Source organism: Robbsia betulipollinis (assembly GCF_026624755.1).
Lineage (GTDB): Bacteria > Pseudomonadota > Gammaproteobacteria > Burkholderiales > Burkholderiaceae > Robbsia > Robbsia betulipollinis.
Window position 1 is genome coordinate 1 of the sequence record NZ_JAPMXC010000010.1, and the last position, 227,493, is coordinate 227,493.

At 65.2% G+C, this 227,493-nt stretch carries 204 protein-coding genes, 2 tRNA genes, 10 pseudogenes and 2 riboswitches (1 of these 218 only partly in view); of the genes and pseudogenes, 107 read left to right on the forward strand and 109 right to left on the reverse strand.

Annotated elements, in window-relative coordinates:
• Positions 1–88: 88 nt before the first annotated feature.
• Positions 89–358, reverse strand: a pseudogene (locus OVY01_RS17750) (FAD-dependent protein); the annotation flags it as partial.
• A gap of 227 nt (positions 359–585) precedes the next feature.
• A pseudogene (locus OVY01_RS17755) lies at positions 586–1,934 on the reverse strand (NAD(P)/FAD-dependent oxidoreductase); the annotation flags it as partial.
• 249 nt (positions 1,935–2,183) lie between these two features.
• Here OVY01_RS17755 and OVY01_RS17760 point away from each other — a divergent pair.
• Positions 2,184–3,962 carry a DUF3300 domain-containing protein gene (locus OVY01_RS17760; RefSeq protein ID WP_267848902.1) on the forward strand — a complete coding sequence of 593 codons (1,779 nt, stop codon included), beginning with the start codon at positions 2,184–2,186 and terminating at the stop codon, positions 3,960–3,962.
• Between the two features lie 91 nt (positions 3,963–4,053).
• On the opposite strand, the gene OVY01_RS17765 is transcribed toward OVY01_RS17760, so the two are convergent.
• The gene (locus tag OVY01_RS17765; protein WP_267848903.1) at positions 4,054–4,656 is read right to left on the reverse strand and encodes a DNA-3-methyladenine glycosylase; all 603 of its coding nucleotides are present in this window, start codon (positions 4,654–4,656) and stop codon (positions 4,054–4,056) included.
• A 133-nt stretch (positions 4,657–4,789) separates the two neighbouring features.
• On the opposite strand from OVY01_RS17765, the gene OVY01_RS17770 reads away from it, so the two are divergent.
• Positions 4,790–5,395, forward strand: a complete 606-nt coding sequence (locus OVY01_RS17770) for a cysteine peptidase family C39 domain-containing protein (RefSeq protein ID WP_267848904.1) — start codon at positions 4,790–4,792, stop codon at positions 5,393–5,395.
• Here the strand turns inward: OVY01_RS17770 and OVY01_RS17775 are convergent.
• A pseudogene (locus tag OVY01_RS17775) lies at positions 5,395–5,718 on the reverse strand (GNAT family N-acetyltransferase); the annotation flags it as partial. The gene OVY01_RS17770 and the pseudogene OVY01_RS17775 overlap by 1 nt on opposite strands.
• Positions 5,719–5,760: 42 nt before the next feature.
• On the opposite strand from OVY01_RS17775, the gene OVY01_RS17780 reads away from it, so the two are divergent.
• Positions 5,761–6,462 carry a uracil-DNA glycosylase gene (locus tag OVY01_RS17780; protein ID WP_267848905.1) on the forward strand — a complete coding sequence of 234 codons (702 nt, stop codon included), beginning with the start codon at positions 5,761–5,763 and terminating at the stop codon, positions 6,460–6,462.
• A 31-nt stretch (positions 6,463–6,493) separates the two neighbouring features.
• On the opposite strand, the gene OVY01_RS17785 is transcribed toward OVY01_RS17780, so the two are convergent.
• From OVY01_RS17785 to OVY01_RS17800, 4 genes are all read right to left on the reverse strand, one after another.
• Positions 6,494–7,495: a GDSL-type esterase/lipase family protein gene (locus tag OVY01_RS17785; protein WP_267848906.1), complete on the reverse strand. Its 1,002-nt coding sequence runs from the start codon at positions 7,493–7,495 to the stop codon at positions 6,494–6,496.
• Positions 7,496–7,894: 399 nt separating this feature from the next.
• The gene (locus OVY01_RS17790) at positions 7,895–9,028 is read right to left on the reverse strand and encodes a CapA family protein (protein ID WP_349293534.1); all 1,134 of its coding nucleotides are present in this window, start codon (positions 9,026–9,028) and stop codon (positions 7,895–7,897) included.
• A 20-nt stretch (positions 9,029–9,048) separates the two neighbouring features.
• Positions 9,049–10,197 (reverse strand): MFS transporter, encoded by a 1,149-nt coding sequence (locus OVY01_RS17795; RefSeq protein ID WP_267848907.1) that lies wholly within the window; start codon positions 10,195–10,197, stop codon positions 9,049–9,051.
• 303 nt (positions 10,198–10,500) lie between these two features.
• Positions 10,501–10,809, reverse strand: a complete 309-nt coding sequence (locus tag OVY01_RS17800) for a hypothetical protein (protein ID WP_267848908.1) — start codon at positions 10,807–10,809, stop codon at positions 10,501–10,503.
• A 332-nt stretch (positions 10,810–11,141) separates the two neighbouring features.
• Between OVY01_RS17800 and OVY01_RS17805 the strand changes: the two genes are divergently transcribed.
• Positions 11,142–13,370, forward strand: a complete 2,229-nt coding sequence (locus OVY01_RS17805) for a hypothetical protein (RefSeq protein ID WP_267848909.1) — start codon at positions 11,142–11,144, stop codon at positions 13,368–13,370.
• Positions 13,371–13,541: 171 nt separating this feature from the next.
• Here the strand turns inward: OVY01_RS17805 and OVY01_RS17810 are convergent, their stop codons facing one another.
• Together OVY01_RS17810 and OVY01_RS17815 are read right to left on the reverse strand one after the other, a co-directional pair.
• Positions 13,542–13,718, reverse strand: coding sequence for an alpha/beta hydrolase family protein (locus tag OVY01_RS17810; protein ID WP_267848910.1), 177 nt, complete (start codon positions 13,716–13,718; stop codon positions 13,542–13,544).
• A gap of 719 nt (positions 13,719–14,437) precedes the next feature.
• Positions 14,438–15,343 carry a LysR family transcriptional regulator gene (locus OVY01_RS17815; RefSeq protein ID WP_267848911.1) on the reverse strand — a complete coding sequence of 302 codons (906 nt, stop codon included), beginning with the start codon at positions 15,341–15,343 and terminating at the stop codon, positions 14,438–14,440.
• A gap of 128 nt (positions 15,344–15,471) precedes the next feature.
• Here OVY01_RS17815 and OVY01_RS17820 point away from each other — a divergent pair, with 128 nt between their 5' ends.
• The 4 genes from OVY01_RS17820 to OVY01_RS17835 all read left to right on the forward strand — a co-directional run bounded on the left by OVY01_RS17820 (position 15,472) and on the right by OVY01_RS17835 (position 19,507).
• Positions 15,472–16,170, forward strand: coding sequence for a CoA transferase subunit A (locus tag OVY01_RS17820; protein WP_267848912.1), 699 nt, complete (start codon positions 15,472–15,474; stop codon positions 16,168–16,170).
• Between the two features lie 39 nt (positions 16,171–16,209).
• On the forward strand, positions 16,210–16,869 hold the full coding sequence (locus OVY01_RS17825; RefSeq protein ID WP_267848913.1) for a 3-oxoacid CoA-transferase subunit B: 660 nt from the start codon (positions 16,210–16,212) through the stop codon (positions 16,867–16,869).
• 63 nt (positions 16,870–16,932) lie between these two features.
• Positions 16,933–18,120 (forward strand): acetyl-CoA C-acetyltransferase, encoded by a 1,188-nt coding sequence (locus tag OVY01_RS17830; protein WP_267848914.1) that lies wholly within the window; start codon positions 16,933–16,935, stop codon positions 18,118–18,120.
• Between the two features lie 64 nt (positions 18,121–18,184).
• Positions 18,185–19,507: a TIGR00366 family protein gene (locus tag OVY01_RS17835; protein WP_267848915.1), complete on the forward strand. Its 1,323-nt coding sequence runs from the start codon at positions 18,185–18,187 to the stop codon at positions 19,505–19,507.
• 265 nt (positions 19,508–19,772) lie between these two features.
• Here the strand turns inward: OVY01_RS17835 and OVY01_RS17840 are convergent, their stop codons facing one another.
• From OVY01_RS17840 to dnaA, 6 genes are all read right to left on the reverse strand, one after another.
• Positions 19,773–20,429: an ElyC/SanA/YdcF family protein gene (locus OVY01_RS17840; protein WP_267848916.1), complete on the reverse strand. Its 657-nt coding sequence runs from the start codon at positions 20,427–20,429 to the stop codon at positions 19,773–19,775.
• Positions 20,426–21,235 carry a phytanoyl-CoA dioxygenase family protein gene (locus OVY01_RS17845; RefSeq protein ID WP_267848917.1) on the reverse strand — a complete coding sequence of 270 codons (810 nt, stop codon included), beginning with the start codon at positions 21,233–21,235 and terminating at the stop codon, positions 20,426–20,428. Before OVY01_RS17845 ends, OVY01_RS17840 begins: the two co-directional genes overlap by 4 nt.
• Positions 21,228–22,247, reverse strand: a complete 1,020-nt coding sequence (locus OVY01_RS17850; protein WP_267848918.1) for a glycosyltransferase — start codon at positions 22,245–22,247, stop codon at positions 21,228–21,230. Before OVY01_RS17850 ends, OVY01_RS17845 begins: the two co-directional genes overlap by 8 nt.
• Positions 22,248–22,851: 604 nt before the next feature.
• Positions 22,852–25,323, reverse strand: coding sequence for a DNA topoisomerase (ATP-hydrolyzing) subunit B (gene gyrB / locus OVY01_RS17855; protein WP_267848919.1), 2,472 nt, complete (start codon positions 25,321–25,323; stop codon positions 22,852–22,854).
• 305 nt (positions 25,324–25,628) lie between these two features.
• Complete coding sequence (gene dnaN / locus OVY01_RS17860; RefSeq protein ID WP_267848920.1) at positions 25,629–26,732, reverse strand: DNA polymerase III subunit beta; 1,104 nt, start codon at positions 26,730–26,732, stop codon at positions 25,629–25,631.
• Positions 26,733–26,982: 250 nt separating this feature from the next.
• Positions 26,983–28,536, reverse strand: coding sequence for a chromosomal replication initiator protein DnaA (gene dnaA, locus OVY01_RS17865; RefSeq protein WP_267848921.1), 1,554 nt, complete (start codon positions 28,534–28,536; stop codon positions 26,983–26,985).
• 104 nt (positions 28,537–28,640) lie between these two features.
• On the opposite strand from dnaA, the gene OVY01_RS17870 reads away from it, so the two are divergent.
• The 9 genes and pseudogenes from OVY01_RS17870 to OVY01_RS23350 all read left to right on the forward strand — a co-directional run bounded on the left by OVY01_RS17870 (position 28,641) and on the right by OVY01_RS23350 (position 37,313).
• A complete protein-coding gene (locus OVY01_RS17870) occupies positions 28,641–28,943 on the forward strand; it encodes a hypothetical protein (RefSeq protein ID WP_267848922.1) in 303 nt (100 codons plus the stop codon).
• Between the two features lie 195 nt (positions 28,944–29,138).
• Positions 29,139–29,273, forward strand: coding sequence for a 50S ribosomal protein L34 (gene rpmH / locus OVY01_RS17875; protein ID WP_006998755.1), 135 nt, complete (start codon positions 29,139–29,141; stop codon positions 29,271–29,273).
• A gap of 190 nt (positions 29,274–29,463) precedes the next feature.
• Positions 29,464–29,979 carry a ribonuclease P protein component gene (locus tag OVY01_RS17880; RefSeq protein ID WP_432422285.1) on the forward strand — a complete coding sequence of 172 codons (516 nt, stop codon included), beginning with the start codon at positions 29,464–29,466 and terminating at the stop codon, positions 29,977–29,979.
• Positions 29,980–29,988: 9 nt separating this feature from the next.
• Positions 29,989–30,222: a membrane protein insertion efficiency factor YidD gene (gene yidD / locus OVY01_RS17885; RefSeq protein WP_267848925.1), complete on the forward strand. Its 234-nt coding sequence runs from the start codon at positions 29,989–29,991 to the stop codon at positions 30,220–30,222.
• An 80-nt stretch (positions 30,223–30,302) separates the two neighbouring features.
• A complete protein-coding gene (gene yidC / locus OVY01_RS17890) occupies positions 30,303–32,006 on the forward strand; it encodes a membrane protein insertase YidC (RefSeq protein WP_267848926.1) in 1,704 nt (567 codons plus the stop codon).
• 249 nt (positions 32,007–32,255) lie between these two features.
• On the forward strand, positions 32,256–33,734 hold the full coding sequence (gene mnmE / locus OVY01_RS17895) for a tRNA uridine-5-carboxymethylaminomethyl(34) synthesis GTPase MnmE (protein ID WP_267848927.1): 1,479 nt from the start codon (positions 32,256–32,258) through the stop codon (positions 33,732–33,734).
• A gap of 157 nt (positions 33,735–33,891) precedes the next feature.
• Complete coding sequence (gene ddlA, locus OVY01_RS17900; protein WP_267848928.1) at positions 33,892–34,995, forward strand: D-alanine--D-alanine ligase; 1,104 nt, start codon at positions 33,892–33,894, stop codon at positions 34,993–34,995.
• A gap of 57 nt (positions 34,996–35,052) precedes the next feature.
• Entirely contained in the window at positions 35,053–35,961 is a 909-nt protein-coding gene (gene lepB, locus OVY01_RS17905; RefSeq protein ID WP_267848929.1) for a signal peptidase I, read from the forward strand.
• 290 nt (positions 35,962–36,251) lie between these two features.
• A pseudogene (locus OVY01_RS23350) lies at positions 36,252–37,313 on the forward strand (AAA family ATPase).
• On the opposite strand, the gene OVY01_RS17920 reads toward OVY01_RS23350, so the two are convergent.
• The gene (locus OVY01_RS17920; RefSeq protein WP_267848932.1) at positions 37,310–37,459 is read right to left on the reverse strand and encodes a hypothetical protein; all 150 of its coding nucleotides are present in this window, start codon (positions 37,457–37,459) and stop codon (positions 37,310–37,312) included. The pseudogene OVY01_RS23350 and the gene OVY01_RS17920 overlap by 4 nt on opposite strands.
• A 244-nt stretch (positions 37,460–37,703) precedes the next feature.
• Between OVY01_RS17920 and OVY01_RS17925 the strand changes: the two genes are divergently transcribed.
• Entirely contained in the window at positions 37,704–38,387 is a 684-nt protein-coding gene (locus OVY01_RS17925) for a LysE family translocator (protein ID WP_267848933.1), read from the forward strand.
• A 73-nt stretch (positions 38,388–38,460) separates the two neighbouring features.
• On the opposite strand, the gene OVY01_RS17930 is transcribed toward OVY01_RS17925, so the two are convergent.
• Complete coding sequence (locus OVY01_RS17930) at positions 38,461–39,210, reverse strand: SDR family NAD(P)-dependent oxidoreductase (protein ID WP_267848934.1); 750 nt, start codon at positions 39,208–39,210, stop codon at positions 38,461–38,463.
• Positions 39,211–39,306: 96 nt separating this feature from the next.
• Between OVY01_RS17930 and OVY01_RS17935 the strand changes: the two genes are divergently transcribed.
• The gene (locus OVY01_RS17935; protein ID WP_267848935.1) at positions 39,307–39,669 is read left to right on the forward strand and encodes a winged helix-turn-helix transcriptional regulator; all 363 of its coding nucleotides are present in this window, start codon (positions 39,307–39,309) and stop codon (positions 39,667–39,669) included.
• A gap of 160 nt (positions 39,670–39,829) precedes the next feature.
• Here the strand turns inward: OVY01_RS17935 and OVY01_RS17940 are convergent, their stop codons facing one another.
• Positions 39,830–40,585 carry a FadR/GntR family transcriptional regulator gene (locus OVY01_RS17940; protein WP_267848936.1) on the reverse strand — a complete coding sequence of 252 codons (756 nt, stop codon included), beginning with the start codon at positions 40,583–40,585 and terminating at the stop codon, positions 39,830–39,832.
• A 376-nt stretch (positions 40,586–40,961) separates the two neighbouring features.
• Between OVY01_RS17940 and OVY01_RS17945 the strand changes: the two genes are divergently transcribed.
• Positions 40,962–42,317, forward strand: a complete 1,356-nt coding sequence (locus OVY01_RS17945) for an MFS transporter (RefSeq protein ID WP_267848937.1) — start codon at positions 40,962–40,964, stop codon at positions 42,315–42,317.
• A 1-nt stretch (position 42,318) separates the two neighbouring features.
• On the opposite strand, the gene OVY01_RS17950 is transcribed toward OVY01_RS17945, so the two are convergent.
• From OVY01_RS17950 to kdgD, 4 genes are all read right to left on the reverse strand, one after another.
• Entirely contained in the window at positions 42,319–42,537 is a 219-nt protein-coding gene (locus OVY01_RS17950) for a hypothetical protein (RefSeq protein WP_267848938.1), read from the reverse strand.
• 150 nt (positions 42,538–42,687) lie between these two features.
• Complete coding sequence (locus tag OVY01_RS17955) at positions 42,688–43,632, reverse strand: 2-hydroxyacid dehydrogenase (RefSeq protein ID WP_267848939.1); 945 nt, start codon at positions 43,630–43,632, stop codon at positions 42,688–42,690.
• Positions 43,629–45,038, reverse strand: coding sequence for an MFS transporter (locus OVY01_RS17960; protein ID WP_267848940.1), 1,410 nt, complete (start codon positions 45,036–45,038; stop codon positions 43,629–43,631). The genes OVY01_RS17955 and OVY01_RS17960 overlap by 4 nt, the downstream gene beginning before the upstream one ends.
• A 146-nt stretch (positions 45,039–45,184) precedes the next feature.
• A complete protein-coding gene (gene kdgD / locus OVY01_RS17965) occupies positions 45,185–46,111 on the reverse strand; it encodes a 5-dehydro-4-deoxyglucarate dehydratase (RefSeq protein ID WP_267848941.1) in 927 nt (308 codons plus the stop codon).
• A 213-nt stretch (positions 46,112–46,324) separates the two neighbouring features.
• Here kdgD and garD point away from each other — a divergent pair, with 213 nt between their 5' ends.
• The 4 genes from garD to OVY01_RS17985 all read left to right on the forward strand — a co-directional run bounded on the left by garD (position 46,325) and on the right by OVY01_RS17985 (position 51,208).
• On the forward strand, positions 46,325–47,908 hold the full coding sequence (gene garD / locus OVY01_RS17970; protein WP_267848942.1) for a galactarate dehydratase: 1,584 nt from the start codon (positions 46,325–46,327) through the stop codon (positions 47,906–47,908).
• 13 nt (positions 47,909–47,921) lie between these two features.
• A complete protein-coding gene (locus OVY01_RS17975) occupies positions 47,922–49,190 on the forward strand; it encodes a mandelate racemase/muconate lactonizing enzyme family protein (RefSeq protein ID WP_267848943.1) in 1,269 nt (422 codons plus the stop codon).
• A 69-nt stretch (positions 49,191–49,259) separates the two neighbouring features.
• Positions 49,260–50,558, forward strand: a complete 1,299-nt coding sequence (locus OVY01_RS17980) for an MFS transporter (protein WP_267848944.1) — start codon at positions 49,260–49,262, stop codon at positions 50,556–50,558.
• A gap of 86 nt (positions 50,559–50,644) precedes the next feature.
• Positions 50,645–51,208 carry a DUF4142 domain-containing protein gene (locus OVY01_RS17985; protein ID WP_267848945.1) on the forward strand — a complete coding sequence of 188 codons (564 nt, stop codon included), beginning with the start codon at positions 50,645–50,647 and terminating at the stop codon, positions 51,206–51,208.
• Positions 51,209–51,224: 16 nt separating this feature from the next.
• Here OVY01_RS17985 and OVY01_RS17990 read toward each other — a convergent pair whose 3' ends face one another.
• From OVY01_RS17990 to OVY01_RS18000, 3 genes are all read right to left on the reverse strand, one after another.
• On the reverse strand, positions 51,225–52,241 hold the full coding sequence (locus OVY01_RS17990; RefSeq protein WP_267848946.1) for a zinc-binding alcohol dehydrogenase family protein: 1,017 nt from the start codon (positions 52,239–52,241) through the stop codon (positions 51,225–51,227).
• Between the two features lie 25 nt (positions 52,242–52,266).
• Positions 52,267–53,520, reverse strand: coding sequence for an MFS transporter (locus OVY01_RS17995; RefSeq protein WP_267848947.1), 1,254 nt, complete (start codon positions 53,518–53,520; stop codon positions 52,267–52,269).
• A gap of 101 nt (positions 53,521–53,621) precedes the next feature.
• On the reverse strand, positions 53,622–54,656 hold the full coding sequence (locus OVY01_RS18000; RefSeq protein ID WP_267848948.1) for a LacI family DNA-binding transcriptional regulator: 1,035 nt from the start codon (positions 54,654–54,656) through the stop codon (positions 53,622–53,624).
• A 185-nt stretch (positions 54,657–54,841) separates the two neighbouring features.
• On the opposite strand from OVY01_RS18000, the gene ptsP reads away from it, so the two are divergent.
• From ptsP to OVY01_RS18025, 5 genes are all read left to right on the forward strand, one after another.
• Positions 54,842–57,457, forward strand: a complete 2,616-nt coding sequence (gene ptsP, locus OVY01_RS18005) for a phosphoenolpyruvate--protein phosphotransferase (RefSeq protein WP_267848949.1) — start codon at positions 54,842–54,844, stop codon at positions 57,455–57,457.
• Complete coding sequence (locus tag OVY01_RS18010) at positions 57,454–58,572, forward strand: 1-phosphofructokinase family hexose kinase (RefSeq protein WP_267848950.1); 1,119 nt, start codon at positions 57,454–57,456, stop codon at positions 58,570–58,572. The genes ptsP and OVY01_RS18010 overlap by 4 nt, the downstream gene beginning before the upstream one ends.
• A 10-nt stretch (positions 58,573–58,582) precedes the next feature.
• Complete coding sequence (locus tag OVY01_RS18015) at positions 58,583–60,484, forward strand: PTS fructose transporter subunit IIC (protein ID WP_267848951.1); 1,902 nt, start codon at positions 58,583–58,585, stop codon at positions 60,482–60,484.
• Positions 60,485–60,909: 425 nt separating this feature from the next.
• Positions 60,910–62,103, forward strand: coding sequence for a glycosyltransferase (locus OVY01_RS18020; protein WP_267848952.1), 1,194 nt, complete (start codon positions 60,910–60,912; stop codon positions 62,101–62,103).
• Positions 62,100–62,351 carry a hypothetical protein gene (locus tag OVY01_RS18025; RefSeq protein ID WP_267848953.1) on the forward strand — a complete coding sequence of 84 codons (252 nt, stop codon included), beginning with the start codon at positions 62,100–62,102 and terminating at the stop codon, positions 62,349–62,351. The genes OVY01_RS18020 and OVY01_RS18025 overlap by 4 nt, the downstream gene beginning before the upstream one ends.
• Before the next feature lie 118 nt (positions 62,352–62,469).
• Here OVY01_RS18025 and OVY01_RS18030 read toward each other — a convergent pair whose 3' ends face one another.
• A complete protein-coding gene (locus OVY01_RS18030; RefSeq protein WP_432422278.1) occupies positions 62,470–62,784 on the reverse strand; it encodes a PsiF family protein in 315 nt (104 codons plus the stop codon).
• Positions 62,785–63,054: 270 nt separating this feature from the next.
• On the opposite strand from OVY01_RS18030, the gene OVY01_RS18035 reads away from it, so the two are divergent.
• The 3 genes from OVY01_RS18035 to OVY01_RS18045 all read left to right on the forward strand — a co-directional run bounded on the left by OVY01_RS18035 (position 63,055) and on the right by OVY01_RS18045 (position 66,767).
• A complete protein-coding gene (locus OVY01_RS18035; protein WP_267848954.1) occupies positions 63,055–63,327 on the forward strand; it encodes a DUF4148 domain-containing protein in 273 nt (90 codons plus the stop codon).
• A 130-nt stretch (positions 63,328–63,457) separates the two neighbouring features.
• Positions 63,458–65,737, forward strand: coding sequence for a site-specific recombinase (locus tag OVY01_RS18040; protein WP_267848955.1), 2,280 nt, complete (start codon positions 63,458–63,460; stop codon positions 65,735–65,737).
• 130 nt (positions 65,738–65,867) lie between these two features.
• Entirely contained in the window at positions 65,868–66,767 is a 900-nt protein-coding gene (locus OVY01_RS18045) for a LysR family transcriptional regulator (RefSeq protein WP_267848956.1), read from the forward strand.
• 53 nt (positions 66,768–66,820) lie between these two features.
• Here the strand turns inward: OVY01_RS18045 and OVY01_RS18050 are convergent, their stop codons facing one another.
• From OVY01_RS18050 to OVY01_RS18060, 3 genes are all read right to left on the reverse strand, one after another.
• Entirely contained in the window at positions 66,821–67,045 is a 225-nt protein-coding gene (locus OVY01_RS18050) for a hypothetical protein (RefSeq protein ID WP_267848957.1), read from the reverse strand.
• Between the two features lie 144 nt (positions 67,046–67,189).
• Complete coding sequence (locus OVY01_RS18055; RefSeq protein WP_267848958.1) at positions 67,190–68,026, reverse strand: PIG-L deacetylase family protein; 837 nt, start codon at positions 68,024–68,026, stop codon at positions 67,190–67,192.
• Between the two features lie 85 nt (positions 68,027–68,111).
• On the reverse strand, positions 68,112–69,140 hold the full coding sequence (locus tag OVY01_RS18060) for a bile acid:sodium symporter family protein (protein ID WP_267848959.1): 1,029 nt from the start codon (positions 69,138–69,140) through the stop codon (positions 68,112–68,114).
• Positions 69,141–69,536: 396 nt separating this feature from the next.
• On the opposite strand from OVY01_RS18060, the gene OVY01_RS18065 reads away from it, so the two are divergent.
• A complete protein-coding gene (locus OVY01_RS18065) occupies positions 69,537–70,229 on the forward strand; it encodes a hypothetical protein (protein WP_267848960.1) in 693 nt (230 codons plus the stop codon).
• A gap of 62 nt (positions 70,230–70,291) precedes the next feature.
• Here the strand turns inward: OVY01_RS18065 and OVY01_RS18070 are convergent, their stop codons facing one another.
• On the reverse strand, positions 70,292–71,275 hold the full coding sequence (locus tag OVY01_RS18070) for an NAD(P)H-dependent flavin oxidoreductase (protein WP_267848961.1): 984 nt from the start codon (positions 71,273–71,275) through the stop codon (positions 70,292–70,294).
• A gap of 426 nt (positions 71,276–71,701) precedes the next feature.
• On the opposite strand from OVY01_RS18070, the gene ilvD reads away from it, so the two are divergent.
• The gene (gene ilvD, locus OVY01_RS18075; protein ID WP_267848962.1) at positions 71,702–73,561 is read left to right on the forward strand and encodes a dihydroxy-acid dehydratase; all 1,860 of its coding nucleotides are present in this window, start codon (positions 71,702–71,704) and stop codon (positions 73,559–73,561) included.
• An 18-nt stretch (positions 73,562–73,579) separates the two neighbouring features.
• On the opposite strand, the gene OVY01_RS18080 is transcribed toward ilvD, so the two are convergent.
• From OVY01_RS18080 to can, 3 genes are all read right to left on the reverse strand, one after another.
• Positions 73,580–74,035 carry a MaoC family dehydratase gene (locus OVY01_RS18080; RefSeq protein WP_267848963.1) on the reverse strand — a complete coding sequence of 152 codons (456 nt, stop codon included), beginning with the start codon at positions 74,033–74,035 and terminating at the stop codon, positions 73,580–73,582.
• Positions 74,036–74,203: 168 nt separating this feature from the next.
• Positions 74,204–75,364, reverse strand: a complete 1,161-nt coding sequence (locus OVY01_RS18085) for a dienelactone hydrolase family protein (RefSeq protein ID WP_267848964.1) — start codon at positions 75,362–75,364, stop codon at positions 74,204–74,206.
• 6 nt (positions 75,365–75,370) lie between these two features.
• On the reverse strand, positions 75,371–76,114 hold the full coding sequence (gene can, locus OVY01_RS18090; protein ID WP_349293535.1) for a carbonate dehydratase: 744 nt from the start codon (positions 76,112–76,114) through the stop codon (positions 75,371–75,373).
• A gap of 176 nt (positions 76,115–76,290) precedes the next feature.
• On the opposite strand from can, the gene OVY01_RS18095 reads away from it, so the two are divergent.
• Positions 76,291–77,364 (forward strand): MBL fold metallo-hydrolase, encoded by a 1,074-nt coding sequence (locus OVY01_RS18095; protein WP_267848965.1) that lies wholly within the window; start codon positions 76,291–76,293, stop codon positions 77,362–77,364.
• A 14-nt stretch (positions 77,365–77,378) separates the two neighbouring features.
• Here the strand turns inward: OVY01_RS18095 and OVY01_RS18100 are convergent, their stop codons facing one another.
• The 5 genes from OVY01_RS18100 to OVY01_RS18120 form a co-directional block, all read right to left on the reverse strand.
• The gene (locus OVY01_RS18100; RefSeq protein ID WP_267848966.1) at positions 77,379–79,007 is read right to left on the reverse strand and encodes an ABC transporter substrate-binding protein; all 1,629 of its coding nucleotides are present in this window, start codon (positions 79,005–79,007) and stop codon (positions 77,379–77,381) included.
• A gap of 97 nt (positions 79,008–79,104) precedes the next feature.
• Positions 79,105–79,884 carry an SDR family oxidoreductase gene (locus tag OVY01_RS18105; protein ID WP_432422286.1) on the reverse strand — a complete coding sequence of 260 codons (780 nt, stop codon included), beginning with the start codon at positions 79,882–79,884 and terminating at the stop codon, positions 79,105–79,107.
• Between the two features lie 57 nt (positions 79,885–79,941).
• Complete coding sequence (locus tag OVY01_RS18110; protein WP_267848968.1) at positions 79,942–80,580, reverse strand: thiol:disulfide interchange protein DsbA/DsbL; 639 nt, start codon at positions 80,578–80,580, stop codon at positions 79,942–79,944.
• A gap of 79 nt (positions 80,581–80,659) precedes the next feature.
• On the reverse strand, positions 80,660–81,490 hold the full coding sequence (locus OVY01_RS18115) for an SPOR domain-containing protein (protein WP_267848969.1): 831 nt from the start codon (positions 81,488–81,490) through the stop codon (positions 80,660–80,662).
• Between the two features lie 116 nt (positions 81,491–81,606).
• Complete coding sequence (locus tag OVY01_RS18120) at positions 81,607–83,484, reverse strand: arginine--tRNA ligase (RefSeq protein WP_267848970.1); 1,878 nt, start codon at positions 83,482–83,484, stop codon at positions 81,607–81,609.
• Positions 83,485–83,681: 197 nt separating this feature from the next.
• On the opposite strand from OVY01_RS18120, the gene OVY01_RS18125 reads away from it, so the two are divergent.
• A complete protein-coding gene (locus tag OVY01_RS18125; RefSeq protein WP_267848971.1) occupies positions 83,682–84,005 on the forward strand; it encodes a DUF1840 domain-containing protein in 324 nt (107 codons plus the stop codon).
• 30 nt (positions 84,006–84,035) lie between these two features.
• Here OVY01_RS18125 and metH read toward each other — a convergent pair whose 3' ends face one another.
• The 5 genes and pseudogenes from metH to OVY01_RS18150 form a co-directional block, all read right to left on the reverse strand.
• The gene (metH, locus tag OVY01_RS18130) at positions 84,036–86,771 is read right to left on the reverse strand and encodes a methionine synthase (protein ID WP_267848972.1); all 2,736 of its coding nucleotides are present in this window, start codon (positions 86,769–86,771) and stop codon (positions 84,036–84,038) included.
• An 87-nt stretch (positions 86,772–86,858) separates the two neighbouring features.
• On the reverse strand, positions 86,859–87,956 hold the full coding sequence (locus tag OVY01_RS18135) for a homocysteine S-methyltransferase family protein (protein WP_267848973.1): 1,098 nt from the start codon (positions 87,954–87,956) through the stop codon (positions 86,859–86,861).
• A 305-nt stretch (positions 87,957–88,261) separates the two neighbouring features.
• Positions 88,262–88,519, reverse strand: a complete 258-nt coding sequence (locus tag OVY01_RS18140; protein ID WP_267848974.1) for a BTH_I0359 family protein — start codon at positions 88,517–88,519, stop codon at positions 88,262–88,264.
• Between the two features lie 681 nt (positions 88,520–89,200).
• Positions 89,201–89,374, reverse strand: a pseudogene (locus tag OVY01_RS18145) (3-oxoadipate enol-lactonase); the annotation flags it as partial.
• A gap of 55 nt (positions 89,375–89,429) precedes the next feature.
• On the reverse strand, positions 89,430–90,998 hold the full coding sequence (locus OVY01_RS18150; protein WP_267848975.1) for a DUF3108 domain-containing protein: 1,569 nt from the start codon (positions 90,996–90,998) through the stop codon (positions 89,430–89,432).
• A gap of 272 nt (positions 90,999–91,270) precedes the next feature.
• On the opposite strand from OVY01_RS18150, the gene OVY01_RS18155 reads away from it, so the two are divergent.
• Complete coding sequence (locus tag OVY01_RS18155; RefSeq protein ID WP_267848977.1) at positions 91,271–92,221, forward strand: fumarylacetoacetate hydrolase family protein; 951 nt, start codon at positions 91,271–91,273, stop codon at positions 92,219–92,221.
• Here the strand turns inward: OVY01_RS18155 and OVY01_RS18160 are convergent.
• Positions 92,213–92,821 (reverse strand): chalcone isomerase family protein, encoded by a 609-nt coding sequence (locus OVY01_RS18160; RefSeq protein WP_267848978.1) that lies wholly within the window; start codon positions 92,819–92,821, stop codon positions 92,213–92,215. The genes OVY01_RS18155 and OVY01_RS18160 overlap by 9 nt on opposite strands.
• Before the next feature lie 188 nt (positions 92,822–93,009).
• On the opposite strand from OVY01_RS18160, the gene OVY01_RS18165 reads away from it, so the two are divergent.
• Positions 93,010–93,891: a ferritin family protein gene (locus OVY01_RS18165; protein WP_267848979.1), complete on the forward strand. Its 882-nt coding sequence runs from the start codon at positions 93,010–93,012 to the stop codon at positions 93,889–93,891.
• 16 nt (positions 93,892–93,907) lie between these two features.
• A complete protein-coding gene (gene rfaE2, locus OVY01_RS18170; protein ID WP_267848980.1) occupies positions 93,908–94,417 on the forward strand; it encodes a D-glycero-beta-D-manno-heptose 1-phosphate adenylyltransferase in 510 nt (169 codons plus the stop codon).
• A 77-nt stretch (positions 94,418–94,494) separates the two neighbouring features.
• Here rfaE2 and OVY01_RS18175 read toward each other — a convergent pair whose 3' ends face one another.
• On the reverse strand, positions 94,495–95,439 hold the full coding sequence (locus OVY01_RS18175; protein ID WP_267848981.1) for a type III pantothenate kinase: 945 nt from the start codon (positions 95,437–95,439) through the stop codon (positions 94,495–94,497).
• The gene (locus OVY01_RS18180; protein WP_267848982.1) at positions 95,436–96,530 is read right to left on the reverse strand and encodes a biotin--[acetyl-CoA-carboxylase] ligase; all 1,095 of its coding nucleotides are present in this window, start codon (positions 96,528–96,530) and stop codon (positions 95,436–95,438) included. The genes OVY01_RS18175 and OVY01_RS18180 overlap by 4 nt, the downstream gene beginning before the upstream one ends.
• A 212-nt stretch (positions 96,531–96,742) precedes the next feature.
• On the opposite strand from OVY01_RS18180, the gene OVY01_RS18185 reads away from it, so the two are divergent.
• The 9 genes from OVY01_RS18185 (at position 96,743) to OVY01_RS18225 (ending at position 104,510) form a co-directional block, all read left to right on the forward strand.
• Complete coding sequence (locus OVY01_RS18185; protein ID WP_267849520.1) at positions 96,743–97,879, forward strand: MlaE family ABC transporter permease; 1,137 nt, start codon at positions 96,743–96,745, stop codon at positions 97,877–97,879.
• Positions 97,876–98,715, forward strand: a complete 840-nt coding sequence (locus tag OVY01_RS18190; protein WP_349293536.1) for an ABC transporter ATP-binding protein — start codon at positions 97,876–97,878, stop codon at positions 98,713–98,715. Before OVY01_RS18185 ends, OVY01_RS18190 begins: the two co-directional genes overlap by 4 nt.
• Positions 98,716–98,729: 14 nt before the next feature.
• Complete coding sequence (locus tag OVY01_RS18195; RefSeq protein ID WP_267848983.1) at positions 98,730–99,701, forward strand: MlaD family protein; 972 nt, start codon at positions 98,730–98,732, stop codon at positions 99,699–99,701.
• Positions 99,698–100,465 (forward strand): ABC-type transport auxiliary lipoprotein family protein, encoded by a 768-nt coding sequence (locus OVY01_RS18200; protein ID WP_267848984.1) that lies wholly within the window; start codon positions 99,698–99,700, stop codon positions 100,463–100,465. Before OVY01_RS18195 ends, OVY01_RS18200 begins: the two co-directional genes overlap by 4 nt.
• Positions 100,466–100,467: 2 nt before the next feature.
• Positions 100,468–101,700 carry a VanZ family protein gene (locus tag OVY01_RS18205; RefSeq protein ID WP_267848986.1) on the forward strand — a complete coding sequence of 411 codons (1,233 nt, stop codon included), beginning with the start codon at positions 100,468–100,470 and terminating at the stop codon, positions 101,698–101,700.
• Positions 101,701–101,731: 31 nt separating this feature from the next.
• On the forward strand, positions 101,732–102,058 hold the full coding sequence (locus OVY01_RS18210; RefSeq protein WP_267848987.1) for a (2Fe-2S) ferredoxin domain-containing protein: 327 nt from the start codon (positions 101,732–101,734) through the stop codon (positions 102,056–102,058).
• Complete coding sequence (locus OVY01_RS18215) at positions 102,055–102,837, forward strand: alpha/beta hydrolase (RefSeq protein ID WP_267848988.1); 783 nt, start codon at positions 102,055–102,057, stop codon at positions 102,835–102,837. Before OVY01_RS18210 ends, OVY01_RS18215 begins: the two co-directional genes overlap by 4 nt.
• 54 nt (positions 102,838–102,891) lie before the next feature.
• The gene (locus tag OVY01_RS18220) at positions 102,892–104,082 is read left to right on the forward strand and encodes a D-alanyl-D-alanine carboxypeptidase family protein (protein WP_267848989.1); all 1,191 of its coding nucleotides are present in this window, start codon (positions 102,892–102,894) and stop codon (positions 104,080–104,082) included.
• 215 nt (positions 104,083–104,297) lie between these two features.
• Positions 104,298–104,510: a YbeD family protein gene (locus OVY01_RS18225; protein WP_267849521.1), complete on the forward strand. Its 213-nt coding sequence runs from the start codon at positions 104,298–104,300 to the stop codon at positions 104,508–104,510.
• On the opposite strand, the gene gcvA is transcribed toward OVY01_RS18225, so the two are convergent.
• Positions 104,476–105,441, reverse strand: coding sequence for a transcriptional regulator GcvA (gene gcvA / locus OVY01_RS18230; RefSeq protein WP_267848990.1), 966 nt, complete (start codon positions 105,439–105,441; stop codon positions 104,476–104,478). The two genes, OVY01_RS18225 and gcvA, sit on opposite strands and share 35 nt — an antisense overlap.
• A gap of 98 nt (positions 105,442–105,539) precedes the next feature.
• On the opposite strand from gcvA, the gene OVY01_RS18235 reads away from it, so the two are divergent.
• The 3 genes from OVY01_RS18235 (at position 105,540) to lipA (ending at position 107,742) form a co-directional block, all read left to right on the forward strand.
• A complete protein-coding gene (locus OVY01_RS18235) occupies positions 105,540–105,923 on the forward strand; it encodes a DUF2917 domain-containing protein (RefSeq protein ID WP_267848991.1) in 384 nt (127 codons plus the stop codon).
• A gap of 36 nt (positions 105,924–105,959) precedes the next feature.
• Positions 105,960–106,655 carry a lipoyl(octanoyl) transferase LipB gene (gene lipB / locus OVY01_RS18240; RefSeq protein ID WP_267848992.1) on the forward strand — a complete coding sequence of 232 codons (696 nt, stop codon included), beginning with the start codon at positions 105,960–105,962 and terminating at the stop codon, positions 106,653–106,655.
• A 94-nt stretch (positions 106,656–106,749) separates the two neighbouring features.
• A complete protein-coding gene (gene lipA, locus OVY01_RS18245) occupies positions 106,750–107,742 on the forward strand; it encodes a lipoyl synthase (protein ID WP_267848993.1) in 993 nt (330 codons plus the stop codon).
• A gap of 96 nt (positions 107,743–107,838) precedes the next feature.
• On the opposite strand, the gene OVY01_RS18250 is transcribed toward lipA, so the two are convergent.
• Positions 107,839–108,474 carry a GNAT family N-acetyltransferase gene (locus OVY01_RS18250; RefSeq protein ID WP_267848994.1) on the reverse strand — a complete coding sequence of 212 codons (636 nt, stop codon included), beginning with the start codon at positions 108,472–108,474 and terminating at the stop codon, positions 107,839–107,841.
• A 110-nt stretch (positions 108,475–108,584) separates the two neighbouring features.
• On the reverse strand, positions 108,585–109,406 hold the full coding sequence (locus OVY01_RS18255; protein ID WP_267848995.1) for a DUF1835 domain-containing protein: 822 nt from the start codon (positions 109,404–109,406) through the stop codon (positions 108,585–108,587).
• 187 nt (positions 109,407–109,593) lie between these two features.
• Between OVY01_RS18255 and cobU the strand changes: the two genes are divergently transcribed.
• The gene (gene cobU / locus OVY01_RS18260) at positions 109,594–110,157 is read left to right on the forward strand and encodes a bifunctional adenosylcobinamide kinase/adenosylcobinamide-phosphate guanylyltransferase (protein WP_267848996.1); all 564 of its coding nucleotides are present in this window, start codon (positions 109,594–109,596) and stop codon (positions 110,155–110,157) included.
• 90 nt (positions 110,158–110,247) lie between these two features.
• Here cobU and OVY01_RS18265 read toward each other — a convergent pair whose 3' ends face one another.
• The 3 genes from OVY01_RS18265 to cobT are packed head-to-tail and all read right to left on the reverse strand — an operon-like array spanning position 110,248 to position 112,925.
• On the reverse strand, positions 110,248–110,931 hold the full coding sequence (locus OVY01_RS18265; RefSeq protein ID WP_267848997.1) for a histidine phosphatase family protein: 684 nt from the start codon (positions 110,929–110,931) through the stop codon (positions 110,248–110,250).
• Positions 110,916–111,719, reverse strand: a complete 804-nt coding sequence (locus tag OVY01_RS18270; RefSeq protein ID WP_267848998.1) for an adenosylcobinamide-GDP ribazoletransferase — start codon at positions 111,717–111,719, stop codon at positions 110,916–110,918. Before OVY01_RS18270 ends, OVY01_RS18265 begins: the two co-directional genes overlap by 16 nt.
• Before the next feature lie 33 nt (positions 111,720–111,752).
• The gene (cobT, locus tag OVY01_RS18275; RefSeq protein ID WP_267848999.1) at positions 111,753–112,925 is read right to left on the reverse strand and encodes a nicotinate-nucleotide--dimethylbenzimidazole phosphoribosyltransferase; all 1,173 of its coding nucleotides are present in this window, start codon (positions 112,923–112,925) and stop codon (positions 111,753–111,755) included.
• 380 nt (positions 112,926–113,305) lie between these two features.
• Between cobT and OVY01_RS18280 the strand changes: the two genes are divergently transcribed.
• Positions 113,306–114,523 carry an SGNH/GDSL hydrolase family protein gene (locus OVY01_RS18280; protein WP_267849522.1) on the forward strand — a complete coding sequence of 406 codons (1,218 nt, stop codon included), beginning with the start codon at positions 113,306–113,308 and terminating at the stop codon, positions 114,521–114,523.
• Between the two features lie 403 nt (positions 114,524–114,926).
• Positions 114,927–115,157: pseudogene (locus OVY01_RS18285) on the forward strand (transposase); the annotation flags it as partial.
• A gap of 565 nt (positions 115,158–115,722) precedes the next feature.
• Here the strand turns inward: OVY01_RS18285 and OVY01_RS18290 are convergent.
• The gene (locus OVY01_RS18290; RefSeq protein WP_267849000.1) at positions 115,723–116,664 is read right to left on the reverse strand and encodes a glucosamine kinase nucleotide-binding domain-containing protein; all 942 of its coding nucleotides are present in this window, start codon (positions 116,662–116,664) and stop codon (positions 115,723–115,725) included.
• 252 nt (positions 116,665–116,916) lie between these two features.
• Here OVY01_RS18290 and OVY01_RS18295 point away from each other — a divergent pair, with 252 nt between their 5' ends.
• Together OVY01_RS18295 and OVY01_RS18300 are read left to right on the forward strand one after the other, a co-directional pair.
• Complete coding sequence (locus OVY01_RS18295; protein ID WP_267849001.1) at positions 116,917–117,240, forward strand: hypothetical protein; 324 nt, start codon at positions 116,917–116,919, stop codon at positions 117,238–117,240.
• A 170-nt stretch (positions 117,241–117,410) separates the two neighbouring features.
• Positions 117,411–117,839: an RcnB family protein gene (locus tag OVY01_RS18300; protein ID WP_267849002.1), complete on the forward strand. Its 429-nt coding sequence runs from the start codon at positions 117,411–117,413 to the stop codon at positions 117,837–117,839.
• A gap of 142 nt (positions 117,840–117,981) precedes the next feature.
• On the opposite strand, the gene OVY01_RS18305 is transcribed toward OVY01_RS18300, so the two are convergent.
• Positions 117,982–119,514, reverse strand: coding sequence for a complex I subunit 4 family protein (locus OVY01_RS18305; protein WP_267849003.1), 1,533 nt, complete (start codon positions 119,512–119,514; stop codon positions 117,982–117,984).
• 517 nt (positions 119,515–120,031) lie between these two features.
• Here OVY01_RS18305 and OVY01_RS18310 point away from each other — a divergent pair.
• The gene (locus OVY01_RS18310) at positions 120,032–120,394 is read left to right on the forward strand and encodes a putative holin (protein ID WP_432422287.1); all 363 of its coding nucleotides are present in this window, start codon (positions 120,032–120,034) and stop codon (positions 120,392–120,394) included.
• A gap of 2 nt (positions 120,395–120,396) precedes the next feature.
• Positions 120,397–120,690 carry a phage holin family protein gene (locus OVY01_RS18315; RefSeq protein WP_267849005.1) on the forward strand — a complete coding sequence of 98 codons (294 nt, stop codon included), beginning with the start codon at positions 120,397–120,399 and terminating at the stop codon, positions 120,688–120,690.
• 71 nt (positions 120,691–120,761) lie between these two features.
• Here OVY01_RS18315 and OVY01_RS23185 read toward each other — a convergent pair.
• Positions 120,762–121,433 (reverse strand): annotated as a pseudogene (locus OVY01_RS23185) (4'-phosphopantetheinyl transferase family protein); the annotation flags it as partial.
• Between the two features lie 249 nt (positions 121,434–121,682).
• On the opposite strand from OVY01_RS23185, the gene OVY01_RS18325 reads away from it, so the two are divergent.
• Positions 121,683–123,185, forward strand: coding sequence for a GGDEF domain-containing protein (locus OVY01_RS18325; protein WP_267849006.1), 1,503 nt, complete (start codon positions 121,683–121,685; stop codon positions 123,183–123,185).
• Positions 123,186–123,233: 48 nt separating this feature from the next.
• Here OVY01_RS18325 and OVY01_RS18330 read toward each other — a convergent pair whose 3' ends face one another.
• Positions 123,234–123,899, reverse strand: coding sequence for an HAD family hydrolase (locus OVY01_RS18330; RefSeq protein WP_267849007.1), 666 nt, complete (start codon positions 123,897–123,899; stop codon positions 123,234–123,236).
• A gap of 375 nt (positions 123,900–124,274) precedes the next feature.
• On the opposite strand from OVY01_RS18330, the gene OVY01_RS18335 reads away from it, so the two are divergent.
• Positions 124,275–125,315, forward strand: coding sequence for an ABC transporter substrate-binding protein (locus OVY01_RS18335; protein ID WP_267849008.1), 1,041 nt, complete (start codon positions 124,275–124,277; stop codon positions 125,313–125,315).
• Positions 125,316–125,410: 95 nt separating this feature from the next.
• Positions 125,411–127,099 (forward strand): GMC family oxidoreductase, encoded by a 1,689-nt coding sequence (locus tag OVY01_RS18340; RefSeq protein WP_267849523.1) that lies wholly within the window; start codon positions 125,411–125,413, stop codon positions 127,097–127,099.
• On the opposite strand, the gene OVY01_RS18345 is transcribed toward OVY01_RS18340, so the two are convergent.
• From OVY01_RS18345 to OVY01_RS18370, 6 genes are all read right to left on the reverse strand, one after another.
• Entirely contained in the window at positions 127,087–128,514 is a 1,428-nt protein-coding gene (locus tag OVY01_RS18345) for an aldehyde dehydrogenase family protein (protein WP_267849009.1), read from the reverse strand. The two genes, OVY01_RS18340 and OVY01_RS18345, sit on opposite strands and share 13 nt — an antisense overlap.
• 25 nt (positions 128,515–128,539) lie before the next feature.
• Positions 128,540–129,283, reverse strand: a complete 744-nt coding sequence (locus tag OVY01_RS18350; protein ID WP_432422288.1) for an ABC transporter permease — start codon at positions 129,281–129,283, stop codon at positions 128,540–128,542.
• A gap of 53 nt (positions 129,284–129,336) precedes the next feature.
• Entirely contained in the window at positions 129,337–130,146 is an 810-nt protein-coding gene (locus tag OVY01_RS18355) for an ABC transporter permease (protein WP_267849524.1), read from the reverse strand.
• Positions 130,147–130,241: 95 nt separating this feature from the next.
• Complete coding sequence (locus OVY01_RS18360; RefSeq protein WP_432422279.1) at positions 130,242–131,558, reverse strand: NAD(P)/FAD-dependent oxidoreductase; 1,317 nt, start codon at positions 131,556–131,558, stop codon at positions 130,242–130,244.
• Entirely contained in the window at positions 131,555–132,265 is a 711-nt protein-coding gene (locus OVY01_RS18365) for an HAD-IA family hydrolase (protein WP_267849011.1), read from the reverse strand. Before OVY01_RS18365 ends, OVY01_RS18360 begins: the two co-directional genes overlap by 4 nt.
• Before the next feature lie 96 nt (positions 132,266–132,361).
• A complete protein-coding gene (locus OVY01_RS18370) occupies positions 132,362–133,438 on the reverse strand; it encodes an ABC transporter ATP-binding protein (RefSeq protein WP_267849012.1) in 1,077 nt (358 codons plus the stop codon).
• Between the two features lie 122 nt (positions 133,439–133,560).
• On the opposite strand from OVY01_RS18370, the gene OVY01_RS18375 reads away from it, so the two are divergent.
• On the forward strand, positions 133,561–134,532 hold the full coding sequence (locus OVY01_RS18375) for a LysR substrate-binding domain-containing protein (RefSeq protein WP_267849013.1): 972 nt from the start codon (positions 133,561–133,563) through the stop codon (positions 134,530–134,532).
• A gap of 481 nt (positions 134,533–135,013) precedes the next feature.
• Here OVY01_RS18375 and OVY01_RS18380 read toward each other — a convergent pair whose 3' ends face one another.
• The 4 genes and pseudogenes from OVY01_RS18380 to OVY01_RS18395 all read right to left on the reverse strand — a co-directional run.
• Positions 135,014–135,391: a DNA-binding protein gene (locus OVY01_RS18380; RefSeq protein ID WP_267849015.1), complete on the reverse strand. Its 378-nt coding sequence runs from the start codon at positions 135,389–135,391 to the stop codon at positions 135,014–135,016.
• Positions 135,392–135,504: 113 nt separating this feature from the next.
• The gene (locus OVY01_RS18385) at positions 135,505–135,810 is read right to left on the reverse strand and encodes a HigA family addiction module antitoxin (protein ID WP_267849016.1); all 306 of its coding nucleotides are present in this window, start codon (positions 135,808–135,810) and stop codon (positions 135,505–135,507) included.
• Between the two features lie 9 nt (positions 135,811–135,819).
• Positions 135,820–136,098 (reverse strand): type II toxin-antitoxin system RelE/ParE family toxin, encoded by a 279-nt coding sequence (locus tag OVY01_RS18390; protein WP_267849017.1) that lies wholly within the window; start codon positions 136,096–136,098, stop codon positions 135,820–135,822.
• Positions 136,099–136,136: 38 nt separating this feature from the next.
• Positions 136,137–136,724 (reverse strand): annotated as a pseudogene (locus OVY01_RS18395) (DNA-methyltransferase); the annotation flags it as partial.
• 315 nt (positions 136,725–137,039) lie between these two features.
• Between OVY01_RS18395 and OVY01_RS18400 the strand changes: the two are divergent.
• The gene (locus tag OVY01_RS18400; protein ID WP_267849018.1) at positions 137,040–137,216 is read left to right on the forward strand and encodes a type II toxin-antitoxin system HicA family toxin; all 177 of its coding nucleotides are present in this window, start codon (positions 137,040–137,042) and stop codon (positions 137,214–137,216) included.
• A 70-nt stretch (positions 137,217–137,286) separates the two neighbouring features.
• Entirely contained in the window at positions 137,287–137,709 is a 423-nt protein-coding gene (locus tag OVY01_RS18405; RefSeq protein WP_267849019.1) for a type II toxin-antitoxin system HicB family antitoxin, read from the forward strand.
• A 92-nt stretch (positions 137,710–137,801) separates the two neighbouring features.
• Here OVY01_RS18405 and OVY01_RS18410 read toward each other — a convergent pair whose 3' ends face one another.
• On the reverse strand, positions 137,802–138,830 hold the full coding sequence (locus OVY01_RS18410; protein ID WP_267849021.1) for an SNIPE associated domain-containing protein: 1,029 nt from the start codon (positions 138,828–138,830) through the stop codon (positions 137,802–137,804).
• 20 nt (positions 138,831–138,850) lie between these two features.
• A complete protein-coding gene (locus tag OVY01_RS18415; protein WP_267849022.1) occupies positions 138,851–139,504 on the reverse strand; it encodes a hypothetical protein in 654 nt (217 codons plus the stop codon).
• A 267-nt stretch (positions 139,505–139,771) separates the two neighbouring features.
• Between OVY01_RS18415 and OVY01_RS18420 the strand changes: the two are divergent.
• The 4 genes and pseudogenes from OVY01_RS18420 to OVY01_RS18435 all read left to right on the forward strand — a co-directional run.
• Positions 139,772–140,849: pseudogene (locus tag OVY01_RS18420) on the forward strand (hypothetical protein); the annotation flags it as partial.
• Positions 140,846–141,277: a hypothetical protein gene (locus OVY01_RS18425; protein ID WP_267849023.1), complete on the forward strand. Its 432-nt coding sequence runs from the start codon at positions 140,846–140,848 to the stop codon at positions 141,275–141,277. The pseudogene OVY01_RS18420 and the gene OVY01_RS18425, both read left to right, overlap by 4 nt.
• Before the next feature lie 84 nt (positions 141,278–141,361).
• The gene (locus tag OVY01_RS18430; protein ID WP_267849024.1) at positions 141,362–141,559 is read left to right on the forward strand and encodes a helix-turn-helix domain-containing protein; all 198 of its coding nucleotides are present in this window, start codon (positions 141,362–141,364) and stop codon (positions 141,557–141,559) included.
• A gap of 3 nt (positions 141,560–141,562) precedes the next feature.
• Positions 141,563–142,628, forward strand: a pseudogene (locus OVY01_RS18435) (tyrosine-type recombinase/integrase).
• Between the two features lie 64 nt (positions 142,629–142,692).
• Here the strand turns inward: OVY01_RS18435 and OVY01_RS18440 are convergent.
• Positions 142,693–142,766: transfer RNA gene (locus tag OVY01_RS18440), tRNA-Arg, on the reverse strand.
• 105 nt (positions 142,767–142,871) lie between these two features.
• On the opposite strand from OVY01_RS18440, the gene OVY01_RS18445 reads away from it, so the two are divergent.
• From OVY01_RS18445 to OVY01_RS18500, 12 genes are all read left to right on the forward strand, one after another.
• A complete protein-coding gene (locus tag OVY01_RS18445; RefSeq protein ID WP_267849025.1) occupies positions 142,872–144,128 on the forward strand; it encodes a site-specific integrase in 1,257 nt (418 codons plus the stop codon).
• Positions 144,121–144,693, forward strand: coding sequence for a hypothetical protein (locus OVY01_RS18450; RefSeq protein ID WP_267849026.1), 573 nt, complete (start codon positions 144,121–144,123; stop codon positions 144,691–144,693). The genes OVY01_RS18445 and OVY01_RS18450 overlap by 8 nt, the downstream gene beginning before the upstream one ends.
• A gap of 154 nt (positions 144,694–144,847) precedes the next feature.
• A complete protein-coding gene (locus OVY01_RS18455) occupies positions 144,848–145,072 on the forward strand; it encodes a hypothetical protein (RefSeq protein WP_267849027.1) in 225 nt (74 codons plus the stop codon).
• Entirely contained in the window at positions 145,072–145,371 is a 300-nt protein-coding gene (locus OVY01_RS18460) for a helix-turn-helix domain-containing protein (RefSeq protein WP_267849028.1), read from the forward strand. The genes OVY01_RS18455 and OVY01_RS18460 overlap by 1 nt, the downstream gene beginning before the upstream one ends.
• Positions 145,372–145,670: 299 nt before the next feature.
• The gene (locus tag OVY01_RS18465; protein WP_267849029.1) at positions 145,671–145,979 is read left to right on the forward strand and encodes a transcriptional coactivator p15/PC4 family protein; all 309 of its coding nucleotides are present in this window, start codon (positions 145,671–145,673) and stop codon (positions 145,977–145,979) included.
• Positions 145,972–146,217 (forward strand): hypothetical protein, encoded by a 246-nt coding sequence (locus OVY01_RS18470; RefSeq protein ID WP_267849030.1) that lies wholly within the window; start codon positions 145,972–145,974, stop codon positions 146,215–146,217. Before OVY01_RS18465 ends, OVY01_RS18470 begins: the two co-directional genes overlap by 8 nt.
• Positions 146,210–146,530 carry a hypothetical protein gene (locus OVY01_RS18475; RefSeq protein ID WP_267849032.1) on the forward strand — a complete coding sequence of 107 codons (321 nt, stop codon included), beginning with the start codon at positions 146,210–146,212 and terminating at the stop codon, positions 146,528–146,530. Before OVY01_RS18470 ends, OVY01_RS18475 begins: the two co-directional genes overlap by 8 nt.
• Complete coding sequence (locus OVY01_RS18480) at positions 146,523–146,837, forward strand: hypothetical protein (protein ID WP_267849033.1); 315 nt, start codon at positions 146,523–146,525, stop codon at positions 146,835–146,837. Before OVY01_RS18475 ends, OVY01_RS18480 begins: the two co-directional genes overlap by 8 nt.
• Positions 146,834–147,370: a hypothetical protein gene (locus OVY01_RS18485; protein WP_267849035.1), complete on the forward strand. Its 537-nt coding sequence runs from the start codon at positions 146,834–146,836 to the stop codon at positions 147,368–147,370. The genes OVY01_RS18480 and OVY01_RS18485 overlap by 4 nt, the downstream gene beginning before the upstream one ends.
• Positions 147,371–148,040: 670 nt before the next feature.
• Positions 148,041–148,358, forward strand: coding sequence for a hypothetical protein (locus tag OVY01_RS18490; RefSeq protein WP_267849036.1), 318 nt, complete (start codon positions 148,041–148,043; stop codon positions 148,356–148,358).
• 13 nt (positions 148,359–148,371) lie between these two features.
• Complete coding sequence (locus OVY01_RS18495; RefSeq protein WP_267849037.1) at positions 148,372–149,520, forward strand: phage major capsid protein; 1,149 nt, start codon at positions 148,372–148,374, stop codon at positions 149,518–149,520.
• Positions 149,521–150,148: 628 nt separating this feature from the next.
• Positions 150,149–150,496 (forward strand): HNH endonuclease, encoded by a 348-nt coding sequence (locus OVY01_RS18500; protein ID WP_267849526.1) that lies wholly within the window; start codon positions 150,149–150,151, stop codon positions 150,494–150,496.
• A 373-nt stretch (positions 150,497–150,869) separates the two neighbouring features.
• Here the strand turns inward: OVY01_RS18500 and OVY01_RS18505 are convergent, their stop codons facing one another.
• The 5 genes from OVY01_RS18505 to OVY01_RS18525 all read right to left on the reverse strand — a co-directional run bounded on the left by OVY01_RS18505 (position 150,870) and on the right by OVY01_RS18525 (position 155,192).
• Positions 150,870–151,352 carry a hypothetical protein gene (locus OVY01_RS18505; RefSeq protein WP_267849038.1) on the reverse strand — a complete coding sequence of 161 codons (483 nt, stop codon included), beginning with the start codon at positions 151,350–151,352 and terminating at the stop codon, positions 150,870–150,872.
• Entirely contained in the window at positions 151,336–151,890 is a 555-nt protein-coding gene (locus tag OVY01_RS18510) for a hypothetical protein (protein ID WP_267849039.1), read from the reverse strand. Before OVY01_RS18510 ends, OVY01_RS18505 begins: the two co-directional genes overlap by 17 nt.
• A gap of 1 nt (position 151,891) precedes the next feature.
• On the reverse strand, positions 151,892–152,698 hold the full coding sequence (locus OVY01_RS18515) for a TIGR04255 family protein (protein ID WP_267849527.1): 807 nt from the start codon (positions 152,696–152,698) through the stop codon (positions 151,892–151,894).
• Positions 152,699–152,912: 214 nt separating this feature from the next.
• Positions 152,913–152,988 (reverse strand) — tRNA-Arg (locus OVY01_RS18520).
• 125 nt (positions 152,989–153,113) lie between these two features.
• A complete protein-coding gene (locus tag OVY01_RS18525) occupies positions 153,114–155,192 on the reverse strand; it encodes a UvrD-helicase domain-containing protein (RefSeq protein ID WP_267849040.1) in 2,079 nt (692 codons plus the stop codon).
• 242 nt (positions 155,193–155,434) lie between these two features.
• Positions 155,435–155,525: riboswitch (glycine riboswitch) on the forward strand.
• Between the two features lie 6 nt (positions 155,526–155,531).
• Positions 155,532–155,663: riboswitch (glycine riboswitch) on the forward strand.
• Positions 155,664–155,745: 82 nt separating this feature from the next.
• On the opposite strand from OVY01_RS18525, the gene gcvT reads away from it, so the two are divergent.
• The 6 genes from gcvT to OVY01_RS18555 all read left to right on the forward strand — a co-directional run bounded on the left by gcvT (position 155,746) and on the right by OVY01_RS18555 (position 163,244).
• The gene (gene gcvT, locus OVY01_RS18530) at positions 155,746–156,855 is read left to right on the forward strand and encodes a glycine cleavage system aminomethyltransferase GcvT (RefSeq protein ID WP_267849041.1); all 1,110 of its coding nucleotides are present in this window, start codon (positions 155,746–155,748) and stop codon (positions 156,853–156,855) included.
• An 82-nt stretch (positions 156,856–156,937) separates the two neighbouring features.
• On the forward strand, positions 156,938–157,318 hold the full coding sequence (gene gcvH, locus OVY01_RS18535) for a glycine cleavage system protein GcvH (protein ID WP_267849042.1): 381 nt from the start codon (positions 156,938–156,940) through the stop codon (positions 157,316–157,318).
• 195 nt (positions 157,319–157,513) lie between these two features.
• Positions 157,514–160,486 (forward strand): aminomethyl-transferring glycine dehydrogenase, encoded by a 2,973-nt coding sequence (gene gcvP, locus OVY01_RS18540; RefSeq protein WP_267849043.1) that lies wholly within the window; start codon positions 157,514–157,516, stop codon positions 160,484–160,486.
• A gap of 129 nt (positions 160,487–160,615) precedes the next feature.
• Entirely contained in the window at positions 160,616–162,166 is a 1,551-nt protein-coding gene (locus OVY01_RS18545) for an L-serine ammonia-lyase (protein WP_267849044.1), read from the forward strand.
• 156 nt (positions 162,167–162,322) lie between these two features.
• Positions 162,323–162,772, forward strand: a complete 450-nt coding sequence (locus OVY01_RS18550; RefSeq protein WP_267849045.1) for a hypothetical protein — start codon at positions 162,323–162,325, stop codon at positions 162,770–162,772.
• Positions 162,765–163,244 carry a cupin domain-containing protein gene (locus tag OVY01_RS18555; RefSeq protein WP_267849046.1) on the forward strand — a complete coding sequence of 160 codons (480 nt, stop codon included), beginning with the start codon at positions 162,765–162,767 and terminating at the stop codon, positions 163,242–163,244. Before OVY01_RS18550 ends, OVY01_RS18555 begins: the two co-directional genes overlap by 8 nt.
• A 93-nt stretch (positions 163,245–163,337) precedes the next feature.
• Here the strand turns inward: OVY01_RS18555 and trpS are convergent, their stop codons facing one another.
• The 20 genes from trpS to mnmG form a co-directional block, all read right to left on the reverse strand.
• Positions 163,338–164,360 carry a tryptophan--tRNA ligase gene (trpS, locus tag OVY01_RS18560; protein WP_267849047.1) on the reverse strand — a complete coding sequence of 341 codons (1,023 nt, stop codon included), beginning with the start codon at positions 164,358–164,360 and terminating at the stop codon, positions 163,338–163,340.
• Between the two features lie 75 nt (positions 164,361–164,435).
• A complete protein-coding gene (locus OVY01_RS18565) occupies positions 164,436–165,539 on the reverse strand; it encodes an MBL fold metallo-hydrolase (RefSeq protein WP_267849048.1) in 1,104 nt (367 codons plus the stop codon).
• A gap of 222 nt (positions 165,540–165,761) precedes the next feature.
• Positions 165,762–166,343 (reverse strand): IMPACT family protein, encoded by a 582-nt coding sequence (locus tag OVY01_RS18570; protein WP_267849050.1) that lies wholly within the window; start codon positions 166,341–166,343, stop codon positions 165,762–165,764.
• Between the two features lie 13 nt (positions 166,344–166,356).
• Positions 166,357–167,526: a branched-chain amino acid ABC transporter substrate-binding protein gene (locus OVY01_RS18575; protein ID WP_267849052.1), complete on the reverse strand. Its 1,170-nt coding sequence runs from the start codon at positions 167,524–167,526 to the stop codon at positions 166,357–166,359.
• 148 nt (positions 167,527–167,674) lie between these two features.
• Positions 167,675–171,772, reverse strand: coding sequence for a trifunctional transcriptional regulator/proline dehydrogenase/L-glutamate gamma-semialdehyde dehydrogenase (putA, locus tag OVY01_RS18580; RefSeq protein ID WP_432422280.1), 4,098 nt, complete (start codon positions 171,770–171,772; stop codon positions 167,675–167,677).
• Positions 171,773–171,794: 22 nt separating this feature from the next.
• Complete coding sequence (locus OVY01_RS18585; protein WP_267849054.1) at positions 171,795–174,074, reverse strand: primosomal protein N'; 2,280 nt, start codon at positions 174,072–174,074, stop codon at positions 171,795–171,797.
• Between the two features lie 421 nt (positions 174,075–174,495).
• Positions 174,496–175,617 carry a uroporphyrinogen decarboxylase gene (hemE, locus tag OVY01_RS18590; protein WP_432422289.1) on the reverse strand — a complete coding sequence of 374 codons (1,122 nt, stop codon included), beginning with the start codon at positions 175,615–175,617 and terminating at the stop codon, positions 174,496–174,498.
• Between the two features lie 706 nt (positions 175,618–176,323).
• Positions 176,324–176,740 carry a F0F1 ATP synthase subunit epsilon gene (locus tag OVY01_RS18595; RefSeq protein ID WP_267849056.1) on the reverse strand — a complete coding sequence of 139 codons (417 nt, stop codon included), beginning with the start codon at positions 176,738–176,740 and terminating at the stop codon, positions 176,324–176,326.
• 125 nt (positions 176,741–176,865) lie between these two features.
• A complete protein-coding gene (gene atpD, locus OVY01_RS18600) occupies positions 176,866–178,254 on the reverse strand; it encodes a F0F1 ATP synthase subunit beta (RefSeq protein ID WP_267849057.1) in 1,389 nt (462 codons plus the stop codon).
• A 78-nt stretch (positions 178,255–178,332) separates the two neighbouring features.
• Positions 178,333–179,211: a F0F1 ATP synthase subunit gamma gene (atpG, locus tag OVY01_RS18605; protein WP_267849059.1), complete on the reverse strand. Its 879-nt coding sequence runs from the start codon at positions 179,209–179,211 to the stop codon at positions 178,333–178,335.
• Positions 179,212–179,278: 67 nt separating this feature from the next.
• Entirely contained in the window at positions 179,279–180,820 is a 1,542-nt protein-coding gene (atpA, locus tag OVY01_RS18610) for a F0F1 ATP synthase subunit alpha (protein WP_267849060.1), read from the reverse strand.
• 99 nt (positions 180,821–180,919) lie between these two features.
• Entirely contained in the window at positions 180,920–181,570 is a 651-nt protein-coding gene (locus tag OVY01_RS18615) for a F0F1 ATP synthase subunit delta (RefSeq protein WP_267849061.1), read from the reverse strand.
• Between the two features lie 2 nt (positions 181,571–181,572).
• Entirely contained in the window at positions 181,573–182,043 is a 471-nt protein-coding gene (locus OVY01_RS18620) for a F0F1 ATP synthase subunit B (RefSeq protein WP_267849062.1), read from the reverse strand.
• A 150-nt stretch (positions 182,044–182,193) separates the two neighbouring features.
• On the reverse strand, positions 182,194–182,475 hold the full coding sequence (atpE, locus tag OVY01_RS18625; RefSeq protein WP_267849063.1) for a F0F1 ATP synthase subunit C: 282 nt from the start codon (positions 182,473–182,475) through the stop codon (positions 182,194–182,196).
• Positions 182,476–182,583: 108 nt separating this feature from the next.
• Positions 182,584–183,432: a F0F1 ATP synthase subunit A gene (gene atpB / locus OVY01_RS18630; RefSeq protein ID WP_267849528.1), complete on the reverse strand. Its 849-nt coding sequence runs from the start codon at positions 183,430–183,432 to the stop codon at positions 182,584–182,586.
• 88 nt (positions 183,433–183,520) lie between these two features.
• On the reverse strand, positions 183,521–184,093 hold the full coding sequence (locus OVY01_RS18635) for an ATP synthase subunit I (RefSeq protein WP_267849064.1): 573 nt from the start codon (positions 184,091–184,093) through the stop codon (positions 183,521–183,523).
• A 479-nt stretch (positions 184,094–184,572) separates the two neighbouring features.
• Positions 184,573–185,487, reverse strand: a complete 915-nt coding sequence (locus OVY01_RS18640) for a ParB/RepB/Spo0J family partition protein (protein ID WP_267849065.1) — start codon at positions 185,485–185,487, stop codon at positions 184,573–184,575.
• The gene (locus OVY01_RS18645) at positions 185,484–186,272 is read right to left on the reverse strand and encodes a ParA family protein (RefSeq protein ID WP_267849066.1); all 789 of its coding nucleotides are present in this window, start codon (positions 186,270–186,272) and stop codon (positions 185,484–185,486) included. The genes OVY01_RS18640 and OVY01_RS18645 overlap by 4 nt, the downstream gene beginning before the upstream one ends.
• Before the next feature lie 276 nt (positions 186,273–186,548).
• Positions 186,549–187,223 (reverse strand): 16S rRNA (guanine(527)-N(7))-methyltransferase RsmG, encoded by a 675-nt coding sequence (rsmG, locus tag OVY01_RS18650; protein ID WP_267849067.1) that lies wholly within the window; start codon positions 187,221–187,223, stop codon positions 186,549–186,551.
• Entirely contained in the window at positions 187,220–189,184 is a 1,965-nt protein-coding gene (gene mnmG, locus OVY01_RS18655; RefSeq protein ID WP_267849068.1) for a tRNA uridine-5-carboxymethylaminomethyl(34) synthesis enzyme MnmG, read from the reverse strand. The genes rsmG and mnmG overlap by 4 nt, the downstream gene beginning before the upstream one ends.
• A 156-nt stretch (positions 189,185–189,340) precedes the next feature.
• On the opposite strand from mnmG, the gene OVY01_RS18660 reads away from it, so the two are divergent.
• Positions 189,341–189,535, forward strand: a complete 195-nt coding sequence (locus tag OVY01_RS18660; protein WP_267849069.1) for a YqaE/Pmp3 family membrane protein — start codon at positions 189,341–189,343, stop codon at positions 189,533–189,535.
• A gap of 241 nt (positions 189,536–189,776) precedes the next feature.
• Here OVY01_RS18660 and OVY01_RS18665 read toward each other — a convergent pair whose 3' ends face one another.
• A complete protein-coding gene (locus tag OVY01_RS18665) occupies positions 189,777–190,271 on the reverse strand; it encodes an Lrp/AsnC family transcriptional regulator (protein WP_267849070.1) in 495 nt (164 codons plus the stop codon).
• 235 nt (positions 190,272–190,506) lie between these two features.
• On the opposite strand from OVY01_RS18665, the gene OVY01_RS18670 reads away from it, so the two are divergent.
• The 3 genes from OVY01_RS18670 (at position 190,507) to OVY01_RS18680 (ending at position 193,406) form a co-directional block, all read left to right on the forward strand.
• The gene (locus OVY01_RS18670) at positions 190,507–190,806 is read left to right on the forward strand and encodes a 4a-hydroxytetrahydrobiopterin dehydratase (protein WP_267849529.1); all 300 of its coding nucleotides are present in this window, start codon (positions 190,507–190,509) and stop codon (positions 190,804–190,806) included.
• 311 nt (positions 190,807–191,117) lie between these two features.
• On the forward strand, positions 191,118–191,798 hold the full coding sequence (locus tag OVY01_RS18675) for a response regulator (protein ID WP_267849071.1): 681 nt from the start codon (positions 191,118–191,120) through the stop codon (positions 191,796–191,798).
• A gap of 18 nt (positions 191,799–191,816) precedes the next feature.
• Positions 191,817–193,406, forward strand: a complete 1,590-nt coding sequence (locus tag OVY01_RS18680; RefSeq protein ID WP_267849072.1) for a sensor histidine kinase — start codon at positions 191,817–191,819, stop codon at positions 193,404–193,406.
• On the opposite strand, the gene OVY01_RS18685 is transcribed toward OVY01_RS18680, so the two are convergent.
• The 4 genes from OVY01_RS18685 to mnmC all read right to left on the reverse strand — a co-directional run bounded on the left by OVY01_RS18685 (position 193,347) and on the right by mnmC (position 200,048).
• On the reverse strand, positions 193,347–193,814 hold the full coding sequence (locus OVY01_RS18685; protein WP_267849073.1) for an SET domain-containing protein: 468 nt from the start codon (positions 193,812–193,814) through the stop codon (positions 193,347–193,349). The genes OVY01_RS18680 and OVY01_RS18685 overlap by 60 nt on opposite strands.
• A gap of 71 nt (positions 193,815–193,885) precedes the next feature.
• Complete coding sequence (locus OVY01_RS18690; protein WP_267849074.1) at positions 193,886–194,998, reverse strand: NADH:flavin oxidoreductase/NADH oxidase; 1,113 nt, start codon at positions 194,996–194,998, stop codon at positions 193,886–193,888.
• Positions 194,999–195,180: 182 nt separating this feature from the next.
• A complete protein-coding gene (locus OVY01_RS18695; protein WP_267849075.1) occupies positions 195,181–195,873 on the reverse strand; it encodes a MarR family winged helix-turn-helix transcriptional regulator in 693 nt (230 codons plus the stop codon).
• Between the two features lie 2,000 nt (positions 195,874–197,873).
• Positions 197,874–200,048 carry a bifunctional tRNA (5-methylaminomethyl-2-thiouridine)(34)-methyltransferase MnmC2/FAD-dependent 5-carboxymethylaminomethyl-2-thiouridine(34) oxidoreductase MnmC1 gene (gene mnmC / locus OVY01_RS18700; RefSeq protein WP_267849076.1) on the reverse strand — a complete coding sequence of 725 codons (2,175 nt, stop codon included), beginning with the start codon at positions 200,046–200,048 and terminating at the stop codon, positions 197,874–197,876.
• A 291-nt stretch (positions 200,049–200,339) separates the two neighbouring features.
• On the opposite strand from mnmC, the gene OVY01_RS18705 reads away from it, so the two are divergent.
• Positions 200,340–200,633, forward strand: coding sequence for an HU family DNA-binding protein (locus tag OVY01_RS18705; RefSeq protein WP_267849077.1), 294 nt, complete (start codon positions 200,340–200,342; stop codon positions 200,631–200,633).
• A 132-nt stretch (positions 200,634–200,765) separates the two neighbouring features.
• Here the strand turns inward: OVY01_RS18705 and OVY01_RS18710 are convergent, their stop codons facing one another.
• Positions 200,766–201,230 carry a lytic transglycosylase domain-containing protein gene (locus OVY01_RS18710; protein ID WP_267849530.1) on the reverse strand — a complete coding sequence of 155 codons (465 nt, stop codon included), beginning with the start codon at positions 201,228–201,230 and terminating at the stop codon, positions 200,766–200,768.
• 501 nt (positions 201,231–201,731) lie between these two features.
• Here OVY01_RS18710 and gspD point away from each other — a divergent pair.
• From gspD to gspF, 3 genes are all read left to right on the forward strand, one after another.
• Positions 201,732–204,029, forward strand: coding sequence for a type II secretion system secretin GspD (gene gspD, locus OVY01_RS18715; protein ID WP_267849078.1), 2,298 nt, complete (start codon positions 201,732–201,734; stop codon positions 204,027–204,029).
• Positions 204,026–205,495, forward strand: coding sequence for a type II secretion system ATPase GspE (gene gspE / locus OVY01_RS18720; RefSeq protein WP_267849079.1), 1,470 nt, complete (start codon positions 204,026–204,028; stop codon positions 205,493–205,495). The genes gspD and gspE overlap by 4 nt, the downstream gene beginning before the upstream one ends.
• Before the next feature lie 90 nt (positions 205,496–205,585).
• Complete coding sequence (gspF, locus tag OVY01_RS18725) at positions 205,586–206,803, forward strand: type II secretion system inner membrane protein GspF (RefSeq protein WP_267849080.1); 1,218 nt, start codon at positions 205,586–205,588, stop codon at positions 206,801–206,803.
• Positions 206,804–206,832: 29 nt separating this feature from the next.
• Here gspF and OVY01_RS18730 read toward each other — a convergent pair whose 3' ends face one another.
• Positions 206,833–207,261, reverse strand: coding sequence for a type II secretion system protein N (locus tag OVY01_RS18730; RefSeq protein ID WP_267849081.1), 429 nt, complete (start codon positions 207,259–207,261; stop codon positions 206,833–206,835).
• A gap of 246 nt (positions 207,262–207,507) precedes the next feature.
• Here OVY01_RS18730 and gspG point away from each other — a divergent pair, with 246 nt between their 5' ends.
• The 9 genes from gspG to OVY01_RS18775 all read left to right on the forward strand — a co-directional run bounded on the left by gspG (position 207,508) and on the right by OVY01_RS18775 (position 215,794).
• Complete coding sequence (gene gspG, locus OVY01_RS18735; RefSeq protein ID WP_267849531.1) at positions 207,508–207,957, forward strand: type II secretion system major pseudopilin GspG; 450 nt, start codon at positions 207,508–207,510, stop codon at positions 207,955–207,957.
• Positions 207,958–208,030: 73 nt separating this feature from the next.
• Positions 208,031–208,594: a GspH/FimT family pseudopilin gene (locus OVY01_RS18740; RefSeq protein ID WP_267849082.1), complete on the forward strand. Its 564-nt coding sequence runs from the start codon at positions 208,031–208,033 to the stop codon at positions 208,592–208,594.
• Positions 208,591–208,974, forward strand: coding sequence for a type II secretion system minor pseudopilin GspI (gspI, locus tag OVY01_RS18745; protein ID WP_267849083.1), 384 nt, complete (start codon positions 208,591–208,593; stop codon positions 208,972–208,974). Before OVY01_RS18740 ends, gspI begins: the two co-directional genes overlap by 4 nt.
• Positions 208,952–209,638 (forward strand): PulJ/GspJ family protein, encoded by a 687-nt coding sequence (locus tag OVY01_RS18750; RefSeq protein ID WP_267849085.1) that lies wholly within the window; start codon positions 208,952–208,954, stop codon positions 209,636–209,638. The genes gspI and OVY01_RS18750 overlap by 23 nt, the downstream gene beginning before the upstream one ends.
• Positions 209,635–210,753 (forward strand): type II secretion system minor pseudopilin GspK, encoded by a 1,119-nt coding sequence (gspK, locus tag OVY01_RS18755; RefSeq protein ID WP_267849086.1) that lies wholly within the window; start codon positions 209,635–209,637, stop codon positions 210,751–210,753. Before OVY01_RS18750 ends, gspK begins: the two co-directional genes overlap by 4 nt.
• Positions 210,754–210,822: 69 nt before the next feature.
• The gene (gspL, locus tag OVY01_RS18760; RefSeq protein ID WP_267849087.1) at positions 210,823–212,559 is read left to right on the forward strand and encodes a type II secretion system protein GspL; all 1,737 of its coding nucleotides are present in this window, start codon (positions 210,823–210,825) and stop codon (positions 212,557–212,559) included.
• Entirely contained in the window at positions 212,556–213,059 is a 504-nt protein-coding gene (locus OVY01_RS18765) for a type II secretion system protein M (RefSeq protein WP_267849089.1), read from the forward strand. The genes gspL and OVY01_RS18765 overlap by 4 nt, the downstream gene beginning before the upstream one ends.
• 2 nt (positions 213,060–213,061) lie before the next feature.
• Positions 213,062–214,009, forward strand: coding sequence for a type II secretion system protein N (locus OVY01_RS18770; RefSeq protein ID WP_267849090.1), 948 nt, complete (start codon positions 213,062–213,064; stop codon positions 214,007–214,009).
• 180 nt (positions 214,010–214,189) lie between these two features.
• Positions 214,190–215,794 (forward strand): efflux transporter outer membrane subunit, encoded by a 1,605-nt coding sequence (locus tag OVY01_RS18775; RefSeq protein WP_267849091.1) that lies wholly within the window; start codon positions 214,190–214,192, stop codon positions 215,792–215,794.
• A gap of 4 nt (positions 215,795–215,798) precedes the next feature.
• Here OVY01_RS18775 and OVY01_RS18780 read toward each other — a convergent pair whose 3' ends face one another.
• Positions 215,799–216,548, reverse strand: coding sequence for a glutathione S-transferase (locus tag OVY01_RS18780; RefSeq protein WP_267849093.1), 750 nt, complete (start codon positions 216,546–216,548; stop codon positions 215,799–215,801).
• Positions 216,549–216,552: 4 nt separating this feature from the next.
• Positions 216,553–218,208, reverse strand: a complete 1,656-nt coding sequence (gene gshA / locus OVY01_RS18785; protein ID WP_267849094.1) for a glutamate--cysteine ligase — start codon at positions 218,206–218,208, stop codon at positions 216,553–216,555.
• Positions 218,209–218,648: 440 nt separating this feature from the next.
• On the opposite strand from gshA, the gene OVY01_RS18790 reads away from it, so the two are divergent.
• Positions 218,649–218,867, forward strand: coding sequence for a hypothetical protein (locus OVY01_RS18790; protein ID WP_267849095.1), 219 nt, complete (start codon positions 218,649–218,651; stop codon positions 218,865–218,867).
• Positions 218,864–219,853, forward strand: coding sequence for a serine/threonine protein kinase (locus tag OVY01_RS18795; RefSeq protein WP_267849097.1), 990 nt, complete (start codon positions 218,864–218,866; stop codon positions 219,851–219,853). The genes OVY01_RS18790 and OVY01_RS18795 overlap by 4 nt, the downstream gene beginning before the upstream one ends.
• 82 nt (positions 219,854–219,935) lie before the next feature.
• On the opposite strand, the gene OVY01_RS18800 is transcribed toward OVY01_RS18795, so the two are convergent.
• Positions 219,936–220,697 carry a phytanoyl-CoA dioxygenase family protein gene (locus tag OVY01_RS18800; RefSeq protein ID WP_267849099.1) on the reverse strand — a complete coding sequence of 254 codons (762 nt, stop codon included), beginning with the start codon at positions 220,695–220,697 and terminating at the stop codon, positions 219,936–219,938.
• A 486-nt stretch (positions 220,698–221,183) separates the two neighbouring features.
• Here OVY01_RS18800 and katE point away from each other — a divergent pair, with 486 nt between their 5' ends.
• Together katE and OVY01_RS18810 are read left to right on the forward strand one after the other, a co-directional pair.
• Positions 221,184–223,340 carry a catalase HPII gene (gene katE, locus OVY01_RS18805; RefSeq protein WP_267849100.1) on the forward strand — a complete coding sequence of 719 codons (2,157 nt, stop codon included), beginning with the start codon at positions 221,184–221,186 and terminating at the stop codon, positions 223,338–223,340.
• A gap of 255 nt (positions 223,341–223,595) precedes the next feature.
• Positions 223,596–223,802: a hypothetical protein gene (locus tag OVY01_RS18810; protein ID WP_267849101.1), complete on the forward strand. Its 207-nt coding sequence runs from the start codon at positions 223,596–223,598 to the stop codon at positions 223,800–223,802.
• A 37-nt stretch (positions 223,803–223,839) separates the two neighbouring features.
• Here the strand turns inward: OVY01_RS18810 and OVY01_RS18815 are convergent, their stop codons facing one another.
• From OVY01_RS18815 to OVY01_RS18830, 4 genes are all read right to left on the reverse strand, one after another.
• Complete coding sequence (locus OVY01_RS18815) at positions 223,840–224,991, reverse strand: hybrid sensor histidine kinase/response regulator (RefSeq protein ID WP_267849103.1); 1,152 nt, start codon at positions 224,989–224,991, stop codon at positions 223,840–223,842.
• On the reverse strand, positions 224,988–225,683 hold the full coding sequence (locus OVY01_RS18820; RefSeq protein WP_267849104.1) for a chemotaxis protein CheB: 696 nt from the start codon (positions 225,681–225,683) through the stop codon (positions 224,988–224,990). The genes OVY01_RS18815 and OVY01_RS18820 overlap by 4 nt, the downstream gene beginning before the upstream one ends.
• The gene (locus tag OVY01_RS18825) at positions 225,684–226,496 is read right to left on the reverse strand and encodes a CheR family methyltransferase (protein WP_267849532.1); all 813 of its coding nucleotides are present in this window, start codon (positions 226,494–226,496) and stop codon (positions 225,684–225,686) included.
• Positions 226,497–226,605: 109 nt separating this feature from the next.
• Positions 226,606–227,493, reverse strand: partial view of a response regulator gene (locus tag OVY01_RS18830; RefSeq protein WP_267849105.1) — the 3' end only. The gene runs 2,361 nt beyond the window's last position; 888 of the gene's 3,249 nt are visible here — the last part of the coding sequence; its start codon lies off the right edge, out of view; its stop codon occupies positions 226,606–226,608.

Genomic DNA, 227,493 nt, shown 5'->3' on the forward strand with positions numbered 1-227,493 from the left:
CCTCGATCACGTAGTCCGGCAGGGCGGTGCTCAGGTCGGTCAGGTTCACCCCCGGCTTGTAGGACGGTTCGACCGCGCCCAGTGACGCGTAGTCCGGCAGGGCGGTGCTCAGGTCGGTCAGGTTCACCCCCGGCTTGTAGGACGGTTCGACCGCGCCCAGTGACGTCGACGCGCGCCCCGCGATGAAATCGCCGACCTTCTGCGCCGGCGCCCGGTAATCCCCGCCGCCCAGTTCGAACGCCCGTTCTTCCCAACGCCGCTGGAACGCGATGCCGGCGAGCGGGCCGCCGGGAAAGTCCTCCGGCGTGATGCCCACCACGATGCCCGCGTTCGCATTGCGCTCGTTGCGCGAGCAGGGAATCATACGCCTGTTGCCGCACGTCCCCGCGCCCCTGCCGTCCCGCCGGGCGTCACACCGCTTCGCCGAGGGCGAAGCGCATTGAGGCTGCCGCGTGGCGGGCAATTCCTGCCGCGCGGGAAGGGATAGGAAGCAGATGCGGCCATAGGGGGCCACGTGCCGAGGCGTCGTGCCACGCGTGGAGGAACGCGGGCATCGTGGTGGGCATCACGCCGGAGGACTATAGGGGGCCACGTGCCGAGGCGTCGTGCCACGCGTGGAGNGCCCAGTGACGTCGACGCGCGCCCCGCGATGAAATCGCCGACCTTCTGCGCCGGCGCCCGGTAATCCCCGCCGCCCAGTTCGAACGCCCGTTCTTCCCAACGCCGCTGGAACGCGATGCCGGCGAGCGGGCCGCCGGGAAAGTCCTCCGGCGTGATGCCCACCACGATGCCCGCGTTCGCATTGCGCTCGTTGCGCGAATACTGGCTCATCCCGTTCGTCACGACCCGGCCCGGTTCCGATGCCGCCGCCACCACCGTACCGCCCGGACACATGCAGAAGCTGTAGACCGCGCGGCCGTTGCTGCAATGATGGACCACCTTGTAATCGGCCGCGCCCAGCTGCTTGTGTCCGGCGAACGTGCCGAACTGGCTGCGGTCGATCAGCCCCTGCGGGTGCTCGATCCGGAAACCCAGCGAAAACGGCTTCGCCTCCATGAACACGCCCCGCGCGTGCAGCATCTCGAAGGTATCGCGCGCGCTGTGTCCGACGGCGAGCACTACGTGGTCGCAGGGCAGCGTCTCGCCATCGGACAACGCCAGCGCCTGCACCCTGCCATCCTCGATCAGGATGTCGTCGACCCGCGTCTCGAAGCGCACCTCGCCGCCCAGCTGGTGGATGGTCGCGTCGCGCGCATTTTCTCGACCATGCCGACCAGGCGGAAGGTGCCGATATGCGGGCGGCTCAGGTAGAGGATATCGTCGGGCGCCCCGGCCAGCACGAACTCCTCCAGCACCTTGCGGCCGTAGTGCTTCGGATCCTTGATCTGGCTGTACAGCTTGCCGTCCGAGAACGTCCCTGCGCCGCCCTCGCCGAACTGCACGTTCGACTCCGGATGCAGCACGTTCTTGCGCCACAGACCCCAGGTGTCCTTGGTCCGCTCGCGCACCGCCTTGCCGCGCTCCAGGATGATCGGCCGGAATCCCATCTGCGCGAGGATCAGGCCGGCGAACAGGCCGCACGGCCCCATGCCGATCACGACCGGGCGCGGAGGCCGGGCGACGGGGGCACTGCCGTGCGGGGGCAGCGGCGACGCCTGCGTCACGAATTGGTAGGCCATGTCCGGCGTGACCGACAAATGCGGCTGCCCGGCCAGGCGCGTGCGCGCCGCGGCCTCGTGCTTCACGTCGACGTCGACGATATAGGTCAGCTTGATGTCCGAGCGTTTGCGCGCATCGTGCGCGCGGCGAAACACCGTGTAGCGGAGAAGATCGGCGGGGGGCACGTGGATGTGCGCGAGACGGTCGTGAATCGCCGCTTCGAGCGCCGCGTCGGGGTGGTCGAGCGGCAGCTTGATTTCGCTTATACGGAGCATGGGAACCTGGTGGCGGTGGGCCGTCATATCGGCCAATGCGCGATTTTATCGCGTCGGCGGTGCGCGCGGGAGGAATGCCGCCGCAGGAACGGACCGACGTGGCGCGGCGCGCGAGGCTTTCGGCGGGCTTGGAAGCGCCTTTCACGTACAAACGGAGAGGTCTTTAACATCTTTTCCCTAGGCAGCGGCGGCGCGAGCGGATAAAAGAAAGCAGGCGGAATAACGAGAAACCCTCACGAGACGCACGACATGAAGCCGAATCGCACCAGACCGGAACGCCTGCTGATGGCGTCGTCATTGATCGTTGGAATGCTCGCCATGGCGGGATGCGGCAAGCAGGGCGACGCGCCGGCGGGCGGCGCATCGGGCCCGCAGCCGGTTTCCGGCGTTTCTGCCGCTCCTGCGGCTCCCGCTGCGTACGTACCGCCCACCGCTGATCGGCTCTACCAGATGGTGGCGCCCATCGCGCTGTTTCCGGACAAGCTGATTGCCCAGGTGCTGGCCGGCGCCACCTACCCCGGCCAGATCACCGACGCCGACGCATGGCTGGTGCGCAACCCGTCGCTGCAGGGCGACGCCTTGCAACAGGCCGCCAACGCGCAGCCCTGGGACGTCGGCGTCAAATCGCTGACCGCGTTCCCGGCCGTGCTCGATCAGATGACGAAAAACCTTGCCTGGACGACGGTGCTGGGCGAGGCCTACGTCAACGACCCGGCGGACGTGATGAACGCGATCCAGGTGATGCGGCAACGCGCGCGGCAGTCCGGCAATCTCAAGACGTCGGCCCGGCTGCGCGTCGACGTCGCGCAACGTGCGGTGCCCGCCGCCGGTGCCGGCGCATGGCGCGTCCCGCCGCCGCCGGAGACGATCGAGATCGTGCCCGCGCAGCCGGACGTGGTCTACGTGCCTGCCTATGACCCGGCGGTAGCGTATGGCGAACCCGTCGCGCGCTATCCCGGCTACGTCTACCGGGAGCCGCGCCACGACACCGGCGAATGGGTCAGCGCCGGCGTGCTGACCTTCGGCGCGGGGGTCGCGATAGGGGCGGCGCTTCAGCATCGTGACGGGTGGGGGTGGCATGCATGGGGAATGAACTGGGGCGGTCCGGCGTCCGGCGGTCCGGCGCCTGGCGGTTTCCCGGGGCCGAACGGTGGTCCCGGTGGTCCCGGTGGTCCTGGTGGGCGGGGCGGCTCACCCGACTGGCGTCCGCCGGCGGTCGTCTATCACAACACGACGTATGTCTCGCGTTCGAGCACGGTCGTCCATCAGATCGTCAACCAGTACGGTCCTGTCACTCCCGGCAACAACGGCAATCGCGGCCGTGGCGACGCGGCACAGGCACCTGCTGCCGGCGCCGCGCCGACGTCGCCCGGCAACCCCGGCAACCCCGGCAACCCCGGCGGGCGGCCCGCCGGTGCCGCCGGCCCGGGCGCGACGGCCAATCCGATGGCCGGCCAGAGGGCCAACCCGATGGTCGGCATGACGGTCCCGCGTTTCAATGCACACGACGCGTCTGCCGGCGCGCGCGCTCCCGCCGCGGCCGGGTTCCCCGCACCGGTCAGGTCCACGCCGGGTGGCGCGACACCGGCGACGGTGCCAGGGCAGGCTGCACCGGGTCGGCCAATGCGGTCCTTGCCCACGCAACCGGCGACGCCGAGCCGCTTCGGACCCATCGCGCGCCCCGTCGTCCCGGCGCCGGTCGCCCCCAACGCCCCCGCGCATCCGGTCATGCCCGGGCGGCCGGCCGGGCCGGTACAGCCCGCCGCGCCGGCCCGGCCGCATACGCAGCCGGCGCCGCCCCATGCGCCGGAGCGCAATGTCGCCGATGCTCATGCCCCGCTGGCGCATCCTCCCACGCATGCGGCCGCGCCGGAGCGTGCAGCCCCACCAGCGCACGTCGCCGCACCCGCGCATGCGGCGGCCCACGAGGCCGCACACGTCACCCCGCCTCCGGCGGCAAGGGAAGTCCCGCATCCCCACGAGGAAGCCCATCCGCCACATCGGAAAGACGAGCCCCATCCCGGCTGAGCGGGCCGGTCGCCGCGGTATCGGGCAACATGGCGTCACTGCATGGCCCGGCGCCCCCTGCAACGCAGGCTCCGCAGCGCCACGGCGCCACTTACCGGAAGGGTCGGCTCAGGAACCGCGAGCCGGCCAGCCCGAAGCGCCAGGGCACGTCCGCGGCGCGCGTGATGCCGATGCGCGGGCCCACCAGCACCAGGGCCTCGGGCATGTCGGTCCCGGCAGCCGTCACCGCAAAGGGCGGCGCATCGAGCGCCAGACCGTTCAACGCATGCGTGATGCCCAATGCCTGCCCCAGCCGCCCCGGGCCCGAACACAGCAGACGTGGGTCGTCCATTCCGCGCCGCGCCGCCATCCGTTCCAGGCCCGCGAGTGGTTCCAGCGCGCGGATCAGCACCCCAGCCCCGTGTTCCGCCTCGCGGCACACGAAATTCAGACACCAATGGATGCCGTAGGAGCGGTACACGTAAGCATGCCCGGGCGGCCCGAACATCGCGGCATTGCGCGGGGTCGGCCCCGAGAAGCTGTGCGACGCGGGGTCCTCGCGATCGTAGGCTTCGGTTTCGACGATCCGTCCGCCCACGCCGTCGACGTAAAGCGTCGCGCCGATCAACGCGCGTGCCACCACGTCCGCGGCCGCCGAGAAATCGACGTGCCGCGCGACAGTGCGCGGTGTGTCCTGAGTCGTGCCTGAATTCATCGCGTCCTTCATCGTTCATAGGGAAACGTCCCGATGAGTTTAGGCGATCCGAACGTTATCATCAGAGACCCGTGCCCCATTGGCACAAACAATTTCCCACAGGCGGCTCCCGGGCCGACAGAAAAAAGTCGCTATGCAGAAACAGGTGCCGTACGTCAGTCAGTGGGCCGACCCCGCCTTCAATGAACGCATTGCTGCCGGCATGGACCCCTGCGAGGATCCCTCCTGGACGAACACCGGATTCACCGACCCCGACGACTACCGCTTCTGGGCGCGTCGCATCTGCGGCCTCGCATGTTTCCAGGCGATTCTCGGCTACTACGGGATCCCCGCGCTTTCGAACAAAGCGCTGCTCGCGCGTGCGCTCGAAGAGAATGCCTATCGCCTGCGCGAGGACGGCGGCGTCGACGGCCTGATCTACGACCCCTTTCTCGCGTTCGTCACGAAGGATTTTCCGCTCAAGGGGCAAGTGCTGCGGCACTGCGACGTTCAGCAGATCGAGAGCGTCCTGCCCGAGGATGGTTTCCTGATCTGGTCGGTCAGCACCGAGATACGGCGCCCCGAGAAAAAGAACATCCGCGACGCCGGGCATCTCATCCTCATCCATGCCGCCGACCGCAACGGCTGCCGCTTCCACAACCCCTCCGGCGTGGCTCCCGAGCAGGCGGACGTCGCCATGTCCTACGACGTGCTGGAGCGGTTTTCCAGCAAGCGCGGCATGGTGATCGAACGCCGCTAACCCCGACGCCGGGCCCGGCGATGCACCAGCATTTTCGCGACATCGGCCCGATGGGGCTGGTTGTCGGGTTGCGCGAGCACCAGTTGCACGGTCCCGACGATGTCGCCCTCGCTGTCTTCCGCGATCAGCAGCGCCCGTTCGCCCCGCGCGACGCTCGCCGCGACGCCGCGCCAGAACGCCTCGGCTTTGTCCCGCGCCAGCGGCAGCATGAAGCCGACTGACGCGCCGCCCTCGACGCAGTCGATCAACACGTCGACGAGTGCCGGCACATCGCGTTCGGCTTCGCTGGCGGTAAGACGTCGCACGTTCGCGCTTGCCATCATGTCGTTTTCCTTTGTATGTGTCGCGTCAGTGTAAGGAAAAAAATGTCGGAAATGTCGATTGAGGGCGGGCATGAGGAAGTCAATGGAACCGGCGAGGACGCAACCGGATCGACGAAAAAATCGCCGATGACCGATGCGCTAGCGGATCCCGCCGCCCGTTCGCGCAGGGCGCGCCGGCTGACGGCGCCGCACATGACGCGTCTGACCGGCTATGCGGAAGCGCTCGCGCGGCGCACACAACGCGCGGTGCCGTACTTCGATCCGCTCGACGGCGGCTGCAACGCGCGCGTAATGATCCTGCTGCAGTCGCCCGCGCGATTCGACGGCCGGCCCCGTTTCGTCTCGCGGGACAACCCGGTGCCGGCGCAGCGCAATCTCAAGCGCTTTCTGGAAGCGGCGGAATTGGCGCGGCAATCGACGGTGCTGTGGAATGTGGTCCCCTGGCTGGCCGCGCCGTCGGACGGATCCTCACCCGGCCTGCGTTCCGCCGAGCTGGCGCGGGGGATCGCGGAGCTGCCGTCCCTGCTGGCGTTGTTCGACCAGCTGCGGGTCGTCGTGCTCGCCGGGCGGATCGCGCAGCGCGGCGCGTCCGTCGTCCGCGCCGCGCTGCCCGGCTGCGCGATCCTGAACATGAGCCATCCCAGCCCGCTGGCGGTGTGCGCGAGCCCCGCTGTCGCGCTCGGGATCGTCGGTACGCTGGAGGAGGCGAAGCGGTTGTCGCGGGAGCGTTGCGTCGGCGCGTGAATCGCACGACGCTCCCTGGTTCCTCTCGCCCTTAAAAAAGCGACAGGGGAACGGTTGCCGCCATCACCCCATAGCCACTGGCATTGGGATGAATATCGTCTCCCGAATCGTAGGCGGGCAGCAGATAGCTCGTGTTCGACGGGTCGGCCAACGCCGTCGCGAAGTCGATCGTGCCGTCGCTTGCCGGCGGCTGGACGGTCGTGCCGTTGACCGACGATGGCTGCGTGGACGTTTGCCACGTATTGAGCAAAAAGCGCTGCGCTTCCTCGCCGCTTCCCTGCGCGAAGCGCGTACCGAAACCGCTCGGATTCTGCGCCCCGCAAAATGTTGACGGTGCCGTGATCCCTTCGATTATCCTGAGTCCGGCCGTGTGCGCCTGCGCGATCAGATTTTGTTTCCCGTCGATCAGGCTGGCCGCCGTGATGCAGTCCGTACGCAGATCGTTCGCGCCGAGGTAGTCGATGACGCTCGTGACCCCGGGCAGGGCCGCCACATCCCGTACGAACCGATTCACCCCGGCCGTCGCGCCCGTCCCCAGCACCGTGGTGCCATAAATACCCACGTTCGCCACGGCAATGTCATCGTGGCCGGCCGCGTGCAGCGCTGCCGCAAGCTGTTCGGGATAGGTCATGTGTTGATCCCGCCCGGATTGATAGCCATCCGTCGTCGAACTGCCGAACGCCGCGATCGTCTCCTTGTAGTCGCCGAGGACATCCACGCGATCCAGGAGAAACGTGTTGAATGTCGTGTACTTGAAGGCAGTGCCGGCCACGTCCTGCGTTTGATCGCCGGCGCCCGCCGCCGTCACGTAATTCGTCACCACGTTGACGCCCTGCGCGTGGGCGGTGAGACTCGCCCAGGAGCCCGAGACGTACTCGGTCACGCTCAGAATGTCGCCGTAGGCGAAGGTCAGGTTCACGTTGTCCGACGTCGCGAAGCCTCCCGCAGCGATCGTGACGGAGGCCGCGCCGCCGAAGGTCACGCCCGTGTCGCCGGTGACGCCGGCACCGGTGGTCTGCCTGCCGATATGCACGGCACCGATCGTGATGGGGGCCGTTCCGAAAAAATTGGAAAAGTGCAGACGGACGACGCCACGGCTCCCCACCGTAGGCTTCACGATTTCGCGAATGGTCAATTCGGATTGCGCGCCCCCGGTCGCTTCGCTGGGCGCATCGGCCCATGCGGCAACCCATTGCGACGCAGCGCTCGTGACGGGCGTGCTGCTTGCCGTGGTTCGCGTCCCACTGCCCCCGCCGCTCCCGCCACATCCAAAAAGTAGGGCGCACACCGGTAAAAATCCGAGAATGCCGACGCTGGATTTCATGATTGAAAGGTTTTTATGATGGAGGAGTCGTTCGGGTACCGCGACGTTTTGCACAAAGGCCATGTCGATCATAAGCCAAACGATAATGACGCATCGCCTTGCGCACCGTCAGTCGATCGTCACGATGCCTTCGTGCGAAAGAAGCGAGACAGACGTGCCGAAAGCGGCGCAGCGCGCGCCGATGCGCGCGAGAATGGCGTCGGCCTGACTGGGCGAGGCGAGCGTCGGCAGGCCGCGATCCCCGGCTTCGACGCTACCGTCGCATGCCACTTCGTTGAGCACGACGGGAATGAGCCGCACGTGCTCGCACCATCGGTTTTTGAAAGCGCACAATGCCATCACGCCTTCCCATGTTCCCTCCTCGTAGGCGCCCACCGGTTTGGCCACCTGAAACATGAAATTGCCCAACCCGAAAAACAGGGGTGCCGCGCGGTAGATCTCGATGCCCTGTAATACCGGAACGCCGTGACCGGCAAAAACCGCGGCACCCGCATCGATGCATTGGTGTGCGAAGTCACGCTGCCAATCCGGAACCGCCTCGTGGCCAGGCCCTCGATCGTGATTATGGTGACAGGCGATCACGACATCCGCCCGCTTCGCGGCCGCGCGAATGGCGCACAGGATCCGTTGCCGATCTTCCTCGTGGGGGCGGCCATCGGCGTGCCGCCGCAGTTCGTTGACGCCGATATGGTCCGGGCCTGCCGCGGCACCCGGTCTGAGCATGCCGGTCGCGAAGGCAACGACGGCCGTCTGCCTGCCCGATGTCGCAACGTAGGCCGGCGCGGCGGCCACGCTCAGTTTCTCGCCGGTCCCCGCCGTGGGGATGCCGGCACGACGCAGCGCTTCCAGGGTATTGCGAATGCCGTCGCTGCCCAGGTCGAACGCATGGTTGTTGGCCGTGCCGAGCAGATTGACGTGCAGGGCGGACAACGTGCGTAGCGCCGACGCCTTGGCGGCGTGCAGTGTCAGCAATGCGCGCGTCGGTGTTCCGGGGCGAGGGCCGTCGACGACGGACTCCAGATTGGCGAACACCACGTCGGCGTCGGCGAGTCGTGCCTGCAGCGCCGGGCGACCGGGCCATGTCACCTCATCGACTGCGCGCCTGATGACAATTTGCCCGAGCAGGGCGATGTGCGTCGTACCGTTTTCCTGAGCGGACGAACAGGCTTGCAACGATGCGCATAGGGGCGTCGATCCCACACCCCAGGCCATCGCATCGACGAGAAACCGGCGCCGGTTCATGCGTCTGGCAGGCAACCGGATCACAGGCCGCAATCCGACCCGGCCCGACGCGAGACGAACAGTCCCACGCCGACCACGGCGATCCCGGCGCTGGCGATCAGCATCCACTGCGTGGCGTCGCACCGTGAGCCCAGCAGGGTCTCCGCGCCGCCCGTTGCCAACATCCCCAATGAATACACGCTGTTGGACAAACCATAGGCCGACAATGCAGACGTGTTTCCCATGGCACACGCGAGTTGCCCCACCTGGGCGGACATCGGGTAAAACATGAGCTGATAGGCGATCTGTGCCGACAGCAGCGCCGCGAGGCTGATGCCCCATTCCTCGCTGAACGCCAGTACGACGAGCGCCCCGCTCATGAGAGCCGCGCCGATGCCCGCGGCGGCATGCTCGGACGTCCGCTGGACGAGGGCGACCACGGCAGGCGTGAGCGCGATGGCGATCAGGCTCGACACCGTGAACAGCGTACCCACATCCTGCAGTGACTGCGCCGCGCGGTGACCGTGACGCAATGGCAGCAGCGACTCGATCAGACTCCAGGAGGCCGATGCCGTGGCAATTACCAGGAGCGCGAGCGGCATTCCCCTGCGCATGGCGGGTTTGTGCACGACGCGTTCGCGTGGGCGGGGATCCGATCGCGTGGTATCGTTCCGTCCTTTGCAGATACCGCAGAAGATCACACCGATCGACAGGAAGCACGCCATGATGAGCGGCGGCGCGGCGGCAGAAAACTGTTCCTGCGCCCATGCGCCCAGCATCGGGCCCAGCGCATATCCCGCGGCGCCCACGGCGCCCGCTCCTGCAATTGCCGCGGTGCCGCGTCCCGGATGCCGCGACGACAGGAAGGCGAATGCAGCGGACCACGTGCCGGCCGTAGCGACCCCCTGCAGCACGCGCCCGGCGGCAAAAAGCAGCGCGTCGTCCGCGGCCGTCAGCAGCGCCAGGGCGACGCACTTGAGAATCGCCGCGGCGAACATCACCCGCCAGTAGGTCAATCGACCCCGACATAGCGAAAAAACGAGAGGGAACAGCAGGATGCCGGCGCTGTAACTCGATACCACCCATCCGGCCTGGCCGCTGTCCCGGGCGGCGGGAAAGTAGGCGGGAATCAACGGCACCCACATGCCGTAAAACAGATAGTCGATGAACATGGCGAGATAGCACGACACGAGAAAGCCCCGCCGACCCCTCCCGCTTTCCGTTTGAATAGGTATCCTGTCCAATTGTCCCCCTCGGCCAGGCCTGATTCGGCCATGAGAGAAGGGTAGGCGGCAACGATGGCCTGGGTCGACACGTGTTTCGTCGAGCGGCACGCGCTTGCGCATCCTCGCGTTGCGCAATTGCTGTGCCCGTTTCCTCCAAGGGGGAAAGTGGGCCGGCGCGACAACGGGCTTCACCGTTTTACGATGCCTGGGACGCCCAGACAATGCCGCACGCAAAATCCGGAGGGGTCTTGTTTCCTCTGGGATTTATCATGCAGATTTCTCTGCAAGGGCCATGAACTTGGCTCTGCCGACTCTCTTCCGGTCACGCTTGATTTTTATTCCACGCGCACCATTGATCTCTTTCGCAGCACCATTAAACTGCCGCTGAAAAAATAGGACTCCCTTTAAAAAGGTAATTTTGACACACAAAAAATTTTTATCATTCAGAAAAAACCGACGTTTTTTCTTTTCGACAAAAGTTTTTTCGAATACTATCCGGACATTCTTTGCAACGAAGATTGCATTCGATCCGAGCCGGCAGGGAATTTTGTTGTTAAAAGTCAACAAGGCCTTCACCGACATCCTCTTTTCGCAATTTTTCGGTAAATGGTACCGTTTTGCCCATTGTCTGGAGAGCCAACGGGTAAAGACCGCGTTGTTCCGCTTTGCCCCGAAACATCCGAGTTCCAATCCTAGAAACGAGTCCTCGCGCTTAGCGCTGTGTTGCCTCGGGTATATCCCCGAAGCAGGCCTTTTCGTGAAAACCTTCGCGGTGGAAACGCCTACAGAATTTTCATGAAAGCGTCATAAAGCGCCGGAGTCCAAATCATTCGCGAAGCAGAAACCGCGGTCAATTTTTAGAGAGCGTAATAATCATGAGGCGTGTTCCCCGGCATTCCCTCCGCACGATGCTATCCGTTCTTCCCCTCGCGGCACTTCTCGCGGGCTGCGGCGGAGATGACAGCGACAGCAGCTACACCAATACGACCGTGGCGCAAGCCGCAGTAAGAGTCGCCGGGCTGGATCAAGCCGACATGGCAAGTTACGCTGCCAAGGTGGCCACGCTGGGCAATATGGGTCCCACCAACCCGCTCACGCCGGTCTCCACCACCACCGCGCTGCCGCTGGAAGTTCTCGGCACCGCTGGCTCGATCGTTACCGTCCAGTTGCCCGTCCCGACCGGCAGCACGGCGACGAAGCTGTGGATGCGGGTCAACAACCTGTCGTACGACGGCAAGGGTTCCGTGCAAATCAACGACGGCCCCTGGATCACCCTGACCAACGCGACGGTCGCGATTCAGGGTTCGGGCAAATACTACGGCGGCATCGGCGGCGGGTTCGATACGCTGAAGTTGACCGTGCCCATCACCGGTGGCGTCGACGGTGTCAACACAATTCGTTTTCGTTTCAACCAGACCGACGGTATATCGTCGGGCTATCGCGTACTGGGGTTCAACCTGCTGGATGGCAATGGGACCTATCTGGCGGCATCGACCGCCTTCAAAATCGACGATCCCGCCACGTGGGTCGGATTGGAGACGGACACGGCCAATATCGCCGCGGGCCTCAAGTTGTGGCAGACCGCGACGCTGCAAAATTCGGCGTTGACCACGTCGACGATCCAGGCGCATTGCATGGACTGTCATAGCGCCAATGGCTCCGATCTGCAGCGCTTCAATTATTCGAACTATTCCATCGTGACACGCGCCGTGTTCCATGGCCTGACCGATGCGCAAGGCGTACAGATCGCCAGCTACATCCGCAGCCTCAGCGCGACGCTGGGCGTGCCGGGGTCGAATTGCCGCCCGTGGAATCCGCCGTACCAGCCGGGCCCGGGACTTGATTCGTCTGACGTCAAGAACTGGACGTGCGGCGCGGGGCTGGACGCGGTGAGCGATAGAGATGCCGACACGCTCAAATCAATTTTCCCGAATGGCATCACCAAAACGGCCATCGCCCCCTCAGGTCACCTGAACGCCCGCGAAATTCCGATCTCCCTGCAATTGCCCGACTGGAACCATTGGTTGCCGCGCATCCATCCGAAAGACGCATGGGGCAGCTACTTCACCAATTCAAATCTGAACAAAACATACAACGGCGAAGGCGGGGGCAGCGCCACCTACAATCTGCGGGCGAATCTGACCACTGGCGGCGCCAACTACGCACAGGAAAAAACGGGCGACTTCTTCAACGATCTGTACTATTGGGGCGTGGAGTACGGCGAAAGGTTCACTCCGCCCAACATGGGCGTTGCTGGTCTCTATACCCTTGCGCAGCAGGAAAAAATCTACGGCACGGTGCAGTGGCAGCTCGTCAAATCGTGGGAGCTGGCGCAAGACTTCAATCTGGAAACCAACTGCCCGATCGCCTGGACGCAGAAAGGGGCGCCAGCGTCGAAACTGGAAGCGCGTGGCTGGTGCGGCACGTGGCGCTTCCTTTTCAACGTATCGCCGCACGCGCTTGATTTCCCGCCTCTCAACAGCATGTTCGGCAGTCCCGTCGCACATTATGTGAAAGCGAACCAGTGGTATGAAATGCAGCTTTTGCTCAACCCGGGTAATGGTGTGCACGACGTTCACTTGCCGATGGACTGGCAATACGTGTACGGCGTAATCGATAATCTGTCGGGGGCGTCGGGACGGGTCGAGCCGGCACGCAACCTGTTGTTCGTCGTGAAGGGCGCGCAGGAAATGGACAACGGCGTGGGTGTCGCGGACGTCAACAAGGGATGGACGACCCGCGACACCAGCCCGCTCGATGTCTGGAAATACGGTCAGAGCGGCATCTGGAAGGGTACGTCCAGCGCGACGGAACTGGCGGTCGTCAATGCCTACCTGTCGAACTGGGTGGACGTCTCGACCTCCTTCGATCTGAATGTCTGGCAACGGCTTGGGGTAAACCCCGCGGTAGGAGAAGCAGGCTGCATGTGGAGCATACGTTCTTTGTGCTGGAGCGATTATGTCCCGGGTACTTACATCGGCTTGTATGCCACCACGAGCGCGAACTTCCCGAGTTGGGCCTACACGCAAATACCGCAGATGCGCCAGGACGGTGTGGACGGCACGCAGTTGAACCGCTTCGCTACCTGGTTGAATGCGGCTTATCCCAGGGGTGGGTTCCAGGCGCTGGTGCAATGAACGTCGGGCCATGCATTGACGATGCGATGTGCGTGCATCGTCGACGCATGGCCTGAGTTCCAGCAAGCAGTCCGACCAGTGGTCACAAGTAGGCTTATCACTGGCCGAACGCGCCGCCGAGAAGTTTCGCTAATTCCTCGGTTGTCTGCCGGCAGCGCGCAGAATGCGTCGTCATCTGAATAAAACCGTGCGAAAGGTCGGCATGGTGCGCATGTAGGTCAGTGTGTTGCCATCGGCGGCGAGTTTCTTCGCATAGGCGTGACCGACATCGCAGAGCATATCGAAGTCGCAGGTCCCCTCCAGCGCCGGCGGCAAATCCGCATGGCTGAGCGCATTCAGCGGTGTCACTTAGGGCTGACTGTAATCCACGCCCTGCGGCGAAAGCGACCACACGAAAAGCAAAACCCGGCCATATCGACATAGCCGCCCGTGCGATTTTCCACGCCCGCGGGCGTGTCGAACACCATACAGATAAATCAACGCGCTACCTTGACCAGGCCCTGGCGTCGAGGGGTACTACACGCGTATTGGTCGTGCCGGTGCTGAATGAAAATCATCTTTCTTGAAAATTTTTCCATAAAATATTAAGTAAAACTATATAAATGCATGATTTTTGGGCTTTGGTTTTTTTGGATATGCAGTCGTTTTACTTGCTTAGCCATGCGCTTGCTTGTACCTTATTCGGGATAGCCGGCCTTGGGAGCGCCTTGGTCGCCAGTCCGGTCCTTGCCTTTTATGTACCGGTCGGATGTCACGCGAGCAGTTCCTGAAGACCCTCAACATCGTGCCGCCGGGGTCCGGAATCATGCTGGTTGCCCGGTATTTTTCCAGCATGTCACTGTAGGCCAACAAGCGTGGGGGAGATCGCTCGCACGCATTTTTTCGACGACGAAGATCTGGGTCGCCAGGACGCGCCCATCGCGAAACACATCGAAGCGATACTCCGCTTTCATCGCCCGGCCATATTCATCGCCACGCCAAATAAAAGATAAATCGCGAATATTTTCGGTCCATACACCGCGCGATGCCGCCGGCGATGATTGCGCGACCGGCGAAGCCGCACGCCGTCATTCGTGACGGCTATCCGACGAACCCGACGCATGCTCCAGCAGGATCGTCCGCAGCGCCTGCGTGGCCGCCGACAACGCGTGATCCTTCCGATGCATCACGCCAATCCTGCGCTGGATCACCGGATTCGTCAGCGGCACGCAGCGTGCGCCCAGCTCCTGCATTTGCGCCACGCAGAGGGTCGGCACCGCGCTCACGCCCAGGCCCGCCGCAACCATCCGGCCGACGGTGACCAGTTGATGGCACTCCAACGTCACCGACAAGCCATGACCCGCGCTTGCCAGGCGCTCCTCGATCAACGCCCGCATGGACGAGGGACGTTGCAGGGTAATGAAATCGGTGTCGCGCAGTTGTGCCCACGTCACGCGCGTCTGGGTCGCCAACGGCGAGTCCGGCGGCAGGACCGCCACGAAACGTCCCGCCGACAACGGTGCGAAGTTCAGCGCGTCGTCGGCCGCCGGTTCGAAACCGATGCCCATCTCCACGCGGCGGTTGCGCACCATCTCCAGCATCGTTTCATTGACGACATCGTGCACCGTGATCGTCACGCGCGGGTAGCGGTCGTGAAACACCTTCAACGCCAGGGGCAACCGATTCGCCGCATAGGAAGGCATCGCGGCGATCGACACCTTGCCCAGTCGCAGCGTGAAATGCCGGTGCAGCAACTCCACCGCATTGTCCCAATCCGCGATGATGTGTCGCGCGAGCGGCAACAGGGTTTCCCCTTCTGGCGATAATGCGACATTTCTCGTACTTCGAACGAACAGCGCGCCGCCCAGCGACGTCTCCAGACCCTTGATCGCCAGGCTCAGGGCCGGTTGCGACAGGTTCAGCCTCTCGGCGGCCACGGCGAAGCTGAGACTGTCCGCGATGGCCAGAAAAGCGCGCAGTTGACGATTCGTCATTGATAACACTTTCAAATGAATCGCATTGTAAAACAAATTGGACAAATGATTGGAGATTGCCCAATGTGGCGAGAATCGCGCGGAAGCACCTCGTTTCCGCCGCCTGAAAAATTCGAAGAGGCAGACCGATGGCGGGACTCGACAAGCGGGTGGCGACCTATGAGGCGGCGCTCGAAGGATTGACCGACGGCATGACCGTCCTGTCCGGCGGCTTCGGCCTGTGCGGCGTCCCGGAAAATCTCATCGCGGAGATTCATCGGCGGAATGTCACCGGCCTGACGGTGGTTTCCAACAACTGCGGCGTCGACGGTTTCGGACTTGGCGTGCTGTTGGAGAAACGCCAGATCCGCAGGATGATCGCCTCGTACGTCGGTGAGAACGCCCTGTTCGAGCGGCAGTTGCTCGACGGCGAACTCGAGGTCGAACTGACGCCGCAAGGCACGCTCGCGGAGAAGATGCGCGCGGGCGGGGCGGGCATCCCGGCCTTCTACACCGCAACCGGCTATGGCACGCAGGTGGCCGAGGGCAAGGAATCACGGGCCTTCCACGGCCGTCAGTACATTCTCGAGGAAGCGATCACTGGCGATTTCGCCCTCGTCAAGGGATGGAAGGCCGACCGGTTCGGCAACGTCGTCTACCGGCATACCGCGCAGAACTTCAACCCCGTGGTGGCCATGGCGGGAAAGATCACGGTCGTGGAGGTGGAGGAGATCGTCGAGCCGGGGGAACTCGAACCCAGCCAGATCCACACACCCGGTATTTTCGTCGACCGGCTCATCCAGGGCCGTTTCGAAAAGCGTATCGAAAAGCGCACGTTGCGCGCGTGACCTCGCCGCCCCCCTGGACACCCGACCGAGAGATTCGAGATGGCACTTTCCCGTGAGCAAATGGCGCAACGCGTCGCGCTGGAATTGAAGGACGGCTACTACGTCAACCTGGGCATCGGCATCCCCACGCTGGTCGCGAACTACGTGCCCCAGGGCATCGATGTCATGCTGCAATCGGAAAACGGCTTGCTCGGCATGGGCGAATACCCCACCGCGGCGGAGGTGGATGCCGACATGATCAACGCCGGCAAGCAGACCGTCACCGCCCGGCGGGGCGCGTCGATCTTCGACTCGTCGCTGTCGTTCGCCATGATCCGCGGCGGGCACGTCGACCTGACCGTGCTCGGCGCCTTCGAGGTCGACGTATCGGGCAGCATCGCCTCGTGGATGATCCCCGGCAAGCTGGTCAAGGGCATGGGCGGCGCGATGGACCTGGTCGCCGGCGCGGAAAACATCATCGCCATCATGATGCACGCGGCGAAGGACGGCTCGTCCAAACTGCTGCCGCAATGCACCTTGCCCCTCACCGGCGTCGCGTGCATCCGCGAAGTGCTGACCGACCTCGCCTGGCTGACGATCGAAGACGGCAGTTTCCTATTGAAGGAGCGCGCCCCGGACGTCACGGTCGAAGAGATCGTCGCCAGGACGGCGGGCCGCCTGATCGTGCCGGACGACGTGCCCGTGATGCGGTTCGCGTAACGTCCGCCGCGTTCCCCCCCCTCATCGCCCTGGCGCACCGCGCGGGGCTCATCGGAAAACATCATGGAAGACGTCGTCATCGTCGCGGCCACGCGCACCCCCGTGGGCAGTTTCCAGGGCGCGCTGGCGCAGGTCCCCGCGGTCGAGCTGGGCGCGCGGGTGATTCTCGGCCTGCTCGACCGCACCGGACTCGACCCGGCGCGGGTCGACGAAGTCATCCTCGGCCAGGTACTGACGGCGGGTTGCGGACAAAACCCCGCCCGACAGGCCGCCATCCGCGCGGGCTTGCCGCATGCCGTGCCCGCCATGACGATCAACAAAGTCTGCGGCTCCGGACTCAAGGCGCTGCATCTCGCCGCGCAGGCGATTCGTTGCGGGGACGCGGACATCGTCATCGCCGGCGGCCAGGAGAGCATGAGCCTCGCGCCGTACGTGATGCCCGGCGTGCGCACCGGCCTGCGGATGGGACCCGCCCCCATGCTCGACAGCATGCTCACCGACGGCCTCTGGGACGCCTTCAACGACTACCACATGGGCATTACCGCCGAGAACGTCGCCCAGCGGTTCCAGATCAGCCGCGACGCGCAGGACGCGTTCGCGCTCGCTTCGCAGCAAAAGGCCCTGCACGCCATCGCCGAAGGACGCTTCGTCGACGAAATCACGCCTGTGATGGTCCCCCAGCGCAAGGGCGACCCGCACCACTTCGACACCGACGAACAACCGCGCGCGGCGACCACGCTCGACACGCTCGCGAAACTGAAACCCGCCTTCAAAAAAGACGGCAGCGTCACGGCCGGCAACGCGTCCAGCCTGAACGACGGCGCCGCCGCCGTGCTCATGATGAGCGCCACCCGGGCGCGCGCGTTGGGCCTGCCGGTGCTGGCGCGCATCGCCGCGTATGCGAACGCCGGCGTCGACCCCGCCGTCATGGGGATCGCGCCCGTCGCGGCCACGCAGCGTTGCCTCGCGAAGGCCGGCTGGGACCTCCACGACCTGGACCTGATCGAAGCGAACGAAGCCTTTGCCGCCCAGGCCCTGTCGGTCGGTCAGCAACTCGGCTGGGACGCCGCGAAGGTCAACGTCAACGGCGGCGCCATCGCGCTCGGCCATCCGATCGGCGCATCGGGGTGCCGGGTGCTCGTCACGCTGCTTTACGAGATGATCCGCCGCGACGCGCGCAAGGGTCTGGCGACGCTGTGCATCGGTGGCGGGCAGGGCGTCGCGCTGGCGATCGAACGCGGCGGCGTCTAGCGCGAAGCAGCGAGGACCGGTCCGGAAAGAGACCATCACGACATAAAAACGAAGGAGACACAGCATGATAAGAGGCATCGCGCGATTTTTCAGTCACATCGTTCACCGCTTTCTGCCGGACCCCTTGATCTTCGCGTTGCTGCTGACGGCCATCACGTTCGCGATGGCCTTCGGTCTCACGCCCAAGTCGCCCACCGAACTCGTCCTGATGTGGGGGGCGGGATTCTGGAACCTGCTGGCCTTCACCATGCAGATGGTGATGATCCTCGTCACCGGACACGCGCTCGCCACCTCCGACCCCGCCCGACGCGCCCTGACGGCGCTGGCCAGCATGGCCCGCACCCCCGCGCAGGGCACCATGCTCGTGGCGCTGCTCAGCGGCATCGCGTGCGCGATCAACTGGGGTTTCGGCCTGGTGCTGGGCGCCATGTTCGCGCGCGAGGTCGCGCGTCGCGTCGCGGGAACGGATTACCGCCTGCTGGTCGCCTCGGCATACATGGGGTTTCTGACCTGGCATGGCGGCTTCTCCGGATCGGTGCCGCTGGTGGCCGCCACCAAGGGCAACCCGATGGAGAAGACGATCGGCCTCATCCCCGTATCGCACACCCTCTTCACCGGCTACAACCTGTTCATCACCCTCGGCCTGATCGTCATGCTGCCGCTGCTGGCGCGCGCGATGATGCCCGCCCCGGACAAGGTCGTTTCCGTCGATCCCGCCCTGTTGATCGACGAGCCCACCGAACAGCGCGTGCTCGGGCCCGACGCCTCGTTCGCCGAACGCATCGAGGAAAGCCGCGTGCTCGCCACGCTCACCGCTCTGCTGATCGCGGCCTTCCTCGTCCTGCAATTCGCCACCAAAGGCTTCGCGCTCGACATCAACACGGTCAACATCGCGTTTCTGGCGCTGGGTATCCTGCTGCACAAAACGCCGATGGCCTATGCCCGCGCGATCGGCAAGGCGACCCGCGGCACCGCCGGCATCCTGATTCAGTTCCCTTTCTATGCCGGCATCCAGGCGGTGATGGACCACTCCGGACTGGGCGCCGTCATCACCCATTGGTTCATCGCCATCGCCAACGTCCATACCTTCGCGTTCCTGGCGTTTCTCAGCTCGGCCGTGATCAATTTCGCCGTGCCGTCGGGCGGAGGGCATTGGGTGGTGCAGGGGCCGATCGTGATGCCGGCGGCGCAGGCGCTCGGGGCGGATCTGGGCAAATCGGCGATGGCGATCGCGTATGGCGAGGCCTGGACGAACATGGCGCAGCCGTTCTGGGCCTTGCCCGCGCTGGCGATCGCGGGATTGGGGGTGCGCGACATCATGGGGTATTGCATTACGGCGTTGCTGTTTTCGGGGGTGATTTTTGTGGTGGGGATTGTGGTGTTTTGAGGGGGGGCAAAGTAAGTTTTTAACGGGTCCGGATCAAATGATGGTCAGGACCAGGGAGGGCAAAGCGCCATGAGGGTCGAGTCGGCGATCGCACCAGGTGTACAACTTTTTAATTCTTTGGAATCGCACCATGCCGGAGTGAATTCGACGACCCAATGATGCTTTACCCAACCTGTATTGACTTTCAATCCCCTTCCAAGTAATTTTCACAATGGTGTCACGAAGACGTGAATTGGCTAGACATCGAAAATAGCCGTATTTCTTGTTACGATACGGCGCTTTGATGCCGTGTCCCATGCCAATCCACGATATACCCTAGACGCTTGTAAAGCGCCAACTTTTCCCATTCTGCACTGACACGAGCGCGTGTCAGTGGGTAACGATGCCAATCTGCATCCGGAATGTCGAAATGGTTCACCGCGAGCAGCATTTTTTCCACGCTGGGCCAGTGCTTCTCCAACGTCATTAAATAGCGTGCCGATGCGCAATGTTTTCCCATGGCAATAACAGATTGAATATTTTTTAAACCAATATTCTGGTCCAGAATTGGTAATGAAAACTCCACATTTTGTCCTGTGTGCAACGCCTTTTTTTCAAGAAAAACACATTCATGTGGAATCCCAATGGATTTTATTTTTTCAAAAATCAGCGTTGCCTCATCGACCTGTTCTTTTTTCCTACTACCGCCTGTGATTACAAGCCAGCGAAAAAATCCGCCATACCACAAAACGCAAATTGCCGATGCAAATTTTTCTATGGAGTGACGTGTGCCAAAAACAAAAAGCAAATCCGCTTTGTGGAGAGGCGTTGATATAAATAACTCCCTCGTTACTTTTTCGATGATCTCTTCGGAAAAAAATTTTTTTGTAGATACCATTTCAAATTTGCTCGATAATTTTAAAACGCCAATAGAATAATTCACTTAAAATCAGATCCGGTGAAAGATTTTACCGAATCTATGCAACGATGTACCAATAGATCATTATCTTCCTCGTCTAAAAAAACATCGTTCCAGTTCCCGTGCCGATCTTCTCCGCGAACTAACCATGCATAAGCGGGTTGAACTGGAGGGATAACCTCCGGAGCCAAGTATCGTACAACTAGGCCGACCCGGTCGTCCGCCGAAATGTTTGCATCAGAAGCATGACATATCAAAGGATGATGCAATGAAAATTCGCCTGGATTGAGCTGGGCATAGAAAGTTTTACTGTCTTCTAGCGCTTCCTTTATTGTCTGACCGCGAGTTAAAAGATTTTCTTTGCTTTTGGTCTCAATATGAGGAAGCATTTTTTTATGACTTCCTGGAATGAATTTTAAACACCCATTGGTTTTATTCGACGGCGTCAAAGCGATCCAGGCGGTAACGACGGGAATAAAATTTTCTTCATCCAGGTTTTTAAAATTCCAATAAAAAGCATCTTGATGCCAAGAAAAAAATTTCTCGGAATTGGAAGGTTTGGTGTTAAATTCGCTTATCCAAACAAAAATGTTTTCTCCAATTAATTTTTCAACTTTTTCAAGAATTTTATCATGGGTAACTACTTTTTGGACCCAGGCGTATTTCAGGTGGCCAAACAATCTTTTTTCACCTAATAGAATTTTTCCGCATCCTCCGCATAGATCTTGATAGTTTTTCAGAAGCTGTTCAACCTCTTGGCTATTTAGGGCCGGCAAAGAACTTAAAAATCCATTTTTTTTGAAAAAATTCAAATAACTATTTTTAGCCATTATTCTTCTCCGAAAGCTTTAATGCGAATTTGTCCATTTGCTCCGCTCGACGCTTGGTGGTATGGTTTTCCATAACCATAGTCAAAGCTCTGTTGCAAATTTCCTGGTATATGAAATTTTTTTCAAAAAAATTTCTTTTTATTTTTTCAACGTCATTTAAAACGGAGAAGTGGCTGGTTCCAATGTAGTGCTTTCCATCGATAAAGCCCAGTTTCGACAAGTCATCTTGCAAGGATGCCGACTCGCACACAACAAGGCAGCCAGATGCCATTCCTTCAAAAACTTTAGCTACAAGGTAGTGGAATATAGAGCCGCAAACGATCATTGAAGGATATTTTCTCAGGAGATCGCCATACGCTTTCCTACCTACTTCCTTCATCTTTTGTGAATTCGATTCAGACTTATTTGACATATCTCCAGGATATCCCGGGTAACCTGGATGGCTTATTTTATCGCATATGTCGGAAGGAATTCTTTCATGGCAGAATTGCCTGAATGGGTAAGGCCATGAACGTGATCCGGACAACAGTATCTTATCTAATCGATACACATTTCCAGGATAAAAAATCCCAGCCGCAGAATGTGGCATCCAAACGATTTTTTCAGTTGGAACCGAGGGGTACCAGTTTCTTATGCGATCCGGGTATGTCGCGAAGATAATATCAGCCCATAAAAATGCACGAGTTCTTTGTTTCTGCCGATGCGTCGTGAAATAGTGAACATCGTCGCAAAAAAATATTTTTTTGCAAGAATTTTTTGTTGATTTGTAATCTTCCAGTAGGTGTTTTTCATTTCTCTCGACGAACTCGTAAAGTTCCCAGAATATAACTACCTCCGCATGGGCAATTTTACCAAAAACCTCAAAATCGTTTTCCCCGGTTACAACGATTTTTTCCCAATTTAGTGATTCTAGTTTGACGTGTATTTCGTGAAATTCACAAGATATGTAGTTTTCCCATCCTTGTGGAACGCATAAAATTTTTCCAGAGTGAGTGCACGCGTTTTCAGACATTTTCGATTTTCCATTTGTTTTGCAGAATCGAGGTGCATCTATCTCCATAGTAAACTAATGGAAGGCAAGTTTTTATAGGAAAATTCCGAAATAATTCAAATATGATAATTCTATTAAATAAAATTAATTTTCCATTCTATTTTTTGTTGCGATGATTTGGATTAATTGCGATTCGTTACGTAATTTTGTATTATTTAAAATAAATCGGCTGGACCAGATTTTCTTTCCATGTTTGCGCTGCTTGTTTCCACAAGCGAGCGCTTTGCATCGTTATTGGCGGCGGGGTATAGATCTGAGCTCAGTAAGCTGTGGGCATTTCCTAGCAATACGTAGCTGGCCAAACTCGTTGACACGCATGGGAACTACTTCGAAGAAATCCGGTTACATAGCCTCAGGAGAAAAAAAGGGTTACAGGCAAATCGCCTGTAACCCTTTGATACTTCTAATTGGAGGAAGGGGATAGCTCCCTCGCCCGATTTTTGCATTGCGAATGCGATGACGGAAACCCACGCGCTTATCTTCATCCGCAGCAACTAAGTCGCGCTATTCGCACAACTTAGTCACTTTTCGCACTAACTAAGTCACCCTGCGTCCACGCTACGCCTCAAACATCAATATTCCCCGCCCTCAAAGCATTCGACTCGATAAACGCCCGCCGCGGCTCCACCTCATCGCCCATCAACGTCGTGAAGATCGCATCCGCCGCAATGGCATCCTCGATCTGCACCCGCAGCAAGCGTCGCACGGTCGGATCCATCGTCGTCTCCCACAGCTGACTCGGGTTCATCTCGCCCAAGCCCTTATACCGCTGCGTCGACACATTCCGGTCCGCATCCGCCAGCAGCCACTTCATCGCGCTCTTGAAGTTCCCCACCGCCTGACTGCGCTCGCCCCGATGAATCACCGCGCCTTCCCCGATCAACCCCCGGAAGGTCTCCGCCGTCGTCCGCAACTGCCGATAATCCGCCGTCGCCAGAAAATCTCCGTCGATCGTACTGACCTTGATGTTCCCGTGATGCCGCCGTGCGATCCGCAGCACCCACGACTCGCGCACTTCGTCATGCACCGCGTGCACGGTGATTTCCGGCTTCAACGGCCCGGCGGTCAGCGTTTCCTGCAACGTACGCGCGCTCGCCTCGGCGCTCGCCTTGTCGTGCAGTTGGATCTCGACGCCATCCATGATCGCTTCCAGCGCCGTCGAATCCACCTGACGCCGCACGCGATCGACCACCGCCTCGGACAGCAGGTAACTCCGCGCCAGCTCGCCCAGCGCATCGCCGGCGATCGGTTCCTGACCTTCCGCCGTCACCAGCCCCGCGCCGTTCAGCGCAAGCTTCAGCTTGTACTGCCGCAGTTCGAATTCGTCCTTCAGGTAGCGCTCTTCCTTGCCGTGCTTGATCTTCAGCAGCGGCGGCTGGGCGATGTAGATGTAACCCTTTTCGACCAGATCCGGCAGTTGCCGATAGAACAGCGTCAGCAACAGCGTGCGGATGTGCGCGCCGTCGACGTCGGCATCGGTCATGATGATGATGCGGTGATACCGCAGCTTCTCGACGTTGTAGTCGTCCTTGCCGATGCCGCAGCCCAGCGCGGTGATCAGCGTGACGATCTGCTCGGAGGCGAGCAGTTTGTCGTAGCGGGCCTTCTCGACGTTCAGCACCTTGCCGCGCAACGGCAGGATGGCCTGGAATTTCCGGTCGCGGCCCTGCTTGGCGGAGCCGCCGGCGGAGTCGCCCTCGACGATATAGATCTCGGATTTCGCGGGGTCCTTCTCCTGGCAGTCGGCGAGCTTGCCGGGCAGGCCGACGCCGTCGAGCACGCCCTTGCGGCGGGTCATTTCCCGCGCGCGTCGTGCGGCGTCGCGGGCACGCGCGGCGTCGATGATCTTGCCGACGATGATCTTGGCGTCGAGCGGGGTTTCCTGCAGATATTCTTCGAGTGCCTTGGCGACGACGTCCTCGACGGGCGCGCGCACTTCGGAGGAGACGAGCTTGTCCTTGGTCTGCGAGCTGAATTTCGGCTCGGGGACCTTGACCGACAGCACGCAGGACAGGCCTTCGCGCATGTCGTCGCCGGAGGTTTCGATCTTGGCCTTCTTCGCCGCGTCGCTCTCGACGATGTACTTGTTCATCACCCGCGTCATCGCGGCGCGCAGGCCGGTGAGGTGGGCGCCGCCGTCGCGTTGCGGGATGTTGTTGGTGAAGCAGAGGACGCTTTCGTTGAAGCTGTCGTTCCATTGCATGGCGACTTCGACGACGATGCCGTCCTTCTCGCCGGTGGCATGGAAGATGGTGGGGTGCAGGACCTGCTTGGCCTTGTTGATGTAGTCGACGAAGCCCTTCACGCCGCCGGCGAACGCGAAGTTTTCTTCCTTGCCGGAGCGCTGGTCGACCAGGCGGATACGCACGCCGTTGTTCAGGAAGGACAGTTCGCGGATGCGCTTGGCGAGAATGTCGTAGTGAAAGTCGACCGTGCCGAAGATCTCGGTGTCGGCGAGGAAGTGGACTTCGGTGCCGTTGTGCTCGGCGGTGCCGATGACGGGGATCGGGGAGACGTCGACGCCATTGTGGTTTTCGAGCGTGCGGTTGATGACCGCGCCGCGGTTGAATTCCAGGAAATGCTTCTTGCCGTCGCGGCGCACGGTGAGGCGCAGCCATTGCGAGAGGGCGTTGACGCAGGAGACGCCGACGCCGTGCAGGCCACCGGAGACCTTGTAGCTGTTCTGGTCGAACTTGCCGCCGGCATGCAGCTCGGTCATGACGATCTCGGCGGCGCTGCGCTTCGGTTCGTGCTTGTCGTCGAGCTTGATGCCGGTGGGGATGCCGCGGCCGTTGTCGATGACGGAGATCGAGTTGTCGGCGTGGATGGTGACGAGGATGTCGTCGCAGTGGCCCGCCAGCGCTTCGTCGATCGAGTTGTCGAGGACTTCGAAGACGAGGTGGTGCAGACCGGTGCCGTCCGACGTGTCGCCGATGTACATGCCGGGGCGCTTGCGGACCGCCTCCAGTCCTTCGAGGATCTGGATCGAGGACGCGCCATAGGCGTTTTCGGCTTGCGGTTTCTGCTGTTCAGTCATGGTCTGTTCCGGTTCTGCGTGGCTGCCATCATGTCGAGGACCGGGCCGGCAAGGGCGCGGTCAGCCACTCCTCTATATAGGGGCGGGATGACGAATTTCGAGACGGGAAAGGGCGCGCTCCAGGCACTTTCAGGCATTCTGGAGGCGCGACGGGCCGGGGGCGGAGAAGGGCCGCCGGGGGCGGAATCCGGCGCCGGGCAGGCCCGGCCGATTCGACCGGAGATGCGCCGGTGAAGGCGCGCTGCCGTTTCCCGCACCGCCGTCCCACGCCATGTCCCGCGCTCGAACGTCGGGTGAGCGGAGGCTCAGATGCGCATCGGCATCACCACGTATTTGAAATGGTCGTTGTCGGGGATGGTCACGAGCGCGCTGCTCTGCGCGTCGCCGAGGCTGATCGTGAGCATGTCGGCCTTGGTGTTCGCGAGCACGTCGAGCAGGTAGGTGACGTTGAAGCCGATGTCGATCTTGTCGCCGTCGTAGGCGATCTCGAGTTCTTCGCTTGCGTCTTCCTGGTCGGCGTTGCTGGCGTTGATGCGCAGCACGCCAGGCTCGATCTGCCAGCGCACGCCCTTGAACTTGTCCGAGGTCATGATGGCGGCGCGTTGCAGCGCGCGCTGCAGTTCGTCGCGGCCGATCACGAAATGGTTCTTGTATCCCTTCGGGATCACGCGCTGGAAGTCCGGGAACTTGCCCTCCACCAGCTTCGAGATGAGTTCGACCGGGCCGAACGCGAAACGGATCTGCGCGCCGCCGATCTGGATGCGCAACGGGTCGTCGATGTCCTCGAGCAGGCGCTGCAACTCCAGCACGGTCTTGCGCGGCACGATCACTTCCTGCTTCGGGAAGTCGCCCTCGATCGTCGTCGACGAATACGCGAGACGGTGGCCGTCGGTGGCGACCGCGATCAGCTTGTCGCCCTCGACGATGAACAGCATGCCGTTCAGGTAGTAGCGGATGTCCTGCTGCGCCATCGCGAAATGCGCGCCGGCCAGCAGTTGCCGGAACGCGCGCTGCGGCACCGCGATCTCGGCACCGAAGTCCTGCGCGGCGGCGAGCGTCGGGAACTCCTCGGCGGCCAGCGTCTGCAGGCCGAAACGGCTCTTGCCGGACTGGATCGTGAGGCGCTTGTCGTTCAGCGACAGGCTGACGTCGCCGCCGGGCAGCGCGCGCAGGATGTCGAGCAGCTTGCGCGCGGCGACGGTCGTGGCGGCCTGCTCCGCGCCCGATGCGCATTCGGTGGAGGTCGTGACCTGCAGTTCGAGATCGGTCGACAGGAAGGAGAGCGAGGGGCCGTTCTTCGTGATGACCAGATTGGCGAGAATCGGCAGGGTGTGACGACGCTCGACGATCCCGCAGACCGTCTGCAGAGGACGCAGCAGCGTGTCCCGTTCTGTCTTGACCAGTTGCATTCGAAATCCTTCTTTCATTGAGACGGACGCCCCGGCGACACTCCCGGCACGATGGCTCTTGGCCCCGCTTGTCCCGCAGGGCCTCTGGCGGGCCTGGAGAAGGCCGCCAGAAGCCTGGAAAGAGGCTGGCAAGGGCCGGGGTCGGGTGTCGGCGCGGCAACCCTTGTATTGTGCCTCAAAACGGGGCAAAAATCCTTATAAATCAGCGCCCGGGCAGGGGCGGCGGAAGGGGCGCGAACGGGGGCGGACGTCAGCCCTTCAGCGTTTGCTCCAGCACATGCAGCTCATGGTTGAGCTGGGGGTCCTTGCCGCGCTCGTCGGCGATCTTGCGCACGGCGTGCAGCACGGTGGTGTGGTCGCGTCCGCCAAACAGTTCGCCGATCTCGGGCAGGCTCTTCTGCGTGAGTTCCTTGGCGAGATACATCGCGATCTGACGCGGCCGCGCGATGTTCGCCGGACGCTTCTTCGAGTACATGTCGGCCACCTTGATGCTGTAGAAATCGGCGGCGGTCTTCTGGATGTTCTCGACGGAGATCTGCCGGTTCTGCACGGTGAGCAGATCCTTCAGCGCTTCCTTCGTCAGCTCGATGGTGATGTCGCGTCCATGGAACTTGGAATACGCGAGGATCTTGCGCAGCGCGCCCTCGAGTTCGCGCACGTTCGAGCGCAGGTGCTTGGCGACGAAGAAGGCGACGTCCTCGGAGACGTCGGCGCCCTCGGTCTGCGCCTTGCGCATCAGGATCGCCACGCGCATCTCGAGTTCGGGCGGCTCGATGGCGACGGTCAGCCCGGAATCGAAGCGCGAGATCAGGCGGTCGTCGATGCCGGAGATTTCCTTCGGATAGGTGTCGCTGGTGATGATCACCTGCGCCTTGTTCGCGACCAGCGCCTCGAACGCGTAGAAGAATTCCTCCTGCGTGCGCGATTTGCCGGAGAAGAACTGGATATCGTCGATCAGCAGCAGGTCGAGCGAGTGGTAATAGCGCTTGAACTCGTCGAACGCCTTGCGCTGGTAGGCCTTGACGACGTCGGAGACGTACTGCTCGGCATGGATGTAGCGGATCCGCGCGCCGGGGTTGTCGACCAGCATCTGATTGCCGATCGCGTGGATCAGATGGGTCTTGCCCAGGCCGACGCCGCCGTACAGGAACAGCGGGTTGTACGAGATGCCGGGATTGTCTGCGACCTGGATCGCGGCGGCGCGCGCCAGCTGGTTGGCCTTGCCGGTGACGAAGGTCTCGAAGGTCAGCACCGGGTTCAGCTTCGAGCGGTCCACCGGTGCGGACGTTTCCCCGGGCGGGCCGCTGCGCCAGTTGCGGCGTCCGGCGGCGGCTTCGGTCGCGTCGATGCTCGGCGCGTCGGGATCGATCGATTCGGGCGGCGGCTCGTTGCCGGCGCGCGGCGCGGCTGCCGGGTGGGCGGCGCTGTTCGCGTAGGGCGCGGCGGCGGGCGGGCGGGAGAGGCCCTGGCCCGCGCCGGGAGCGGGCGCCGCCGCGGACGGGGCGGGGCGCGCGGCGCCGGCGCCACCGGTCACCGCGCCGCCTGCACCCGCGCCGCCGCGGGTGTCGAGCACGAACTGCACGTCGACCGATGTCTGCCAGAAGTCGCGCGCCATGTCCGAGATCCGCCCGGAGAACTGGCTTTTCACCCAGTCGAGCTTGAAGCGGTTCGGCGCGGCGATGCGCAGGACGTGCGCGGACGCATCGAAGTCGACCGGCGCGAGCGGCTTGATCCAGGTCTGGTACTGCTGGGGTGTCAGCTCGCGCTCCAGGAGCGCGGCGCATTGTTGCCAAAATTCGTTCATCGGTCGCTTCGGTCGACGTCCGTCATGCCCCCATCGCTGCGGATCAACGGTGGGTGACGCGGGAACGCCCAGCGGCGACGCCGGTTCGGGACCGGCGCGCCGCGATGTTAAAAAAGGGAGCCGCGGGAACGGCAGCAAGGCCCGCGGGAAACAGCAAAAAGCAGCAAAAAGCAGCAAAAAGCAGCAAAAAGCAGCAAAAAGCAGCAAAAAGCAGCAGCCATCGAGCAACGTCGGAAACGACGAGGAAAGGCGAGGAACGGCCGCTCGACGATGAGCGGCGCGCGGTCGCGAACCTTCCTGGGATGCTGGATTTTACGCCAATTGCCAAACGGCGTAGAGGGGAAAACACCTTAAACGGTCAACTTATCCACAGGCTATCCACTGCCTGGCACCGGATAAGCCATTGACAGTCTTGCTTAAACCCGATTTAATAGCTGGTTCCGCAAAACCGATTCCCAGGTGCTGTCGCTTCGGCTGAAGGTTCTTGCTTTCCGTGGGCCGTGGCCGACGGGGGCTGAGCTGACACTTGGCAGACAAACGCCGATGGTGCTGCCTGCGTCCGTCAACGGGCGGGGCGCGGCAAAAATCCGACTGAGATCAACATGAAACGTACATACCAACCTTCCGTGACGCGCCGCAAGCGCACCCATGGCTTCCGCGTGCGCATGAAGACCGCCGGCGGCCGCAAGGTCATCAACGCTCGTCGTGCGAAGGGCCGCAAGCGCCTCGCCGTATAAGCACGCGGCGGGTGCGGGTAGCCGGGTACGGGGCATGACCTCGACGCCGGATGGAGAAGGGGACGGCGGTACCGGCGTCCCCTTCGACGCAATTGGCCGGCACGATGCCGACGCGTCGCCCGGCCCGTCAGGGCGGGCGGTGCGGCCGCGTGCGGGCGATGCGCCCGGCGTGCGCACGGATGGCGGAGCGGTGCGGGGTTCTCCCGAGGGATTTCCCCGAACCGCCCGGCTGTTGAGCGCCGCGGAGTTTTCGACAATGTTTCGGATGCGCCCGTTGAAGCGTTCCGAACATTTCGTCGTTTACGCGCGCCCGCGCGAAAAGGAAGGCATGCATCGGGAGCATGGCGTCGAGCCGGTAGCGCCAGCGTCACCGCCGTCTTCATCGTCGACGGAAGGAACGGTGGCGGCGGTGCTTGCTCCGGCGGCCCTGCCCGGGCGCATGGGCCTCGTGCTGGGCAAGAAAGCCGCGCCCCGCGCGGCGACGCGCAACATGGTGCGCCGCGCGCTGCGCGAGACATTTCGGCAGCGCAAGGCGGATTACGACGGCTGGGACCTGCTGATCAGGCTGCACCTGCGTTTCGACAGGCAGCGGTTCCCGGGCGCGGCATCGCCGGCCCTGAAACGCGCCTGCCGCGCCGAAGTCGTCGCCCTGCTCGACGAGGCGCGCCGGCACGTGGCGCGGCGTCGGACGGCGGGCGCGTCCTGACGCGGCGCGATGCGGTCCCTTCTATTCGGTCTGCTGCGGTTCTATAAGCTCGCGATCAGCCCTCTTCTGGGGCCCCGTTGCCGATATTTCCCCACCTGCTCGGATTACGCGCGCGACGCAATCCAGTATCATGGCGCCGCGCGGGGCACTTATCTTGCCGCCAAGCGCATTTGTCGCTGTCATCCCTTTTCGGCGGGCGGTTTCGATCCCGTGCCGCCAGCCGACGACCCCACCCGGTCATGACATACCCGGGCCGGTGACGCGGCGCTGAGGGCAAGCGCTCACGCGCAAGCCGATCGAGTTCGAGATTTCGAGACAAGGGCATGGATATCAAACGTACCGTTCTGTGGGTCATCTTCTGCGTATCGCTGGTGCTGCTTTTCGATAACTGGCAGCGTTCGACCGGCCATCCGTCGATGTTCCTGCCGGGCGCGCCGACCGCCGCGAGCGCACCGGCCGTCGCTGCCGGCACGGCCACGCCGGGCACGCGTCCGAGCGATCTGCCGAACGGTACCGCGGGTACCGCGGGCGCCCCCGGCACCGACACGGGCGTTCCCGGCGCGGCCGGTGCCGCGCCCGCGACGCAGGTCGCCACGCAGGGCCAGAAGGTGCCTTTCTCGACGGACGTCTACGACGGCGACATCGATACGCTCGGCGGCACGCTCACGCGCCTGTCGCTGGTCAAGGAAGGCGACGGCAAGCAGCCGAACCTGTACATCACCCTGTTCGACCAGACGAAAGACCATACCTATCTGGCGCGCACCGGGCTGATCGGCGGCGACTTCCCGAACCACAACACGATCTTCACCGTCGCGCCGGGCGCACACACGATGGGCGCCGACGGCAAGCTTCAGGTGCGCCTCGAATCGCCGGCGGTGGGCGGCGTGAAGCTGGTCAAGACCTACACCTTCACGCGCGGCAGCTATGTGATCGGCGTCGACCAGACGGTCGAGAACGTCGGCGCGAAGCCGGTGGACCCGACGCTGTACATGGAACTGGTGCGCGACGATTCGCCGGTCGAGACGCCGCGTTTCTCGCACACCTTCATCGGGCCGGCGGTGTACTCGTCCGAGCATCACTTCCAGAAGATCAGCTTCAGCGACATCGACAAGAACAAGGCGGACTTCACGCCGAACGCGAACAACGGCTGGATCGCGATGGTCCAGCACTACTTCGCGTCGGCCTGGATCCCGCCCGCGACCGCGCAGCGCGACGTCTACGTCAACAAGATCAACTCCCTGTATCGCGTGGGCGTGAAGCTGCCGGTGGGCAACATCGCGCCGGGCGCGTCGAAGTCGGTCGAGTCGCGTCTGTTCGCCGGCCCCGAGGAAGAGCGCCTGCTGGAAAGCATCGCGCCGGGCCTGGAGCTGGTGAAGGACTACGGTTGGGTGACGATCATCGCCAAGCCGCTGTTCTGGCTGCTCGACAGGATTCACTCGTTCCTGGGCAACTGGGGCTGGTCGATCATCGTCCTGACGCTGCTGATCAAGGCCGTGTTCTTCCCGCTGTCGGCGGCGAGCTACAAGTCGATGGCGCGCATGAAGGAAATGTCGCCGCGGATGACGGCCCTGCGCGAGCGCTTCAAGTCCGACCCGCAGAAGATGAACGCGGCGCTGATGGAGCTGTACAAGACCGAGAAGATCAACCCGGTGGGCGGCTGTCTGCCGGTGGTCGTGCAGATTCCGGTCTTCATCTCGCTGTACTGGGTGCTGCTCTCGTCGGTGGAAATGCGCGGCGCGCCGTGGATCCTGTGGATCAAGGACCTGTCGCAGCCCGATCCGTTCTACATCCTGCCGGTGCTGATGGCCGTCTCGATGTTCCTGCAGACGAAGCTCAACCCCACGCCCCCGGACCCGGTCCAGGCGAAGATGATGATGTTCATGCCGCTGGCGTTCTCGGTCATGTTCTTCTTCTTCCCGTCCGGCCTGGTGCTGTACTACGTGGTCAACAATCTGTTGTCGATCGCCCAGCAGTACTACATCACCCGCGTGATCGGCGGCAAGGCGGCGGCGAAGCGGATCGGTTGACGGGATTCGTTTGACGGCGGACTCCCCTGGGCGACGACGCCCGGTGCGACCGTAAAAAAAGAACGGCACGACGATCGACGATCGGACGTGCCGTTCCGTTTTCTGGTGGGTGGCGTCGCTTCGTATTCGCGCCGGACGAACCGGTGCGGGTCCCGTGCCGGAAGCATGCGCCGCCCGTTATCTGCCTTTATCCTGTCATCGGGCGGGAAACCCCCATTCCCCCAACGCCACGCCCCTATCGAGTTGCCCATGCTGCCCAACGACCAGGATCCCATCGTCGCCATCGCCACCGCCGCCGGACAGGGCGGGATCGGCGTCGTGCGCGCCTCGCTCGGCGCCGCCGGGCCGGGCGCGGCCGAAGCGCTGCTGCGCGCGGTGTGCGGCAGCGTGCCGGCGCCGCGCCATGCCGCCTACGTGCCGTTTCTCGACGCGGCCGGCGCGGCGATCGACCGCGGCATCGCGCTGTATTTTCCGGCGCCGCATTCGTACACGGGGGAGCAGGTCGTCGAATGGCAGGGGCATGGCGGACCGATCGTCATGCAGTTGCTGCTGCAACGCTGCCTGGAGGCGGGGCGGGACATCGGCCTGCGGCTGGCGGAGCCGGGCGAGTTCACGCGCCGCGCCTTTTTGAACGACAAGCTCGACCTCGCGCAGGCCGAGGCCGTGGCCGACCTGATCGAGGCCAGCACCGAGGCCGCGGCCCGCTCGGCGGGGCGCTCGCTCGAAGGCGCGTTCTCGGCGGCGATCCATGCGCTGGTCGAGGACGTCGTCACGCTGCGCATGCTGGTGGAGGCGACGCTGGATTTTCCGGAAGAGGAAATCGATTTTCTGGAGGCGGCCGATGCCCGGGGCAAGCTCGCGCGGATTCGCGCGGCGCTGACGGGGATTCAGGGCGAGGCGCGGCAGGGGGCATTGCTGCGCGACGGGCTGTCGGTGGTGCTGGCCGGGCTGCCGAATGTCGGCAAGTCGTCGCTGCTCAATGCGCTGGCCGGGGCGGAACTGGCGATCGTCACGCCGATCGCCGGCACCACGCGCGACAAGGTGCAGCAGACGATCCAGATCGAGGGCATTCCGCTGAATATCGTCGACACGGCGGGATTGCGGGAGACGGAGGACGAAGTCGAGCGGATCGGCATCGCGCGGTCGTGGGACGAGATCGGACGGGCGGACGTGGTGCTGCACCTGCTGGATGCGCGGGTGGGGATGACGGCGGAGGATGAGCTGATCGCGGGGCGGTTTCCGGGAAGGGTACCGGTGGTGCGGGTGTTGAACAAGGTGGATCTGGTGGTGTCCGATGCACCGGACGATGCAGGCGCGGTGACGACGCCCGCCGCGAGCGGGAGTGGGGGCGAGGAGGGCAGCCCGGCGATGCCGAGTCGCAACGGGGAGAATGCTCGCGCCGATGCACCCGTCGTTCGCGAGGTGCGCCTCTCCGCCAAGCGCGGCGACGGCATCGCCACGCTGCGCACCGCACTGCTGGCGGTCACCGGCGCGCGGGCGGGCGGGCAGAGCGTCTACCTTGCGCGCGAACGCCACCTGATCGCGTTGCGGGCGGCGGCCGAGCATCTGGAGATCGCGGCGGCGCACGCGGACAGCCGGGCGCAGTCGCTCGATCTGTTCGCCGAAGAGCTGAGGCTGGCGCAGGAAAGGCTGAATTCGATTACCGGGGAGTTCACCAGCGACGATCTGCTGGGGGTGATCTTCAGTCGGTTTTGTATCGGGAAGTGAACTGTTTCCGGGAGACGGCATGCCAGTCGACCGCCATGGCGACATCCATTGAAGCCGATTGCCTCGGGATTCGTGGCGAAGCGCTGCTCCCCACCTTGCGCGCCCGCCGTCCCCCGTGGTTACATAGACCTCTCACCCCTTCCCAAGCAAACGAGTCATGCCCCCCGCCAAAAAACTGCGCCTCGCCGTCATCTTCGGCGGCCGTTCCACCGAGCATGAAGTGTCGCTCCAGTCGGCGCGCAATATCGTCGCCGCCCTCGACACGGACCGCTTCGACCCGGTACTGATCGGCATCGACAAAACCGGCGTCTGGCACCTGTCCGACGCCTCCAACTACCTGCTGCACGGCGCGGATCCCGCGCTGATCGCCCTGAACCGTTCGAATCGCGAGATCGCGGTCACGCCGGGGAAGGCGCAGGAACAATGGCTGGAACGGCGCACCGGCGAGATCCTGCAGCAGATCGACGTCGTGTTTCCGATCGTGCATGGTCCGCTGGGCGAGGATGGCTCGCTGCAGGGTCTGCTGAAGATGGCGGGCGTGCCCTTCGTCGGCTCGGACGTTCTCGGCTCGGCGGTGTGCATGGACAAGGATGTGACCAAGCGCCTGCTGCGCGATGCCGGTCTGCCGGTGACACCCTATGTGACTCTGACCCGGCGTACCGCTGCCGGGCTGTCCTTCGACGACATCGTCGCGAAGCTGGGGTCGCCGTTGTTCGTGAAGCCGGCGAATCTGGGGTCGTCGGTGGGCGTGAGCAAGGTCGGCACCGCGAACGAATACGCGCAGGCGCTGGAAACCGGTTTCGCGTTCGACCACAAGATCCTGGTTGAATCGGCGGTGGTCGGTCGCGAGATCGAATGCGCGGTGATGGGCAACGAGGCGCCGGTCGCCAGCGCCTGCGGCGAGATCGTGCTGGGCAGCGATTTCTACTCCTACGACAGCAAGTACATCGATGCCGAAGCGGCGCAGGTCGTCGCGCCGGCGGTGATCGATGCGCCCACGAGCGAGCGCATTCGGGCCGCGGCCGTCGCCGCGTTCCAGGTGCTGGAGTGCCGCGGTCTCGCGCGCGTCGATTTTTTCCTGCGCCCGGACGGTGCGATCCTGATCAACGAAGTGAACACCTTGCCCGGCTTCACGCAGATCAGCATGTTCCCGAAACTGTGGCAGGCGGCGGGCATGACTTATCCGGAACTGGTGACGCGCCTGATCGATCTGGCGATCGAGCGTCACCGTGAAGATGCGGCGCTGAAGCGGTCGCGGTGACGGTCCGCGAGCTTGCGCTGCTTGCTCCCATGGTTTCGCTCCGGCACTGGATGAAAAATGAATTTTGGATGGATTCTTTTTGTTTTGACGCTCGTGACGGGTCTTTTCTGGATCGTCGACAGAGGCGTTTTTCTTCCAAGACGCCGTTATGCCGCTAACGCCGCGCTGGCAGAGATCGCGCAAGCACCGGATCGAACGGGACGGCCTGTCGTCGATCCGGACGTGCTGCGCGCCAAAGCGGAAGCGAAGCGCAGAGCGCTGCGGCGGCCGTTCTGGCTGGAATACTCTGCGGGTTTCTTTCCGGTTATTTTGGTGGTGTTTTTGATTCGTTCTTTTCTGGCGGAGCCTTTCCGGATTCCGTCCGGATCGATGATTCCGACGCTGCGGGTGGGCGATTTCATCCTGGTCAACAAATTCGACTATGGCGTGCGCTCGCCGATCGGCGAGCGAAAACTGCTCGCGAACCACGATCCGCGACGCGGGGATGTCGTCGTGTTTCGTTCGCCGGAGGCGCCGTCGATCGATCTCATCAAGCGTGTCGTCGGCGTGCCCGGGGACGTGGTGCAATATCGCGACAAGCACCTGACGATCAATGGCAGCGCCGTGCCGGAGCATGAGATAGCCGATTTCAAAGGCGAGGCGGTCGAGGGGCGCGTCGGTGATTGGAAGCAATATGAGGAAAGCTTCGATGGCCGCACGCATGCGATCTTGCGGATGCCTGCGCAGCCGACCTATACCGCCAGCGGTGTGCGCGATTTTCCGAACAAGGGAAACTGCCGGTACGATGCCGACGGTTTCGTCTGCAAGGTCCCGCCGGGAAACTATTTCATGATGGGAGACAACCGCGACAACAGTGACGACAGCCGGTATTGGGGATTTGCGCCCGATGCGAATATCGTCGGACGCGCGATGGTCGTGTGGATGAACCTCGGCGATCTTGGACGTGTCGGACATCGCGCATATTAGGGGCGCATCAGAAGCGCCGACTTGGTCGGAAAGGCGCTGTATCGAACCGCCGTTGCGCGGACGCGATGCGCCTGCCGTGTGATCGTTCCGCAAGCGTGCCGGCGAGCATCCGATGCGTACCGATCGGCCCTTTGTCCAATTCGAAGTGCTTGCAGATGCAAGGATTTTGTCCTGGACGGACCGCGATGATACAGTTGTCGATCCGGTTTTCGCGCGCTGCACGGTTCCGGAGATCCTGACTCAGTGAATACGGCCACACGGTGGCGTCCCAAGGACAACAAGGCGGCGACATGATCAAACGCGTCAACGATTCGGACCAGATTTCCCGCCTCGTGCTGCGTGGTTACAAATCCATTGCCGAGTGCGACCTGGAACTTGGGCGGCTCAATGTGCTGATTGGCGCCAACGGCGCGGGTAAATCCAACTTCATCGGATTTTTCCGATTGATCAATCGCATTCTGGACGAACATCTACAGACGGCGGTCGGTTTGGCCGGTGGCCCGGACGCGCTGCTGTACTTCGGTCGAAAGAAAACGGAAGCGCTGCATGCCGAGCTGTACTTCGGCAACAATGGCTATCGTTTCACGCTCCGGCCGACCGAGGACAACCGGATGATGTTCTTCCATGAAGCATTGTGGTGGAATATGCATGGGGACTGACGCCCGGCCTCGGGGCACTTCGAGTCGTATGCCAAAGAGCAGAAAAGCAGAACGCAAATCTACCAGCATGTCGTTCCCGCGATGCAGAGTTGGCGTCTGTACCACTTTCACGACACCAGCGGCAGCGCGCTGGTCAAGCAGGTGCATAACCTCAACGACAACGAATACCTGCGAGACGATGCCCGTAACCTGGGGGCCTTCCTGCTCCGGCTGAAGCACCACCACGGCGAGCACTACGACCGCATCGTCAAGGTCATCCGCCTGGTGGCGCCCTTTTTCGGTGACTTTCACCTGCGACCCACCGTTGGCAACGGGGAAAAGATTCAGGTCGAATGGACGGAGCAGGGGCAGGACGAGCCTTTCCCCGCCAGTTCCCTGTCGGATGGCACCCTGCGCTTCATCTGCCTCGCTACCGTATTGCTGCAACCGGAAGCATTCATGCCCGCGGCAATCCTGGTCGACGAACCCGAGCTGGGCCTGCATCCATTCGCCATCAATGTCCTGGCGGGGTTGATGAGGTCGGCCTCGCAGGAGCATCAATTGATCGTCTCCACCCAGTCGGTGGAGCTGGTCAACGAATTCGATGCGGACGATCTGATCGTGGTCGACAAACGGGATGGGTCGTCCACGTTCAAGCGTCCGGATACCCAGGCGCTATCCGAGTGGCTGCTAAAAACTGAAGCGCTGTCCTAGCGCCCCGCCCATCCCGCCGGCATGGACCCGGCCTGATACCCCATCTGCAAAACCGGCGCCTCCCGTTTCGACGCCTCGGCATACCCTTGCTGAAACGCCGAACTCACGATCAGGCCGCCGATGAAAAGCAGGGCGATCTTCTTCATATTGTCTCTCCCGGTTTTATTATCCGATTGCCGCGACGGGCCGACCCGCATGGCCGGCGGGGCAGACGTCCAGGCCCGGTTCCGAACCAAACCGGATTCCCCGCCAAACCGCGCCACCCGATGCCTGTCCTATCCGGATAAACGGCATCCCGCCGCAATTCTTGAGGGTGGCGCCTGCGCGATGAGGGTAAGCACCGGGATCGTCGGGTAGACTGGCGCCTGTGCCACCCGCAACCGCTTACCGATGACCGTCACCGCTTCCCTGATTTCCTTCCTGATCGCCATCAGCCTGCTGACCGTGACGCCCGGGCTCGATACCGCGCTGGTGCTGCGTACCGCCGCCACCGAAGGCCCGGGGAATGCGTTGCGCGCCGCGCTGGGCATCAATGTGGGCTGCCTGATGTGGGGTGCCGCCGTGGCGTTCGGCGCGGGCGAACTGCTGGCGGCGTCCGAGCTGGCCTATACGGCATTGAAATGGGCGGGCGCGGCCTATCTGTGCTGGCTGGGCGCGCAGATGCTGTTGCGTCCGCGCACCGGCTTCGAACTGGATGCGAAACCGGGCGGAAAGGATGGCGCGAGGCGAAACGCCGCCCAAAACAGGATGCCGGGTGCCGCCGGGGTCCCGGGCGGAAGGACGCGCTGGTTCCTGCGCGGCCTGCTGAGCAATCTGCTGAACCCGAAGGTGGGGGTCTTCTACATCTCCTTTTTGCCGCAGTTCGTGCCGGCCGGTGAGCCGGTCGTGCCCTACACCTTCGGTCTGTCGGCGATCCATGTCGCGGTGGGCGTGGTCTGGTGCGGTTCGTTGATCCTCGCCACGCGTCCGCTCGGGCATCTGCTGCGGCTGCCCCGCGTGGTCAAGGCGCTCGACCGGATCACGGGCGCGGTCTTCATCGGCTTCGGCATCAAGCTGGCGCTGAGCCGTCGCTGAGCCGCTGACGCGACGGACTTCTGTTCGCGGCGATGACGCACTCGCCTGAACGAATCGGCACGCCGCGCAGCGCTCAGATTTGCGCGGCGCCGCCGTCGACGAACAGTTCGCTGCCGTTGACGAAGCTGCTGTCGTCGGATGCCAGGAACAGCGCGGCGGCCGCCACTTCGGACGGATCGGCCAGGCGGGCCAGCGGTGTCGTCGATTCTACGAGGCGCACCATCTCCCGGTTGATTTCCTTGTTCGGCGCGAGGCCGTGCCAGCCTGGGGTCGAGGTTGCGCCCGGCACCAGGACATTGACCCGAATCCTGCGCGGCGCCAGGTCGAGGATCCAGCCGCGCGCGAAATTGCGCAGCGCCGCCTTGCTGGCGCTATAGACGCTGAACGCCGGGATGCCGGTCGTGGCGCTGGTCGAGCCGGTCAGGATGATCGAGGCACCTTCCTTCAGCAAAGGCAGGGCTTTCTGCACGGTGAAAAGCGTGCCCTTGACGTTGGTGTCGAAAATGCGGTCGTAATGCGCTTCCGTAATGTCCGCCAGCGGCGCGAAATCGCCCCCGCCGGCGTTCGCGAACAGGACGTCGATCTGACCCGCCTCCCGCCGGACGGTGTCGAACAACGTGTCCAGGTCTTGCAGCTTCGAGATATCGCAGGGGATCCCGATGGCGCCATGCCCGACTTCCACGACCGCGTTCTCGAGTTCGGTGGCGCGGCGGCCCGTCATGCATACGCAGGCACCTTCCGCCGCGAAGCGTTTGGCCGATGCGAGGCCAATGCCGCTGTTCGCACCCGTGATGACGACGACTTTTCCATCAAGCTTGCCCATGGTTTTCTCCCGGAAATGGTGAAGCGAGGAAACCATTGTAGGAACTAACTTTCTTATATACTAGTACCTACCAAAAGGTATGTATGGGGAGAAGCGATGGACCCGGTTTGCGGCCTCGACGTGGCCTTGCGTTACATTGGCGGGAAATGGAAACCCATCCTGTTATTCCATTTGCAAGGGCGTCCGCGCCGTTTCGGCGAGCTCAAACGCCTGGTGGGGGGCATCAGCGAGAAGGTGCTGATCCAGCAACTGCGGGACTTGACGGAGGATTGCATCCTGACGCGGCACGACTTCAAGGAGGTGCCACCCAGAGTGGAATACGCCATTACGGATTTCGGGCGCACGCTGGCGCAGGCGCTGCGACCTTTATGCGACTGGGGCAACGCCAACCGTGCAGGCGTGCCATCCGACGTACAGCTGGGCCAGACGCTGCCGAACCCGGCCACGCTCGACAGCTAGCGGCAGCGCCGTGCGCCTTGCTGATCAATGCCGCCGCCGAAAACGGCTTCCTGAAACGGGATCCTGCTGGGTGAGCGGGCACGATCTGAGCGGGCACGATCGCCGATCGATCGCGTACGCCACGTCACGGCGAGACCCGGAGGACGGCCGTTCCCCCTCCCTAGCGGATTGTCTCCGCCGCGCGATCCTCCTCCCGATTCGCCCGCCGCAGCCGTTCCCGGCTGTTCGATAAATGCATGCGCATCGCCGCGCGCGCGCCGTCGGCGTCGTGCCGCGTGATGGCATCGAGGATGCTTTCGTGTTCGAGGTTGACCAGCGCCAGATAGGCCTGCGGGTCCGCGTGCGCGATGCCCGCCGAATCGATGCGGTTGCGCGGAATCAGCGCGGTGCCCATCTGCGTGAGGATGTCGACGAAATAGCGGTTGCCGGTGGCGCGGGCCACGGAGATGTGGAACTGGAGATCCGCGTTGACGCTGTCGCCGCCGTCGCGGCTGGTGGCTTCGATGGCGTCGAGCGCGGCGCGTATCCGGGCGATATCCTCGGGCTGCGCGCGCTGCGCGGCGAGCCCGGCGGATTCGGTTTCCAGGCTGATGCGCAGTTCGAGCACGGAGAGCAGGTCGCGCAATGTCGTGGCGGGCACCATGTCGATGCCGAATTTTTCATGGCGCGGTTCCAGTACGAAGCTGCCGATGCCATGACGCGTTTCGATGACGCCGCCGGCCTGCAGCCGCGAAATGCCTTCGCGCACGACGGTGCGGCTCACGCCCAGCGCGACCATCAGCTTGGACTCGGTCGGCAGCTTGTCGCCGGGTTTCAACGCCTGCGAGGCGATCTGCTCGTTCACGCAGTCGACGACGAATTCCGCAAGGTTGCGGGCGCGGCGCGGCGCGGCATACGAAGGGAGTGAAACGGTCATCGGGTGCGCTCCTCGATTCAGCGAATTGCGACGAAACACGGTACATCGCGCCGCCCCGCCATTATAACGTTGTCTGACGACCGACCGGGCGATCCTCTCCGGGATCCCGCTGCCGGGTTGCATGTGCAAGACCCTGCATATCATCAGTCGTCAGACTTTTAACCGTTTTCTGAAGCGTAAAACCCCTCGTCTCTTTTCGTGACGAACAGGCGCGGAAAGCCGCATCCGCGGGTAAATGCTATCTTTCCGCGCGACCTTCCCTCTCCCTATACTGCCTTTCAGATATACGACAACATACGAGGCAGCGCTGTGCTGCGTCTTTGACCCTCTCCGCGCCGATTGGCGGGAGCGGCGTCCCACCCACGGAGATTCGTCGATGTCAAAGCCCGCCACGCAACCGGATATCGATGCTCCGCGAACGTCGTCGATGGCGGTCCCCGTGGCGGGACAACATGCGGTGGCGCCCACGCGTCGACGCTATTTCATGCTGCTGCTGATCCTGGTGGCGACGGTCATCAACTACCTGGACCGGGTCAATATCTCGAGCGTGGCGCCCTTCATGACGAAGGACCTGCATATCGACAAGTTCCACATGGGCATGATCTTTTCGGCGTTCGCGTGGACGTATGCGTTCGCGTTGCTGCCGGCGGGTTTCCTCGTCGACCGGCTGGGCTCGCGGCTCAGTTACGGGCTGTCGCTGGTGACGTGGTCGCTGGCGACGGCGGCGCAATCGGTGGCCGGCGGCTTCGCGAGCCTGTTCGGCCTGCGTCTGGCAGTGGGGCTGATGGAGGCGCCGGCGTTTCCGGCGAACAGTCGGGCAGTGGCGATGTGGTTCCCGGAACGGGAACGCGGACTGGCGACCAGCGTGTTCGTGATGGGACAGTATCTGGGCACGGCCCTGTTCTCGGGGATCCTGATCTGGATCGCAGGCACCTATGGCTGGCAGACCGTTTTCGTGATGTCGGGCGCGGTGGGACTGCTGTTCGGGATCGGCTGGTTCTTCTGGTACCGGGATCCGCTCAAAAGCACGGCGAACCAGCAGGAACTCGATTATCTGCGCGAGGGGGGCGCGCTGGCGGGCAATCAGGAACGGTCGCGCTTTCGCTGGGCGGATATCGCGTACCTGATGCGGCATCGCCAGGTGTGGGCGATCTGCATCGGCAAGTTCGCGAGCTCGTCGTCGCTGTATTTCTTTCTGACGTGGTTTCCCACCTATCTCATCGACGAGCGCAGGATCACGCTGCTCAAGGCAGGTTTCTTCTCGGTGATGCCGTATGTCGGCGCGATCGTCGGCATTCTGCTCGCGGGATCCATCTCGGACATGCTGATCCGGCGCGGGCACCCGATGTCGTTCTCGCGCAAGTTGCCGCTGGTCGTGGGCTCGGCGCTGGGGATGTCGATCGTGCTGGCGAACGTCGCGACCTCGGACGGCTTCGCGATCGCCATCCTGACGATCGCCTTCTTCGCGCAGGGCATCTCCGCGACGTCATGGGCGGCGGTAGGCGAGGTCGCGCCGAAGGAACTGATCGGCGTGACCAGCGGCATCACGAGCTTCTCGGCGAATCTGGCCGGCATCGTCACGCCGACGGTCGTCGGCTACATCCTGCGCGAGACGGGCTCCTTCCACGCCGCATTCAACTTCATCGGTTGCGTGGCGCTGGTGGGCACCTTGTCCTACTCGCTGTTGCTGGGCCGGCTGCATCGCATCGAATTGCCGCAGCGGGCCCGCTGAATCAGCGCAGCGGAATCGTGACGCGCCGCTTGGCGAAACTGCCGTCCACGTCTTTCTGGCGCGACAGGCCTTCGCTGTAACCCGACGACAGCATGACCTGCAGTTCGGAGTGACGCTCGAAGGAGGCCCAGACGCTGCGCAGGAAACTGCGGAAGCCATAGGCGGCACGGGCGGGAGCGGGCAGGCGGGAAACGGAATCAAGACGGGAAACGCTGGACATCGTCTTACCTCGGTCAGGAATGCGGTCAACTACGGCTAGGGTTATGTCCCTAAGTATTAACCCTAGTATATGCCGAGGCAGACGGACTGTCCAGTCATCCGAAATCGTGTTGCGGGGAAGGAACGCCGCCGGGGCGTGGCGGCGCGCCGTTCACGTCGTGACGCTCGTGGCGGGCCGCCGGCCGGCAAACGCCGCTTCCAGGCTCTCCAGAACCAGATTGCCCATGTCGGTGCGGGTCTCGACGGTCGCGCTGGCGCGATGCGGCTGGAGGGCGACGTTGTCGAACGCGAGCAATGCCTCGGGCACGTGCGGTTCGTCGGCGAAGACGTCGAGGCCCGCGCCGGCGATGCGACCATCCTGCAGCGCCTGCACGAGGTCGGCCTCGTCGACCAGCTTGCCGCGCGCGATATTGATCAGATAGCCGCTCGGCCCGAGCGCGTCGAGAATCTCTCCGTTGACGATGGCGCCGCCCTGGTCGGCCGAGGCGGCGAGGATCAGCGCGTCGCTGTCGCGCGCGAGCGCCGCGAGATCGGCGACGAAGGTGTAGGGCACGCCGTCGATCGCGCGCAGGTCCGTATAGCTGATCGGGCAGCCGAAGGCGGCGGCGCGCGTGGCGATCGCGCGTCCCACGCGGCCCAGGCCGACGATGCCGACGCGCATGCCGCTGAAGCGGCGCGCCAGCGGCAGGGCGGGTTTGCCGGCGCGCCAGTGACCCTCGCGCACGAAGCGCTCGCCGCTGCTCAGGCCGCGACAGGCGGCGAGCAGCAGGGCGATGGCGAGGTCGGCGACGTCGTCCGTGAGCACGCCGGGCGTGGTCGAGACATGGATGCCGCGCTCGCGCGCCTGCGCGAGGTCGACCGCGTCGGTGCCGATGCCGTTGACGGCCACCACTTCCAGGGCCGGCAGTTTCGCCATCAGGGCGGTGCCCAGGCCCGACGAGCCGCCGGAAACGACGCCGCGCACGCCCGCGCCCACCGCGGCGATGCAGGCGTCCTTGTCGGTCTGCTGATAGTAGCGGTGCAGCGTGTAGCGCTGCGTCAACGCGGCGTCGAGCACGGGAAGGACGGGATTGATCAGCAGGATTTCCGGTTTCATCGGGATGCCTTGAGGAAGGGGGGATGCGGGCGCAGTTCCACCCGTTTGATGTCCTTCACGATGACGAGGTAGCTGAACACGGTGACGAGGGCATTGATGCCGACGAACACCAGCGCGCCGTTGAAGGAACCGGTGGTCGCGACCAGATAGCCGATGACGATCGGCGTGACGATGCCCGCGACATTGCCGAACATGTTGAAGATCGAACCGGACAGTCCGATCGCTTCCTTCGGGGACGTATCGGCGACCACGGCCCAGCCCAGCGCGCCGATGCCCTTGCCGAAGAAGGCGAGCGACATCAGCGCGACGACGACCCAGTCGGTGTCGACATAATTGCAGCCGATGATCGAGACCGACAGCAGCATGCCGCCGACGATCGGTACCTTGCGGGCAATGGTGAGCGAGTGCCCGCGCCGGATCAGCATGTCGGAGAAAAGCCCGCCCAGCACGCCGCCGGTGAAGCCGCAGATCGCCGGCAGCGAGGCGACCAGCCCGGCATGCAGGATCGTCATGCCGCGCGCCTGCATCAGGTAGATCGGAAACCAGGTGAGGAAGAAATAGGTGAGGACGTTGATGCAGTACTGGGCGAGGTAGACGCCGAGCAGCATGCGGTTCGACAGCAGTTGGCGAACGGTGAACCAGCCGTTGGCCTTCGGCGTTTCCGCGACCGCCGGCGTCGCGGCCGCCGTTTCCGGCTTCCCGTCACGCTGTTCGTCGCGGCGCTGCACCAGGCCGCCGCCCTGCTCGATATGCGCGAGTTCCGCCGCGTTGACGCCCGCATGGTCGGCGGGGTTTTTCATGACCTTGAGCCAGGTCAGGGCGAGGATCAGACCCGCGATCCCCATCACGACATACACGTGATGCCAGCCGTAGGCATGCGTGAGCCAGGCCATCAGCGGCGTGAAGACGACGGCGGCGAAATACTGCGCGGAGTTGAAGATGGCCGACGCGGTGCCGCGCTCGGCGGTGGGGAACCAGCTCGCGACCACTTTGGCATTGGCGGGAAAGGCCGGCGCCTCGGCCGCGCCCATCGCGAAGCGCAGCGCGAAGAGGCTGGTCACCGCCGCCGCGGCGCTACCGATCGTGCCGACGGTGCTTTGCAGCAGGGTGAACAGGGACCACAGGAAAATGCTTGCCGCGTACACGCGGCGTGCGCCGAAACGGTCGAGCAGGGAACCGCTGGGCAGCTGCGCCAGGACATACGCCCAGCTGAACGCCGAGAAGATATAGCCCATCTGGATCGCGTTGAAGCCGAGTTCGGCGCGCATCGCGGTACCGGTGACCGAGAGCGTGGCACGGTCCGCGTAGTTGAACGTGGTGATGATGAAGATCATCAGCAGGATGCCGTAGCGGACGTTCGTGCGTTTGGCGGCGTGGGCGGCGCCCGCGGTACGGCTGATGTGCATGATCGATTCCAGTCACTCGGTGTCGCGCAAGGCGTTCACGTGCGGCAGCCATCGGCGCCGCCCGGCATGTAGAAGAACGCAAAAGGGAAGGAGGGGGGCGGCGGGGCGCCCGCGCCGTGCGGCACGCGGGCTCCTGTCCTGGCCGCTCAGGCGTTCGCCTGCGAGCCGAGTTTCCTGATCAGGACGTCGAGTTGCGCGATCTCTTCTTCGTTCAGATCGGTCAACGGCGCGCGCACCGGGCCGGCGTCGTGGCCGACGAGCTTGGCGCCCGCCTTGACGATGCTCACCGCATAGCCGGCGCGGCGGTTGCGGATCGCCAGGTACGGCAGGAAGAAGTCGTCGATCAGCTTGCCGACGGTGACGTGGTCGTCGGCGGCGATCGCCCGGTAGAAGTCCATCGCGGTCTTCGGGATGAAGTTGAACACCGCAGACGAGTACACGGGCACGCCGAGCGCCTTGTAGGCCGCGGCGTAGACCTCGGCGGTGGGCAGGCCGCCCAGATAGGAGAAGCGGTCGCCCAGGCGCCGCCGGATCGTCACCATGCTCTCGATCTCGCCCACGCCGTCCTTGAAACCGATCAGGTTCGGGCAGCGGTCGGCGAGCTGTTCGAGGAGATCGGCGCTGAGCCGCGAATTCGCGCGGTTGTAGAAGATCACGCCGATGTTCTTCACGGCCTTGCACACCTGCTCGACGTGCAGCGCGATGCCGTCCTGGGACGCTTCGGTCAGGTAGTGCGGCATCAGCAGGATGCCTTTCGCGCCGAGACGTTCGGCCTCCTGCGCGTATTCGATCGCGACGCGGGTCGGGCCGCCCGCGCCGGCGAGGATCGGCACCTTGCCCTTGCAGGTCTCGGTGGCGGTGCGGATGACGTTCGAATAGTCGTTCTTGGTCAGCGAGAAGAATTCGCCGGTGCCGCCAGCGGCGAACAACGCGGTCGCGCCATACGGCGCCAGCCATTCGAGACGCTCGGCGTAGGTGTCGGGACGAAAATCGCCCTGGGCGTCGAAATCGGTGATGGGGAAGGACAGCAGACCTTCGGATACGATTTGCTTGAGTTCTTGCGGTGTCGTCATGATCGGCTCCAGGGCAGCGATATCAGGGATTTGAATTATAGGTCATCGTATGACATGAATTCGGCAAGATCAACTGCTTATTCCCTGTGTATTGGTGCTTTAAGGGTAATCACTGGCATCCCGCATGACAGTCAATGTTGTAGGATGACATATGAATAAAGCGGGTGCTCGCTGTGCCGGGAGCGTACCCCGCGCTTTACAGGATCGATTCACATGGCCGCTTCTCCGCTTTACATCCGGGTGCATCCCCAGGACAACGTCGCGATCGTCGTCAACGACGGCGGCCTGCCCGAGGGCGCGGCGTTCGCCGATGGCCTGACACTGCGCGAGCGGGTGCCGCAGGGGCACAAGGTGGCGCTCGCGGATCTCGCGGTGGGTGCCGAAGTCATTCGCTACAACGTGGTCATCGGCTATGCATTGCAGGCGCTGCCCAAGGGCAGCTGGATCAACGAGCATGTGATCCGGATGCCCGAACCGCCGGGACTCGAGGGTCTGCCGATCGCCACGGTGAAGCCGCCCGAGATGCCGCCGCTCGAAGGCTTCACCTTCGAGGGATACCGCAACGCGGACGGTTCGGTGGGCTCGCGCAATATCCTCGCGATCACGACGACGGTGCAGTGCGTGGCCGATATCGTCGAACACGCGGTGACGCGCATCAAGGCGGAGTTGCTGCCGCGCTATCCGCATGTCGACGACGTGGTGGGTCTCGGGCACACCTATGGCTGCGGCGTCGCGATCGACGCCCCCGATGCGATCATTCCGATCCGCACCGTGCGCAATATCAGCCTGAACCCGAACTTCGGTGGCGAGGTGATGATGGTGAGTCTGGGCTGTGAAAAGCTGCAGCCCGAGCGCCTGATGCCGCCAGGGACGATTCCGATCGCCGCCAGCGTCGACGACGTCGCCGATATCGGCGATGTCGGTCAGACATTGAACGGGGATGTGGTCGTGCTGCAGGACGAGGCGCATGTCGGCTTCCAGTCGATGATCGAATCGATCATGCGCATGGCCGAGACGCATCTCGAACGGCTGAACAACCGGCGGCGCGAGACCTGCTCCGCGGCCGATCTGGTGATCGGCGTGCAGTGCGGCGGCAGCGATGCGTTCTCGGGGCTGACCGCGAATCCCGCCGTCGGCTTCGCGACCGATCTGCTGGTGCGCGCCGGGGCGACGGTGATGTTCTCCGAGGTAACCGAGGTGCGCGACGGCGTGGATCAACTGACCCGCCGCGCGGCGACGCCGGAGGTGGCCGAGGCGATCATCCGCGAGATGCGGTGGTACGACGATTATCTGCAGCGCGGCAGCGCCGACCGCAGCGCCAACACGACGCCAGGCAACAAGAAGGGCGGCCTGTCGAACATCGTCGAGAAGGCGATGGGTTCGATCGTCAAGTCGGGCAATTCGGCGATTTCCGGGGTGATCTCGCCGGGCGAGAAGGTGCGGCAGAAGGGACTGATCTACGCGGCCACGCCGGCCAGCGACTTCATCTGCGGGACGCTGCAACTGGCCGCCGGCATCAATCTGCACGTTTTCACCACCGGCCGGGGCACGCCGTACAGCCTCGCCGAGGTGCCGGTGATCAAGGTCGCGACCCGCTCGGACCTGGCGCGCCGCTGGCACGACCTGATGGATATCAATGCCGGCACCATCGCCACCGGCGAGGCGAGCATCGAGGACGTCGGCTGGGAGCTGTTCCGGCTGATGCTGGACGTCGCGAGCGGGCGCCGGCAGACCTGCGCGGAAAAGCTCAGGCTGCACAACGCGCTGGTTTTGTTCAACCCGGCGCCGGTGACCTGAACGGAGACCCCTCGTGCGTATTGCCTGCATCGCTCGTATCGATATTTTCCGCGCGGCGCTGCCGTTCGACGCGGGGCGGCGCGAACGCCGGCCATCGGCCGCCGCGGCGCTCACGCCGGCCACGCTCGCCGATGCGCCCGCGGCGGCGCCCGAGGACGCTTCGTCCGCCGCGCCCGTCGACGCCTACAACGCCGCCTCGCGCAGCCTGCTGCGCATGGAAACGCTGCTCGTCAGGCTGACCACCGACGACGGCGCGACCGGCTGGGGCGAGGCCTTCGGGCATCTGGTGAACCCGGTGACCTTCGCCGCGCTGGCCGGCCCGGTCGGGCGGTTCTTCATCGGCGCCGAGGTGGGTCCCGACCCATCGCGCTTCGCCGCGACGATGCAGGCGGCGCATCAGGCGTTTCACGCATTCGGCCGCACCGGGCCGGTGCTGTACGCGCTGTCGGCGATCGATACCGCCCTCTGGGACCTGTGCGCGCAGGCCGCGCAATTGCCCCTGCATCGGCTGCTGGGCGCGACGCGCGACACGGTGGAGGTCTACGCGAGCCTCGTGAGTTACGACAACGACCCGGAAGAGGTCGCCTATCAGGTCGGGCGCGCGCATGCGGCGGGCTTTCGGGCGATGAAGCTGCACGAAACGACACGCACCGCGGTGGCGGCGGCGCGTGCGGCGCTGCCGGCCGACGTCGCCCTGATGGTCGACGTGAATTGTCCCTGGCCGGCCGCGCAGGCGGCGCGCGAGGTCGCCGGATTCGCCGGCCTGTCGCTGGGCTGGGTCGAGGAGCCGGTCTGGCCGCCCGACGATCTCGATGCGCTGGCGCGGCTGCGCGCGCGGGGCGGACCGTCCGATGGTGCCGACGGTGCGCCCGCCGGCTCATCCCGTGTGCCGATCGCCGCCGGCGAGAACGCGTCCGGCGTCTATGGTTTTCTTCAGCATTTCCAGCGCGGCGCGATCGATATCGCGCAACCCAGCGTGGCGAAGATCGGCGGCGTCACCGGCATGCGCGAGGTGATCCGTCTGGCCGGCGCGCACGGCGTGCGGGTCGTGCCGCACTGCTTCTACTACGGCGCGGGCCTGCTGGCGACCGCCCATCTCGTCGCGGCCCTGCCCGACGACGTCGCGCTGGAGTTGCCGTGGCTGCAATGGCCGGAGGTGCTGCACGCGCCGCAGGCCTGCGGCCCGACGCTGACCCTGCCCGACGTGCCGGGCCTGGGCTTCGCCCCCGACGCCGGGGTATTGGCACGCCATACCCTCGACAGCGCATCGATCGGCGGCTAGCCGGATGCCGGGCGGATGCCCGGCACGCCCCCGCCCACAGACAGCCATCACACCCTCCCGGGAGGAGACATGAAGACCCGCTACCGCTGGGTGATCGCCGCCTTGCTGTTCTTCGCCGGCATGCTCAATTATCTGGATCGCGCCGCGCTGTCGGTGGTCGCGCCGATCGTCAAGGCCGAGCTGCACATCGGCGATGCCCAGATGGGCTTGCTGTTCAGCAGTTTTTTCATCGGCTATTGCGTGTTTTGTTTCGTCGGCGGCTGGGCGGCCGACAAGTACGGCCCGCGCAGGGTGTTCATGCTTGCCGGCGGCTTCTGGTCGGTGTTCTGCGGCGCCACCGCGCTGGCCGGCAATTTCGCGTCGCTGCTGGTGGCGCGGGTGGCGTTCGGTCTGGCCGAGGGGCCGATGGGCACCACCACCAACAAGGCCATCTCGAACTGGTTTCCGCGCCGTGAGGCGGGCCGCGCGGTGGGTCTCACGAACGCGGGGCAGCCGCTGGGCGCGGCGATCGCCGGTCCGATCGTCGGGCTGGTGGCCGTGCGCTTCGGCTGGCGAATTTCCTTCGTCGTGATCGCGGCGCTGGGCTTCGTCTGGATGATCGTCTGGTGGCGATGCTTTCGCGACGACCCGGCCGTGCATCCGGCGGTGTCCGCCGAGGAAACCGAATGGATCGTCGCCGACCGGCATCGGCTGCCCACGACCGGTGCCGGCACGGTCCCGGACGCCGTCCGGCCCGCCCACGGGGTGCTGCACTATCTGCTGTCCTGGCCGGTGCTGGGCGTCGCGGCGGCGTTTTTCGCGTTCAACTACGTGCTGTACTTTTTCCTGTCCTGGCTGCCGAGTTACTTCACCGATTACCAGCACCTGGACATCAAGCACATGAGCGTCGTGGGGGTGCTGCCCTGGCTGGGCGCGACCCTGGGTTTCGTGCTGGGCGGGATGCTGTCCGACGCGCTCTACAGGAAAACCGGCGATGTCCTGTTCGCGCGCAAGACGGTGATCATGCTCGGGCTGGGCGTGTCCGCGGTGTGCGTGCTGGCCGTGTCGCGGGTCGGCTCGCTGGTGCCGGCGGTGGCCTTGATCGCCATCGCCAGCCTGTTCGCTTTCATGACGCCGCAGGCCTGCTGGTCGCTGTTGCAGGACATCGTGCCGCGCGAGCGCATCGGCGCGACCGGCGGTTTCGTGCATCTGCTGGCCAATCTTGCCGGCATTCTGTCGCCCAGCATCACGGGCTTCATGATCCAGTACGGCGCGGGCTATGCCTCGGCCTTCGTGCTGGCGAGCGTGCTCGCCGCGGTCGGCATGCTGGCGCTGGGGCTGGCGGTGCGGGAGGGCAATGTCGCTCGGCTGCGTCGCGTGTCCGCCTGAATTTGCCGGAATCGGGGTGCGCCGCCACCCGGCAGGAACGGGGTTTGCGTGTGGTCTGGCATTACTCACGCATCCAGGATTCCAAAATGAAAACGCTTTCCTTCCGTTCTTCCGCCGCCGTCGCCTGTGCCTCCGCGGCGTTGCTGTTGACCCCGGCGCTGTCGAGCGTTGCGTTCGCGCAGGCGTCGGGCGCTTCCGCCTCCGGTGCCACGCTGTCGGCGGTCGACCAGAAATTCGTCGACGTCGCAACCCAATCGGATGCAACCGAAATCGCGACCGCCAAGCTGGCGATGGCGCAATCGCAGGACAAGGACGTGAAGATGTTCGCGCGCCATATGCGCGTGGATCACATGAAGCTGTCGATGGGCCTCAAGAGCGCGGCGCCGCATGACGTGACCCTGCCCAAGGACAATGTCGACCCGGCGGTGATGGACGCCTTGAAGGGCCTGAAGGGCAAGGCATTCGACGACGCCTATATCAAGCAGGTGGGCGTGGCCGGGCATCAGAAGGCGGTCATGGCCTTCCAGGACGAAGTCGCCAACGGCACCAACGCGGATCTGAAGAAGGCCGCGAGCAAGAGCCTGCCGGTGATCGAGGGGCACCTGCGCATGGGGCAGGCGCTTGCCAAGAAAAAGGGCGTAAGCGAATAACGCCGCCTCGGGAGGTTCAGAAGCCGGCCAGCACGGTCTTGCCGATGCTGGTCGCGCTTTCCTGCCGCGCGTGCGCGTGGCGCAGATTCTCCGCGTTGATCGCGCCGGCATTGTCGCTCAGTGTCGTGCGCAACACACCCTTGTCCACCAGCGTCGCGACCTCGTCGAGGATGCGATGCTGCTCGGCCATGTCCGCCGTGCCGAACAGCGAGCGTGTGAACATCAATTCCCAGTGCACTGAAATGCTCTTGCGCTTGAACGGCACGATGTCGAGCGCCTTCGGGTCGTCGATCACCGCGAATGCGCCCTGCGGCGCGAGTACCGCGTTGATCGAGGCCAGGTGCGTATCGGTCGCGGTCAGGCTGGCCACGTAGCGTACGTCGGGAATGCCGAGCGCCTGCAGGCCGTCTTCCAGCGGCTGGCGATGATCGATGACGTGGTGCGCGCCCATCTCCTTGCACCACGCGATGCTCTGCGGGCGCGACGCGGTGGCGATGACCGTGAGCCCGGTGAGCCGCCGTGCGATCTGCGTGAGGATCGAGCCCACGCCGCCGGCGCCATTGATGATGAGCAGGGCGTCGCCGGTGCCCGCGTTGGCATCCGCCCTGACGCCCAGACGGTCGAACAGCAGTTCCCAGGCGGTCAGCGCGGTCAGCGGCAGCGCCGCGGCCGCGGCGAAGTCCAGCGAGGCCGGCTTGCGGCCGACGAGGCGTTCGTCGACCGCCTGCCACTGTGCATTGCTGCCCGGCCGGTCGAGCGCGCCCGCGTAGAAGACCGGATCCCCGACCTTGAACAGGACGGCTTCCGCGCCGACGGCCTCGACCACGCCCGCTGCGTCGTAGCCCAGCACGCGCGCTGTGCCGTCCGGCGGCGTCATGCCGTTGCGCACCTTGGTGTCGACCGGATTGACCGAGACCGCTTCGATGCGCACCAATAGATCGCGCGGGCGCAGCGTCGGGGTCGGCAATTCGATATCGACGAGCGAGCGAGGATCGCTGACGGGCAGGTTCTGGTAGTAACCGATGGCTTTCATGCGCGTTCCTTCGAATGGAGAAGAATCAGGCCGTCGTACGTCGCCCGAGGCTGCCGCCGCCGGCGCGGTGCGCGAGCAGCACGACCAGGGCGGCCGCGAGCAAGGCGGCGACCGCGGCGAACAGATAGACCGACGGGTAACCGAAATCGCTGGCGATCAGGCCGGCGACCGGACCGGTGATCCCCAATGATAAATCGAGAAACACCGAGTACGCAGAGAGCGCCGCGCCCCGGCTCGCCGGTGGCACGAGGGCGACCGCCTCGACGCCCAGCGCCGGGAAGACCAGGGCGAATCCCAGGCCGGTCAACGCGGCGCCCACCAGCGCCATTTGCGGCGTGGCGGCCAGCCAGATCAGCGCGAGTCCCGCACCCTCGATCAGGAACGAGGTGATCGCCACGCGAAAGCCGCCCTGGGTGCGGATCGTGTTCGCGAACAGCAGCCGCGTGCCGACGAACAGCGTGCCGAACACCGTCAGCGACAGCGCCGCGTGCGGCCATTGCCGGGAGGCGTAGTAGAGGGTGACGAAGGTGGCCAGCGCGCCGAAGCCGACCGATCCCAGCGCGAGGCCAATGCCATGCGGCAGGACGCGCGAGAAGACGCTCGAAAACGGCATGCGTTCGCCATGCGCCACCGGCGCGGAGGTTTTCGGCGCGGCCAGCGCGAGCCCCAGCAGCGCCAGCGCCGTCACGCTCACGCCCAGGCCGACGAAGCCCAGCCACTGGTCGATGACGACGCCCAGCGGTGCGCCGATCGCCAGCGCGCCGTAGGTGCCCACGCCGTTCCACGAGATGACGCTGGCATTGTTCGCGTGTCCGACCCGGCCGATGCCCCACATGATCGAGCCGGTGCTGCAGAAGCTCTCCGCGCAGCCCATTCCCAGCCGGCTGAGGATCAGCAGCGCGAGACCGAGCGGCGGACCGTAGCGCGGACCGAGCAGCGGCAGCGCCTGGAGCAGCCCGGCGAGGAGCAGCAGCGCGCCGCTGCACAGGGCGGCGATCAGGCCGCGCTGCACGGTTTTCTTCGGGCCCAGCGTGTCGATCAGGCGGCCGGCGAGCGGCCGCGTGACCAGCGTGGCGAAATACTGCACGCTGATCGCGAGCCCGGCGATCATCGAGCTGTAGCCCAGCGTCTGATGCACATAGCCCGGCACGACCGCCAGCGGAAGGCCGATACCGAGATAACAGAGGAACGTGAAGATGACGACCGACAGGATCTGCAGCGTGACCGGTGCGGATGCGGCAGCGGCGGGCGCGTCGGGCGGTTGATGAGGCGCGGGCATGGCGGAAGCGGGGCGGGTGGGAGAAAGAGACGGGATTATCCGCCGAAAACGCCCGCGCCGCGCCGGACGTGCGCCGTCACCCCTACCGCCACCGCGCGGACCTACGCCACGATGCCGGTGCTCGACCCGCGCACAATCAGCTCGCCCGGCAGCACGCGGGTGCGGCGCGGGATGTCGGGCTGCGCGATGCGTTCGGACAGCAAGGTCATCGCGCAGCGGCCGATTTCATACACGGGCTGCGCGATGACCGTGATGCCGGGTTCGACGAGTTCGGTCCAGGCGTCGTTGTCGAAGCCGCACAGTGCCGGCGCGGCCGGCGGGTGCCCGGGGGCGCCATGCAGCCCGGGCGCGGGCGTCTGGCGCGCTTCCCGCAGCGCGCGAAAGGCGCCCAGCAGCAGCAAACCGTTGCTGGCGAGGATCGCGTCCGGCACGGGCGCGCCGCCGCGTGCGGCGAGCCGCGCGCCGACGGCCTGCTGCGCCCCCGCCGGCTGCGGCTCCACGAAAACGGCGTCGGCGCCGAGCCCGTGGCGCTGCATCGCGTCGCAGTAGCCGGCATGCCGTTCCCGGCCGGTGGTGCTGGCATTGCCGAACAGGCCGAAGATGCACCGGTGACCCCGTTCGAGCAGATGCAGGGTCAGCCGCTCGGCGGCGGCGCGGTTGTCGAGCGTGACCGCGTCCGCGTGGCTCGCGGCATCGGCGCGGTCGATCATGACCACTGGAAACGGATAGTGCTCGGCGCGAAAGCGCTCGGCGGCGTCCCGCGTCGGCGAGTAGATCATGCCCGTGACGCGTTCCTCCTCCATCAGCCGCAGATACATCGCCTCTTTCTCCGGATTCTCGTCGGTATTGCAGAGGATGACGCGCATGCCCTGCCGGTAGGCCATGTCTTCGACCGCACGGCTGACCTCGGTGAAAAAGGGATTGCGCACGTCGGACACCACGAGCCCGATCGTGGCGGTATCGCCCGAGCGCAGGCGCCGCGCCGCGGCATTCGGCCGATAGCCGAGTTCCTGCATGGCCGCCTGCACGCGCTCGCGGACGCTGTCGCGCACCGGGCCATTGTTCGACAGGACGCGTGACACCGTGGTGACGGAAACGCCCGCCGCCTGTGCGACGTCCTTGATACGTAGTGCCATGGTTGCTTCCGGATCCTTGCTATGCCGCGACGCCGCTTGCCGGCGCCGCGTATGTGCCGGCACTTTAGCGCAGGCGGGGCGGCACGCGCGGGGAAAAACGCCGACGCGCCCCTTGACTTGGGCAATGGTATCGATTTCAATGGGCCGTTGCCACGATTACCCATTAAAACAACGACGGAGACAGGATGGCACTTTTACTGACGCCCGATCTCGTGCGCCTGGGGGCGCGCGCCGCCGACAAGCGGGACGCGATCGCGCAGGCCGGACAACTGCTGGTGGACGCCGGCCGCATCCTGCCGGGCTACCTCGACAGCCTCGCGGCGCGGGAAGCGGTCGCGAACACCTATTTGGGATCCGGCGTGGCGATCCCGCACGGCATGCCGGACGACCGGCACCTGATCCGCCATACCGGCATCGCGATACTGCAACTGCCCGAGGGCGTCGAATGGCAGCCTGGCGAGCAGGTACGGCTGGTGTTCGCGATCGCCGCGCAGTCCGACGAGCACATCGGTCTGCTGCAGCGGCTCACGCGCGCGATCGGCGACCCGCGACGGCTGCAGGCGATGGTCGAGACGACGGACCCGGCACGGCTGATCGCGCTGCTCGAAGGCACGGACGAGGGCGCGGCCGTCGGCATGGCGGGCGTCGCGCCGGACGGTGACGGGCTCGCCGCGCCGGCAGGCACGCCGGTTCCCGAGGCAGAGGATTTCGACGAACGGATCGAACTCGTGCTCGATTATCCGAGCGGCCTGCATGCCCGGCCCGCGAGCGCCTGGGTGGCCACCGCCAAGCGGCAGCCGGCCGAACTGCGCGTGCGCGTCGGCACGGCGGTCGCGGACCCTACGAGTCTGATCGGTCTGCTGCAGCTTGGCGCGGTCGCGGGCGCGACGCTCGTGATATCGGCGCGCGGCGAACGCGCCGCCGATGCGCTGGCGGCACTGCGCCGCACCATCGAGATGCTGGCCGTCGAGGAGCACGAACGGGCCGCCGCGGCGCGGGCGCGCCAGCCGCAGAGCACCACGCCGCTCTGGCAGCCGCTCGACGCCGCGTTGACGATCGCCGGCCTCGGCGTGGGGCCGGGCATGACGCTGGGCCGGGTGCGCGTGCTGCGCAGCCATGCCGCGGAGATCGCCGACACGCCGGGCGATCTGCTCGACGACACGCACCGCCTGGATGCCGCGCTGGCCGCCACCGATGCCGATCTGGTCGCGCTGGCGCGCTCGACGACGCAGCGTTTCGGCGCGGCCGAGGGCGAGATCTTCGAAGCGCAGCGCGGGCTGGTGCGGCATGCCGAGGCGCTCGACGAGGTCGCGCGCGCGCTGCTCGACGGGCATGGGCTGGGCTGGGCCTGGCACCGCGCGATGGCGCGGCAGGCCGGCGCGCTCGCGTCGGCCGCCGACCCGCTGCTCGCCGGGCGCGCCGCCGATGTCCGCGACGTCGCGCGGCGGGTATCGATGCACATTGACCGGCTGGGCGGGGGGGCCGACGCCGCGCAGAGCGCGATGCCGGTGACGGGGGACGCGCCCGAGGCCACGATCCTGCTCGCCGAGGATCTGACGCCTTCGGACACCGCGGCGCTGGACCCGGCGACCACGCTGGGTTTCTGCACGGTGGCGGGCGGTCCGACTTCGCATACGGCGATCCTCGCCCGCACGCTCGGCGTGCCGGCGGCGGTGGCCTGCGGTCCGCGCCTGCTGACGGTCGCCGACGGGGCGTTCGCGGTGCTCGACGGCACCAGCGGGCGTCTGCACCTGGACGTCTCGGCAGCCGATCTGGCACGCGCGCGCGCGCAGATCGCCGAACTGGACCGGGCGCGCCGGCGCGCGCAGGACGATCGCGCATTGCCGGCCCGTACCCAGGACGGGCTGACGTTCGAGATCGGCGTCAACGTCACCCGCCCGGAGCAGGTCCGGGGGGCGCTCGACCAGGGCGCGGACGGCGTCGGGCTGATGCGCACCGAATTCCTCTTTCTGGAGCGGCAGACCGCGCCCGACGAGGACGAGCAGTACGCGACCTATCGCGCGCTGGTCGAGGCGAGCAACGGGCGGCATCTGATCATCCGCACGCTCGACATCGGCGGCGACAAACAGGTGCCGTATCTGAATCTGCCGCACGAGACCAATCCCTTTCTGGGCGTGCGCGGCTTGCGGCTGTGCCTGCGCCGCCCGGACCTGTTCATCCCGCAACTGCGCGCGCTGTACCGCGCGGCGATGCACGGGCCGCTGTGGATCATGTTCCCGATGGTGTCGACGCTCGACGAGGCCCATCGGGCGGTCGCGCTGGCGGAAACGGTGCGCGCCGAACTCGATGCGCCGCGGGTACCGCTCGGCATCATGGTCGAGACGCCGTCGGCCGCGGTGCTGGCCGATCTGTTCGCCGAGGTCGTCGATTTCTTCTCGATCGGCACGAACGACCTGACGCAATACACGCTGGCGATCGATCGCGAACACCCGGAAATCGCCGCGCAGGCGGACAGCCTGCACCCGGCGGTCCTGCGCCTGATCCGGCAGACCGTCGACGGCGCGCGCCGCCACGCCAAGTGGGTGGGCGTCTGCGGCGGGCTGGCCGGGGATCCGCTGGGCGCGTCGATTCTCGCCGGGTTGGGCGTCGACGAACTTTCGATGAGCGCGGGGGACATCGGCGCTGTCAAGGCGCGGCTGCGCGCTTCGCATGGGGACGCCCTGCGCGCGCTCGCGGACCGCGCGCTCGCGTGTGCCGATGTCGCCGCGGTGCGGGCATTGCCGCTGCCGCCGCTGACCGCCTCCGCTTCCGCGCCGGCCGCCGTCCAGGAGGGCGCATGAACCAGCACGCAGCGCATGTGAACGTCCCGGGCGTGGCCGGCAGCACCGCGGTGGTGACGGTGACCGTCAACCCCGCGCTGGATCAGACCGTCTGCGTCAACGGGCTGCAGACGGGCGCCGTCAACCTGGGCGAATCGCTCGAATTCAATGCCGGCGGCAAGGGCGTCAACGTCGCGTCCTGCCTGGCCGACTACGGCTTGCGCACCACCGTCACGGGCCTGCTCGGACGCGACGACGCGCAGCTCTTCGACGCGTTGTTCGCGAGCAAACGCATCGACGACCGCTTCGTGCGGGTAGCCGGCCGGCCGCGGATCAACGTCAAGCTGGTCGATCTCGCGCATGGGCAGACCACCGACATCAATCTCGCCAGCGCCACGCCGGCCGATGCCGATCTGCTGGCCCTGGAGCAGGCGGTGCTGCGGCTCGCCGCGCCCGGGCGCTGGTTCGTGCTGGCGGGCAGTCTGCCGCCCGGCGTCGATCCCGGTTTCTACCGGCGGCTGACCCGGACGCTGCGCCAGGCGGGCGCACGCGTCGCCCTGGATACCAGCGGCGCCCCGCTCACGGCGAGTCTGGCGCCCGGGCTCGTGCCGGCCGACGACGCGGCGTCCCTGCCGGACCTGATCAAACCGAACCGCGCCGAACTCGAAAAGCTGGTGGGCCGCGCGCTGCCTGACCGAACGGCGCTCGAGGGCGCGGCCGCGGCGCTGCTGGCGCGCGGCGTGGCCTGCGTCGTGGTCTCGCTCGGCGAGGACGGCGCGTTCGGCCTGCAGGCGACGCCGGCGTTGAATATGCCGGACGCGACGCCGCATTCGACGCCTGCCCCCACGCCGCAACCGGCGACGCTGGCGTACGCCGGGTTCCGGGCGTCGCCGCTGCGGGTACCGGTCACCAGCACCGTCGGTGCGGGCGACGCTTTCGTCGCCGGGCTGGTCGCCAGCCTGATCGAGGGGCGTGCCTGGCCCGAGTGCGGCCGGCGCGCCACGGCATTCGCCGCCGGCAAGCTGGCGCGCGTCGGGCCGCATCTGCCGTCCGCCGCCGCGCTCGACGCGCTGGCGCAGCAGGTTCATGTGGAGACATTCGTCGGCAGCGTGCAGCGCGCGCACGGCGAAGCATAAGGAAAACAAAATGACCCATCTGGCAGGCATTGTTCTGACATCGCCGAGCGCCGCCACCGCGACGACGGCGCTGGTCGCCGCCGAGGCGCTGCGTCGCGCCGCGACGGCGAACGGCGATACCCTGGTACTGGAAGTACGGCATGGCCTGGGCCGGCACGAGACCCTGAGCGCCGCGCAGATCGCCGCCGCGCAGGGCGTGTTCGTGGCCGGCGACGACGACGGCGACGCAGCTGGCGTCGCGGGCGAAACACGTTTCGCCGGCCGTTCGATCCATCGCGCGCCGCTCGAAGAGGCGATCCGCGCGCCGCACGCGGTGCTGGCGGCCGCCGCCGCCCTGGGCGCGGGCGGGATAACCGGCGTTGCCGCAAGCGCCGGTAAGACGGCGGACACGGCGGACATGACACACCGTGCGCCGGCCGCCGCCGCGGCGCTGCAGATCGTGGCGATCACCTCCTGTCCGACGGGCATCGCGCACACCTTCATGGCGGCGGAGGGCCTGGTGCAGGGCGCGAAAGCGCTCGGGCACGAGATCCACGTCGAGACACAGGGCTCGGTCGGCGCGCAGAACCGCCTGAGCGAGGCGCAGATCGCCCGCGCGGACCTGGTGGTGATCGCCGCCGACACCCAGGTCGACAAGGCGCGTTTCGCCGGCAAGCGTTTGTACGAGACCGGCACCAAGGGCGCGATCGGCAAGGGCGCCGATCTGCTGCGCAAGGCGATCGTCGAGGCGCGTATCGATGGCGCGATAGCGGCCAGCGGCGGTGGCGGGGCACCGCAGGGCGCTTCCGCCACCGCCACCGGCGACGGCGGGCGCGGCGGCACGACGTCGGCCGCGCCGCGCTCGCGCGCCACCGCCGACGTGTACCGGCATCTGATGACGGGCGTCTCCTTCATGCTGCCCTTCATCGTGGCGGGCGGCCTGTTGATCGCCCTGTCGTTCGCACTCGGCGGCATCTACGCGTTCGACGACGCGCACAAGGGCACGCTGGCCTGGTCGCTGTTCCAGATCGGCGCGAAATCCGCATTCGTGCTCATCGTGCCGGTGCTCTCCGGCTATATCGCCTATTCGATCGCGGACCGGCCGGGCATCGCGCCCGGCATGGTGGGCGGCATGCTGGCGTCCAGCCTGAACGCCGGGTTTCTCGGCGGCATCGTCTCGGGTTTCATGGCCGGCTACATCGCCCTGCTGATCAGCCGCAAGCTGCCCTTGCCGCGCAATCTCCAGGGCCTGAAGCCGGTGCTGATCATTCCGCTGCTGTCGACGCTGGCGGTCGGCCTGCTGATGATCTATGTGGTGGGCACGCCGGTGGCGACCGCCCTGCATGCGCTGGAAAGCTGGCTCAAGGCGATGCAGACCGGCAGCGCGGTGGCGCTGGGCGCGCTGCTCGGCGCGATGATGGCCTTCGACATGGGGGGGCCGGTCAACAAGGCCGCCTATGCGTTCAGTACCGGCCTGCTCGCGAGTTCGGTCTACACGCCGATGGCCGCGGTGATGGCTGCGGGCATGACGCCGCCGCTCGGCATTGCGCTCGCCTGCTGGCTGTTCCGCAGCCGTTTCACGCTGGAGGAGCGCGAGGCGGGCAATGCGGCGGGGGTGCTCGGTCTGGCCTTCATCAGCGAAGGCGCGATTCCCTTCGTCGCGCGCGACCCGCTGCGCATCATTCCGGCCTGCATGATCGGGTCGGCGATCGCCGGTGCGATCTCGATGGGTGCCGGTGTCGAGCTGAAGGTGCCGCATGGCGGCATTTTCGTGCTGCCGATTCCGAATGCGGTCACTCATGTAGGCATGTACGTGGTCGCGATCGTCGCCGGTACGCTCGCGACGGCGCTCGCGGTGGGCGTGGTCAAGCGCCGGCAGCCGATCGTCGCGGCCGATGCCGGCACGACCACCGCGGCAACGCCCCTCGCCTGACGGCCAACGCAGGGCGCGCGGCATGGCCGATGCCGCGCGCCGCCTGCTGCGCACCCCCCCGGCACCCGCCCCCTGCTCACCGCACGCCCCCTGCTGCCAGCTGCCAGCGGCCGCCTCCACGCTCATGTCGCCGTGCGCGAACGCCCGTGTAAGGCCGGACGGCGGCCCGGGCATCTCATGCATGGCGCGAAGTCCAATGCGTTTCCGGCACGGCTTGCGGTAAGCTAGCATCCGGCCGTGGTCCCACGGTCCCGACACGCGTCCACCGTCCGCCACCGGCGAGCGGCCCCAGCCGACGCGGGCCGGCAACCCACGATTGCATTCGCAGTTGCAACCGCCGTGCAGCCACTGTGGCGCTCGCCGCCGCACTCGCCCGTCGCACTCGCTATTGCAGTCGCGATTGCATTCGCATTGAAAGGATTCGCATGGCCGCGGTAGTGGCGTGTCTGTCGTTCATGATCTGGACGGTTCTGTTTTTCTTCCGGGGCGGGTTCTGGAAGGTGCGCCTGCCTGCGTCGGACGCGACGCTGCCCGCGGGGCAGGGCTGGCCCGCGGTCGTCGCGGTCGTGCCGGCGCGCAACGAGGTCGACGTGATCGGCCCGGCGGTACGTTCGCTACTCTCGCAGCGCTATGCCGGCGCACTGTCCGTGATCGTCGTCGATGACCATAGCGACGATGGCACGGCGGCCGCCGCGCGCGCCGCGGCCGCCGCCCTGGGGGGCGACGCCCCGGCCCGGCTGCATGTGGTGCACGCCCGCGACCTGCCCGGCGGCTGGAGCGGCAAAGTCTGGGCCCAGGCCGAAGGCATCGCCGCGCAGGCGACGCTGCTGCCGGGCGCCGAATGGATCTGGCTGACCGATGCGGATATCACCCATCCCGCCGACGGGCTCGGCACGCTGCTGGCACGGGCGCTGCGCGAGGGCCTCGACATGACCTCGCTGATGGTGCGTTTGCGCTGCGCGTCGCGCGCCGAGCGGCTGCTGATCCCGGCTTTCGTGTTCTTTTTCGCCAAGCTCTACCCGTTTTCCTGGATCGCGGACCGGCGGCGCCGAACCGCCGGCGCCGCCGGGGGCTGCATCCTGTTGCGCCGCTCCGCGCTCGAGCGCATCGGTGGCCTGGCCGCGATCAAGGGCGCGCTGATCGACGACTGCTCGCTGGCCGCCGAGATCAAGAAGGGAGGAGCCGTCCGCCTCGATCTCGCCGACGATGCCAGGTCGATCCGGCCGTACGACGGCTGGCCGGACATCTGGCGTATGATCGCGCGGACCGCCTACACACAGTTGCACTACTCGCCCTGGCTGCTGCTGGGCGCGTGCGCCGGCATGGTGCTGACCTATCTGGCGCCGCCCGTGCTGACGCTCGCGGGAGCGATCGCGGGTGCGTGGTGGACGCTGCCCGCCCTCGCCGCCTGGGGCATGATGCTGCTCAGCTACCGGCCGATGCTGCGTTATTACCGGCAACCGGCCTGGCAGGCGCTACTGTTGCCGGGTGTGGCCGCCTTCTATCTGGCGGCAACGTTCGACTCGGGGCGCCGTCACTGGCTGGGCCGGGGCGGCGAGTGGAAAGGGCGCGCGCAGGCGAACAATGTGAATCACACCGGAAAGGCGGACGCAAAATGAAAAATGGGCTCTTTTGGGGAATCGGCCTGCTGGTGCTGGCCGGGTGCAGTTCGGCGCCGCCGTTGTTCACGGCGGACGGTCGGCCGACCATGCAGGTCAGCTGCAACGGCGGCGGCGACTGGTCCGAGTGCGAGCGGCGCGCCAAGGTGGCGTGCGGCGATGGCGGCTACGACGAGCTGACGCGCAGCATCAAGTCCGACCAGCAGACGCTGTATCTCGCCTGCCGCCGTTCCGCCACGACGTATTGACCGGGCGCACCGCCACCGCTTCGTCCGGCGGGCATGGCCGGCCGGAGTGTGATGCCGTCGCGCGCGCCTGCGCTGGCCGGTAACGCAGCGGCCAGTGCGGGCAAGCGTGCGTGACGACTCAGTGGTTGCTCAGGCAATCCTTCATGAAGGCCTTGCGATCGTCGCCTTTGCGGCCGGTCGCGTCGTGGTTGCACATACGCATCTTGTCCTGGCGGCTGGGCGGCGGCGCGGGCTTGTTCGACAGACAATCATGCATGAAGGCTTTGCGGTCCGCACCGCTCTTGCCCGCCGACTGATGGTTGCACTCGGCCATGCGCGACGGCGCGCCTTGCGCATGCACCGGCAGTGCCGTCACCAGCATCGCGATGGCGACACCCAAGCCATACAGCATGGTGAGCAGGGGCCGGCGGTCGATTGCGCGCGTATTTTTCATCCAGAGACTCCGGAAACGTGTTCGGGTTCGAGACGATGTCTCGGAAATCCAAGCATACTCGCTTGCGCCGCGGAAGTATGCGACGGAAACAATGACTTACGGAACGGCAGCCGGTACCTGCCCCTAGGGTTAACTCGGATTGTTGTCTTATATTAAATAATATTTTTATTCTATCGGAGTTTCGCATTCGATAGTCAAAGTCTAATATTGTCTCTGTCGACGGGATGTCCCCATTGGACACCCTGCGTTACCGACTCACCGAGAGACGTCATGAAAAAGATCACCATCGCCACGCTGCTGTTTTCCACCGTCATCGCCGTTCCGGCATTTGCCCAGGACAGCCAGACGCTGAACGCGGGCGGTAATATCCAGAAGACCCGCGCCGAGGTGCGGGCCGAACTGGCCGACGCGGTGCGGGCAGGCTACGCTCCGCAAAGCGCGAATCGCCGCGACACCGCTTTCGTCTATGGCACCACGGTGCGCGCCCATGCCGTATCGCGCTCGGTTTCGTCGATCCCGGTTGCGAACGATACGGCCGACTGAGCCCCGCGAGGGCTGATGGCGCCAGCACGTGCGGGCGCCCTCGGATCGCCGGCGGGAATCCGCGGAGAATCGGTAGAATCGTCGAAGTCGGTAGAATCCCTGACGACAGCCGCTTCCGATACCCGCCTCTATGTTTCGAACTCTCGCAGCAACGCTGAAAAAATGGCGCGCCTCCCGCAACGGCGGGCGCCAACTCATTGAACTACTGACGCATGTCGAGTGGCAGGCGCCGCATGGCGCCCGCCACCAATGGCTGATCGAACTGGTCCGCTGGGTGCGCCGCGGCGGCCTGCCGGACGGCAAGGTCGACCGGCGCGTTTCCCGGCCCCAGCATGTGCGTTTGCGCTACCTGTTGCGCATGCTCGACCAGCACCCTGACTGGAAGCGCGACGTGGCGCGGCTGCTGCGCGCCACGCTGGCCGAGGGCGACGCGATTTCGCTGCTGTGCGATACCGGCATGCCGACCCGCTCGGGGTTCTGGGGGGCGCTGGTCGAGCGCCTGCAGTCGTCGCTGATCCCGCCGGCACCCAACACGCGCAGTCTGTCGGCGCTGGTAACGCTGATGTTCGCGGATGCGGACGATGGCCATGTCGCCGACGAAGCGAGCTGGATCGACACGATTCCGGCCGAGTTGCTCGACGCCCTGCGCAACCTGTTGCTCTACGGCATGGACGACGCCGATACCGCCGCCCGCGCCGACGAGCGCGGCGCGGCGCGGCGTCCACGGCACGAAGACGAGGCCGAGGGGGGCGTGACGGGCGCCGGCGGCGCCGGCGACTTCTCGCACGCCCTGCTCGCGGCCATGCACAACCTGTGTTATCAGATCGGTTCCACTGGCCTGTCCTCGGCGGTCCGCTCGCGCTTGTCCGAGGCGCGCATCCAGGCGCTGCCGTTCTATCGTCTTGGTCCGGCGATGCAAAGCGTCGAGGCGGCGCATGCGATGCGCGAGGCGCAGGCGCGCGAGTCCGACGTCGCGTCGCGCGGGGTGCTGGACCCGACGCTGGAGGGTGCCCGGGAGGGTGCTGCCGGGAGGGCGGAGCACATGGATGCCGCGCTCCGCCTGCTGCAGGAAGTGAATGTGCTGCGCGCGCTGCTGGACGAATGCCACGCGGCGATCCGCGAGCTGTATGCGCATCTGGATGCGAACGGCGTCAGCGTCGAGGTGGTGTTCCAGGTCGAACGGATGCGCGAACGCCTGATCCGTTTCGAACGCCTGCTCGATGCCTGGATGACGACCGACGACCCCGCATCGCAAGCCCATCTGATCGCCGACCTGATACGTGCCACCCGCGCCCGGCAAAGCGTCGGGCACCTGCTGCGGATGAATTTCGCGTTGCTGGCGCGCAAGATGGTCGAAAGTTGCGCGCAGACCGGCGGGCACTACATCGCGCGCGACCGCCGGCAGTATCGCCAGATGCTGTGGATGGCGTCCGGCGGCGGCGCGGTGACCGCGGTCACGGTGTACTTCAAGTTCTTCATCACCGGCTCGCACATGCAGCCCATGGTCGAGGGCTTCCTCGCCGGGCTGAACTACGCGTGGAGCTTCGTGCTGATGCATTTCCTGCATTTCACGCTGGCGACCAAGCAGCCGGCGATGACCGCGCCGGCCATCGCGCAACGTCTGGAAGCCGCCGGGACACCCGAGGGTCTGGAAGCGTTTGCCGCCGAGGTGGTGGCGTTGATGCGCACCCAGGCCGCGGCGATCTTCGGCAACCTGGCGCTGGTTTTTCCGCTCTGCCTGCTGGTGCAACTGGCATGGTTCCGCCTCACGGGCGGCCACCTGATCACGCCCGAAAAGGCGCGCGCCACGCTCGCGTCGTTCTCGCTGCTGGGTCCCACGCCGCTTTACGCAGCCATGACCGGCGTGCTGCTCTGGGCGTCGAGTCTGCTCGCCGGCTGGGCGGAGAACTGGTTTGCCCTGCACCGGATCGGCGACGTGCTGAACTACAACCGTCGCCTGCGTTTCGTGTTCGGCAATGCGGGCGCGGCGCGGGTCGCGCATTTCTGGCGGCATAATTTCTCGGGCATCGTCAGCAATGTCGCGCTCGGGCTGATGCTCGGGCTCGTGCCGGCCGTGATGACCGCGTTCGCGCTGCCGTTCGAAGTCCGGCACGTGACGCTCTCGACCGGGTCGATCGCCGTGGCGCTTGGCGTATTGGGCCCCAAGGTGCTGCACGAAAGCGTACTCTGGTGGGCCGTGGCGGGCACGGCGGCGATGGCCATGCTGAATGTGGCGGTCAGTTTCACGCTGGCGTTCCAGATGGCGCTGCGCTCGCGTACCTCGCTGCCGGTGGACAAGCGGGACATCTATCGCAGCGTGGGGCGCCGTCTGCTGGCGCATCCGCTGGAACTGCTGTTTCCGGCAGCGGCCTCCAAGCCGGGGCAGGGGCTGTCGAGCCGGGAAGGCTAGCGGACGTCGCGCACGCTCGCGGACCCGCTCTGGGTGGGGCCGGACATCGCCTCCCTCGAGCGTCTGCGCGTCACCGTCACATCGCCGGCGTCCGGGCCTTCCGGCATCCGGACATCACCGAGGCGAGAACATGGATCTGATTCACGCGATGCGGGTCTTCACGCGGGTGGCGGAAGCGGAAAGCTTCACGCGCGCCGCGCAGCAGCTGGATGTCTCGGTGCCGGTCGTCACGCGCAGCATCGCCAGCCTCGAATCGCATCTCGATATCCGCCTTTTCAATCGCACGACGCGGCGGGTTGCGCTGACCGATGCCGGGCAGTCCTATCTCGAAGGCTGTCGCGCGGTGCTCGACCAGATCGACGATATCGAGACGAGCGTCGCGCGCGCCTCGAGCGAGACCCGGGGCGCGCTGCGCGTGGTGTCGTCGGCCGGGTTCGCGTTGATGCGGCTCGCGCCGGTTTTCGCGTCCTATCGGGAGCGGTTTCCGGGAATCGCCCTGCAGGTCACGTTGATGGACCGCCCCGTGGACCTCGTCGACGAGGGCTACGATGTGGGCATCGTCGCCGATCATATGGTGAAATCCGAAACGCTGGTCATGCGGGCACTCGACACGCTGACGCGCATCCCGGTCGCCGCGCCTGCCTACCTGGCGCGGGCGGGCATTCCCCGGGAGCCGCGCGATCTCGAGGCGCATGCCTTTCTCGCGCCCAGCAACGACATGCGCAGCCACCTGTGGCAATTCGTCGACGGCGACACCGCGTCGCGCGTGCACCTGACCCCGGTATTCTCATCGAATTCGCCGATGATGCTGCACGGCGCGGCGCTCGAAGGCATGGGCTTCTCGATCCTCCCGCAGGCCCTGGTCGAACACGACCTGAAAAGCGGCAAGCTGCAACGCCTGGTGGCGCCCGCCATCGTCAACGACGGCGACGTTTCGCTCTTCCTGGTCTACCCCAGCCGCCGTTTCGTCAATCGGCGCGTGCGGACCTTCATCGACCACGTCGCGGAAATGTTCCGGCAAAACGCCTGAGGGCGGCCGAAGCCGCCCTCGGGCGCGAGGCACCGACCGCCGCCGGCGCGCGGTCAATTACCGAAATACGTATTGCAGAAACTCGCGGGACCGGTGCAACCGTTGTCGTTCGGCGCGACGCGACGCGCGTGGCGCGCCGGCGGCGGAGGCGATTGGCGGGATTGCGATGCCGTCGGCATCGAACTGTCCTGCGCGTGCACGCCGGGCACCGCGGTCAGGGCGGCAAGACTGGCGCAGGTCGCCACGATCAGTTTCAGGTTTTTCATCGGATTTTTCACGATACGTACTCCATCTGGCGGGGCCCGCATCGGCGTGGGCCCTTGCACCAAGAGTAGGCCCGGGAAGCGGGTCCATCAATACAACGAATCGCAAAGGGTTGTTACCCGCGGCGGCGACAATCGGCGGGTGTGCGACGGCCGGCCTCAGACGAAAAACACTTCGAATTCCCGGAGCACGCGCGCGAGGACATGCGGGGGGAGGATCGGCGGGGCGCCGGTTGACGCATCCTTCACCAACTGGCTCGGATAGGCCTGGACCGCGCGTCGCTTCGCTTGCGTGACCGAGGAAGACAGGAGCAGGCGGCGCGCCCGGTCCCACGGCAGGCGAGGGTCGCCCGGGGTCGCCCAGTGCCATGCCCAGACGGGGACCTCGATCAGGGTCGCGCCGCTTTCGGCCGCGGCGCGGGCGCCTGCCCGGCCCACCGCTTCGTGATCCGGATGGCCGTCGAAGCGCCAGGTGGCGAACAGCACATCGTCCGCCCGTAGCTGGCCGCGCAGAAAGTGGCATAGCGCCTCCTCGTGCGCGGCGACGCCGCCGTCGGGAAGACCGGCACGCACGACACGCAACGCGCGCCCGGGCGTTTCGTCCGCGCGGCAGGGCGCCACGCCGTCGCGGAGGATGCGCAGCGCGTCCCTGGTCTCGGCCGGACGCACCTGCGCGAGCCGTCCGGCGGGCCACAGGGGCGAGTCCGGATGGCTGCCGGTGCCGTCGGTCACGGCGACGACCAGCACGTCGGCGGCGGCCTCGGCGGCCGGCAGGGACAACAGACTGCCGATCAGGCCGCCGGTGCCCAGCAGTTCGTCGTCCGGGTGCGGCGCAAGGATCACCGCGCGGCGTCCGGGCGGCACCAGTTCCGTTGCCGCGATGCCGGCCAGCGCGGCCAGCCCGGGCCATGCCCGCCAAGCCTGCTCGGTCGTGCCCTCGCCGGCGATGACTCGGTCCGCGCCGTCGTGCGTCAATTCCTCGTTGCCAGTCGACATATCGTTCCTTCGTGGAAATGCCTGCCATTGTCCGTCAACGGGAGGCCGGGTGCCGGGCCGGCGGCGAACGGCGATGTGACGCCGGTCAGCGTCCTGGCGGCGGCGTGGGGGTGGGCGCCAGGGCGCCCCCGTCGTCGAGCGCGATGTCGCGCGCGCCGAAACGCTGCGCCAGCACCGAGCAGACCATCAACTGGATCTGATGGAACAACATCAGCGGCAGGACCACGGTCCCCGCCCCGCCGACCGCGCCGGCGAACAGCACCTTCGCCATCGGGATCCCGGCCGCCAGGCTCTTCTTCGAGCCGCAGAACATGATCGTGATGCGGTCCGCCTGGGAGAAGCCCAGACGGCGGCTGACCAGCGTGGTGACGCCCAGCGCGATGGCGAGCAGGATCAGGTTCACCAGGACCAGACCGCCGATGGCCGCGGGCGGAATCTCGTGCCACAGGCCCTCGATCACGGCCGCGCTGAACGCGCTGTACACCGTCAGGATGATCGAACTGTTGTCGACCAGCTTCAGCATGGCTTTCTTGCGCGTCACCCAGGCGCCGATCCAATGCCGGGCGATCTGGCCGGCGATGAAGGGCACCAGCAACTGCATCACGATGCCGCCGATCATGTGCAGGGGCGAGGCGCCGCCGCTGCCGCGCGTGGACAGGATCACGCCGGCGAGCAGCGGCGTGAGAAAGATGCCGAGCACGCTCGACGCGGACGCGGCGCAGACGGCGGCCGGCACGTTGCCTTTGGCGATCGAGGTCAGCGCGATCGACGACTGCACCGTGGACGGCAGCATGCAGGTGAACAGAACGCCGGTATACAGCGCCGGGGTGACCAGCGGCGACAGCACCGGCCGCAGGCCGAGCGCGAGCAGCGGAAACATGACGAAGGTGCTGCCCAGTATCAGCAGGTGCAGACGCCAGTGCGTGATGGCCGCGACTAGCGCCTCGCGCGGCAATTTCGCGCCGTGCAGAAAGAACAGCAGCATGATCGCGACTGTCGTCAGATGACCGAAGACGGTCGCGCCGATCCCGTGCGCGGGAAAAAGGCTCGCGACCACGACGGTGGCCACGAGGGACAGGGTGAAATTATCGGGCAGGTATTTGGGGCGGGCCATGGCGCAGGGAAGAGGAACGGCCGGGAGACGTTCCGGTGAAGAGACGATAAGACAATTCCAACCGAAATCGATTGAAAAAACAAATTCATTCTATTTGGCTATTCATTCATCTAACGCATGAATTTCCCGGAAACGGCCATTTGAACGACCGGCGGCGCGGCCATGCCGTGTTTCACGCGGCGGCGCAAGCACAAACGGCGTAGTTGTAACAGGGTTACACGTGGTTACAAGAGCGTCCGGCGTCTAACACTTTGAGGCTCGACATCATGTCGCCACGCGCTTAAATTCGACCCCAGCGGATGCCGTTTGCACCGGGCGGCCGCGGCTCCTCTCACTTTGCGTTTCGTCCACCTACATACCATGTCCCGGGTCGGCTCCATTTCGCGCACTTCTGACATGCTCGTCGCCATTCGTCACAAGCGATCCCGTCCTGCCTGGCTGGCGCTGATTGCGGTGGTCGTGGCGGGCGTGACGGTCGCGGTGACGCTGGCGACGGTCGTGATCGGCAGTGTGGTCGAGGCGCGCCGTGCGTCGGAGCCGTCCCCGGTGGCGCTCGCGGCACGGCCGGAAGGCAGAACGGACGTACGGGTCACCGTGCCGGCCGCCGCGCAGGAATCGCCCGATGCGCTCGCCGCACGGGCGGAGGCCGGCGCCAGGGCGGCGGCGCTTGCGACGATCGTGCCTGGCGCGACGCCACCGCGCATCACGTCGTCGACACCCGCAGCGATCGCCAATACCGGCGCGGCAGTGCCGGAACAGGCCGCTCCGCGTATGGAAAAAACCACAGATTCGGAAGCGGTCGACGCCGCCGTCGCCGGCGATGCCGACGCTCACCCGGCAGTCCCGAAACACCGCTACCTGCCCTCGCGTGCGTCCGCCCATGCCGGCGCCCGCCGTGCAGGAAACGCCGGGAACGACGTGGCGCGGGGCGAGGGTTCCCTGCGGGCCGACATCGCCCGCTACAACGCCGAGCGGGGCAGAGGCACCGAGCGGCGCCATGCGCTGACGCTGCGCGCGGCCAGCGTGCCGAGCGTGCGCTCCCTCTGGGAAGAGGTGCCGCGTCCGCTTTCGGAGCTCTATCGCAACTGAGCGAACGGGCACCGGGCCGGCATCGGCCGGCCTCGCATGGCATCAAACACAACCAAGCGGCATCAAGTGACATCAAGCGGCGCAACGTCGGTCGCCAACGCGGTGATGCGCCGCGCCGCGGCCGCATATTCGGCCCTCATCCGCCCTACCAGTTCGGCCAGTGGCGGCACATCGTCGATCGCTCCCACGCCCTGTCCCGCGCCCCATACATCTTTCCAAGCCTTGCCGCGGCTGTCGTCGAAACGCACGGCCGCGGCACCCGTGCCGCCGGCCGGCAGGGCGTCCGGATCGAGTCCCAGCGCGACGATGCTATGCCGCAGGTAGTTGCCACGGATGCCGGTGAAGTGATCGGTATAGACGATGTCCGCCGCCCCGGCGTCGACCAGCGCCTGCTTGTAGGCCGGCGCCGCCTGCGCTTCGCGCGTGGCGATGAAGCGTGTGCCGATATAGGCGAGGTCGGCGCCCATCGCCTGTGCGGCGAGTATCGCCGCACCCTGGCCGATCGCCCCGGACAGGACGAGCGGCCCGTCGAACAGGCGCCGCACCTCCGCCAGCAGCGCGAAGGGCGACAGGGTGCCGGCATGGCCGCCCGCTCCCGCGCAGACCAGGATCAGACCATCCACGCCCGCCTCGAGCGCCTTGCCGGCATGCCGCACGCTGACCACATCGTGCAGGACAAGGCCGCCATAGCGATGCACTTCGTCGACCAGCTCGCGCATCGGGGCGCGCAGGCTGGTGATCAGGATCGGCACCCGGTGCGCGGCGCATACGCGCAGATCGCTTTCCAGGCGGGTGTTCGAGGCGTGGATGATCTGATTGACCGCCAGCGGGCCGGGACGCGCAGCGGCGCCGTCGGCCGCCAGCCGCTCCCGGATTTCGTCGAGCCAGTCGCTCAACTGCGCCGCGGGACGTGCGTTCAGCGCAGGGAAGGTGCCGACGATGCCGGCCCGGCACTGGGCGATGACCAGTTCCGGATAGCTGATGGTGAACATCGGCGCCGCGATCACGGGCAGGCTGAGGTTGTGCAGCAAAGGGGGCAAGGCCATCGCAACTCCGCTTCGATCGTTGAAATAGCACGGTCGTGCTGGAGAGCAGTATAGGCAGGCCGGCGGCACGTGGCGTGCGGGAAAGTGGAGGAGGGACTCGAAAAATAATTTTACGATATCCGGGAACTCGCACGCAGGCCGGACTTCTAACCGGCATCGCGAGCTGCGATGACGCTGATCACGTCGAATGATTGGGCCGTTCTGACGAACGGCTTTTTTTTGCGTCCGGCTCGCGGGCCCGCAACAGCGCATGACGTCGTCTCGGCCGGGCGGGCCCAGCGCACGCCCGCGGGGGCTGGGATATACTGGCCGCGTTCGCCCAGAGCACGGCTCAAGAGGTTGTCCGCACGGGCGCGCGAGGGGCCTTTATTCCCGTGGCCCGCCTCCCTTCCCGCTTTTTTCCGCGATACTTCTTTCGCCACGACAATGCCCGCATACCGTTCCAAAACCTCCACCGCCGGCCGCAACATGGCGGGAGCGCGCTCCCTGTGGCGCGCCACCGGCATGAAAGACGAGGACTTTTCCAAACCCATCATCGCGGTCGTCAACTCGTTCACCCAGTTCGTGCCGGGCCATGTGCACCTGAAGGACCTGGGCCAGCTCGTCGCGCGCGAGATCGAAGCCGCGGGGGGCGTCGCCAAGGAATTCAACACCATCGCGGTCGACGACGGCATCGCGATGGGCCATGACGGCATGCTGTATTCGCTGCCCAGCCGCGAGATCATCGCGGACTCGGTGGAATACATGGTCAATGCGCACTGCGCCGATGCCATGGTGTGCATCTCCAACTGCGACAAGATCACCCCCGGCATGCTGATGGCCGCCATGCGGCTCAATGTTCCGGCGATCTTCGTCTCCGGCGGGCCGATGGAAGCCGGCAAGACACGGCTGGCCAACCCCGTGACGAAGACCATCGAGTTCAAGAAACTCGATCTGGTGGACGCGATGGTGATCGCGGCGGACCCGGCCTATTCCGATGCCGACGTGGCAGAAGTGGAGCGCTCCGCCTGCCCGACCTGCGGCTCGTGCTCGGGGATGTTCACGGCCAACTCGATGAACTGCCTCACCGAGGCGCTGGGCCTGTCGTTGCCCGGCAACGGCACGGTGGTCGCCACGCACGCGGACCGCGAGCAACTCTTCAAGCGCGCCGGCCGCCGCGTCGTCGAACTGGCCCGCGAATACTACGAGCAGGAAAACGCGCGCGTCCTGCCGCGTTCGGTGGGCTTCAAGGCGTTCGAGAACGCGATGACGCTGGATATCGCGATGGGCGGCTCCACCAACACCATCCTGCATCTGCTGGCGATCGCGCGCGAAGCGGAGATCGACTTCACCATGGCCGACATCGACCGCCTCTCGCGCAGCGTGCCGCAGCTGTGCAAGGTGGCGCCGAACACCAACAAGTACCATATCGAGGACGTGCACCGGGCGGGCGGCATCATGGCGATCCTGGGCGAGCTGGACCGCGCCGGCAAGCTGCATACCGATCTGCCGACCGTGCACGCCCCCACGATGAAGGACGCGCTGGACCGGTGGGACATCGTGCGCACGCAGGACGAGGCCGTCCGGCACTTCTACATGGCCGGGCCGGCCGGCATTCCGACGCAGGTGGCGTTCAGCCAGAACACGCGCTGGCCGAGTCTGGATCTGGACCGCGCCGAGGGCTGCATCCGTTCCAACGAGCATGCGTTTTCCCAGGAGGGCGGCCTTGCCGTGCTGACGGGCAACATCGCGCTGGACGGCTGCGTGGTGAAGACCGCCGGCGTGGACGAGAGCATTCACGTGTTCGAGGGCACGGCGCATGTGACCGAATCGCAGGACGAGGCGGTGGAGAACATCCTCAATGACAAGGTCAAGGCCGGCGACGTGGTGATCGTGCGTTACGAAGGCCCCAAGGGCGGCCCGGGCATGCAGGAGATGCTCTATCCCACGAGCTACATCAAGTCCAAGGGTCTGGGCAAGGCCTGCGCGCTGCTCACGGACGGCCGCTTCTCGGGCGGTACCTCGGGTTTGTCGATCGGTCATTGCTCGCCCGAAGCGGCGGCGGGCGGGGCGATCGGTCTCGTGCGCGACGGCGACCGGATCCGCATCGACATTCCGAACCGCACGATCGACGTGCTGCTGTCCGACGAGGAACTGGCGCGGCGCCGCGACGAACAGAATGCCAAGGGGTGGAAGCCCGTCAAGCCACGCCCGCGCAAGGTGTCCGGCGCCCTCAAGGCCTACGCCAAGCTGGTCATGTCGGCCGACAAGGGCGCGGTGCGCGATCTGTCGCTGCTCGACGACTGATCCGGTTGCGGGCGGCTGTCACGGGGAGCCTTCTCCGGTCGACAGATCGCCCGATTTCGGTTTCACCAGGATCTTCGCGGTCGCGTTCAGCGTGATCTGCTCGCGCTGGTTGATCACCACGCCTTCGAGCGTGGTCAGATCGCCGTTCAACGTGTTTTTCCAGAAAGCGTCGACGACGGTCCAGGTCATCGTCAGCAGGTCGCCGGACACTGCCGGCTTCTTCACCTGCACATTGAATTCCAGCAGCAGCGGTTGCGCGAAGGTCGTGAAGTGGGTGGTGGCGGCGGCGAGAAAATGCGCGGTCGGATGCGAACCGGAAGCGATCGGTCCGGCGAAACCGGCGCGGCGCGCGTGTTCCTCGTCATGATGCAGGGGATTCATATCGCCGATATGCTCGGCAAACAGCCGAATGTCCTGCGCGGCCAGCCGCAGGACCTTCGAGAACGTGTCGCCGATCGTGACAATGCGTGACATGGAAGCGAACCTCGAACGTTAAGCCTGAAGTGCATGACACACCCTCCGCGGGGAGGGACCTTTCATTCTCCTCCGTGAATCGGCGGAAGACCACGAGAATCGGCGGCATGGGCGGGCAGCGCGCCGGGATGCGACGCGCTTTTCTGCGTATCGCGCGCATGTACGTCGCTAATGCGCGTTCCAGACCACGTCGAAGTCGACCGCGTACAGGCGGCATGGCTCGTGGCTGTTGCGCTGGCAGTTGTCCAGCGCCACCGCCGTCGGATCGTCGCCGCCCTCGGCCCAGGACCAAGCGCCGCTCGCCGACACGGCGAAGGCGCGGCTGGGATACTGTTGCAGGAAGGCCGCATAGCCTTCGCGCCCGTCGTCGTCGAGATAGGGAACGGCGGCCACCGCGTCGAGCGGTGCATAGCCGGTGGCGGGCGGCCGCAACGTCTGCGCGACCGGATGGCGTGGCGCGACCGGCAGATGCAGCGCAACGAGAAAGTTCTCGACGGCCGGCCACCAGATCGGCACCGCGTCGCGGTCGCCCACCAGCCGGTGCGCATTGTCCTTGTAGTTGCCGAAGTCCATCATCGTCGCCAAACCGCCGCCCTCCCGATAGACGGTCAGCAGGTGCTGCGCCAGCGCCTGTGGCCAGAACAGATCGTTGTCGCCGTAAAACCACAGGGTCGGCAGGCGCGAGCGCTGCCCGTAGTCCCGGAATGCGTCGATCATCGCCTGTTGCCATTGCACGCAGCTGTCCTGGTGCAGGCCGCCGACGAAGTTGATCAGCCCGCGCACGCCCGCGACCGGCTGCACGCCATAGGCGAGCGTGGCGAGACCGCCCTGCGAGGCACCGGCGATCACGATGCGGCTCGCGTCGGCATTGGCGAGATGCGCGACATAGCGCACCGTCGCCGCGATGTCGGCGGCCTGTTCCAGGCCATTGGCGTCGATGGCGCAGGACTGCTCGGTGTAGATGCCGCCCGAACGGGCGAAGCCACGCCGGTTCGGCGCCACCACCATGTAACCGCGCCGCACGAATTCCCGGGCGAAGGCGAGCGGACGGCTGCGCGCCTGCCGGTGCGGATCGCCGCGTTCCTTGCCGTGGTTGAAGATCACCACCGGGAACGGCCCCTTGCCGTCCGGCGTGAAGAGCGTGGTCTCGAGCGCCGCGGCGCCGGCCCCCTCGCCGGGGATCATGACCACGGTCTCGTTCATGTCGGGCGCGGACGTGGTCGAGGCGGTTGCCATGCCGGGCGCGGCGCGGGCCGGTGCGAACGGCGGCAGCGCCAGCGCGGTCAGGACGATCAGGGCGATCAGGGCGAGGGTACGACCGATCGACATGACGCGTCAGGCCGGCGCGGCGGCCGCTTCGGCCGGGTCTGCGGGTCCGCTGCCTTGCTGGCCGATCGCCGCGATGCACCGGGCGTAGTGCGTTTCGAGATCGTGCGGATTCGAGACGGTCATGCCGAGGTCGCGCAGCCGCCCATCGTGCACGCCATAGGTCCAGCCATGCATCGTCAACGGCTGGCCGCGCGCCCAGGCGTCCTGGACGATGTTCGTGCGGCACACGTGCACGACCTGCTCGATGGTGTTGAGCTCCACCAGGCGCCGGTGCCGCGCCGGTCCCATCGGCCAGCGCTCGAGCATGGCCGCATGCTTGTCCCGCACGTCCTGGACGTGCCGCAGCCAGTTGTCGGCGAGGCCGACGCGCGTGTCCATCAGCGCGGCGCGCACGCCCGAGCAGCCGTAGTGGCCGACGACCATGATGTGCTGGATCTTCAGGACCTCGACCGCAAACTGAATCACCGACAGGCAGTTCAGGTCCGAATGGACGACGACGTTCGCGATATTGCGGTGGACGAAGACCTCGCCCGGCGGCAGGCCGATGATTTCGTTGGCCGGCACGCGCGAATCCGAGCAGCCGATCCAGAGCAGTTCCGGCGACTGCTGGTCGGCGAGCCGCATGAAGTAGGAGGGATCGGACGCCAGCATCTGGTCCACCCAGTCACGATTGTTCTGGAACAGCCGAGTCAGCGAGTGATCGTCTGCGCAGTGGGATGGCTCGTGGGGGGGATCGTATGGCGTCGTCATCGTCGGTCGGCGGAAGGCGGCGGAGGGGCCGGCGCGGCGTCCCGGGAGGGGCCATGCGGAACACCCTTCAGCGCCGGATTGTAGCGCGGAAGTGGCGCGGCGTCGGCGCCGGCCGCGCGACGCCGCGCGCCGAGCCGCTACAATCGGGGTTCCTTTGACGATCACCGGACCCCGCCATGAATGCCAGCGAGCGCGAACTCGACTACTGCTTTGCCGACCGCGTGCCCGAACCGGGCGCGACGCTGCCGGTGGCGCCGGGCATCGCCTGGGCGCGGATGCCGCTGCCGTTCGCGCTCGATCACGTCAACGTCTGGCTGCTGGAGGACGCCTGCGCCGGTCAGAAGCGCTGGACGCTGGTGGACTGCGGCATCGACGACGCGGCGACGCGCGGCCACTGGGAGACGTTGATCGATCAGCGGCTCGACGGCCTTCCGGTGCAGCGCGTGCTGTGCACCCACAGTCACCCGGACCATTTCGGGCTGGCGCACTGGCTGTGCGCGGGCGGCGCGCAGGCGCGCTGGCAGGCCCGGCTGTGGATGACGCTGGGCGAGTATGCGACCGGCCGTCTGCTGTCCTCGACCGATGCCGGCTCGGGCGCCGGCGGCCGCGACGCGGCGGAGCACCTGCGGCGTCATGGTTTCGCCGACGCCGTCGTGCTCGACCAGATCGCTCATCGGAAAGCCTACTATCCCGGATTGGTGCCGCAGGTGCCGACGCGCTTCCGGCGCATGCTCGGCGGGGACCTGATCGACATCGATGGCCAGACCTGGCGGGTCATCATCGGCTACGGCCATTCCCCCGAACACGCGGCGCTGCATTGCGCGGCGCTGAACGTGCTGATCGCCGGCGACATGGTGCTGCCGCGCATCTCGACGAACGTCTCGGTGTTCGATGTCGAGCCGGAAGGCGATCCGCTCGGCGGCTTTCTCGATTCGCTCGACCGCTACGAGGACCTGCCCGCCGATACGCTGGTGCTGCCCTCGCATGGCAAGCCGTTTCGCGGCCTGCATGTGCGACTGCGCCAGCTGCGTGCGCACCATGCGGCGCGTCTCGACGAAGTGCGCCAGGCCTGCGCCGAGCGGCCCCGCTCGGCCGCCGACATCCTGCCGATCATGTTCCGGCGGCCGCTGGACGCGCATCAGCTGACCTTCGCGCTGGGCGAGGCCCTCGCGCATCTGCACTTCCTGTGGCACCGTGGCGAACTGGAGCGGGTCGAGGAAAACGACGTCTACCGCTTCCGTCCCGCGTAGGGCGCCCCTGGCCCTCAGGGCACGACGACCTGCGCGAAGTGCTGTCGGCCGAAGGGGCTGACGCGATACCCGGACACGTTCTTGCGGGTGATCGCGGCGGCCACCGGATAGCCCAGCGGCACCCACAGCGCCTCGTCGTGGATCGTCTTCTGCGCGCGCTCGTAGAGACGCGTGCGTGCGGCGCGGTCGTCGGTCAGCTTCGCGTCGCCGATCTCCTTGTCCAGTGCCGGATCGCAATATCGCGCGAAATTGGTGCCCGACTGCACCGCCGCGCAGGAGAACTGCGGCGTCATGAAGTTGTCGGGGTCGCCGTTGTCGCCGGCCCAGCCCATGAACAGGATGTCATGCTGTCCCTGTTTCGCGTTGCGGATCAGTTCGCCCCATTCGATCACGCGTACGTCCGCCTTGATGCCGATTTTCGCCAGGTCGGCCTGCAGCACTTCCGCGCCCACCTTCGGGTTCGGATTCAGCACGCTGCCGCTGGGGCGGGTCCAGATCGTCGTCGCGAAGCCGTTCGGAAAACCCGCCTGCGCGAGCAACCGCTTGGCCTGCGCCAGGTCGTGCGGATAGGCGGAGATGTCCTTCGCATAGCTCCAGGTGTTCGGCGGGTAGGGGTTGACGGCCGGCGTGGCCGAGTCCTCGAAGACCGCCTTGAGGTAGGTCGCGCGGTCGAACGCCATGTTGATCGCCTGGCGGACCTTGGGATTGTCGAGGGGTTTGTGCTGCGTATTGAGCGCGACGAACGCCGTCATGAAGGCGGGCGTCTGCACCACGTTCAGCGCGGCATCCTTCTTCGCGGCGGCCACGTCCTGTGGCTTCGGCGAAAGCGCGATCTCGCATTCGCCCGCCTTGACCTTCTGCGCGCGCACGCTCGCGTCCGGCGTGATCGCGTAGATCAGCCGGGCGACGTGGGGTTTCGGCCCCCAGTATGTCGGGTTGACGTCGTAGCGGATCACCGCGTCCTTCTGATAGCTGCGCAGCTGGAACGGCCCGGTGCCGATCGGCTTGTCGTTCAATTGCGCGGTCTTGCCCGCTTTCAGCAACTGGTCGGCGTATTCGGCCGAATAGATCGACGCGAAACCCATCGTCAGCACCGGCAGGAAGGTCGCGCTGCGATAGTTCAGGTCGAAACGCACGGTATGCGCGTCCACCTTCCGTACCGATTTCACCAGCTTGTCGAGCTGCATCGACCGCGCATGCGGGAAGCCGCCAGGGCCGGCCACCTTGTGCCAGGGGTTGCCGTCGTCGAGCATGCGCGCGAACGAGAACACGACGTCGTCGGCGTCGAGCGGGCGGCTCGGCTTGAAATAGTCGGTGCTCTGGAAGGCGACCCCGTCGCGCAGGTGGAAGGTGTAGCTCAGTCCGTCCGCGCTGACGTCCCAGCGCGCGGCCAGCGCCGGCACGACCTTGCCGCTGGCCTCGTCGAACGCCACCAGGCCGTCGAACAGCACGTCCGCGGACGCGTTCGTGGTGGTCAGCGCGTTGTACTGCACGACGTCGAAACCGTCGGGGCTGGCCTCGGTGCAGACGGTCAGGGGCTTCGCGGAGGGTGCAGCGATAACGGCGCCGGGCAGCGCGAGCAGCGCGGCAGTCAGCGTGCCGGTCAGCGCGGCGAGCAGGGGGGCAGACGGGGTAAGACGCATACGAACTCCAGGAGAGATCAGAAAGGCGGCGGAAGCGAAGAAAGGCATGCGGGAAGGGCGTACGGGAGGGCGCGGAGCGGCCCGGCCCGCACTTGCCTCAGCCGTCCGCGGCACGCGGTTTGCGCGGCGCGCGCGCGAACGCCCGGTCATACAGCCAGCGCGGCAGCACGTGCAGCAGCATCGACACCCCCCGCATCGGCCAGGGCAGGACCGTGAAGCGGCGGCGCGCGAGCATGGCGTCGACCGCACGTGTCGCGAAGGCGTCGGCCTCCATCAGGAAGGGCATGCGGTAGGGGTTGTGGTCGGTCATCGGCGTGCGGATGTAGCCGGGCGCGAGGGTCACCACTGCGACGCCGGTGGACCGCAGTTCGACGCGCAGGCTTTCGAGATAACGGATCGCGGCGGCCTTCGAGGCGCTGTAGGCGCCGGCGCCCGGCAGGCCGCGCACGCCGGCTACACTGGCGATGCCCACCAGAGTGCCGGCACGGGCCTCGCGCATCGCGCCGACGAAGGGTTCGAAGGTGGCGACCATGCCCAGGTAATTGACGTCCATCACGCGGCGGAAGACGTCCAGGTCGCCCAGTCCGCTGATCGAGCCGGCGCTGATGCCGGCGTTCGCGACGACGATGTCCGGCCGCCCGTGGCGCGCGGTGAAATCGGCGGCGGCGGCGGCGAGCGCCACGCTGTCGGTGACGTCGAGCACATAGGGGACGACGGTCTGGGCGGGGTGGGCGCGTGCGAAGCGTTCGAGCAGCTCCGCGCGCCGCGCGACCAGCCCCAGCGTCGCGCCGCGCCGGGCGAACTCGGCGGCCAGCGCCCAGCCGAGGCCGCTGGAGGCGCCGGTGAGGAAGACTTTCATGGACGACCCCCGATGAATGGCGCCGGCTTATGCCGGACTGCGCCGTGCCGCGCGGCGGCTACCGCCGGGCAGCGTTTAGAGTTTCTTCGCGCGCACCTGCGCGTCCAGCCAGTCGAGGACCTTGATGGTGCCGTCGAGGCTGTTGGTCTGCGCCGGCGACGTCACGTACTTGCCCTGCACGATGATCGTCGGCACGCCGTCGATCTTGTAATCGTTGAGCAGGCCGGCATCCCGCTTGACCGCCGACTGCACGCCGAAGGAGTTGTACGCATCGAGGAACTTCTGGCGGTCGACGCCGTTCTTCGCCAGGAAGTCCGCTTGCGCCTCGGGCGTCAGCAGGTAGTCCTTCTTCACGTGAATCTCGTTGAAGATCTTCGGCGTCATCTGTTCGGCGATGCCCATCGCGTCGAGCGCGTGGTAGAGGCGCGAGTGCGGTTCGAAGTCCGGGCGGAACGCCACCGGGATACGCCGGAAGACGACATCGTCGCCTTTCTGCTTCGCCCAGGCTTCGATCAGCGGTTCGAGCGCATAGCAATGCGGGCAGCCGTACCAGAAGAATTCGGTCACTTCGATCTTGCCCGGCGGCGTGGACACTGGTTGCGGCTGCGCGAGCACGGAGTAGTCGGTGCCGAGCTTCGGCGCGTTGGGCGACGCGTGCGCCGCGTTCGCCATCAGGCCCATCGAAAGAAACAAAATGCCCAGGAGTTTTTTCATTGCAAGGTTCCGCTATCGAAAAGAGGAAAGGGCGACGGGGAGCCGCCCGGTAATCCAAAGGCCATGCGGCCGGGTCATTTTACTGCTTGGTGAAACGGATCACCGCGGTGTCGACGCCGGCGCTGGAAAGATGCTGACGCACGCCGTTCATGTCGTCGAACTTCGCGAACGGGCCGACGCGTACCCGGAAGAACGTGACCGCGCCGCTGTCGCGTCGCGTGACGTGTGCGTCGTATCCCATCAGGGCCAGGCGGGCGCGTTGCTGGTCGGCATCGGATTCGGTGCGGTAGGCGCCGACCTGCAGCAGATAGCCGGTGTTCGCGTCGCCCGTCGCGGCGGCCGACGGGTTGGTGCCGGATGAGGTGCCGGATGGGGCCCCCGATGTGGCACCCGATGCCGTGCCGGGCGGTTTCGGATGGGCTGCCGATGCGGCGCTCGTGGACGACGAGGCATGCGGCGTGGGCGCATTCGACTTGGCGGGCGCGTTCGGCCAGTGCGGGGACGGGGGCGCGCTGTCGCCATCCCCGGACACCGCGGGCGCGGGCGGCGCCGAGGGGGCGGCGGGCGCGGGCACTTCGACGATTTTCGGTTCGTCGAGCAGACCCGTCGACGGGTTCGCGGGCTGCCCCGGCGCGGTGTTGGGCGGCGCGGGTTGCGCGGACTGCGGCACCGCGATGCCCGGTTTCGCGCCGGCGAGCGGGCGGTTCGGATCGACGTTGCCGCTGGCCGCATCGCCGGACGCGGCAGCCGGGCTGCGCGAGACGAACGGCGTCGGGGAGCGCGTGATGTACAGGGCGACGACCACGGCGATCGCGAGGCCGACGATCAGACCGAGCACGACGCCCAGGAAAGTACCGCCGCTCTGCCTGACGTTGCTTGGCGCGGAAGGCCGACGTTGTTTGCTTGCCATCTAGAATTCCCACAGTGATTGCATGAATCAGTCGAGCGAACGCGGAGGCCCGCATGCGCCGGGCGGCGATATCGGGCGTCGCCGCCGTCCCTTGGTTGCTGCCGGCGCGTCCCGGATTACATCTTGGCGGGCGCCGAGACGCCGATCGTCGCCAGACCGTTTTCCAGCACCTGGCGCGTGGCCGCGAGCAACGCCAGGCGCGCGCGCTTGACCTGCTCGTCGTCGACCAGCACGCGGTCGGCGTTGTAGAACGAATGGAAGTCCCCGGCCAGATCGCGCAGGTAAAAGGCCAGCGCGTGCGGCGCCAGTTCGTCGGCAGCCCGCGTCAGCATGTCCGGATACTCGGCCAGACGCGCGAGCAGCGCGACGGCGCGCTCGCTCGTCAACGGCGTCAGATCGGCGCCGCGCAGCGCTGCCGGCTCGCCGCCCCACGTGGCGAGGATCGAGCAGATCCGCGCGTGCGCGTATTGCACGTAATACACCGGATTTTCGTCATTCTGCTTCAGCGCGAGGTCGACGTCGAATACAAATTCGGTGTCGGCCTTGCGGGAAATCAGGAAGAAGCGCACCGCGTCGCGACCGCGCTGAATGATGGCGGCCGTGTCCGGGACGCCGGGCGTATCGGAACCGGCCGGCGCATCGGCGGACACGTCGTGGCGTGCGGCCCCGCCGTCGCTCCCGGCCGGCGCGTCGCCTTCCACCGGCGCGCCGCCCGACCATTCGATCAGGTCGCGCACGGTGACGTAGCTGCCGGCCCGTTTCGAGATCTTCACTTCCTGGCCATGGCGCAGCACGGTGACCATCTTGTGCAGGATGTAGTCCGGGTATCCGGCGGGAATGCCGATCGACAGCGCCTGCAATCCGGCGCGCACCCGCGCGATCGTGCCGTGGTGGTCCGAACCCTGGATGTTGATCACCTTCGTGAAGCCGCGCTGCCACTTGGCGACGTGATAGGCGACATCCGGCAGGAAATAGGTGAAGGTGCCGTCGGACTTGCGCATCACGCGGTCCTTGTCGTCGCCGTAGTCGGTGGTGCGCAGCCACAGCGCCTGGTCCTGCTCGTAGGTCTTGCCGCTGCCGATCAGCCCGGCGACCGTGCCGTCGACGCGGCCGTCGGCGTACAGCGACGATTCCAGATAGTAGTGATCGAAGCGCACGCCGAACGCCTGCAGGTCGATGTCCTGCTCGTGACGCAGATAGGCGACGGCGAAACGGCGGATGGCGTCGAAATCCTCGATGTCGCCCGCGCCCTGCACCGGCTCGCCGTCGTTCGCGGCGACGGTCCTGCGCGCAAGATAGTCGCGGGCGATGTCGCCGATGTAGTCGCCGTTGTACGCCGATTCGAGCCAGCCGGCGTCGCCGGGCTTGAATCCGCGCGCACGCGCCTGCACCGAGTGCGCGAGCGTCTGGATCTGCACGCCCGCATCGTTGTAGTAGAACTCGCGCCACACGTCCCAGCCCTGGGTCTCGAGCACATGGCCCAGCGCGTCGCCCAGTGCCGCCTGCCGGCCGTGGCCGACATGCAGCGGGCCGGTGGGATTCGCCGAAACGAATTCGATCAGCACCCGCTCGCCCGCGTGCGCGCCCGAACGGCCGAAGGCGCGCGTCTGCGTCAGCACCTCGGCGATCACCGCCTGACGGGCGGCGTCGGCCAGCCGGAAATTGATGAAGCCCGGTCCCGCGACTTCGGCGCTGGCAAGCAGGCCCGTGGCGCGCGGGTCGGCGAGCGCCGCCGCGACGATCTTCTCCGCCAACTGCCGCGGATTGCTGCGCAGCGGCTTGGCGATCTGCATGGCGACATTGCAGGCGACGTCGCCATGCGCGGCGCTTTTCGGGCGCTCCAGCAGGATGGTGACGTGCGTAGCGGCGTGCGCAGCGGCGGAAGACGCGGCGTCGGCCGGCGCGACATCGGCCGACGCGTTGGCTACCTCGACAAGCCGGGTGACGGCGTCGGACAGGATCGATTCGAGAATATGTTTGTGTTCAGGCAGCATCGGACGGTCCGGGTGAATCCTGGGCGGGCGCGCGGCTGACGTCGGCACGGCTGCGTGGCCGCGCGCCTCGGATGGAGGATTTTAGCAGGTGCTATGATGAAGACAGCCGGTTCCCGCGTCGTCGTCGTAGAGAAATCGGATGGTGGACGATCCGATCGGCGCACCGGGAGTACCAATAAAAAAAAGGAACGAATGTCATGCTCATCGCTTTCAAATCACCTGCGGCACCGGAAATCATCATGACCGAGCAGCTCGCGCAGTATCTGCTCGGGCTGCTCGGCAAGGAACTGGGCGTGCGGGGCGTCATCCATCACGATGGCATGGCCGCCGCCATCACGCGGCTCGAATACGCGGTTGCGCACGACAAGGAGCGCGCGGTATCGCATGCGACGCACTACGCGGGCGCGAGCGACGACTCGGTGCCACAGGACGGCGTGGGCCTCGCCCAGCGCGCGTTTCCGCTGCTCGACATGATGCGTCACGCACACGAGCAGAACGCCGACATTCTCTGGGGCGTGTAAGCGGCGCTGCGGCGTGCCCGCGATTGTCCCTTACAGCAGCGGCGCCAGGGCACGCCGCGCGTCGGCTTCGCCGATGCCCATGCGCGCACCGAAGTCGGCCACCTGATCCTCCGCGATCTTGCCGACTGAAAAGTAGGTGCTGTCCGGATGCGACAGATAAAATCCCGAAACGCTCGCCGCCGGCAGCATCGCCAGCGATTCCGTCACGCTCATGCCGATCTCCTCGCAGCGCAGCGTCGTGAACATGTCGCGCTTGACGAGATGGTCCGGGCAGGCCGGATAGCCCGGCGCCGGCCGGATACCCCGGTAGGCCTCCTGGATCAGCGCCTCGTTCGGCAGCTGTTCGTCGGCCGCATAACCCCATAGTTCACGCCGCACTCGCTGGTGCAGGTGCTCCGCGAAGGCTTCGGCGAAGCGGTCGGCAAGCGCCTTGAGCATGATCGCGCTGTAGTCGTCGTGCGCGTCCTCGAAGCGTTTTTCCCTGACGTCCACGCCCAACCCCGCCGTCACCGCGAACAGGCCGATGTAGTCGGCCACGCCCGATTCCTTCGGCGCGACGAAATCCGCCAGCGAGCGGTTGGGCCGACGCACGCCGTCGACGACCGGACGCTCGCTTTGCTGGCGCAGATTGCGCCAGGTCAGCGCGACCTGCTGCCGGCTCTCGTCGGTATAGATCTCGATGTCGTCGCCGTTCACCGTGTTCGCCGGCAATAGCGCGATCACGCCGTTCGCGCTCAGCCAGCGGCCCTGGACGATCTGCGTGAGCATCTTCCTGCCGTCGGCCATCACGCGCCGCGCGGCGTCGCCCACCACCGCGTCGTCGAGGATCGCGGGGTAGGGGCCGGCCAGATCCCAGGTCTGAAAGAACGGGCCCCAGTCGATGTATTCGGCCAGTTGCGCGAGGTCGTAATTCTTGAACACGCGCCGCCCGATGAAGCGCGGCGCGGGCGGCGTGTAGGCCTGCCAGTCCACCACGTGCCGGTTGTCGCGCGCCTGTTGCAGCGTGACCATCGGCTGCGCCTTCTTGTTTGCGTGCTGCTGGCGGATGCGTTCGTAATCGGTGCGGATGCCCGCCAGATAGGTGGCGACGCCATCGTCGGACAGCAGGCTCGAGGCCACCGACACCGAACGCGACGCATCCGGCACGTACACCACCGGGCCGTCGTAATGCGGCGCGATCTTCACCGCGGTGTGCACGCGCGAGGTGGTCGCGCCGCCGATCAGCAACGGCACCTGCCGCTCGCGGAAATAGTCGTCGCGCTGCATTTCCGAGGCCACATACGCCATCTCCTCCAGGCTTGGCGTGATCAGCCCGGACAGCCCGATGATGTCGGCGTTCTCCTCGCGGGCCTTTTTCAGGATATCGGCGCACGACACCATCACGCCCATATTGACCACTTCGAAGTTATTGCACTGCAGCACCACCGACACGATGTTCTTGCCGATGTCGTGCACGTCGCCCTTGACCGTGGCGATCACGATCTTGCCCTTCGCGCGCACGTCGGCGCCGGCGGCGGCCATCCGCGCCTTTTCCTCTTCGATGAAGGGGATCAGGTGCGCGACGGCCTGCTTCATCACGCGCGCGGACTTCACCACCTGCGGCAGAAACATCTTGCCCGCGCCGAAGAGGTCGCCGACGACGTTCATGCCGTCCATCAAGGGCCCCTCGATGACCTGTATCGGCCGGCCGCCGGCCGCGGCGATCTGCGCGCGCGATTCCTCGGTGTCCTCGACGATGAAGGTGGTGATGCCCTGCACCAGCGCGTGCGCGAGCCGCTGCGCGACCGGCTGCGCGCGCCATTCCAGGTTTTCTTCCTTTCTCGCGCCGCCGCCGCCCTTGAAGCGGTCGGCGATCTCCAGCAGGCGTTCGGTCCCGTCCTCGCGTCGGTTCAGGACGACGTCCTCCACGCGCTCGCGCAGTTCCGGATCCAGGTTCGCGTAGACGCCGAGTTGCCCGGCGTTGACGATGCCCATGTCCATGCCGGCCGCGATCGCGTGGTACAGGAACACCGTGTGGATGGCTTCGCGCACCGCGTCGTTGCCGCGAAACGAGAACGAGACGTTCGACACGCCGCCGCTCACCTTCGCGTACGGCAGGTTTTCCTTGATCCAGCGCGTCGCGTTGATGAAGTCGACCGCGTAGTTGTTGTGCTCCTCGATGCCGGTCGCGATCGCGAAGATGTTCGGGTCGAAGATGATGTCTTCCGGCAGGAAGCCCACTTCGTTGACCAGCACGTCGTAGCTGCGCCTGCAGATTTCGGTCTTGCGCGCAAAGGTGTCGGCCTGGCCCTGTTCGTCGAACGCCATCACCACCGCGGCGGCGCCGTAGCGGCGCACCAGGCGCGCGTGGTGGACGAAGGCGGCGTCGCCTTCCTTCAGCGAGATGGAATTGACGATCGGTTTGCCCTGCACGCATTGCAGTCCCGCTTCGATGACGTCCCATTTCGACGAGTCGATCATGATCGGCACGCGGGCGATGTCGGGCTCCGAGGCGATCAGATTCAGAAAACGGACCATCGCCGCCTTCGAATCGAGCATGGCCTCGTCCATATTGATATCGATGACCTGCGCGCCGTTCTCGACCTGCTGGCGGGCGACCGCGATCGCTTCGTCGAACTGCTCGTTGAGGATCAGCCGGGCGAAGGCCTTCGAGCCGGTGACGTTGGTGCGCTCGCCGACGTTGATGAACAGCGCGCCGGCGCCGACATTGAAGGGTTCGAGCCCCGCGAGGCGCATCGGGTGGTCGGGCTGGTGGGCTTCGGTCATGCTTTTTTCTCTGTCTACGGGCGGGCAGGGCGCTGCGGGCTGGCGCACCGACGCGGGGGAGGCGTGGGCGGCCGGCGTGTCGGCCGATCAGGCGGCGTCGCGGTACTGGGTCGGCCAGGGGCGCGGCTTGACCGCCTGGATGGCCTTCGCGATTTCCGCGATATGCTCGGGCGTGGTGCCGCAGCAGCCGCCCGCCACATTCATCAGGCCGGCGGTCGCGAATTCGTGCAACAGGCGCGAGGTCACGTCGGGCGTCTCGTCGAAGCCGGTGTCGCTCATCGGGTTCGGCAGGCCGGCGTTCGGATAGCAGGACACGCCGCAATCGCACAGTTTCGCGAGTTCGGCGATATAGGGGCGCATCAGCGCGGCGCCCAGCGCGCAGTTCAGGCCGAAGGTCAGCGGCTTCGCATGCCGCAGCGAATTCCAGAACGCCTCGACGGTCTGCCCGGACAGGATGCGCCCGGACGCATCGGTCACGGTGCCGGAAATCATGATCGGCAGGCGCTCGCCGCTGTCCTCGAACAACTGGTCGAGCGCGAACAGCGCCGCTTTCGCGTTCAGCGTGTCGAAGATCGTTTCCACCAGGAACAGGTCGGCGCCGCCGTCCATCAGGGCCTTGGCCTGTTCGTAATAGGTCTGCCGCAATTCGTCGAAGGTGACGTTGCGCGCGCCCGGGTCGTTGACGTCCGGCGAGATGCTCGCGGTCTTCGGTGTCGGGCCGATGGCGCCGGCGACGAAGCGCGGCTTGTCGGCGGTGCCGGCCGCGTCGCATGCGGCGCGGGCGATGCGCGCCGATTCGCGGTTCATCTCGATGGCGAGGTCTTCCATCCGGTAATCGGCCTGCGCGACGCGGGTCGCCCCGAAGGTATTGGTCTCGATGATGTCCGCGCCGGCCTGGAGATACTGATCGTGAATCTCGCGGATGATCTGCGGTTGCGTGAGCGACAGCAACTCGTTGTTGCCCTTGACGTCCTGCGCGATCGACGCGAAGCGCTCGCCGCGGTACCGCGCTTCGTCGAGTTTGTAGCGCTGGATCATCGTGCCCATCGCGCCGTCGAGGATCAGGATGCGGCGCGCCAGCAGCGCCGGCAACTGCGTGCCCCGGGTGTAGGCGCGCACGGGCGGCTGCGCGGTGGACGGCGTAGCGGTCGGGGACGGCGACGAAGCGGCGTGGGCAAGGGTCATGGAGGGCGGCGGCGTGACGCGGGAGCGCGGGAAAGAACAGATTCTAGCCTGATCGGCCCGCCGTGACAGCGCGCGTGGCAGCTGCGGCGAATCCGGCCACCCTTGCCGCGGGTGTGGCGCTGGCGGAAGGAGCGCGGGCGGACGACCGCCGGTGTGCCGGCCAAGCCCGAAGCGAGGGGGGAACAGGACGGTGAAGTGGGGGCGTCAAGCAGGGTTGGCGAAGCGGGGCCGGCGAAGCGGGATGGGCGAAGCGGGGTGCGAGACGCAGGGCCGTGCGGCCGGCCGGAATGCGCCGGGGGGATGGGTCAGTGCAGAATGACGGGATGGTTCATGAGGTCGTCGAACTGGCCGAGGAATTCGTCGACTTCGTCGGTCGTGGGTTCCTGTTCGATCAGCTTCTGCACATGCTCCCTGAAGCGGTTCGCCAGCTCGCCTTCGATGAAAAGTTCACGCTGCAGGTTCTTGTCGACGATTTCATAGCCGCCGGCATTCATCAATTGATGGCCGCGTTCGGCCGGAAACTCGACCACGCAGTAGTTGGGGCTGTTGTAGATCATTTGCATCGCGATGCTCCAGTGGTTCCTGCCATCTTTACCGCTTGTTGCCGCACGCCTGCCGCTCGCCGTCCACTCTCATCGTCCACGCCTCATTGCCCACGTTCCTAGATTGGCGTAAAAAACCGGGCCGGTAAAGCGGCCAATTGTGCCTGCGGTTACGGGATTGGCAATCACGCAACAACGGACGCAGCGGTGGATGAAACGAAGGGCGTCACGAAAGCGGCAGCCGGTCATTGGCCGATGATCCCAAATGGGGTCCGTCCGAGCGATTGCAAGTCCTGTGGCAAGCACCGTGCCCACCCCAAGCCCCGTGCGGTGGTTTTCCGGGCCGTGATTCCTTCAGACCGGTGGCGACGCCGGCTCCGCCGCGTTCAGGAAGTCCAGCAGCGCGGCGGCGAAGCGTCCCGGATGCTCGATCGTCGCGAGATGCGCGCCGGGCAGCCGCAGATGCGGTCCGGCGGGAATCTCCGGCGATACGGCCGGTATCGGCGTGGGACATGCTCTGGCCGGCGATGGCGATGGCGATGGCGATGGCGATGGCGATGGCGATGGCGATGGCGATGGCGATGGCGATGGCGGGACTGGCGCCGCCGCCGCTGCGGCGGACGTTTCCGCGTACGTCTCCCCGGTGACCACCAGGGTGGGCGCCTGGATCTGGGAAAAGCGCGCGAAGCCGTCGCCGGCCGGCCCATGGCCGCGCAGGTCGTAGCGCAGTACCCGAAAGTGCTCGCTGAAGGCCGTCGCCAGTTGGTCCCAGATCGACAGGTCCCCGCCCAGCGGATGAATGAAGGTCAACCAGCCGCCGGTGCCTTCGCTGGAAAGCAGATAGCGTGTGTCGACGCCGTGGATTTTTGCCTGCATGACTTCCTCCGGGGGAGCGGTTGCGTATCCTGGCTCCCGGGCATCCCGGCTGACGTCATGGCCGGTCGGGACGCGGGCCGGTGGCGCCCGGGGGCATGGCGGCGGGCGTGCCGTCGGAAGCGTCGCGCGTACCCGCAGGAGGGGATGCGCGCGCCGCCCCGATCCGCGCGCCGCCGTGATAGACCAACTCTATCTGCGTCCCGTTCGGTTCCGTCTGCATGATGCGCACCGGCAGCCAGCCAAGCGAGGGCGCGAGCCAGACATCGATGCGCCGGCGATCCCCCGCATGGCGCGGCAGGCGGGTGAAGCGCACGGCATCGATCGTGCCGTCGGCCAGCGCGACCGGATCCGCACCGATGGTCTGGATCGGCCAGGTCTCGCCGCTGTCGTCGTCGAAGACGAAGAACTCGCGCGTGACCCCGGGTTGATAGCGCCGCGGCTCGCCCCGCACCAGGCTGGCGAGCTGGAAGATCATGCTGAACCGGTCCTGCGCGCCGTCCGGCAGGGCCACGCTGTTTGGCGTGCGGGTGAACGCGACGTGCGGCGTGGGCAGTGTGCGGTCGAACCGCGAGACGTCGCTGCCCCGGTGCCCACGGGTTTCGGTATAGACGTCCGGCGCCAACCCGAAGGCATCGATGTGTCCGACGCTCGTATAGCGATAGGTGCCGACGAACGGCAGCGGCAGCGAGATCACCAGTTCGTACTGGCGGCCGTCGGTACGCCAGTGGATGGTGCCGCTCTGGTTTTGCGCGCCGTTGAAGAAAGTGTCGTAGCGCAGATCGCTGGAGGGCAGCAGCGCGAAACGCGTGCCGTGGGCCGGTCCCGTTGCGGGGTTGCCGACGGATGCGCGGGACGGCGTGCCGCCGCCCACTGGCTGGCCGGCGGCGTTCGTCCCGCCGGGGAGGAGCGGCGCCGCGACGGTCCCGCTGGCCGGCGCGGCACCGGGCGCCGTGGCGCTGGATGCCGCTGCGACGGGCGCCGATGCGACAGACGACGTGGAAGACGCTGCCGCGGCGGCCGACGCACTGGCAGGATCGGCGGCCGGCGCCTGTGGCGCCGTTTCGCTGGCGCGGGTCGTGGCGTCTGCCTCGCTGGCACCGCTGGCACCGGCACCGCTGGCACTGGCGCTGGCACCGCTGGCACTGGCGCTGGCACCGCTGGCACCGCTGACGTCGGGAAGTGCCGCGTCGGTCTGGCGGGTGTGATGCGTGGCGGGTGCCTCGACGCCGGCGGCTTTTCGGGATGCCGCGGGCTCGGTGACGCGGGGCGCGGTGCCCGATGGCGTCATGCGGCTCAGCCCCTGGAGGACGCCCCGTGTCTGCCGGGCGTGATCCGCCGGCGCATGCGCGGCGCCGTGCGTATCGGCGGGCGTATCGGCGGGCGTATCGGCGGGCGTATCGGCGGGCGTGCCGCCGTCGCCTGCCGCGATCCGCGTGGGTTTCAGCAGGGCGATCTCGACCAGGGTGGGTGCCGCCGGCGGCGCGGCGTGCGTGCGGCGCAGCATCAGCCAGGCGCCCGCCGCCAGGTGGCCCAGCAGCACGACGAGGACGACCGCGACCCAGCGGCGTAGCGGCCGCCGGCGGGCGACGCGGCGAGAAGAGAGGGGTGGCAGGAGCGACGGCAAGGCGTTAGAGGACGTTATGCACTTTGACAGGTTTGCGAATGGGGCCGCGGGTCGTCGGGGAAGCCGTACGCCGCGTCGTGTGACTGTGCCACACAAGCGGCCCACGATCCCGCGCGGCGCCGGCGAACGTGCGCGCGGCGCGCGGCGTCCGCCTCCCGCCATTGTCGCCGATTGCCTCCGCGCCGCGGCGCGTGACCGACGTCGTTCGCGCGGGCGCAGGCATCGCGCTGGCGTAGAATAGCCCGCCCCGACACCTCCCTTTTTGCCCGAAGATGAAGCTTGCCACGCTGAAGGACGGAACGCGCGACGGCCAACTCGTCGTCGTCTCGCGCGACCTGCACACCGCCGTGATCGCCGACGCGATCGCGCCCACGCTGCAACGCGTCATCGAGGACTGGGCATTCCACGCGCCGCAACTGCGCGCCTTGTACGAGGCGCTGAATACCGGTCGCGCGCGGCGCGCGTTCGGCTTCGAACCCAAGGACTGCATGGCACCCTTGCCGCGCGCGTACCGGATGATCGCGCATGCGGCGTACGCCACGGCAGGCGTCGACCCCGCACGCACCGGTGCGGCGCCCATGATGCTGGCCGCGCGGCGCGGCGACGCGCTGCTGGGCGCGTGCGACGATGTCCTGGTCGACGAGGCGGATGCGGGGCTGACGTGCGACGTCGGCCTGGCGGCCATCCTGGGCGATCTGCCTCCCGGCAGCGCGCCGGCGCGTGCGGCCGACCGCCTCCATCTGCTGATGCTCGCCGATATCTTCGCCGCGCCGGCCGGCCCTGGCCGGGACGGCGGCGAACCGTTGCGGCAGTACGACCGCTGCGCGTTCTCGCCGGTCGCGGTGACGCCCGACGAATTCGGCGCCGCCTGGCAGGGCGTGCGATTGACGGCGCGTGTCGACGTCCAGCTCAATGGGCGGCGCGTCGAACCGCGTGGCGTCGAGGCCGAGGCCGACCGGGCGGCGGATTTCGCGCAGCTCGCCGCGGCGATCGCCCGCACCCAGGGCGTCGCCGCCGGCACCATCGTCGTCAGCGCCACCTTGCGCGGCGTCGCCGGCTTTGAAGCCGGGACCGAAGCCCGTGCCGCCGCGGACGCGGCGCCGGTCTCGCCGCGCGGACTGGAAACCGGCGACCGGATCCGGGTCGACAGTCTCGACGCCACGGGTGAGTCGGTGTGCGGCGTGATCGAACACAGCATCGTCCCGGCCGACGATTCAGTGTGACCCTTGCATCAGCTGCGCGCGCAGGCCCGGCACGGTGCTGGCGGGGTTCAGCCAGATCCCGAAATAAGCCCGTGCGAACGCCTGGCCGGGAACGGCGCCGAAGGGCTCGCCGTTGCGATAGAAGCGGGTGCCGTGTTGCGGTTGAAAGACGGCCGTCAAATGGTCGGCCGCCCGCAGGTCGGGCAACAGCGTCCGCAGGCGCTCGTACCATGCCTGGATCTGCGGCGTGGCCGCGATGCCCATGTCGGCCATCTGCGTGCGGACGCTGTCGGCGACGCCCTGGCCCGTGCAGGGCTTCACGTACTCGAAATCCAGCGCGAACGATTCGCGCGTCAGGTCCTCGGGCGAAAACGACCCGGGATCGATGAACAGCTTGACCGCGTAGACTGCCTGCCCATAGCGGTGCATCGTCGCCGCGCCGCTGAGCCGCGCCGCGGGGACCTGTTCGGGCACGAAATCCAGCGGGTCGTAGGCGTGCGCCGGTCCCGCCATGCCGATCACGCCACAGATCGCCAGACATGCCACCCGCGACGCGCGCAGAAATGCCGCCGCGCGCACGACGCTTCGCGCGTATTTGCTTGATTCTTTCAATGCTTGCATGGGAACATGACCGGAGAATGGCTTTTTCGTTGCCAAAAAACGCCATGTTATGATGCCTCGCGCATGCACAGGGCATGATCCTGGCGCAGAATGAAGCCGCACTGGATTTCCTGTGCCAGGACAAGGCGGCCGCCGACAGGTGTCTATAAGATGACACTCAGGCAAGTTCCGAAGAGGTTAGAGAAAAAATGAACGGTATGCTTTATCCCGAGTTGTACAAGTCGCTCGAGTCGGTTCGCTGGGACATGGACAAGGACATCCCCTGGGACACGTTCGATCCGGCATTGCTGTCCGACGAGCAGGCCATGACGGTGAAGATGAACGCGATCACCGAATGGGCCGCCCTGCCGGCGACCGAAATGTTCCTGCGCGACAACCGTCACGACAGCGACTTCTCGGCGTTCATCAGCGTCTGGTTCTTCGAAGAGCAGAAGCATTCTCTGGTTCTGATGGAATACCTGCGCCGGTTCAAGCCCGAGTTCGTGCCGACCGAGGCGGAACTGCACGCCGTGCGCTTCCCGTTCGATCCGGCGCCGCCGCTCGAGACGCTGATGCTGCACTTCTGCGGCGAGATTCGCCTGAACCACTGGTATCGCTGCGCGGCGGACTGGCATACGGAACCGGTGATCAAGCAGATCTACAATACGATCTCCCGCGACGAGGCCCGCCACGGCGGCGCCTACCTGCGCTACATGAAGCGGGCGATGACGCAGACCGGCGACGTCGCGCGCGCCGCGTTCGCGAAGATCGGCGTGCTGATGGCATCGGCACGCCGCACCGAGAAGCCGCTGCACCCCACCAATCTGCACGTCAATCGCGAGATGTTCCCGAACGATACGGTGCAGTCCCGTCTTCCGGATCCGGAGTGGCTCGAACACTGGCTCGACGACCAGATCCGTTTCGACACGACCTGGGAGCAAAAGGTGGTCGAGCGGATCCTGCACAACCTGTCGGTTCTCTTCGAGCAGCCGTTCGCGACGGTGCAGGAGCTCAACCGCTACCGCAAGCTCGCGGTCCAGCGCCTGCAGGCGGCCAGCCTCGACGTCGAAGACGGCGTGCAGCCCGCCTGAGCGGAGAACCGACGCGATGGCGCACCCCGCTCCTCCCGGCTTCGAACGCAAGATCGTCACGCTCGACATGCTCGCGGCGCGGCGCGCGGAGATGCCGGATCCGGTGGTCTTCACGAACGGCGTCTTCGACATTCTGCATCGCGGCCACGTGACCTATCTGGCGAGCGCGCGGGCCCTGGGCGCCTTTCTGATCGTCGGCGTCAACAGCGACGCCTCGGTGCGCACGCTGGGAAAGGGCGACGATCGTCCGATCAATCGCGAGGAGGACCGCATGGCCTTGCTCGCGGCACTCGCCGACGTGGACGCCGTCGTACGCTTCGATGAATCCACGCCGGTGGCGCTGATCCGCGCGCTGCGCCCGGACATTCTCGTCAAGGGCGGCGACTACGATATGGACGCCTTGCCGGAATCGGCGCTGGTGCGCGGTTGGGGCGGGCGGGCGTTGGCGATTCCGTTCGAGCATGAGCGCTCGACCACCGCGCTGCTCAAGAAGGTACGCGGCGTGGCGTCGGGCATCGCAGGCTGAATTCTCCTCGCGCCTCGACCGGCGCGATTTCCCCGGACGCAAACCCCTGCCCGGGCGCCGTGTCGGCGCGCGGGCGGCTACGCTATCGGTGCGGTAGCGTCGGCGGCGATCAGGGCCAGGCCCGCGAGCACCAGATGGTCATGGCGGGTGAACGGAATGGTCAGCGCCTGGACGACTTCGGGCGCCGCGCCGCCGCTGACGATGCAGCGCACCGGGCCGCCCGAACGGGCATGGGCGGCCCGCCAGGCCGATTCGATCAGACCCACCTGGGCCAGACGGCAGCCCTCCAGCAATGCGGTGGCCGTGGTCCGCGCGAACAGCGGCGTGTCGACGGCACCGGCCGCATCGGTGCCGGCCGCACGCGGCATGACGGCGGCCCCGTCCGTGACGCGCGATGTGCCGGCCGATGCGCCGGTGGATGCGTTGGCCGACACGCCGGGCGGCACGGCAGGCGCGTCGAGCAGACGCCGCGCATCATCGCGATTCAGCGACGGCAATTGCGCAGTGTGCTCGCCGAGCGAGCGCATCATCAGGGTCCAGCCGGGAGCAATCAGTCCGCCGACGAAGTGGCCGTGCGCGTCGATGGCGTCGATCGTGGTCGCGGTGCCGAGCGTGGCGATCAGCAAGGCCTCGCCGGGGTACAGCGCATGGGCGCCGATCATGCCGGCCCAGCGGTCGCTGCCCAGTTTCGCGGGTTCGACGTAGTCGTTCACCAGCCCGCATTGCGCGGGCCGCGCGGCGATGGTCGTGCGCGGCACCCCGGGCCACTGGCGTTCGAGCAGCGCCGCGAGCCGGGCAGCGGACGCGGCGCCGGCGACGTTCGAGATCCAGATCGCGCCGGGCCGCGGCAGTCGCGCCCATTCGGCGAGCAGATTCGCTTCGGCGGTATCGCCCGGGAGGCGGTCGAAGGAACCGCCCCGGGTCGTGCCGCCCGCGGCGTCGCGCAGGGCCCACTTCACCCGGCTGTTGCCGGCGTCGATCAACAGCAGCGGACAGGGCGATGCGAGGGTGTCGGCGGTCATGCGCGGGCGTCCGTGTCGGACGAGGGCGTGGCGGACGGCACCGTGGCGTCCGGCGCCAGCCGCAGCGAGACGTCGCCGGCGGTGACGGCCTGCAACGGGCCGCGCGGCGCGTCGCCGGCGGCGTCCGGCGCGATCAGCAGACGCCCGGCGGCGTCGATGCCGACCGCCGTGCCGCGCAGCTGCTCGCGGCCGTGGTCGAGGATCGACACCGCGCGTGCGGCGAAGCGGTGGTCGGCCCACCAGCGGTCGCGGAACGGGCCCAGGCCCTCCGCCGCGAAGCGCGCTAGCGCCACGTCGAGCGCGGCCAGGATGCCGGCGAGCGCCGCCTCGGGCAGGGCGTCGGATGCGTCGTGGGGCAGCGCGTCCATGGCGCCCGGTGCCTCCGGCGTATCGGATGACGGTACGCCCGTCGGCGCGTCGAGATTCCCTATCCATGTCTCGTCCGCGGGCAGGACCGAGGCCAGTACCGCCGGACGCAGCGCGGGGGCGGTGCCGGGAGCATCCGCCGGCGGCGTGGCGAGCACGATGTCGCCCCGCAGATTGAGCCCGATGCCGATCACCAGCGCCGTCGCATGGGGCGCGCTCGCGGCGCTTTCGATCAGAATGCCGCCGAGCTTGGCGTCGTCGAGGAGGATATCGTTCGGCCATTTCAGACCGAGCCGCCCCGGCTGCGTGAGCGGCAGGCGCCGCAACCCGTCGAGCACGGCGACGCCCACCGCGAGACTCAGTCCCGACAGCGCGCTCAGCGGCCGCGGCATGACGATGCCCAGCGAAAACAGCAGGCTGTTGCCGGGCGTCGAGACCCATGGGCGGCCGAGGCGTCCGCGACCCGCCGACTGCCGCCGCGCGCGCCGCGCCACGGGCGGGAAATGCGTGCAGGCCTCCTGCCAGCTCAGCGGCGCGGGCAAGGCCTGCAGGCGCGGCCGGATCGGCGCGGCCGCATCGGCGAACGCGGCGAGCAGGTCGGCATTGGTGGAGCCGGTGGCGTCGACGCGCTCGACCCGCCAGCCTGCGCAGGCGTCGGCGGTTCGCGCGGTCTCGGGCGGCGCGGGCGGTAAGGACGGGGACGAGGAGGGCGGCATCGGGTTCATCCGCATATTGTAACGAGGCGTCGTGCAACAGGCGTCGTGCAACAGGCGTTGTGCAACAGGCGTCGTGCAACGGGCGTCGTACGACGGGGCGTGCAACAGGCGCACGCGTAGGTCGTGGTGGACCGGTCCCGGGCGACTGCGTTGTCCGCAGTCGCTACAATGTCGGCAAGGCGGCTTTTTCGCCCGTCCCCCCGCCTGGAGAATGGTTGTCCGTGAAACCCAATGCGCCTCCTTTACTGACGATCGACGCAGGCGGCGCGGATCGTGCGGATCACGTCGCGCGGTTGTCGGGCCATTGGACGGCGCTCGCGCTGGCGTCCGACCGCACGCGCGCGGCGGCGCTGCTGCGGCGCGTGCGGGCCGCGCAACCCGCCACCTGGGACCTGAGCGCCGTCGAGCGGCTCGATCACGCCGGCGCGCAGGCCCTGTGGCGGACCTGGGGACGCGCATTGCCCGAGCGGGTCACCCTGAGCGCGCCGCAGCGCGGCATCTTCGAGCGCATCGCGGTGCTCGACGCGCAGCCGCACGATGCGCCGGACGTGATCGCCCGGCCCGATCCGGTCACGCGGCTCGGCCTGGCGCTGTTCGGTTTTGCCGCCCACCTGCGCGATGGCATCGCCCTGTTCGGCGCCTTCGTGCTCGATCTGGCGCTGCTTGCCGCGCATCCCGGGCGGATTCCCTGGCGCGAGATCTCGGCGAACCTGTATGCCGCCGGCGCGCGCGCGCTGGGCATCACCGCGCTGGTCGGTTTCCTGATCGGCATCGTGCTGGGCTATCTGTCCTCGCAGCAACTCGCGGCTTTCGGCGCGAGCGTGTACATCGTCAACATCCTGGGCCTCGCGATCGTCCGCGAACTCGGCCCGGTGCTCGCCGCGATCCTCGTCGCCGGCCGTTCGGGATCCGCGATCACCGCGCAGCTCGGCGTGATGCGGCTCACCGAGGAACTCGACGCGATGCGCGTGATGGGTATCCCGCACGGCCTGCGTCTGATCCTGCCGCGCGTGGTCGCGCTGGCGATCGCCATGCCGCTGCTGATCGTGTGGACCGATATCGTCGCCCTGTTCGGCGGCATGGTCGCGGCGAAGTTCAGCCTCGGGCTGGATATCGCCTTTTTCCTGCAGAACCTGCGCGGCGCGGTGCCGGCGTCGAATCTGTGGATCGGCTTCGGCAAGGGCGCCGTGTTCGGCATGCTGATCGCGCTGACCGCCTGCCATTTCGGCCTGCGCATCAAGGCCAACTCGCAAAGCCTTGGCGAAGGCACGACCGCCTCGGTGGTGACGTCGATCACGGTGGTGATCCTGGCCGACGCGCTGTTCGCCATCGCCTTCCAGAGCGTCGGCCTGCGATGACGCTGACCCTCGACGCGGTGACGCGCGCCACGCCAAAACCGCCGATCGGCGAGCCGGTCATCACGGTGCGCGACCTGTACAAGGTCTATGGCAAGGCAGTGGTGCACGAGCATCTGAACCTGGATGTGCGGCGCGGCGAGATCGTCGCGCTGGTGGGCGGCTCGGGCGCCGGCAAGACCACGTTGGTGCGCCAGATGCTCGGCCTGGAGCGGCCCACGGCCGGCACGGTGCGCGTCTTCGGCGCGGACCCGGCGGCGACGAACGACGCGAGCCGTGCCCTGCGCCATCGCTCCGGCATGCTGTTCCAGCGCGGCGCGCTGTTCTCCGCGCTGACGGTGTTCGACAATGTCGCGCAGCCGCTGCGCGAATTCGGCCGGGTGCCGGACGACCTGCTGCACGACATCGTGCGCCTCAAGCTGGAAATGGTCGGGCTCTCGTTCCGGCACGCGTTCAAGCTGCCGGCAGCGCTCTCGGGCGGCATGGTCAAGCGCGTCGGCATCGCCCGCGCGCTGGCGCTCGAGCCGGAACTGCTGTTTCTCGACGAACCCACGGCGGGGCTCGACCCGGTGGCGTCGGAGGAGTTCGTCGAGCTGGTCGCGATGCTGCATCGCGCGCTCGGCCTGACCGTGGTGATGGTGACGCACGATCTCGACACGATGGTGTCGCTGTCGACCCGCGTCGCCGTGCTGGCGGACCGGCGGGTGCTGGCCGCGGCGCCGCTGCAGGACGTGGTCGCGATCGACCATCCCTTCATCCGCGACTATTTTCTCGGGGAGCGCGGCCGGCGCGCGCTGGCCGCGCTGCCGCTGCCACGCGACACGACACGTCACACGTAACAGGAGACGCATCGATGGAAAACAAATCGCACGCGTTCGCCGCCGGACTGTTCACGATCGTGCTCAGCCTCGTCATCGTCGCGACGATTTTCTGGTTCCGCCGCGATACCACCGTGCGCGTGCCCTACGACGTGGTGACCACGGGCGCGGTCACGGGCCTGGCGGCGAACGCCGCGGTGCGCTACCGCGGGATGCCCGTCGGCCGCGTGCAGCGGATCGCCTTCGACCCGGCGCGGCCGGGCGACATCGTGATCCGCATCCTGGTGGACCAGGCGACGCCGATCACGCACGCGACCGAGGCCAGCCTCGGCCTGCAGGGCGTGACCGGCATGGCCTTTCTGCAACTCGACGAGCGCGGGGGACATGCGCGGCCCGGCGACGACGACCGGCGTCCGCTCGCGACATCGGCCCGGCAGGTCGCGGTGATTCCGATGCACGCCGGCGTGTTCGAGCAATTGCAGCATCGCGGCGAAGCGCTGCTCGGCCAGATGGAAGCGCTGACGGCAAGTCTCGGCAAACTCACCGACGCCGACGCCCGCCGCCAGTACCTCGCGACCGCGGCCAGCATCCAGCACGCGGCGGACGGCATCGGTCAGCTCGCGCGGCGTGCCGGCCCGGCGGTCGACCGGCTGCCGCGCACGCTCGCGCAGCTCGACCAGACGCTCGCTTCCACGAACCGGCTGGTGGCCAACCTGAACCGCCCCGACGGTCCGCTGATCGGCAACCTGAACCGGATCGGGCGGGTTGCCGAACATGCCAGCGCCACGCTCGACGACATGTCCGCGCGCGTCGCCTATGAAACCTTGCCGCGCGTCGACGCGCTCGCCGATGACGTGCGTACCGCGTCGCGCAGCATCGCGCGCGTGGCCGATACCGTGGGCGACCATCCCCGCAGCCTGCTGTTCGGCGCACCGGCCGCCGCCCCCGGCCCGGGAGAGCCGGGCTTCGCCTGGCCCGCCGCCGGCACCGAACGAGAATCGAAATGATGTCGTCCCGTCTTGCCCCGTCCGCCCTCGTGCTCGCCTTGCTGCTGGCGGGGTGCGCCACGCCGAAACCGCCGGCGACGGACCGCCTGGCGCAGTACGATCTCGGCCCGGTGGACGTCGCGCCGGTACCGGATACGCCGCCGGATACGCCGCCGGATCGGCGCGCCGGTTCCGCGGGCCCGTTCGCCCGCCCGGCGGCCCCGTCCGCGGGCGCCGACCCCCTGCCGCCATTGAAGATCGTCGCGGTCACCGCGCCGTCGGCGCTGGACAGCGACCAGATGATCTACCGGCTGGTCTATGCCGATCCCCGGCAGGCCCGCCGCTACGCCGGCAGCCGCTGGAGCGCCACGCCCGCCCAACTGCTGACCGATCGGCTGCGCAACGTGCTGTCCCGACAGGCTCGGATACTCGACGGCGGCGACCCCGAACGCGGCGCGCCCATGTTGAAGGTGGCCCTGCTGGATTTCTCGCAGCGCTTCGACGCGCCGGGCGCGGGGCGGGGCGTGGTGGCCGTGCGCGCCTCGCTGCTGCGCGACGGGCAGGTGCTCGCGCAACGCGACTTCGGCGCCACCGCGCCCAGTGCCACTGCCGACGCCGCTGGCGGGGCGGCCGCGATCGCCGCCGCGGCCGACGCGGTCGCGCGCGACATCGGCGCCTGGCTTGGCGCCTGGCGTGCGCCGTCGCCACCGATGCCACCGTCGCCCTCGACGCCCTCGACGCCCTTGGCGCCCTTGGCGCCCGCCGCGGCGCAGCGGGGCCAATAGCGATGCCGCACGCTGACGTCGACAAGCCCTGGCGCCGTCGCGCCTCGCCGCTCGCGCGCCAGGGGCTCGCATGGTGGGTCGGTCTGGTGGTCTATGGCAGTCTGTACCCGCTCTCGGGCTGGACCGATATCGGCGTCGGCCCCTTTGCCTATCTGTTCGCGCCAGTGCCGCGCTGGCTGACGCTGTTCGATATCTGGACCAATATCCTCGGCTACCTGCCGCTGGGGGCGTTGGCGGTGCTGGCGGTGTATCCGGTGCTGCGCTCGTACCGCGCGGTGGCGCTCGCGGTGCTGACCGGTGCGCTGCTCTCCGGGACGATGGAGGCGATCCAGACCTATCTGCCCACCCGCGTCGCGTCGAATCTCGATCTGGCCTCGAACACCCTCGGCGCGCTGATCGGCGCGGTGCTCGCCGTGCCGTTCACCAGTGCCTTGCTGGACCGCGGCGCGCTGCAGCGGCTGCGCTTCGAATGGTTCGAACGGCACGCCGGCAAGGCGATCGCGCTCGGTCTGCTCTGGCCTTTCGCGCAGATGTATCCGCAGCCCTTTCTGTTCGGCATCGGCGACTGGCCGAGCCGTCTGTGGGCGTTGGTGGACCCGTCGCTGCGGGACCCCGCGCTGGCGGCGCTGGGCGGCGTTCCCGGTCTGCTCGAATTGCCCGGCCGGCTGGCCGGGCTGGCCGACTCCATGGTGTGGGAGTCGGTCATCACCCTGCTGGGCGTCATCGGCGGCGGCCTGCTCGTGTCCCTGCCGATGCGCACGAACGCGCCGCGGGTGCGCATCGTGCTCGGTCTGCTCGCGTTCGCGCTGGTCCTCAAGACCGGCGTCAACGGCTTGCAGTCCAGCGGCCGGCACGGGGGCGCGGACCTGCTCGACTGGCTCACCGGCGGGGCCGCCACCGGGCTGGTGGCCGGCCTGCTGTTGCTGGTCGGCACGCTGCAACTGCCCCATGCGGCGCGTGCGGCGCTGGCGTTCGGGACGCTCGCGCTGTCCTTGCTGCTGGTCAATCTGCTGCCGCTCAATCCGTACTGGGCGGGCGTCCAGCAGGGTTGGCGCGCGGGGCAGTACGAGCACCTGAACGATCTGGCGCAGTGGCTCGCCGCGGTCTGGCCATATGTCGCGCTCGCCTGGCTGCTCGGCTCCGCCGAGAACGCGCTGCTGGCGCGGCGCGCACGACGCCGCGCGCGGGGGCATGGGTCCGCAGGCGCGCCCCCGTCGCGGCCGCCGTCGCTATAATCGTCTCATCTCCCTCTGCCCGCTCCCCGCCATGACTTCTTTCTACAAACACCACGTCTTTTTCTGTCTCAACCAGCGCGACGCCGACGCGACGCGGCCCAGTTGCGCCAATTGCGGTGCGAAAGGGATGCAGGAATACGCGAAGAAACGCATCAAGAAACTGGGCCTGGCCGGAGAAGGGCAGGTGCGCATCAACCAGGCCGGCTGCCTGGACCGCTGCGAGCTGGGGCCGGTGCTGGTCGTCTATCCCGAAGCCACGTGGTACACCTACCTCGACGAATCCGATATCGATGAAATCGTCGATTCGCATCTGGTCGGCGGTCAGATCGTCGAACGTCTGCTGGTGGACGCGCGATGAACGCGCAGACCGAGCGCTATCTGATCGACGGGCCCGCCGGCAAGCTGGAAGTGGCGATCGATCGGGTCGCGAATGACCGGGTCGCGATCGACCGGGTCGCGAATGACCGGGTCGCGATCGACCGGGTCGCGATCGACCGGGTCGCGAATGACCGGGTCGCGAATGACCGGCCGGAAGCCGCCGGTGCGGCCGGCGCAAGCGTGGACCCCGATGCCGCGCCACGTTACGCCTTCGTCGCGCACCCGCATCCGCTGTTCGGCGGCACGATGGACAACAAGGTGGCGCAGACGCTGGCGCGCGCCTTCGTGCAGCTGGGCTATGTCACCGCGCGGCTGAATTTTCGCGGCGTCGGGCAGAGCACGGGCGCGCATGACAAGGGCGAGGGCGAGCAGGACGACCTGCTGGCGCTGATCGATCACGTGCGCGGACGCGCGGACCCGGCAGCGCCCGCCGCCGCCCGGCCGGTCTTCGTGCTGGCGGGGTTCTCGTTCGGCGCCTTCGTCACCAGCCGCGTCGCCGCCACGCTGCGCGATCAGGGCGACGCGGCCGCTCGCCTGGCGCTGGTCGGTACCCCCGCCGGGCGGTGGGAGATTCCCACCGTGCCGGAGGATACCCTTGTCATCCATGGCGAACAGGACGAAACCATCCCGCTCGCGGATGTGTTCACATGGGCGCGGCCACAGGAACTGCCGGTGCACGTGTTGCCCGGCGCCGATCATTTCTTCCATCGCAAGCTGCATGTCCTGAAGCGCATGATCACCGAATCCTGGCGCGTATAATGGCGGCACCCCGCCGTCCATCCAACCTCTAGCCTAGCCTTCATCACTTCATCTATGCGTCTTCCCGTTCCCGTTCCCGTTTCCCGTACCGTCATCGTCGCGGCGCTCGCCGTCAGTCTGCCCGTTGTTTCCGCGAGTGCCCTGGCACAGGTCGCGCCGCCGGCCGTGCAGGCGCACGCGTGGGTGTTGGTCGACGCGACCAGCAACCAGACGCTGGCATCCAGCAATGCCGAGGAGCGCGTCGAACCGGCGTCGCTGACCAAGCTGCTGACCACGTATCTCGTGTTCGCCGCGTTGCGCGACAAGAAGATCTCGATGGAGCAGATCATCGAGCCGAGCGAATCGGTCCGACGGGTCGGCACCGACGAATCGCGGATGTTCATCGAAGCCAACAAGCCGGTGTCGGTGCACGACCTGGTGCACGGCATGATCACGCAGTCGGGCAACGACGCGGCGATCGCGCTGGCCGAACTGGTGGGCGGCAGCGAGGCCGGCTTCGTCGTGCTGATGAACAAGCAGGCGGCGGCGCTGGGCATGACGCACAGCCACTTCGCCGATGTCAACGGCATGCCGGACGCGGGCCACTACACCACCGCGGGCGACCTGGCCATACTGGCGACGCACCTGATCCGCGATTTCCCCGACTACTATTCGATCTTCTCGGAACGGGAATTCACGTACAACAAGATCCGCCAGCCGAACCGCAACCGCCTGCTGTGGCTCGACCCGACCGTCGACGGCATGAAGACCGGCCACACCAAGGCCGCCGGCTACTGCCTGATCGCCTCGGCCAACCGGCCGCTGGCGAACGGCGGACAGCGCCGGCTGGTCAGCGTGATCATGGGCGAGCCGAAGGAATCGCTGCGGGTGCAGGACAGCCTGAAGATGCTCAACTACGGCTATACGGCCTATGACGGTGTGCGTCTGTATGCCGCCAACCAGGTCATCGATACGCCGCGCGTCTACAAGGGGCAGGCGGATTCGGTGAAGATCGGCGTCAAGCACGAGCAGTACATCACCGTGCCCAAGGGCATGGGCGACAAGATCAAGCCGGTGCTGGTGCGCAACGATCCGATCATCGCGCCGATCGCCGACGGTCAGCCGCTCGGCGTGGTCAAGGTCATGTCCGACGCTCAGGAGTTGACCCAGTTCCCGGTCGTGGCGCTCACGGCGGTGCCGCAGGCCGGCATCGTCGGGCGTCTCTGGGATACCGCCATCCTGATGTTCCAGAAAAAGAAGAAGTGAAACGGGCCCCTGCCCAGCACGGAGAACCGCATATGACCGAACACAACGCCCCCGCCGGCGACGACGCCACGCACGACGGCACCGACGAGCATGCCACCGAGAAGGCCGCGCTGTCCCGGGATCTGACGAGCACGGATCCGGCGGCCAAGCGTCTGGCGAGCGACGACGGCAAGGAGGAAATCTTCAACTTCCCGTGCGACTTCCCGATCAAGGTGATGGGCAAGACGCATCCTGACTTCGCCGACACCATCATGGCCGTGGTCGAGAAGCTCGCGCCGGATTTCGACCGCTCGCGGACCGAAACGCGCCCGTCGAGCGGCGGCAACTACACCGGCCTGACGGTCAACATCAACGCCCAGAGCCGCGCGCAGCTCGACGCGATCTACATGGCCCTCACCGGTCATCCGATGGTGAAGATCGTTCTGTAGACGCGCGCGCCGAAAGGCCGACGGGCGTCGGTTGCGCGGCGTCCGACGCGCGTACCTCCTCGGTCAGCCAGTCGAAAAAAGCGCGCACGCGTGCCGTCTCCCGCAACGCCACCGGGCAGACCGCGCGGGTGAGCGCGCCGCTGCTGGCGTCCACGTCGAACAGACGCAGCAGGCGCCCCGCGCGCAGATCGTCCGCTGCCAGCGACGAGCGCACCAGCGCAATGCCCTGACCCCGGAGCGCCGCATCCAGCAAATGGCTGGAATCCAGGTAGCGGGGGCCATGCACGGGTTCGGGCGCATCGTGCAATCCGGCCGCGTCGAACCACAGGCGCCACGGCTCGTCGCCGCAGGACTGCAACAGGCCGAACGACAGCATCTCGGCCGGCGTCGCCGGCCGCCGGCCGCCCTTGAACGACGGGCTGCACGCCGGAAAATACACATCCCGTATCAGCGTTTCGACGTGCAGGCCCGGGGTCGGCATGGGCCGGCCGTGACGCAGGCCCACGTCGACATCGCTGCGCGCGAAATCCACCAGTTCCGACGATGCGCGAATCTCGATGTCCAGATCCGGGTGCCGTTCGATGAAGCGCCCGATGCGCGGCATCAGCCAGCGCGCCGCGAACGACGGCAGGACGCTGACCACCAGCCGTTGCGCGCGTCCGCCCCGCAGGTCTTCGGTCGCGGCGGCGATCGCGTGCAGCGCGGCGCGGATCTGTGTCGCGTAGCGCCGGCCGGCCTCGGTCAGGACGACGCGCTTGCCGAGCCGCGCGAACAGCGGGGTTTGCAGGGCCGTCTCCAGTCCGCGGATCTGATGACTGACGGCACCATGCGTGACGAACAGCTCGCTGGCGGCTTGCGAGAAACTTTCAAGCCGCGCCGCCGCCTCGAATGCGCGCAAGGCCGACAGGTTGGGTAGATGTTGCAAGTTCAATGTGAATATTCCTCACAAGAGGACGCGCGAAATCTCGTTTTTCAGGCGGTCCGGTTTTTCTTATCATCGTGCCATGGATGCTCCCTGGAGAACACGAAATGAATACATTCCCTACCGGCAGGATCACGGCGATCACCACGCGGACGATTTACGAGATTCCACCCGGCGCGCCGGTGCGATGGACGCCACGCGTCGCCGGGCACGTGCGCGTGCGGGTGGGCCGGATCTGGCTGACGCGCGAGGGCGACGCCGGGGATTACTGGCTGGCAGCGGGCGCGGGGATGCCGGTCGCCGCCGGCGATGTTTTGTGGGCAAGCGTCGAGGGTGACGTTCCCGGACGTCTCGAAATGTGCTCGCAAGCGTCGCGCATGCGCCTCTGGCGGCAGGCGTGGCACGTGCTGCGCGCCTGGCGAGGGGGAACCGCAAGCACCGCAAACGCCGGCGCCGCGCCCTGCGACGCGACGGCGCTGCCGCGGCGCTGACGATGGCGTAGTCCGGTTTTCGGTACACTGCGAGGCATGTCGACGCTCACCCATCCCGACGCGGCCACCGCCGCCGGCATTCCTCCCGACGACGCGCCCTTGCTGCGCTGGCTCGGCGAGGCGGCCTACCGTCCCACCTTCGAAGCGATGCAGGCGTTCACCGACGTGCGCACCGCCGCGACGCCCGACGAAATCTGGCTGGTCGAACACCCGCCGGTCTACACCCTGGGGCAGGCGGGCAATCCCGCGCATCTGCTGACCCAGCGCGCCGACGTCGAACTGGTACGGGTGGACCGGGGCGGCCAGATCACCTATCACGGCCCCGGGCAGATCGTCGCGTATCTGCTGATCGACCTGCGGCGGCGTGGCTTGATGGTGCGGGAGTTCGTGCAGCGAATCGAACAGGCGGTGATCGACACCCTGGCGGCGTATAATCTGCGCGGTGAACGTCATGCGGGCGCGCCGGGCATCTATCTGGCGGACGGCCCCCTGACGGGTGCGAAGATCGCCGCGCTCGGGTTGAAGATTCGTCATGGCTGCAGTTACCATGGCGTGAGCCTGAACGTGCAGATGGACCTGCGTCCGTTCGACGATATCAACCCTTGTGGCTATGCGGGTTTGCAGACCGTCGATATGGCACTGTCCGGGGTGAACGCCGGTTGGCGGGAGGTGGCGCAGACGCTTGCCGCCCGCCTCGCCGCGCATCTCCCCGCAATGTCCCGCGCACAGTAGCAGGAGCGGTGAAGCCGCTCGTGTGTGCGGGACCGGGCCGCTTCGTCGCGCGTCGGATACGCGTGGCGGGGCCGCCCTGACCGGAATCTTTGAGATGACCACAGCACAAAACGGCGTCGAAGCGGCGCTGGACGTTCCCCCCGCCTACGACGCCACGCAAAAGCAGAAGGCGCAGGCGAAGACCGCACGCATCCCGATCAAGATCGTCCCGATCGAAAAGCTGAAGAAACCGGACTGGATCCGCGTGCGCGCCGCCAGCGGTTCGTCGCGCTTCACCGAGATCAAGCAGATCCTGCGCGAGCACAATTTGCACACGGTCTGCGAGGAAGCCAGTTGCCCGAACATCGGCGAGTGCTTCGGCAAGGGCACGGCGACCTTCATGATCATGGGCGACAAGTGCACCCGGCGCTGCCCGTTCTGCGACGTCGGCCATGGCCGGCCCGATCCGCTCGACACCAGCGAACCGGAGAACCTGGCACGCACGATCGCGGCGCTGAAGCTGCGCTATGTCGTGATCACCAGCGTCGACCGTGACGATCTGCGCGACGGCGGTGCGGCGCACTTCGTCGAATGCATCGAACGCGTGCGGGCGCTCTCGCCGCAAACGCGCATCGAGATCCTCACCCCGGATTTCCGCGGCCGCGCCGATCGCGCGATCGGCATCCTTACCGCCGCGCCGCCCGACGTGATGAATCACAATCTGGAAACGGTGCCGCGGCTCTACAAGGAAGCGCGCCCGGGCTCGGACTACGCGCACTCGCTGAAGCTGTTGAAGGACTTCAAGGCGCTCCATCCCGAGGTGTCGACGAAGTCGGGCCTGATGGTAGGCCTGGGCGAGACCGAGGAAGAGATTCTCCAGGTCATGCGCGACATGCGTGAGCACAACGTCGACATGCTGACGATCGGCCAGTATCTGCAGCCGTCCGAGCATCACCTCCCGGTACGCGACTACGTCCATCCGGACGTTTTCAAGCGTTATGAGACGGCGGCCTACGAGATGGGCTTCACGCACGCCGCGGTGGGCGCGATGGTGCGTTCCAGTTACCACGCGGACGTGCAGGCGCACGAGGCCGGGCTGGTGTTCTGATAGGGCCGTCGTGGCGGGCCGGGCTGTGGGTGCCTGGCCGCCTGCGTGCGGTCGGTTCATCCGAAGCGGGTGGCCGGATGGCCATCCGCTGGGCGTTCAGGCCGCGCTGGACCGGCTGGCCGTCAGCGCGGGCCGTGCAATCAGCGTTTGCAGAGCGGTCTGACGCGCGCGGCGCTTGAGCGCGTAGTCGGATGCCGCGTCCTGTTCGTGACGCTGCTCCAGCGAGAGGCTGGCCTGGTCGGCAGGCGGCAGCGTCAGGTAGGCGTCCGCCTCCCCGTACGCATGCTGGATCGCCATTCCGGCTTTCTTGGCGATATGCATCATCGTGCCGTTGCGCGACAGGCAATGCATGTACAGGGACGACACGTCGGTATTGCGGCAGCGGATCGCGGCACGGTGAAACAGCCGGCTGCCGATACCCTGGCCACGTGCCCGTTCGAGTACCGAAACGCCCAGTTCGGCGGCCCGCTTGCCATCCTGCGCACGCAGATGGGCGAGGTGGCCCACGCCCAGCAACTGCAACTGGTCGTCGAACACGCCGAATACCGAATCCGCGGCGAAATCGAGCGCACGCACGTAGTTTTCCACGACGGCGTCCGTGATCATGTTGCCGAAACGCAGCAGGCGGTCGTCCGGGGCCAGCGCGAGGAAGTGCGCGTTCAGGCGGTCGCGGTCTTCCGCTCCCAGTTCCCGCACGGCGATCGTGATCGCGCCTTGTTGCATCGTGTTCATGATCGCTCCCCCGGTCGCCGCCCCCGCCTGGCGCGGGTCGATGACGTATTGTAATCCAGTCGCGGCACGAGAGCTAGGGAAAACCCCTATCTGAGAATCGGCGTATGGCGTCAACAGACCAGATGGGCCGGCGCGCGATCGGCCTGGGCCAGGCGGATACGCGTCGATTTTTCGAGGATCGGATCCCCGTCGAGCGCGATTCGGCCAAGCGCCGCCAGTTCCCGGCAGCGCCAGGCGATCAGCGCATCGGTGGCGACCGAGCCGGGGTCGACCGTCCGGATGCGTTGCGCGAGGCTCAGGTAGGACTGCCACTGCAGCGTGGCGAGTTCGATGATCGCCCCGTCGATATCACTGAAGGCGGCGCTCTGGAAGGTATTGTCGCGCCAGCGGCGCACTTCGTGGCCGAGTTGCTTCAGCTCCTGCCATTCCAGCGCCAGACGGCCGATGCGCAGCAGGGAGATGGGTGCGATCGCATGCAGCCGCGCAGCCATCGCGCCGGGCGTGCAGTGCGGCTCGCCCGACGTCTCCTGCGCGTTGCGGACCAGGCTGCGCGCGGGCATGCCGATCTCGTTCAGGCGTTGCGGAGCATGCCGCAGATGGTAGGCGACGCGCCGCAGCATCAGTTGGTCGCCCGCGTTCTGCGCATGCCAGGCGACCACCTCGCTGCCGTCGTCGACCGCCAGCGCGCGCAGCGTCAGCGTGCTGGCCTCGAACGCATCGATGATGGTTTGCGACAGACCGTGTTCGCCGGCGCCCAGCGCACGCTGCCAGAAAGCGATGCGCGCGGAATTCGACTCGTCGATGCTGCGCAGCGGACCGAAGGCGAGGTCGTCGCGCAGGACGACGATACGGTCGCGCCGGCCTGCGGTTTCGAGCGCTTCGCCGAGGAGCCGGGCTGCGAGATCGCCGTTGACGACGTGTATGTAATCCATGGGGGCTGCGGTGATTCCGGTGGTAGCGCCGTATGCAAGCTGCGACAGGATGCCGATCAGGGCGCTAGTCTACGACATTCGTTCCAGGGCTTTGGTTCGCCAGACCGCACAGCGCATCAAGATGGCGACATGTCGCGCGCGCGGCGAGGATAATGCGGGTCTTCCCATTCGATGGAGCGCCCGCGCCATGTCTTCCGAGCCCCGCTTTCCTGCCGCGGCGCCCCGCACCACGCTGGTGCTGGGCGGCGCGCGCTCCGGCAAGAGCCTGCATGCCGAACGGCTGGCGCGCGACACCGGCCGGCCGGTACGCTACATCGCCACGGCCGCGCATCCGCGGGACGATGCGGAATTCGCCGCGCGGATCGCCCTGCACGCCGCGCGCCGGCCCGGCGACTGGACCGTGACCGAGGCCGGTGCGGACCTGGCCGCCGCGCTGGCGGCGGCCGACACGCCGGCCGGCTGCATCCTGCTCGACTGCCTGACCCTCTGGTTGAGCGGCCTGCTGTGCCCGCGCGATGGCGCGGCGCCGCTGGCCGACTGGGCAATGCAGCTGGCCCGCTTCGACGCCGCCCTGCGGGCGACGCGCGGCGTGGTGATCGTCGTCAGCAATGAGATCGGTCTGGGCGTGGTGCCGATGGGCGCGCTCACGCGGCACTATGTGGACGAACTCGGACGGCTCAACCAGCGAGTCGCGGCGTGCTGCGAACGGGTGATCCTCAGCGTCGCGGGGTTGCCGCTTACCATCAAGTGAGGGCGGAATCGTTCAGCGCAAGGGGGCGTGCGCGCTGGGAAGCGGCCATCCGGGCCGTAGTCCGGGCGCCCATCGAGGCTTCTTTTCGGCTCAGCCGTTCCACAGCGCCAGGCTCCAGCGCCCGTCGGTCCGCGCGCGGCTGAGCCGGCAGATGCCGGTCATCTGCAGCGTCCAGTCGAGGCAGGTCAGCGTCGGCAGCGACAAGGCGCGCGCGGTCATCACGCGGATGACGCCGGCATGCGTCAGCACCACCGTCGCGGCACCGGTCGCCGTCGCACGGGCGCCGATATCACTCAGCCAGCTGTCCGTGCGTGCGGCCAGTTGCGCGACTGATTCGCCGCCGTGCGGTGCCGCATGCTCGATATCGGCGGCCCAGGCATCCAGCGCCGCGCGGGGCACGTCGTCCCAGCGCCGGCCTTCCCAGTCGCCGAAATCGAGTTCCGCCAGGCGCGGATCCGGGGCGAGCGCGGGGGGGGTGTCTGTCAGGCTGTCCGCCGCGTCGTCTGCTGCATTGCCTGCCGCACCGTGCGCTGCATCGGCCGCCGCATCGGTCACCTGATCGCCGGGCCGTTGCGCCAGCGCCCGCGCCACCTCCATGCAGCGCCGCAGCGGGCTGCTATGGAGCGCGTACGACCCGATGCCGAGCCGGGCGAGTTTCGCGGCGATCGCCGTCGCGCCGGCGGCGGCGGTGTCGAGCAGGGGCACATCGCTGCGCCCATAGCATTGACCGGGCGGCACGGCCACCGCCGGATGCCGGATCAGGACGAGATCCATCCCAGCACCACCAGATAGATCGCGATTTCGAATACCTGCTGCGCGAGGCCCAGGCAGTCGCCGGTATAGCCGCCGAGCCGCCGTTTGAACCACCGGCCCAGCGCCACGTGCAGCAGCAGTCCGACCATGAGGCAGAGCGCGCCCAGCCGCGTGCCGGCGCCGAACAGGCCGGGCAGCCCGATCAGCAGCGCGACGGCGGCCGCGCGCGGGGAGCGCTGCGCGAACGCACGCGACTTGCCGTCGGCACGTGCGTAGTCGAGCGTCGCCACATAGACGATCGCGCCGGCGCGACTGGCCATGTGGGCGGCGATCATCCAGCCGGCGGCGGCCAGCGGGTGGCGTTGCGCCAGCGCCGTGAGGGCCTGCCATTTCACGAGCAGGGCGACCACCACGCCGATCGCGCCGAAAGCGCCGATCCGCGAATCCTTCATGATGCGCAGTACGTCTTCGCGGGCATGCGCGCCGCCGAACGCGTCGCAGCAATCGGCGAGGCCATCCTCATGCAGCGCGCCGCTTGCCAGCAGCGTCGCCGCCATCGACAGCAGCACCGCCAGGGCCGCCGGCAGCACCTGTAGCGCCAGTCCATAAATCAGGGCGCCCGCGCTTCCGATCACCAGACCGACCAGCGGCAGATAGCGGCCCGACGCGGCCAGCCGCGCCTGCGAGAACGCCAGCCGCGACGGCACCGGCAGGCGGCTGAAATAGCCGAAGGCCGTCAGAACGATGCAGGCTTCCTCCCGCGTGCGGGCGTACGCCCCACGCACGCGCGTGCCGTCGGTCATGGTCATGGCCCGCATGCCGGGTGGTCCCCGCCGCCGGTCCTAGCCATCGTGGCGCTCGCCGGCATGCGCCTTGTCGTCGATGCCCGCCGAGGCAAAGCTCGCCATATCGCACAGGAATGCCGCCGCGGCGCGCACCAGCGGCAGGGCGAGCGCCGCGCCCGTGCCTTCGCCCAGGCGCAGGCCCAGCGCCAGCAGCGGGTCCGCCGCCAGCCGTTCGAGCATGGCGCGGTGCCCGCTCTCGTCGGAGACATGGGAAAAGACGCAGTAATGCCGCACGTCCGGGGCGATCGCGAGCGCCGCGAGCAGCGCCGCGGTCACGACGAACCCGTCCACGAGGATGATCATGTCGCGGGCGGCCGCTTCGATGAAGGCACCGGCCATCGCGGCGATTTCGAAACCGCCGAAGAACGCCAGCGTGGCCATCGCATCGGCTTGCTGGGGGTGATGCGACAGCGCTTTCGCCAGCACGCCGCGCTTGCGCGCGAGCCCGGCATCGTCGAGTCCGGTGCCCCGGCCCACGCAGGCGTCGATCGGCAGCGCGCAATAGCGGCTCATCAGGCAGGCGGCGGCCGACGTATTGCCGATCCCCATCTCGCCGAACCCGATCGTATTCGTGCCCCGCGCGGCGTGATGCGCGACGCGGGCGGCGCCGAGCGCCATCGCGCGCCGCACCTCGTCGTCCGACATCGCCGGCGCTTCGCTGAAATCGCGCGTACCCAGACCGATCGGCGTGTTGACCAGCATCGCCGCATCCGGCAGGTCGCAGGCCACGCCCGCGTTGATCACTTCCAGGGTCAACCCGGAGAGGGCACTGAAGACATTGATCGCCGCGCCGCCGGCGATGAAGTTCGCCACCATCTGCGCGGTCACCGCCTGCGGGTAGGGGCTCACGCCGTGCCGCACGATGCCGTGATCGCCTGCGAACACCAGCATCGCCGGGCGCGTGATCGTCGGCCGGGACGTCTGTTGTATCAGGCCGATCTGCAGCGCGAGCGACTCGATCCGCCCCAGGCTGCCGGGCGGTTTCGTCTTGGCGTCGATGATCGCCTGCAGGCCGGCGCGCCGGGTCGCGTCCGGCGCGTGGACGTAGCCGGCGTAGCGGGCGGCGGAACTCGCATCGGCGGATGCGCTGGCGGATGCATCGACGGATGTGTCGCGCGGCGCATCGGCGAAGCGGCAGAGCGCGCTCGCGGTAGGCAGGGGGTCGGGCATGCGCAGGTTTCCTCAAGAGAGAGCGGGGAGGGCGTCGCCCGAATGGTCGCGATTCTCTCATACGCGTGCTGCTCGCGACCGGGGCGCCGCATGGCGGGCGCAGGCCGATCGAGGCACAATCCTGTCTTGTCGGCGCTCTTCCAGGTCTTCCCCGATTTTATTCGCTTCCGATTCGACCGATGCCCAATCTGCCCCACGCCATTCCCCCGCACGGCACCGCCGTCCGACATGACGGTGAACGCCGGTCCCCCCGCGTGATCGCGGCGCGTATCGTGCAGCCCCCGCCCACGACGGCGGTGCCGTCCCGCGATCCGCTCCGGTGGCCCCCGGCCTTCGCCCGGCCCCTCGCACGCGGTGCCCGGTACGCGTGCGCCGCCTGGATGGCGGCCGCGACCATCGCGAGCGTCCCGGCGCGGGCGGCGGACGCCGGGCACTGGGTGGCGGCATGGGCCACCGCACAACAGCCGGTCGCGCAGCACCCGGACACGCCGGCGTTCAACCGCGCGCCGAATCTCGCCGGGCAGACGGTGCGCCAGATCCTGGCTCCCCGCATCGCCGGAGACGACTGGCGCGTGCGCGTCTCGAACCGTTATGGACGCACGCCGTTGACGATCGACGCCGTCTCGCTCGCGCCCGCCGGACGCGGCGCCGCGCTTGCGGGCGCGGCGCAGGCCGTGCATTTCGGCGGCGCGCGCGGGGTGACGCTGGCGGCCGGCGCATCACGCGAGAGCGATCCGGTGGCGGTGCATCTGGACGCCGGGCCGGTTGCGCTCAGCCTGCATCTCGCCGCGGGCGTCCCGACGCCGGGCGACTGGCACAAGGTCGCGAGCCAGGTGAGCTATGTGGCGACTGACGGGGATCATGTTCAGGATGTTTCCGGCGGCGCTTTTCATGCCGGCCCGACCTCGTGGTTCTTCGTCGACGCGCTGCTGACGCACGCCACCGACGACGCGCGTACCGCGGTGGCAATCGGCGACTCGATCACCGACGGCATGCGCTCGAGCCTGAACGCCAACCGCCGGTGGCCCGACGCCCTGGCGCGGCGCCTGGCGAGCGACCCCGCGACGGCTCGCGTCGCCGTCGTCAATCTGGGCATCAGCGGCAACCGCCTGTTGAACGATTCCGCCTGCTATGGCGAGAAGCTGGCGGAGCGTTATCCGCACGATGCGCTCGACATGCCCGGCGGCCGCTACGTGATCGCGCTGATCGGCATCAACGACATCAATTTCCCGGCGATGCCGAAGCGCCGCGGCCTGGATTGCGACGAGCCGCATACCTTCGTTTCCGCAGCGGATCTCGAAGCGGGCTATCGCCGTCTCATCGAGGCCGCGCACCGCGCGCATCGCCTGATCTACGGCGCGACGTTGACGCCGGCGGATCTACCGCCGGATCGCGAGGCGATCCGCGCCGCCGTGAACCAGTGGATCCGCACCAGCGGCGCGTTCGATGCGGTCATCGATTTCGATCAGGCATTGCGCGACCCACGTCGACCGCAGGTGCTGATCGCCCGCTACGACAGCGGCGATCATATCCACCCGAGCGACGCCGGCTATCAGGCGATGGCCGACGCGATACCCGTCAAACTGTTCACGCGCTGAACGAGGCGCAGCCACCGGGTGAGCCGAACGGCGGGTGCCCGGTGACCTGTTTTCCCCTTTTTTCGAAAACCGCTTGCACGGATGGCGGAACTAATATTCGCCTCCCCGCTGCAGAAACAGGCCAGCGAGTGCCGCGAAAGCGGCGCGGCGCAGGCGGTGAAAGCGAGGCGGGACGGGGGTTTGGCAACGGTGGAGCGGGTGTTTGACGCTTGACCGGCAGGACGCCGAACCCGCCGGGTCGAACAGGATGTTGCAGCGAAAGCCGAAACAAAATGCTTGACGAAATTGCAGAAGCGGTACATAATCTCGCTTCTCTGCTGCACGGTACTTAACCGGCAGCAAGCAGTAGGNGGAGATGACCTGTCATGTCGAATTGGCCCGGCAATTGAACTTGGATATCTGGTTCGCTGATCCGTACGCGCCATGGCAACGCGGCAGCAATGAAAACACGAATGGTCTGCTACGTCAGTTCTTGCCCAAAGGGATCGACCTGTCGGGAGTGAGCCAGATGCAACTCAACGACATTGCCAGATTGCTCAATGGCCGTCCTCGTCAGACACTGGGCTGGAAAACCCCGGAAGAAGTCATGGCAATGGAGTTGGCCGCCGAAGGATTCGCTAACCGTTGCACTTGACTGTTGAGACCGCCCGGTTTCCTCCGGCAATGCCTCATATAACAGGCCGCTTGCATTCAGCAAAGGCGCGAGGATTTCCGTATACCAGCCGTTACCGGGCCAGATCTCGACGACTTTCATGCCGGGCGCGATACCGAAGAACGACAGTGTCTCGAACGGGTGGCGGTACCGGTCCCGGAGACGAAATGCCGCGCTACGCTGCGAGCCGACGACCGCCGCTGCAATCGCCGACGATGCCCCCGTATCGGTTGTCGCGGCCGGGGTACGGGCCGTTGCAACGGACCCGTCGTCGGCCGGCGCTCCGGCGGCCGGCGCTCCGGCGGCCGGCGCCGCGGGGGTCTGCGCAAAGGCGGTGCCCGAGAGGGCCAGCGCAGTCGCGCCGGCGGTAAGGCGGCGCACCCAGCGCAACGAGGCATTCCGGTTCATCTATTCTCCATGGGTTCGATAGCCGGACAGGCGTCCGGGATCGCGCACGACGTCGCGTACGGCCAGCGCCGCCTTTATCGGCATGCCATACATTCACCAAGGCGATATTAACAAATGCGGCAACCCGAACGTGAACGCGTTAAACATCCGATGCCGCGCGCCAGGCGACCATCAGCGCGCCGTGGGCGGCATCGTGACGCGCCGGCGTGCGACGCGGCGCGTGAACGGGCGCAATGAAGGGCGCGATCACGGGCGCCAGCCCCCCGCACAGCGCCAGCGGTAAATGACCGTGCGGATCGAGCGCCGCCACCATCGCGTCGACCTCCCGTCCGGCGCGCGCGAACAGTGCCGCCGCCACCGGATGAACCGCATGCGCGGCGATCACCGGCGCGAGCGACGCATAATCGGATTGACTCGCACCCACTACCCAGTCGAGCAATGCCTCCCGCATGCGCTCGGCGGCTTCGTCCTGGGTTGCCAAACCGTCTTCCAGGCGCACGCCCGCCGCCGCCAGCAAATCGCGGGCAAATGCATCGCAAGGGCCCCGTGCGTCGACGGCGCGCTGGGCATGGCCGATCGCATGCAGGCCCAGCCATGCACCGCTGGCTTCGTCGCCCGAGGGAAAACCGAAGCCCCCCGCCATCCGCATCCGGCCGTCGATGCCGAGTCCCAGCCCGATGCTTCCCGTACCCAGGGCGATCACGACGCCCGGGGCGCCGCCGTGAGCGCCCAGCAGGGTCGTGTAAGCATCGCTTTCGACAGCCAGAACCGGCAGCGACGCAGGCGCCATCGCAATGAATGCGCTGCGCCACCGCCGATGATTGACGCCGGCCAGGCCACACCCGACGACGCAGGCCGACCAATCGAGCGCATGTCCCGCCGCCGCGAACGCACGCGTCGTCGCCGCCTCGATCGCCTGCCACGCCTGATCGATGCCCAGGGCGAGACCGGACGGCCCTGCTTCGCCCCGCGCCAGTTCGACGGTGGGGGCATCCCGCCGTGCGATCACCGCGCGCGTGCCCGTGCCGCCGCCGTCGATACCGACGAGAAACGGGAAGCGGCTGTCTTGCACTGGTTTCATGATTTGCTTGCCTGATGGCCGAGGGCCGCATGCCGACATCTACATCGCGCCATAAAACCTGTCGATCCCTGATACGAATTGTTTCGATTCTTCCAGACGCTTTGCAAAATTTGCATTTTCCTGCCTGGGCACTTGGCGGTTTGTCATGCCCTGTGGGGGATCGCCAGGCCGGATGTTACTGGCACGGCGCTTGCGTGAACAGGGCCTCGTCTTATGTCGCCAATGCGCGGCGGGTCTTTTCTGGAGATGGCGATGCACATCGCTCAATGCGCGCTGGATAATTCGACGCAATACCACCCGGCATTCGAGCCGTCGGAATCCGGCTTCGCCACGCCGGCGAACGCCATCGGCCTGGCGTTCGGCTGCGCGTCCTCCTGGACGAACGGCTGTGCGGGTCACCATTACCACAGCTGGAACGACCCGACATTGCAGGCGCACTCGTTCGATTCACGCGTCAACGCGCGAACCGCCATCCATTCGCCAGCCGCAAACACCGCCCCGACGCGCGCGCGCTCACCATTGCGTCTGGTAAGAAATTTCGCCCATCGGCTTTTCGGGCGGCGCACGACGGCATGAATTCGCCGCAGACGATGCGTGTTGTTACATTTGGGAAACATCGAATTACAGGCGCCGCTGTTACCGTACTCAAAAGCGCATCACAGTGTTTGCCAGAAGGGGACCTGAGGGAACGATTCGCGCCATGAGCGCGGACAGGGTCCGTGTTTCACTCGTCACGGGAGCAATACATGAAGAAGATCATATCGAGCATGCTGGTAGCCGCTGCGTTGGCGTCATCGGCCGTTTATGCCCAGCAAGGCCCGGATCAGGGTCATGACGGCAATGGTGGCCACGGCGGCGGGCCGGGTCAGATGCACGGAGGCCCTGGTCCGGATCACGGCGGTCCGGGACCGATGCATGGCGGCCCCGGCATGCACGCGGACCGTGGCGGTCCGGGCGGATGGCAAGGCGGCCCTGGTGGCCCCGGCGGTGAATGGCGCCACCGTGGCGGCCGCCTGCCGGGCGACTACCGCGACCGCCAGTATGTCGTGGACGACTGGCGCGGCTACAATCTGCAACCGCCCCCGCGTGGCTATCATTGGGTCGGCGTCGGTGGCGATTACTTGCTGGTCGCCGTCGCATCGGGCGTGATCGCGCAGATCATTACCGGCCGCTAGTCTGGCGCGGGCGTCCGCGCCCGCTCCGTAGTGAAAAAAACGCCCCGCGGCATGCCGGGGCGTTTTTTTTGCGAGAACCCCCTCATCGCCGCCGGGGACGGCAATGGCCGTCACCATGGCAATGCCGCGGGGAGAGAAAGCGCTAGCTGGCTGGCGATGCGCTCGTTTGCCGGGCGCTTTGCACCGGCACCAGGGGCGCGTCGCCCGTCTTGACGCGCATCGATTGCGCGAGGACCTTGGCGGTGGAAGGATCGATGCCCTTGGTGAACGGGTGCGGATAGATACCGATCACCATGACCACGGCCGCCATCGCGCCCAGCACCGCCGTCTCGCGCTTGCCGAGATCCACGAGTTTTGCCACACGGGCATTGCCGATCGGCCCGAATATCACGCGCTTGTACATCCATAGCGTGTAGGCCGCGCTCAGGAACATGCCCGACGCCGCCCCCATGCCGATCCAGAAGTTGTATTTGATCGCGCCCATGATCACCATGAACTCGCCGACGAAACCCGACGTGCCCGGTAATCCCACGTTCGCCATCGCGAAAATCATGACGAATACCGCGAACCTCGGCATCGTATTGACCACCCCGCCATAAGCGTCCATCGACTGGGTCTGCATCCGGTCGCTGAGCACCCCCACGCACAGGAACATCGCACCCGACACGAAGCCATAGGAAATCAGTTGAACGATGGCGCCGACGACGCCGATCTGACTGAAGATGAACAGACCCAGCGTGCACAAACCCATGTGCGCGACCGACGAATACGCAATCATCTTGCTGATGTTCGTCTGCGCCAGCGCGACCAGACTGGCGTAGATCACCGCGATCAAAGACAGCGCAATGAGCACGGGCGCGAAGAAATGACTGGCGTCCGGCGTGATCGGCAGGGAAAACCGCAGGAAACCATACGCGCCGAGCTTGAGCACGCTCATCATCACCGAGGCGCCGATCGGCGCCTCCATGTGCGCCTCGGGCAGCCAGGTGTGCACCGGCCACATTGGCACCTTGACCGAGAATGCCGCGAAGAACGCCAGGAAAATGACGATTTGCTGCGTCAGCGAGAGCGGCAGGTCGCGCCAGACCGCCATTTCGAAGCTATGCGACAGGTGGTACAGATAGATCAGCGCCAGCAGCATGGCCAGCGACCCGATCAGCGAGAAGAAGAAGAATTTGACCGCGGCATGCACGCGGTTCGCGCCGCCCCAGCCCCCGATCAGCAAATAGAACGGCACCAGCGTCGCTTCGAAGAATACGAAGAACAGCATGCCGTCGAGCGATGCGAAGACGCCGATGAGAAAGCCCGACAGCAGCAGGAAGGCCGACAGATATTGCGCGACGCGCACCTTCATCGATCCCCACGACGCCAGCACGATCACGACGGTGGTAAACGCCGTCAACACGATGAGCCAGAGCGAGATGCCGTCGATACCGAGGTGATACGTGCTGTTCAGGGCGGCGAGCCAGGGTGCGTGCTCGACGAACTGCTCGGTGCCGACGTTGGCGTCGTAACCCGCGACCAGTGGAATGGTCAGCAGCAGGCCCAGGACCGAACCGGTCAATGCCAGCCAGCGGGCCGGGCGCGACTGACCCGAGGAACCCACACAAAGAACGCCAAGGCCGAACAATATGGGAATCCAGATTGCCAGACTGAGAAGGGGTAGTGATTGCATTGACGGAGGATCGATTAACCGCGGTTCTTCAAAGCAGGGTTTGCCTGAAAGGTTTGAAAGCTAGGCACGTCAAAAAACGTCCGGGACTGCGCCGAATTGTCGCAGTGAAAGATTGACGTGGCAATCCTAAGGTCATAACCCGTGTGCCCGGGGTTTACGAGGATAAACGTCCTGCGGATGTTTTGCACCACCCGCTCCCGGCGAAGACGGTTTTTTTTCAAAAGCCTGAGCTGCCTTGCCTTCGATCGCGTCAGACGGCATCGGAAAATTCCACGAATCGTGAAAAATCGGCGGTATACGACATGCCGAACGGTGGGGAAACGCGTGTCGTGCGACGGCGCGCGGACCGGTGTCGGCTTACAGGAAACCTGACGAAGACCTTTCAACCCGCCAGACAGGGATTGTATGCTGCAACCCCCGTTCCCGACGTGGCACTCATGACTTCATCGCCGGCTGCTGCGCCGGCCCCGCGGCAATCGACCGATCAATGATGGACTGTCTCCACGCGTGCCTGCCCATGACCGCCGCCGCTTCAGGAGCCGCCGCTTCGGGAGCCGGCGCTTCGGGAGCCGGCGCTTCGGGAGCCGGCGCCAACAGCCTGCTCAATGGCGTGGACGCCGACGCATTGATCGGCGCCTTTGCAGGCGCGGCACTGGTGGTTGCCACCTCGCAGGATCTTTCCCTGTCCAAGCGTATCGCCTATCTCGGTATTTCCTGGATAGCGGGCTATCTGGCGGCGCCGGAAGTCGTGCGCACCACGCCGATCCGCAGCACGGGCGTCGCCGGCTTCCTGGCCGCCGCGCTCGCCATCGCGGTGACCCTGCAGATGATCGAACGCATTAGAAAAATGAACATCCGCGCATTTTTCAGAAAGGACTGACCATGCCTACCCCGTTGGCGTTCGTCGCACTGATCGCCCATCTCGTCGCCGCGCTTCACATCCTGGCCTACCGCGGTGGGGACGCACACCCTCATGCCTCCTGGCTGGCCTGGGCGCTGCTGGTGGTTTCCGGCGGGTCGGCGCTCGAACTGGCGCTTACCGCGAAGACCGTCGGCATCCTCGAGGCATTGCGGGCCGGCCTGCTGAGCGCGTTCGTGCTCGGCGCGCGCATCGACGTGCAATGCAGCGTGTCGTCGACCCGCATCGACGGCCCGAACGCCAGCGCGCCCGAGTAGCCGGCCAGGCCGGACAGGTCGTCCAGGCCGACGACGCTCAGGGCAGGTGGCAGTCGTGCGTGCGCCAGATCGATGGATTTCAGCCCCTTGCCGATACCCTCGCCCGTCGCTTTCAGCAGCGCCTCCTTCGCCGTCCAGCAGCGGTAGAAATCGGGCGTGGACAGGATCGTGCGCGCTTCCTCGGGGTCGCATACGAGGTCGAGCAAGGCGCGCCACGCCAGCCCCGTATCGGCCACCTCGATATCCACGCCCACCGTTCGCCGCATCGATACCGCGAGCAGCGCCCGTTCGCCCGAATGGGACAGGTTGAACGAGACGTCCGGCCGAGCAGCCAGCGATGGCCGCCCGTAGACGCCCTGCGTGAACGCCAACTGGCTCGGCGCGCACCCGAGACGCTCGCCGAGCAGCGCGCGCAGGGCCGCGCGCGCCACCGCGAACCGGACTTTGTCCGCCCGCCGCGCATAGCGCCCCATCCGCGCAATCTCGTCTGCGGCGAGAACATGACAGAGCCCCGCCGGATCCGCGTCCAGGTCGAGTTCCACGACCCACAGCGCGACATCTTCGGGCCAGCGTCCGGCACCCGGAATGAAGATCGGCGCGGGGATCACCGCGGAAGTCTCTGGAAAGGCATGCATGGCATCCAGCATCATGATCTGTCGTGACAGGGTAGGATAATCGAGAATCATACCGATCGCCCATCTCAGTGACGGCCCGCCACGGCGTCGGCGATACGAACGGGACATCGCGCAATGGTCGAAAGCCGTACCCTGCTTTGCCGCTTTTCGGGAAACCCGGCACTCGGTAGAATGTCCGGCTGGCCCCGCACACCGCCATGCTCACGCTCACGCGCCGGCCACAGACTCTACCCCGCGCGCAAACCTGTCGCAACCGTATAGTTGACCTGATCGCTCAGGCTTTTCAAGTTTCAGGCTGTCAACCTTATCGCCCCTGATCACTCTCCCCCGTTCATTGTGAATCGTTTCATGAAACGCATGCTGACTGGCCCCACGATGACGATCATCGGGGCGGTTTGCTTCGCCCTTGCCTTCCTGAGCGCTGTCGGCCTGCTCGTGGAAGATGCGCACGACCGCGTCGCGGTGGCGGCGGCGGAGAGCGCCAGACAGCTTGCCCTTTCTCTGGAACGGGAGGTTTCGCGCAATATCGATCTGATCGATCTGTCGATCCAGGCGACCGCGGATGGCGTCGAGCAACCGGTCGTCATGGCGCTCCCCCGGGTATTGCGGGAGCAACTGCTTTTTTCGCGCGCCGCCGCGGCACGGTATATCCGGAATATTTCCGTCTTCGATCGCGACGGCCGGCTCATTGCCGACTCGCTTTCCACCCTCCCCTCGACGCAAGGGCGAAGCGGCGGTGCGCCCTTCATTCCGGTCACGCCGCAGCCCGCCCCGGCGGGCGACGCGCTCTTCATCGGCCAGCCTTACCTGGCATCTGACAGCACGACGCGCCTCGTCAGGTTTTCCCGGAACCGACGCACGCCGCAGGGCATTTTTTCCGGCGTGGTGACGGCAACCGTGAACCTCAATGACTTCTCCGAAGTATTTTATTCGTTGAACGTCATGCCGGGCACGATGGTCAGGCTGTCCACGCGCAACGGTGTGGCGCTGCTGCGCGATTTCACGCCACCGAGCGCGCAGACGGCGCGAGAAAGCGGCAGCCCGGGGTTGACCGGCCGGATGCTGATCGCGCTCGCGATGATCTTTTCCAAACCGGCCGATGCGAGTCTGGTCGCGGAACGCCCGGTACCCGGCACGCCCCTCATCCTGTCGGTACAGCTTTCGTCCCAGACGGTTTTCGCGGACTGGCGTCGTTGGGCCATTCAACTCGAGGCCTATTCCCTGTTCGTGTCGTCGCTATTTCTCGCCGGCGCACTCTATCTCACTCATGTCCTGCGGATGCGGATGCGTTCGGAAGCGGTGGTGACACGTCTGGCAAGTATCGATTCGCTGACCCAACTGCCGAACCGGCGTGCGCTCGACAGCACGTATTCGCGGGAAGTGATGCGGGCCGCCCGGGAATGCCGCCCGTTATCGGTCCTGTTCGTCGATATCGACCATTTCAAGACCTACAACGACCAATACGGACATGTCGCGGGCGACCACACCCTGCAGGCGGTCGCGGATGCCGTACGGGCCTGCCTGCGGCGCGATACCGATTTCGTCGCCCGTTATGGCGGCGAGGAATTCGTGGCCATCCTGCCGGACACCGCCGCGCGCGAAGCGACGGCACTTGCCGACGTCATCCGCCTTGCCGTTCGCGACCTGCGACGCCCGCATGCGAGCGTCGAGGCCGGCGTGGTCACAGCCAGCATCGGCGTGGCCAGTTACGACCGCGCGACGGATCGCGCGACGGGCTCGCTGCTGGAACGCGCGGACCGTGCGCTCTACGCGGCGAAACGCACGGGCCGCGACCGGGTCACGCTTTGCCCTACCCCGGCCGTCGAAGTTTTCCGCGAGCCTGCCGATTTGACGGCCTGATTCGCCGGGGCAAGGCCCGCGCGTGGCGCGGACGGCCCGGCGGCACGGCTACCGCTTCGCCAGCGGCGATGCGTCGAAACACGCCAGCAACGCACCCGGCCCCGGATAGACCGCGACGCACCCGCCTTCGCGCAGGCTCGCCTCGGTAAACCCGCCGCACAGCACGCCAATGGTATGCATGCCAGCCTTGCCCGCGGCCTGCGCGTCGTACGGCGTATCGCCGATCGCCACCGCGTCGCTCGCGGCGATGCCGAGCTTCTGCAACGCGACCTGAAAAATATCGGGTGCGGGCTTGGATCGCTCCGCGTCCTCCGACGACGTGGTCACGTCCACGAGATCCTTGACACCGGCGATATCCAGATACACCTCCAGCTCGTCCTGCTTCGCCGACGATGCCACCGCAACCTTCATTCCGCTGTCCCGTACCCGGCGCAGCAGGTCGGGCACCGCCGAGAAGGACCGCACCATCGGCAGATAGCGCGATTTGAAGTGTTTGCCGCGCCACGCCTCGAGCTCCTCGCCATGGTCCGCCTGCTCGGCGTCGGACAGGAAAACGGGGAGCAGCTGGTCGCCGCCCTTGCCTATCTGACTGCGCGCCTGTTCGAACGTCACATCGTGCCCGAACTTGGCGAACGCCTCCTGCCAGGCACTCGCGTGCAGGTCGACGGAATCGATCAACGTCCCATCGATATCAAAAATGGCGGCTTGTGGCATGCGGTATTTCTCCAGGGCGGATGCGTGATTCGTATGGATTCGCCATCGTCGACGCGCAACCCGTCGATACGGACCGGCGATTCATCCGGACCGGATGGTCGCGGCATGAACTGCACGTTTCATTGTACATGCCGCCAACGATCAGACACCCCATCGAACAATCGGACCGCACCGGCCGGAAAATGGCGCGGCGCCATAACCGCAGGTAATGGCGCCCAAAACAATTGCGGCGTTGCCTCGCACATAACGGCGCTCTATATTTTCGCTAGCCCGGGGTGGTGTTCGGGCACCCTGTCAGGCCCGCCACATCGCCATCGGTCATCACGGCGAACACTTCGCGCACGCGCCCTTCAAATCGTCACAGGACTTCCGTCGATGAACCGCCCGCCGCTACGCTCCTTCGCGCTGTTTCTGCCTATCTTCCTCGCCTCGGCCGGCACGGCCTTCGCCGCCGGCCAAATCACCTTCGTCTCGCAGGGCGGCAGCTATCAGGAGGCGCAGACCAAGGCGATTCTCGATCCGGCCGCAAAACTTCTCGGCATCACGGTGAACCAGGACAGCATTCCGGACGCCTGGCCGGCGGTCAAGGCACAGGGCGCCACCGGCAAGCCGATCTGGGACGTGATCGACACGCCAACGGCGAACTGTCTGCGCGGCGGCCGCGAGGGCCTGCTCGAGAAGCTCGATTTCTCGAAAATTCCGAACGCGGCAGCCATGCCTGCGCAGTACCGTACCCCCTATTCGGTAGCCTACGAGTTCTATTCGACGGTCATCGGCTATAACAAGAAAACGCTCAAGAAAATTCCGCAGAACTGGGCGGATTTCTGGAACGTGAAAGCTTTCCCCGGTACCCGGGCGCTGCGCAACGACCCGCAAACGGTGCTCGAAGCGGCGCTGCTCGCCGATGGCGTGCCGCGCGGCAAGCTCTATCCGCTGGATGTGGACCGCGCCTTCAGGAAGCTGGAGCAGATCAAGCCCGACATAACGGTGTGGTGGACCTCGGGCGGCCAGTCGGCGCAATTGCTGCACGACGGCGAAGTGGACATGGAAATGATCTGGAACGGGCGCGCGAGCGCCGTGCAAAAGGACAATCCCGACGTGGCGTTCACGTACAACGACGGCATTCTGCAAAACACCCAGCTGTGCATCCTGCGGCATGCGCCGAATCTGCCGACGGCCATTCAGTTCCTGAATGCCGCGATCTCGCCGGAATTACAGGCCAACCTGCCGTTGTATATCGATTATGGCCCGGGCAACCCCGCCGCGTTCAAGACGGGGAAGATCACGGCCAAACGTGCGGCGGAATTGCCGAGTTCCCCTGAAAATGCCGCCAAGCAGGCGCTGATGTCGGAGGAATGGTGGGCATCGGACCCGGGCGTCCAGGCGAAGGCCCGCTGGCTCAAGTTCATGCAGTAGTTCATGCAGTGGAAATCGCCGCGGCGGCAGGCCTTGCCGTCGTGCGCGAGGCTGCGATCGCGGGTGTCTGCCCCGCGTTCCCAATCGAGAACACGTTGATCGACTATCTCATTCTTGGCGGCGGATCGGCCGGGTGCGTGCTCGCCGCACGGTTGTCCGAAGATGCCGACAAGCGCGTCGTCCTCGTGGAGGCGGGACGCGACATCTCCCACGCCACCATGCCGGATGCGGTTCGCAGCCGGTATCCAGGGCGCGCGTATCTCGACACGAACAACCTGTGGCAGCGCTTGTCGGCGCGCATGGGCCGCGCGACGCCGCCCCGCCGGTATGAACAGGCGCGCATCCTCGGCGGCGGCTCCGCCATCAACGCGCTGATGGCCAATCGCGGCGCACCGGCCGACTACGACGAATGGGAGGCCCTCGGCGCTCACGGATGGAACTGGGCATCCTGCCTGCCCACCTTTCGCAAGCTGGAAACGGATGCCGATTTCGCAGGCGCGCTGCACGGCGCCAGCGGGCCGGTCCGTATCCAGCGCACGTTACCCCATCGGCTGTCTCCCTTCGTGCGGGCCGTGCTGGGCACGCTCGACCGCACCGGCCATCCCAACCGCGACGACCAGAACGGCCCATGGGAAGACGGCTCGTACGTGGGCGCGATCGCCGTAAGCGCGCAGGGCGAGCGCATTCCGACATCGGTATGCTATCTGACCGACGCGGTGCGCCGGCGACCCAATCTGTCCATCGAGGTGCACGCGGAAGTGGACCGCATCGTGTTCGACGGCACGCGCGCGACCGGCGCGCTGCTGGTGTCCGGCCAACGACTCCAGGCGCGACAGGTCATCGTCTGCGCGGGCGCGATACACAGCCCGGCGATCCTGATGCGAAGCGGCATCGGCCCGGCAAAGGATCTTGCCGCGCTGGGGATCGACGTTATCGCGGATCGCCCCGGCGTCGGCGGCAATCTGATGGAACATCCGTCCATCGCCGTCTCGGCGTTCCTGCCGAAGGCTGCGCGCACGCCGTTTCCCGATGAGCACCATGAACAGGCGATCGTCCGGTTCTCGTCGCATATCCCGAACACGGTTCCCGGCGACATGCATGGCGCGATCCTGTCGCGCTCCGGCTGGCACTCGCTCGGGTACCGGCTGGGTACGATCTTCTTCTGGGTCAACAAATCCTATTCGCGCGGGCGCGTAACGCTGGTTTCGCGCAACGGAGGGGATGCGCCGAAGGTCGAGTTCAACATGCTTGCGGATGCGCGCGATCTCGAACGCCTGAAGCTTGCCGTGCGCTTTGGCGCGGCCACGCTCGGTCATCCATCGATGACGTGCTCGGTCGATACGCGCTTTCCGTCGAGCTATTCGCCGCGGGTGGCGAAAGTCGCCCTGCCTGGCGCGTGGAATGCGCTCCAGCGCGGGGCGCTGAGCCTGCTGCTCGATATGGCGGGACCGTGGCGGTCGGTCCTGATCGGGCGGTTCGTCACGCAAGGCCTGTCTCTGGAGACCTTGCTCGCCGACGACCGCGCGCTGACGTCCTTCGTCACGCACGCGGTCGGTGGCACGTGGCATCCATCGGGTACCTGCCGCATGGGCGCGACCGGCGATCCGCAGGCCGTCACCGATTCCTCCGGTCAAGTCCACGGCGTGCAGAACCTGCGGGTGTGCGACGCGTCGCTGATGCCGGCCATACCGTGCGCGAACACGAATATCCCGACCATCATGATCGCCGAACGCATCGCGGACATGATCCGCTCGGCGCGCGAAGCACGACCTCAGGCGTCGTAACCGACGATGCCCTTGACCTCGAGAAACGCTTCCAGCCCCCATTCGCCGTACTCCCGGCCATTGCCCGACTGCTTGTAGCCGCCGAACGGAGCGCCCGCGTCCCAGGCGGGATGGTTCAAATGGACGCTGCCGGCACGCAGGCGGAACGCGATCCGCCGCGCATGCTCGCGATCCCCGGACTGCACGTAGGCGGCAAGACCGAAGACGCTGTCGTTCGCCATTGCCACGGCCTGTTCCTCGTCATCGTAGGGCAGGATCGACAGCACCGGGCCGAAGATTTCATCGCGCGCGATGGTCATTTCCGGCCGCACACCGGCGAAGATCGTGGGACGCACGTAATAGCCGCGCGGCAATCCTTCCGGACGACCCAGACCGCCCGTCACCAGCACCGCGCCCTCCTCGATGCCGCAGCCAATCAAGTGTTGAATACGGTCGAACTGGACCGCGCTCACGACCGGGCCGAGCGTCGTGCCTTCGGCATCGGCCGCACCGACGACGTGTCGCGCGGCCGCGTCGCGCGCGATCGCGACCGCCTCGTCGTGACGCGCGGCCGGCACGAACATGCGTGTCGGCGCGTTGCAGGACTGGCCGCTGTTGCCGAAGCACGCATTGACGCCGGAGGTGACGGCAGCGGCGAGATCGGCGTCCTCCAGGATCAGGTTGGCGGACTTGCCGCCCAGTTCCTGATGCACCCGCTTGACGGTCGGCGCGGCGAGCCGCGCGACATCGATGCCGGCGCGCGTCGAGCCGGTGAACGACACCATGTCCACATCGGGATGGCTGCACAGGGCGGTACCGACCGTGGCCCCATCTCCGTGCACCAGGTTGAACACACCGGGCGGAACACCCGCCGCGTCGAGCACTTCCGCGAACAGGATGGCGTTCAGCGGGGACACTTCGCTGGGTTTCAGCACCATCGTGCAACCCGCGGCGATCGCCGGCGCTACTTTGCACACGATCTGGTTGATCGGCCAGTTCCAGGGCGTGATGAGCGCGGCCACGCCGATGGGTTCATGCGTGATCAGCGTCGTCCCCTTCATCCGCTGCCAGACGAAGGCTTCGCAGGTCCGGATCAGTTCCTTGAGATGACGCGTGCCGAGGTTCGCTTGCCAGCCACGGGCGAGCGCGAGCGGCGCGCCGATCTCGCGCGAGATGGCCAGCGCGATGTCTTCATGCCGTTCCGCATAGACATCCAGTATCCTGCGGATCAGCGCGAGCCGTTCCTCCGGCGTGGTCATCGCAAAGGACGGAAATGCGCGACGCGCCGCCGCCACGGCGCGATCGACGTCGGCCGGCGTGCCCATCGCGATCTCCGCGAATGGCTCCTCGGTGCAGGGGTCGATCACCGCGCGCCGCGCCGGACCCAACGGCGCAACCCATTGGCCATCGATGTAAAACTGTAGTGCGTGATTCATGCGTTGCATCCAGTAAATGACGTGTTCAGGACCGCGTGGCGGATTTGCGGCTTGTCACGACGACCGCCACCAGACACAGGGTCAACGCGGTGAGCATCGTGCTGATCGCCGCGATGGTCGGATCGATCTCGTCGCGCAGGGTGATGAACATGCGACGCGTCAGCGTCTGGTTCGTGCCGCCCGAGACGAACAGCGCCACGACGGTTTCATCCAGCGCCTGGATAAAGACGAATACCGCGCCGGAAATCACGCTCGACTTGATCTGCGGGAGCGTGACCGTGATGAAACTGCGCAACCGGTTCATGCCGAGACTGCGCGCGGCCATTTCCTGCGCGGGATCGAACGTGCGCAGGTCCGCACCCACCGCGATCACCACATACGGCAGCCCCAGCATGGTATCAGCGAGTATCAGGCCGCCCAGCGTATTCACGTAACCCATTTGCGAGTATACGAAAAACACGCCTACCGCCACGATGATGATCGGCACCATCAACGGCAGCATCAGGAGGGTTCTCGCATAACGCATGCTGCGGTGGGTGCCGTTCTGAATCGCATATGACGCCGCCACACCGAGCGGCGTCGCCAGCAGCGTGGCACACGTGGACGCCGCCAGCGTGGTGCGCGCCGCAGCGATCCATGCCGGGTTGTCGAAGAACGCGCGATACCAGCGTAACGAATAGCCCGGCGGTGGAAACGTCATGAAACGCGTATCGGAGAACGACATCGGCACGACGATCAGGATGGGCACCATCAGAAACACGAGGATCATTACGACGCCGGTGCCCAACACCACGCGGCCGAATGGGAATCGCAAGCCGCGGCTCATTTCGCCCCCAGCGTTTTTTCCAGCGGGACGAAGCGGCTCGCGATATAGAAAATCGCGAACACGCAGAGAAGCAGCACCACGCTGACGGCGCTCGCCGCGCCCCAGCTGTTGTAGATCTCGACATTCCGGCTGACCACCATCGAAACCATCACCGATTTGCCGCCTCCCATGAGTTCGGGGGTAATGTAAAAACCCAGGCTCAGGATGAAAACCAGCGTCACGCCCGCCATCACGCCGCTCATCGACAACGGCAGGAACACGCGCAGGAACACATGCAGCGGAGAGCCGCCGAGGCTGGCCCCGGCATGCGACAGACCGGCCGGGATTTTCTGCATCGCCGAATACAGCGGTAAAACCATGAACGGCAGGAGAATATGCACCATTGCAATGACCGTGCCGATCTGGTTATAGCCGAGCTGCAACGGATAATCCGTCAGACCGCTCGCCATCAGTAGCTTGTTGACCACACCGGTACGCTGCAGCAGCACGAGCCATGCATACGTGCGCACGAGCACGCTGGTCCAGAACGGCAGGACCACCATGCCGAGAATCAGCGCGCAGAATCGGGGCGTCACCGAGGCGGCAAGATAGGCCACCGGGTAGCCGAGCAACAGTGTCGCCGCCGTCACGATGACGCTCAGCTTGAACGTCAGCAGGAACGTGTCGAGGTAGACCCCCGTCAGCATCCGCCGATAATTCGCCAGCGTGAAACCATGGTCCCAGACGGACTGCCACGACAGCCATGCAAGCGGGACGACCAGCAGCATCACGATCACGAACAGGGCGGGCGCCAGCAGCCACCCCATCGCGCGGTCTTCGCGTCGCTGATGACGCAGCGAGGGATCACCATACCGTAATCGCACGACGGACTCCGCGGGAAGCGTGAGAGGGGCCTTCGGCATCATGCACCTACGGCGTCGAGGAACTGATACCACGCGGCAACCAGACGCACACCCGGCGCGCGCAGCGAATGGAACGGCACGGGCTTGAGCCCGGGCGCCGCGATCAGGGACAGTTCGGGATGCTCTCCGAGTGCGAGCGCCGCGGCATGCTGGCCCAGCAAGCTTGCCATCGCGATGCCCGCTCCGTTATACCCCAGACAAAATGTCGTCGCGTCGTCGGCGCGTCCCACATGCGGCAGCGAATTGAAGGTCATCCCGACATAGCCCGACCACTGGTATTCAACGGGCGTGTCGGCCAGATCGGGAAACAGCGCGACCATCGCGCGCCGCAACGCATCGAAGCCCGTCGTCTGCCCTTCCTTGCCGAACGCATCGCGCCCGCCGAACAACATGCGGCCATCGACCTTGCGGAACCACTTCATCATCCGGCGCGTCTCGGTATAACTGCGCCGGTTCGCCATCAGCCGCGCATCGCACGCCGGGGACAGCCGGGCCGTCGCGATCATCGCACTACGAAAGGGCACGAGTTCGCGCTGATACGGCGCCGTGGCGGGCGTCAGATCCGAATACGCATTCGTCGCGACGATCAGGCGTCGCGCCCGCACCGTTGCCTGCGGCGTACGCAGGATGACGCCCCCGTTGCCGTCGACGCGATGCAGCGCGAGCACGGGCGTATTCTCATGGATGCCGACATCGCGCGCCCGCAACCCGCGCGCGATGCCCCGGACATAATGCAGCGGCAGAATCGTGCCGGCATCGGCGCTGAGCACGCCGCCGACGAATGCCGTCGAACCCGTCTCCTGTGCGATCTCGTGCCGCGACAGGACGGTCATCGAGGCATCGCCAAGCTGCTCGCGAACCCAGTCGGCTTCCGCGCAGATGCTGCGCAATGCGCGGTCGGTGTGCGCGCAGCGCAGACTGCCGGTGTGTTCGAGGCGCGCCGCATCGAGTTTGAATTCATCGACGAGCCGCTCGACCGCACGCACGCCGTCGTGCGCCAACCGATGCAGGGTGCGCGCGGCATCGAGGCCATGCAGACCCGCGATGGCCGGAAACGACAATCTGAATTTCGACGACACCACGCCGCCGTTGCGCCCGCTGGCGCCCCAGCCGATCGGGTTCGCGTCGAGCACGACGGCCTGCACGCCGCGCTGTTGCAGCGCATGCGCGGCCGCCAGACCCGAATACCCCGCGCCGATGATCGCGACGTCCGCGGTGACATCGTGTGCAAGCGCGCTGCCAGGGGTCGGGTCCGGGCCCGCCATGTCGCGCCATAGCGAGGGCGCGAACGCGCGCGGCTGCCGCGCGGGCATCATGCCGCGCGCACTTCCGCTTCCACCGCGTCGGCCAGCCCGGCCAGCGTGGCGAAGGTGAACGTGGGCGTGATGACCGCATCCGGCGTGGGCGTGGCACCGAAACCCTGCTGACCCTGGCGGCGCTCGATCCAGCACGTCGCATAACCCAGTTCGGTCGCCACGCCGATATCGTGATACTGGCTTTGCGCCGTATGCAGGATTTCGTCGAACTTGTAGCCAAACGCCGCCTGCCGGCCGCGGTTGTAGGCGAAGAATTGCGGATTCGGCTTGGCGACGCCGGTTTCGTCGCAGCACACGGTGTCGTCGAACGGATCGCCCAGCGTATGCGCATAGGACGACAACGCCACGCGATCCGCATTCGTCATGGCCACGAGCCGGTAATGCTTGCGCAAGCGCTTGAGCGCAGCGACGGAATCGGCGAACGCCGGCCAATCGAGCACGTCGCGCTGAAACGCCGCGGCGGTCTGGTCGTCGGCGGGCAGGCCCAGTTCCCGGGCCAGGGACTGGTACACCGGCGCCATGGCCTTGCTGGAGCGACCCGGGTACGCCGCGCGCCCGCGCATATACGGCGCGAAGATCTGGTCGTCGGTCAGGTCTTGCGCCGCGGCGCCCCCCAGGCGACGCACCGAGGCGAGCACGCCGCTTTCGAAATCGATCAGGGTGCCCACCACATCGAAAGTCAATACCTTGAAATCCGTCAGATTCATTTCGTTTTCCTTTGTCATTCGCCAGATTGGTGCGTCAGATTGGTTCGCCGGACGATGGGCGAATCGCCCGCGTACGCAGTTGCCGATGGGGATGTGTCATGCAGGCACGATTACCGTGTCCTGCGGGTCGAGCAGAAGGGTCATTTCCTCGCCAGGGGCCGCGATGCGCTGGCGGGCGCCGTAATTTCCCGGCTGCCGCACGCTGATCGCCGTGCCATCGGCGAGCGTCGCGAATACGCGCAGGCTTTCGCCCTGGTACAGGACCTCCGCGACACGGCAGACGAGGCGATTTGCGTGGGCGGGATGGGGGCCGTCATCGATGACCAATTTTTCGGTCTGCACGGCGAGCAACAAGGCGGCGCCATTCGGCAACGGGTGCGCCGTGCGCAGCGCGGTCTGGCCGAGCATCACCGTATCGTCGCCCGCGCGCGTCACCGGCAGAAGCGTCGCTTCACCGATGAAACTCGCCACGAAGGCATCGCACGGGCGGTCGTACAGTTGCTCCGGTGCATCGATTTGCACCACCCTGCCGTGACGCATGACGGCGACGCGATCGCTCATGGTGAGCGCCTCGCGCTGGTCGTGCGTCACGTAGACAATCGTTGCCTCGAGTTTTCTGTGCAGCCTGCGCAGTTCGATCTGCATGGTCTCGCGCAGTTGCTTGTCGAGCGCGGACAGCGGCTCGTCCATCAGGATCAGTTGCGGCTCGAAGACCATCGCACGGGCCAGGGCCACGCGCTGACGCTGGCCGCCAGACAGCTGACTGATCGCGCGGTTCTCATAACCGCTCAGCTCGACCATCGCCAGCGCATCGGCGACCTTGCGCGCCCAGTCTGCTTTCGGCTGCCGGCGCGCGCGCAACGCGAACGCCACGTTCTCGCCCACGTTCATATGCGGAAACAGCGCGTAATTCTGAAACACGATACCGATATCGCGTTGATGCGGCGGTGCAAAGGTAATATCGCGCTCGCCCACCCAGACCGACCCCGAACTCGGCCGCACGAAGCCGCCGAGAATGCCCAGCAGCGTCGTCTTGCCGGAACCGGACGGCCCCAGCAACGAAACGAACTCACCCGGCGCGATGTCGAGCGATACGTCGTCGAGCGCGATGATCGACCCGTAGCGCTTCGTTGCCGACCGGATCGACACTCCCGCTTTCGCACCTGCATCCATACCATTTCCTCACGCGTAATGCCCTGCTGGAAAGCCGCCGAACTCACCGGTCGATCTCAATATACGGCGCGTCAATATTGTCGGCAATTCCCGAATTGTTGGATTAGGCATAACATGAGGTCATGCCCAATCTACGCAAAAAACTCCCGAGCGCCAACGCACTGTTCGTTTTCGAGGCAGCGGCGCGCTGCGGTAATTTCACGCGCGCCGCGCAGGAACTGTATGTCAGCCAGCCTGCGGTCAGCCGCATGCTGGCGCGCATGGAGACCCATCTCGGCGTGCAGTTATTCGAGCGGATGCGCGGCGGCATCGTGCTGACGGAAAACGGGCGGATCCTGTACCGCAAAGTGTCGGAAGGCTTCAGCGGCATCGAGGCGGCGATCCGCGAGATCGAAGCGCGTTCGACCGGTGTGGAGTCGGTCACGCTATCGGTGTCCACCGCCTTCACCACGCATTGGCTCATGCCGCGCATGGACCGGCTGAACCGGGCATTTCCCTCGGTGGATCTGCGGTTCCAGCTGATTTCGGGACGTATCGGCGGACCGCTGGGCGAAGTCGATCTCGGCATGCGCTTCATGACGCAAAACGAGATGGATGACAACACCGTCCTCGTGATGCCGGAAACGCTCCTGCCCGTATGCAACCCGCGCTACGACGAACAGCGTCTCGCGGACCCCGCGGCGGAACACGACGACACGGTGATCGTGATGGACGACGGGGAGCGCGGATGGCACGACCGTTTCGCGGCGTTCGCGACGCATCGCCGGCGGGCGGCGCTGATGTTGAGTTTCAACGACTACGCCATCGTCGTGCAGGCGGCGTTGCTCGGGCAAGGCATTGCACTGGGTTGGCTGAATGTGGTGTCGCACTGGATCGCGGAAGGCGCGCTGCGGCCGGCCGAGCAGGAGCTGATCGTGACCCCGCGGCGCTGCTGTCTGGTGTCGCCACCGCACCGGACGATGCGCCCGGTCGTGGCGGCGATCCGCGACTGGGTCATCGAGGAGACGCGGGCGGACATGCGGCTTGTCGATCATGCCTATCCTGCACTGGGCGTGCGCGATGCGCTCAAGCAAGGGGGGTTGACGCTGAATTAGCGTGGGAGATGACGTCGCGGTGCCGGTTTTCTCCACTCTGGATCCCGGGCGATGATTGTGAAACAACCAGGTTTGAAATAAGGCGGGGGCCCCGAAAGGGGCTTTCTCCATCGCTTTGTCGACGCTGCCCCGCGACATTTTTGGAGCCCTCCTGTTTCGTTATCCAGCGCGCTTGATTCCCGACGACGGCACCTTCGCGGTGATGTTTTGCGATATCCCGGAAGCCCTCACCTGCGGCGCGCTACGCGTGAGGAAGCCATCGATATGGCGGGCGACGCGCTCGTGACGTCGATGGACTTCTACTTCGAGGACAAGCGGACGGTGCCGATGTCGTCCCAGCCAAACGTGGAGAAGTGCCGATCGATCTGCGGCACGCCACGAAGATCGACACGATCGCGACGGCGTTGGGGGCGTTGGGGGCGTTGGGGGCGTTGGGGGCGTTGGGGATGCGGTTGGCGGTGACGGTTGAGGCGGCGTAGTGTTACGGCACGTCCTGGTACAGCACACGCCCATGCGTGTTTAACCCCCGGAACGAGATTTCGCCGCGTTCCAATAACCCAGTCAAGCAGGGCTGCGACACGTTCAGCAGAATTGCCGCCTCCCGCATGGTCAATTCCGCACGGATCGGAATGACCGATACGGCATTGCCTTGCCCAACTTCCGACAGTAGCGCGCCGATAATCTTCAGCGTCGAAGCAGACAATTCGACCGAATGCACTTCGCCAGTGTCGTCCCTGAATTCAAACCGCCGCGTTTCAGCTTGGCTTGTGATCACGGTGGCAAGATCCCGACTTGCCGCACGGGCAAATTTCCGTTCGAAATCTGTTGGAAGCGATGAAGATTCAACTGCGGCTTTCATGGTTTCTTCCCTCAAGCAAGTGATAGCGCGTTGTCGACCATCCCAGCCATCAAATCGCCGTGTTGGCCGTGTCATGCACCACGGCGTTTGTCGGCATCATCGCTTTTCTTCCATTAGACACGCGCAAACTGTGCTCGCTCGACTTGCGGTGCACCATTCGCTCGAGCCTGCCACAAGTCATAAGCGGCCTGCTGGGCCACCCACAGGTCCGCCCGGCCGCCATTCTCGACGCCCAGCCAGCCTTCCAAGCGGAGCGCCATCTCCGGCGAAATCGCCGCGTGCCCGTGCAGGACCCGCGAAAGCGCGGCGCGTGTGACGCCCAACTGCGCGGCAGCCTGGGTGATCGAGATTCCCAGCGCGGGCAATATGTCCTCGCGAAGCGCCTCGCCGGGATGGGGGGGATTGAACATTTGAGACATGGCTGGCACCTAGTGATAGTCCTGGTAATCGACCAATATGGCGTCATTTCCTTCGAATTTGAAGGTCAATCGCCAATTTCCATTCACGCTTACCGCATAGTGTCCGGCCAGTTTTCCATGCAACCCGTGGAAGCCCCAGCCGGGAACATTCATGTCCTGCGGGCTCACGGACACGTTTAATTTTGCCAGCAGCCGCCTGAGCTTGCTTTCGTGCGTCGCGGTAATTCCCGCCTTGCTCCCGGATACGAAAAACTCTTCCAAACCTTTATGCATAAACGACGTAATCATTTCTCTTACGCATCCCTACGGTGTAGCGTATAGCTATACTATACGAACGCTATGGTCTTGTCAACGGCCCCGCCGCGGTCACCCAAGGACGTCAAGCGCTCGACAGCCTGCATCCAATAAATCTCATTCGTCTCACACCCCACCCACCCCAACCCCGCCTCCTTCGGCGCCATCAGAAACGTCCCCGACCCGGCGAACAGATCGCACACCACGCCGCTCTCCGGCACCAACCGCACGATCTCCCGCGCCAGTTCGAGCGGCTTCTCCGTCAAATGCCGCTTCGGCAATTCGAGTGCGCAGGCAAACACGCCCGGCAGATATACCTCCCGCCCCGGCATCGCCCCCTTGCTCGCCCACACAATGAATTCCGCCTGCTGCTTGAATCCACCCTTGCGCGGCCAGGAGCGGCGGGTGGTCTTGTCCCAAACAGTGATGCCGCAATGGATAAAGCCTGCGGCCTGCATGACGTCGGTGAGCGCGGGTAGCTGTCGCCAATCGATGAAACAGACGACCAGGCCGCCGGGCTTGAGCGCGCGTCGCGCCTCGCTCAACCAGGCATGACACCAGAACGACCAGGACCGCTGGTCCATGTTGTCGGATTCGAAGTCCTCGTAGACCTGCTTGGTGGCGTTGGGTCGGCCGGAGGTGTTCCCGAATACCAGTGGAGATGGCGGGGTTCAAACCGGAGATCGATGCGGCGGCGTGGCTGGTAAGAAAGGTGACGCATACGATTGGCGAGGGAGGAGCCGTAATGGCGTTGGAACTGGAGGTGAGCGAGGATTTGGTGAGTCGGCGACACCGGGGGCGGATACGGCGGACCAGCAACTAGCCGCCCGTCATACAGAAAATGCTTAAAAAGCGACACTTTTCAGACTTTTGGCAATTCCTAATGTAAACATTTTTGCTTACTATATAATCTCTTTCGACGACACGGCGAGGCAGTGAAACAAAGCGAGTTGCGAAGGTGGATCGCGCGTCAGGGAGCGACGTTTTCCGAAGGCGCGAGACACGCGAAGATCTACCTGAACGAGCGGCAGTCAGTCATGCCGCGACACCCCGGGACTGAAATCGGGGAGGGACTCAAAAAGATGATTCTGAAACAACTAGGTTTGAAATAAGGAGGAGGCCCCGAAAGGGGCTTTCTCCATCGCTTTGTCAGCCTTGCCCCGCAACATTCTTGGAGCCATCATGTTTCGTTATCCAGCGCGCTTGATTCCCGACGACGGCACCTTCGCGGTGATGTTTCGCGATATCCCGGAAGCGCTCACCTGCGGCGCCACGCGCGAGGAAGCCATCGATATGGCGGGCGACGCGCTCGTGACGTCGATGGACTTCTACTTTGAGGACAAGCGGCCGGTGCCGATGCCGTCCAAGCCCAAACGCGGAGAGGTGCTGATCGATCTGCCGCCAAGCATCGCGGCGAAGGTGCTGCTGTTGAACGCGATGATCGCGCAAAAGGTCACGCCGAGCGAATTGGCGCGCCGGTTGAACACGCGCAGGCAGGAGATGCAGCGGGTGATCGATTTGCGGCACGCCACGAAGATCGACACGATCGCGGCGGCGTTGGGAGCGTTGGGGATGCGGCTGGCAATAACAGCCGATGCAACTTAGTAAAGCGTACAGAACAGCTCGAGCGCGATGCCTTGTAAGGGAAAATGATCGACAAAAACAGTTTCTGCGAAGGCACTACGCTGAGTTCCGCTTCATTCCATGCCCGATAGCAATGGCATTGCGGCTTCGGTAATTGCTTCTTCCTCATCAGAGGCTTCAGCTTCATAAGCAATCTGCTGACGAAGCCACTTATCGCACAAAACTGGATCTTCCTTGATCTTTTTCTCGATGACTTGGCTCTCGCGGTATTCAGTTGCGGCAGCTGTCATTGTCCACACGACGTTAAGGCCCATTTCATCTACGGCACTACGAAGATCAGCCAAGCCGACACGAAAGAACTCCTTGCGTGGGTTGACCTTGTTCAATTGTGCTTCGAAGAATTTTCGATGCAGGGTCTTTTCAAGTGCAGGTGCATTTTCAGACCAGATCATGGCATGTACATCGAAGGCGAAAGGAACGCTTGCATCTCCTAACTCTTTCACACGATCCAGTGGCTCCAGCCGACGTGTTAATCCAACCTTGAAGACGTGCTCTCCAAACGATCCAATATTGGAGATTACGTATACATGTCCTGCCTTTGTTTGTTGAGCCATTGACAGCGCCCGTCGATTTTTTTCTTCTGCCTGCCGCAATTTATTTGAAAGCTCGGAAAGCTGAGCCTCGAACTGGGCCCTCTGTTCTTCGCTTGCGCGCGCGATCTGGCCATGGGCTTTTTCCATCGCGCGTCGTATCAGCTCTTCTTCTTTTGCCGAGTCCCGCATTGCTCGCTCATATTCCCGCCTTGAGCGCTCTTCTTCCCGCATCTGCTCACGAATTTGCCGTTGTTCTTCTCTTTCCTGCTCTTTCAATTCGTTTGTTCGTACAGCCCAAATAAGCTCGTCGATGCGTGCCTCAATATATTCCTTAACTATTTTAGCATTGCGAAATGCGGTCCCGTTATGGTTGACCAACGCAGCTGCATCTACGATCTCCTGCCGTAGGGTTCCAAAATTATCTATTTTAGCACGCGTCAGAATTGAATCAACTTTGCCGTTGAAAGCATCTACGACAAATCTGATTGCGGTTTCCCTTCGATTTTTTTCTACATAGTCGCATTCAGCTGCTCGATTCTCGGTTGCCATCAATCTTGAGTAATTTCGAGCTAACTTGAGACTTTTACCAGCCTCTGTATGTGAATAGCTTTCTGCCAGTTCGTCAAGCAAACTATGGCTTGGCACCATATAACTGTCGCCATATCCGTCGACGACATTTTCATTGCGACGATAGTAGCCTCAAGACGATCAGCATTTTCAAGTGCACGAATTGCGTCGCCACCTATCTCCTCTGCTCTTTTTTTTGCATCGGAAATGACCTTGTCAGCCTGACGGCTTGCAAGTGCGACCAGTTGTTCTGCCTCGCTACGTTTCGCTTTTGCAGCGATGTTTGTCTCCGCGAGAAGCTGAGTGGCTTGTTCGCTTGCACGCGCGATTCCAGCAGTTGCTTTTTGTTCCGCTGCTGCCAGCGCAGCAGCGGCACCTTCGAGCAACAGTTTAGCCTCAGCAGCCGCATCGCGGACCTCAGAAAATTGCATTAAAGAGGCCCTTTCTGCCTCAGTCGCGAGCAGCTGCGCCTTGATTTCAGAAATCGTGTGCGTGCTGGCGGTCGCATTTAATTCAATCTCCCTTTGAATGTTTTCGAATCGTAGAGATAACTCCGCAAGCGCAGCTTTTTCTTTTTTGTAACTTGCAGATATCGAACGATATTGCTGAATTAAAATTGCGACAATGACCAAAAGAAAGATATTGAAGTAAATCACGACCCCCTCCATTTCTCATATCTTTGATAAAAATCAAGTGCTTTTTATTGAATTTCAGCACCTATTCTTATTCTACATCAGGGTTGTTTATTACATAAAATTTGAACGTTGTCATCTATCGTTTCGTAGTCCCACAAATCCTGCAAGAATCCGCCTTGCCACAGCCTGATCGTGCGGATCAACATGCCGATAGCTATTTACCAATATGACCTCATCCAGCCACGCGCTGCCAACTGCTCGGCAACGTCTGGTGACCTTGCACCTACGCTGATCCGTCGCGTCATGCTGGACAACCAGCTGCACAACACCGACCAGTGGGCCAAGTTCGGCCCCATCTGGACGCGCGGCCCATTCCTGCGCATGGTCAACATCCTCGAACGTGGCGTCGACCTGGGCGCCCGGCACGCCGTCAATTCGTCGGCCTCGCCTGGCGCGACGGGCGCCTGGTCGTCAACGAAGGCCCCGGCTGCTATTTCACCGAGGCCGACAAGCAGTGCCCATATCACAACCTCACCTTCCCCGGCGCCGCGTCGGTGACGCCCGGCGCGTCCTCACCGCCTACCAGCAGACCTTCAAGCAGAACGCCGCCACCATTCCCCTCGTCTGCGCCCCCGTCATGCTCGCCGGCGAGGACGTCCCGGTGCGCAGCCTCCTCGGCAAGGTCATCCGCACCACCCTAACCGGCAAGCGCGGCCCGCTGCTGCCCGACGACCTGCCGCGCTTCCCCGTGCGTCAATGGCTCGACTTCCTCGCCCGGCTGAACAAGCGCGACCTCCTCGCCCGCTACGGCGCCGCGCGCGAGCCGTGCCTGGCCAACAGCCGCGCGAGCGGCGCCGACGACGGCGCGCTGCGCATGGCCGGCAACTATGCCGCCGTGCTGCTCGCCTGGCGCGTCCTCTGCGAATTCACCGGCATGGACGAGACCGAGGGCGGCTTCACGCACGACCTCCTCGCCGAGATGAACAGCCACATCGCCGAGACCAGCGCCGACCGCGAACCCTGGGTCTGGATCCTCGAAACCGTCCTCTCCGAGATCGACGGCGGCAACTACAAGCACCCCTACACATTCGGCGTCGTCGACGAGGAAGTCTGCATCCTGCTGCGCACCGGCCACGTCATGGACCACATCGCCCACACCGCGAGCCTGCGCGACAAGTGGAACGCCCTGCCGGTCAAGTCCGGTCGCGTCTTCAAAAAGCAGTTGCAGCAGGCCGGCGTGGTGGTCGGCGACAAGGAAGTCGAGCGCCGCATCTTCATGCGCCGCGTGCCCTACCTCACGGCGCTGTCGCTGCGCCGCCTCGAAAGCTTCGGTCTGCACGTCTGCGTGCGGGACGACCTGCGATGACGCGCCACGACAGAACCGCCCCCGAAACCGGGCACCGGGCCCGTTTTCGCCAACGGGGCAGCACGGGGAGCGCGAAAAACACGTGGATTTCCGGGGTGCCGCTTCCCAAGTCATTGATTCGGGAAGCGAAGTGCGCCATACGACACCCCGATTTTGCCACGAGTCGCGCCGATTTCGCCACTAGTCCGTTCGGCCGACTTTCGCTCGTCCGTCTTTCTCTTTCTCTCTCTAATTCATTGAAAAGAAAGAAGAAGAATACGGGTAAAGAAAGCGAATCGACCCGAAACGCCGTGCCACGAGTCATCCCCGTTTTGCCATCAATCAGGGAGGCTGCCTATTTTTTAGGCCACGAGTTATCCGCTAACTCATGGCACAACTCGTGGCATTTGATGGCGCCCGTTTTCTTTGGAATCAATCACTTAGCATGACGAAACACCCATGCCATCATTCCACGAGTTGTTCTGCGTGGGGTCCCTCTACCACCTCGTTTTTCACGCCTTCGGAGCCAGTCCATGGAAGACCTCAAAGTCGTCAGAGTGAAGGAAGCCGCGGCCTTTCTGCACGCCACGCCGCAGACCGTGCGCATCAAGGCCCGCGCCGGCCTGATCCCCGGTCGCAAGGTGGGAAAGCACTGGATTTTTTCGCTCGTCGCCCTGCACCGGTATTTATGTGGAGAATGGGAACCGGCAGGGCGAGGGAAAGGAAACTGAAGCATGTCGCTCTTTAAACGAAGTACAAGTCCCAACTGGTATTACAAGCTGTACCCGCCTGGAGGGGGAAAGCCGATACAAGGCAGCACTGGCACCGATGACAAATCCAAAGCGCAGGAATACCACGACCGATTGAAAACCAACCTGTGGGACCAGGCGCGCCTCGGCCGCAAGCCCGAATACACCTGGAACGAGGCGGTCGTTCGCTACGTCGGCGATCGCATCGACCTCGCCAGCCTGGAGACGACGAAGACCCACCTGCGCTGGCTCGACCAGCATCTCGACGGCTGGTTGCTCTCGAAGATCGACCGGGACAAGGTCGACGCGATCGCCCGGGCGAAACGGGCCGAACCCCGCATGGTGCGCACGCTGCAAGGTCCCAAACCGCTCGGGCGCACCGTCAGCGCGTCGACCGTCAACCGCGTCATGGGCGTCCTGACCGCCGTGTTGAACGTGGCGATCGACTGGGGCTGGATCGATCGCGCGCCGGTCGGCCGACGGATGAAGGTCGTCGGCAAGCGCATCCGCTGGCTCACCCCGGCCGAGGCCGCCGCGCTACTGCGCGCGTTACCGACGCACTTGGCCGACATGGCGCAGTTCAGTCTCGAGACGGGATTGCGCCGCGCCAATGTCACCGGACTGGAATGGACGCAGGTCGATCTGAGCCGGCGCACGGCCTGGATCCACGCCGACCAGGCCAAGGCGCGGCGGCCGATCAACCGTGCCGCTGTCGGACACCGCCGTCGATGTCCTGCGCCGGCAGGTCGCGAGGAAGCGGCATCCCGAGTTCGCCCACAGCGTCTTCGTCTATCGCGGTCGCCCGGTCCACCAGACGACCACCGCCGCTTGGCAGGCCGCGCTGGAGAAAGTCGGTATCCGGGACTTCCGCTGGCACGATCTGCGGCACACGTGGGCGAGCTGGCACATCCAGCGGGGCACACCGATTCAGGTGTTGAAGGAACTGGGAGGATGGGAGACGATGGAGATGGTGCAGCGCTACGCGCACCTGTCGGCCGATCACCTGGCGCAGTGGGCGCAGCCGCATACGGCGCCGTTGGAAGCGTTATAGCTGCAATTTAGCTGTAGTGGGCAAAACGGACCGGCTGGGGAGTGTGCTAACTACTTGATATCTTTGGTGCGCCCGGCTGGGATCGAACCAGCAACCCCTGCCTTCGGAGGGCGCGCAGAACGGTTTACCGGCGTTCGCCACCGATTGAACGCCTCATAAAAATCAAACACTTAGACCGCTATGGTGCATCGGGGTTCGCTGCGGTACACTGCCGAATAAGTCCACAAAAAGTCCACGGCCCCAATGAGAGCCAAAATCACGCGTGAGCTACTTCGGTCGTTAGAGCCGAAGAGCGCCGCATTCGACATCAATGATTCCGAGCTACGAGGCTTCGGCGTGCGAGTCACGCCGAGCGGCAGCATCGGCTATTGCGTGCGCTACTACCGGCCCGACGGGAAGCAAACGCGCCAGTCCCTGGGCAAGTCCTTCCCGGCAACATCCGTGAGCGACGCGCGGGAGGCGGCGCGCATCCTGCTCGGGCAAATCGCCAGCGGCGAAGACCCAGCAGCGGTTGCCAGGAAGAAGCGCCGCGCGACCTTGACGCTCCGAGCCTTCATCGCCGAGCAGTACCGCGAATGGCTCGCGACCAACACGCAGACGCCAGACGCGACCGAGAAACGCCTGCTTGCGGCCTTCGCGGCCGAGCTCGACCGTCCGCTGCTTGAGTTCACTGGCTGGATCATCGAGAAATGGCGCTCCAAGCGACTCAAGGCCGGCCGGGCACACGCAACCATCAACCGCGACCTCACGGCCCTGGGCGGCCTCTTCTCGCGCGCGCTTGAGTGGAAACTCATCGATACTCACCCTATGGACTCGGTGAAGTCGCTTCAGGAGCCCGACGCGCGTGTGCGATGGCTGTCCGAGGACGAAGAGCTGCGCCTGCGGGCCGCGCTGGCGGCGCGAGAGGCGCGGGAGCGCGCCGGCCGTGCCAGCGCCAACGAATGGCGCGCCGCGAGGCGGTATGACCTCCTGCCCAACCTGACACCTGGCGCTTACTGCGACCACCTACAGCCGATGGTCCTGCTTTCGCTGAACACCGGCATGCGACAGGGCGAGACGCTGAAACTTCGATGGGATGCGGTCGACCTCGAGCGCGCAATCCTGACGGTCCGCGGCGCCACGGCGAAATCGCGGCGCGTGCGGCATATTCCGCTGAATCCCGAAGCTTTGGCCACGCTCACGCAGTGGCGCGCGCAGGCGAGCGGGGGCGTTGTGTTCCCAGGCGCTGACGGGGAACCGCTGACCGAGATAAAAACGGCGTGGGGCAACCTTGTAAAGGCCGCGGCGCTGGTTGATTTCACTTGGCACGACATGCGGCACGATTTCGCATCTAAGCTGGTAATGGCCGGCGTCGACCTGAACACGGTTCGTGAGCTGCTGGGGCACGCTGATCTCAAGATGACCCTTCGCTACGCCCACCTCGCGCCCGAGCACAAGGCGCTGGCGGTCGCCAAGCTGACGCGCCCGACTGCTCGCGCGGCAGGTGTTGCGAATGGGTAGCGATGAAGAGTACGAAGCCGCCAAGATTCGGCTGGCGCGCCGCGTTCGGCAGATGGCCAGCGCCTCATGGACGCCAACGCCATTGCGGAACGATCTGACGGATCTTGCGGATCAACTTGAAGCCCTTACCGCACGTTTGCAGACTCCCGGCGCCGCGCAGGATGACATTGAACGAATCCACGACGCGAAGTCGCGACCGTTCATTGCCCCCGATGAAGAAGGCTATCCGATGGCGGTCCTTGCGAATCACGGGCGCCTGTCATATGCCGGGACACTTGGAGCGCTTGACGACCTGGTGCAATCCGCGCGAGACGCAATTGCGGCACTTCCGGATCCTCGCGAGAAACCGGCGATCGGCTTCGCGGCACTCCAGTTCTTGCATTTGCGATTCGATTTTGAGCGCTGGCCGGTGGCGCTGAGCAATGACAGTTCGACCGTTACCGAATTCGGGACTATGTGCGCATCCGCTGGTCTCGTTCTGTCGCCTGAGCGGTACCGTGGCGCCCTGTCTGCGGCGCTGAAAGGGTTTGACCCGGAATTTAACCCCGACGACGGGCAATTCTGAATCTGATCAAAAGGTTATTTTGCGGGTTGATTTTCACGGTTCAACATAACTTTTACACCGAACCACGTCGATCATAAATTGACCACATCGATTCAAGCGAACGTTCTCGAATGACAGCGAACGAACGCGACCGAATCTTCATAGGGGCCAATAAATGACGATGCAACATCAACCTGCGTACCCGAAGGCAACCTACAGCCGCGCCGAATTCTGCCACGCGCACGGGATCAGTCTGACGCACTTCCACGCGATGGTGAACGCTGGCATCGGCCCGCGTTTGATGAAGGCAGGACGCCGTTTACTCATCTCGGTTGAAGCGGCCGCCGATTGGCGCCGCGAAATGGAAGAGCGCACCGCTCAGACGCAGGTGGCTGCGTGATGGACGAAAAAAAAGGCGCCCCGAAGAGCGCCGAACAAATCCAAAAGTCCGGTTCCGATGTTAACACGGTCGGCACAAAGCGAAACCGAATTCTCGGGCTCTTCCAAGCTGGCGCCAGCCTGAACCGATTCGAGGCCGAGCGCTTCGGAGACCACTGTTTGAACAGTACTCTTGCGGATCTTCGCCGGGACGGGTATTCATTCAACCAGCAGTGGGAGAACGTCCCAACGCGGTTCGGCCGCACGGCGCGAGTGTTGCGTTATCGCCTGGCGCTGGCGGCGCGCGCAGCGGGAGATTGATGCGATGCGCACTCAAGAAAAGCGCTTGACAGCCGTAAACCAGGAATGGCATCCTAGATTCACACCGGAAAAAGACGGTGTCGGGTTTGACAGCCCGAAGAATCGGAGCGCACAACCGCGCAGAGCGGTTTTTTTGTGCGTATCGCCATTGCACACCTTCTTCTATGGGTGGGCCTCGGTGGGGGAGCGTTCGCGCTCGCCGGTTCCTTCGGTTCCCGGTCTGTCAACCCTACCTTGTGCCCGCCCACCCCATTTGACAGTGGACGGCGGGCCTTCAAATCGAACCGAAGGAGCCCGCCATGCGTGCTAAAGCCCCCGCTCGTTCTGAGCAAACGAAAACCCCGCGCAGCGTTGCTGCAAACCTCGACGTCTCCGACAATTACACGGTGATCGACGTCCAGAAGAACAGCAGCCAACGCATCCGCATCTCGCACACCTTTTACCGCGGCAAAGAATACGTCGACGTGCGCCTTTGGGTCGTCGACGAGCAGGGCAACTATCGCCCGACGCGCCAAGGCGTATCGATTCGCCCCGAACTGCTGGCGGACGTGATCCAAGGCCTGATGACGGCCGGCCGCACGATCACGCAAGGGGTGCGTCATGGGTAAGCCATCCACCAACGAACTGCTTCGCCGATCGGTCGACCTCGCTGACCTGGCGGCGGAAGGATTCGATCGCATCGAGAAACTGCTTTCGGTCGTCAAACACCTGGCCTTTTCTGCAGAACTCAAGCACATCGGAACACTCGCCGCCGAAACCCAACTTATTGCCGATAACTACCTGAACCAAGTAGATAGCACGCGTGGTGATCTGGACGCCATTCGCACGGAGGTGAGCCATGGCTAACGCCCTCAGCACTATCCGGACGGCCAGCCGCGCCCTTTGCTCAATTCCCGATCACGTGGCGCCAGAACGCAGCGTTTGCATTACCGAATCGGAAGCCGCTGCGCTGTCGTCATTCATGCGCTACAGCGCTGAAATGGGCGACATTTTGCAGGCGCTGCTTCCAGGAATCGAGCAGCAGGACCGCGCGCTAGCGGCGCAGGTCTATGCGCTCACTCAAGAAAGCAAGCTCGCGCTCTTCTGCGCCCTCGCACGCCTGCGCCGCGAAGCCGATACCGCCCGCGCGGCGGTGAATGCGAAGGTGAGCCATGCTTGAGCACGACCTCGAAATCGACCCGCGCGATACGGCATCGATTGCTGGCGGTCAGCCGGACACCAAGGAATGGGCCGCCCTGGCGATGTCTGCGGCCGCCTGCGCCTCGCTCGCGCACGAGATGGGCGCTGACCTAGCCGGCGTGCTGGAGGCAATCAGGCGCCTCTCTGGCTCCAATCAACTGATCTGCGACCTCGCGGGCATGGCTGAACGCATGGCAGATGAGCTATGCGAGACGATGGAAGACACGCGCACGCAATTTATCCTCGAGGCAGAGCGCCAGGCGGCGCAGGGCGGGCCCATAGGATGAAGAAGTACGTCGACCCCCAGGGGCGGCACATCCGCGTATATGTGAAGCTCCTACATTCCCCAGCATGGCGCGTGCTGGGCTTTTCTGCGAAGGCTCTTTTCACGGACCTACGCGCGATCGTCACTGGAACCAACAACGGCAACATCAGCGCCGCCCTCTCGGACATGAAGCACAAAGGGTGGACGGCGCCTACGACCCTCGCCAAGGCCCTGTACGAGCTGCGAGCAATGGGATTCATTGCCGTCACGGTCGAGGGCGGATTGCGGCAAGGGACCCGCGTGCCGTCGCTATATCGATTCACCGACCTTGAGGTGTTCGAGCAACCAAAGGTGGGCGTGCTGGCGATGAAGGCGACGCATGACTACGCGCGGTTCGAATCTGTCCGCGAAGCCGAGCAGGCCCTCGCTGAAGGCTTTGAAAAACTCCAAGCCGCGGGCAGGAAAAAGCAGCAGAGCAACAAAAAAACCCCTGTACAGAAAATGTACCGGTCCAATACAGAATCTGTATCGGAAGCGCAAATTTCCAATACATAATCTGTACAGGGAAACTACTTTCCAATACAGAAAATGTACAGGGAAGCAAAGCAGCAAAAAACGCCTGGAATGCCCGAAAACAAAGGGTTTCCGGGCGTTTTTCATTGCACCCTTTATTTTCTGTCTCCCTGTACATTTTCTGTACTCCTTTAGTAGGTGCCATCCTCACGCCTTTTGTTAAGGCCCGGCGCGGCACGTTTGCAGGCCTGCGACGGCGAGCGAGCATGTGGCGCTTGTCATGATTGAAGGCAAATTACGTGCTGGCGGATGCAATGCGCAATCGAACATGAAACAGCACTGGTCAGAGCGATTGACCTGCTGAAACCTGCTCGCGTTGTTCCGTTGCCTTGCTGGATCTGTGGATAAACCACCAGGGCAGAGGGATTCAGAGAAAGTTATCCACAGGGGTTTAAAAAGACCCCAAATTTCGCATGAAACGGTACCGTTTTCGGAACCGCTCCAGCCCATAACGGTACCGTTTTCACCGACGCATTTGATGCGGGGGGACGTGCTGTCGACATGCCCTTTACGTGCTCAACCCGTTGCTTCCCTGCTTATTCATCGTGTCATTAGTTCGCCGAGATTCGTGGGCGCTCGAAGTTATTATTCGGTATTCCAAACAATGGAGTTCGACCGTATAACGAGTACATCGAACGTAACGGAGCCGGAAATGCTTCTCAAAGACGTCCGCAATATGAGTGCGGAAGATGCAAAAACAGCGCGGGTCACGGCGTTCCGCCTAAGTGCTACATGCGACTGGCTGTTGTATGTCAACGGCGAGGCGGTCGTCAATGCAAACAGCAAACTCCCGCGCGCATTCCTCAGTCTTTCGCCAATCATTGCTGCCCTCGACGAGGCAGGGATTGACGGCCTCAAAGTCGATATTCATATCGGCAAGCACGGGAAGTTCGTTTCTCCTGACTTCCAGTCGTGTGAGGCAGCGATTCGGACCTGTCTTGCAATCAACCAGGCCCGCGCGGCCTCTTAATTCGGAGCGATACATGACCACAGCAGCACAGCAACGCGAAATGGGCCGAAAGCACGGCAATGGCGGTGGGAACGGCGACGCGCCGGCCGACGTCGTTGCGTTGGTAAAGGGGGAGCTGACGCGCATCGGCACGGAGGTCAGCGAGAAACAGGCGGAAATGCAAGCGCGCCTCACGGAGCTCGAACAAAAATCGAGTCGCCGCGGCGGTACCGGCGCCGTCGTCACCGACGTCAAATCCATCGGCGCGCAGATCAAGGGCTCGCCGCAGCTAGAAATGTTCAAGAGCGGTGCGGTGCCGACGACGCGCATCCCGCTCGAGATCAAGACAATGGTTTCGGACGGCACCACACCGAACGTGACGCCGTTCGCGCAGACGCAGGCAGGCATCCAATCGCCGATGACGCGCCGCCTGACCGTGGAGGCTCTGATCCCATCAACGCCGGTGACGACGGGTTCGGTTCAATGGCTGCGAGAAAAGGCTTTTACGAACGCCGCGGCGGCACAGAAGAAGCAACTCGACACGAAAGCCGAGTCGAATCTGACGTTCGAGGCGAAATCGGCGGTCATCGCGACAATCGCCCACTTCATTACCGCGTCCAAGCAGGTGCTCGACGATCAAAACGGCTTGCAGGCATATATCGAGCAGCGCCTGCGCTACGGCCTTGACCTGGCTGTAGAGGATCAACTGCTAAACGGTGACGGCGACGAAGGCGACATCGGCGGGATCCTGCTGGCGGGGAACCATACCGCGTTCGTCAGTGCTGGCCTGGGCAAGTCCACGCCGCTGGACTACCTGCGCCGCGCGGTGACGCAGCTGCAACAGGGCTTCTTCATCCCGGGCGCGTTGATCATTAATCCGACCGACTCGGAATCGATCGACCTGCTGCGCGATGCCGAAGGCCGGTTCCTGGTAGCGCCGGGTAGCCCGATCTGGGGGTTGGCGCCGGTTGTCACCGAGGCGATCGCCGCCGGCACGTTCGTCATGGCTGACTTCCAGAACAGCGCGACGATCTGGGACCGCGAGGACGCCAGCCTGCAACTCGGCACGATCAACGACCAGTTCATCAAGAACGCCCTCACTCTGCTGGTCGAGCGGCGTCTGCAAATGTCCGTAACACGCCCGGCCGGCATCATCGTTGGGCAGTTCGCAACCGCTTCGTAATCAGACATGGGCTGGCGCACCTGGGACTCGCCCGAGCAATCGGCCCGAACGCGCTGGGATTACTGCGTGAGTGCCCGGCCATCATTCCAAAAACCTCGCAGAGCTGGCGGCCTTTTTCCTGGGGCGCGGCCAGCACTACGGCCCCGGGACATCCCGGGGCCGTTTTTCATTCACATTGCGCAAATGCTCAGTCCGCAGATAAGCACGTCGAGCAGTTCAAGCGGCAACAGCAAGGCGTCTTACTACTTCAGCAGCGCGGTAACAGCACCGCCCAAGGCGACCTGGTGCCACTCTGCTACGGCCGGTTCCGGGTTGGCTCCAAGGTGGCCAGTGCGGGTATCTACAGCGAAAACCAAACGTAGAGGAAACATCATGCCGTCAATGTCTGCCGCTCGAGCTCTGTCAACGAGCCTTTCCTGCTCGACCGCTGGTGCATACAAATATCCCGTCCTGGGATGTCCGGTCGACCCGATCGCCGCGAAGGTATGGCTCACATCAAGGGCGGCGTTGCAACGCGAGCAGCGTTCACACTCCGGCAGGGCCGCGTCGAAGCGACGTCAAATAGACCATGCGATTGCTCATCGAGAGCCGCTCGAACGGGTCTTGTTCCTCTGGATACGAGGCGGCAATGCCTAGTCGCCCGCTCAGACCTTGCAAACACCGCGGCTGCCCAACACTTGTAGCTGGCGGTGCGACTTACTGCCCTGCGCACGCTGGTGAGGCAGTAAAGTGGCAGCCTGACGCTCGCCGCGGTAACCGGCATGCTCGGGGGTATGGCAACGCGTGGTTGCGCGTGCGTGCTGCCATCTTGCGGCGTGACTGCGGCATATGCCAAGCATGCCGCCGAGCCGGGCGCGTGAGCGAGGCGACTGACGTCGATCACATCACGCCAAAGGCGGGAGGTGGAACGGACGACGAGGACAACCTTGAGGCCCTGTGTCGCCCCTGCCACCGAGCGAAGACCGCCCGGGAATGACGCCCGCGGCGGCACGCCCAGGCCCGACCGCAGCCGCGGGATGGGGGGGGTGGCTGCAAACTCCAGGGCGATCGCCGCCGGGACCGTCCATTCCGTAAAATTTTCACACCCGCGTAATTACAAAATCGGGTTCGGCCCGCAAAGCCTTATGCCACGTAGAAATTACAATGAAATAGATGGTTGAAAATAGCATTTTCCAGCCATTTTCTTTTGCAGAAATACTGGAAAATGGCTTGTTCGACCCGGCATCGCCATCGAGATTTGACGGCAACGATACGACAATTCCAAACTCACTCGCTCGGACCTTACCTGTATCGCGGCTACCCGATACTTGACGCTAGTAGCAAAACTCACCGCCTCATGCACTTATTAATTACGTCGTTTCGATGGGGGCCCCTGCCCACCCACTACTAGATGGGACAGGATCCTCGAAATACCGTGTTGCTTGCGCAAGAGCTTTTGTTATGGCACGAACTTTTAGTAGTTCTTCTGGTGGAAGAGGCTCACCGCGTGGGACAACTACACCCAATTTAATATCTGCATGACCTTCAAATACATCTCTGCTGTCTACGACATCAACTTTTGATTTACGAATACTCGAAGCCATAATTGCGCCGAGCCCTCGATAAATTTTATGCTTCGACGGATTTTCGTGAGTAATATCTTGAAGCATGAAGGCACGGTCTTTACACGCATCTGGCCCGATTATATTTGCCCGCATAACAGATACCTCATCCGTATCCGGTGTAGGATCGAATGCCTCAGGCTTAATTTTGCCTTTACTAGAAACATGGTATGGAGAACACATACCTCGGACGATCATTTCAGAGTCGTCGATCTCAAGCAGCCAATCCATAGACGAGTTCAGGCCCTATTTCAATATTTGCAATTGTATAGCTACCCGAACTGACTCCGCTAGCATCATTTCGCAGCGGATAAAAATAGATTGGCGAAAAATCATCTACATCCCCGCTGAACAAAGCAGGCTCAAAATTATTGATTTGTAGATAGCCAGAGAATGTTGTGTTTCCGATTTCCAAATAAGCTTCAGTATCGGCAAATTCCCATGAGAATCCGATTGTTCCGCTTGATTTGGGCACTACTTCGGGGCAAGGTAACCCAGTAGACGCAAGCTGCGCACACACACGCCGAGCTGCGGCTAGCGCATCCGCGCCTATAGCTACTCCACCATAGCCATTCCAGTCATTTTCGAAATTAGCAAATTTATCAATTTCCCTTAAGCAATGTTCCCACTCCATAAAAGAGCTTGCGGGCATCGTATCTTCTGTAGGCGAAAAAATTACGCGATTGCCCGACAAATAGTATTCCGAGCTAAGCGTAGCGCCGGTATAAAAACTGCCAGGTTCTTTAAACCATCCGCTGTAACTCTTCACTTTATTCCTCAGAAGGCTGTAGTAAATGGGAAATCGGCCTTGTCGATTCAACGAAAAATTTATGTATGAGTGCTCGTGCATTATCCAGTTCTGTCATTACAGTAGATAATTCAGGAGCTACTGGCATACTTGAAGCTACAACGTTATCCATCAAGACTGATTCTTGCCCGTTCACAAAAGCGTGACCAACATTAACATTCATGTTTCGCTGATGAGTCAAAGGCAAGTTAAGCAGCAGCATTGGCTTGAATGGCTTGCTGCTGTCGATCATCTCGTCCAATACACTTGGCAACGTCACTCCGAAACCTAGCATTTGCAAAAAATCAGATGCTGACTTTTCCCCCATCAAATCGCTTCCAAAAGCGTTGACGTAGCGCAGCGAAACCGTAACGAATGGCTGCTGAGCAGAATCTCCTATGCGGCTTTTTAGTAGAGCATTAATTCCAATCTCTACTATTGGCCTGAACTCGCTCCACGACTTGTAAGGCGGGGTGATATTAACTGAAAAAACCCCAGCACCAATTCCAAATAGGGAGGTTCCAGCAGCTTCACTGATTGGCTTGCGAAATCTATGCGACGTTTGAAATGCAACAATCGGCATGCCCGGCGGAAATAGCTTCTCGGACATGACATAGCCAGCTTCTGCAATATGCTGGCCAAAAGCGATCACAAGATCATCAGCATGGGTCGTCACGTTAGCGTGCGAGGACGGCTGGCCGAGAATGGCTTGCGGAAAAGTGACTGATGGCGCCCCCCATCGAAGCTCTACAATCAACTCAATAAGTGGCGCATTCTCAAATTTCATCATTTTCACAGCTTGATCTTAGATTTAGTCGCCCTACATCGACAGCTGACCCACGCTGGGAATGGTATCCGATATTAAACCTTAGCGGCATGGCATGGCCAAGCTTGATAGAACAAGCTTTAAATAATTTTCCAACGCGAGAAGTCCACAAAAAGTCCACAAACAAAAAAGCCCGCTCTAAAAAGCGGGCCAATCTGGTGTAAAGCCTTATGTAGCTTGGTGCGCCCGGCTGGGATCGAACCAGCAACCCCTGCCTTCGGAGGGCAGTACTCTATCCATTGAGCTACGGGCGCGATGAGGTGAAACGCTGCTGCGATACCTCGCGTATGAGACGGAGGCGAAGCGGGCATTATAGCGGTTTTTCGTCAAAGCGTTGGAAAATCGACGTCATGCCGTTTCCGGCACCGTCCACGACAACCTACGCCCCGCCCCCCAGCAACGCCTTCAGCGCCGCCATCCGGTCCTTCGGCGTCATCGGCGCTTCTTCCTTCGTGGGCGGCGGCGCCTCGTCGAGCACCATTTCGGGGATAAAGCGCGACGCTTCGCAGACCACCGTCTCGCGCGCCCGCTTGCGCTTGCGACACCAGGACAGATGCAGGCTACGCTGCGCGCGGGTAATGGCGACATACATCAGGCGGCGCTCTTCCTCGATGCGGGCATCGTCGGCCGGCGCATCTTCAGAGCCCCGGTGCGGCATGATGCCCTCCTCGCATCCCACCAGGAATACGTGCGGATACTCCAGCCCCTTCGACGCATGAACCGTCGACAGACGCACCGCATCGGGGTCGTCCTCCTTGCCTTCCAGCATCGACATCAGCGCGACGGTCTGGATCAGCTTGAGCAGATTTCGACCTTCGTCCGCCAGCCCGTTGGCGGTGTCGTAGCCCGTTTCTTCCTCGCCCTCGACGGCCGCCTTGGTGCCCTTGCGCTTCAGCCATTCGAGGAATTCGAGCACGTTCTGCCACTTGCTCTGCGCGGCCCGGTCGTCGTGCGCGTCGTACAGATAGGACTCGTAGTGGATGCCTTCCATCAGTTCGTCGATCAGGACGTTGGCGGGATCCTTGGCGGCGCGGTCGGTGAGCCGCTGCAGGAAGTCGCAGAAGGCGCGCAGGGGTTCGAGCTGCCGCGGGCTGAGACGGGCTTCGATGCCGCCCATGTAGACGGCTTCGAACAGCGAGACCTTCGACTGTCCGGCATAGGCGCCCAGCACTTCGAGCGTGGCGTTGCCGACGCCGCGCCGGGGGGTGGTGACGGCGCGGATGAAGGCGGGATCGTCATCGGCGTTGGCGATCAGCCGCAGATAGGCGCAGATGTCCTTGATCTCGGCCTTGTCGAAGAACGACTGGCCGCCCGAAAGGACGTACGGAATGCGCTCGCGCCGCAGGATCTGCTCGAAGATGCGCGCCTGGAAGTTGCCGCGGTAGAGCACCGCGTAGTCGCGAAACTGCGCGCGGCGTTCGAATTTGTGCGCGGAAAGCCGGAAGACGACCGATTCGGCTTCGTGCTCTTCGTCATTGGCCCCGACGACGGTGATGGTGTCGCCCATGCCGTGCTCGCTCCACAGTTTTTTCTCGAAGAGCTTGGGGTTGTTCGCGATGACGTTGTTGGCGGCAGTCAGAATACGGACGGTGGAGCGGTAGTTCTGCTCGAGCTTGACGACATGCAGCTTCGGGAAGTCGACCTGCAACTGGGCAAGGTTCTCGAGGGTGGCGCCACGCCAGCCGTAGATGGCCTGGTCGTCGTCGCCCACGGCGGTGAAGGCGGCGCGCTGGCCGGCGATCAGTTTCAGCAACTGGTACTGACAGGCGTTGGTGTCCTGGTATTCGTCGACGAGCAGATAACGCAGGCGATTCTGCCACTTCTCGCGCACCTGTTCGTTGCGTGCGAACAGTTCGGCGGGGAGGCGGATCAGGTCGTCGAAGTCCACCGCCTGATACGCATGCAGCGTGGCGACATAGCTGCGGTAGACGATGGCGGCCTGGTGCTGGTCGACGTCCTCGGCAGCCGCGGCGGCCTGATCGGGCGTGAGCATCGCGTTCTTCCACAGCGAGATCGTGTTCTGGATCTTGCGGATCAGCGCCTTGTCGGTGGTGCCCAGCTGCTCCTGGATCATCGAGAAGCAGTCGTCGGAGTCCATGATCGAGAACTGCGGCTTGAGGCCGACATGCTCGGCTTCCTGACGCAGGATCTGCACGCCGAGCGAGTGGAAGGTGCAGACGGTCAACTGGTTGACCGGCACCTTGCGTCCTTCCTTGCCAGGGGTGCTCAATACCGCGCCGTCGAGCAACTTGGCGATCCGCTCGCGCATTTCGGCGGCGGCCTTGTTGGTGAAGGTGACGGCGGCAATGTGCTTGGGCTCGAAACCGCGCTGCTGGATCAGATAGGCGATCTTTTGCGTGATGACCCGGGTCTTGCCGCTGCCGGCACCGGCAAGGACGAGGCAGGGGCCGTCGAGATAGTGCACCGCTTCACGCTGTGCGGCGTTCAATCCTGACATCGGAGGACTCTCTGGCTGGGGGAGGAAAAGGCATGGACATACGGGAAGAGACGCGATGGTAGCATGGCGGCCGCCGCGCCCGAAGCCCGGCCGAATGGCGAAAAACGGAGGCCGCCGCCCGGCGGCAGACCGTCCGGAAAACGGCGGCGGCAGCGGTGCCCGGGCGGGGGCGCGGACGCCACGAGCGCGATGGCCGACTATTTTCTCCGATTGACAGCACGCCCGCCGTCGACTAAATTCTCCGGGCGCATCGGGAGAGCGCGACGCCGTCGGGCGCCGCCGCCGAAGGGGTAATACCCACAAACTCTCAGGCAAAAGGACCGATCGCGCCGGAAGTTTTTCCGAATCTCTGGAGAGCGGCAGCGGGGCATTCATGCCTCAGCCTGCCCACCGAAGGGGCGCGCACCCAGGAAGCCGGTTTCGCCGGCGACCTCGTGCAATCTCTCAGGTATCGAGGACAGAGGGGTCGAGTCGATGGGCGTCCGTGCGAAAACGCATGCGCGCCCACCGGCTCGGCCCCCCATTGTTTTCCGATTCCTGCCGGGGCGCCTGAATGACCGAATTGCATAAAACCGCTTTGAACGATGTCCATCGCGCCGCTGGCGCGCGCATGGTCGATTTCGGCGGCTGGGACATGCCTGTGAACTACGGCTCCCAGATCGAGGAACACCAGGGCGTGCGATCCGCGGCGGGCATGTTCGACGTGTCGCACATGCGCGCGATCGATCTCACCGGTGTCGCGGTCCGCCCCTTCCTGCAGCGCCTGCTGGCGAACGATGTCGCAAAGCTGCAGACGCCGGGACGGGCCCTCTACTCCTGCATGCTCAACGGCGCGGGCGGCGTGATCGACGATCTGATCGTCTATTTCTTCGACGAACAGTCGTTCCGCCTGATCGTCAACGCCGGTACCGCGGACAAGGATCTGGCGTGGATCGGTCAGCAGAACGCGGAAGGCGGCTTCGACGTGTCGATCGCGCCGCGCCCGGATCTGGGCATCATCGCGGTGCAGGGCCCGCTGGCGCGGGAAAAGGTCTGGGAAGCGATTCCGGGCGCACAGGTGCTCAGCGAGGCGCTCAGGCCTTTCCATGCCGCCCGCCTGGCGGATTCGCCGTTCGGTCCGTTGATGATCGCGCGTACCGGCTATACCGGCGAGGATGGCTTCGAGATCGTCTGCGAGGCGCGCCGGTCGGCGGCGCTGTGGCAGGCGTTGCGCGCGGCTGGCGTGCGCCCGGCGGGCCTGGGGGCACGCGACACGCTGCGGCTGGAAGCCGGCATGAATCTCTACGGCCAGGACATGGACGATGCCGTTTCGCCGCTGGACGCGGGCCTTGCCTGGACGGTCGACCGATCGACCGAACGCGCTTTCCTGGGCCGTCCGGCGCTGGACGCCGACGGTCAGCGCGCCGCTTTCGTCGGCCTGCTGCTGCAGGGCGGCGGCGGCGTGCTGCGCGGCCACCAGAAGGTGCTGACGCAGGCAGGCGACGGCGAGATCACGAGCGGTACGTTCTCGCCGTCGCTGCAGCGCTCGATCGCGTTCGCGCGGGTGCCGACGGGCGTGCAGCCGGGCGACACCGTGCAGGTGGTCGTGCGGGACAAACAGTTGCCCGCGACCGTGGTTAAATTGCCTTTCGTACGCAACGGCAGGACGCTGGTGGCGCTATAGCCCGCGCCGTCCCGTCCGTCAGCATCGCCGCCCCGCACGTGCCGGGGATGCGGCACGACACCCCAATATTGGAGAAATACCTATGAGCACCCCCGACGACCTGAAATTCGCGGAATCCCACGAGTGGGTTCGCACCGAGAGCGACGGCACCCTGACCGTGGGCATCAGCGACCACGCGCAGGAAGCGCTGGGCGACATCGTGTTCATCGACCTGCCGGAAGCCGGGCGCCAGATCGCCGCGGGCGATACCGTCGCGGTGGTCGAATCCGTCAAGGCGGCATCGGACATCTACGCGCCGGTGGCGGGCGAGATCGTGGCGTCGAACGCGGATCTGGCGAATTCGCCGGATGCGGTGAACGGCAAGCCGTACGAGGCGTGGTTGTTCAAGATCAAACCGAGCGACCCCGCCGCAACCGACAAGCTGCTGAGCGCCGAACAGTATCGCCAGTCGATCGGCGAATAGTCCACGCAGCGACAACGGCCGATATGCGGCGAGCCCGCAACGGCCGGCAGCACCAGCAGCACCAGCAGCACTAGCAGCGAACCCTGGTCGTCGATGCATGACCGCCAGCGCCGTCGGGCGCGGCGGGACGACGCTTCCTAGCCCGATGCCCCCGCGCCGATACCGCGCCAGATTCCTTTTCCCGAACGCCCGATCATGCTCGATACCCGTCCCACGCCCGCCGCCTCGCATGCCGCAGAAACGGTCAACCCCGGTGCCGCGCCGTCTTCCTTGTCGCTGGACGCGCTGGAACGTCCGGACGCGTTCGTCGCGCGCCATATCGGTCCCGATTCCGCCGACGAGCGCGCGATGCTGGACGTGCTGGGCTATGACAGTCGCGCGGCGCTGATCGATGCGGTGGTGCCGGCCGGCATCCGGCGCGCCGACGCGTTGCCGCTGGGCGATTTCACCGTGCCGCGCGACGAGGCGTCGGCGCTGGCCGCGCTGCGCGCGCTGGCGAGCCGGAACCAGGTGCGGCGCAGTCTGATCGGCCAGGGTTACCACGATACGCACACGCCGAACGTGATTCTGCGCAACGTGCTCGAGAATCCGGCCTGGTACACCGCCTATACGCCCTACCAGCCGGAGATCTCGCAGGGCCGTCTGGAGGCGCTGCTCAACTTTCAGCAGATGATCACCGACCTGACCGGGCTGGCGGTGGCGAACGCGTCGATGCTCGACGAAGCCACGGCGGCGGCCGAGGCGATGACGCTGGTCAAGCGTGCCGGCAAGGCCGCGTCGACGGTGTTCTTCGTCGCGGACGATGTGCTGCCGCAAACCATCGAGGTGCTGCGCACCCGCGCCCAGCCGATCGGTATCGAGATCGTGGTGGGGCCGGCGGATCAGGCCGCGAGCGCCGGCGCCTTCGGCGTGCTGCTGCAATACCCCGGCGTGGGCGGCGAGGTGCGCGACGATCGCGCGCTGGTGGCCACGCTGCGCGCGGCCGGCGCCAAGGTGGTGGTCGCGGCCGACCTGCTGGCGTTGACGACGCTGGCCGCGCCCGGCGAATGGGGCGCGGACGTGGCGGTGGGCAATACCCAGCGCTTCGGCGTGCCGATGGGCTTCGGCGGCCCGCACGCGGCCTATATGGCGGTGCGCGACGAACTCAAGCGCCAGTTGCCGGGCCGGCTGGTCGGCGTGACGATCGACGCGCAGGGCAAGCCCGCCCTGCGGCTCGCGCTGCAAACGCGCGAACAGCATATCCGCCGCGAGAAGGCGACGTCGAACATCTGCACCGCGCAGGCCCTGCTGGCGATCATGGCCAGCATGTACGCGGTCTACCACGGGCCGGCCGGCCTGCGGGCGATCGCGGCGCGCGTCAACCGCTTCACGGCAATCGCCGCCGCGGGCCTGCGCAGCCTGGGCTGGACGGTCGTCAACGCGACGTTCTTCGATACGCTGACGATTCTCAGCGCCGGCGCGACGGCTGGCCTGCACGCCGCGGCCGACGCCGCGGGCTTCAATTTCCGCCGGATCGACGACACGCACCTGGGCCTGTCGTTCGACGAAACCACGACGCGTGCCGACCTGGACGCGATCTTCGAGCTGTTCGCGAACGCCGGCACGGCGGCGACCGCGCATGTCGATATCGGCGCGCTCGACGCGACGGTCCGCCAGGCCGCGGCACCCAGCTGGCCCGCCGGGCTCACCCGGGAAAGCGCCTTCCTGACGCATCCGGTGTTCAACCAGTATCACAGCGAGACCGAGATGCTGCGCTATCTGCGTCGGCTGTCGGACCGCGACCTGGCGCTCGATCGGACGATGATTCCGCTCGGCTCCTGCACGATGAAGCTGAACGCGACCGCCGAGATGCTGCCGGTGACCTGGCCGGAATTCGGCGGGATCCATCCGTTCGCGCCGGCGTCCCAGACCGCCGGATATCGCGAGATGATCGCTCAGCTCGAGGCCATGCTGGCGGCCTGCACCGGTTACGCGGCGGTGTCGCTGCAGCCGAACGCGGGTTCGCAAGGCGAATACGCGGGCCTGCTGATCATTCGTGCCTACCATGCGTCGCGCGGCGACGCGCACCGCGACGTCTGCCTGATTCCGGCATCCGCGCACGGCACCAACCCGGCGTCGGCGCAGATGGTCGGCATGAAGGTGGTGGTGGTGGCCTGCGACGCGGCCGGCAATGTCGATCTGGACGATCTGCGCGCGAAAGCAGAACAGCACGCGGCGGCGCTCGCGGCGATCATGATCACCTACCCGTCGACGCACGGCGTGTTCGAAGCGCGGGTGCGCGAGATCTGCGACATCGTCCATGAGCATGGCGGCCAGGTCTATGTGGACGGCGCGAACATGAACGCGATGGTCGGACTGGCCGCGCCGGGCGAGTTCGGCGGCGACGTATCGCACCTGAACCTGCACAAGACCTTCTGCATTCCGCACGGCGGCGGCGGCCCGGGCGTGGGGCCGGTGGCGGTGGGTGCGCATCTCGCGCGCTTTCTGCCGAACGCGACGGCGGTGGGCTATGAACGGGGTGCGGAGGGTATCGGCGCGGTCTCGGGCGCACCGTACGGCTCGGCGGGCATCCTGCCGATCTCGTGGATGTATATCGCGATGATGGGCGCCGCGGGCCTGCGCGCCGCCAGCGAGAACGCGATCCTCGCGGCGAACTACGTGGCGCGCCGGCTCGCCGACCATTATCCGGTGCTGTATTCGGGCCCGGGCGGACTGGTCGCGCACGAGTGCATCATCGATCTGCGCCCGATCAAGGACAGCAGCGGCATCACCGTCGACGACGTCGCCAAGCGCCTGATCGATTATGGTTTCCATGCGCCGACGATGAGTTTCCCGGTGCCGGGCACGCTGATGATCGAGCCGACGGAGTCGGAATCGAAGCACGAGCTCGACCGCTTCGTGGCGGCGATGGTGGTGATCCGCGAGGAGATCCGCGCGGTGGAACGCGGCGATGCCGATCGCGAGGACAATCCGCTCAAGCATGCGCCGCATACGGCGGCCGTGGTCACCGACGACGCCTGGCCGCATGCCTACGCGCGCGAACTGGCGGCCTATCCGGTGAAATCGCTGCTGGCGGCGAAGTACTGGCCGCCGGTGGGCCGGGCGGACAATGCCTATGGCGACCGCAATCTGGTCTGTTCCTGCCCGGACATCACGGAATACTTGTAGGCGAAGGTCCCCGCGGCCCGGCTCGACGACAGGCCGGTGCGATGAGCCGGTGCGGCGCCAGGGTGCAGGCTCGATACGTGCGGGTAGTTGGCATGGCCCAAGCACGCGGGAACTGGAGATTCACCGGTAATGGCAGTCAGCGTCTTTGATCTTTTCAAGATCGGTATCGGACCGTCGAGTTCGCACACCGTCGGACCGATGCGGGCGGCCTTGCTGTTCGTCGAAGCGCTGGCACGCGCGGGACGGCTCGAGCAGGTGGCGTCGGTCAAGGTCGGCCTGTACGGGTCCCTGGGGGCGACCGGGCGCGGCCACGGCACGGACCGTGGCGTGATGCTGGGGTTGATGGGCGAGGCTCCGGATACGATCGACGCCACGTCGATCGACGCGCGCCTGCTGACCGTGACGCAAACCTGCCGGCTGGCGTTGCTTGGGCGTCACACGATCGATTTCAAGCCCCGCGACCAGATCGGCTTCTACCGGCAGGCACTCCCGGCGCATCCCAATGCACTGACACTGAGCGCCCGCGACGCGGCGGGCGCCATCGTGCGCGAGACGACGTATCTGTCGGTGGGGGGCGGGTTCGTGGTGCCGCTCGCGGCCGGCGGGGCTGCCGAGGCCCGTGGTGGTGCCGATGAGGCGGAAACTGCCGGGGCCGATGTCGCCGGTGCAGACGCCGCCGAGGCCGGTGCCACCTCTGGCGTCACGGCACCCGGCACCGGCGGCCTGCTCAAGCTCCCGCTCCCGCCGGCGCCCGCGGCGCCCTTCCCGTTCCGCTCCGGCGCGCAGATGCTCGACATGGCGCGGACATCGGGCCTGTCGATCGCGCAGATGATGTGGGCCAATGAACAAGTGGCACGCACCGATGCCCGAATCCACGAAGAACTCGCGCGGATCTGGCAGGTGATGCAGGAATGCGTCGTGCAGGGGTGCACGGCGAGCGCGCCAGCCGCGCGGCATGCCGTCGACGACGGCCAGCCGATGGCGGTGCCGGGACTGACGCTCCCGGGCCCGTTGCACGTGCGTCGGCGGGCACCCGAACTCTATCGGAACCTCAGCGCACGCAGCGCATCGGGCCAGGTCGATCCGCTGTCGAGCATCGACTGGCTCAATCTGTTCGCGATCGCCGTCAACGAGCAGAACGCGGCGGGCGGGCGGGTCGTCACCGCGCCGACCAACGGCGCGGCCGGCATCATCCCGGCGGTGCTGCACTACTACACGCGTTTCGTGCCGGACGCGAATCCGGCGGGCGTCGAGACCTTTCTGCTGAGCGCGGCGGCGATCGGTCTGCTGTACAAGCTGAACGCGTCGATCTCGGGCGCCGAGGTGGGATGTCAGGGAGAGGTGGGCGTCGCCTGCTCGATGGCCGCCGCGGGGCTCACGGCGGTGATGGGCGGCACGCCGGAACAGGTCGAGTATGCGGCGGAAATCGGCATGGAGCACAACCTGGGGCTGACGTGCGACCCGGTGGGCGGGCGCGTCCAGATTCCCTGCATCGAGCGCAATGCGATGGGCGCGGTCAAGGCGCTCAATGCGTCGCGCATGGCGTTGCAAAGCGACGGCGATCACTATGTTTCGCTGGATTCGGTGATCAAGACGATGCGCGAGACCGGCGCCGACATGAAAACCAAATACAAGGAAACGTCACGCGGTGGCCTCGCGGTCAACATCACCGAATGCTGAACCGCCGGCTGGCGGACCGCGGGCGCGCGACGCCGTCAGCCGACCTCAAGTTCTTCGGCCCCCGGCCGTTAACCCGGTTGGAAGGGATCATGCGATCCCTCGTCGTATCCCGCGGTGCCCGTTTCCGGGCGCGGCCATTACCCGACAGGAGGGGCCGTGCCCTCATACGATTTCGTCCGTCTGGCATTGCTGCCGGACCAAAGCCAGGAGACGCGCGCCGCGTATCAGCACGACGCGTGGCAATTGACCGAACAGCTGCGCCGGCGAGGCCTGACACTGCGGCCCGCGCCAGGAGCCCACCCGTCCTCCGTGCCGAATGGCGAGCCGGAAGCGATCGCGCGCTACCTGATCGCCTTCCGCGACCTGATCGGCGCGACGTTCGAGAAGGCGGCGGTCGCCTGGCTGGAAGACACGCCCGGGCGCCGGCTGGTGATCGGCATGGGCGATATCGAAATCGAAGCCGCGACCGCGGACGATTTTCACCGCCTGTTCACGCAGGCGCGTATGCTGGACACCGGCCGCCTGTCCGGCGCGCTGTCCGAGGTGCCGCTTCACGCCAGGCCCCAGGCGCACCATCATGCACTGCTCGAGGAATATCATGCCTAAGCTGGTCCGTCGCCGCGCTTCGCCGACAAGCGCCGTCATCACCCTGCTGTTCGCGGCCGGCATCACCGCATCACTGGGCGCACAGGCGCAAGGCACCGGCACTAGCACTAGCACCGGCGCGCGCATCATCGACTTGCAGGCCATGACCGACGCCGAAGTCGGCCCGATCCAGCCGAATCACGGTACCTTGCGCTCGAAGACGCTGTTGAAGACGCCCAATGGCACGATCGCCGTACAGGCCGGTGATTCGCCGAAGCACTATCACGCCGAGACCGACGAAATCCAGTACGTCATTTCGGGAACCGGCAAGTTCTGGCTGGGCGATACGATGCGCGACGTGCATCCCGGCGACGTGATCATCATCCCCAAGGGCACGAATCACGCCGGCTCGCACGCCAGCGAAGGCAATTTCAAGGTGCTGTCGATCAAGCTGCCGCCGCAGGCGGAGGACGACTTCCATCGCGTGCCGTAAAGGCGCGCCCGTGGACATTCACGGGCGGCCCGTAAAGCAGCCCAGGCCGCCCGCGGCTACCCACAAGACAGACGCCCAGGCGGAGCACCGCGCTCAGAAGTACTTGAGTCCCAGCGCGGCCCTGACGTCGTCGGTGGTGCGCGCGGCCACTTCCCGCGCTTTCTCGGTGCCTTCCCGCAGCATCTGCAGCACCTGCGCGCGATCCTGCTCGTAGTGCTGGCGACGCTCGCGAATGGGCGCGAGCAACGCCTGCAGCACGGTTTCCAGACGTGCCTTGACGAGGCTGTCGGCCAGGCCGCCGCGCACGTAGTGCGCCTTCATCTCTTCCAACGCGGCTTTGTCGGTGTCGAAGGCGTCGAGATACAGGAACGCGACATTGCCTTCCAGATGGCCCGGATCGGCCACGCGCAGATGCAGCGGGTCGGTATAAACGCGCTTGACCTGGCTGCGGATCTCGTCGGGCGTCGCGCCCAGATTGATCGTGTTGCCCAGCGATTTGCTCATCTTCGCCTTGCCGTCGACGCCCGGCAGCCGGCCGATCTCGGGCACGCGCGCTTCCGCCTCCACCAGCACGGGACGCCCGGCGATGCGGTTGAAGCGCCGCACGATTTCGTTGGTCTGCTCGATCATCGGGATCTGATCCTCGCCGACCGGCACCAGCCTGGCCTTGAACGCGGTGATGTCCGCCGCCTGGCTCGCCGGGTAGGTCAGGAAGCCCGCCGGGATATCGCGTTCGAAACCACGCAGACGGATCTCTTCCTTGACCGTGGGGTTGCGCTCGAGGCGCGCCACCGTCACGAGGTTCAGGTAGTAGAACGTCAGCTCGGTCAGCTCGGGAACCTGCGACTGGATGAAGATCGTCGACTGCGCGGGATCGATACCCACGGCCAGGTAGTCGAGCGCGACCTCGATGACGTTGCGATGCACCTTCGCGACATCGTCCATATTGTCGGTCAGTGCCTGCGCGTCGGCGAGCATGACGAACTGCCTGGCGGTTTGCTGATAGCTGACGCGGTTGCGCAGACTGCCGATGAAGTGGCCGAGGTGCAGCGGGCCGGTGGGGCGGTCGCCGGTCAGGATCACCGGCAGTTCTGTCGTGTTGGCTGGGGAATTCATGGCGTTTTGACTGGAGACCTGACTGTGCGCGTCATGGTACCACCGAAGGTCGCACTGAAACCGGCGCATCCAGCCTCAACCCGGCAGCGGCGGCACGTCCCATTGTTCGCCGGGCCGCAGCGCGCGGTAGTTCGCCGGATCCAGGCCGCGCTGCCGCACCGCCTCGGCAAAATCGCGTGGCGGCGCGAACTGCGCCTCGTCGGACAGGCGGAACGTGCCGAAATGCACGCCCAGGGTCGAGGCGGCCTCCAGCATCAGCGCGGACGCGACGGTCTCGTCGGGTGCCATATGACTCAGGTGCATGAACCAGCGCGGCTCGTAGGCCCCGATCGGCAGGGCGGCGAAGCGAAACCGCCCGAACCGCTGGCGGATCCGGGCGAAATGGGATCCGCCGGTGGTGTCGCCCGAGACCAGCACCGGGCCGTCCGGCGACGTGAACACGAAGCCTTCCCATAGCGTGGCGTTGGCGTTCCAGGGCATGCGTTCGGACCAGTGGCGCATCGGCACGGCGGTGACGCCGACCGCGGCGTTGAGCGGCATGCCCTGCCACCAGTCCATTTCGTGCACGTTGGTGAAACCCGCGCGACGCAGCGGCGCGCCGTTGCCCAGACCGGTGACGACCATCGTCTGCGGCCGCCGCGCCGCGAGACGCGCGAGCGTCGGCACATCGAAATGATCGTAATGATTGTGGGTGAGGACGATGACGTCGATCGGTGGCAGGGCGTCGAAGGCGATGCCCGGCGGCGTGTGCCGCTTCGGGCCGAAACGTCCCAGCGGGCCGGCGTGCTCGGACCAGACCGGATCGGCGAGGATGTTCAGGCCACGGTGCTGGATCAGGACCGTCGAATGATTGACGAAGGTGACGAGCAATTGCGCGCCGTTGTCGACCCGCTCGGGCAGCGCCGGGTGCGCGGCTACCGGCTGATCGCGCCACGTGTCGGCCGGACGTTCGGTCTGCCAGCGCAGCACGTCGAAGAAACTGGTGCGTGGCGCCGGCGGGATGTCGTGAAAGCGCCGGCCGTCGAAATGGTCGCTCACCGGCCCCCGATAGGGGCGGGCGGACAGCCCCAGACCGTCGAAGCCGAAGGCGCCGGTCCCGATGCCGTAGGCAGTGACGGCGCCCAGCACCGCGAGACCGCCCAGCGCGCCGCCCGCGCGCCGCCAGCCGCGGCGGCTCATGAAAAGACGCCTGAATGCGCGCGACGCGCGGTGCGACGATGCCGATCGCTGCTCATGGTGACACTCCGGAGGCGTGAGGACGTGAAGGGCCGCCAATGCCTCGCGAAGCACCGGACAGCACCGGGAAGCAACGACGGCTCACCCTTCATAGTGACGGTTTGTCGCGAATCGTGCCCACGCCGGCCACGCGCCACCTTCGATCGATTCCTGCTCGCGGATGTTTCAGTCCAGCCAGCCCACCCGCCCCTGCCCCGCTTCGTTGACGCCGGCGATGAAGGCACCGGCGGCGTCTTCGACGAGCGTGAAACGCACGGTGACCAGCGTGCCGTGCTCGACATGCAGCAGCGTCGCGCCGGCACGCTCGATCTGGCGGCGCAGCATGCCCTCCAGGGCATAGGGGACCAGGCACGCGAGTTCGCGCAAACGCAGGATGGGGATCTTGTCGGCGCCGAGCAGGGCCTGGGCGACCGCGTCGGTGTACGCGCGCACGAGACCGCCGGCACCCAGCTTGATGCCGCCGAAATACCGCACGACCGTCGCGAGCACGCCGTCGAGCTGCTGGTGGCGCAGCACGTCGAGCATCGGCCGCCCGGCGGTGCCGCCGGGCTCGCCGTCGTCCACCGCAGCGGACTGGCCGCCGGCCAGCAGCGCCCAGCAGACGTGCGCCGCGCCGGGATGGGCGACGCGCAACGCCGCGACGCGATGCTGCGCGGCCGCGCGATCCGCCATCGGCTCGACGCAGCCGATGAAGCGGCTCTTGCGGATCAGCAGCTCGCTATGCGCCGGCGTTGAAAGCGTCAGCAAGCGTGATACCGCGTCACTTGCCGCCGAGGCTCTTCAGAACGGTCCACTCGCCGTTCTTGACCTGATACATCGTGATGCCGCCGTTCTTCAAGTCGCCATGCGCGTCGTATTGGAGATCCGGCGTGGTGACGCCCGCCATCTTGATCTTCGCAAGGAAGGGCAGATACTTGCTCGGCTCGGTCGAATCGGCGTTCTTCATCGCCGTGAACAGTGCCATCGCGCCGTCGTACGAATACGGCGAATACGTTTCGACATCCATACCGAAACGCTTTTTGTACTTCGCGACATAGGCGCCACCGCCCGGCATGTCCGCCAGCGGCAAGCCCGCCAGCGACGCGACCGTACCCTCGCCCGCTTCGCCGGCGATCTTCAGGAAAGTCGGCGTCTTGACCATCTCGCCGCCCACCAGCGTCGCCTTGATGCCCAGCGAATGCATCTGCTTGGACAACGGGGCCGCCTGCGCATCGGCGCCGCCGTAGAAGATCGCCTGCGGCGCCGAGGCTTTGATCTTCGTCAGGATCGCGCGGAAGTCCACGGCCTTGTCGTTCGTGAATTCACGATCGACGATCGTGCCGCCCGCGGCCTTCGCCGCCTTCTCGAACTGATCCGCGAGGCCCTGACCGTACGCGGTGCGATCGTCGATGATCGCGATTCGCTTGAGCTTCAGATCGCTCACGACGAAGCGGCCATCGACCGCGCCTTGCTGGATGTCCGAGGTCATCATCCGGAAGGTGGTCTTGAAGCCCTGCTGCGTGTACTCGGGCGCGGTCGCCATCGACACCTGCGGAATGCCGGCCTGCGCATAGATGCGCGAGGCGGGGATCGAGGTGCCCGAGTTGAAGTGCCCGAGCATGCCCTTGATGCCGCTGTCGACGAGTTTCTGCGCGACCGCCGTGGCCGTGCGCGGGTCCGCCTGGTCGTCCTGGGCATCCAGCACGATATGGACCGGCTTGCCGCCGATCACCGGTTTCGTCGCGTTGAAGTCCTCGACGGCGAGGATGACGCCGTTGGTGAAGTCCGTGCCGTAATGCGCCTGCGGACCGGTCAGCGGACTTGCCGCGCCGATGCGCACGTCGTCGGCATAGGCCGCGCCCGCGGTGCCCAGCGACATCGCGCCGATCAGGGCCGCGCATGCCAGACGCGCGGTGGTGCGCTCGGTCGTGTTCTTCTTGCTGCTATCCATCCTGCTCTCCTTGACCACGGTGTCACCCGTGACGACCATGTAAAGGGACCGCCCCGTGCGGGCCCTCCTCCCCTGCTTGACGATCCGCCAGGCGGGAACGCGCCGTTGACGGGTGTTCCGTTCCTGTTTTTCGCGGCACGACCCGGCCCTAGCCGATCGTCATCAGATTCGCATTCCCGCCCGCCGCCGCCGTATTGACGCTGACGGAGCGCTCGAGCAGCAGACGCTCTAGTATGTAGTCCTCGCCATCCTCGATGGCGCCGGCCGGCAGCCCCTGCACCGTGACGATGGGCCCGTCGCGCTCGGCCAGTTGCCGCGACAGCGTGCGCAGCGCGTCGCCGTCGCCTTCGAAGAGCGCCGCGTCGAAGGCGTCGCGCGCCAGGTCGTCCTGCGCCGCCGCAACCCGCGCGCCCAGGCCGGGAACCTGCCCGAGATGCGCGGCGAACGCCTTGCCGGGGCCGCCGTCGAACAACGCGCGGTTGCCGGTGGCCAGCACCGCGGCGAATTGCGCGCGAGCGCCCAACTCGGTCATCGGCACACATAGTACCGTGCCGCGCGCACCCAGCGAATAGGTATTTCGCTCTCCGGTGGGACCCGCGAGCTGCACGCTGAGGCCGTCGAGCGGCCGGGCGAGATAGTCGTCGCACCGGCTCGCGATGGCGATATCGCCGGCCTGCCGCAGCCAGTCCCGATACTGCCGCAGCGGCGTGGATGCCTCGACGGCATTGCGTGTGCTGGCCGTACCGACCGACGCGGATGCCGCGGATGAAGCGGCCGTCGCCGACGCGCCGAGCGCTGCGGGCAGGCCCGCGGGGCGCGTCGCCAGCAGACGGTAGAGGTACAGCGCGCCGCCGGCTTTCGGACCCGTCCCCGAGAGACCTTCGCCGCCGAACGGCTGCACGCCGACGACCGCACCGATCACATTGCGGTTCACATAGATGTTGCCCACCCGCGCCTGACCCACCACGTGGCTGATGGTTTCGTCGATGCGCGTGTGAATGCCCAGCGTCAGGCCGTAGCCGGTGTCGCGGATCGATGCCAGCAACACGTCGAGAGCCGTGCGGCGATACCGCACCACATGCAGCACCGGCCCGAAGATTTCCCGCGTCAGCGAACCGAGCGTGTCGATTTCGATCAGCGTCGGCGGCACGAAGGTGCCGCCCGCCGCGGCGGGCGCCGGCACCGCGACCTGATGCACCGCGAAACCGCGGGCGCGCATCGCCGCGACATGCGCGTCGATCGTGCGTTTCGCTTCGGCGTCGATCACCGGACCGACGTCGGTCGACAAACGGTCGGGATTGCCAACCGTCAGTTCCTGCATCGCGCCCTTGAGCATCGTCAGGATGCGGTCCGCCGCGTCCTCCTGCAGGCACAGCACCCGCAGCGCCGAACACCGCTGACCCGCCGAGTCGAACGACGATTGCAGCACGTCGGCGACCACTTGCTCGGCGAGGGCCGAGGAGTCGACGATCATCGCGTTCTGACCGCCGGTCTCGGCGATGAACGGAATCGGCTTGCCGTTCGGATCGAGTCGCGCCGACAGCGTGCGCGCGATGTGGCGCGCGACATCGGTCGATCCGGTGAACATCACCGCGCGGGTGCGTGCGTCGCCGACCAGCCCCGCGCCGACGGTCTCGCCGTCGCCGGGCAGCAGTTGCACCGCGCCGGCCGGCACGCCGGCCTCGCGCAGGATGCGAATGCCCTGCGCGGCGATCAACGGCGTCTGCTCGGCCGGCTTGGCCAGCACCGTGTTGCCTGCCGCGAGCGCCGCCGCCACCTGGCCGATGAAGATGGCCAGCGGGAAATTCCACGGGCTGATGCAGACCACCGGCCCGAGCGGCCGGTGCGTGTCGTTGGAGAACTCGCTGCGCACCTGCGCGCCGTAGTAACGCAGGAAATCCACCGCCTCGCGCACCTCGGCCACTGCGTTCGACAGGGATTTCCCCGCCTCGCGCACGATCAGCCCGAGCAGCGCCGGCATCTGCGCCTCGAGCAGGTCCGCCGCCCGCGCCAGACAGTCGGCGCGCTCGGCCGGCGGCGTGGACTGCCAGATCGGCGCGGCGGCGACGGCGTGCGCGAGCGCAGCGTCGACGTCAGCCGGCGTCGCGTCGATCACGTGTCCGACGACATCGCGGTGGTCGGCGGGATTGCGCACGTCGCGCGCGACGCCGGCGCCATTGGCGCCATCGCCGCCATCGAGCATCGGCGCCGCCTGCCAGGGCATGCCCACGCCGTTGAGCAGCGCCGACGACAGCGACGCCAGCCGGTGCTCGTTCGACAGATCGAGCCCCATCGAGTTGGGGCGTTCCGTGCCGTACAACTGACGCGGCAGCGGGATCTTCGCATGCGGCGCGCCGGGCGGCGCGATCTTCAGCGCATCCTCGACCGGGTCCGTGATCAGATCGTCCACGCTCAGCGACGTGTCGGCGATGCGATTCACGAACGAAGTGTTCGCACCGTTTTCCAGCAGGCGGCGCACCAGGTAGGCGAGCAGTGTTTCATGCGTGCCGACCGGCGCGTAGACGCGGCATGGCCGGTTCAGCTTCTCGCGGTTCGTGACCTCTTCGTACAGCGGTTCGCCCATGCCGTGCAGGCACTGGAATTCGTACTGTCCGGGATAGTAGTTCTGCCCGGCGAGGTGGTAGATCGCCGAGAGCGTATGCGCGTTGTGCGTCGCGAATTGTGGATAGACCGCGTCGGTGGCCGCCAGCAGCTTCTTCGCGCAGGCCAGATAGGAGACGTCCGTGTACACCTTGCGGGTATAGACGGGATACCCTTCCAGCCCGTCCACCTGCGCGCGCTTGATCTCGCTGTCCCAGTACGCGCCCTTGACCAGGCGGATCATCAGACGGTGCCGGCTGCGCCGCGCGAGGTCGATGATGTAGTCGAGCACGTACGGGCAGCGCTTCTGGTAGGCCTGCACGACGAAACCGATGCCGTTCCAGCCCGCCAGCGCCTCGTCGAAGCACAACGCCTCGAGCAGGTCGAGCGAGATTTCGAGCCGGTCGGCTTCTTCCGCGTCGATGTTCAGGCCGATGTCGTAGCGGCGCGCGAGCAGGGCCAGCGCGCGCACGCGCGGCAGCAGTTCACCGGTCATCCGGTCGTATTGCGCGCGCGAATAACGAGGGTGCAGCGCCGAGAGCTTGATCGAGATGCCCGGGCCTTCGTAGATGCCGCGGCCGTTCGACGCCTTGCCGATCGCGTGGATCGCCTGCTCGTACGATTCGAAGTAGCGTTGCGCGTCCGCTTCGGTGGTGGCCGCCTCGCCCAGCATGTCGTACGAATAGCGAAAGCCCCGCGTCTCGAACTTGCGGCTGTTCGCCAACGCCTCGGAAATCGTCTCGCCGGTGACGAACTGCTCGCCCATCAGGCGCATCGCCATGTCCACGCCCTTGCGGATCAGCGGCTCGCCGCCCTTGCCGATCATCCGCGTGAGCGCGGCGGACAGACTGGTCTCGCTGTTCGTCGCGACCAGTTTTCCGGTCAGCATCAGCCCCCAGGTGGCGGCGTTGACGAACATCGACGGCGCGTTGCCGACATGCGATTTCCAGTTGCCGCGGCTGATCTTGTCGCGGATCAGCGCGTCGCGCGTGGCGCGATCGGGGATGCGCAGCAGCGCTTCGGCCAGGCACATCAGCGCCACGCCTTCCTGGCTCGACAGCGAGAACTCGTGAATCAGACCCTCGACGCCGCCGCCCGTCTGCTTGCCGCGCAGCGCCTCGACCAAACGGGTCGCCAGCGTCCGCACCTGCGCCGCCAGCGCGGCCGGCAGCCGTGCATGCCCGATCAGAAAAGGCACGCATTCGGGCTCGGGCCGCCGGTAGGCCGCGGTGATCGCCGCGCGCATCACCGATTGCGGTTGCACCCCTTGTGCGAACTCCATGAAGGGGTGATGGGCGGCCTCGTCCCCGGGAAGGTCGGCGACGCCTGCATCCTGTTCCGCGGCGGCGCCGAAGGCATTGAGCTCCGAAGGCAGCTGGCCGGCGTCGATACGTTCGAGGTAGGCGAAAATGGCCTGCTTGATCAACCAGTGCGGGGTGCGATCGATCCGCTGCGCCGCATCCTTGAGCCTTGCCCGCAGGGGCTCGTCCACTTTGACACCGAGCGTCGTGCTTGCCATGTTCCCGTTCCCGAATGGTTGCCCGCCGCCGGACGTCCGATCCGAAGCGCTGGCTGATGGCGCGAATGTACTGTAGTAAAAAAAAAGGTGCAACCGGGTATTTTTACGGTTGCACCTTTGGGTCATTCGTGGATGAACGTGGCGTCCTTCAGATGTCCAGCGGATCGATTTCGACGGCCCAGCGCAGCACGCCGCCGCGCTGCCTGCGCAGCCCCTCCTGCCAGGCGTGCAGCGTGGCCTGCAACGCCTGTCGCGACGCGCTTTCGATCAGCAACTGGCCGCGAAAGGTATTGGCGATCTTGACGAGGGCCATCGGCACGGGATCGTAGCGGTGTACCCGCATGTCGTCGCCCGTCAGCAGGTCGAAGGATTCGGCGGCTTTCTGCAGGAAGGCGATCGCCTGCTCGAGCGTGCGCGCCTCGGCGCGCAGCAGCGCCTGATAGACGAAGGGCGGCAGGTGCGCCTGCTTGCGCTCGGCGAGCGTGGCCGCGGCGAACCCCGCGTAGTCGTGCCGGATCAGCGCGGCGTACAGCGGGTGGGACGGGTGACGCGTCTGGATCAGCACCTCGCCCGCCTGCCCGCCGCGGCCCGCACGGCCCGCCACCTGCATGAGCTGGGCGAACAGCCGCTCGGTCGCGCGGAAGTCGTGCGAAAACAGGGCGGCGTCTGCGTTCAGCACGGCAACCAGGCTGACGTTCTGGAAGTCGTGACCCTTCGCGATCATATGCGTGCCGACCAGGATATCGACGTCGCCCGCGTGCACGTCCGCGAACAGCGCCGCGGCGCTGCCTTTCCTGCGGGTGCTGTCGGCGTCGATGCGCAGGATCCGCGCGCCCGGCACCAGCGTCGCCAGGGTTTCCTCCGCGCGTTGCGTACCCCGCCCCATCGGGGCGATGTCGACATTGCCGCACTCCGGGCAGGCGTGCGGGATACGCTCCTGCCAGCCGCAATGATGGCAACGCAGCACCCGGTCTTTCTTGTGCAGGACCAGATAGGCGCTGCAACGCGGACAGCCGCACACCCAGCCGCAGGCATCGCACGAGAGCACCGGGGCATAGCCGCGGCGATTGATGAACACCAGGCTCTGCTCGCCGCGCGTCAGGCGCTCGCGCAAGGCGGTGGCGAGCGGCGTGCTGAAACCGTCGATCGACGCACGCCCGCGCTGGCGTTCCGTTTCGGTATCGATCAGGCGCACGGTCGGCAGGGCCGCCTCGGCCGAGGCGGGCCGGCGCGTCAGCGTCAGCCGCCGGTAGCGCCCCTGTTCGGCCTGCGACCAGGTTTCGAGCGACGGCGTCGCCGAACCGAGCACGATCGGCAGCGCGAGCTGCTTGGCGCGCCAGATGGCGAGGTCCCGCGCCGAATAGCGCAGCCCTTCCTGCTGTTTGTATGCCGCCTCGTGTTCCTCGTCGACGATGATCATCGCCAGCTTGCGAAACGATGCGAGCACCGCGAGGCGCGTACCGAGCACGATGCGCGCGCGCCCGGTATGCGCCGCGAGCCAGTGCCGCGCCCGCTCACCCTCGGCCAGGCCGCTGTGCAGCGTGACGGTGGCGCCGTCCCCGAGCGCGGCGAAGCGGCGCCGGAACAAGGCATCGAACTGCGGCGTGAGGTTGATTTCGGGCACCAGCACCAGCGCCTGCGCTTCCGGGTCGCGTGCGAGCCGATCGGCCAGCGCATGCAGATAGACCTCGGTCTTGCCGCTGCCCGTGACGCCGAAGAGCAGAAAAGGCGCGAACCCCTCGGCCTGACGCAGGGCGGCAAGCGCGGTTTCCTGCTCGTCGCTCAGCCGTACCGGCGGCGCGGCCGCCGGCGCATCGGCCGCGGTCAGGGGGGCACGCGTCCCCTCGTCGACCGCGCTGCGACGCAGCCAGCCCGCCGCGCACCACGCGTCGAGCACGCCGCCGGCACGCGGGTGCAGGCGGCGTGCGACGTCGATCGGCAAGCGGCCGGCGCACAGCGCATCGGCCAGACGGCGCAGCGCCGCCGCGCGCGCCGGCAGGCTGGCGAACAGCGCCTCGCGTTCCGCGGGGAGCAGGTCGTACACGATCGTTCGGGGAAACAGCTTCGACCAGCGCGCGGGATCGCGCAGCGCCTGCGGCAGCGCCGGCATCGCCACCTCGCCGATGCCACGCTGATAATAGCCCGCAGCGAAGCGCACCAGACCGAGCCACTGTTCGCCAAGCGGCGGGCAATCGGTGCAGAAGGCTTCGATCGGTTTGAGTTTCGCGGCCGGCACGGCCGATCGGTCCGTCACCTCGCAGACCAGGCCGACCCCTTGCCGACGTCCGAACGGCACGCACACCAGCTGCCCCGGCACCGGCACCGATGCGGCGTCCATCACGGTATAACGGTAATCGAACAGGGTCTGCAGCGGGTGGTCCAGCGCGACCCGTACGATGCCTTCCCGACCGGGTGAACCGGACGTCATGCGTGCACGGAGCCGGCGGTCCGCACGCCGTGCACGGTCCCCGCACGAGGGCGGGCGCGTGGCGATCCGCCCCCATGTTCCCCACACTTAAAGTTGAACATGCGATTCATCGCTAAGGTTTGGATTCATCGAGCGTTTTTGATCTTTCCACAAGCGCCTGTGGATAACTCTGTGGAGAAGGCGGAAACTTATACCGGCAGGGCCTGCCATACCCGGCTTTCCTTACATCCCAAACATTTTCGGAAAAATAAGAAATCCCTTATTAATCATATGTATATACGAATTTTTTCGGGAATCTTCGGAAAAATGGGCAGGCAATCGTGGACTTGAACGCGGAAAAAATTTTTGTGCATAAGTCAAGTCTTGACAGATGCAAAATGCGCGGATCGAGCGAATGAACAGCGCCAGGCGGCGCGACCGGTCAGCCTGCCGCCAGGCCCTGCCGCTGTTTCCGGCTATAGGCGTGCACCTCGTCGACCAGCGAGATCACGTGGTCGGGCGGTGTAAACTGAGAGATACCGTGGCCCAGATTGAAGACGTGTCCGGCTTCCGGCCCATAGGCGTCCAGCAGACGCCGCGCTTCGGCGCGAATCGTTTCCGGCGGGGCGAACAGGATGGACGGATCGAGGCTGCCCTGCAGCGCCACCTTGCCCGCCACACGTTGGCGCGCGGCGCGCGGATCGACGGTCCAGTCCAGGCCCACGGCATCCACGCCGCTCGCGGCGATCTGTTCCAGCCAGAGTCCCCCCCCCTTCGTGAACGCGATCACCGGCACCTTGCGGCCCTCGTGTTCCCGGATCAGGCCGGCGACGATCTGCCGGATATAGGCCAGCGAAAATTCCTGATAGGCGCCATCGGCCAGTGCCCCGCCCCAGGTATCGAAAATCATCGCGGCTTGCGCGCCAGCCTCGATCTGCGCATTCAGGTAGGCAATTACCGAGCGGGCATTGACGTCGAGAATGCGATGCATCAGATCCGGACGCGCGTACAGCATCGTCTTGACCGTGCGGAAGTCGGACGAGCCACGACCCTCGACCATATAGCAGGCGAGCGTCCATGGACTCCCGGAGAATCCGATCAGCGGCACGCGCTGTCGCCCCTGACCGTCGATCAGCGCCCGGCGGATCTCCGCCACGGCACCGGTGACGTAGCCAAGCGTGGCGGCGATGTCCGGTACCTGGAGCGCGGCCACGTCGGCCTCGGTCCGAACCGGTTTCGCAAAACTTGGCCCTTCGCCCTGCGTGAACTCCAGACCCAGTCCCATGGCGTCCGGAATCGTCAGGATGTCCGAGAACAGGATTGCGGCGTCCAGCGGGTAACGTTCGAGCGGTTGCAGCGTGACTTCGGTCGCGTAGTCGGGGTTTTTCGCCAGCCCCAGGAAACTGCCCGCGCGCGCCCGTGTCGCGTTGTATTCGGGGAGGTAGCGCCCCGCCTGACGCATCAACCAGATCGGCGTGTGGTCCGTCGGCTGACGCAGCAGTGCGCGCAGGAAGGTATCGTTCAGCAAGGGGGCGGCGGACGCAGCCTGCGGTTGGGCTTCAATCACGAAGGAACCCCGATTCGAGAGGAAAACGGCATTTTACCGGAGCGGCGCCCCGCGCGCCGCGCCATGTTCCGCGGGACGCGGATTTTGGCGCAGGCGCGGCCATGCGCATGCAGCGGCACGACGCCTGTCGGAAGAAAAGCGGACAGACGACGGAAAATGGCGCGAACGTGTCAGAATTTATGTCACCGCCGCTCGGCGGACTTTCCTCGCAGCGTCCGGTTCGACGTGCGCGAAAATGCGTAATGTCCACCGAATCAGGCAACTTCCAAATTCGACACCACTTTCAAAACGGCTCGTAAGTGACTGATTTAAAAAGGACGTCAGGTTACAACCAGATACACTTTGTTACGCTGTGCCAGTCCTGAATGGACCACAATCGTTTCAACGGTTGCAGCGAAGGATGCTTCCCTCGAGACAACGTGACGCGGGCGGGTCACGCAGAGGCATGCTTCGCTGAGATCGTGCGGTGGTCGTGGCTATCGCCCCCACCGTGGCCGTATTTCACCTCTGGTCTCCTCGCGCTAACCCCGTAGCGTGTGGTTTTAGGCGGGCGCCAAGCCCGCTTTTTTTTATTCCGCTTTTCCGTGGCGTCCCTTTGGATGTCGTGCCGACCCGGGCGCAGGATGTGAAAAACCCGCCAGAAGCGGGTTTTTTTGATTTTTCAGGCCGAACCGTCCGCCGGCCGAAATGCACCGAAAGCGGCTTATTTGCGTCGGCGCAGCTGCTGAATGGCCGTGAGTTGCGCGACCGCGGCAGCCAGTTCGGCCTGCGCCGCGGCGTATTGCAGTTCCGAACCGTTGTTCGCCAATGCTTCTTCCGCCGCCCGACGCGCTTCCTCGGCCTTCGCCTCGTCGAGGTCCTTGCCGCGAATCGCCGTATCGGCCAGCACGGTGACACTGGTGGGCTGAACGTCCAGAATGCCGCCCGCGACGAAGACGAACTCTTCCTGTCCGCCTTCCGCCTCGATACGCACGGCGCCCGGACGGATCCGCGTGATCAGCGGCGTGTGCCCCGGCAGGATGCCGAGTTCCCCCGCCTCACCCGGCAGCGACACGAAGCGCGCCTGGCCGGAGAAGATTTCCCCTTCCGCGCTGACGACGTCTACTTTGATGGTTGCCATAACGATTCCTGATGGTGCCGGACCGTATCCGGCCCTTCCTAGAGCTTGGAGCCACGAGACACCGGCGCGCCTGGCAGACACCGTCTACCGAACGGGCATCCGCCCTGCGCGCCGGCATGCGTCGATTACATCTTCGCCGCTTTCTCGAAGGCTTCGTCGATCGTGCCGACCATGTAGAACGCCTGTTCCGGCAGGTGATCGCATTCACCATCGACGATCATCTTGAAGCCGCGGATCGTGTCCTTCATCGGCACGAGCTTGCCTGGCGCGCCGGTGAACACTTCGGCGACGTGGAACGGCTGCGACATGAAGCGCTGGATCTTCCGTGCACGGGCCACGGCCTGCTTGTCTTCCGGCGCGAGTTCGTCCATGCCCAGAATCGCGATGATGTCGCGCAGTTCCTTGTAGCGCTGCAGCGTCTGCTGGACGCGGCGCGTCACCGAGTAATGCTCCTCGCCGATCACCAGCGGATCGATCTGGCGCGACGTCGAGTCGAGTGGATCGACCGCCGGGTAGATACCCAGCGATGCGATATCGCGCGACAGCACGACGGTGGCATCCAGGTGACCGAAGGTGGTCGCGGGGGACGGATCGGTGTAATCGTCCGCCGGCACGTAGACGGCCTGCACCGAGGTGATCGAACCCTTCTTGGTCGAGGTGATGCGCTCTTGCAGACGGCCCATTTCCTCGGCCAGCGTCGGCTGGTAACCCACCGCCGACGGCATCCGGCCCAGCAGCGCCGAGACTTCCGTTCCGGCCAGCGTGAAGCGATAGATGTTGTCGACGAAGAACAGCACGTCGCGGCCTTCGTCGCGGAACTGCTCGGCCATCGTCAGGCCGGTCAGCGCCACGCGCAGGCGGTTGCCCGGCGGCTCGTTCATCTGGCCGTAGACCAGCGCGACCTTGTCCAGGACGTTCGAGTCCTTCATTTCATGGTAGAAGTCGTTGCCCTCGCGGGTACGCTCGCCCACGCCGGCGAACACGGAGTAACCGCCGTGCGCCTTCGCGATGTTGTTGATCAATTCCATCATGTTGACGGTCTTGCCCACACCGGCGCCGCCGAACAGACCCACCTTGCCGCCCTTCACGAACGGGCAGATCAGATCGATCACCTTGATGCCGGTTTCGAGCAGTTCGGTCGAAGGCGCGAGTTCGTCGAACGCCGGCGCCAACTGGTGGATCGAGCGGGTGATTTCCTGCGAGATCGGACCGGCTTCGTCGATCGGACGACCCAGCACATCCATGATGCGGCCCAGCGTCGCGGCACCCACCGGCACCGTGATCGGACGGCCGGTGTTCTTGACCGTGAGGCCACGGCGCAGGCCGTCGGCCGAACCGAGACAGATGGTGCGGACGATGCCGTCGCCACGCTGCTGCTGGACTTCGAGCGTCAGCTCGCTGCCTTCCAGCACGAGCGCGTCATAGATCTTCGGTATGGCGTCGCGCGGGAATTCCACGTCAACCACCGCACCGATACACTGAACGATCTTGCCGTCTGTTATCGCGGTACTCATCGATTTTCCTTTAGATACTCTGATTCGTGCCTGGCCCCGGAACCGGAGTTCGCCGAGCGCCAACGATGTTTTCTAGGGTCAGACAGCCGCGGCGCCGCTGACGATTTCCGACAATTCCTTGGTGATCGCAGCTTGCCGGCTCTTGTTGTACACCAGCTGCAATTCCTTGATCACCGTCTTCGCGTTGTCGGAGGCGGCCTTCATCGCAACCATCCGCGCCGACTGTTCGGACGCCATGTTTTCCGTGACGCCCTGGTACACCAATGCTTCGACATAGCGCGTCAGCAGATCGTCGATGACCGTCTGCGCATCCGGTTCGTAGATGTAATCCCATGGATGCGAAGCCCGATGCGCTTCGCTGCGCTGCAACTGCGCCTCGGGCAGGGGCAGCAACTGCTCCAGTACCGCTTCCTGCTTCATCGCATTGATGAAGCGCGTGTAACCCAGATACACCGCATCCAGCTCGCCCGCGGCGAACGCGTCGAGCTGCACCTTGATGACGCCGACGAGGCGATCCAGATGTGGCACGTCGCCGAGATGGGACACCTGCGAGACGATCTTCGCATTCAGGCGATGCAGGAAACCCGCGCCCTTGCTGCCGATCGCCGTCGCCTCGAGCGTGACGCCCTGCTGTTCCGTTTCCCGGAACTTCGCGAGCGTCAGCCGCAGGATGTTGGTGTTCATGCTCCCGCACAGACCCTTGTCGGTCGTGATCAGGATCAGCCCGGCGCGCCGGGCTTGCGCCGGACGCGACATGAACGGATGGCGATATTCCGGATTGGCCTCGGACAGATGCGCGACGATATCGCGCACGCGGTCCGCGTACGGACGCGAAGCGCGCATGCGCTCCTGGGCCTTGCGCATCTTCGATGCGGCCACCATTTCCATCGCCTTGGTGATCTTGCGCGTGTTCTGCACGCTCTTGATCTTGCCCCGCGTTTCCTTCATTCCAGCCATTGCTCAACTCCTGTCGGCTCCGGTGCGAACCGATCGGCCCGCACCGTCATGCCCTACGAGCGCCGTCTTAGTATGCGCCGGACTGTTTGAAGTCCTTGACCGCTGCATGCAGCAACGGCTCGTCGTCCTTCGACAGTTCCTTCTTGTCTTCGATGCGTCCGATCAGATCGGCCTTCGACGCCTTCAGATTCTCGCGCAGGCCTTTCTCGAAAGGCAGCACGCGCGAGACGTCGAGGTCGTCGAGATAGCCGTTGTTCGCGGCGAACAGCGACACCGCCAGTTCCCAGACCTGCAGCGGCTGAAATTGCGGCTGCTTCAGCAGTTCGGTGACGCGGCGGCCGCGCTCGAGCTGCTTGCGCGTGGCTTCGTCGAGATCCGAGGCGAACTGCGCGAACGCCGCGAGTTCGCGGTACTGCGCGAGGTCGGTACGGATACCGCCGGCAAGCTTCTTGATGACCTTGGTCTGCGCCGCACCACCCACACGCGACACCGAGATACCGGCGTTGATCGCGGGGCGGACACCGGCGTTGAACAGGTCCGTTTCCAGGAAGATCTGGCCGTCGGTGATCGAGATCACGTTGGTCGGCACGAAGGCGGTCACGTCGCCGGCCTGCGTTTCGATGATCGGCAGCGCCGTCAGCGAACCGGTCTTGCCCACCACCGCGCCATTCGTGAACTTCTCGACGTACTCGGCCGACACGCGCGCCGCGCGCTCCAGCAGGCGCGAGTGCAGATAGAACACATCGCCCGGATAGGCTTCACGGCCCGGCGGACGGCGCAGCAGCAGCGAGATCTGGCGATAGGCCCAGGCTTGCTTGGTCAGATCGTCATAGACGATCAGCGCGTCTTCGCCGCGGTCGCGGTAGTACTCGCCCATCGTGCAGCCGGCGTACGGCGCCAGATACTGCATGGCCGACGGGTCGGAGGCGGTGGCCACGACGACGGTCGTGTATTCCATCGCACCGTACTGCTCGAGCTTGCGCACGATGTTCGTGACCGACGACGCCTTCTGACCGATGGCGACGTAGATGCACTTCACGCCCTTGCCCTTCTGATTGATGATCGCATCGATCGCCACCGCGCTCTTGCCGGTTTGACGGTCGCCGATGATCAGTTCGCGCTGACCGCGGCCGATCGGCACCATCGCGTCGATCGACTTGATGCCGGTCTGCAGCGGCTGGTCCACGCCCTGACGCCAGATCACGCCCGGCGCGATCTTTTCGATCGGGTCGAACAGCTGCGCGTTGACCGGGCCCTTGCCGTCGATCGGCACGCCCAGCGCGTTCACGACGCGGCCCAGCAGTTCCGGACCGATCGGTACCTGCAGCAGACGCCGCGTGCACTTGACCGTGTCGCCTTCGGAAATGCTGTCGTATTCACCCAGGATCACCGCACCGACCGAGTCGCGCTCGAGGTTCAGTGCCAGACCGAAGATGTTGCCCGGGAACTCGAGCATTTCGCCCTGTTCGACGTTCGACAGACCGTGGATACGGACGATGCCATCGCTCACCGAGATCACGGTGCCTTGATTTTGCAGATCCGCGCCCGATTCGAGGCCCTGGATCCGGGCCTTGATCAGTTCGCTGATCTCAGAGGGGTTGAGTTGCATTTTGCTACTCCTGATAGTCAATTCTTTACCGCGCATCCGCGCATCGGCCATTGGCCCGAGGCCGATGCGCCGTCAGGCGCAAGCCTCGTTCGTTTCCCTTCAGGCGGTCAGCGCCGCTTGCATCTGCGCCAGACGCGCGCGCACCGACGTATCGAGCACTTCATCGCCCACCGCCACGCTGACACCGCCGATCAACGACGGATCGACGACGACATGGGCCTGCAGCCTGGAGCCGAACTTCTTTTCGAGCGCGGCGACCAACTCGGCCAGCGCGGTACCCTCGAGCGGAAAGGCGCTCGTGATGAAGGCATCGGCAGAGCCGGCGCGGGTGTTCTTCATCGTCTCGAACTGCTCGGCGATCTGCGGCAGCAGCGAGACACGGTGGTTCTCCACCAGCATGCGCACGAAATTCCGGACCGGCTCGTCGAGCGGCGCGCGCACGGCGCTGAACAGCAGGTCGGCGAACTGGTCGCCCCCGACGTTCGGATCCGTTTCGAGCAAACGCACGTCAGGATTGCTCGCGACCTGCGCCAGTTCGTTCAGGGACACCGACCAGCTGCCGATCGTGTCGTTGGCACTTCCGGTGGCCGGAGCGGGAGCAGCGGCAACGGGCGTACCCGCGACGGGGATGCCCGCGACGGGGCCGCCCGCAGCGAGCGTGCCCGCGGGGCCGGACACCGGGCCGGCGGACGCGGCTACGTTGAAGGCGGCTTCGGCGTAGGGACGGGCGATGGTCGCAAGTTCAGCCATGATCAGAGCTCGGCCTTAAGTTGATTCAGCAGATCGGCGTGCGTCTTCTGGTCGACTTCGCGACGCAGGATCTGCTCGGCGCCCTTGACTGCCAGCGCAGCCACTTCGCCACGCAGCGCTTCGCGTGCATTGACGAGTTGCTGATCGGCGTCGGCCTTCGCCGCGGCCATGATCCGTGCGGCTTCCGCTTGCGCGTTCGCCTTGATTTCTTCCGCGGCTTGCTGCGCGCGTTTTTCCGCCTGGGCGATGCGATCCTGTCCCTGGTCGCGCGCCTCGGCGAGCGACTTGTCGATGCGTTTCTGCGCGTCGGCGAGGTCGGACTTGCCCTTTTCGGCGGCGGCCAGGCCGTCGGCGATCTTTCTTGCGCGTTCGTCGAGTGCCCTGATCAACGGTGGCCACACGAATTTCATGACGAACCAGGCGAGGATCAGAAACACGACCATTTGCGCAAACAGGGTTGCGTTGAGATTCACTGTGTTTCCTTAACGTATGCTGTACCAAATTGGTGAACGACCAGGCTGAAAACCGCGGTACCCGGTGCCGGTAAGGCAGCGGGCACCGCTTTGTTCACCGCCCCGCCGCCCCGCCCGAGAGCGGGCTGACGGCTCGTGTTGCGAGGCGCGTCAGGCGCCTGCGGCACCATTCAATGCCGTCAGCAGCGGGTTCGCGAACGCGAACAGCATCGCGATACCCACACCGATCAGGAATGCCGCGTCGATCAGACCGGCCAACAGGAACATCTTCGTTTGCAGCGGGTTGATCAGCTCGGGCTGACGCGCACATGCCTCGATGTACTTGCCGCCCATCAGACCAATTCCGATACAGGCGCCGATCGCACCCAGGCCGATGATGATGCCGATTGCGATGGCGGTCAGACCCTGGATGTTGGCGATGAAAGCTTGCATGGTTGCTCCTATTGAAAAGTCTTGAAAACTGGATGGGGTAAAAAAGTGATCAAGGCGGGCCGGTGAACCTGATCCGCGCGCCGGCCGCGCCATTCATGCCGTCATCAATCAATGCTTGTCGTGGGCCTGGCCGAGATACACCAAGGTCAACATCATGAAAATGAAGGCCTGCAACAACACGATCAGAATGTGAAAGATCGCCCAGACACTGCCTGCGATGACGTTGCCGAAGAAACCGAGCACGCCGAGGTTCGCATGGAAATGCCAGATGCTGCCAAGCAGGGCGATCAGCAGAAACAACAGTTCGCCCGCATACATGTTGCCGAACAGCCGCATACCGAGCGACACCGTTCTGGCGACGTATTCAATCAAGTTCAGTGCGAGATTCGGAATCCACAGCAGGATGTGGTTGCCGAACGGCGCCGAGATCAGTTCTTTTGCGAAACCGCCGCCGCCCTTGATCTTCACGCTGTAGTAGAGCATCAGGATCAGCACGCCGAGCGCCATGCCCATCGTGCCGTTCAGGTCGGCGGTCGGGACGATGCGATGATGCGGAATCACAGAACCCAGACCCAGCCAGCCGATCACATGGCTCGGCAGATCGACCGGAATCAGATCGAGCGCGTTCATCAGCACCACCCAGACGAACACGAACAAGGCCAGCGGCGCAATGAAGCGGCGATCGCCATGCACGATCGATTTCGACTGGTCTTCCACCATCTCGACGAGCATCTCGATCAGGCATTGAAAGCGCGTCGGTACGCCTGGCGAGGCGCGGCGCGCGGCCAGCGTCAGGATCACAACCGCGACGATGCCCGTCAAAATCGCCCAGAACATCGTGTCGAGGTTGATGATCGAGAAATCAATCAGCTTCTTCTGATGGCCCGTCGATAGATTTTGCAGATGATGCGCGATGTACTCGGACGGAGTGAGCGCGGTTTCTGATCCAGCAGCCATAGGTTCAACCACCAATTTATAGAATTCGGACAGCCCGCGAGACCTGCGCCGCCAGACGCGCACCCTCTCCCGGGCCCTGCAACCTTTGCTACCGCCAGGCCAGCGCGAGCCAGTAGACTTTCAGCGCCAGCACGTAGGTAACGAGCAGCGGCAGCCACCGCACGTCCCTGAAATACACGGCGATCGCGATGAACAGCGCGATCGTCACACCGAGTTTGATACCCTCGGCCATCATCCACGCCCCGACCGAATCCCTGCCCTTGCGCCCGCGACTGTTTCGCCCGAGGTACAAGGCGAAGCCGCCACTTGGCACCCAGCAGATCATCCCGCCAATCAGTGCGGAAAGTGCTGCGAGACGCCATTGTTGCGAAAGCAAGGCGCAGATCAGCGCCGCGAAAAAGGTGAGAACCACCTGTCCCGCCACCACTCTCATCGGTGTGACCCGCGACGGTCGACTCACGTCGGGGCCAAACAGGCGCTCCGCATCGGCGCGCGTGAGTGGAATAGTCTGTTCTTCGAGCGGATCTTCCCAACCGCCCGGCGCGCCGCGCTCGCCTTGTGGGGAGCCATTCGACGCCAGGGTCACCCGGGCCGCGACAGGTCGGGCCGTGTTCGTCGGCCCCGGTGCAGGCTGATGCGCTTTGTCGGCCTCATCCGCCATTCCGCTTCCTCTTTTCGCGCTCTTTGTAAATTTCCAGCGGCTTTCAGCACGCTTTCGATTCTGCCAAGCTGACAAATCCGGGCGATTGTAAGCGATTATCCGAGGCGACTCAAGACTTTACTGGCGTCTCACTGTGGTCCCACGGTGACGTCTCCTGGTAATCCCTGATACCCGAAAAAAGGGGTTCGCAGATTCAGACGGCACGACGTTTCACGACACCGGCCAGGTTTGAATCAGCCCGCCGGAGCCATTGGAAATCCTTGTGATAACAGCGACTTCGCAAATGCCGAGAGGCGCGACGGGTTGACGCCGCCGCCAATGCGAACGCAAGAGTAAACGCAGACGGTCATGCTGGCATTGCGGCAGATTGCCGCAGCATGCGAAGGAAGGCGGCAAGGGTTTCCCCACGCGCCGTATGCCGCACCCAGGAGAGGCAAAAACGCCCGTTGTTTCCCGTCGACGGGCGGGCCATCCTGCGCCTAATGCGCCGCGGCGTCGCCTTCGTCGGACGACGTATCGCGCAGCCGGGCAATGATGCCATCGAGCGCGTCGAGACTCCCGAATGCGATGTTCAGATGCCCGCGACCGCCACGGCCCAGTTTGATATTGACCGCCGCGGACAATGCATCGGCCAGCTCGTCTTCGAGACGGGAAAGATCGCGCGATTTTCGTTCGCCGACCGTGCGGCGCGGGGTTCCCGCCTCGTCTTTCGTTGCGTTGGCAACCAGTTTTTCCGTTTCCCGCACCGACAGCCGTCGGTTGACCACTTCATTGGCCAGCGCGACTTGCGTTGCCGCGTCCACGGCGAGCAACGCGCGGGCATGTCCCATATCGAGATCCCCGGCGAGCAGCATCGTCTGCACCGGCTTGGCGAGATTCAACAGCCGCAGCAGATTCGAGACCGCACTGCGCGAACGTCCCACCGATTCGGCTGCCTGTTCGTGCGTGAAGGAAAACTCGTCGAGCAGGCGCTGTATGCCCTGCGCCTCTTCGAGCGGATTGAGATCCTCGCGCTGGATGTTTTCGATCAGCGCCATCGCCGCGGCGGCTTGATCGGAGACATCCTTGACCAGCACCGGCACTTCGGCAAGCCCCACCAGACCGGCCGCCCGGAAGCGTCGTTCGCCCGCGATGATCTCGAAGGACTCTGCCCCTATCGGCCGAACCAGGATGGGCTGCATCAAACCCTGGGCGCGAATGCTCGCGGCCAGATCCTGAAGCGCACCCTCGTCCATGCGTGTGCGAGGCTGATATTTACCCGGCACCATCCTGCTCAGCGGCAATACGGTTGGAACCGCTTCCTTCTGCAGCGCTTCGGTGATGTCGGCACTTCCGCCCAGTAATACTTCGAGTCCTCTACCCAGACCCTTCTTTTTTAAAACGGGCGGTTTCATAGCGCTCCTGTCCCGGTGCGGGCTTGCGTCTGCTTGATCATTTCGGTGCCGAATTGCGTATATGCCTGGGCGCCACGTGAATTTCGGTCGAATACGACGCCCGGCAAGCCATAGCTCGGCGCCTCGGCAAGACGCACGTTACGCGGAATGACGGTGTTGAAAACCTTGTCGCCGAAATGCTGTTTCAACTGCTCCGACACCTGTTGCTGCAGCGTGATGCGCGGGTCGAACATCACACGCAACAAACCGATGATCTTCAGATCACGGTTCAGGTTCGCGTGCACCTGCTTGATGGTATTGACGAGGTCGGACAATCCTTCCAGCGCGAAATATTCGCATTGCATCGGAATGACCACGCCATGCGCCGCGCACAAGCCATTGAGTGTCAGCAGGGACAGCGCCGGCGGGCAGTCTATCAGGATGAAATCGTACTTTTTCGTGACGGGCGCGAGTGCCTCGCGCAAACGGCGTTCGCGCCTCTCGAAGCCGACGAGATCCACTTCCGCGCCAGCCAGATCGCGGTTTGCGGGAAGAACGTCGTACCCTGCTTCCTCGGAACGGACAATCGTATCGCTTGCCACCGCCTCCCCCAGCAGGACTTGATACACGGTATTCGTCAGCGATTGCTTGTCGACACCGCTGCCCATCGTCGCATTTCCCTGGGGATCGAGATCGACGAGAAGCACGCGCTGCTTCTGCGCGGCAAGACTGGCAGCCAGATTCACCGTGGTCGTCGTCTTGCCGACACCGCCTTTCTGGTTGGCCACGCAAAAAATTTGAGTCATATTCCTTTCTTCCAGGCGACCTGCTCGCCTTGCTTTCCGTCGCCGATGTTCCACGTGGAACATCAGTCGTATCGCGTGTTATACGGACGGGTTATTTTCTCCTGACCCCTTCCGCTCATTCACCGGATCTTTAGGGGGCGGGCCGGTCACCCCCGCCGCCATCTTTCCGGTGTACACCGCCGTTCATGCCACCCTACCCGCTTCGCATGCCTGCCATGCGGGCATGCCCGGCATTGGTCATTCGTCATGGCGTCGCGCTCGACGGTTTGAAAGCGTCTATTCCTGCGACGCCTTCGGCCGCGGAGCGACCTCGACCATGACGAGATGGCGCGCCGCATCGAGCCGCGGAACGCGCAGCGCCACCACACCATCCACGCGCGTATCGTCTGGCAATCGGCCGATTTCGTCGTCTGGTTGCTGCCCCTTCATCGCGAAAATGGCTCCGGTGGGCGACACCAGATGACGCCCCAGGGCGACGAATTCGGACAGGTCGGCAAACGCACGGGACACCACCGCATCGTACCCGGCCGGGTCGCGCAGCGCTTCCACGCGTCCGGTATGTATCGACACGTTGTCGAGCCGCAGCGCACCTTTTGCCTGCGTGAGAAACGCCGTCTTTTTGTGCACGATATCGTTCAGCATGATGCGCCATTGCGGCCGCATGATGGCGAGAACGACGCCGGGCAATCCCCCGCCCGTGCCGACATCGATCACACTGCGCACGCCACGTACATCGAGGTGAGGCAGAATCGCGAGGGAGTCCAATAGGTGCTGCACGCGCATCTGTTCGGGATCGCGGATCGCCGTCAGGTTATACACGCCGTTCCATTTATTCAATAAGCCCAGATACGCGACCAGGCGACAGGCCTGGTCCTCGGCAAGCGCGATATCGAGCGCAGCCGCATCCTCTGTCAAACGCGCCGCGAATACGGTTTCGTCGAAGCGACTCATCGAATACCGGCGCCTGCTACTGGAACCGGACTGCCATCGCCATTCGGTGCGATCTTGCGGCCGGCGCGTTTTTTCAAATGCACCATCAGCAAAGAGATGGCCGCGGGCGTCATACCGGAAAGCCGCGATGCCTGCCCGATGGTTTCCGGACGATGGTCGTTGAGCTTTTGGCACACCTCGAACGATAGACCGCGCACATCCTTATAGTCCAGATCGTTTGGCAATCGGGTATTTTCATGCGTTTCGTTGCGCATGATTTCATCCGCCTGACGGTTGATGTATCCCTCGTATTTGATGCCGATTTCAACTTGTTCTTCGATTTGCGCGAGGATGACGCTATCGGTACTCAATACCGACTCGGGCCGCAAGACGCCTTCCTGAACGGACATCAACGCGCGGTAACTCACTTCGGGCCGTCGCAACAATTCCGCCAGACTGTACTCATGATCTATCGGCTTGCCGAGCAGTGCCCGTGCGGATTCCTCGGGCAATGTCTTGGGCGTCACCCACGTCGCCAGCATGCGGTGTGTTTCACGTGAAACAGCATCCCGTTTTGCCTCGAACGCGTTCCACCGCGCGTCGTCCACCACGCCCAATTCGCGACCGATCTCGGTCAGGCGCAGATCCGCGTTGTCTTCACGCAGGCTCAAGCGGTACTCCGCACGGCTGGTAAACATGCGATAGGGTTCCGACACACCCCGCGTCACCAGATCGTCGACGAGAACCCCCAGATACGCCTGATCGCGCCGCGGCGTCCATGCGTCCTTTTCCCGCGCGCGTCTTCCGGCATTGAGTCCCGCCAGCAGTCCCTGCGCGGCGGCTTCTTCGTAACCGGTCGTGCCATTGATCTGACCGGCGAAAAACAGGCCCTCGATGATCTTGGTTTCCAACGATGCCTTGAGTCCGCGCGGATCGAAGTAATCGTATTCGATCGCATAGCCCGGCCGTAAAATGTGCGCGTTTTCGAGTCCATCCATCGAATGCACCAACGCAAGTTGCACGTCGAACGGCAGGCTGGTGGAAATGCCGTTTGGATAGTATTCGTTCGTCGTCAAACCTTCGGGTTCGAGAAAGATCTGGTGCGACGTCTTGGAAGCGAAACGATGGATCTTGTCTTCGATCGACGGACAATAGCGCGGGCCGATGCCCTCGATAACGCCGGTGTACATCGGCGAACGGTCCAGGCCTCGCCGAATGATGTCGTGCGTCGATTCATTCGTATGCGTGACCCAGCACGGCATCTGTGCGGGATGCTGTTCCACTCTGCCGAGAAAGGAAAAGACCGGGATGGGGTCCAGATCGCCCGGCTGTTCCTGGAGCCTGGAAAAGTCGATCGAGCGGCCGTCGATGCGGGGCGGCGTGCCGGTTTTCAAACGGCCCTGCGGCAGCTTCAACTCCTTCAATCGCATCGACAGGGACACCGAGGCCGGATCCCCTGCCCGCCCTCCGGTGTGATTGTTCAAACCCACGTGAATCTTGCCGTCGAGGAAGGTACCAGCCGTCAGCACGACGGTTTTGGAGCGGAAGCGGATGCCGACCTGGGTGACCGCACCCACCACACGATCCCCCTCGACGATCAGATCATCCACCGCTTGCTGGAATAGCCAGAGGTTCGGCTGGTTTTCAAGCCTGCGGCGAATCGCCTGTTTATAAAGCAGGCGGTCCGCCTGCGCACGTGTGGCACGGACCGCAGGCCCCTTGGAGGAATTGAGGATTCTGAACTGGATGCCCGCTTCGTCCGTCGCCGCCGCCATCGCTCCGCCCAATGCATCGATCTCCTTGACCAGGTGCCCCTTGCCAATGCCCCCGATCGACGGGTTGCAACTCATCTGTCCGAGCGTTTCGATATTGTGCGTCAGGAGCAGGGTTGTGCAACCCATGCGGGCAGCGGCGAGCGCGGCCTCGGTGCCGGCATGCCCGCCTCCCACAACGATGACGTCAAACTCACTCGGAAAATGCATTGCCTTGTTGCGCCTACTGGCGCGTACCTGAAGAAAAGTCGATGGCGGATTATAACGCCGTTAGCTTACGCAGTCGGTCTGGAGGGTGTGATGTACATGACGTTGTTTCACGTGAAACAATAGGGTCGTCGACAACCTTATCCGTGGAGAACCCCGATGCGTCTACTGCTCGCCCTGCTTCTGCCCTGGCTGCAATTTTTCACGATCGGCCGACCCATCGCGGGAATCATCTGTCTGATCCTGCAGTTGACGATCATCGGCTGGATTCCAGCAGCCATCTGGTCCGTGTATGCGCTGAGCCAATATAAGACGGATCAGAAAATTCGGGCAGCCGGACGACCCTACAAATAGGACGAACCGGCATTCTCGCGGCGTTTCGCCTTTTTTATGGCGCATCACCACAAACTGCGCACAAAATAAAAGCGCCACCGGTTTGACCCGGCAGCGCTTTTTGGTGTGGTACTTTGTACCTTATTGTCTCCTCGATTCTCCGCCCACTAATGCTGTGCTTCGAACTGTAGAGAGAATAATCAAGACCTGAAGGGGCATCAAGCTAGCATTTACCCTAAGGTAAACAGGCCGGCCGGTGTCTTCACGCCTGCCGCCCCTGACTTTGATGTAGGTGGTCGAGCGGCAGCGGACCGCCGCGTTTGAAGGTCTTGAGGACGATATTGGACCGTACGCTGTCCACGCCCGGCACCCGCATCAACTTCTTCATGACGAACTCGGACAGGGCGTTGAGATCCGGAGCGACGATGCGCAGGAAATAATCCGCGTCGCCGACCACCGCATGACACTCGAGTACTTCCGGTAGCGAGTCGATCTCCTGCTGGAATCGTTCGATGCTCGAATCATTGTGGTGCTTGAGCTTCAGGCTGGTGAATGCGATCACGCCGAGACCCAATGCTTCGGGACGCAGCATGACCTGATACCCGTCGATCACGCCCACCGATTCCAACCGCTGCAGGCGCCGCCCTATCTGGGATGCGGACAAGGGAATGCGTTCGCCCAGTTGCTGGTGCGTCGCACGCCCGTGACGTTGTAGTTCGTCGAGCAGCGCCAAGTCGAAATTATCCATTTCCACCATCACATACCCCGCATAAAAAGGCAAAATAACGCATTATTTCCGCATGGTATCGTTCTTGAAAGAGCATATCCAGCGAAATGATGGCCTTTCACTGGAGTTCCTCGCAAGCGTGTCACGATCCCCCGTCCTTTCGGCCGGAACGGTTTCTCCATGCGGACAATCCGCGCAACGCGGGCGGATTTATGGAAGAATAGCGCGCATACGGAGCACTCAACGCGACGAGGGGTTGGACACGATGTCGGAGCCGCTTTTACTTTCATCAGACCTACGCGCCGCGCTCGCCGCATTGGGTTGGGCACCGACCGCCGGCCGCGACGCGATTCGCAAGCGTTTCCAATTCGCGGATTTCAACGCGGCCTTTGGTTTCATGAGCCGCGTCGCGTTGAAGGCGGAGCAAATGCGTCATCATCCGGAGTGGTCCAATAACTGGAATACCGTCGAGATCACGCTGTCGACGCACGATGCCGGCGGTTTGACGGAACACGATAACCAGCTCGCCCGGTTCATCGAGAAAGCGGCGCGCATCAGTCCCTGACGCGCGCCTGTCATTTCCACGTTGACCCTGCGATCCGCGATTCCGGCCCATACCCGTAGTTCGCTCCCCCGCCCCGCCTGCTTCAACGGGCATTTCAACCTGCGTACCGGGTCAGAAAAGCACAATCCCATGGCTTCCATTCCCACCGCCGCCCGCTCCACCCGGTTCTTGAATGATCGGCACCGCTTCTCCCTCCGGGAGCCCTGATCCGGTCTTCATCCGGAAATGCTTGCCTTGTTTCCAAGCGCCTGCCCGAAAACCGCCTTCCCGCGCCTCGAGCAAGCTCCTTCACCATCGTCCCGAGTTCAAAGATGCGACTTCTCCTAGTGGAAGACGACCGCCCGATCGCCCGCGGTATTCAAAGCAGCCTGGAACAGGCCGGTTTTGTCGTCGACATGGTCCATGACGGCATATTCGCCGAACAAGCACTTTCACAGAACCGACACGATCTGATCGTGCTGGATCTCGGTCTGCCGGGAATCGATGGCATGACACTGCTGACACGGTTCCGGCAAGTGAACCGTCACACGCCGGTGATCATCCTCACCGCCCGCGACGAGCTGCACGACCGTGTGCAGGGCCTTTCCAGCGGTGCCGACGACTACATCGTGAAGCCGTTCGAACTCGCCGAACTCGAAGCACGGATTCGGGCAGTCGCGCGCCGCAGCGGGCCGCATCAGGACACGCCACGCCCCGAGGTCTCGCTGGGTGGCCTGCGCCTTTCGGGCGTCGATCGCCGCATTTTCAACGACGAAAAACCGGTGGAGCTGTCGCCGCGAGAATTTGCAGTGCTGGAATTGCTGTTGTTGCGACATGGCCGCGTGGTCAGCAAGGCACAATTACAGGACCACCTGACCCATTTCGGCGGCGATCTGGGCGACACCGCGATCGAAGTGTACGTTCACCGGGTGCGACGCAAGCTGGAGCATTGCCGGGTCGAAATCGTCACCGTGCGCGGCTTTGGCTATCTGTTGCAGGAAATTCGCGCCTAGCAGGTGCCTCCCTTGAACATGCCTGCCTCCCTGCCCAGCCTACGCCAGTCGATGTTGCGCCGCCTCGCGGCGCCGTTGTCCATCCTGGCGCTGGCCAGCGGCACGTTCGCCTACTGGCTGGCCTGGCAGTACACCGCCCATGTCGTCGACCGCTCGCTGGTCGATCTCGCGAACGCCGTTGCCCAGCAGATCCGGATATCCGGCGACGAGGCGGTGCACTCCGTGCCGCCCCTGGCGCGGGCGATGTTCTCGGATCCCGTGGATCAATTGGTATACCGCGTCACGAACGGCGACCTGCCGCTTGCCGGCCAGCAGGACCTGCCGATCTCGGGAACGAGCGTGGTCCGGCTCAATGAGGCGTTCGTCTTCGACGCGCATTTTCGCGGCACCTATGTCCGCATTGCCCAGGTCCGCGTCCCGCTGGGGAACGGCCGTCAGTCACTGGTCGAAGTGGGACAGCGGGTGCAGCGCCGGTTGCGGCTCGCGGCGGAGTTTCTGCTGGCGATCATGACACCGCTGTTGCTGCTGCTGGTCGCGGGCTGGTTGATCGTCTGGCGCGTCGTCAATCAGCAGCTGATTCCGCTGACGACGCTGGCGGACACCCTGAACCGGCAAACGCATATGTCGCTCGAACCCGTCGACGAGACGTTCGTGCCCGCCGAGATCCGGCCGTTGACCGGTGCGCTGAACGCCCTCCTCGAACGGCTGGGCATCGCGCTGGATGCGCAGCGCAAGTTCATCGCGGACGCGGCGCATCAATTGCGCACGCCCCTTACGGCGGTCAAGCTGCATGCCGATCAGGCCGCCACGTCCGGCGATCCGCAACGGGTCGCCGTCGCGATCCAGGAACTGCGCTCGTCCGCCAACCGCGCGGTGCGTCTGTCGAATCAGTTGCTATCGCTCGCGCGTGCCGAGCCAGGCGAACAGGCGGCGCATTTCGTCATGGTCAACGTCAGCGTGCTGGCATTCGAGACCGGGGCCGAGTGGGTCCCCCGTTCCCTCGCGCGGCGCGTCGACCTGGGCTTCCAGAGTTGGCCCGACGTCGCCGGAAACGAGGCCGTGAACGAGGCCAGGATGCAGAACGAGGCCAGGATGCAGGACGACGACCCGGAAGAGGACGAGGTGGCAACGACGGAACTCGAATCGGCCACCGGTCTGCCCGCGCCGCTTTACGTCCGTGGCAACCCGACCTTGCTGCGCGAGGTCCTCGCCAACCTGATCGACAATGCATTGAAGTATGTCCCCCCGCACCGGCCGGACGATGCGCGCATCACGGTCAAGGTCGGCCGCGTCAATGCCGCCGCGCGCGAGTATGCCGAGCTGGTCGTGGAGGATAACGGGCCGGGGGTGGAAGCCGCGGTGCAACATGAATTGTTCGAGCGTTTTTTTCGCGGGGATGCGAATCCGGCCTCAGAGGGTGGCGCGGGCCTGGGACTGGCGATCGTGCAGGATATCATTCGCCTGCATCAGGGCGCGGTGCGCTACGAGGATACGCCGGGGGGAGGCTCGCGCTTCATCGTCCGCCTCCCGCTCTACGAATCCACCCCGTCAGCCGCCCTTGACGGGCCGCCCCTTCGTCGCGAGCATGGTGCCCCGGCAGTTCGCTGAACCGCACAGACACAGGTAATCGCGTTTGACCTTCTGCGTGTGTCTGCCATCCAGCACCAGACCGTAGTCGTAATACAGTTCCTCGCCCGCCGCGATATCCCGGGCGGCATCGATCAGAATACGGCCGTCAACCTCCTCGGCATCGCAATTCGGTGCGCACGAGTGATTGATCCAGCGAGAGCTGTTGCCGCCGTGAAGACCATCGATGACCCGTCCGTCCTCCAGCGCGAAGTAGAACGTGTGGTTCGGCTGAGCCGGGTCGTGCGGATGGCGGCGCAGCGCTTCTTTCCACGAAATCCTTTCGCCCTTGTACTCGAAGATGCGCTCGCCAGCGGCGATCGGAAGCTGGGCGAACACGCCCCGGCCATGGATGCCGGAGCGGCGAACGGCAATTCTGCGGTGTGTCATCGGGTACGCTGCCCAATAAGCGGGGAAATGATCGAAACGAGCCCGGCACCCTGCCAGGCGCCAGACGACAATCAGCGCTGGAGACGGCTCGTGTCGCCGAACAGGTCTTTCAGACCGTGCGGCTGCGACCGCCAGTATTGCGGCGGTGCGCTTACCTGCGCGCCCAGGGTCGCGGCGGCATGCCACGGCCAACGCGGATCGTACAGCATCGCACGCGCGATGGCGACCATATCCGCCTGACCGGTCGCCAGGATGGTTTCGGCCTGCACCGCCTCGGTGATCATGCCGACGGCCATCGTCGGAATCTGCGTTTCGTGCCGGATCCTTGCCGCAAACGGCAACTGATAACCCGGGCCGACCGCGATCTTCTGGTGGGGCGACACGCCGCCGCTCGATGCGTCCAGCCAGTCGCACTCGCGCGCCTTCAGAACCTTGACGAATTCGACCGTTTCGTCGATGTTCCAACCGCCTTCCACCCAGTCGCTGGCTGAAACGCGCACGCCTACGGGAATGTCCCGCGGCACGGCGGCACGCACCGCGTCGAATATTTCGAGCGGAAAGCGCATACGGTTTTCCAGCGAACCGCCATAGGCGTCGGTACGCTGATTCGCGATGGGCGAAAGGAACTGATGCAGCAGATAGCCGTGCGCCGCATGCAGTTCGATCGCTTGAATGCCGAGCCTGACCGCGCGTTTCGCGGTTTCGACGAAACCCTGTCGAATGCGCTCGAGACCCGCATCGTCGAGGGCGAGCGGGGCGTGCTCGCCCTCGGCATGCGACGCCGCCGAGGGCGCGACGGTTTGCCAACCGCCGTCGGCGACGCTGATCTGCTTGCCGCCGGCCCACGGCACCTGGGTCGAGGCCTTGCGTCCGGCGTGGCTGATCTGCATGCCGATGGGAATGTCCGAATACCGCCGGAGGGTCGCCAGCACGCCGGCCAGCGCGGCTTCGGTACGGTCGTCCCACAGGCCGAGGTCGCCTGCGGTGATGCGGCCGATCGGTTCGATGGCGACGGCTTCCGTGAACAGCAGACCGGCACCGGAGAGCGCCAGTTGTCCAAGATGGACCTCGTGCCAGTCAGTCGCTTCACCCTGTTCGGCCGAATACTGGCACATGGGCGAAACAACGATGCGATTGGGCAGCGTCAGGCCGCGGAGGGAATAGGGGGAGAATAGCTTGCTCATGTCGCTCGGAAAGGTGGACTGCGAGGGGACCGGAGGCATCGGTTCAGAACCGCGGATTCGAGACCGCGAACCTGGCCGGAAATCGATGATTCAGCATAGCACGGCCTTTTCCGCGTCGTCCGTTCCCCGCCCATTCATCCCGGCGGCCATGCGGCGGCGGATCGCCCCGCCGCCGCTTTCATTCAGACGGGTTGAACGAAGATTTTCCAGTTTTTCTTCTGTTTGGCTTCGCTACCCAGGTCCCAGGCGTGGCAGTCAAGCCGCACGCCGGTATCCGGATAATCGATCAACAAGGCATTGCAGTGATGCACGGGTGCCGCGGAGCGGGTGCGGCGGGTGGTCTTGCGCGCCGCTTTGGTCTCTTTGCCCAGATCCGCGAGCGGTTCGAAATGCTCGCAGCTCAGGCACATGCGGTGCGCGGGAATATGCGCCTTGACTTCGAGCTCGCGAATCATCTTCAGCAGCGAACGATACAATGCGCCCTGCTCTTCGATCGGTAAGGAAGACGCAGCCGATTGCAGAAAATTCGGCCAGAGCGCGGCGCGTTTTGCCGCCGTGCGCCCCTTGGGCGTCAGTTTCACCGCCAGCGCGCGTCCGTCGTCAACCGCCCGGCGCTTCTCGACCAGCCCCTTCGACTCCAGGGTACTGACTGCGTCGCTGGTCGTCGCGGCCGTCAATGCCGTCTGACGGGCAATCTCGCCCAGGCGCAAAGCGGTCTTGCCCTGCATCAGCAAGACCAGGATCTCACCTTGTGTCGGCGTCAGTCCGGCGCTCTCGGCCCAACTCCAGGCCTGGCTGCGCATCGCCGTGCTCAACCGCAGCAGCCCATGGGTGATGCGCCCCATTACCTCTTCGCCATACACCGCTTCACTCATCGATATTCACTCTCGAACGTTACTGTTAGCAGGGCTAAAGCGTTGTCGCTTCCCTGCCCGAAACCAAGCATTTCTTAACAACGCGTATTCGCCGGGCCAGGACACACCGATACGGGTCGTCCCGCCCGGCAAACGGCAGACGACGCGCATGCTCGCCGAAATCCGGCACTACCGCAGAGATGGCACCCGCAAATCTCAAAATTATCGCTGGCGTATCTCTCCGGAATTGCGTGGTACACACCAGCCCACGCAAGGCGCGGGCCTGCGATTGCCGCTATTTTATGCGAGTCTTGAAAAAGATTCACGATGCGGTCTGACGCCACGATATCCGGCACGCTGCCGGGCCGGTTCGAGATACTTATCAGCGACGGCAAACCACGGCGTGCCTTCCACGCAGGAGCGAAAAGGGTGCATGCCGCCGCCTTGTCGACGGTCCGCGAATCGATATCCATCTCGAAATGACGCTCGAACGATTCACGCCCGCGTCATTTGTATCCTGGATCAAGCGCTTATTTTTATTATTTCGTGCGTGTAACACAGTGCTGGTTTGCCCGGATACCTGCGCGGTGCGCCAGGTTTTCCGATGGGCTGCGTAAGGCACTCCGAATTATTTTCGGGCCTGCAAGGGGAAAATGCACGATGCAAACAAACGAATGAAAGTTTTGGAATCGTTCCCATCTCCGCCTTTCGCGCTTCATTGCCGGAAGCGAGGTGCGTCCCTGCGCCGCAGGGCAGTCACGATGCCCGCCAGAATCCTGCCCCAAGTCAGGCCTGGAAAAGCGACGAAAAACGATGGTGTGGGCATGTCGCATGGAAACACGAGCCCTGCTCCGATGGCATCCATGAACAAGCCTTCCCGCGCCGAGAAACGCCAGGATGGGCCGGGCAGGTTCCTGCGTACCCTGCGACAGCACATGCCGCGCCCTTTCGCGAATCCGTCTCTCTGACAAATCGACGTACCACTGCCCCATGTGTACGGCCGGCGCATTTACGAAAACCAGGTGCATCGCTCTGGCTCCCGCCAGCTCGGGGGCACGGGGAGAAGCCCTCCTGGACGCCCTGTAAACCGCTACGGGACGCTTTCCACCCCTGGGTAACACTTCGCCTCACCGAGCCCGCCAGTGCCCTGCCGGACCTATCCCTGCTTTCCAGCAGGCGGCGCCGCGCTCGGGATCCGGCGCATTTCTCCTCCCCATGTCCGTTTTTCGCCGGTCTTTCCTTTCCGCAGAAGCGCCGATCAGGTGCCTGAGGACCCGGTCAGCCACGGCCGGTGAAGCGTTTACGCCGTTAACATCGGTTTACCGTATGTATACATAGTAATAGTTAACAAGTCTTCATCCTTTCTGTGGATAACCCGGTTAACCACTCTGTTAACAACGTGTTGAGCGATGTGTATACATCGGTAAAAACCTGGTAGCGGAAGTGGATGAGCGCGGCGAACTTTTGCTGAAAACACCTTGGCGTCGAGTTATGCAGAATTCATCCACACGAATCAACGGCCAAAATGCGGGGTTGTCCACATGCCGTTCATCGCGGGAGCAGGTTCGTCACTTTCCGTCTGCGTTTTCACGATGGTTTGCGACCGGAATTTTTTACGGCGACGGTTTGATGTTTTGTCTCGCGTCGTCATGCGGCCGACATGGCGAAAAACGGATCTTCAGCAGAACGGGATTTTTCGGGGTCTGAAGGGTTTTCAACAGATCGACAACGATCGCGTTAGCGTTAACTACGGTTTACCGTATGTAAACATAATAGTAGTTAACAAAGGACGTGTTTTTCTGTGGATAAGTGCATAAAGTTCATAAAAATCATAATCTTATATGATTCATAAACGCTGAATGCCATAGCCGTTAACCGCGCGTAACCTGGGCAAACTTCAGGGTGAGGGAGAGGGGTTCGCAGGTTATGCAGAATCGGTCAACCGGCGTTGCGCACCTTATGAACAAAGTTATCCACAGAAAATGCGGGGCATGTCGATGCTGCCGATGACGATTCCCTTCCTAGAAAAGCTTGCCGCGACGCAGGTTTCGCATGAGGAAACGGGCCGGATCGATGGCGTCGATCAAGTCGGATTCCAGAGGCGGCGGTTCGCCTTCGATCTGGCTGGCGATGAGTTCGGCTCCTATCGCCGACCAGAGCAGTCCCCGGGAGCCATAGCCGAATGCGCCATATAGGCCGCTGGCGCGGGGCAGATCGAGTGGCTGGGCGCCGGTCAGCGCATGCGCGCGCGCTTGCGCTGTTTCCTCATCGCCCAGCGGTCCTATCATTGGCAGACGGTCGCCGGTGACGCATCGAAATGCGACCCGACCCGCCATTCGCGCCGGATCCAGCCCGAATGGCGTGGATGCGCTGGCGTCGGTCGCGCTGCCCGGCGGTTCCGGGGTTGTGGGGGAATAAGCGCTCGCTTCGGCGATGCGCGATGCCGGGGACCCGGAAGGCACGGGCGACGTGCGCAGCAGGGCGGCGAGACGTTGCAGATTTTCCAGGTGTTCGTCGGGATCCAGCGCGGTGCGGGTGTCGCCTATGCCATAGCTGGCGCCGGTGAGGGCGCCGTCCGCGGTGGGCGTCAGGTACGCGCCGCCGATCAGCGGAATCGTCAGTGTCGGGAATAGCGAGCCGGGAAGCAGCGTGAGCTGACCGCGCACGCTTTCGGTAGGAGCATGCTGCAAACGGGCGAGACGCGATGCGTCGTGGGCATTGGCAAGGATGACGACCGCGCCCGAGGCGATCCGCCGTCCAGTGGCATCGATGGCGTGCCAGCCGCCCGCCGGTTCCTGCGCCGCTTCGAGGCGCTCGACGCGTTGCGAGAAATACGTGTGTAGCCGTGCGCCGGCGGCGGCCAATTGCGCGTGGCACAGGGAAACCGGATCGATCCAGCCGCCTTGCGCGAAAAGCCAGCCTGCATCGTCGCCGGCGACGCCGGTTAGCGCGGACGCGTCGCCAGCCGGAACGGGCCGCGCGATGGAAGACGGCAGACCGGGTGCCGTTTGGTCGATGGCACTTCCGTCATTCAGGGGGTGAGCGTCCTGGCTGCCGTTGCCGCCTCGCTTCGTGTCGCCGCGCGCGTCGTCATCGGATTCCGCGCTTTTCTGAAAAAGCCCTTGCGCCGACCAGCGTAGCGGATGGCCCGCCGCTTCCAGCGCCCGCCAGTAACTCAGTGCATAGAGGAAACCGGCGCGGCTCAGACGCGCGGCAAGACCTTCGTCGCGCGTGATCATGGGGTGGAAGACGCCTGCCGGATTGCCTGACGCCGCGGTGGCCGGACCCGCGCCCTGATCGATCAGATTGACATGCCAGCCGCGTGCCGCGAGCCGTTCGGCAAGCGCACAGCCGGCCATTCCCGCGCCGATGACGATGGCCTCGCGCCGCGCTGCCTCGGCGCGGCGTGGCGGTGGATGGCGGCGGACCCGCCACCGTGGGGCGAAATGGCCGACCAGCATTTCCCGTTTCGAACCATAGGCCGGCGCGCGCCGCATGGCGAATCCCGCGGCAATCAGATTGCGGCGCACCTCGCCGGCGCTGGTATAGGTGGAAAGCGTCGCCTGTTCGTCGGCAAGGCGCGCCAGCGCTCCGAAAAAAGTCGGATCCCACATTCGGGGGTTCTTCGAGGGGGAGAACCCGTCCAGGAAGAAAGCGTCCGCACGCAGGCGCAGTTTGGCCGCCAGTGCGGGTGCGTCGCCGAGGCCCAGGGTGAGCACCACCCTTCCCGCGTCGAATTCGAGCCGATGCAAACCCGTCGTCGGCGGCGGCCAAGCGCGGCACAGCGCCGTCACCATCTGCTCCAGCATGCCCGGCGTACCGGCAGCGTGCGCAGGACGATGAATGGAAGATTCGGTCTCGTATGCCACATGCCGGGCCAGCAACGCGCGCAGGTCCTCGACCGGGAAGCGATGTTTTTCGAGCGAGACGAAGTGCAGCCGTGCCGGGGCGTGCGGATCGCTTCGCCAGGCCAGCCAGGTCGCCAGAAAATTCAGACCTTGCCCGAAACCGGCCTCGACGATGGTGAAAAGCGGCCGCCCGGACCAGCGCCCGGGCAGTCCGTTCCCGTCCAGGAAGACATGACGGGCCTGCCCCAACGCGCCGGATGCGCTATGGTAGATGTCGTCGTAACGTGGCGAGAACGGTGTGCCATCCTCGCGAAATACCCAGTCGGGTGGGGAAAGCGGCTCTATCATTCGGTTCCGGTGGGGGGGACCGGGCACCGCGGACGGTGGACGAGACCCCCACGGGAGGGCAAGTCCGTGAAAAACCCGGTCAGTCGGCGTTTTTACCTGCGCTATCATAGCAAGCGCCCCTATCCACGGGGCCTCCAGCGTGTATCATGTGTCGCTGAGATCGAGTCGATTCTCCGTTTGGCCGCACGCACGCCGCCAGCGTATCGGCTGGGGTGCCGGGTGACCCGGGTGGGGAAAAAATCGCCGAAAGCGGACTGATCATCGTTTCAACTCAATCGAGAAAGGAGCCTCATGAACAAACAAGAACTGATTGACCAAGTCGTCAAGAAGACCGGCCAGAGCAAGGGCTCGATCACGGAAGCGCTGGATGCCGTGACCGAAGCCATCAAGACCGCCATTGCCGAGGGCGATACGATCCAGCTCGTCGGTTTCGGCAGCTTCAGCCGTGGCGAACGCGCCGCGCGTGAAGGCCGCAATCCGAAGACGGGTGAATCGCTGCAGATCGCTGCTGCCTATACCGCGAAGTTTACGGCGGGCAAGGCGTTCAAGGACGCCATCAACGTCAAGAGCAGCAAGAGCAAGTAATGACAGGGGGGCGCATGCCCACCTGACCGAAGCATTGCCGATGTTTCGCACATCGGGGCGTACCGACCTCGCGACGGCCTTCCAGGCCCCTTCCGGGGAGCGACGCGCCCCGAGTGATGCCAGCGCTACCGTCTAGCGCTCGGACGGGATCACGTTCCAGCGCCTCAGAATCGCGACGATCTGCTGCGCATACTTGTCGCGCAGCGCGGGCGTTTCCGAATGATAGGCCCCCACCGCCGCCCAGCTGTTCCCATATTTGTTCATTTTTTGCCGCAAGTGCCAGGCAGCGATATAGACGCTCGCGCACGGGTCCATCAGTTTGTTGCTCGAAATGCCGTATTGCGCGAGCGCCGGCAGATGGATCGAGTTGATCTGCATGAGGCCGTAATCGATCGAACCATTCTGGTTGCGGTGCAGCGCACCCGGGGCATCCCGCGACTCCTGCCAGGCTATCGCTCGTAAAATCAGTGGGTTGACCCCCTGGTAGCTGCCGGCTGCCGTGAAACAGTCCGTGGCGGCATGAACCGGTGTGCTCGATGCCGCGCTGGCGAAAACGAGCGCGCTCCACCGCCGCCACGGCCAGGGCGGCCGCGGCAGTCGTCGGCCTGAAGCCGGTGGGATCGGGTGAAGGAGAGGCACGGATAGCGCAACGTTTGCGGGCAGTGGCCGGCGCGTGTCGTTGCCGGGTGTCTTGTGCGGGAAAGGCGTTCGCCCCCTGCGGCAGATGACGGCGGCCGGGAATGGCGAGAAAAGCGCAGCCTATGATAACCGGCGCGCTCTCGCGTTGAACAGGGCCAAAAGGCGTGTGGCTTGGCCGCGACGGTAAGCGGCGTGGCGCCGGTGCGCCAGGCGTATCGGCCGGGATCCGCGCGAAATTCATGCGGCGCCTGCTTTGCATCGCATCGCGCTGGACGAGACTTTTATGGCGCCTTTACCATGGAAGGAAACCGGTCGTATGTCCGTCATCCCCCTGCGAAGTTCTCGATTGTAACTTTATTTGTCCGAAAACCTGTTAATGTTCCGGTTTTCCGAACTCCGGGTCCGCGCTGTTCGAGCGGGCCGACCGGCCGGCTAGGCTGCTGCACGTTAGCTTGATTTATGATCAATCAATACTGGAGTGAACGGCCCGTCAGGCGCACGATCGTTGCCGCCCTGCTCGCCGCGGCATTGACGTCATCGCACATGGCTTTCGCAGACGTCACGCTCAATTTTGCCAATGCCGACATCGACCAGATCGCCCGGGCGATCGGCGCGGCCACTGGCAAGACGATCATCGTCGACCCGCGGGTCAAGGGTCAGCTCAGTCTGCAATCGGAACGACCCGTTTCCGACGAACAGGCGCTGAAGACCCTGCAATCGGCATTGCGCATGCAGGGTTTCTCGCTGCTGCAGGATCACGGTGTGCTGAAGGTGGTGCCCGAGGCCGACGCCAAGCTGCAGGGGGTACCGACCTTCCTCGGCAATCGGCCGCAGGCGCGGGGCGACCAGGTCGTCACCCAGGTCTTTCAGTTGCGCAACGAGTCGGCGAACAATCTGTTGCCGATTCTCCGCCCGCTGATTTCGCCGAACAATACGGTTTCGGCCTATCCGGCGAACAATACGCTGGTCGTGACCGATTACGCCGACAACGTGCGACGCATCGCGTCTATCATCGCCGGCATCGATACGCCCGCCGGATCCGCCATCGAGGTCATCCCGCTGAGCAACGCCAGCGCGGTGGACGTGGCGGCAAGCGCGCAAAAACTGCTCGACCCCAGCGCGATCGGCAGCACCGATGCGACGCTGAAGGTCAATGTCAGCGTCGATACACGGACCAATTCCGTCATTCTGCGCGCGAGCAATTCGGCACGCATGGCGCTCGCGAAGTCGCTGATCAGGAAACTCGACGCGCCCACCCGCCAGCGCGGCAATATCCACGTGGTGCCGCTGCGCAGCGCGGACGCGACGGAATTGGCGAAAACGCTGCGCGCCATGATGGGTAGCGCCGGCAATTCGGGAAGCGGCAAGGCCAGCGGCACGGATCTGTTCAGTTCGAACAGCGCATCGGGAGGGTCGTCGAGTTCCGGTGGCCTGGCCAACAGCAACGGCAGCCTGCCGCCGCTGCCCTCCGGCACCGGTTCGACATCCAGCACCAGCAGCTCGGGCACGAGTTCGGGAACGGGTACGACGGGGGGCCTGCTGGGGGCATCTTCCGGTACCGGCGGTGCCAGCGGCAGCAGCGCCGGCAGCGGTTCGTCCGACGAAAGCAGCTCCGGCGGCATGGTTCAGGCGGATGCACCGACGAATTCGCTGATCATCACCGCGCCGGAACCGGTCTATCAGAATTTGAGAAATGTGATCGATCAACTGGATGCGCGCCGCGCACAGGTGTATATCGAGTCGCTGATCCTCGAAGTCTCGTCGACCGATACCGACCAGTTCGGTATTCAGTGGCTGACGTCGGCGGGCCTCACCGCGGCGGCGACGACGACGAGCGGCATCGGTATCGTGCGGACGTTCAGCAGCATCCTCGGTTCCGGGGGACTCTTTCAGGCGCTGTCGAACAAGAGCGACGTCAACGTGCTCTCGACGCCGAATCTGGTGACCCTCGACAACCAGGAAGCACGCATCCTGGTGGGAACGAACATCCCGTTGAAGACCGGTTCGATCGCCAACACCACGTCGACGACCTCCGCGTACAACACCTACGACCGCAAGGACGTGGGGATCATGCTCAACGTGCGCCCGCAGATCAGCCAGGGCGGCACCATCAAGCTGCAGATCTACCAGGAAGATTCGAGCGTCGATCCGACGACCGCGACCGCGGACGCCGGGTACACGATCAACAAACGGTCCCTGCAATCGACGGTGCTGGTCGACAATGGTCAGATCATCGTCCTGGGCGGTTTGATCCGCGACTCCTATACGAACGGCAATTCGAAGGTACCGTGGCTGGGTAACATCCCCGTGCTCGGCTCGTTGTTTCGCGCGGAGAACAAAACGCGCACCAAGACCGATTTGATGGTGTTCCTGCGGCCGGTGATCATCCGCGATTCGGACACGTCGCGGGAAGTCTCGCTGGACCGCTACGATTACATGCGGGCGCAGTCGGCGAATTATCGCAGCGACAATCGCCTGATTCTCGACAGGAACGTGCCGATGCCGCCGCCGATCGAATCGCCGACGGATCCGAACAATACCGTCCGCGTGCCGGGTTTGATGGACTGGAACCACAGCACGCGCAGCGCGAGCGGTCCCTACGTTTCGCCGAACGTGCTGGACCAACCGCCGTACCAGCCGGATCCGGCATTGATTCCCGGCGCGGGTGCCGCCGGCAACGGAACGCAGGGTCGTGCGAATAGCGCATCGGGCAAGCGGCCGCCGCCGGTGGAGACGGACCAAGGGGCCCGGCCGTGAGGGGCGCCGGCGTACGCGCACCTGAACGGGCGGCGCCTTCGCCACTCGCCGCGCGCATGCTGAACTACGGCTTCGCGCGCAGCGGTCAGTTGCTGATCGCGCGTCAGGACGCACACGGTCTCGAGGTCTGGACCAGCGAGCGCACCCGCCCGGCCGCGCTGGCCGAGGTGGCACGCCGTTTCGGCGCGCTGCGCGTGGTGCGTATCGACGGCGAAGAGTTGACGACGGCGATCAACCGGGCATATTCGCTGCAGGACAGCAGCGCCGCGCAGATCGTCGGCGAAGTCGAAGGGGAAGTCGACCTGTCGCGCTTGATGCAGGACATCCCGGAAATCGAGGATCTGCTGGAATCGGAGGACGATGCACCCATCATCCGGATGATCAACGCGCTGCTGACGCAGGCCGCGCGCGAAGGCGCTTCGGATATCCACATCGAGCCGTTCGAACAGTCGTCGGTGGTACGGTTTCGCGTCGATGGCGCCCTGCGCGACATCGTGCGGCCGAAAAAGGCGCTGCACGGCGCGCTGATCTCGCGCATCAAGATCATGGCGCAACTCGACATCGCCGAAAAGCGGCTGCCCCAGGACGGGCGCATCACGCTGCGCGTCGGTGGCCGGCCGGTGGACGTGCGCGTCTCCACCCTGCCTACCGGTCATGGCGAGCGCGCGGTGCTGCGGATGCTCGAAAAGGACGCGCAGCGGCTGAACCTCGAAGCGCTCGGCATGGCCGCCGACACGCGTGCGCAATTCGACCGGTTGATCGGCAAGCCGCACGGCATCGTGCTGGTGACCGGCCCGACGGGTTCGGGCAAGACCACCACGCTGTACGCGGCGCTGTCGCGGCTTGAAACCACCGCGACGAACATCATGACGGTCGAGGATCCGATCGAATACGATCTGACCGGCATCGGCCAGACGCAGGTGAACGACCGGATCGGGATGAATTTCGCGCGAGCGCTGCGTTCGATCCTGCGGCAGGACCCGGATGTCATCATGATCGGCGAAATCCGCGACCTGGAAACCGCGCAGATCGCGGTGCAGGCCTCGCTGACCGGGCATCTGGTGCTGGCCACGCTGCACACGAACGACGCCGCGTCGGCGGTGACGCGTCTGACCGACATGGGCGTCGAACCCTATCTGCTGGCCTCCAGCCTGCTGGGCGTGCTGGCGCAACGGTTGGTACGTCAGCTTTGCCCGGCGTGCCGGATCGAGCGCGACGGATCCTGGCATCCCGTGGGATGCGACCGTTGCAACCAGACGGGTTACCAGGGGCGCCGCGGCGTCTATGAACTGCTGACGATGGACGACCGGGTGCGCCGCATGATCCACGACGAGCAAAGCGATGCGGAGTTGCTGAGCGCGGGGCGCGAGGGCGGCATGCGCACGCTGCGCGAGGATGCCGACCGGTGGTTGTCGAGCGGCGTGACCTCGATGGAAGAAGTGCTGCGCGTGACCGGCGACGTTTGAGGCGGCATCGCACCCGCTGGCGGCGCGCCCTGCGAACCCCACCGCTGCCCCGATTCGCGGGCCCGTAACCGTGCATAACCCTCTCTGACGATGCCAGCCTTTCGCTTTGAAGCCATCGATACCGCCGGCAAGACGCAGCGCGGCGTCATCGACGCCGAGAGCGCGCGCAATGCGCGTGGCGCGTTGCGCGCGCAGGGTCTCGCGCCGCTGGTGGTCGAGCCGGCTGGCCGTGCCCAGCAGGCCGGACGGGGCCAGCGTCTGTCGCTGGGCCGCAAGCTTTCGACGCGCGAACAGGCCTTGTTCACGCGGCAACTGGCGAGCCTGCTGGTGGCCGGGCTGCCGCTCGACGAAGCGCTGGCGGTACTGTCCGAGCAGGCCGAACGCGAATATGTCAGGGAACTCGTCGCGGCGATTCGCGCGGAAGTGGTCGGCGGGCAATCGCTGGCGGGCGCCCTGGCGCTGCACGCGCGCGATTTCCCCGACATCTACCGCGCGCTGGTGTCCGCCGGCGAGCATACCGGCAAGCTCGGTCTGGTGCTGGGGCGTCTGGCCGACTACATCGAGCAGCGCAATGCGTTGCGACAGAAAATCCTGCTGGCCTTCACCTATCCGATCGTCGTGACGGTGGTGGCCATCGGCATCGTCAGCTTCCTGCTCAGCTACGTGGTGCCGCAGGTGGTCAACGTTTTCGTGGGCAGCAAGCAGGCATTGCCGCTGATCACCGTGATGATGCTCGGCCTGTCGAATTTCCTGCGCGGCTGGTGGTGGGCGGTACTGCTGGTGGCGGGCGGGGTGTTCTGGATCGGCCGGCAGATATTGTCGATGCCGGGTCCCCGGCTGGGGTTCGATCACTGGCTGCTGGGCGCGCTGGTGGTGGGACGGCTCGTGCGCGGCTACAACACGGTGCGTTTCGCGAGCACGCTGGCGATCCTGTCGGCGGCCGGGGTACCGATTCTGCGCGCGCTTCAGGCCGCGGGCGAGACGCTCAGCAACACGGCGATGCGGGCGGTGATCGACGATGCGATCGTCAGGGTGCGCGAAGGCACGTCGTTGTCCCGGGCACTGGCGAACACGCGCACGTTTCCGCCGGTGCTGGTGCATCTGATTCGTTCCGGCGAGGCGACCGGAGACGTGACGACGATGCTCGACCGCGCGGCCGCCGGCGAATCCGCGGAACTGGAGCGACGCACGATGTTCCTGACGACCTTGCTCGAACCGTTGCTGATCCTGGCGATGGGCGGCATCGTGCTGTTGATCGTGCTGGCGGTGATGATGCCGATCATCCAGCTCAACCAGATGGTGCAATGACGCCGGGGCGGCGTGCGCGCCCGGTGCGCCTAGTGCATGTAGATCGTTCCGCCCGCGGCGCCCGGGCCGGCGACGGGCGCCGGCAACGTGACTTCGCTGCGGGCGCCGTTGCGGTCGACGATCACCGAGTTCGCGCGCACTTCCGACAGCGTGATGTCGCTGCCGACGTGATTGCCAACCGCGATCGCCTGCGACGGGCCGTTGTCGACGCTGATGATCGCCGCCGCGCCGCGCCCGCCGCCCAGCGACAGGATGCCGGACAGGCGCAGGCGGCTGTCCTGGGCGCGGTCGTCCCCGAACAGGCCGGCCGCCGCGCTCAGCGAAACGGGCGCCTGCACGCTGGCCGCGCCGACGGGCACGGGCAACGGCGTGGCGAGCTTGATGACCCAGTAGGTCAGCGTCGCACAGAAAAGACCCAGTGCGGCGAGCGAGACGATCGAGAAGGAAAGTCGGTTCATGGCGGCTATTGTAGAACGCCATCGTGGCTCGTGTGTGATCACGTTGCACGCAATGCGGGAAGCTTGACGGCGGTGCTGGTGAGCGGGGTGCGCGAGGGTTAAACTGCGCCAGCATTTGTGGCTTTCTTGACAACAGTAATAGGCAACCGAGGTAAAGGCATGCAAGTATCCAACGTCGCTACCGTCGCTCCTGCAACGGTTTCCCCAGACGTCGTCCAGCGTCGGCCGTCGCGCGCCGCGCGCGGTTTGGGCCGCGATTTCTGCCGGACTCCCGGTCAGACACGCGGCCGTGGTTTCACGCTCATCGAGGTGATGGTCGTGATCGCGATCATCGGCATCCTGGCCGCGCTGATCGTACCGAAGATCATGAGCCGTCCGGACCAGGCGCGGCGTGTCGCCGCCACCCAGGACATCGCGACGGTCATGCAGGCGCTGAAACTGTACCGGCTCGACAACGGCCGTTATCCGACGACCGATCAGGGACTGCGCGCGCTGGTCGAGAAGCCGGGCACCGAGCCGGTGCCGAACAACTGGAAGGACGGCGGCTATGTCGAACGTCTGCCCAGCGATCCGTGGGGCAACCCGTACCAGTACCTGAACCCCGGCGTGCACGGCGAGGTCGACGTTTTCAGTTATGGCGCCGACGGCAAGGCCGGTGGCGAGGGCAACGACGCGGATATCGGCTCGTGGCAGTGAGCGCCTTGATGGATAACCTCAGCTGATTTCCGGTCGCATTTTCCGGACGGCTCTCCCCGGCACCGCCAACATGATGTCAGCAGCGCCTTTTCCCCGCGTCTTTCCGGCGCGTGTCCGCGCCGGTTCCCGGCGGGCGGGCGTACGCCCCGTGCAGGCGCGTGCGCCGCAGCGCGGCTTCACCTTGCTCGAAGTGCTGGTGGTGCTGGTGATCGGCGGCTTGCTGGTTTCGCTCGCCTCCCTGTCTTTCTCGCGCAATCCGCGCACCGACCTGCTGGAACAGGCGCAGCGGCTCGCGCTGGTTTTCGAGACCGCGGGCGACGAAGCGCAATTGCGCGCCGCGCCCATCGCATGGCAGCCGATCGCCGGCGGCTACCGGTTCACGGTGCGAGGCCGGGACGGCTGGCGTCCGCTCGCGGACGAATTGCTCGGTCCCACGCGCTGGCGGGAACCCATCAATGGCGTCGCGATCCAGCATCCCGGCGAAGGGGGTACCGCGCAGCGGTCGAATACCCTGGTGTTCGGCACGGAAAGCGTGGGGACGCCGGTGGTCGTCACGTTGTTTTCCGATGCCGGATCGATCAGCATCGCGTCCGATGGCAGCGGCCGCTTCGATGTGGCATCGGGAGCGGCGCGATGAAGCCGCGGGCGCGGGGCTTCACGCTGATCGAAGTGCTGGTGGCGCTGGCGATCGTCGCGATCGCGCTGACCAGCGCGCTGCGCGCCGTGGGCAGCGTCGCCACCGGCAGCGCCGCCCTGCACGACCGCCTGCTGGCCGGCTGGAGCGCCGACAACCGTATCGCGGAGCTTTACCTGCAACGCGCCTGGCCGGATATCGGCACGACGACCTTTGCCTGCCCGCAGGGCACACAAATGCTGGTCTGCGTGCAGACGGTGGCGGCAACGCCCAATCCCGTGTTCCGGCGCGTGGAGGTCTCGGTGCGCAGCGCCGAGACGGGTAATACCTTGTTGGCGGACCTCGTGACGGTGGTGGCGGATGAAACGCGTCGAGCACTCTGAACGGCGCCGGCGCGCGCGCGCGACGCGGGGTTTCACGCTGATCGAATTGATGATCGCAATCACGATTCTCGCGGTGGTGGCGGTTTTGTCCTGGCGCGGGCTGGATCAGATCATTCGCGGGCGCGAGGCGATCGCGAACGTGATGGTCGACGAACGCGTGCTGGCCCAGACCTTCGATCAGCTCGGCAGCGATGCCCGCGCGGCCAGCACCGACGACGATGCGGGGGGAGCGGCGATCGTCGTCGGCGACGGCATGCTGCAGATCGTGCGCTGGCTGTACGCGCCGGGACGCGCGCCGCGTCTGCAGGTCGTGCGCTACGTGCTCGAGTCCCGTCAGTTGTTCCGGCTGGCGTCGCCGCCGCTGGCGTCGGTCTCGCAGGTGCGCGAAGTGTTGCAGGGGTCCGGGCAGGGCGGCGACGGCTGGAGCCGGGTCGCCCTGATTCACGGTGTCGGCGCAATGCGCTCGCGCGCGTGGATTGACGACAGGGGGTTGACCGGGAGCATGTCGGAGGTGAACGAAGCCGCCCGCCTGGCCGTATTGCGTCTGTCGAGCCCGATGAGTCACGACACGCCCCTGTTTCGCACCGTGACCGGCGTCGCGGTGGATGTCGTGATCGGTGCGAACGCGACGCCCTTCTCGCGCCTCTATCCGGTGGGCCAATGACCTTCCCTGCCCCGCGTCGTCGGTCTTGCGAGCGCGCGCCGCGTCAGCGCGGTGCGGCATTGATCACCGCCTTGCTGGTGGTGACGCTGGCGGCGGTACTGGTGTCCGGCCTGCTCTGGCGCGAGCAGGTGCAGATCCGCCGCGTCGAGAATCAGCGGCAGAGCCAGCAGGCGCGCTGGGTGTCGCGCGGCGTCTTCGCGTGGGCGCGGCTGATTCTGCGTTCCGAGGCGGATTCCGCGCCGGTGACGTACCTGGGCGGGGTCTGGAGCGTGCCGATCGCCGAGACGCGGCTTTCCAGTTTTCTGGGTCGATTCGGCGAGGCCCGCGCCGAGCAGGGCGCGTCCACCTGGCTGTCGGGTACGATCGAGGATGCGCAGGCGAAATTCAATCTGCGCGACCTGGTGACCGCGGGCGGCGTTTCCGGGTTCGATGTCGACCCGGTTTCGCTCGGCGAATTTCGCAAACTGCTGGAGGAACTGGGAATCGACAGCCAGCTCGCGACGCCGGTCGCGCAGCGCATCCGGCAGTCGTTGATGCGTTCCGTGACACGTGGCCAGCGCGCCGACAGCGGCAACCCCGTGTCCGACGCCATGGCCGGTGCACAGAACGGATCGGGCCGAACCGGCGGTGGCTTCACGGACGATCCCGGTCTGGCGGGCAGCGACGACGGTGCCGGCGAGCAGCCGATCCAGATGCACGACGTCGATGCCCTGCTGGATGTTCCCGGCTTCACGCCGGCCGCGATCGCGCAACTGGCGCCCTTCGTGACGGTGCTGCCGGTGCCAAGCCAGATCAATCTGAACACCGCCCCGGCCGAAGTGATTGCCGCGCGGGTGCCGCTCCTGTCGCTGGCGCAGGCGCAGGTCTTCGTGCAGAACCGCAAGCAGATTTTCGTGATCAACCTCGCGGATGCGCAGACGCGCCTGGAGCGCATGGCGCCGGACCTGGGCGGACTCGACCCGGCGCGCTTCGACATCACATCGAATTTTTTTCTGATTCACAGCCGGGTGCGGCATGAAAACGCGGTGGTGGATCGCGTGGCGCTGGTCTACCGCAACCCCCGCACCCACCAGACGCATGTCATGCAGGTACGCGATGTCCCATCGGCTGAGTAATATCGCAGGGGGAGCGGCGGATCCTGCACCGCTGTCGACCGAGCGACGCACACGAAGGATGAAGACGCCTTGAGCACCTTGACCGTATTACTGCCGCCGCGCGACGCGGCGCTTTCGCCGCAGGCGTGGCAATTGCCCGCGCTGCGCTTCGTGCTCACCGACCGGCGTGGACGCACATTGCGCACCGGCGAGGCGCCGCTGACGCTGCTGCCCCCCGCCCGTACCACGGTGTTGATCGTGGCCGCGCGGGACGTGCTGCTTGTCGATGCGGTGGTGCCGCCGCTCGCGGGTCCGCGTCTGCGACAGGCGCTGCCCAATATCGTCGAGGACCAGCTGCTGCCCGACGGACCGCCGCCGCATATCGCGCTCGGTCCGGCGCCGGCGGGCCTGCGCAAGACCGCCGCGCGGCGCACGCTGGCGGCGATCGATCGCGGCTGGCTGCGCTTCCTGCATGAATCGTTCACGGCTGCGGGGCATCGTACGATCCGCGCGGTGCCGATCGTCGCCTGTCTGCCGCTGGCCGACGTTGCGGTACCGCTCGCCACGGCGACGGCAGGAGAGGATCTTGTCGCGGCGGCAGACGGTCTCGCGGTTCCCGACGCCATCGATGCCGCGGCTGCCCTCGCCGAAGAGCAGGCGCTGGCCGATACGCGAGCGCTGGCGGCCAGTGCCACGGTGCTGATCGTGGGCATGGGGGCTTCGCCCGCGGCGAGCGGCCAGCGTCTGCTGGATGCGATGGCGGCCTATCCGGCGTTCGCGCCGGGCGATGTGCCGGGCCTGGCCGCTGCCGGTGGGCAGATGCCGGGCGACGCCCTGTACGACGGCGGGCTGTACCAGGTGGGCGCGAGCGATGGCGCGCCCCAGGTCGAGGTGGCGATCCGGCGCCTGCCGCTGCCGGCCGCCGGAGCGCCGGTCATCGGGGTACCGGCCGAGGGGAGCCGTCTGGCCGGCGAAGGGCTGGCCGTGCCGCTCGATGCGTTGACCGGCACGCTGGAAGCGTTGCTGCCGCCGGCTTCCGGCCGGGAGGCGACGCCCGAAACGGCGTGGCTGTCGTCCGCCGGCGGTGCTCTGCCCGGACGCGAGGTATTCCGCTTGACCACGCACGCTGCCCTGCCGGAACCGCTGGTGCCCACGCCGGCCGCGGCACGGGGCCGGGTGGACGGAGCGCGAGGCGCGGCCGCGACGTTCGAGGCCTCCGACGGCGGCGAGGCGGACGCGCGTCTCGATCAGGCATTGCGTAGTGTCGGCCTGATCGCCCGGCCGATCGATTTCGGCGCGCTCGCGCTGGCCGCGCGCGAATCGACATTCGATCTGTGCCAGTTCGAATTCGCGGCCCAGCCGTGGCGGCTGCGCCCGGGCGTCTGGGGCCAGTTGCGTCTGCCGCTCGGTCTGCTGGCCGCGAGCGTGGTCGTCGCGGTGCTGGGTCTGAACCTGCAATGGCGGCAACTCGCGCGCGAACGCGACGCGATCCAGACGCGCATGACGGAATTGCTGCTGGAGGCGTTCCCGCGCACCAGCGTGGTGCTCGACCCCGCCGCGCAGATGACCCGTTCGCTCGATGCGCTGCGGGTGGCGGCCGGCGAGCTGTCGCCGGACGATTTTCTCTCGCTGACGAACGGGCTGGCGGCGTCGCTGGGCGCGATTCCCCGTACCGCCATCGATTCCCTCGACTATGATCGCCAGGACTTGCAGCTGACCTTCCGTCCCGACGCGAAGATCGACGGCGATTTCCGCCAGCGGCTTTCGCAGAACGGGCTGGACGGAAGTTTCGACGGCAAGCGCTGGACGATCAGGAGTATCCGATGAAAGCGATCCTCATCGCATGGTGGGACGAGCGCAACGCGCGCGAAAAGCGCTTGCTGGCCCTGGGCGCGGCGATCATCGTCCTGCTGCTTTTCTATCAGGTGCTGGTCGCGCCCGCGCGCGATGGCAGCGCGGCGATCCGCGCGGCCCTGCCGACGATGAAACAGCAACTGACGACGATGGAAGGCCAGGCGGGCGAGGCGAAACGGCTGGCCGGCGTCGCGCATACCGTGGCGCCCAGCGGCGACAGCCTCGTCAATGGCGTCTCCGCGTCGCTGACGGACCGCGGGTTGGCGCCCACGAAGGTGGAACTGGCCGGCAACGCGGTGCAGGTCGAGATGAAGAACGTCGCGTTCGCGCGCTGGATCGGCTGGCTCGACGACGCGCGCAGGCAACTGAAGGTGAAGGTGTCGCAGACGCACGTCACGCCGTCGGGCAACAGCGGGCGCGTGGACATCCGCGCGACGCTCGATGCCGGACCGCTCGACCGCCAGGCGCGCTGACGATGGCGCCGACTCCGCCCCGCGACCCGGCGGCCGTCCCGCCCCCCCCGCGTCCGTCCCGGAGCGGTTCCTGGCGGCCGTCGCTACGGCGGCCGTCGCCACGGCGGCGGCCGGCAGCGGACGCACTGCCGGCCGCCAGGATCGCCGGCGGCGCCCCCGGGTGGCGGTCCCCGGGCGGGCGCTGGCGCGCGTGGCTGCGGGTGCTGCCCTGGCTGCTCGTGGTCTGCGTGGCCTGTCTCGCCACCGTGCTGGTGCTGTTGCCCGCCGCCTGGATCGTTCCCCGTTTCGCCGCGGCCACCGGCGGGCGCGTCAGTCTTGTCGATCCGCAGGGTTCGTTGTGGCACGGCTCGGCGCGTCTGATGCTGTCGGCCGGCAGCGATGCCGAGGGCGCGACCGTGATGCCTAACCGGATCGCGTGGACCACGCGCGCCTGGCCGCTGCTGAGCGGACATCTGCGCATGGTGATGCGGGAGGAGCAGCCGCAGGCGCTGCCGGTCCTGCTGGATGCGCGCTGGGACGGCACGACCCTGTCGGCTGGCGGACTCGCGGTGCCGGCGGGTTTGCTGACCGGCCTGGGCGCGCCGTTCAATACCCTCGACTTTCAGGGCGACATGCGCCTGGACTGGACCGAGTGGCGTCTGATCGGGGATCGCGCGTATGGCGGTCTGGTCGTGAGTCTGCGCGACCTGAGTTCCCGCGTTTCGCTGGTGCGCCCGCTCGGTACCTATCGTGCCACGGTGACCGCCGCCGGCCAGGAGGGCACGCTCGTCGTGGAGACGCTTTCCGGGCCGCTGACGGTGAGCGGCGACGGTCAGTTCCGCGATGGCCGGATGAATTTTGCCGGCAGGGTGAGCAGCAGCGACGAAGCGCGGCCGAATCTGGCGGGACTCCTGAACCTGATGGGTCGCCCGCTTGGGGACGGCGCGCACGCATTGAGTTTCGTGCGCTAGGCGTGGTGCGCGGGGAACGACCGCGCGCGACCCGTGCACCGATGTAACCACGGGTAATCACAAAGCCCGGGAAAAGCGTCAGAATGCGGCATCGGGGATGCCGCCGGGCCCATTCCTCTCCCCGCCGCGCCCGGTCGCGACCGGCCCTCATGCATGACACGTATGACACGCACCACACGTATGACATCGAAGAATGCCACGCCTTGCAGTTCCCTGTTCACGTCGACGCCCTCCCCGGCGCCCGGGGACGCCCGGTCCGGACCGGGCGCGCACGCCGCGCCGCGCGCTTTCCGGCACCGCGGGCGCCGCTGGGCGCTGTCCACGGTATGTGCCGCGCTGAGCGCCGGTGCCGGCCTGGCGGGCTGCACGATCGGGCCCGATTACAGCCGGCCGACCCTGTCGGTACCGGCGGCCTACAAGGAAACGCCCGCCGGCTGGAAAGTCGCGCAGCCGGCGGATCATGCAGACCGCGGCGCCTGGTGGGAAATTTTCGGTGACCCGGTGCTCGACGGGCTGATCGAGAAAGCGAACCGCTCGAATCAATCGATCGCGTCGTACCAGGCGGCCTATCGGCAGGCGGGGGCACTGGTGGCCCAGGCGCGCGCCGGCTACTTCCCGACGCTCGGCGCCAGCGCCAGCACGACCCGCGCCGGTTCCGGCACCGCCACCGGCAATACGTCGCACAGCTATGCGACGTCGCTGACCGCCTCGTGGGAACCCGATCTCTGGGGCAGCATCAGCCGCGACGTGGCCGCTGAGCGCGCCAGCCAGCAGGGTGCCGAGGCGAATCTGGCGAACGCCCGTCTATCGGTGCAGGGCACCCTCGCGCAGGATTACTTCGCGTTGCGCGGCCTGGATGCGGCACAGGCGCTGTACGATCGGACCGTCACGGCCTACACGCAGTCGCTGGCGGTGACGCAGAACCGCTACAACGTGGGTGTCGCCGGCCGTGCCGATGTCGTTCAGGCACAGACGCAATTGCAAAGCGCGCAGGCCTCGGCGAAGGACAACCAGATCAGCCGCGCGCAATACGAACATGCGATCGCGGTGCTGGTCGGCGAATCCGCGTCGACGTTCTCGATCGCGGCCGCGCCGCTGGACGCCCAGCCGCCGACCATCCCGATCAGTCTGCCCGGCGCCCTGCTGGAGCGGCGTCCCGACGTCGCGGCGGCGGAGCGGACGGCGGCGGCGGCGAACGAGCAGATCGGCATCGCGCAGGCGGCCTTCTTCCCCACGCTGACCCTGTCGGCATCGGGTGGCTTCGACAGCACGTCGATCGCCAACTGGCTGACCGCTCCGGCGCGCTTCTGGTCGCTCGGCCCCTCGCTCGCGGCGACGCTGTTCGACGGCGGCCTGCGGCATGCGAAGGTCGACGCGGCCCGGGCGGTATACGACCAGGAGGCCGCGACGTACCGCGCCACCGTGCTGGCGGCCTTCCAGGACGTCGAGGACAATCTGGCGAGCCTGCGGATCCTGGCGGACGAGGAAACGATCGAGCGTCAGGCGGTGGCGTCCGCCGAGCAGGCGCTGGCGATCGTGACCAATTCCTACAAGGCGGGGACGACGACGTTTCTCGATGTGCTGACCGCGCAGGCGACGGCGTTCACTGCGCAGCGCAGCCTGGTCGACATTCAGAGCCGGCGCATGGTGTCGGCGGCGGGTCTGATCAAGGCACTGGGCGGTGGCTGGGATGGATTGGGCAGCGGCGATGCGCAGGCGGTGCAGGCGACATCGCCGACGGCGCCCGCCGCCCCCGCCACGGCGCCGGTTCGGTCCACGTCTTAGAGGGTCAGCCCGCCGGCTCGCGGTCCAGTTCCGGATAGTGGCGGAAGATGCCCTGCTCGTTGAACGGCAGGCGCCGTCGGGAGGCGAGATAGGCGGCCAGCCGTTCGCGCGCGGCGACATTGCGGCGCAGTGCGGCGACGCGCGGAAAACGCTGTGCGAAGTCCCGCATGCCGCGCGGGAACGCGTAGTGCAGGCCTTCGACCAGCTGGAATAGCGACAGGTCCGCATAGCTCGCCTCCGGCGTCGCGAGCCAGCCGCCGGCCGCGGGATTGCGCGCGATGACCTGATCGAAATAGCCGAGGAACTTGGGGATGCGTGTGTCGATGAAATCTCCCGCGCGCACCCGAGCCGACGCTTTCTGATCTTCGTAATACAGACCGCTGGCGATGGGATGATGCGTGTCGTGGGCTTCCGTGACGGCGTCGGCGATCGTCAGTTGCAGGCCGTTGATGAACAAACGCCGCGCTTCCTCGGCAGGCGCGAGCGAGAGGCGCGGCCCGAGGAAAAACAGGATATTGGCGGTCTGCGCGATCCACTGTTCGCCGGCCTTCAGGAACGGCGGCGCAAAGGGCTGCCGCAGGGGCGCGGCGTCGGCGGCGTCGCCCGACGGATCCGCCATCAGCGCCTGCATCGCCGCCATGCCGTTTGCCTGGCGCGCGACGTCGACATAGTCCGCGCCGGCATCCTCCAGCGCGAGCCGCACGAATTCCCCGCGTCCCTGCAGCATCGGCCAGTAATAGAGTTCATAGCGCATCGGCTTACTCCCGCCCGCTGTCATGGCGGGCCATGAAAGCATCGAAATCGATATCGTCACGCGCCTCGATCTTTCGCTGGCGCGCGATCGACTCGGCACTTTCCGCCAGCAGGCGCGCCTCGTCCGCCGCGGCGAGCGGTGCCGCCAGGAAATGCGCGGCGTGAGCGCGGCTCTGCCGCAGGCCGAACGCTGCGAAGCTGCCGCTGGCAACGATGTCTGCCAGTGCCCGCGCCGACGGCAGGCTCGACGGGTCCGCCAGTTTTGCGCGCTGCGCGGCGACCGCCGCGGTGTGCCCCGTCATGCCGGAGGATTCGTCCAGCACGCGCGCGGCGGCCTCGATGCGTTCGAGCAGCATCTCGGCCCAGGCGTGCAGCGCAATGGGCTGCCCTTCGCATTCGAGCATCTTGCCGGGCTGCCGTCCCGACTTGGCCACGAGGAGGAAATTCGCGTCCGCCTCGGCCTGCAGCGCGGCATCGGCGGGGCTGTCCTCGAGCACGCACATCGTCAGAAAGGCATCGAGGAAGCGTACCGTCGTCGCGCCGATGCCGGCGGGCTCGAACGGGTCGATATCGAGGCAGCGTACTTCCACGTACTGGATACCGCGCTTCGTCAGCCCCTGGAGCACCCGTTCGCCCGCTTCGCCCACGCGTTTGGGCCGAATGGTCGCATACAGTTCGTTTTCGATCTGCAGCAGGTTGCCATTCAATTGCACCCATTTGCCATCGCGATGCGTCCCCAACGCTTCGTAAGGCGCATGCGGCGTCCGGACCGCGTCGGCGAGACCCGCCAGGTAGGCGCGCAGCGAACGCAAATCCGGGCGTCCGCTGCCGCTGGCGGCGCGGTTGTGATAGCCCAGATCGCTCATGCGCAGGCTGGTCGCGTGCGGCAGGTAGAGCGTGTCCTCGCCCAGTGCCTGAAGCCCGTTCGGCCCGGCGTTGCCGCTCCCCTCCTCGCCGGCATCCGCCGCGCCGCTCGCGCCGGCGCCGAAGAAGCTGCGGTCCAGCGCCGGCGACGCCCCGAACAGATACAGCAGCAACCAGCTGAAGCGGCGGTAGTTCCGGATCAGGGCCATGTAGCTTGCGGACTGGATGTCGTCCGGCGCCGCCGCGTGCTGCCGGTCGTCGGGGCTGCTCGGCCCGTGCAGCAGCGGCCATATGTCTTCGTGCAGCGAGAAATTGTAGTGAATGCCGGCAATGCACTGCATCTTGCGCCCGTAGCGCAACGATAGCCCGTGCCGGTAGACATGCTTGAACCGGCCCTGGTTCGACGACCCGTACTGCGCGATGGGGATCTGCGGGTCAGGCGGCAGGTGGCCCGGCATTGATACGTCCCAGAGCAGTTCGTCGCCGATGCGCCGGTGCACGAAGGCGTGCAGCACCTGCAGCGCTTCGACCGCGACGACGGGGTCCGCCACCGGCGGGGTGATGAATTCGAGCAGGGACTCGGAGTAATCGGTCGTGAGTTCCGGGTGCGTCAGGGCCGCGCCCAGTGCCGACGGGTGCGCGCTGTCGGCGAGCGTGCCCTGCTGCGTCACGCGCAGGCTTTCCTTCTCGATACCCCGTTTTCCCTTTGCCAGCCATCCGTTCTTGGCCGCCTGGCGCAGCAATTCCAGCCGGCGCGCAAATCCCCCGGCCGCTTTGGTCGATGTCGTTGTTTTCATTGATCAATGCAGTGTACTGTCGCCTGCGCCCCGTTCCGGCGGATAACGAGGCAGCGTGTATCGGGCACTTTAACACTTCGCGGAACGCGATGCTGATTGCCCCGGACGGCTGGCTGAGAGCATCTTTTCGGTCATTTGAATGTGCGGGAGAACCCTCTTAGAGTTAACCCTCTAAAAACCCGGTTGCGATAGAAAATAAAAACCGTTAAATTCGTACCTGTCTCCTCCATGTCTCCTCCTGATATGGATTCCACCCGCCCTTGTGGCGGGTTTTTTTTTGGATAACTTTTGGGACATCCCTGGAGCGCGCCACCGGATGGAACGCGACGAAAGTGGCGTGGCGGTCCGTATAATGAGACAACAGCTTCGCCACGGGATCGGCGACGGGCCCCGCGCCCCTCGGCGCCAGCTCCGGCAAAGGTTTCCTTGGAGAGAATATGATGCAGATCGGATCCATTGTGCGCTCCAGTCATATCGCGGTCCCGTCGGGTGCGATGGGCATCGTGACACGCATCATCGGCGACATGGCGATGGTGACCTGGTATGCCGGCATGCCCGGCGCGTCGCCGGTGCTCAATACCGAGCCCTTCTTCGTTGCGGATCTGATCGATACCGGCGATGTCCTGCCCTCCGCACCCGTCAGCCGCGCCGTCCATTGACCACTTCCAAGGAAACCCCCTTCGCGACCCTGAACCCGGACCGGGTGCTCGACGCGATCGAATCGACCGGGTTGCACGTCGACGGCCGGCTGTATGCGCTCAACAGTTTCGAGAATCGGGTCTATCAGGTCGGCATCGACGACGCGCCGCCGCTGATCGCGAAGTTCTACCGGCCGCATCGCTGGTCGGACGAAGCGATTCTCGAAGAGCACCGTTTCACCGCTGCGCTCGAGGCGCACGAATTGCCGGTGGTCGCGCCATCGGTGCGGGGCGGCGTGACGCTGCATCATTTCGAGGATTTTCGTTTCGCGCTGTTTCCACGGCGCGGCGGCCGCCCGCCGGAGCTCGAGGACCGGGCCACGCTGGAATGGCTGGGCCGCTTCATCGGCCGCATCCACGCGTTCGGCGCGACGCACGCGTTCCTCGCACGCGGCGCGATCGACATCGAGACCTACGGACGCGAGCCGCGACGCTATCTGCTGGAGAGCGGTTTCGTCCCGGCGGCACTCACCGACGCTTATCGCAGCATCGTCGATCTGGCACTCGATGCGGTGTCGCGCGCATTCGACCGCGCCGGCGACGTGAAGTCGATCCGCCTGCATGGCGATTGTCACGCAGGCAATGTGCTGTGGACCGATGCCGGGCCGCACTTCGTGGATTTCGACGACAGCCGGATGGGGCCGGCGGTCCAGGATCTGTGGATGCTGCTGCCGGGCGATCGCGAAGGGCAGCGTGCTGCCCTGGCAGACGTGCTGGCCGGTTACGAGGACTTTTGCGATTTCGATCCGCGTGAACTCTATCTGATCGAAGCGCTGCGCACATTGCGCCTCATCCACTACAGCGCCTGGCTCGCGCGCCGCTGGGACGACCCCGCGTTTCCGGCCGCCTTTCCCTGGTTCAATACGTCTCGCTATTGGGAAGACCGCATCCTCGAACTGCGCGAACAGGTCGCGCTGATCGACGAGGAACCGCTCTGGCCGGTGTGACGAACGGTGCCGTGCGCGAGGGGGCTTCCCGGTCTGCGCCCCCGGCCGTGCACGGACGCGCGCCTGCCCGGGCGTTGCATCGCTAAACGGGAATTTCCGGACGCGACGCCGAACGCGTGCCCGGCCGGGGCGCGTTGCCGACGCCATGGTAGGTGAAGACCAGCGAAAACTTGACCTGTTCGCTGAGATTCCTGCCCGCGGCGTGCAGGGTATTGCAGTGGAAGAAAATCACGTCGCCCGCCGCAAGCGTGGGCGATACCGCATGGCGGATCAAGGCCTGGTTCTCGGGAAGATCGTCGCGGAAAAACTTCGCATCGTCGAATGCATGCGGCGCGAAATCGGGCCGGTGCGATCCCGGGATCAACCAGAGCCCGCCGTTGCTCGCGGTTTCGTCGCCCAGCGCGAACCAGGCCGATACCAGGTCGTCCCGCGCGAACGACCAGTAGCGCGCGTCACGATGCCAGCCGGTCAGGCTGCCATATTGGGGATGCTTGGTCATCATGCAGTTATGGTGCGTGCGCGACAGCAGCACCTGTTCGCCAAAATACGTCGTCATCCAGCCGCTGACGTCCGCGGACGTCGCGAACGCGGCGAATGCGGGATCGCGGCCGTACGCATCCAGCAGGCGCCGCACGGTCCTGCCGCCCGGGGCGCTCGACGACGCCGGCGCGCCGGGATACTGCAGATCCGCCTCGCGTTCGAGCGGGGCCTCGGCCGCGTTCAGTTGCGCTTGCGCGCGCTCGCGTACCCACGCGCATTCCTGCGCGGGTACCAGACCACGAACGATGACGAAGCCGTCGCGTCGTAGCGCGTCGATCTGTTCCTTCTTGGTTTCCGCTGTCATGCCCATCCTTGTCACTTTCGTTCCGGCAACCGTCGTCTTGCGGAGCCGGCGCGCCATCGCGTTCACGGCGCGCACCGCTTCCGAATTGTAAATCTCCCATTGCGCAGGTGCAGTGGTGGCATGGCGGTTTTTTGACGTCGCCGCGATGGCCCTGCATGGACAGATTGTTTCTTGCTATCGTTGTTATCAATAAAAACTATCGTGCAACCCTGTGCAATTGTTTTCGTTTCGGTAGGGTTGAGCGCCGTACTGCAAAAAATGCATGTCCCAGGCGCGATGAGCAACGCGATCGGGGAGACATGCAGGTTTGCCAGGATGCCGATTGCGTCGCCATTCGCCTCGTTGCGCGCCGGCTGGCGCCACGGCCCGCCTGGCCCGACGGTGTTTTGCAACGGTTGGGCCGGGGGGTGGAACGGCCTTTGCGACGCACCCTTTTCGGAGGGCGTGACCATTAGCGTCCTGCCCCATCTAATAAAGGAGTCAGCAATGGCCAATCAATCCCCCGCAAAACCAGGCGTACCGAACAGCGTCCAGCCGTCGGGCACGGCGCCGAAAGCGGGTGCCACGAGCAAGGACATGCAACTCGACACCTTCAGTGTCAACCCGGAAAACGAAGCGCTGCGCACCAATCACGGCGTGAAGATTTCCGACGATCAGAACACGCTGAAACTTGGCGAGCGCGGCCCGTCGCTGCTCGAAGATTTCATCATGCGTGAAAAGATCACCCATTTCGACCATGAGCGCATTCCCGAGCGGATCGTCCACGCACGCGGCGCGGGTGCGCATGGTTTCTTCCAGGTCTATGAAGCGCAGACCGAACTGACCAAGGCGGCGTTCCTGCGCGATCCGGCCGTCAAGACGCCGGTGTATGTCCGCTTCTCGACCGTCCAGGGCTCGCGCGGCTCCGCCGACACCGTACGTGACGTGCGCGGGTTCTCGGTGAAGTTCTATACCGAGGAAGGCAACTACGATTTCGTCGGCAACAACATGCCGGTGTTCTTCATCCAGGACGCGATCAAGTTTCCGGACTTCGTGCACGCCGTCAAGCCCGAGCCGCACAACGAAATCCCGCAAGGCGCGTCCGCGCACGACACCTTCTGGGACTTCGTCTCGCTGGTGCCGGAATCCATGCACATGGTGCTGTGGGTGATGTCGGACCGCGGCATTCCGCAGAGTCTGCGTTTGATGGAGGGTTTCGGCATTCACACGTTCCGTCTCGTGAACGCGGCGGGCAAGAGCCGTTTCGTCAAGTTCCACTGGCGTCCGGTGCTGGGTTCCTACTCGCTGTTGTGGGACGAAGCGCAGAAGCTGGCCGGCAAGGATCCGGACTTCAACCGCCGCGATCTGTGGAATGCCATCGAGCAGGGCGATTTCCCGGAATGGGAACTGGGCGTGCAGATCGTCGAGGAAGAGGACGAACACAAGTTCGACTTCGACCTGTTGGACCCGACCAAGATCATTCCGGAAGAACTCGTGCCGATCAAGATGCTCGGCAAGATGACGCTGAACCGCAATCCGGACAACTATTTCGCGGAAACCGAGCAGGTCGCTTTCTGCCCGGGTCACATCGTGCCGGGCATCGATTTCAGCAACGATCCGCTGCTGCAGGGCCGCCTGTTCTCGTACACCGATACGCAGATCAGCCGCCTGGGTGGCCCGAACTTCCATCAACTGCCGATCAATCGTCCCGTCACGCCGAACGTCAACAACCAGCGCGACGCGATGCATCAGAGTTCGATTCATCGGGGGCAGGCATCGTACGAGCCGAACTCGATCGCGGGCAACTGGCCGAAGGAAACGCCGGCCGCTGCGGTGGACGGTGGCTTCGAGACCTATCACGAGCGCGTGTCCGGTGAAAAGATCCGCAAGCGCAGCGAATCGTTCGCGGATCATTACTCGCAGGCAACGCTGTTCTGGAAGAGCATGAGCGCGCCGGAACAGGATCATATCGTGGCCGCCTATCAGTTCGAGTTGTCGAAAGTCGAGCGCGAATTCATTCGCCAGCGCGTGGTCGACAATCTCGCGAACATCGACCCGGTACTCGCGCAGCGCGTCGCGGAAGCCCTGGGCCTGACGCCCGCGGCACCGACTCAGCCGGGTTCGGCCAAATCGAAGAGCGGCAAGGCAGGCGTGGACGTGTCGCCGTCGCTGAGCCTGATGAGCAAGGTAAAGCCAGGCATCAAGAGCACGCAGATCGCGATCCTCGCCGCCAAGGGCGCGGACCCGAAAAGCATCGCCGCGGCGAAGACGGCGCTCACCGCTGCCGGTGCGCACGTCAAGGTCATCGCGCCGATGCTGGGCGAGGTCGCCCCGGGCATCTTCGCCGACGCGACGATCGCCGGCATGCCGTCGATCGCGTTCGACGCCGTGTTCCTCGCCTGCGGCGAAGCCAGCGCCAAGGCCCTGTCCGCCTCGGGTGACGCCCGCCACTACGTGCTCGAAGCCTACAAGCACCTGAAGGCGATCGCCGCGGTGGGTTATGGCCGCGACGTGTTGCAGGCGTCCCACCTGCCGGTCAGCGAGGAAGGCGTGTTGAGCGGTGATACCGCGAACGTCGATGCCGTCGTCGCCGACTTCATCGAAGCCATCGGCAAGCACCGCGTCTGGTCCCGCGCCGCAAAGGCCGCTTCGGTTCCCGCCTAAGCGATCCGGCTCGACCCGGCCTGGCGGCTGGGGCGAGCGGGTCCTGCAAGGCCCCCGGCATTGTCTCAGGACATATGCCGTGGGCCTTTTTCTCGTGGCCCGCGGGTATACACCGTATCCCGGAAAAGTGCGATCGTCCTTTTTTTATCGATTGCTGGTCTATACTGGAATCGTCGGCAAACCGAAAAATACCGGCGATGTCGGCGACAGGAACTGGAAACGCGTGCAAGACCCGACAGCAGGCTGGAGACCACGATGAACTTGTTAGACAACCTAAGCAATATGACGCTTTCGCGTACCGATCTGATCCTGCTGCTGCCGATGGCGCTGGTCGGTGTGGTGCTGATGGGCGGGGTACCCTGCCGGACGCGCATCGCGCATTACGTGCTGGAGGGCGTGGGTGCCGTCGTCGGTGCCCTCGTCGCGATCGTGATGATGGGCAGCCTGTCCCGCATGCTATGACGCGGGCCCGCGCGGGTGCATGACACCCGCCGAGCTGTCAGACGCCCCTCCCGAACATGCCGCGGTCGCTCAACGCCGCGCGAATCTGCGCCGGCCCTGCCCGTTTGGGCAAAATTATCTCGAAAACGGTGCCGTTCGTCGCATCGGAGCGCACTTCGAGGCGTCCCAGATGCAGCGCGACGAGTTCGTGTGCGATGAACAGCCCCAGGCCCAGACCCTGCGCGTTCTGCGGCGCCGTGGCACCCGATCGGAACGGTTTGAACAGATGGGCGCGCGCGGTCTCCGGAATCTCGCCGGCGTTGGTCACCGTGATGCGTAATTCATGGCGGCGCGTGCCGTCGACGCGGACCGTGACCGGGACGGATTTGTCCCCATGATGGAGGGCGTTGCCGATGAGGTTCGATAGCACCTGTGCGAGCCGGTCTGCGTCCCAGCACCCCACGGTGTCCCCCATGCATTCGAGGACCACGGTTTTTTCCTGGCCCGGGCTCTCGAATTCCCCGATGATCGCCTCGCAGATCGGCAGCAGGTCGACATCGGTGGGCGTCAGAACCAGCTGACTCGAGCGCATGCGCGCGACGTCCAGCAACTGATCGATCATCTTCGCCATGCGCATGCCACTGCCGCGGATGCGCTCGGCGGACGCCAGGACGCGCTGCGGATCGCTGACCCGGCGCAACACCTCCGCGCTGGCCATGATCGACGACAGCGGATTGCGCAGGTCGTGCCCGAGCACCGCGATGAACATCTCGTTCGTGCGCACCATCTGGCTGACGGCTTCGAGCTGCTCGGCGAGTTGCTGTTTCTGGGACTGGAGCTGGACGAAGACCTCGACCTTGCTGCGCAGGATGTGCGGATCGAAAGGCTTGTAGAGGAAGTCGACCGCACCCGCTTCGTAGCCGCGGAAGGTGCGCATGGCGTCGCGGTCGGTGGCGGTCAGGAAGATGATCGGGACATGGCGCGTGCGCGGGCTGCCGCGCATCAGTTCCGCCAGTTCGAACCCGTCCATTTCCGGCATCTGCACGTCCACCAGGGCCAGCGCGATATCGTTCTGCAACAGCTGTTCCAGCGCTTCGGCGCCCGAATAGGCATGCAGCGCTTCCACGCCTGGCCGGCTCAGCAAGGCGTCCAGCGCAACGATATTCTGCGGAACGTCGTCCACCAGCAGGATTTTGATTGTCTGACTCATAGATGATCCGTATGCGCTGGCGATACCGCAGCGGCGGATGCTCCCGCCTGACGTCCGGCAACGGCCGCGTCTGCCTGCGATTGACGCTCGAACCGCTGGGCGATTTCTTCGAGCGTGAGGACCGCGTCGACCACGCCACGTTCGATTGCCGCGAGGGGCATCGCCGTGGCCCGTGCCTCGGCCGGTGCCTGCGCCCATGTGGTGCCGCCGGCCTTGCGGATCGCCGCCATGCCGGCGGCGCCATCCGCGCTCGCGCCGGTCAACAAGATCCCCAACAGGCGGTTGCCGTAGGCCCAGGCAGCAGATTCGAACATCACATCGATCGACGGCCGTGAAAAGTTGACGGCCTCATCGACCGACAGCGCGCAGGTCCGGTCGGCATTCACCAGTAAGTGATAGCCGGGCGGGGCGAAATAGACGGTTCCGCCGCGGATCGGCTCGCGATCGCTGGCTTCCAGGACCGGCAGCACGCAGCGCATGGCGAACAGGCGGGCGATCTCGCTTTGCCCGTCCGGCGGCAGATGCAGCACGATGACGATGGCAGGGGCGAAATGGCGGCCGAGGCGCGGCAGCAGCAGGCTCAGTGCTTCGACGCCACCGGCCGAGGTGCCGATCACCACGGCCTCGCAGGCGGCATCGATCGCATCGAGGGCGCTGGATGGAGAAGACGGCGCCGGACAGGGAAGGGTCATTTAACGCTTCTGGTAAATACGGGCATCGTTGGCGAACTCGTCGAAGGCGTCCGCATGGCCGTTGAAGCGCATGCTTTCCTTGCTGCCGAGACCGAGAAAGCCGCGCCGTACCAAGGCGTCGGCGAACAGGCCGGTGGCGCGATTCTGCAATGCTTCGTTGAAATAGATCAGAACATTGCGGCAGGAAACCAGATGCACCTCGGAAAACACGCTGTCGGTGGCCAGGCTGTGGTCCGCGAACACGACGTGCCGCTTCAACGTGCGCGAGAAGGTCGCGGCGCCGTAGGCCGCGTGATAATAATCCGACAGCGAGCGCTTGCCGCCGGCGGCGATATAGTTTTTCGAAAAGCCGGCGATCCGGTCGAGCGGATAGATGCCTTCCGCCGCAACGCGCAGGGCCTGCGGATTGACGTCGGTCGCATACATCAGGGTCCGGTTGATCAGCCCCTCTTCTTCCAGCATGATCGCCAGCGACCATAATTCCTCGCCGCTGCTGCATCCCGCCACCCAGATCTTGACCGAGGGATACGTCTGCAATATCGGGAAAACCCGTTCGCGCAGCGCCTTGAAATACCAGGGGTCGCGAAACATCTCGCTGACCTGCACGGTCAGGTATTGCAGCAGGCGCGCGAACGCCGCCGGATCGTGCAGGATCCGGCCCTGCAACTCGGACAGCGTCGCGCATTCGAAATCGGCCCGCGCCTGCGTCATGCGGCGGCGCAGCGAGGCGATCGAGTAATTCCGAAAATCGTGCTGATATTTGAGATATATCGCGTCGAGTAGCAAGCGCAGTTCGATGTCGAAATCGTGCATCGGCAGGGCGTGTTCGTTCGTCGACCTGCCGGGCGCAATCTGATCGTGAGCGCGAATCGTAAGCGGATCGTGAGCGGAACTCAAGGCATCTCCCTTCGCGGGTCCTGCGTCAATGGGCCAGCCAGACACGGCACAGCGACAACAGCTTGTCGACCTCGATCGGCTTCGAAATGTAATCGTTGGCACCGGCGTCCAGACAGCGCTGCCGGTCCGAGGACATGGCTTTCGCGGTCAGCGCGATGATGGGCAGGCGGTCCATGCCGGGCCGCTTGCGGATTTCCTGCATCGCGGTCAGGCCGTCCATCTCGGGCATCATCACATCCATCAAAACCAGTTCGATTTCCGGGTCGCGGGCGAGGATTTCCAGCGCTTCCCGGCCGTTGCGGGCGATTTCCAGTTTGGCGCCCAGCGGCTCGATGACATGCGACAGCGCGAAGATGTTGCGTACGTCGTCCTCGGCAAGCAGGATCTTGCGGCCTTCGAACGCCGAATCGCGCTGCCGGGCCTGGCGCAGCATCCGCTGTTGATCGGGGGGCAGGTCCGATTCGACGCTGTGCAGGAATAGCGTGACCTCGTCGAGCAGCCGCTCCGGCGATTTCGCGCCTTTGATGATGATCGATTTCGAATAGTAGCGCAGGCGCCGCTCTTCCTCGGAGGTCAGCGAGCGGCCGGTGTAGACGATGACCGGCGGATAGGTGTGCGGACCGCTCTCGGCCATGTCCTTCAACAGGTCGTAGCCCGAGCCATCGGGCAGCGTCAGATCCATCACCACGCAGTCGAAGCTGATTTCGGCGAGCCGGGCGAGGGCATCGGCGATGGTGCCCACGCCGTCGATCTCGATGCCGTTCGCCGCGAGCAGCAGCTGGATGTTGTCGCGTAGCGTCGGATCGTCCTCGACGATCAGGATGCGGCGCACGCGCTGCGAGAGGCGCGCTTCGAGGCGTTCGATCGCCGTCACCAGCTCGTCGCGCGCGGTGGGCTTGAGCGAGTAACCGAT

Excerpts from the sequence above, each read along its gene's own strand:
- OVY01_RS18800 (WP_267849099.1), bottom strand. The coding sequence starts at position 220,697 with ATGACAGCGGAAACCAAGAAGGAACAGATCGACGCGCTACGACGCGAC.
- OVY01_RS18070 (WP_267848961.1), bottom strand. The coding sequence starts at position 71,275 with ATGGCCTTGCCCCCTTTGCTGCACAACCTCAGCCTGCCCGTGATCGCG.
- OVY01_RS18430 (WP_267849024.1), top strand. The coding sequence starts at position 141,362 with ATGGAAGACCTCAAAGTCGTCAGAGTGAAGGAAGCCGCGGCCTTTCTG.
- OVY01_RS18615 (WP_267849061.1), bottom strand. The coding sequence starts at position 181,570 with ATGGCTGAACTTGCGACCATCGCCCGTCCCTACGCCGAAGCCGCCTTC.
- OVY01_RS18595 (WP_267849056.1), bottom strand. The coding sequence starts at position 176,740 with ATGGCAACCATCAAAGTAGACGTCGTCAGCGCGGAAGGGGAAATCTTC.
- rpmH (WP_006998755.1), top strand. The coding sequence starts at position 29,139 with ATGAAACGTACATACCAACCTTCCGTGACGCGCCGCAAGCGCACCCAT.
- OVY01_RS18175 (WP_267848981.1), bottom strand. The coding sequence starts at position 95,439 with ATGACCGCCGACACCCTCGCATCGCCCTGTCCGCTGCTGTTGATCGAC.
- gcvH (WP_267849042.1), top strand. The coding sequence starts at position 156,938 with ATGAGCACCCCCGACGACCTGAAATTCGCGGAATCCCACGAGTGGGTT.
- gcvT (WP_267849041.1), top strand. The coding sequence starts at position 155,746 with ATGACCGAATTGCATAAAACCGCTTTGAACGATGTCCATCGCGCCGCT.
- OVY01_RS18545 (WP_267849044.1), top strand. The coding sequence starts at position 160,616 with ATGGCAGTCAGCGTCTTTGATCTTTTCAAGATCGGTATCGGACCGTCG.
- mnmE (WP_267848927.1), top strand. The coding sequence starts at position 32,256 with ATGCTGCCCAACGACCAGGATCCCATCGTCGCCATCGCCACCGCCGCC.
- rfaE2 (WP_267848980.1), top strand. The coding sequence starts at position 93,908 with ATGGCGCACCCCGCTCCTCCCGGCTTCGAACGCAAGATCGTCACGCTC.
- OVY01_RS18770 (WP_267849090.1), top strand. The coding sequence starts at position 213,062 with ATGGCGCCGACTCCGCCCCGCGACCCGGCGGCCGTCCCGCCCCCCCCG.
- OVY01_RS18080 (WP_267848963.1), bottom strand. The coding sequence starts at position 74,035 with ATGTCACGCATTGTCACGATCGGCGACACGTTCTCGAAGGTCCTGCGG.
- OVY01_RS18390 (WP_267849017.1), bottom strand. The coding sequence starts at position 136,098 with ATGATTACGTCGTTTATGCATAAAGGTTTGGAAGAGTTTTTCGTATCC.
- OVY01_RS18505 (WP_267849038.1), bottom strand. The coding sequence starts at position 151,352 with ATGGATTGGCTGCTTGAGATCGACGACTCTGAAATGATCGTCCGAGGT.
- OVY01_RS18160 (WP_267848978.1), bottom strand. The coding sequence starts at position 92,821 with ATGCAAGCATTGAAAGAATCAAGCAAATACGCGCGAAGCGTCGTGCGC.
- OVY01_RS18485 (WP_267849035.1), top strand. The coding sequence starts at position 146,834 with ATGAAGAAGTACGTCGACCCCCAGGGGCGGCACATCCGCGTATATGTG.
- OVY01_RS18270 (WP_267848998.1), bottom strand. The coding sequence starts at position 111,719 with ATGACCATGACCGACGGCACGCGCGTGCGTGGGGCGTACGCCCGCACG.
- atpG (WP_267849059.1), bottom strand. The coding sequence starts at position 179,211 with ATGGCTGGAATGAAGGAAACGCGGGGCAAGATCAAGAGCGTGCAGAAC.
- OVY01_RS18740 (WP_267849082.1), top strand. The coding sequence starts at position 208,031 with ATGTCAGCAGCGCCTTTTCCCCGCGTCTTTCCGGCGCGTGTCCGCGCC.
- OVY01_RS18380 (WP_267849015.1), bottom strand. The coding sequence starts at position 135,391 with ATGAAAGCCGCAGTTGAATCTTCATCGCTTCCAACAGATTTCGAACGG.
- OVY01_RS18375 (WP_267849013.1), top strand. The coding sequence starts at position 133,561 with ATGCCCAATCTACGCAAAAAACTCCCGAGCGCCAACGCACTGTTCGTT.
- gspK (WP_267849086.1), top strand. The coding sequence starts at position 209,635 with ATGACCTTCCCTGCCCCGCGTCGTCGGTCTTGCGAGCGCGCGCCGCGT.
- OVY01_RS17995 (WP_267848947.1), bottom strand. The coding sequence starts at position 53,520 with ATGCCCGCGCCTCATCAACCGCCCGACGCGCCCGCCGCTGCCGCATCC.
- OVY01_RS18110 (WP_267848968.1), bottom strand. The coding sequence starts at position 80,580 with ATGAAAAAACTCCTGGGCATTTTGTTTCTTTCGATGGGCCTGATGGCG.
- OVY01_RS18385 (WP_267849016.1), bottom strand. The coding sequence starts at position 135,810 with ATGTCTCAAATGTTCAATCCCCCCCATCCCGGCGAGGCGCTTCGCGAG.
- OVY01_RS18370 (WP_267849012.1), bottom strand. The coding sequence starts at position 133,438 with ATGGATGCAGGTGCGAAAGCGGGAGTGTCGATCCGGTCGGCAACGAAG.
- gshA (WP_267849094.1), bottom strand. The coding sequence starts at position 218,208 with ATGAAAACAACGACATCGACCAAAGCGGCCGGGGGATTTGCGCGCCGG.
- OVY01_RS18480 (WP_267849033.1), top strand. The coding sequence starts at position 146,523 with ATGCTTGAGCACGACCTCGAAATCGACCCGCGCGATACGGCATCGATT.
- OVY01_RS18140 (WP_267848974.1), bottom strand. The coding sequence starts at position 88,519 with ATGCAAATGATCTACAACAGCCCCAACTACTGCGTGGTCGAGTTTCCG.
- OVY01_RS18190 (WP_349293536.1), top strand. The coding sequence starts at position 97,876 with ATGACGCTGACCCTCGACGCGGTGACGCGCGCCACGCCAAAACCGCCG.
- gspI (WP_267849083.1), top strand. The coding sequence starts at position 208,591 with ATGAAGCCGCGGGCGCGGGGCTTCACGCTGATCGAAGTGCTGGTGGCG.
- OVY01_RS18695 (WP_267849075.1), bottom strand. The coding sequence starts at position 195,873 with ATGAGTGAAGCGGTGTATGGCGAAGAGGTAATGGGGCGCATCACCCAT.
- OVY01_RS18195 (WP_267848983.1), top strand. The coding sequence starts at position 98,730 with ATGGAAAACAAATCGCACGCGTTCGCCGCCGGACTGTTCACGATCGTG.
- OVY01_RS18200 (WP_267848984.1), top strand. The coding sequence starts at position 99,698 with ATGATGTCGTCCCGTCTTGCCCCGTCCGCCCTCGTGCTCGCCTTGCTG.
- OVY01_RS18585 (WP_267849054.1), bottom strand. The coding sequence starts at position 174,074 with ATGACGTCCGGTTCACCCGGTCGGGAAGGCATCGTACGGGTCGCGCTG.
- OVY01_RS18030 (WP_432422278.1), bottom strand. The coding sequence starts at position 62,784 with ATGAAAAATACGCGCGCAATCGACCGCCGGCCCCTGCTCACCATGCTG.
- OVY01_RS18730 (WP_267849081.1), bottom strand. The coding sequence starts at position 207,261 with ATGAACCGACTTTCCTTCTCGATCGTCTCGCTCGCCGCACTGGGTCTT.
- OVY01_RS17780 (WP_267848905.1), top strand. The coding sequence starts at position 5,761 with ATGTCGGAAATGTCGATTGAGGGCGGGCATGAGGAAGTCAATGGAACC.
- mnmC (WP_267849076.1), bottom strand. The coding sequence starts at position 200,048 with ATGATAGAGCCGCTTTCCCCACCCGACTGGGTATTTCGCGAGGATGGC.
- OVY01_RS18155 (WP_267848977.1), top strand. The coding sequence starts at position 91,271 with ATGAAGCTTGCCACGCTGAAGGACGGAACGCGCGACGGCCAACTCGTC.
- OVY01_RS17950 (WP_267848938.1), bottom strand. The coding sequence starts at position 42,537 with ATGTCCAGCGTTTCCCGTCTTGATTCCGTTTCCCGCCTGCCCGCTCCC.
- OVY01_RS17920 (WP_267848932.1), bottom strand. The coding sequence starts at position 37,459 with ATGAAGAAGATCGCCCTGCTTTTCATCGGCGGCCTGATCGTGAGTTCG.
- cobT (WP_267848999.1), bottom strand. The coding sequence starts at position 112,925 with ATGCCCGACCCCCTGCCTACCGCGAGCGCGCTCTGCCGCTTCGCCGAT.
- OVY01_RS17760 (WP_267848902.1), top strand. The coding sequence starts at position 2,184 with ATGAAGCCGAATCGCACCAGACCGGAACGCCTGCTGATGGCGTCGTCA.
- OVY01_RS17990 (WP_267848946.1), bottom strand. The coding sequence starts at position 52,241 with ATGAAAGCCATCGGTTACTACCAGAACCTGCCCGTCAGCGATCCTCGC.
- OVY01_RS18040 (WP_267848955.1), top strand. The coding sequence starts at position 63,458 with ATGTTTCGAACTCTCGCAGCAACGCTGAAAAAATGGCGCGCCTCCCGC.
- OVY01_RS18280 (WP_267849522.1), top strand. The coding sequence starts at position 113,306 with ATGGCGGCCGCGACCATCGCGAGCGTCCCGGCGCGGGCGGCGGACGCC.
- OVY01_RS17925 (WP_267848933.1), top strand. The coding sequence starts at position 37,704 with ATGACCGTCACCGCTTCCCTGATTTCCTTCCTGATCGCCATCAGCCTG.
- OVY01_RS18120 (WP_267848970.1), bottom strand. The coding sequence starts at position 83,484 with ATGCTGCCTGAACACAAACATATTCTCGAATCGATCCTGTCCGACGCC.
- OVY01_RS18660 (WP_267849069.1), top strand. The coding sequence starts at position 189,341 with ATGCGTCTACTGCTCGCCCTGCTTCTGCCCTGGCTGCAATTTTTCACG.
- OVY01_RS18045 (WP_267848956.1), top strand. The coding sequence starts at position 65,868 with ATGGATCTGATTCACGCGATGCGGGTCTTCACGCGGGTGGCGGAAGCG.
- OVY01_RS18220 (WP_267848989.1), top strand. The coding sequence starts at position 102,892 with ATGCGTCTTCCCGTTCCCGTTCCCGTTTCCCGTACCGTCATCGTCGCG.
- OVY01_RS18790 (WP_267849095.1), top strand. The coding sequence starts at position 218,649 with ATGCAGATCGGATCCATTGTGCGCTCCAGTCATATCGCGGTCCCGTCG.
- OVY01_RS18010 (WP_267848950.1), top strand. The coding sequence starts at position 57,454 with ATGAACCAGCACGCAGCGCATGTGAACGTCCCGGGCGTGGCCGGCAGC.
- OVY01_RS18235 (WP_267848991.1), top strand. The coding sequence starts at position 105,540 with ATGAATACATTCCCTACCGGCAGGATCACGGCGATCACCACGCGGACG.
- OVY01_RS18470 (WP_267849030.1), top strand. The coding sequence starts at position 145,972 with ATGGGTAAGCCATCCACCAACGAACTGCTTCGCCGATCGGTCGACCTC.
- OVY01_RS18765 (WP_267849089.1), top strand. The coding sequence starts at position 212,556 with ATGAAAGCGATCCTCATCGCATGGTGGGACGAGCGCAACGCGCGCGAA.
- OVY01_RS18350 (WP_432422288.1), bottom strand. The coding sequence starts at position 129,283 with ATGATCCTCGTGTTTCTGATGGTGCCCATCCTGATCGTCGTGCCGATG.
- OVY01_RS18450 (WP_267849026.1), top strand. The coding sequence starts at position 144,121 with ATGGGTAGCGATGAAGAGTACGAAGCCGCCAAGATTCGGCTGGCGCGC.
- OVY01_RS18100 (WP_267848966.1), bottom strand. The coding sequence starts at position 79,007 with ATGCGTCTTACCCCGTCTGCCCCCCTGCTCGCCGCGCTGACCGGCACG.
- OVY01_RS18180 (WP_267848982.1), bottom strand. The coding sequence starts at position 96,530 with ATGAACCCGATGCCGCCCTCCTCGTCCCCGTCCTTACCGCCCGCGCCG.
- OVY01_RS18705 (WP_267849077.1), top strand. The coding sequence starts at position 200,340 with ATGAACAAACAAGAACTGATTGACCAAGTCGTCAAGAAGACCGGCCAG.
- OVY01_RS18490 (WP_267849036.1), top strand. The coding sequence starts at position 148,041 with ATGCTTCTCAAAGACGTCCGCAATATGAGTGCGGAAGATGCAAAAACA.
- OVY01_RS18810 (WP_267849101.1), top strand. The coding sequence starts at position 223,596 with ATGAACTTGTTAGACAACCTAAGCAATATGACGCTTTCGCGTACCGAT.
- OVY01_RS18495 (WP_267849037.1), top strand. The coding sequence starts at position 148,372 with ATGACCACAGCAGCACAGCAACGCGAAATGGGCCGAAAGCACGGCAAT.
- OVY01_RS18095 (WP_267848965.1), top strand. The coding sequence starts at position 76,291 with ATGAATGCCAGCGAGCGCGAACTCGACTACTGCTTTGCCGACCGCGTG.
- katE (WP_267849100.1), top strand. The coding sequence starts at position 221,184 with ATGGCCAATCAATCCCCCGCAAAACCAGGCGTACCGAACAGCGTCCAG.
- OVY01_RS18355 (WP_267849524.1), bottom strand. The coding sequence starts at position 130,146 with ATGGGGTGGCTGCTGGCGCCCGCCCTGTTCGTGATCGTGATGCTGCTG.
- OVY01_RS18310 (WP_432422287.1), top strand. The coding sequence starts at position 120,032 with ATGACCGCCGCCGCTTCAGGAGCCGCCGCTTCGGGAGCCGGCGCTTCG.
- OVY01_RS18250 (WP_267848994.1), bottom strand. The coding sequence starts at position 108,474 with ATGAACACGATGCAACAAGGCGCGATCACGATCGCCGTGCGGGAACTG.
- OVY01_RS18255 (WP_267848995.1), bottom strand. The coding sequence starts at position 109,406 with ATGGATTACATACACGTCGTCAACGGCGATCTCGCAGCCCGGCTCCTC.
- lipB (WP_267848992.1), top strand. The coding sequence starts at position 105,960 with ATGTCGACGCTCACCCATCCCGACGCGGCCACCGCCGCCGGCATTCCT.
- OVY01_RS17790 (WP_349293534.1), bottom strand. The coding sequence starts at position 9,028 with ATGAACCGGCGCCGGTTTCTCGTCGATGCGATGGCCTGGGGTGTGGGA.
- atpE (WP_267849063.1), bottom strand. The coding sequence starts at position 182,475 with ATGCAAGCTTTCATCGCCAACATCCAGGGTCTGACCGCCATCGCAATC.
- OVY01_RS18125 (WP_267848971.1), top strand. The coding sequence starts at position 83,682 with ATGCTCATCGCTTTCAAATCACCTGCGGCACCGGAAATCATCATGACC.
- OVY01_RS18575 (WP_267849052.1), bottom strand. The coding sequence starts at position 167,526 with ATGGATAGCAGCAAGAAGAACACGACCGAGCGCACCACCGCGCGTCTG.
- OVY01_RS18775 (WP_267849091.1), top strand. The coding sequence starts at position 214,190 with ATGACATCGAAGAATGCCACGCCTTGCAGTTCCCTGTTCACGTCGACG.
- OVY01_RS18205 (WP_267848986.1), top strand. The coding sequence starts at position 100,468 with ATGCCGCACGCTGACGTCGACAAGCCCTGGCGCCGTCGCGCCTCGCCG.
- OVY01_RS18465 (WP_267849029.1), top strand. The coding sequence starts at position 145,671 with ATGCGTGCTAAAGCCCCCGCTCGTTCTGAGCAAACGAAAACCCCGCGC.
- ilvD (WP_267848962.1), top strand. The coding sequence starts at position 71,702 with ATGCCCGCATACCGTTCCAAAACCTCCACCGCCGGCCGCAACATGGCG.
- OVY01_RS18115 (WP_267848969.1), bottom strand. The coding sequence starts at position 81,490 with ATGGCAAGCAAACAACGTCGGCCTTCCGCGCCAAGCAACGTCAGGCAG.
- OVY01_RS18635 (WP_267849064.1), bottom strand. The coding sequence starts at position 184,093 with ATGGCGGATGAGGCCGACAAAGCGCATCAGCCTGCACCGGGGCCGACG.
- OVY01_RS17940 (WP_267848936.1), bottom strand. The coding sequence starts at position 40,585 with ATGACCGTTTCACTCCCTTCGTATGCCGCGCCGCGCCGCGCCCGCAAC.
- OVY01_RS18025 (WP_267848953.1), top strand. The coding sequence starts at position 62,100 with ATGAAAAATGGGCTCTTTTGGGGAATCGGCCTGCTGGTGCTGGCCGGG.
- OVY01_RS18820 (WP_267849104.1), bottom strand. The coding sequence starts at position 225,683 with ATGACCCTTCCCTGTCCGGCGCCGTCTTCTCCATCCAGCGCCCTCGAT.
- OVY01_RS18665 (WP_267849070.1), bottom strand. The coding sequence starts at position 190,271 with ATGGTGGAAATGGATAATTTCGACTTGGCGCTGCTCGACGAACTACAA.
- OVY01_RS18780 (WP_267849093.1), bottom strand. The coding sequence starts at position 216,548 with ATGCGCTATGAACTCTATTACTGGCCGATGCTGCAGGGACGCGGGGAA.
- OVY01_RS18640 (WP_267849065.1), bottom strand. The coding sequence starts at position 185,487 with ATGAAACCGCCCGTTTTAAAAAAGAAGGGTCTGGGTAGAGGACTCGAA.
- OVY01_RS18365 (WP_267849011.1), bottom strand. The coding sequence starts at position 132,265 with ATGAATCTGACGGATTTCAAGGTATTGACTTTCGATGTGGTGGGCACC.
- OVY01_RS18225 (WP_267849521.1), top strand. The coding sequence starts at position 104,298 with ATGGGCAAGACGCATCCTGACTTCGCCGACACCATCATGGCCGTGGTC.
- OVY01_RS18135 (WP_267848973.1), bottom strand. The coding sequence starts at position 87,956 with ATGACCCTTGCCCACGCCGCTTCGTCGCCGTCCCCGACCGCTACGCCG.
- OVY01_RS17960 (WP_267848940.1), bottom strand. The coding sequence starts at position 45,038 with ATGCACATCAGCCGTACCGCGGGCGCCGCCCACGCCGCCAAACGCACG.
- OVY01_RS17850 (WP_267848918.1), bottom strand. The coding sequence starts at position 22,247 with ATGTCTGAAAACGCGTGCACTCACTCTGGAAAAATTTTATGCGTTCCA.
- lepB (WP_267848929.1), top strand. The coding sequence starts at position 35,053 with ATGAATTTTGGATGGATTCTTTTTGTTTTGACGCTCGTGACGGGTCTT.
- OVY01_RS18345 (WP_267849009.1), bottom strand. The coding sequence starts at position 128,514 with ATGAATCACGCACTACAGTTTTACATCGATGGCCAATGGGTTGCGCCG.
- OVY01_RS17815 (WP_267848911.1), bottom strand. The coding sequence starts at position 15,343 with ATGACGAATCGTCAACTGCGCGCTTTTCTGGCCATCGCGGACAGTCTC.
- OVY01_RS17955 (WP_267848939.1), bottom strand. The coding sequence starts at position 43,632 with ATGAAACCGGAAATCCTGCTGATCAATCCCGTCCTTCCCGTGCTCGAC.
- atpB (WP_267849528.1), bottom strand. The coding sequence starts at position 183,432 with ATGGCTGCTGGATCAGAAACCGCGCTCACTCCGTCCGAGTACATCGCG.
- OVY01_RS17805 (WP_267848909.1), top strand. The coding sequence starts at position 11,142 with ATGCTATCCGTTCTTCCCCTCGCGGCACTTCTCGCGGGCTGCGGCGGA.
- OVY01_RS18210 (WP_267848987.1), top strand. The coding sequence starts at position 101,732 with ATGACTTCTTTCTACAAACACCACGTCTTTTTCTGTCTCAACCAGCGC.
- OVY01_RS18015 (WP_267848951.1), top strand. The coding sequence starts at position 58,583 with ATGACCCATCTGGCAGGCATTGTTCTGACATCGCCGAGCGCCGCCACC.
- OVY01_RS18165 (WP_267848979.1), top strand. The coding sequence starts at position 93,010 with ATGAACGGTATGCTTTATCCCGAGTTGTACAAGTCGCTCGAGTCGGTT.
- OVY01_RS18825 (WP_267849532.1), bottom strand. The coding sequence starts at position 226,496 with ATGCACGATTTCGACATCGAACTGCGCTTGCTACTCGACGCGATATAT.
- OVY01_RS18565 (WP_267849048.1), bottom strand. The coding sequence starts at position 165,539 with ATGAGCCGCCGCGGCTGGCGGCGCGCGGGCGGCGCGCTGGGCGGTCTC.
- dnaA (WP_267848921.1), bottom strand. The coding sequence starts at position 28,536 with ATGAACGAATTTTGGCAACAATGCGCCGCGCTCCTGGAGCGCGAGCTG.
- putA (WP_432422280.1), bottom strand. The coding sequence starts at position 171,772 with ATGACCCAAAGGTGCAACCGTAAAAATACCCGGTTGCACCTTTTTTTT.
- OVY01_RS18555 (WP_267849046.1), top strand. The coding sequence starts at position 162,765 with ATGCCTAAGCTGGTCCGTCGCCGCGCTTCGCCGACAAGCGCCGTCATC.
- ptsP (WP_267848949.1), top strand. The coding sequence starts at position 54,842 with ATGGCACTTTTACTGACGCCCGATCTCGTGCGCCTGGGGGCGCGCGCC.
- OVY01_RS18460 (WP_267849028.1), top strand. The coding sequence starts at position 145,072 with ATGGACGAAAAAAAAGGCGCCCCGAAGAGCGCCGAACAAATCCAAAAG.
- OVY01_RS17830 (WP_267848914.1), top strand. The coding sequence starts at position 16,933 with ATGGAAGACGTCGTCATCGTCGCGGCCACGCGCACCCCCGTGGGCAGT.
- OVY01_RS18085 (WP_267848964.1), bottom strand. The coding sequence starts at position 75,364 with ATGTCGATCGGTCGTACCCTCGCCCTGATCGCCCTGATCGTCCTGACC.
- OVY01_RS18215 (WP_267848988.1), top strand. The coding sequence starts at position 102,055 with ATGAACGCGCAGACCGAGCGCTATCTGATCGACGGGCCCGCCGGCAAG.
- OVY01_RS18300 (WP_267849002.1), top strand. The coding sequence starts at position 117,411 with ATGAAGAAGATCATATCGAGCATGCTGGTAGCCGCTGCGTTGGCGTCA.
- OVY01_RS18335 (WP_267849008.1), top strand. The coding sequence starts at position 124,275 with ATGAACCGCCCGCCGCTACGCTCCTTCGCGCTGTTTCTGCCTATCTTC.
- OVY01_RS17980 (WP_267848944.1), top strand. The coding sequence starts at position 49,260 with ATGAAGACCCGCTACCGCTGGGTGATCGCCGCCTTGCTGTTCTTCGCC.
- OVY01_RS18325 (WP_267849006.1), top strand. The coding sequence starts at position 121,683 with ATGCTGACTGGCCCCACGATGACGATCATCGGGGCGGTTTGCTTCGCC.
- can (WP_349293535.1), bottom strand. The coding sequence starts at position 76,114 with ATGACGACGCCATACGATCCCCCCCACGAGCCATCCCACTGCGCAGAC.
- OVY01_RS18405 (WP_267849019.1), top strand. The coding sequence starts at position 137,287 with ATGTTTCGTTATCCAGCGCGCTTGATTCCCGACGACGGCACCTTCGCG.
- OVY01_RS17770 (WP_267848904.1), top strand. The coding sequence starts at position 4,790 with ATGCAGAAACAGGTGCCGTACGTCAGTCAGTGGGCCGACCCCGCCTTC.
- OVY01_RS18360 (WP_432422279.1), bottom strand. The coding sequence starts at position 131,558 with ATGATGCCCGCGCGGCAGCCGCGCGCGTTCGCGCCCTCGCTATGGCGC.
- OVY01_RS18685 (WP_267849073.1), bottom strand. The coding sequence starts at position 193,814 with ATGACACACCGCAGAATTGCCGTTCGCCGCTCCGGCATCCATGGCCGG.
- OVY01_RS18065 (WP_267848960.1), top strand. The coding sequence starts at position 69,537 with ATGCTCGTCGCCATTCGTCACAAGCGATCCCGTCCTGCCTGGCTGGCG.
- OVY01_RS18455 (WP_267849027.1), top strand. The coding sequence starts at position 144,848 with ATGACGATGCAACATCAACCTGCGTACCCGAAGGCAACCTACAGCCGC.
- OVY01_RS18315 (WP_267849005.1), top strand. The coding sequence starts at position 120,397 with ATGCCTACCCCGTTGGCGTTCGTCGCACTGATCGCCCATCTCGTCGCC.
- yidC (WP_267848926.1), top strand. The coding sequence starts at position 30,303 with ATGGATATCAAACGTACCGTTCTGTGGGTCATCTTCTGCGTATCGCTG.
- kdgD (WP_267848941.1), bottom strand. The coding sequence starts at position 46,111 with ATGACGACACCGCAAGAACTCAAGCAAATCGTATCCGAAGGTCTGCTG.
- yidD (WP_267848925.1), top strand. The coding sequence starts at position 29,989 with ATGCGGTCCCTTCTATTCGGTCTGCTGCGGTTCTATAAGCTCGCGATC.
- OVY01_RS18815 (WP_267849103.1), bottom strand. The coding sequence starts at position 224,991 with ATGAGTCAGACAATCAAAATCCTGCTGGTGGACGACGTTCCGCAGAAT.
- gyrB (WP_267848919.1), bottom strand. The coding sequence starts at position 25,323 with ATGACTGAACAGCAGAAACCGCAAGCCGAAAACGCCTATGGCGCGTCC.
- OVY01_RS18305 (WP_267849003.1), bottom strand. The coding sequence starts at position 119,514 with ATGCAATCACTACCCCTTCTCAGTCTGGCAATCTGGATTCCCATATTG.
- OVY01_RS17825 (WP_267848913.1), top strand. The coding sequence starts at position 16,210 with ATGGCACTTTCCCGTGAGCAAATGGCGCAACGCGTCGCGCTGGAATTG.
- OVY01_RS18000 (WP_267848948.1), bottom strand. The coding sequence starts at position 54,656 with ATGGCACTACGTATCAAGGACGTCGCACAGGCGGCGGGCGTTTCCGTC.
- OVY01_RS17835 (WP_267848915.1), top strand. The coding sequence starts at position 18,185 with ATGATAAGAGGCATCGCGCGATTTTTCAGTCACATCGTTCACCGCTTT.
- OVY01_RS17845 (WP_267848917.1), bottom strand. The coding sequence starts at position 21,235 with ATGGCTAAAAATAGTTATTTGAATTTTTTCAAAAAAAATGGATTTTTA.
- OVY01_RS17945 (WP_267848937.1), top strand. The coding sequence starts at position 40,962 with ATGTCAAAGCCCGCCACGCAACCGGATATCGATGCTCCGCGAACGTCG.
- OVY01_RS18425 (WP_267849023.1), top strand. The coding sequence starts at position 140,846 with ATGACGCGCCACGACAGAACCGCCCCCGAAACCGGGCACCGGGCCCGT.
- OVY01_RS18690 (WP_267849074.1), bottom strand. The coding sequence starts at position 194,998 with ATGAGCAAGCTATTCTCCCCCTATTCCCTCCGCGGCCTGACGCTGCCC.
- ddlA (WP_267848928.1), top strand. The coding sequence starts at position 33,892 with ATGCCCCCCGCCAAAAAACTGCGCCTCGCCGTCATCTTCGGCGGCCGT.
- OVY01_RS18035 (WP_267848954.1), top strand. The coding sequence starts at position 63,055 with ATGAAAAAGATCACCATCGCCACGCTGCTGTTTTCCACCGTCATCGCC.
- atpA (WP_267849060.1), bottom strand. The coding sequence starts at position 180,820 with ATGCAACTCAACCCCTCTGAGATCAGCGAACTGATCAAGGCCCGGATC.
- OVY01_RS18525 (WP_267849040.1), bottom strand. The coding sequence starts at position 155,192 with ATGTCAGGATTGAACGCCGCACAGCGTGAAGCGGTGCACTATCTCGAC.
- OVY01_RS17820 (WP_267848912.1), top strand. The coding sequence starts at position 15,472 with ATGGCGGGACTCGACAAGCGGGTGGCGACCTATGAGGCGGCGCTCGAA.
- gspD (WP_267849078.1), top strand. The coding sequence starts at position 201,732 with ATGATCAATCAATACTGGAGTGAACGGCCCGTCAGGCGCACGATCGTT.
- gcvP (WP_267849043.1), top strand. The coding sequence starts at position 157,514 with ATGCTCGATACCCGTCCCACGCCCGCCGCCTCGCATGCCGCAGAAACG.
- OVY01_RS17765 (WP_267848903.1), bottom strand. The coding sequence starts at position 4,656 with ATGAATTCAGGCACGACTCAGGACACACCGCGCACTGTCGCGCGGCAC.
- OVY01_RS18055 (WP_267848958.1), bottom strand. The coding sequence starts at position 68,026 with ATGTCGACTGGCAACGAGGAATTGACGCACGACGGCGCGGACCGAGTC.
- OVY01_RS18060 (WP_267848959.1), bottom strand. The coding sequence starts at position 69,140 with ATGGCCCGCCCCAAATACCTGCCCGATAATTTCACCCTGTCCCTCGTG.
- OVY01_RS18675 (WP_267849071.1), top strand. The coding sequence starts at position 191,118 with ATGCGACTTCTCCTAGTGGAAGACGACCGCCCGATCGCCCGCGGTATT.
- garD (WP_267848942.1), top strand. The coding sequence starts at position 46,325 with ATGGCCGCTTCTCCGCTTTACATCCGGGTGCATCCCCAGGACAACGTC.
- OVY01_RS18445 (WP_267849025.1), top strand. The coding sequence starts at position 142,872 with ATGAGAGCCAAAATCACGCGTGAGCTACTTCGGTCGTTAGAGCCGAAG.
- OVY01_RS18295 (WP_267849001.1), top strand. The coding sequence starts at position 116,917 with ATGCACATCGCTCAATGCGCGCTGGATAATTCGACGCAATACCACCCG.
- OVY01_RS17935 (WP_267848935.1), top strand. The coding sequence starts at position 39,307 with ATGGACCCGGTTTGCGGCCTCGACGTGGCCTTGCGTTACATTGGCGGG.
- atpD (WP_267849057.1), bottom strand. The coding sequence starts at position 178,254 with ATGAGTACCGCGATAACAGACGGCAAGATCGTTCAGTGTATCGGTGCG.
- OVY01_RS18475 (WP_267849032.1), top strand. The coding sequence starts at position 146,210 with ATGGCTAACGCCCTCAGCACTATCCGGACGGCCAGCCGCGCCCTTTGC.
- dnaN (WP_267848920.1), bottom strand. The coding sequence starts at position 26,732 with ATGCAACTGGTCAAGACAGAACGGGACACGCTGCTGCGTCCTCTGCAG.
- mnmG (WP_267849068.1), bottom strand. The coding sequence starts at position 189,184 with ATGCATTTTCCGAGTGAGTTTGACGTCATCGTTGTGGGAGGCGGGCAT.
- OVY01_RS18290 (WP_267849000.1), bottom strand. The coding sequence starts at position 116,664 with ATGAAACCAGTGCAAGACAGCCGCTTCCCGTTTCTCGTCGGTATCGAC.
- metH (WP_267848972.1), bottom strand. The coding sequence starts at position 86,771 with ATGACCGAAGCCCACCAGCCCGACCACCCGATGCGCCTCGCGGGGCTC.
- OVY01_RS18750 (WP_267849085.1), top strand. The coding sequence starts at position 208,952 with ATGAAACGCGTCGAGCACTCTGAACGGCGCCGGCGCGCGCGCGCGACG.
- OVY01_RS17870 (WP_267848922.1), top strand. The coding sequence starts at position 28,641 with ATGTTAAAAAAGGGAGCCGCGGGAACGGCAGCAAGGCCCGCGGGAAAC.
- OVY01_RS18265 (WP_267848997.1), bottom strand. The coding sequence starts at position 110,931 with ATGGATCTCGTCCTGATCCGGCATCCGGCGGTGGCCGTGCCGCCCGGT.
- OVY01_RS18410 (WP_267849021.1), bottom strand. The coding sequence starts at position 138,830 with ATGGCAACCGAGAATCGAGCAGCTGAATGCGACTATGTAGAAAAAAAT.
- OVY01_RS17985 (WP_267848945.1), top strand. The coding sequence starts at position 50,645 with ATGAAAACGCTTTCCTTCCGTTCTTCCGCCGCCGTCGCCTGTGCCTCC.
- OVY01_RS18020 (WP_267848952.1), top strand. The coding sequence starts at position 60,910 with ATGGCCGCGGTAGTGGCGTGTCTGTCGTTCATGATCTGGACGGTTCTG.
- OVY01_RS18515 (WP_267849527.1), bottom strand. The coding sequence starts at position 152,698 with ATGATGAAATTTGAGAATGCGCCACTTATTGAGTTGATTGTAGAGCTT.
- OVY01_RS18670 (WP_267849529.1), top strand. The coding sequence starts at position 190,507 with ATGTCGGAGCCGCTTTTACTTTCATCAGACCTACGCGCCGCGCTCGCC.
- rsmG (WP_267849067.1), bottom strand. The coding sequence starts at position 187,223 with ATGAGTCGCTTCGACGAAACCGTATTCGCGGCGCGTTTGACAGAGGAT.
- trpS (WP_267849047.1), bottom strand. The coding sequence starts at position 164,360 with ATGAATTCCCCAGCCAACACGACAGAACTGCCGGTGATCCTGACCGGC.
- OVY01_RS17930 (WP_267848934.1), bottom strand. The coding sequence starts at position 39,210 with ATGGGCAAGCTTGATGGAAAAGTCGTCGTCATCACGGGTGCGAACAGC.
- OVY01_RS18645 (WP_267849066.1), bottom strand. The coding sequence starts at position 186,272 with ATGACTCAAATTTTTTGCGTGGCCAACCAGAAAGGCGGTGTCGGCAAG.
- OVY01_RS18500 (WP_267849526.1), top strand. The coding sequence starts at position 150,149 with ATGCCTAGTCGCCCGCTCAGACCTTGCAAACACCGCGGCTGCCCAACA.
- lipA (WP_267848993.1), top strand. The coding sequence starts at position 106,750 with ATGACCACAGCACAAAACGGCGTCGAAGCGGCGCTGGACGTTCCCCCC.
- OVY01_RS18330 (WP_267849007.1), bottom strand. The coding sequence starts at position 123,899 with ATGCCACAAGCCGCCATTTTTGATATCGATGGGACGTTGATCGATTCC.
- cobU (WP_267848996.1), top strand. The coding sequence starts at position 109,594 with ATGTCTTCCGAGCCCCGCTTTCCTGCCGCGGCGCCCCGCACCACGCTG.
- OVY01_RS18680 (WP_267849072.1), top strand. The coding sequence starts at position 191,817 with ATGCCTGCCTCCCTGCCCAGCCTACGCCAGTCGATGTTGCGCCGCCTC.
- gspF (WP_267849080.1), top strand. The coding sequence starts at position 205,586 with ATGCCAGCCTTTCGCTTTGAAGCCATCGATACCGCCGGCAAGACGCAG.